This window comes from Avrilella dinanensis, from assembly GCF_002807015.1.
GTDB lineage: Bacteria > Bacteroidota > Bacteroidia > Flavobacteriales > Flavobacteriaceae > Flavobacterium > Flavobacterium dinanensis.
This window is the reverse complement of sequence record NZ_NIPO01000001.1, coordinates 1,494,884-1,725,569: the sequence shown is the minus strand read 5'-3', so window position 1 is coordinate 1,725,569 and position 230,686 is coordinate 1,494,884. Positions and strand designations below refer to the sequence as shown.

General features: G+C 37.3%; 218 protein-coding genes, 7 tRNA genes, 1 other RNA gene, 1 pseudogene and 1 riboswitch (2 of these 228 cut by a window edge). Of the genes and pseudogenes, 134 read left to right on the top strand and 93 right to left on the bottom strand.

Features of this window, described 5'->3' with window-relative positions:
• Together CDL10_RS08240 and CDL10_RS08235 are read right to left on the bottom strand one after the other, a co-directional pair.
• Positions 1 to 568, bottom strand: partial view of an AMP-binding protein gene (locus CDL10_RS08240; protein ID WP_100678092.1) — the 5' portion only. Its footprint begins 485 nt before the window's first position; the window shows 568 of its 1,053 coding nt (coding positions 1-568); the start codon lies at positions 566 to 568; its stop codon lies off the left edge, out of view.
• Positions 569 to 571: 3 nt separating this feature from the next.
• Positions 572 to 1,462 carry a CPBP family intramembrane glutamic endopeptidase gene (locus CDL10_RS08235; protein WP_100678091.1) on the bottom strand — a complete coding sequence of 297 codons (891 nt, stop codon included), beginning with the start codon at positions 1,460 to 1,462 and terminating at the stop codon, positions 572 to 574.
• A gap of 67 nt (positions 1,463 to 1,529) precedes the next feature.
• On the opposite strand from CDL10_RS08235, the gene arsC reads away from it, so the two are divergent.
• From arsC to metK, 7 genes are all read left to right on the top strand, one after another.
• Positions 1,530 to 1,871 carry an arsenate reductase (glutaredoxin) gene (gene arsC, locus CDL10_RS08230; protein WP_100678090.1) on the top strand — a complete coding sequence of 114 codons (342 nt, stop codon included), beginning with the start codon at positions 1,530 to 1,532 and terminating at the stop codon, positions 1,869 to 1,871.
• 85 nt (positions 1,872 to 1,956) lie between these two features.
• Positions 1,957 to 4,413, top strand: coding sequence for an outer membrane beta-barrel family protein (locus CDL10_RS08225; protein ID WP_100678089.1), 2,457 nt, complete (start codon positions 1,957 to 1,959; stop codon positions 4,411 to 4,413).
• 157 nt (positions 4,414 to 4,570) lie between these two features.
• The gene (locus CDL10_RS08220; RefSeq protein WP_100678088.1) at positions 4,571 to 6,745 is read left to right on the top strand and encodes an endonuclease MutS2; all 2,175 of its coding nucleotides are present in this window, start codon (positions 4,571 to 4,573) and stop codon (positions 6,743 to 6,745) included.
• A 4-nt stretch (positions 6,746 to 6,749) separates the two neighbouring features.
• Positions 6,750 to 7,160 (top strand): thiol-disulfide oxidoreductase DCC family protein, encoded by a 411-nt coding sequence (locus CDL10_RS08215; RefSeq protein WP_317045744.1) that lies wholly within the window; start codon positions 6,750 to 6,752, stop codon positions 7,158 to 7,160.
• A gap of 67 nt (positions 7,161 to 7,227) precedes the next feature.
• A complete protein-coding gene (gene pheT / locus CDL10_RS08210; protein ID WP_100678086.1) occupies positions 7,228 to 9,666 on the top strand; it encodes a phenylalanine--tRNA ligase subunit beta in 2,439 nt (812 codons plus the stop codon).
• A gap of 5 nt (positions 9,667 to 9,671) precedes the next feature.
• A complete protein-coding gene (gene pepT, locus CDL10_RS08205) occupies positions 9,672 to 10,937 on the top strand; it encodes a peptidase T (protein ID WP_100678085.1) in 1,266 nt (421 codons plus the stop codon).
• Between the two features lie 225 nt (positions 10,938 to 11,162).
• Positions 11,163 to 12,443: a methionine adenosyltransferase gene (metK, locus tag CDL10_RS08200; protein WP_100678084.1), complete on the top strand. Its 1,281-nt coding sequence runs from the start codon at positions 11,163 to 11,165 to the stop codon at positions 12,441 to 12,443.
• A 56-nt stretch (positions 12,444 to 12,499) separates the two neighbouring features.
• Here the strand turns inward: metK and tpx are convergent, their stop codons facing one another.
• Positions 12,500 to 13,000 carry a thiol peroxidase gene (tpx, locus tag CDL10_RS08195; protein WP_100678083.1) on the bottom strand — a complete coding sequence of 167 codons (501 nt, stop codon included), beginning with the start codon at positions 12,998 to 13,000 and terminating at the stop codon, positions 12,500 to 12,502.
• Between the two features lie 105 nt (positions 13,001 to 13,105).
• On the opposite strand from tpx, the gene rimK reads away from it, so the two are divergent.
• The 9 genes from rimK to CDL10_RS11360 all read left to right on the top strand — a co-directional run bounded on the left by rimK (position 13,106) and on the right by CDL10_RS11360 (position 20,628).
• Positions 13,106 to 14,488: a 30S ribosomal protein S6--L-glutamate ligase gene (gene rimK / locus CDL10_RS08190; RefSeq protein ID WP_100678082.1), complete on the top strand. Its 1,383-nt coding sequence runs from the start codon at positions 13,106 to 13,108 to the stop codon at positions 14,486 to 14,488.
• A 52-nt stretch (positions 14,489 to 14,540) separates the two neighbouring features.
• Positions 14,541 to 15,227, top strand: a complete 687-nt coding sequence (locus CDL10_RS08185) for an SIMPL domain-containing protein (protein ID WP_133119474.1) — start codon at positions 14,541 to 14,543, stop codon at positions 15,225 to 15,227.
• A 205-nt stretch (positions 15,228 to 15,432) separates the two neighbouring features.
• The gene (locus CDL10_RS08180; RefSeq protein ID WP_100678080.1) at positions 15,433 to 17,421 is read left to right on the top strand and encodes an alpha-ketoacid dehydrogenase subunit alpha/beta; all 1,989 of its coding nucleotides are present in this window, start codon (positions 15,433 to 15,435) and stop codon (positions 17,419 to 17,421) included.
• Positions 17,422 to 17,552: 131 nt separating this feature from the next.
• Complete coding sequence (locus tag CDL10_RS08175) at positions 17,553 to 18,506, top strand: phosphoribosylaminoimidazolesuccinocarboxamide synthase (protein WP_100678079.1); 954 nt, start codon at positions 17,553 to 17,555, stop codon at positions 18,504 to 18,506.
• 86 nt (positions 18,507 to 18,592) lie between these two features.
• The gene (locus tag CDL10_RS08170) at positions 18,593 to 18,844 is read left to right on the top strand and encodes a DUF6364 family protein (protein WP_100678078.1); all 252 of its coding nucleotides are present in this window, start codon (positions 18,593 to 18,595) and stop codon (positions 18,842 to 18,844) included.
• The gene (locus CDL10_RS08165) at positions 18,845 to 19,267 is read left to right on the top strand and encodes a type II toxin-antitoxin system VapC family toxin (protein WP_100678077.1); all 423 of its coding nucleotides are present in this window, start codon (positions 18,845 to 18,847) and stop codon (positions 19,265 to 19,267) included. It abuts the gene before it with no gap.
• A gap of 63 nt (positions 19,268 to 19,330) precedes the next feature.
• A complete protein-coding gene (locus tag CDL10_RS08160) occupies positions 19,331 to 19,963 on the top strand; it encodes an NAD(P)H-dependent oxidoreductase (RefSeq protein ID WP_100678076.1) in 633 nt (210 codons plus the stop codon).
• Between the two features lie 12 nt (positions 19,964 to 19,975).
• On the top strand, positions 19,976 to 20,371 hold the full coding sequence (locus CDL10_RS08155) for a VOC family protein (protein ID WP_100678075.1): 396 nt from the start codon (positions 19,976 to 19,978) through the stop codon (positions 20,369 to 20,371).
• 86 nt (positions 20,372 to 20,457) lie between these two features.
• Positions 20,458 to 20,628, top strand: a complete 171-nt coding sequence (locus CDL10_RS11360; RefSeq protein WP_117615787.1) for a lmo0937 family membrane protein — start codon at positions 20,458 to 20,460, stop codon at positions 20,626 to 20,628.
• Between the two features lie 175 nt (positions 20,629 to 20,803).
• On the opposite strand, the gene CDL10_RS08150 is transcribed toward CDL10_RS11360, so the two are convergent.
• The 3 genes from CDL10_RS08150 to CDL10_RS08140 form a co-directional block, all read right to left on the bottom strand.
• Complete coding sequence (locus tag CDL10_RS08150; RefSeq protein WP_100678074.1) at positions 20,804 to 21,985, bottom strand: multidrug effflux MFS transporter; 1,182 nt, start codon at positions 21,983 to 21,985, stop codon at positions 20,804 to 20,806.
• 36 nt (positions 21,986 to 22,021) lie between these two features.
• Positions 22,022 to 22,780 (bottom strand): subclass B1 metallo-beta-lactamase, encoded by a 759-nt coding sequence (gene bla / locus CDL10_RS08145; protein WP_100678073.1) that lies wholly within the window; start codon positions 22,778 to 22,780, stop codon positions 22,022 to 22,024.
• Between the two features lie 193 nt (positions 22,781 to 22,973).
• Entirely contained in the window at positions 22,974 to 24,593 is a 1,620-nt protein-coding gene (locus CDL10_RS08140) for an ABC-F family ATP-binding cassette domain-containing protein (RefSeq protein ID WP_100678072.1), read from the bottom strand.
• Between the two features lie 211 nt (positions 24,594 to 24,804).
• On the opposite strand from CDL10_RS08140, the gene CDL10_RS08135 reads away from it, so the two are divergent.
• The 3 genes from CDL10_RS08135 to CDL10_RS08125 are packed head-to-tail and all read left to right on the top strand — an operon-like array spanning position 24,805 to position 26,666.
• A complete protein-coding gene (locus CDL10_RS08135; RefSeq protein WP_100678071.1) occupies positions 24,805 to 25,221 on the top strand; it encodes an acyl-CoA thioesterase in 417 nt (138 codons plus the stop codon).
• Positions 25,205 to 25,846, top strand: coding sequence for an NUDIX hydrolase (locus tag CDL10_RS08130; protein ID WP_100678070.1), 642 nt, complete (start codon positions 25,205 to 25,207; stop codon positions 25,844 to 25,846). Before CDL10_RS08135 ends, CDL10_RS08130 begins: the two co-directional genes overlap by 17 nt.
• A 16-nt stretch (positions 25,847 to 25,862) precedes the next feature.
• Positions 25,863 to 26,666 carry a lysophospholipid acyltransferase family protein gene (locus CDL10_RS08125; RefSeq protein ID WP_100678069.1) on the top strand — a complete coding sequence of 268 codons (804 nt, stop codon included), beginning with the start codon at positions 25,863 to 25,865 and terminating at the stop codon, positions 26,664 to 26,666.
• Here CDL10_RS08125 and CDL10_RS08120 read toward each other — a convergent pair.
• Entirely contained in the window at positions 26,663 to 27,097 is a 435-nt protein-coding gene (locus tag CDL10_RS08120; RefSeq protein ID WP_100678068.1) for a hypothetical protein, read from the bottom strand. The two genes, CDL10_RS08125 and CDL10_RS08120, sit on opposite strands and share 4 nt — an antisense overlap.
• A 1-nt stretch (position 27,098) precedes the next feature.
• Complete coding sequence (locus tag CDL10_RS08115; RefSeq protein WP_243389314.1) at positions 27,099 to 28,109, bottom strand: M28 family metallopeptidase; 1,011 nt, start codon at positions 28,107 to 28,109, stop codon at positions 27,099 to 27,101.
• A gap of 98 nt (positions 28,110 to 28,207) precedes the next feature.
• Here CDL10_RS08115 and CDL10_RS08110 point away from each other — a divergent pair, with 98 nt between their 5' ends.
• From CDL10_RS08110 to CDL10_RS08100, 3 genes are all read left to right on the top strand, one after another.
• Positions 28,208 to 29,014, top strand: a complete 807-nt coding sequence (locus CDL10_RS08110; RefSeq protein WP_100678066.1) for an SDR family oxidoreductase — start codon at positions 28,208 to 28,210, stop codon at positions 29,012 to 29,014.
• Position 29,015: 1 nt separating this feature from the next.
• On the top strand, positions 29,016 to 29,669 hold the full coding sequence (gene fsa, locus CDL10_RS08105) for a fructose-6-phosphate aldolase (RefSeq protein ID WP_100678065.1): 654 nt from the start codon (positions 29,016 to 29,018) through the stop codon (positions 29,667 to 29,669).
• A gap of 107 nt (positions 29,670 to 29,776) precedes the next feature.
• Positions 29,777 to 30,196 carry a CBS domain-containing protein gene (locus CDL10_RS08100; protein WP_243389313.1) on the top strand — a complete coding sequence of 140 codons (420 nt, stop codon included), beginning with the start codon at positions 29,777 to 29,779 and terminating at the stop codon, positions 30,194 to 30,196.
• A 57-nt stretch (positions 30,197 to 30,253) separates the two neighbouring features.
• On the opposite strand, the gene CDL10_RS08095 is transcribed toward CDL10_RS08100, so the two are convergent.
• The 3 genes from CDL10_RS08095 to CDL10_RS08085 form a co-directional block, all read right to left on the bottom strand.
• The gene (locus tag CDL10_RS08095) at positions 30,254 to 30,511 is read right to left on the bottom strand and encodes a DUF6952 family protein (RefSeq protein ID WP_100678064.1); all 258 of its coding nucleotides are present in this window, start codon (positions 30,509 to 30,511) and stop codon (positions 30,254 to 30,256) included.
• Positions 30,511 to 30,819, bottom strand: a complete 309-nt coding sequence (locus tag CDL10_RS08090) for a thioredoxin family protein (protein ID WP_100678688.1) — start codon at positions 30,817 to 30,819, stop codon at positions 30,511 to 30,513. The genes CDL10_RS08095 and CDL10_RS08090 overlap by 1 nt, the downstream gene beginning before the upstream one ends.
• Positions 30,820 to 30,890: 71 nt before the next feature.
• Positions 30,891 to 31,529: a peroxiredoxin gene (locus CDL10_RS08085; protein ID WP_100678063.1), complete on the bottom strand. Its 639-nt coding sequence runs from the start codon at positions 31,527 to 31,529 to the stop codon at positions 30,891 to 30,893.
• A gap of 337 nt (positions 31,530 to 31,866) precedes the next feature.
• On the opposite strand from CDL10_RS08085, the gene CDL10_RS08080 reads away from it, so the two are divergent.
• Positions 31,867 to 33,783: an amino acid permease gene (locus tag CDL10_RS08080; protein WP_100678062.1), complete on the top strand. Its 1,917-nt coding sequence runs from the start codon at positions 31,867 to 31,869 to the stop codon at positions 33,781 to 33,783.
• A gap of 6 nt (positions 33,784 to 33,789) precedes the next feature.
• Positions 33,790 to 35,442, top strand: coding sequence for an amino acid permease (locus CDL10_RS08075; protein WP_100678061.1), 1,653 nt, complete (start codon positions 33,790 to 33,792; stop codon positions 35,440 to 35,442).
• Between the two features lie 74 nt (positions 35,443 to 35,516).
• Here CDL10_RS08075 and CDL10_RS08070 read toward each other — a convergent pair whose 3' ends face one another.
• Positions 35,517 to 36,116, bottom strand: coding sequence for an NUDIX hydrolase (locus CDL10_RS08070; protein ID WP_100678687.1), 600 nt, complete (start codon positions 36,114 to 36,116; stop codon positions 35,517 to 35,519).
• Between the two features lie 7 nt (positions 36,117 to 36,123).
• Here CDL10_RS08070 and pyrE point away from each other — a divergent pair, with 7 nt between their 5' ends.
• A complete protein-coding gene (pyrE, locus tag CDL10_RS08065; RefSeq protein ID WP_100678060.1) occupies positions 36,124 to 36,765 on the top strand; it encodes an orotate phosphoribosyltransferase in 642 nt (213 codons plus the stop codon).
• Between the two features lie 10 nt (positions 36,766 to 36,775).
• Complete coding sequence (locus CDL10_RS08060; protein WP_100678059.1) at positions 36,776 to 37,168, top strand: orotate phosphoribosyltransferase; 393 nt, start codon at positions 36,776 to 36,778, stop codon at positions 37,166 to 37,168.
• 90 nt (positions 37,169 to 37,258) lie between these two features.
• Here the strand turns inward: CDL10_RS08060 and CDL10_RS08055 are convergent, their stop codons facing one another.
• Both CDL10_RS08055 and uvrA read right to left on the bottom strand, forming a co-directional pair.
• Positions 37,259 to 37,972 carry an LOG family protein gene (locus CDL10_RS08055; protein ID WP_100678058.1) on the bottom strand — a complete coding sequence of 238 codons (714 nt, stop codon included), beginning with the start codon at positions 37,970 to 37,972 and terminating at the stop codon, positions 37,259 to 37,261.
• A 15-nt stretch (positions 37,973 to 37,987) separates the two neighbouring features.
• A complete protein-coding gene (uvrA, locus tag CDL10_RS08050) occupies positions 37,988 to 40,816 on the bottom strand; it encodes an excinuclease ABC subunit UvrA (protein WP_100678057.1) in 2,829 nt (942 codons plus the stop codon).
• Between the two features lie 206 nt (positions 40,817 to 41,022).
• On the opposite strand from uvrA, the gene CDL10_RS08045 reads away from it, so the two are divergent.
• The 5 genes from CDL10_RS08045 (at position 41,023) to CDL10_RS08025 (ending at position 48,081) form a co-directional block, all read left to right on the top strand.
• Positions 41,023 to 41,682 (top strand): TIGR02117 family protein, encoded by a 660-nt coding sequence (locus CDL10_RS08045; protein ID WP_100678056.1) that lies wholly within the window; start codon positions 41,023 to 41,025, stop codon positions 41,680 to 41,682.
• A 6-nt stretch (positions 41,683 to 41,688) separates the two neighbouring features.
• Positions 41,689 to 42,615, top strand: coding sequence for a YihY/virulence factor BrkB family protein (locus CDL10_RS08040; protein WP_100678055.1), 927 nt, complete (start codon positions 41,689 to 41,691; stop codon positions 42,613 to 42,615).
• A 76-nt stretch (positions 42,616 to 42,691) separates the two neighbouring features.
• Complete coding sequence (locus tag CDL10_RS08035) at positions 42,692 to 44,566, top strand: DNA topoisomerase IV subunit B (RefSeq protein ID WP_100678686.1); 1,875 nt, start codon at positions 42,692 to 42,694, stop codon at positions 44,564 to 44,566.
• A 47-nt stretch (positions 44,567 to 44,613) separates the two neighbouring features.
• Entirely contained in the window at positions 44,614 to 45,456 is an 843-nt protein-coding gene (locus CDL10_RS08030) for a hypothetical protein (protein ID WP_100678054.1), read from the top strand.
• Positions 45,457 to 45,486: 30 nt separating this feature from the next.
• Positions 45,487 to 48,081, top strand: a complete 2,595-nt coding sequence (locus tag CDL10_RS08025; protein ID WP_100678053.1) for a DNA gyrase/topoisomerase IV subunit A — start codon at positions 45,487 to 45,489, stop codon at positions 48,079 to 48,081.
• 42 nt (positions 48,082 to 48,123) lie between these two features.
• On the opposite strand, the gene CDL10_RS08020 is transcribed toward CDL10_RS08025, so the two are convergent.
• The 3 genes from CDL10_RS08020 to CDL10_RS08010 are packed head-to-tail and all read right to left on the bottom strand — an operon-like array spanning position 48,124 to position 50,165.
• The gene (locus CDL10_RS08020; RefSeq protein WP_100678052.1) at positions 48,124 to 49,014 is read right to left on the bottom strand and encodes a transporter; all 891 of its coding nucleotides are present in this window, start codon (positions 49,012 to 49,014) and stop codon (positions 48,124 to 48,126) included.
• 1 nt (position 49,015) lies between these two features.
• The gene (locus tag CDL10_RS08015; protein WP_100678051.1) at positions 49,016 to 49,753 is read right to left on the bottom strand and encodes a spermidine synthase; all 738 of its coding nucleotides are present in this window, start codon (positions 49,751 to 49,753) and stop codon (positions 49,016 to 49,018) included.
• Positions 49,719 to 50,165: a helix-turn-helix domain-containing protein gene (locus CDL10_RS08010; RefSeq protein ID WP_100678050.1), complete on the bottom strand. Its 447-nt coding sequence runs from the start codon at positions 50,163 to 50,165 to the stop codon at positions 49,719 to 49,721. The genes CDL10_RS08015 and CDL10_RS08010 overlap by 35 nt, the downstream gene beginning before the upstream one ends.
• Positions 50,166 to 50,438: 273 nt before the next feature.
• Between CDL10_RS08010 and CDL10_RS08005 the strand changes: the two genes are divergently transcribed.
• From CDL10_RS08005 to CDL10_RS07985, 5 genes are all read left to right on the top strand, one after another.
• Positions 50,439 to 51,029 (top strand): hypothetical protein, encoded by a 591-nt coding sequence (locus tag CDL10_RS08005; RefSeq protein ID WP_100678049.1) that lies wholly within the window; start codon positions 50,439 to 50,441, stop codon positions 51,027 to 51,029.
• Entirely contained in the window at positions 51,026 to 52,177 is a 1,152-nt protein-coding gene (locus CDL10_RS08000) for a M14 family zinc carboxypeptidase (RefSeq protein ID WP_100678048.1), read from the top strand. The genes CDL10_RS08005 and CDL10_RS08000 overlap by 4 nt, the downstream gene beginning before the upstream one ends.
• 90 nt (positions 52,178 to 52,267) lie before the next feature.
• On the top strand, positions 52,268 to 52,759 hold the full coding sequence (locus CDL10_RS07995; RefSeq protein ID WP_100678047.1) for an Lrp/AsnC family transcriptional regulator: 492 nt from the start codon (positions 52,268 to 52,270) through the stop codon (positions 52,757 to 52,759).
• Between the two features lie 162 nt (positions 52,760 to 52,921).
• Complete coding sequence (locus CDL10_RS07990; protein ID WP_100678046.1) at positions 52,922 to 54,241, top strand: hydroxymethylglutaryl-CoA reductase, degradative; 1,320 nt, start codon at positions 52,922 to 52,924, stop codon at positions 54,239 to 54,241.
• Positions 54,242 to 54,295: 54 nt separating this feature from the next.
• Positions 54,296 to 55,198: a GYDIA family GHMP kinase gene (locus CDL10_RS07985; protein ID WP_317045743.1), complete on the top strand. Its 903-nt coding sequence runs from the start codon at positions 54,296 to 54,298 to the stop codon at positions 55,196 to 55,198.
• A 76-nt stretch (positions 55,199 to 55,274) separates the two neighbouring features.
• Here the strand turns inward: CDL10_RS07985 and yidC are convergent, their stop codons facing one another.
• Both yidC and CDL10_RS07975 read right to left on the bottom strand, forming a co-directional pair.
• Entirely contained in the window at positions 55,275 to 57,110 is a 1,836-nt protein-coding gene (yidC, locus tag CDL10_RS07980; RefSeq protein ID WP_100678045.1) for a membrane protein insertase YidC, read from the bottom strand.
• Between the two features lie 27 nt (positions 57,111 to 57,137).
• Positions 57,138 to 58,754: a CTP synthase gene (locus CDL10_RS07975; RefSeq protein ID WP_100678044.1), complete on the bottom strand. Its 1,617-nt coding sequence runs from the start codon at positions 58,752 to 58,754 to the stop codon at positions 57,138 to 57,140.
• Between the two features lie 138 nt (positions 58,755 to 58,892).
• On the opposite strand from CDL10_RS07975, the gene CDL10_RS07970 reads away from it, so the two are divergent.
• The 4 genes from CDL10_RS07970 to CDL10_RS07955 all read left to right on the top strand — a co-directional run bounded on the left by CDL10_RS07970 (position 58,893) and on the right by CDL10_RS07955 (position 60,578).
• Positions 58,893 to 58,966, top strand: a tRNA-Ala gene (locus CDL10_RS07970).
• 94 nt (positions 58,967 to 59,060) lie between these two features.
• The gene (locus CDL10_RS07965) at positions 59,061 to 59,624 is read left to right on the top strand and encodes a Crp/Fnr family transcriptional regulator (RefSeq protein ID WP_100678043.1); all 564 of its coding nucleotides are present in this window, start codon (positions 59,061 to 59,063) and stop codon (positions 59,622 to 59,624) included.
• A 74-nt stretch (positions 59,625 to 59,698) separates the two neighbouring features.
• Complete coding sequence (locus CDL10_RS07960; RefSeq protein ID WP_100678042.1) at positions 59,699 to 60,028, top strand: DMT family transporter; 330 nt, start codon at positions 59,699 to 59,701, stop codon at positions 60,026 to 60,028.
• A gap of 13 nt (positions 60,029 to 60,041) precedes the next feature.
• Positions 60,042 to 60,578, top strand: a complete 537-nt coding sequence (locus CDL10_RS07955) for a GNAT family N-acetyltransferase (RefSeq protein ID WP_100678041.1) — start codon at positions 60,042 to 60,044, stop codon at positions 60,576 to 60,578.
• 60 nt (positions 60,579 to 60,638) lie between these two features.
• On the opposite strand, the gene CDL10_RS07950 is transcribed toward CDL10_RS07955, so the two are convergent.
• Positions 60,639 to 61,259 carry an outer membrane beta-barrel protein gene (locus CDL10_RS07950; RefSeq protein WP_100678040.1) on the bottom strand — a complete coding sequence of 207 codons (621 nt, stop codon included), beginning with the start codon at positions 61,257 to 61,259 and terminating at the stop codon, positions 60,639 to 60,641.
• Positions 61,260 to 61,423: 164 nt separating this feature from the next.
• Here CDL10_RS07950 and CDL10_RS07945 point away from each other — a divergent pair, with 164 nt between their 5' ends.
• Complete coding sequence (locus tag CDL10_RS07945) at positions 61,424 to 61,840, top strand: type II 3-dehydroquinate dehydratase (protein ID WP_100678039.1); 417 nt, start codon at positions 61,424 to 61,426, stop codon at positions 61,838 to 61,840.
• Here CDL10_RS07945 and CDL10_RS07940 read toward each other — a convergent pair.
• The 12 genes from CDL10_RS07940 to CDL10_RS07885 form a co-directional block, all read right to left on the bottom strand.
• Entirely contained in the window at positions 61,830 to 62,318 is a 489-nt protein-coding gene (locus tag CDL10_RS07940) for a hypothetical protein (RefSeq protein WP_133119472.1), read from the bottom strand. The genes CDL10_RS07945 and CDL10_RS07940 overlap by 11 nt on opposite strands.
• Positions 62,290 to 62,718, bottom strand: a complete 429-nt coding sequence (locus CDL10_RS07935; protein WP_100678037.1) for a hypothetical protein — start codon at positions 62,716 to 62,718, stop codon at positions 62,290 to 62,292. The genes CDL10_RS07940 and CDL10_RS07935 overlap by 29 nt, the downstream gene beginning before the upstream one ends.
• Positions 62,702 to 63,103 (bottom strand): group III truncated hemoglobin, encoded by a 402-nt coding sequence (locus CDL10_RS07930; RefSeq protein ID WP_100678036.1) that lies wholly within the window; start codon positions 63,101 to 63,103, stop codon positions 62,702 to 62,704. The genes CDL10_RS07935 and CDL10_RS07930 overlap by 17 nt, the downstream gene beginning before the upstream one ends.
• 41 nt (positions 63,104 to 63,144) lie before the next feature.
• Positions 63,145 to 63,579, bottom strand: a complete 435-nt coding sequence (locus CDL10_RS07925) for an RrF2 family transcriptional regulator (protein ID WP_100678035.1) — start codon at positions 63,577 to 63,579, stop codon at positions 63,145 to 63,147.
• 168 nt (positions 63,580 to 63,747) lie between these two features.
• Positions 63,748 to 64,146 (bottom strand): hypothetical protein, encoded by a 399-nt coding sequence (locus CDL10_RS07920; protein WP_100678034.1) that lies wholly within the window; start codon positions 64,144 to 64,146, stop codon positions 63,748 to 63,750.
• A 67-nt stretch (positions 64,147 to 64,213) separates the two neighbouring features.
• On the bottom strand, positions 64,214 to 64,855 hold the full coding sequence (locus CDL10_RS07915) for a protein-L-isoaspartate(D-aspartate) O-methyltransferase (RefSeq protein ID WP_100678033.1): 642 nt from the start codon (positions 64,853 to 64,855) through the stop codon (positions 64,214 to 64,216).
• Positions 64,856 to 64,946: 91 nt separating this feature from the next.
• On the bottom strand, positions 64,947 to 65,537 hold the full coding sequence (locus CDL10_RS07910) for a hypothetical protein (protein ID WP_100678032.1): 591 nt from the start codon (positions 65,535 to 65,537) through the stop codon (positions 64,947 to 64,949).
• Between the two features lie 43 nt (positions 65,538 to 65,580).
• Entirely contained in the window at positions 65,581 to 65,964 is a 384-nt protein-coding gene (locus CDL10_RS07905; protein WP_100678031.1) for a DUF3037 domain-containing protein, read from the bottom strand.
• Positions 65,954 to 66,727: a HipA family kinase gene (locus CDL10_RS07900; RefSeq protein ID WP_100678030.1), complete on the bottom strand. Its 774-nt coding sequence runs from the start codon at positions 66,725 to 66,727 to the stop codon at positions 65,954 to 65,956. The genes CDL10_RS07905 and CDL10_RS07900 overlap by 11 nt, the downstream gene beginning before the upstream one ends.
• A 132-nt stretch (positions 66,728 to 66,859) precedes the next feature.
• Complete coding sequence (locus tag CDL10_RS07895; RefSeq protein WP_165772998.1) at positions 66,860 to 67,735, bottom strand: tetratricopeptide repeat protein; 876 nt, start codon at positions 67,733 to 67,735, stop codon at positions 66,860 to 66,862.
• 110 nt (positions 67,736 to 67,845) lie between these two features.
• Entirely contained in the window at positions 67,846 to 68,718 is an 873-nt protein-coding gene (fabD, locus tag CDL10_RS07890; RefSeq protein ID WP_100678028.1) for an ACP S-malonyltransferase, read from the bottom strand.
• Positions 68,719 to 68,798: 80 nt separating this feature from the next.
• Positions 68,799 to 70,880 carry a peptidylprolyl isomerase gene (locus tag CDL10_RS07885; RefSeq protein ID WP_100678027.1) on the bottom strand — a complete coding sequence of 694 codons (2,082 nt, stop codon included), beginning with the start codon at positions 70,878 to 70,880 and terminating at the stop codon, positions 68,799 to 68,801.
• Positions 70,881 to 71,070: 190 nt separating this feature from the next.
• Between CDL10_RS07885 and CDL10_RS07880 the strand changes: the two genes are divergently transcribed.
• A complete protein-coding gene (locus tag CDL10_RS07880) occupies positions 71,071 to 71,430 on the top strand; it encodes a CoA-binding protein (protein ID WP_394363832.1) in 360 nt (119 codons plus the stop codon).
• A 216-nt stretch (positions 71,431 to 71,646) separates the two neighbouring features.
• On the opposite strand, the gene CDL10_RS07875 is transcribed toward CDL10_RS07880, so the two are convergent.
• From CDL10_RS07875 to CDL10_RS07865, 3 genes are read right to left on the bottom strand one after another with little or no spacing between them, the layout of a single operon-like run.
• A complete protein-coding gene (locus CDL10_RS07875; protein ID WP_100678025.1) occupies positions 71,647 to 72,525 on the bottom strand; it encodes a hypothetical protein in 879 nt (292 codons plus the stop codon).
• Positions 72,525 to 72,896, bottom strand: a complete 372-nt coding sequence (locus CDL10_RS07870) for a hypothetical protein (RefSeq protein WP_100678024.1) — start codon at positions 72,894 to 72,896, stop codon at positions 72,525 to 72,527. The genes CDL10_RS07875 and CDL10_RS07870 overlap by 1 nt, the downstream gene beginning before the upstream one ends.
• Positions 72,896 to 73,954, bottom strand: coding sequence for an XAC2610-related protein (locus tag CDL10_RS07865; RefSeq protein WP_100678023.1), 1,059 nt, complete (start codon positions 73,952 to 73,954; stop codon positions 72,896 to 72,898). Before CDL10_RS07865 ends, CDL10_RS07870 begins: the two co-directional genes overlap by 1 nt.
• A 114-nt stretch (positions 73,955 to 74,068) precedes the next feature.
• Between CDL10_RS07865 and CDL10_RS07860 the strand changes: the two genes are divergently transcribed.
• From CDL10_RS07860 to sucD, 13 genes are all read left to right on the top strand, one after another.
• Positions 74,069 to 74,953, top strand: coding sequence for an OmpA family protein (locus tag CDL10_RS07860; protein ID WP_100678022.1), 885 nt, complete (start codon positions 74,069 to 74,071; stop codon positions 74,951 to 74,953).
• Entirely contained in the window at positions 74,950 to 75,237 is a 288-nt protein-coding gene (locus CDL10_RS07855) for an OmpA family protein (RefSeq protein WP_100678021.1), read from the top strand. Before CDL10_RS07860 ends, CDL10_RS07855 begins: the two co-directional genes overlap by 4 nt.
• Before the next feature lie 63 nt (positions 75,238 to 75,300).
• Positions 75,301 to 76,305, top strand: coding sequence for a metal-dependent hydrolase (locus tag CDL10_RS07850; protein WP_100678020.1), 1,005 nt, complete (start codon positions 75,301 to 75,303; stop codon positions 76,303 to 76,305).
• A 122-nt stretch (positions 76,306 to 76,427) separates the two neighbouring features.
• Positions 76,428 to 77,192, top strand: a complete 765-nt coding sequence (gene yaaA, locus CDL10_RS07845) for a peroxide stress protein YaaA (protein ID WP_100678019.1) — start codon at positions 76,428 to 76,430, stop codon at positions 77,190 to 77,192.
• Between the two features lie 11 nt (positions 77,193 to 77,203).
• Positions 77,204 to 78,703, top strand: a complete 1,500-nt coding sequence (gene hutH, locus CDL10_RS07840; RefSeq protein ID WP_100678018.1) for a histidine ammonia-lyase — start codon at positions 77,204 to 77,206, stop codon at positions 78,701 to 78,703.
• Between the two features lie 245 nt (positions 78,704 to 78,948).
• Positions 78,949 to 80,190, top strand: coding sequence for an HD domain-containing protein (locus CDL10_RS07835; RefSeq protein WP_100678017.1), 1,242 nt, complete (start codon positions 78,949 to 78,951; stop codon positions 80,188 to 80,190).
• A 30-nt stretch (positions 80,191 to 80,220) separates the two neighbouring features.
• Positions 80,221 to 81,234, top strand: coding sequence for a UDP-3-O-(3-hydroxymyristoyl)glucosamine N-acyltransferase (gene lpxD / locus CDL10_RS07830; protein ID WP_100678016.1), 1,014 nt, complete (start codon positions 80,221 to 80,223; stop codon positions 81,232 to 81,234).
• Between the two features lie 23 nt (positions 81,235 to 81,257).
• A complete protein-coding gene (locus CDL10_RS07825) occupies positions 81,258 to 82,649 on the top strand; it encodes a bifunctional UDP-3-O-[3-hydroxymyristoyl] N-acetylglucosamine deacetylase/3-hydroxyacyl-ACP dehydratase (RefSeq protein WP_100678015.1) in 1,392 nt (463 codons plus the stop codon).
• A 12-nt stretch (positions 82,650 to 82,661) separates the two neighbouring features.
• On the top strand, positions 82,662 to 83,447 hold the full coding sequence (lpxA, locus tag CDL10_RS07820; RefSeq protein ID WP_100678014.1) for an acyl-ACP--UDP-N-acetylglucosamine O-acyltransferase: 786 nt from the start codon (positions 82,662 to 82,664) through the stop codon (positions 83,445 to 83,447).
• Positions 83,448 to 83,524: 77 nt separating this feature from the next.
• Positions 83,525 to 84,091 carry an elongation factor P gene (gene efp, locus CDL10_RS07815; RefSeq protein WP_100678013.1) on the top strand — a complete coding sequence of 189 codons (567 nt, stop codon included), beginning with the start codon at positions 83,525 to 83,527 and terminating at the stop codon, positions 84,089 to 84,091.
• Between the two features lies 1 nt (position 84,092).
• On the top strand, positions 84,093 to 85,004 hold the full coding sequence (locus CDL10_RS07810) for a UDP-3-O-(3-hydroxymyristoyl)glucosamine N-acyltransferase (protein ID WP_100678012.1): 912 nt from the start codon (positions 84,093 to 84,095) through the stop codon (positions 85,002 to 85,004).
• A gap of 2 nt (positions 85,005 to 85,006) precedes the next feature.
• Complete coding sequence (locus tag CDL10_RS07805) at positions 85,007 to 85,372, top strand: nuclear transport factor 2 family protein (protein ID WP_100678011.1); 366 nt, start codon at positions 85,007 to 85,009, stop codon at positions 85,370 to 85,372.
• Positions 85,373 to 85,454: 82 nt separating this feature from the next.
• Complete coding sequence (gene sucD / locus CDL10_RS07800; protein WP_100678010.1) at positions 85,455 to 86,327, top strand: succinate--CoA ligase subunit alpha; 873 nt, start codon at positions 85,455 to 85,457, stop codon at positions 86,325 to 86,327.
• A gap of 199 nt (positions 86,328 to 86,526) precedes the next feature.
• Here the strand turns inward: sucD and CDL10_RS07795 are convergent, their stop codons facing one another.
• Complete coding sequence (locus CDL10_RS07795; RefSeq protein WP_100678009.1) at positions 86,527 to 87,099, bottom strand: hypothetical protein; 573 nt, start codon at positions 87,097 to 87,099, stop codon at positions 86,527 to 86,529.
• A gap of 120 nt (positions 87,100 to 87,219) precedes the next feature.
• Here CDL10_RS07795 and CDL10_RS07790 point away from each other — a divergent pair, with 120 nt between their 5' ends.
• On the top strand, positions 87,220 to 88,011 hold the full coding sequence (locus CDL10_RS07790) for a penicillin-binding transpeptidase domain-containing protein (protein ID WP_100678008.1): 792 nt from the start codon (positions 87,220 to 87,222) through the stop codon (positions 88,009 to 88,011).
• A 52-nt stretch (positions 88,012 to 88,063) separates the two neighbouring features.
• Here CDL10_RS07790 and yajC read toward each other — a convergent pair whose 3' ends face one another.
• From yajC to CDL10_RS07770, 4 genes are all read right to left on the bottom strand, one after another.
• The gene (gene yajC / locus CDL10_RS07785) at positions 88,064 to 88,345 is read right to left on the bottom strand and encodes a preprotein translocase subunit YajC (protein ID WP_100678007.1); all 282 of its coding nucleotides are present in this window, start codon (positions 88,343 to 88,345) and stop codon (positions 88,064 to 88,066) included.
• Between the two features lie 9 nt (positions 88,346 to 88,354).
• Entirely contained in the window at positions 88,355 to 88,804 is a 450-nt protein-coding gene (locus CDL10_RS07780) for a DUF1573 domain-containing protein (RefSeq protein ID WP_100678006.1), read from the bottom strand.
• A gap of 30 nt (positions 88,805 to 88,834) precedes the next feature.
• A complete protein-coding gene (nusB, locus tag CDL10_RS07775; protein WP_243389312.1) occupies positions 88,835 to 89,782 on the bottom strand; it encodes a transcription antitermination factor NusB in 948 nt (315 codons plus the stop codon).
• Positions 89,783 to 89,874: 92 nt separating this feature from the next.
• Positions 89,875 to 90,969, bottom strand: coding sequence for a Glu/Leu/Phe/Val dehydrogenase dimerization domain-containing protein (locus CDL10_RS07770; RefSeq protein ID WP_100678005.1), 1,095 nt, complete (start codon positions 90,967 to 90,969; stop codon positions 89,875 to 89,877).
• A gap of 131 nt (positions 90,970 to 91,100) precedes the next feature.
• Here CDL10_RS07770 and CDL10_RS07765 point away from each other — a divergent pair, with 131 nt between their 5' ends.
• From CDL10_RS07765 to CDL10_RS07735, 7 genes are all read left to right on the top strand, one after another.
• The gene (locus tag CDL10_RS07765; RefSeq protein WP_100678004.1) at positions 91,101 to 92,858 is read left to right on the top strand and encodes an ABC transporter ATP-binding protein; all 1,758 of its coding nucleotides are present in this window, start codon (positions 91,101 to 91,103) and stop codon (positions 92,856 to 92,858) included.
• A 66-nt stretch (positions 92,859 to 92,924) separates the two neighbouring features.
• Entirely contained in the window at positions 92,925 to 93,287 is a 363-nt protein-coding gene (locus CDL10_RS07760; protein WP_100678683.1) for a PUR family DNA/RNA-binding protein, read from the top strand.
• A 72-nt stretch (positions 93,288 to 93,359) separates the two neighbouring features.
• A complete protein-coding gene (locus CDL10_RS07755; protein ID WP_100678003.1) occupies positions 93,360 to 93,992 on the top strand; it encodes a hypothetical protein in 633 nt (210 codons plus the stop codon).
• 58 nt (positions 93,993 to 94,050) lie between these two features.
• Entirely contained in the window at positions 94,051 to 95,130 is a 1,080-nt protein-coding gene (locus CDL10_RS07750; RefSeq protein WP_100678002.1) for an agmatinase family protein, read from the top strand.
• A gap of 10 nt (positions 95,131 to 95,140) precedes the next feature.
• On the top strand, positions 95,141 to 95,590 hold the full coding sequence (locus tag CDL10_RS07745; RefSeq protein ID WP_100678001.1) for a GNAT family N-acetyltransferase: 450 nt from the start codon (positions 95,141 to 95,143) through the stop codon (positions 95,588 to 95,590).
• Between the two features lie 69 nt (positions 95,591 to 95,659).
• The gene (locus tag CDL10_RS07740) at positions 95,660 to 97,810 is read left to right on the top strand and encodes a S46 family peptidase (protein ID WP_100678000.1); all 2,151 of its coding nucleotides are present in this window, start codon (positions 95,660 to 95,662) and stop codon (positions 97,808 to 97,810) included.
• Positions 97,811 to 98,143: 333 nt separating this feature from the next.
• Entirely contained in the window at positions 98,144 to 98,935 is a 792-nt protein-coding gene (locus CDL10_RS07735; protein WP_100677999.1) for a CPBP family intramembrane glutamic endopeptidase, read from the top strand.
• A 125-nt stretch (positions 98,936 to 99,060) separates the two neighbouring features.
• Here CDL10_RS07735 and CDL10_RS07730 read toward each other — a convergent pair whose 3' ends face one another.
• From CDL10_RS07730 to CDL10_RS07715, 4 genes are all read right to left on the bottom strand, one after another.
• Positions 99,061 to 101,472: an ABC transporter permease gene (locus CDL10_RS07730; RefSeq protein WP_100677998.1), complete on the bottom strand. Its 2,412-nt coding sequence runs from the start codon at positions 101,470 to 101,472 to the stop codon at positions 99,061 to 99,063.
• 132 nt (positions 101,473 to 101,604) lie between these two features.
• Positions 101,605 to 102,354 (bottom strand): head GIN domain-containing protein, encoded by a 750-nt coding sequence (locus CDL10_RS07725; protein ID WP_100677997.1) that lies wholly within the window; start codon positions 102,352 to 102,354, stop codon positions 101,605 to 101,607.
• A gap of 144 nt (positions 102,355 to 102,498) precedes the next feature.
• Complete coding sequence (locus CDL10_RS07720; RefSeq protein ID WP_100677996.1) at positions 102,499 to 103,200, bottom strand: ABC transporter ATP-binding protein; 702 nt, start codon at positions 103,198 to 103,200, stop codon at positions 102,499 to 102,501.
• Between the two features lie 183 nt (positions 103,201 to 103,383).
• Positions 103,384 to 104,625 (bottom strand): efflux RND transporter periplasmic adaptor subunit, encoded by a 1,242-nt coding sequence (locus tag CDL10_RS07715; protein WP_165772997.1) that lies wholly within the window; start codon positions 104,623 to 104,625, stop codon positions 103,384 to 103,386.
• Between the two features lie 254 nt (positions 104,626 to 104,879).
• Here CDL10_RS07715 and CDL10_RS07710 point away from each other — a divergent pair, with 254 nt between their 5' ends.
• The gene (locus CDL10_RS07710; RefSeq protein WP_100677994.1) at positions 104,880 to 106,226 is read left to right on the top strand and encodes a sigma-54-dependent transcriptional regulator; all 1,347 of its coding nucleotides are present in this window, start codon (positions 104,880 to 104,882) and stop codon (positions 106,224 to 106,226) included.
• Positions 106,227 to 106,367: 141 nt separating this feature from the next.
• Positions 106,368 to 107,678, top strand: a complete 1,311-nt coding sequence (locus tag CDL10_RS07705; RefSeq protein ID WP_243389311.1) for a sensor histidine kinase — start codon at positions 106,368 to 106,370, stop codon at positions 107,676 to 107,678.
• A gap of 525 nt (positions 107,679 to 108,203) precedes the next feature.
• Here CDL10_RS07705 and CDL10_RS07700 read toward each other — a convergent pair.
• The 3 genes and pseudogenes from CDL10_RS07700 to CDL10_RS07685 form a co-directional block, all read right to left on the bottom strand.
• Positions 108,204 to 108,998, bottom strand: a complete 795-nt coding sequence (locus CDL10_RS07700; RefSeq protein ID WP_045972337.1) for a cation transporter — start codon at positions 108,996 to 108,998, stop codon at positions 108,204 to 108,206.
• A 4-nt stretch (positions 108,999 to 109,002) separates the two neighbouring features.
• Complete coding sequence (locus tag CDL10_RS07695; protein WP_100677993.1) at positions 109,003 to 111,174, bottom strand: TonB-dependent receptor; 2,172 nt, start codon at positions 111,172 to 111,174, stop codon at positions 109,003 to 109,005.
• A 449-nt stretch (positions 111,175 to 111,623) separates the two neighbouring features.
• Positions 111,624 to 112,037, bottom strand: a pseudogene (locus CDL10_RS07685) (conjugal transfer protein MobB); the annotation flags it as partial.
• Between the two features lie 398 nt (positions 112,038 to 112,435).
• Between CDL10_RS07685 and CDL10_RS07680 the strand changes: the two are divergent.
• Together CDL10_RS07680 and CDL10_RS07675 are read left to right on the top strand one after the other, a co-directional pair.
• Complete coding sequence (locus CDL10_RS07680; RefSeq protein ID WP_100677991.1) at positions 112,436 to 116,434, top strand: NACHT domain-containing protein; 3,999 nt, start codon at positions 112,436 to 112,438, stop codon at positions 116,432 to 116,434.
• A gap of 20 nt (positions 116,435 to 116,454) precedes the next feature.
• Positions 116,455 to 117,507: a hypothetical protein gene (locus tag CDL10_RS07675; RefSeq protein WP_100677990.1), complete on the top strand. Its 1,053-nt coding sequence runs from the start codon at positions 116,455 to 116,457 to the stop codon at positions 117,505 to 117,507.
• Positions 117,508 to 117,559: 52 nt separating this feature from the next.
• Here the strand turns inward: CDL10_RS07675 and CDL10_RS07670 are convergent.
• Positions 117,560 to 117,633: transfer RNA gene (locus CDL10_RS07670), tRNA-Ile, on the bottom strand.
• A gap of 77 nt (positions 117,634 to 117,710) precedes the next feature.
• A complete protein-coding gene (mce, locus tag CDL10_RS07665) occupies positions 117,711 to 118,115 on the bottom strand; it encodes a methylmalonyl-CoA epimerase (RefSeq protein WP_100677989.1) in 405 nt (134 codons plus the stop codon).
• A 60-nt stretch (positions 118,116 to 118,175) separates the two neighbouring features.
• Between mce and rbfA the strand changes: the two genes are divergently transcribed.
• Complete coding sequence (rbfA, locus tag CDL10_RS07660) at positions 118,176 to 118,568, top strand: 30S ribosome-binding factor RbfA (RefSeq protein WP_100677988.1); 393 nt, start codon at positions 118,176 to 118,178, stop codon at positions 118,566 to 118,568.
• 6 nt (positions 118,569 to 118,574) lie between these two features.
• Positions 118,575 to 119,774, top strand: a complete 1,200-nt coding sequence (locus tag CDL10_RS07655; protein WP_100677987.1) for an ABC transporter permease — start codon at positions 118,575 to 118,577, stop codon at positions 119,772 to 119,774.
• 2 nt (positions 119,775 to 119,776) lie between these two features.
• Here CDL10_RS07655 and CDL10_RS07650 read toward each other — a convergent pair whose 3' ends face one another.
• A complete protein-coding gene (locus tag CDL10_RS07650) occupies positions 119,777 to 120,211 on the bottom strand; it encodes a nucleoside deaminase (protein WP_394363831.1) in 435 nt (144 codons plus the stop codon).
• Positions 120,212 to 120,276: 65 nt separating this feature from the next.
• On the opposite strand from CDL10_RS07650, the gene CDL10_RS07645 reads away from it, so the two are divergent.
• Positions 120,277 to 122,040: a 1-deoxy-D-xylulose-5-phosphate synthase gene (locus CDL10_RS07645; protein ID WP_243389309.1), complete on the top strand. Its 1,764-nt coding sequence runs from the start codon at positions 120,277 to 120,279 to the stop codon at positions 122,038 to 122,040.
• Positions 122,040 to 123,296, top strand: a complete 1,257-nt coding sequence (locus CDL10_RS07640) for a DUF3078 domain-containing protein (RefSeq protein ID WP_100677984.1) — start codon at positions 122,040 to 122,042, stop codon at positions 123,294 to 123,296. Before CDL10_RS07645 ends, CDL10_RS07640 begins: the two co-directional genes overlap by 1 nt.
• Positions 123,297 to 123,416: 120 nt before the next feature.
• Here the strand turns inward: CDL10_RS07640 and CDL10_RS07635 are convergent, their stop codons facing one another.
• On the bottom strand, positions 123,417 to 123,767 hold the full coding sequence (locus CDL10_RS07635; protein WP_100677983.1) for a hypothetical protein: 351 nt from the start codon (positions 123,765 to 123,767) through the stop codon (positions 123,417 to 123,419).
• 11 nt (positions 123,768 to 123,778) lie between these two features.
• The gene (locus CDL10_RS07630; RefSeq protein ID WP_100677982.1) at positions 123,779 to 124,741 is read right to left on the bottom strand and encodes an FKBP-type peptidyl-prolyl cis-trans isomerase; all 963 of its coding nucleotides are present in this window, start codon (positions 124,739 to 124,741) and stop codon (positions 123,779 to 123,781) included.
• A gap of 80 nt (positions 124,742 to 124,821) precedes the next feature.
• Between CDL10_RS07630 and CDL10_RS07625 the strand changes: the two genes are divergently transcribed.
• Entirely contained in the window at positions 124,822 to 125,211 is a 390-nt protein-coding gene (locus tag CDL10_RS07625; RefSeq protein ID WP_100677981.1) for an RNA-binding S4 domain-containing protein, read from the top strand.
• 56 nt (positions 125,212 to 125,267) lie between these two features.
• Positions 125,268 to 125,765: a phosphoribosyltransferase family protein gene (locus CDL10_RS07620; protein WP_100677980.1), complete on the top strand. Its 498-nt coding sequence runs from the start codon at positions 125,268 to 125,270 to the stop codon at positions 125,763 to 125,765.
• Positions 125,766 to 125,834: 69 nt separating this feature from the next.
• Here CDL10_RS07620 and CDL10_RS07615 read toward each other — a convergent pair whose 3' ends face one another.
• On the bottom strand, positions 125,835 to 126,689 hold the full coding sequence (locus CDL10_RS07615; RefSeq protein ID WP_165772996.1) for a universal stress protein: 855 nt from the start codon (positions 126,687 to 126,689) through the stop codon (positions 125,835 to 125,837).
• Positions 126,690 to 126,818: 129 nt separating this feature from the next.
• Here CDL10_RS07615 and CDL10_RS07610 point away from each other — a divergent pair, with 129 nt between their 5' ends.
• Positions 126,819 to 127,673: a DNA/RNA non-specific endonuclease gene (locus tag CDL10_RS07610; protein WP_243389308.1), complete on the top strand. Its 855-nt coding sequence runs from the start codon at positions 126,819 to 126,821 to the stop codon at positions 127,671 to 127,673.
• 8 nt (positions 127,674 to 127,681) lie between these two features.
• Here the strand turns inward: CDL10_RS07610 and CDL10_RS07605 are convergent, their stop codons facing one another.
• Both CDL10_RS07605 and CDL10_RS07600 read right to left on the bottom strand, forming a co-directional pair.
• The gene (locus CDL10_RS07605; RefSeq protein WP_100677978.1) at positions 127,682 to 129,043 is read right to left on the bottom strand and encodes a sensor histidine kinase; all 1,362 of its coding nucleotides are present in this window, start codon (positions 129,041 to 129,043) and stop codon (positions 127,682 to 127,684) included.
• Entirely contained in the window at positions 129,040 to 129,723 is a 684-nt protein-coding gene (locus tag CDL10_RS07600; RefSeq protein WP_100677977.1) for a response regulator transcription factor, read from the bottom strand. The genes CDL10_RS07605 and CDL10_RS07600 overlap by 4 nt, the downstream gene beginning before the upstream one ends.
• 129 nt (positions 129,724 to 129,852) lie before the next feature.
• On the opposite strand from CDL10_RS07600, the gene CDL10_RS07595 reads away from it, so the two are divergent.
• The 3 genes from CDL10_RS07595 (at position 129,853) to CDL10_RS07585 (ending at position 135,555) form a co-directional block, all read left to right on the top strand.
• Positions 129,853 to 131,124, top strand: a complete 1,272-nt coding sequence (locus CDL10_RS07595) for a TolC family protein (protein WP_100677976.1) — start codon at positions 129,853 to 129,855, stop codon at positions 131,122 to 131,124.
• Positions 131,125 to 131,176: 52 nt separating this feature from the next.
• Positions 131,177 to 132,262 carry an efflux RND transporter periplasmic adaptor subunit gene (locus tag CDL10_RS07590; protein WP_100677975.1) on the top strand — a complete coding sequence of 362 codons (1,086 nt, stop codon included), beginning with the start codon at positions 131,177 to 131,179 and terminating at the stop codon, positions 132,260 to 132,262.
• Positions 132,263 to 132,471: 209 nt separating this feature from the next.
• Positions 132,472 to 135,555: an efflux RND transporter permease subunit gene (locus tag CDL10_RS07585; RefSeq protein WP_100677974.1), complete on the top strand. Its 3,084-nt coding sequence runs from the start codon at positions 132,472 to 132,474 to the stop codon at positions 135,553 to 135,555.
• Between the two features lie 86 nt (positions 135,556 to 135,641).
• Here the strand turns inward: CDL10_RS07585 and CDL10_RS07580 are convergent, their stop codons facing one another.
• Positions 135,642 to 137,420, bottom strand: a complete 1,779-nt coding sequence (locus CDL10_RS07580) for an AMP-dependent synthetase/ligase (RefSeq protein ID WP_100677973.1) — start codon at positions 137,418 to 137,420, stop codon at positions 135,642 to 135,644.
• A 248-nt stretch (positions 137,421 to 137,668) separates the two neighbouring features.
• On the opposite strand from CDL10_RS07580, the gene CDL10_RS07575 reads away from it, so the two are divergent.
• A tRNA-Ser gene (locus CDL10_RS07575) sits at positions 137,669 to 137,753 on the top strand.
• Between the two features lie 8 nt (positions 137,754 to 137,761).
• A tRNA-Tyr gene (locus CDL10_RS07570) sits at positions 137,762 to 137,842 on the top strand.
• Positions 137,843 to 137,884: 42 nt separating this feature from the next.
• Here the strand turns inward: CDL10_RS07570 and CDL10_RS07565 are convergent.
• Positions 137,885 to 139,189 (bottom strand): voltage-gated chloride channel family protein, encoded by a 1,305-nt coding sequence (locus CDL10_RS07565; protein ID WP_100677972.1) that lies wholly within the window; start codon positions 139,187 to 139,189, stop codon positions 137,885 to 137,887.
• Between the two features lie 39 nt (positions 139,190 to 139,228).
• Positions 139,229 to 139,293: riboswitch (Fluoride riboswitch) on the bottom strand.
• Positions 139,294 to 139,431: 138 nt separating this feature from the next.
• Between CDL10_RS07565 and CDL10_RS07560 the strand changes: the two genes are divergently transcribed.
• The 3 genes from CDL10_RS07560 to CDL10_RS07550 are packed head-to-tail and all read left to right on the top strand — an operon-like array spanning position 139,432 to position 141,075.
• Positions 139,432 to 139,902: a hypothetical protein gene (locus tag CDL10_RS07560; protein WP_100677971.1), complete on the top strand. Its 471-nt coding sequence runs from the start codon at positions 139,432 to 139,434 to the stop codon at positions 139,900 to 139,902.
• Positions 139,903 to 139,904: 2 nt separating this feature from the next.
• The gene (locus CDL10_RS07555; RefSeq protein ID WP_100677970.1) at positions 139,905 to 140,393 is read left to right on the top strand and encodes a hypothetical protein; all 489 of its coding nucleotides are present in this window, start codon (positions 139,905 to 139,907) and stop codon (positions 140,391 to 140,393) included.
• Positions 140,394 to 140,445: 52 nt separating this feature from the next.
• On the top strand, positions 140,446 to 141,075 hold the full coding sequence (locus tag CDL10_RS07550) for a hypothetical protein (protein WP_100677969.1): 630 nt from the start codon (positions 140,446 to 140,448) through the stop codon (positions 141,073 to 141,075).
• Between the two features lie 44 nt (positions 141,076 to 141,119).
• Here CDL10_RS07550 and CDL10_RS07545 read toward each other — a convergent pair whose 3' ends face one another.
• From CDL10_RS07545 to CDL10_RS07525, 5 genes are all read right to left on the bottom strand, one after another.
• On the bottom strand, positions 141,120 to 141,770 hold the full coding sequence (locus tag CDL10_RS07545; protein ID WP_100678680.1) for an alpha/beta hydrolase: 651 nt from the start codon (positions 141,768 to 141,770) through the stop codon (positions 141,120 to 141,122).
• Positions 141,757 to 142,098 (bottom strand): hypothetical protein, encoded by a 342-nt coding sequence (locus tag CDL10_RS07540; protein ID WP_100677968.1) that lies wholly within the window; start codon positions 142,096 to 142,098, stop codon positions 141,757 to 141,759. Before CDL10_RS07540 ends, CDL10_RS07545 begins: the two co-directional genes overlap by 14 nt.
• A complete protein-coding gene (locus CDL10_RS07535; RefSeq protein WP_100677967.1) occupies positions 142,091 to 143,347 on the bottom strand; it encodes a dihydroorotase in 1,257 nt (418 codons plus the stop codon). The genes CDL10_RS07540 and CDL10_RS07535 overlap by 8 nt, the downstream gene beginning before the upstream one ends.
• Before the next feature lie 67 nt (positions 143,348 to 143,414).
• Complete coding sequence (locus CDL10_RS07530) at positions 143,415 to 144,113, bottom strand: peptidase associated/transthyretin-like domain-containing protein (protein WP_100677966.1); 699 nt, start codon at positions 144,111 to 144,113, stop codon at positions 143,415 to 143,417.
• 74 nt (positions 144,114 to 144,187) lie between these two features.
• Positions 144,188 to 145,957: a DEAD/DEAH box helicase gene (locus tag CDL10_RS07525; protein ID WP_100677965.1), complete on the bottom strand. Its 1,770-nt coding sequence runs from the start codon at positions 145,955 to 145,957 to the stop codon at positions 144,188 to 144,190.
• A 189-nt stretch (positions 145,958 to 146,146) separates the two neighbouring features.
• On the opposite strand from CDL10_RS07525, the gene smpB reads away from it, so the two are divergent.
• Positions 146,147 to 146,599, top strand: coding sequence for an SsrA-binding protein SmpB (smpB, locus tag CDL10_RS07520; protein ID WP_100677964.1), 453 nt, complete (start codon positions 146,147 to 146,149; stop codon positions 146,597 to 146,599).
• Positions 146,600 to 146,667: 68 nt separating this feature from the next.
• Here smpB and CDL10_RS07515 read toward each other — a convergent pair whose 3' ends face one another.
• Positions 146,668 to 148,767 carry a M1 family metallopeptidase gene (locus CDL10_RS07515; RefSeq protein WP_165772995.1) on the bottom strand — a complete coding sequence of 700 codons (2,100 nt, stop codon included), beginning with the start codon at positions 148,765 to 148,767 and terminating at the stop codon, positions 146,668 to 146,670.
• A gap of 146 nt (positions 148,768 to 148,913) precedes the next feature.
• On the opposite strand from CDL10_RS07515, the gene CDL10_RS07510 reads away from it, so the two are divergent.
• Together CDL10_RS07510 and rfbA are read left to right on the top strand one after the other, a co-directional pair.
• Positions 148,914 to 149,351: an adenylyltransferase/cytidyltransferase family protein gene (locus CDL10_RS07510; RefSeq protein ID WP_100677962.1), complete on the top strand. Its 438-nt coding sequence runs from the start codon at positions 148,914 to 148,916 to the stop codon at positions 149,349 to 149,351.
• A complete protein-coding gene (gene rfbA / locus CDL10_RS07505) occupies positions 149,352 to 150,209 on the top strand; it encodes a glucose-1-phosphate thymidylyltransferase RfbA (protein WP_100677961.1) in 858 nt (285 codons plus the stop codon).
• Positions 150,210 to 150,343: 134 nt separating this feature from the next.
• Here rfbA and aqpZ read toward each other — a convergent pair whose 3' ends face one another.
• Entirely contained in the window at positions 150,344 to 151,051 is a 708-nt protein-coding gene (gene aqpZ / locus CDL10_RS07500) for an aquaporin Z (protein WP_100677960.1), read from the bottom strand.
• Positions 151,052 to 151,516: 465 nt separating this feature from the next.
• Between aqpZ and CDL10_RS07495 the strand changes: the two genes are divergently transcribed.
• The gene (locus CDL10_RS07495) at positions 151,517 to 153,850 is read left to right on the top strand and encodes an ATP-dependent helicase (RefSeq protein ID WP_100678679.1); all 2,334 of its coding nucleotides are present in this window, start codon (positions 151,517 to 151,519) and stop codon (positions 153,848 to 153,850) included.
• A gap of 37 nt (positions 153,851 to 153,887) precedes the next feature.
• Positions 153,888 to 154,508, top strand: coding sequence for an L-threonylcarbamoyladenylate synthase (locus CDL10_RS07490; RefSeq protein ID WP_100677959.1), 621 nt, complete (start codon positions 153,888 to 153,890; stop codon positions 154,506 to 154,508).
• Between the two features lie 30 nt (positions 154,509 to 154,538).
• Here the strand turns inward: CDL10_RS07490 and CDL10_RS07485 are convergent, their stop codons facing one another.
• On the bottom strand, positions 154,539 to 154,967 hold the full coding sequence (locus CDL10_RS07485; protein ID WP_100677958.1) for an NUDIX domain-containing protein: 429 nt from the start codon (positions 154,965 to 154,967) through the stop codon (positions 154,539 to 154,541).
• A complete protein-coding gene (locus CDL10_RS07480; RefSeq protein ID WP_100677957.1) occupies positions 154,960 to 155,820 on the bottom strand; it encodes a DMT family transporter in 861 nt (286 codons plus the stop codon). The genes CDL10_RS07485 and CDL10_RS07480 overlap by 8 nt, the downstream gene beginning before the upstream one ends.
• 218 nt (positions 155,821 to 156,038) lie before the next feature.
• Between CDL10_RS07480 and CDL10_RS07475 the strand changes: the two genes are divergently transcribed.
• The 6 genes from CDL10_RS07475 to priA all read left to right on the top strand — a co-directional run bounded on the left by CDL10_RS07475 (position 156,039) and on the right by priA (position 163,999).
• Positions 156,039 to 156,401 carry a hypothetical protein gene (locus CDL10_RS07475; RefSeq protein WP_100677956.1) on the top strand — a complete coding sequence of 121 codons (363 nt, stop codon included), beginning with the start codon at positions 156,039 to 156,041 and terminating at the stop codon, positions 156,399 to 156,401.
• Positions 156,394 to 156,681: a DUF3817 domain-containing protein gene (locus CDL10_RS07470; protein ID WP_100677955.1), complete on the top strand. Its 288-nt coding sequence runs from the start codon at positions 156,394 to 156,396 to the stop codon at positions 156,679 to 156,681. The genes CDL10_RS07475 and CDL10_RS07470 overlap by 8 nt, the downstream gene beginning before the upstream one ends.
• Before the next feature lie 100 nt (positions 156,682 to 156,781).
• Positions 156,782 to 158,038, top strand: a complete 1,257-nt coding sequence (locus tag CDL10_RS11570; protein ID WP_100677954.1) for an OmpA family protein — start codon at positions 156,782 to 156,784, stop codon at positions 158,036 to 158,038.
• A gap of 77 nt (positions 158,039 to 158,115) precedes the next feature.
• Positions 158,116 to 160,119, top strand: a complete 2,004-nt coding sequence (gene uvrB, locus CDL10_RS07460) for an excinuclease ABC subunit UvrB (protein WP_100677953.1) — start codon at positions 158,116 to 158,118, stop codon at positions 160,117 to 160,119.
• A 10-nt stretch (positions 160,120 to 160,129) separates the two neighbouring features.
• Entirely contained in the window at positions 160,130 to 161,518 is a 1,389-nt protein-coding gene (locus CDL10_RS07455; protein ID WP_100677952.1) for an AAA family ATPase, read from the top strand.
• A 33-nt stretch (positions 161,519 to 161,551) separates the two neighbouring features.
• Positions 161,552 to 163,999: a replication restart helicase PriA gene (gene priA / locus CDL10_RS07450; protein WP_100677951.1), complete on the top strand. Its 2,448-nt coding sequence runs from the start codon at positions 161,552 to 161,554 to the stop codon at positions 163,997 to 163,999.
• A 62-nt stretch (positions 164,000 to 164,061) separates the two neighbouring features.
• Here the strand turns inward: priA and gcvT are convergent, their stop codons facing one another.
• Positions 164,062 to 165,144, bottom strand: coding sequence for a glycine cleavage system aminomethyltransferase GcvT (gene gcvT / locus CDL10_RS07445; protein WP_100677950.1), 1,083 nt, complete (start codon positions 165,142 to 165,144; stop codon positions 164,062 to 164,064).
• Positions 165,145 to 165,296: 152 nt separating this feature from the next.
• On the opposite strand from gcvT, the gene CDL10_RS07440 reads away from it, so the two are divergent.
• On the top strand, positions 165,297 to 165,944 hold the full coding sequence (locus CDL10_RS07440) for a uracil-DNA glycosylase (protein WP_100677949.1): 648 nt from the start codon (positions 165,297 to 165,299) through the stop codon (positions 165,942 to 165,944).
• Positions 165,945 to 166,003: 59 nt separating this feature from the next.
• On the opposite strand, the gene CDL10_RS07435 is transcribed toward CDL10_RS07440, so the two are convergent.
• A tRNA-Arg gene (locus CDL10_RS07435) sits at positions 166,004 to 166,077 on the bottom strand.
• A 132-nt stretch (positions 166,078 to 166,209) separates the two neighbouring features.
• Between CDL10_RS07435 and CDL10_RS07430 the strand changes: the two genes are divergently transcribed.
• The 7 genes from CDL10_RS07430 to CDL10_RS07400 all read left to right on the top strand — a co-directional run bounded on the left by CDL10_RS07430 (position 166,210) and on the right by CDL10_RS07400 (position 173,374).
• Entirely contained in the window at positions 166,210 to 166,656 is a 447-nt protein-coding gene (locus CDL10_RS07430; RefSeq protein WP_100677948.1) for a hypothetical protein, read from the top strand.
• 45 nt (positions 166,657 to 166,701) lie between these two features.
• On the top strand, positions 166,702 to 167,391 hold the full coding sequence (locus tag CDL10_RS07425; RefSeq protein WP_100677947.1) for an ABC transporter ATP-binding protein: 690 nt from the start codon (positions 166,702 to 166,704) through the stop codon (positions 167,389 to 167,391).
• Between the two features lie 19 nt (positions 167,392 to 167,410).
• Positions 167,411 to 167,983 carry a cob(I)yrinic acid a,c-diamide adenosyltransferase gene (locus CDL10_RS07420; RefSeq protein WP_100677946.1) on the top strand — a complete coding sequence of 191 codons (573 nt, stop codon included), beginning with the start codon at positions 167,411 to 167,413 and terminating at the stop codon, positions 167,981 to 167,983.
• Between the two features lie 93 nt (positions 167,984 to 168,076).
• Positions 168,077 to 168,298, top strand: coding sequence for a DUF2795 domain-containing protein (locus tag CDL10_RS07415; RefSeq protein ID WP_100677945.1), 222 nt, complete (start codon positions 168,077 to 168,079; stop codon positions 168,296 to 168,298).
• An 85-nt stretch (positions 168,299 to 168,383) separates the two neighbouring features.
• Entirely contained in the window at positions 168,384 to 171,470 is a 3,087-nt protein-coding gene (gene secA / locus CDL10_RS07410; RefSeq protein ID WP_100677944.1) for a preprotein translocase subunit SecA, read from the top strand.
• Between the two features lie 187 nt (positions 171,471 to 171,657).
• Positions 171,658 to 172,854: a tRNA 2-thiouridine(34) synthase MnmA gene (mnmA, locus tag CDL10_RS07405; RefSeq protein WP_100677943.1), complete on the top strand. Its 1,197-nt coding sequence runs from the start codon at positions 171,658 to 171,660 to the stop codon at positions 172,852 to 172,854.
• Positions 172,855 to 172,909: 55 nt separating this feature from the next.
• A complete protein-coding gene (locus CDL10_RS07400; protein WP_100677942.1) occupies positions 172,910 to 173,374 on the top strand; it encodes an energy transducer TonB in 465 nt (154 codons plus the stop codon).
• Here the strand turns inward: CDL10_RS07400 and CDL10_RS07395 are convergent.
• The 7 genes from CDL10_RS07395 to rnpB all read right to left on the bottom strand — a co-directional run bounded on the left by CDL10_RS07395 (position 173,371) and on the right by rnpB (position 180,309).
• The gene (locus CDL10_RS07395) at positions 173,371 to 174,231 is read right to left on the bottom strand and encodes a DUF6929 family protein (RefSeq protein ID WP_100677941.1); all 861 of its coding nucleotides are present in this window, start codon (positions 174,229 to 174,231) and stop codon (positions 173,371 to 173,373) included. The genes CDL10_RS07400 and CDL10_RS07395 overlap by 4 nt on opposite strands.
• Before the next feature lie 21 nt (positions 174,232 to 174,252).
• Entirely contained in the window at positions 174,253 to 175,785 is a 1,533-nt protein-coding gene (locus CDL10_RS07390; protein WP_100677940.1) for a right-handed parallel beta-helix repeat-containing protein, read from the bottom strand.
• Between the two features lie 109 nt (positions 175,786 to 175,894).
• Positions 175,895 to 176,626, bottom strand: a complete 732-nt coding sequence (locus CDL10_RS07385) for a response regulator transcription factor (RefSeq protein WP_100677939.1) — start codon at positions 176,624 to 176,626, stop codon at positions 175,895 to 175,897.
• Positions 176,627 to 176,638: 12 nt separating this feature from the next.
• Entirely contained in the window at positions 176,639 to 178,234 is a 1,596-nt protein-coding gene (locus CDL10_RS07380; protein WP_100677938.1) for a sensor histidine kinase, read from the bottom strand.
• Between the two features lie 66 nt (positions 178,235 to 178,300).
• Positions 178,301 to 178,885: a dephospho-CoA kinase gene (gene coaE, locus CDL10_RS07375; protein ID WP_100677937.1), complete on the bottom strand. Its 585-nt coding sequence runs from the start codon at positions 178,883 to 178,885 to the stop codon at positions 178,301 to 178,303.
• Positions 178,886 to 178,893: 8 nt separating this feature from the next.
• Positions 178,894 to 179,889, bottom strand: coding sequence for a glycosyltransferase (locus tag CDL10_RS07370; RefSeq protein ID WP_100677936.1), 996 nt, complete (start codon positions 179,887 to 179,889; stop codon positions 178,894 to 178,896).
• Positions 179,890 to 180,004: 115 nt separating this feature from the next.
• An RNA gene (rnpB, locus tag CDL10_RS07365) (RNase P RNA component class A) lies at positions 180,005 to 180,309 on the bottom strand.
• Between the two features lie 159 nt (positions 180,310 to 180,468).
• On the opposite strand from rnpB, the gene murQ reads away from it, so the two are divergent.
• The 5 genes from murQ (at position 180,469) to hemN (ending at position 183,832) form a co-directional block, all read left to right on the top strand.
• Complete coding sequence (gene murQ, locus CDL10_RS07360; protein WP_100677935.1) at positions 180,469 to 181,281, top strand: N-acetylmuramic acid 6-phosphate etherase; 813 nt, start codon at positions 180,469 to 180,471, stop codon at positions 181,279 to 181,281.
• Entirely contained in the window at positions 181,278 to 181,523 is a 246-nt protein-coding gene (locus CDL10_RS07355; protein ID WP_100677934.1) for a DUF6095 family protein, read from the top strand. The genes murQ and CDL10_RS07355 overlap by 4 nt, the downstream gene beginning before the upstream one ends.
• Positions 181,520 to 181,894: a DNA topoisomerase IV gene (locus CDL10_RS07350; RefSeq protein WP_100677933.1), complete on the top strand. Its 375-nt coding sequence runs from the start codon at positions 181,520 to 181,522 to the stop codon at positions 181,892 to 181,894. The genes CDL10_RS07355 and CDL10_RS07350 overlap by 4 nt, the downstream gene beginning before the upstream one ends.
• 94 nt (positions 181,895 to 181,988) lie before the next feature.
• Positions 181,989 to 182,387, top strand: coding sequence for a hypothetical protein (locus tag CDL10_RS07345; RefSeq protein ID WP_100677932.1), 399 nt, complete (start codon positions 181,989 to 181,991; stop codon positions 182,385 to 182,387).
• 86 nt (positions 182,388 to 182,473) lie between these two features.
• A complete protein-coding gene (hemN, locus tag CDL10_RS07340; protein WP_100677931.1) occupies positions 182,474 to 183,832 on the top strand; it encodes an oxygen-independent coproporphyrinogen III oxidase in 1,359 nt (452 codons plus the stop codon).
• 59 nt (positions 183,833 to 183,891) lie between these two features.
• Here hemN and CDL10_RS07335 read toward each other — a convergent pair.
• The 6 genes from CDL10_RS07335 to CDL10_RS07310 all read right to left on the bottom strand — a co-directional run bounded on the left by CDL10_RS07335 (position 183,892) and on the right by CDL10_RS07310 (position 187,584).
• Positions 183,892 to 183,967 (bottom strand) — tRNA-His (locus CDL10_RS07335).
• Positions 183,968 to 184,001: 34 nt separating this feature from the next.
• Positions 184,002 to 184,077: transfer RNA gene (locus CDL10_RS07330), tRNA-His, on the bottom strand.
• 64 nt (positions 184,078 to 184,141) lie between these two features.
• Positions 184,142 to 184,861 carry a bacillithiol biosynthesis deacetylase BshB1 gene (gene bshB1 / locus CDL10_RS07325; protein WP_100677930.1) on the bottom strand — a complete coding sequence of 240 codons (720 nt, stop codon included), beginning with the start codon at positions 184,859 to 184,861 and terminating at the stop codon, positions 184,142 to 184,144.
• Between the two features lie 48 nt (positions 184,862 to 184,909).
• The gene (locus CDL10_RS07320; RefSeq protein ID WP_100677929.1) at positions 184,910 to 185,965 is read right to left on the bottom strand and encodes an isochorismate synthase; all 1,056 of its coding nucleotides are present in this window, start codon (positions 185,963 to 185,965) and stop codon (positions 184,910 to 184,912) included.
• Positions 185,962 to 186,324, bottom strand: a complete 363-nt coding sequence (locus CDL10_RS07315; protein WP_243389307.1) for a PaaI family thioesterase — start codon at positions 186,322 to 186,324, stop codon at positions 185,962 to 185,964. Before CDL10_RS07315 ends, CDL10_RS07320 begins: the two co-directional genes overlap by 4 nt.
• Positions 186,325 to 186,429: 105 nt before the next feature.
• Positions 186,430 to 187,584 carry a hypothetical protein gene (locus tag CDL10_RS07310; RefSeq protein WP_243389306.1) on the bottom strand — a complete coding sequence of 385 codons (1,155 nt, stop codon included), beginning with the start codon at positions 187,582 to 187,584 and terminating at the stop codon, positions 186,430 to 186,432.
• Positions 187,585 to 187,938: 354 nt separating this feature from the next.
• Between CDL10_RS07310 and CDL10_RS07305 the strand changes: the two genes are divergently transcribed.
• Both CDL10_RS07305 and CDL10_RS07300 read left to right on the top strand, forming a co-directional pair.
• Complete coding sequence (locus CDL10_RS07305; RefSeq protein WP_100677926.1) at positions 187,939 to 188,529, top strand: hypothetical protein; 591 nt, start codon at positions 187,939 to 187,941, stop codon at positions 188,527 to 188,529.
• Between the two features lie 73 nt (positions 188,530 to 188,602).
• Positions 188,603 to 189,307, top strand: coding sequence for a hypothetical protein (locus CDL10_RS07300; RefSeq protein WP_100677925.1), 705 nt, complete (start codon positions 188,603 to 188,605; stop codon positions 189,305 to 189,307).
• Between the two features lie 26 nt (positions 189,308 to 189,333).
• On the opposite strand, the gene nadE is transcribed toward CDL10_RS07300, so the two are convergent.
• A complete protein-coding gene (gene nadE / locus CDL10_RS07295; protein ID WP_100677924.1) occupies positions 189,334 to 190,137 on the bottom strand; it encodes an NAD(+) synthase in 804 nt (267 codons plus the stop codon).
• Between the two features lie 50 nt (positions 190,138 to 190,187).
• Here nadE and gldB point away from each other — a divergent pair, with 50 nt between their 5' ends.
• Both gldB and gldC read left to right on the top strand, forming a co-directional pair.
• Positions 190,188 to 191,141, top strand: a complete 954-nt coding sequence (gldB, locus tag CDL10_RS07290) for a gliding motility lipoprotein GldB (RefSeq protein ID WP_100677923.1) — start codon at positions 190,188 to 190,190, stop codon at positions 191,139 to 191,141.
• On the top strand, positions 191,142 to 191,477 hold the full coding sequence (gldC, locus tag CDL10_RS07285) for a gliding motility protein GldC (RefSeq protein ID WP_100677922.1): 336 nt from the start codon (positions 191,142 to 191,144) through the stop codon (positions 191,475 to 191,477). It begins immediately after the preceding gene.
• Positions 191,478 to 191,609: 132 nt separating this feature from the next.
• Here gldC and yihA read toward each other — a convergent pair whose 3' ends face one another.
• Both yihA and CDL10_RS07275 read right to left on the bottom strand, forming a co-directional pair.
• Entirely contained in the window at positions 191,610 to 192,212 is a 603-nt protein-coding gene (gene yihA / locus CDL10_RS07280) for a ribosome biogenesis GTP-binding protein YihA/YsxC (RefSeq protein WP_100677921.1), read from the bottom strand.
• A gap of 3 nt (positions 192,213 to 192,215) precedes the next feature.
• Positions 192,216 to 192,980, bottom strand: a complete 765-nt coding sequence (locus tag CDL10_RS07275) for an alpha/beta fold hydrolase (protein WP_100677920.1) — start codon at positions 192,978 to 192,980, stop codon at positions 192,216 to 192,218.
• A gap of 178 nt (positions 192,981 to 193,158) precedes the next feature.
• Between CDL10_RS07275 and CDL10_RS07270 the strand changes: the two genes are divergently transcribed.
• The 4 genes from CDL10_RS07270 to CDL10_RS07255 all read left to right on the top strand — a co-directional run bounded on the left by CDL10_RS07270 (position 193,159) and on the right by CDL10_RS07255 (position 199,570).
• The gene (locus CDL10_RS07270; protein WP_100677919.1) at positions 193,159 to 194,142 is read left to right on the top strand and encodes a UDP-glucuronic acid decarboxylase family protein; all 984 of its coding nucleotides are present in this window, start codon (positions 193,159 to 193,161) and stop codon (positions 194,140 to 194,142) included.
• A complete protein-coding gene (locus CDL10_RS07265; RefSeq protein ID WP_100677918.1) occupies positions 194,143 to 195,489 on the top strand; it encodes an exopolysaccharide biosynthesis polyprenyl glycosylphosphotransferase in 1,347 nt (448 codons plus the stop codon).
• Between the two features lie 66 nt (positions 195,490 to 195,555).
• On the top strand, positions 195,556 to 196,557 hold the full coding sequence (recA, locus tag CDL10_RS07260; RefSeq protein ID WP_100677917.1) for a recombinase RecA: 1,002 nt from the start codon (positions 195,556 to 195,558) through the stop codon (positions 196,555 to 196,557).
• Between the two features lie 262 nt (positions 196,558 to 196,819).
• Positions 196,820 to 199,570 carry a fibronectin type III domain-containing protein gene (locus tag CDL10_RS07255; protein ID WP_100677916.1) on the top strand — a complete coding sequence of 917 codons (2,751 nt, stop codon included), beginning with the start codon at positions 196,820 to 196,822 and terminating at the stop codon, positions 199,568 to 199,570.
• Positions 199,571 to 199,703: 133 nt separating this feature from the next.
• On the opposite strand, the gene CDL10_RS07250 is transcribed toward CDL10_RS07255, so the two are convergent.
• The 6 genes from CDL10_RS07250 to CDL10_RS07225 all read right to left on the bottom strand — a co-directional run bounded on the left by CDL10_RS07250 (position 199,704) and on the right by CDL10_RS07225 (position 207,570).
• Positions 199,704 to 203,354, bottom strand: coding sequence for an ABC transporter permease/M1 family aminopeptidase (locus CDL10_RS07250; protein ID WP_100677915.1), 3,651 nt, complete (start codon positions 203,352 to 203,354; stop codon positions 199,704 to 199,706).
• Positions 203,354 to 204,229 (bottom strand): ABC transporter ATP-binding protein, encoded by an 876-nt coding sequence (locus tag CDL10_RS07245; RefSeq protein ID WP_100677914.1) that lies wholly within the window; start codon positions 204,227 to 204,229, stop codon positions 203,354 to 203,356. The genes CDL10_RS07250 and CDL10_RS07245 overlap by 1 nt, the downstream gene beginning before the upstream one ends.
• A gap of 122 nt (positions 204,230 to 204,351) precedes the next feature.
• Positions 204,352 to 205,296: a prolipoprotein diacylglyceryl transferase gene (gene lgt, locus CDL10_RS07240; RefSeq protein ID WP_100677913.1), complete on the bottom strand. Its 945-nt coding sequence runs from the start codon at positions 205,294 to 205,296 to the stop codon at positions 204,352 to 204,354.
• A gap of 122 nt (positions 205,297 to 205,418) precedes the next feature.
• On the bottom strand, positions 205,419 to 205,649 hold the full coding sequence (yidD, locus tag CDL10_RS07235) for a membrane protein insertion efficiency factor YidD (protein WP_100677912.1): 231 nt from the start codon (positions 205,647 to 205,649) through the stop codon (positions 205,419 to 205,421).
• A 97-nt stretch (positions 205,650 to 205,746) separates the two neighbouring features.
• A complete protein-coding gene (locus tag CDL10_RS07230) occupies positions 205,747 to 206,169 on the bottom strand; it encodes a Spy/CpxP family protein refolding chaperone (RefSeq protein ID WP_100677911.1) in 423 nt (140 codons plus the stop codon).
• A gap of 93 nt (positions 206,170 to 206,262) precedes the next feature.
• On the bottom strand, positions 206,263 to 207,570 hold the full coding sequence (locus tag CDL10_RS07225) for an NAD-dependent succinate-semialdehyde dehydrogenase (RefSeq protein ID WP_100677910.1): 1,308 nt from the start codon (positions 207,568 to 207,570) through the stop codon (positions 206,263 to 206,265).
• A 90-nt stretch (positions 207,571 to 207,660) separates the two neighbouring features.
• Between CDL10_RS07225 and CDL10_RS07220 the strand changes: the two genes are divergently transcribed.
• From CDL10_RS07220 to CDL10_RS07205, 4 genes are all read left to right on the top strand, one after another.
• On the top strand, positions 207,661 to 208,542 hold the full coding sequence (locus CDL10_RS07220) for a DUF808 domain-containing protein (protein ID WP_100677909.1): 882 nt from the start codon (positions 207,661 to 207,663) through the stop codon (positions 208,540 to 208,542).
• 71 nt (positions 208,543 to 208,613) lie between these two features.
• A complete protein-coding gene (locus CDL10_RS07215; protein WP_100677908.1) occupies positions 208,614 to 209,048 on the top strand; it encodes a DUF4625 domain-containing protein in 435 nt (144 codons plus the stop codon).
• Between the two features lie 89 nt (positions 209,049 to 209,137).
• On the top strand, positions 209,138 to 211,264 hold the full coding sequence (locus CDL10_RS07210; RefSeq protein WP_100678678.1) for a prolyl oligopeptidase family serine peptidase: 2,127 nt from the start codon (positions 209,138 to 209,140) through the stop codon (positions 211,262 to 211,264).
• An 87-nt stretch (positions 211,265 to 211,351) separates the two neighbouring features.
• Positions 211,352 to 212,344, top strand: a complete 993-nt coding sequence (locus CDL10_RS07205) for a head GIN domain-containing protein (protein ID WP_100677907.1) — start codon at positions 211,352 to 211,354, stop codon at positions 212,342 to 212,344.
• 77 nt (positions 212,345 to 212,421) lie between these two features.
• On the opposite strand, the gene CDL10_RS07200 is transcribed toward CDL10_RS07205, so the two are convergent.
• The 3 genes from CDL10_RS07200 to CDL10_RS07190 all read right to left on the bottom strand — a co-directional run bounded on the left by CDL10_RS07200 (position 212,422) and on the right by CDL10_RS07190 (position 215,236).
• Positions 212,422 to 213,066, bottom strand: a complete 645-nt coding sequence (locus CDL10_RS07200; RefSeq protein WP_100677906.1) for a carbonic anhydrase — start codon at positions 213,064 to 213,066, stop codon at positions 212,422 to 212,424.
• Positions 213,067 to 213,078: 12 nt separating this feature from the next.
• Positions 213,079 to 214,791, bottom strand: coding sequence for a SulP family inorganic anion transporter (locus CDL10_RS07195; RefSeq protein ID WP_100677905.1), 1,713 nt, complete (start codon positions 214,789 to 214,791; stop codon positions 213,079 to 213,081).
• Positions 214,792 to 214,915: 124 nt separating this feature from the next.
• Positions 214,916 to 215,236, bottom strand: a complete 321-nt coding sequence (locus CDL10_RS07190) for a hypothetical protein (protein WP_100677904.1) — start codon at positions 215,234 to 215,236, stop codon at positions 214,916 to 214,918.
• 208 nt (positions 215,237 to 215,444) lie between these two features.
• Between CDL10_RS07190 and CDL10_RS07185 the strand changes: the two genes are divergently transcribed.
• From CDL10_RS07185 to CDL10_RS07110, 16 genes are all read left to right on the top strand, one after another.
• Positions 215,445 to 215,810 carry an NADH-quinone oxidoreductase subunit A gene (locus CDL10_RS07185; RefSeq protein ID WP_100677903.1) on the top strand — a complete coding sequence of 122 codons (366 nt, stop codon included), beginning with the start codon at positions 215,445 to 215,447 and terminating at the stop codon, positions 215,808 to 215,810.
• A gap of 11 nt (positions 215,811 to 215,821) precedes the next feature.
• Positions 215,822 to 216,370 (top strand): NADH-quinone oxidoreductase subunit B, encoded by a 549-nt coding sequence (locus tag CDL10_RS07180; RefSeq protein WP_100678677.1) that lies wholly within the window; start codon positions 215,822 to 215,824, stop codon positions 216,368 to 216,370.
• Positions 216,370 to 216,891: an NADH-quinone oxidoreductase subunit C gene (locus CDL10_RS07175; protein WP_100677902.1), complete on the top strand. Its 522-nt coding sequence runs from the start codon at positions 216,370 to 216,372 to the stop codon at positions 216,889 to 216,891. The genes CDL10_RS07180 and CDL10_RS07175 overlap by 1 nt, the downstream gene beginning before the upstream one ends.
• 12 nt (positions 216,892 to 216,903) lie before the next feature.
• Complete coding sequence (locus tag CDL10_RS07170; RefSeq protein WP_100677901.1) at positions 216,904 to 218,139, top strand: NADH-quinone oxidoreductase subunit D; 1,236 nt, start codon at positions 216,904 to 216,906, stop codon at positions 218,137 to 218,139.
• 4 nt (positions 218,140 to 218,143) lie between these two features.
• Complete coding sequence (locus tag CDL10_RS07165; protein ID WP_100677900.1) at positions 218,144 to 218,668, top strand: NADH-quinone oxidoreductase subunit NuoE family protein; 525 nt, start codon at positions 218,144 to 218,146, stop codon at positions 218,666 to 218,668.
• Positions 218,669 to 218,678: 10 nt separating this feature from the next.
• Complete coding sequence (nuoF, locus tag CDL10_RS07160) at positions 218,679 to 220,043, top strand: NADH-quinone oxidoreductase subunit NuoF (protein WP_100677899.1); 1,365 nt, start codon at positions 218,679 to 218,681, stop codon at positions 220,041 to 220,043.
• 117 nt (positions 220,044 to 220,160) lie between these two features.
• Positions 220,161 to 221,186 carry a 2Fe-2S iron-sulfur cluster-binding protein gene (locus CDL10_RS07155; protein ID WP_100677898.1) on the top strand — a complete coding sequence of 342 codons (1,026 nt, stop codon included), beginning with the start codon at positions 220,161 to 220,163 and terminating at the stop codon, positions 221,184 to 221,186.
• 2 nt (positions 221,187 to 221,188) lie between these two features.
• Complete coding sequence (gene nuoH / locus CDL10_RS07150) at positions 221,189 to 222,220, top strand: NADH-quinone oxidoreductase subunit NuoH (RefSeq protein WP_100677897.1); 1,032 nt, start codon at positions 221,189 to 221,191, stop codon at positions 222,218 to 222,220.
• 27 nt (positions 222,221 to 222,247) lie between these two features.
• Positions 222,248 to 222,790, top strand: a complete 543-nt coding sequence (locus CDL10_RS07145) for a NuoI/complex I 23 kDa subunit family protein (RefSeq protein ID WP_100677896.1) — start codon at positions 222,248 to 222,250, stop codon at positions 222,788 to 222,790.
• A gap of 4 nt (positions 222,791 to 222,794) precedes the next feature.
• Positions 222,795 to 223,307 (top strand): NADH-quinone oxidoreductase subunit J family protein, encoded by a 513-nt coding sequence (locus tag CDL10_RS07140; RefSeq protein WP_100677895.1) that lies wholly within the window; start codon positions 222,795 to 222,797, stop codon positions 223,305 to 223,307.
• Between the two features lies 1 nt (position 223,308).
• A complete protein-coding gene (gene nuoK / locus CDL10_RS07135; RefSeq protein WP_100677894.1) occupies positions 223,309 to 223,629 on the top strand; it encodes an NADH-quinone oxidoreductase subunit NuoK in 321 nt (106 codons plus the stop codon).
• A 3-nt stretch (positions 223,630 to 223,632) separates the two neighbouring features.
• On the top strand, positions 223,633 to 225,516 hold the full coding sequence (gene nuoL / locus CDL10_RS07130) for an NADH-quinone oxidoreductase subunit L (RefSeq protein ID WP_100677893.1): 1,884 nt from the start codon (positions 223,633 to 223,635) through the stop codon (positions 225,514 to 225,516).
• 8 nt (positions 225,517 to 225,524) lie between these two features.
• Entirely contained in the window at positions 225,525 to 226,934 is a 1,410-nt protein-coding gene (locus CDL10_RS07125) for a complex I subunit 4 family protein (protein WP_100677892.1), read from the top strand.
• Between the two features lie 45 nt (positions 226,935 to 226,979).
• On the top strand, positions 226,980 to 228,362 hold the full coding sequence (locus CDL10_RS07120; protein WP_100677891.1) for an NADH-quinone oxidoreductase subunit N: 1,383 nt from the start codon (positions 226,980 to 226,982) through the stop codon (positions 228,360 to 228,362).
• 46 nt (positions 228,363 to 228,408) lie between these two features.
• Positions 228,409 to 229,803, top strand: a complete 1,395-nt coding sequence (locus tag CDL10_RS07115; protein WP_100677890.1) for a DHA2 family efflux MFS transporter permease subunit — start codon at positions 228,409 to 228,411, stop codon at positions 229,801 to 229,803.
• Between the two features lie 113 nt (positions 229,804 to 229,916).
• Positions 229,917 to 230,686, top strand: partial view of a T9SS type A sorting domain-containing protein gene (locus tag CDL10_RS07110; RefSeq protein ID WP_100677889.1) — the 5' portion only. Its footprint extends 736 nt past the window's final position; 770 of the gene's 1,506 nt are visible here — the first part of the coding sequence; its start codon is at positions 229,917 to 229,919; its stop codon lies beyond the right edge, outside the window.

Sequence of the window (230,686 nt, the reverse complement as noted above, 5' to 3'; positions counted from 1 at the left end):
TTTCTGTCATACCGTAAGTTTCGTAGCAAACTGTCGGCAGGCTCAACAGTTTTTGCCGTAATGTATCGTCGAGTTTTGCCCCGCCGATAATCAGTTTTTTGATTCGGTGTAATTCCGGCAAACTTTTTTCAACCTGAAGCGGAACCATGGCTGCAAAATCATAATTGTTTTGTGTAAAATGCAATGGGTTTGAAATTGGTTCAATCACATCAAGTTCCAATCCGGAAACCAATGCTCTTATCAGCATCATTTTTCCGGCGATATATTTGACAGGCATACACAGCAAGGCAGTGTCTTTGGATTTTAAATCAAAGAAACCGGTTGTTGCTTTGGCAGAATTTACCATTTGCCTTTTTTCTATTTGTATAGGTTTGGGCGTTCCGGTTGTGCCGGAAGTATGCACAGTCATAAAAGGCGATTCGTTGAACCAGTCCAGGATAAGCTGCCCGAAATCTCGTTCATTTTCTTTTTCCGATTGGGTGTATTGATGAGCTAAATCAATGAATTTGGAAGAAGAATAAGCCTTGCCGTTCAGTTTGAAATCCGAATGTATATGTGACCAATCCATCAGTTATATCTTTTTAGCCAGTTGCTTTTTCCAGTTTTTCCAGCCGTATTTTTTAGAAAAAATAAATAACATTAATGGGTAAATAACCAACAGAGATATAACCATTTCAGTGATTGAAGCCGGTGTTTCGCTATGGTATGTAAAAATGGCATCAGTTTGAAAAGCTACTCCGCTTGATGTAATAAGTAAGCTGATAATTAGGTTATTGGCGGCATGGAATCCGAGGGAGAGTTCGAGTCCGTCGTCCATTAATGTAGCAATTCCGAGAAAAAAACCGATACCGATATAATGTATCATTATCATTGGTCCGGCAGAAATTATTTCAGGATTTCCGGCGTGCATCAATCCGAAAAGAACAGAAGTAACAACCAGTGGCACCCATCTGTTTCCGGCGGCCAATCCGATTCCCTGCATGAGATAACCTCTGAAAAAATATTCTTCAAAGCTCGTTTGCAGAGGCACTAACAGCAAGCTGCATATTGCCAGAATCAAAAAAGGTATGGGGCGAAAAGTAAGCTCGTATTCTTCCGGATAAAGCCAATAACTCACTAATGTAGATATAATCAGGAAAAATGTCCATACGAAAAAAGAAAAAAAGATACGCCGCCAATCCACTTTTTTGCGGGCGGTCGTCAGGCTGCGAATGCTTTGTCCATGAACGAGTTTTACCCAGCCAAGTAAAACAAAAAATAATATGCTCAACGGCAAAACCAACATAATAAATGTAGGCGTTTTCCCGAACTGATTAATCAGCATTTGAATCATATCATCGGGGTCGGTGCCTGATGCGAAAGTATAAATGATATTTAGGGTCATAAAACCTAAAAATGCCAGTGAAAAAGGCAGGTATATTAACCAGCTTTTTCCATTGCCTTTGATTTGTTCGATATACATACGAATCTTGATTTTTTTCTGTCGCTAAGTTAATGTATTTTTGCCTAACACTAAACCAAACGTTTTTATGATTACAATTTACCACAACCCGAGATGTTCCAAATCAAGAGAAGGACTCCAATTTTTAGAAGACAATCAATTGGATTTCCAAACAGTTAAATATCTGGACGAACCGCTGACTAAAAAAGAGTTGAAAGAACTTGTTAAAAAATTAGGGATAAAACCGATCGAATTGGTGAGAACCAAAGAGGAAATCTGGAAAAATAATTACAAAGACAAAGATTTGTCTGACGAACAAATCATAGACGCTATGATTGAAAATCCTAAACTCATCGAACGCCCTATCGTGGTAAATGGCGATAAGGCGGTTATTGCAAGACCGTTTTCATTGATTAAAAATATTTTGTAAAAAAGAATTCTTAACAATAATTTCAGAGAAATCAATAATCTCGGTAGTATTTTTGCTACTTATATTGAGAAAAACTATTTTATAAATGAAAAACTTCAAATCCCTTTTTCTGCTATTTGCTCTTTTTTCGATGAGCGAGATGATGAGTCAAAATCAGTTGGTTATCTCTGGTAAAATTATAGACAAAGATACTAAACAACCTTTGGAATACGCCAGCGTTATTTTTCAAAGTAATACTGATGTCAATTATATAACCGGCGAAATTACTGATGAAAATGGCGATTTTACTTTTGAAGTGAATGCCGATGTTTATGAAATCAAAGTAGAATATATGGGATTTGACGCCATGACAATACCGGAAAGAACAGTCAATACCGACTGGAATATGGGAACTGTTGAGGTGTCTGCCGGCGATGAACAGCTGGAAGATTTGGTTATTGAGGTAGAACGTTCGCCGGTAGAAATCAAGCTGGATAAGCGAATCTATAATGTAGGCGATGACAATGTGGTTAAAGGCGGGACAGCAAGTGACGTACTGGATAATATTCCTTCTGTTTCAGTAGATTCTGACGGGACCGTGAGCCTGAGAGGAAACGAAAGTGTGCGGGTACTCATTGACGGGAAACCTTCCGGAATGGCCTCAAATATTGCAGATGCTTTGAAAATGTTATCGGCAGAATCCATAGAACAGGTGGAAGTAATCACGAATCCGTCTGCCCGATATGAAGCAGAAGGCGGTGCCGGATTGATTAATATAATCCTGAAAAAAGGTAAAAATCAAGGTGTTAACGGAAATGTTACCGCAACTGTTTCTAACCCTTTCGGGTATAGCGTAGCCTCTACATTGAATTACAGGGAAGAAAATTTTAATATTTTCGCCAATCTTTCATATCGAGATAATAAAACGTTAGGAAACTCTGTCAATAACTCTGAATACTTTGACGAAAACGGTAACACCTCCCAGTTTGTTGATGAATATAGCAACCGGGAAAGAATGCGTCGAGGCTTTAATGGTAATATTGGTTTTGAATGGTATTTGACCGATAAACTGACATGGAATAATAACTTTTCATGGAGAAGAAGTCATGGCGATAACCCGAATGAGGTAATTTATCATACTTTTGATGCTCAGCGAAATCCGGATAACAGCCGGGTAAGAAATACTGCTGAAGATGATATGAAAGAAAATGTGGATTATACTTCAGAATTTACCTTCAAATTCAACGATGAAGGACATCAATTACTGGCATCGGCAACAGTTTTCAAAAATTATGACATTGAAGATTCTAATATCCGGACTTATATGCTGGGAACAGATAATTCGCTGTCGGAAGATATTACAAAAGCCCAAGAAGCAGACCTTAATCATCAGTTGCGGTTAGATTATACGTTGCCAATTAATGATAACACCCATTTTGAGGCAGGCTATCTCGGTACTTTTAATAAACTGGATACTGATTATGAAGTAAATAGCTACAATAACGGAGTTCTTGAACCGAACGAATTATTTCTGAATAATCTGGAATACAAAGAAAACATACAAGCTTTATATACACAATTCGGAAGTAAAATCAACCGGTTCAGCTATATGCTCGGATTGCGTTGGGAAAGCTCAAAAATCAATGTGAATCAGTTTGTAACTAATGATTTCAACGAGAAAAAATATAATAACTTTTTTCCAAGCGTTTTCCTGAATTATGAATTCAACGAAAGCACAAACGCATCGATAAGTTACAGCAAACGCGTCCGTCGTCCGAGAGGAAGAATGTTGAATCCTATTTCTGATTATTCCAGTTCGATTAGTTTCTTTATGGGAAATCCTGATTTAAACCCGGCATTTACAGATGCTTTCGATGTCGGATTTATGAAACGATGGAATTATTTCACACTAAGCACTTCGGCTTACCTGAACCGGACTACAGATTCCTTTGAATATGTACGACGCATCAATGGAGTAAATGACGAAGGCATTCCGATTACGGTCATGTCGCCGATAAACTTATCAGATGAGTATCGTTACGGAATGGAATTTAACTTTAATTATACGCCATATCATTGGTTGAAGTTGAACGGAAATCTGAATCTTTTCCAGCAACAAACACGTGGAGATTATACTTTCACGGATTTTGACGGTAACGAAGTGTATCAGAATTTCGACCAGGACGCTTTCCGATGGACAGGGCGTTTAACTGCAAGGGTAAATTTACCGGTAGATATTGACTGGCAAACCAATTACATGTATTTTTCCGGGGGAAATAATTCACAAGGAAAGATGCTGGACAACCATAATATCAATATGTCGCTCAGTAAAGACTTTCTCAACGACCGGGCTACTTTGTCATTCAATGTGCAGGATTTGTTGAATTCCAGAAAGTGGAGAAACGAAACCTATCTCGAAACAGCAAATATTTACAGAGAAATGCAATGGAGAGAACGTACGTTTAACCTGTCGTTTACCTACCGTTTTAACCAAAGCAAAAAAGAAGCTCAGCAACGAAACAACCAAATGAGCAACGATGACGGAGAAGTCGAGATGATGTAAACCAACTTATACAAAAGCTTACCAAAATGGTAAGCTTTTGTATTTTAGATTTGATAAGTTCGGAATTAATCGAATTTCCAAATACAAAACGTATAATTTAGACTGAAATTCAATTTTAAGAAGATTCTTCGTAAATTTGTATGCTATTATTTCATGCATGAAAACCATACAGGACAAAACCATACAAGAATTAGAACTCAACACGGTACTCGAAACCATTGCCGGCTTGTGCGTGACGGAAAAAGGGAAGGAGACAACTACCGAAATTCGTCCGATTGTGCGGAAAGATTTGTTGATGAAAGAATTGAAACGAACATCAGAATACACGTCGTCGTTTAGTAACAATAATGCGATTCCGAGCCATTTTTTTGAAAATATCGACCGTGAACTGAAATTTCTGAAAATCGAAAACAGTTTTTTAGAGCCAGATGGTTTTAAACGAATCAACGATTTGGTCAAAACGACGAATCAGTTGTATGTGTTTTTTAAGAAATTCCAGGAATATTACCCTGAATTGTATGCGTTGGTACAAGATTTTGACGTCAACAAAACGATTACCCAGAAGATTGAGCAAGTCATTGATAAATATGGCGAAATAAAAAATGATGCGTCTGCTCAGTTGGCTGCAATCCGGAAAAATATTTCGGAGGTCAGGGCAAAAATCAATCAGAGTTTTAACAGTGCTTTGTCGCAATATCAAAGCAGCGGTTATCTGGACGATATCAAAGAATCGGTGGTCGAAAATCGACGTGTGCTGGCGGTTCAGGCGATGCACCGCCGAAAAGTAAAAGGAACAATTTTAGGCCAATCAAAAACAGGAAGTATTATTTTTATTGAACCTGAAATTACACAAAAATATAACCGGCAGCTGAATAATCTGGAGTTCGAAGAACGGGAAGAAGTTGTTCGGATATTAAAAAATCTGACTGATGAAATCAGACCTTTTCACGAAGATTTGATACGGTTTCAAACTTTGCTGATACATATTGACATTATCCACGCCAAAGCCAAATATGCGTTGAAAATCAACGGAATTTTGCCTGAAATCAATGCCGAAAGAAAGCTGTATTTTCGAGAGGCATACCACCCGATTTTATGGCTCACTAACAAGGAAAAACGTAAAAAAACATATCCGCAAACTATTGAATTAATCCCAGAACAGCGGATTATCGTGATTTCAGGCCCGAATGCGGGTGGAAAAAGTATTACGCTAAAAACTGTTGGATTATTGCAGTTAATGTTACAAAGCGGTATTCTTATTCCGGTTCACGAACGAAGCACCACGTTTTTGTTTGACAAAGTCCTGACAGATATTGGCGATAATCAATCTATTGAAAATCATTTGAGTACATACAGCTACCGACTCAAAAACATGAGTTATTTTCTGCGAAAATGTAATGAAAACACCTTGTTTCTGATTGATGAATTCGGTACAGGTTCCGACCCGGAGCTGGGTGGTGCATTGGCGGAAATTTTTTTAGAAGAATTTTATGAACGGCAGGCTTACGGCATCATCACGACGCATTACACCAACCTTAAAATGTTGGCGAACGAACTGGAAAATGCGACCAATGCCAATATGCTTTTTGACGAACGTTCGCTCGAACCGATGTTTAAACTCAGTGTGGGCGAGGCCGGAAGTTCATTTACCTTTGAAGTAGCACAGAAAAACGGAATTCCTTATAGCTTGATTAACAGGGCAAAAAAGAAAATTGAAAATCAAAAAGTGCGGTTTGATAAAACGATTGCCAAACTGCAAAAAGAACGGTCCAAATTAGAAAAAACTTCGGAAGTTTTGCGGCAGGAAGAAGGAAAAGCTCGTGAAGAAAGCAAAAAAATGGAAAGTATCAACCAGAAAATCCAAAGTAAATTAGAAAGCTATCAGGAATTGTTTGACAGTAACCAAAAGCTGATTTATATCGGACAAAAAGTAGATGAATTATCTGAAAAATATTTTTACGATAAAAACAAAAAAAATCTAATCGGGGAATTGCTGAAAGTCATTGAAATAGAGAATTCTAAACGTAAACAAACCCAAAAGAAAGAACGCAAAATACAGAAGGTAAAAGCCGAAAAAGTCAAGCAGGAAGTCGAGCAAAAAGTTGAGCAAATCCGGGAAGAGAAAAAAGTAAAAAAACAACAGGAAAAAACAGAAAAGAAAAGCAATCAGACGTATTTTGCACTGAAAATAGGTGATAGGGTACGAATGTTGGAAGGAAAAGCAGTCGGAACGATTGAAAAAATTGAAAAAAATGTAGCTTCAGTCAATTATGGGCTGTTTATGTCTAAAGTTTCGATTGAACAACTTGAAATGGTTGAACGGAAAAAATAAAATTATGAAAATCCCAGAAGGAAAACATATCATACTATTCGATGGTGTATGTAATTTTTGCAATACGACCATCAACAAAATTATCGAAAAAGATAAGCAGGATTTGTACGTTTTCGCCTCATTGCAATCGGAAATCGGGCAGGAAATTTTGCAGCATATCGGTGTGGATAAAACCACGGATTCTATTGTTCTATACCAACCTGGAGTTGCTTATTACCTCAAAAGTGACGTGGTTATACAAGTTGCCAGAGAGCTGGGAGGCAGGTATTACTTTCTGAGTTGGTTGCGTATTTTTCCTAAATTTTTGCGAGATATTGGGTATGATTATTTTGCCAAAAACCGCTATAAATGGTTTGGGAAAAAAGACGCTTGTATAATTCCGTCTCCCGAAGTTAAAGCAAAATTTTTATCCTGATATTCCTTTAAAAAAAATTCATCAAACGCAGAGCAATGCTTATATTTGCCTGACAAAAACATCTAATATGCAGATTTCATATAATTGGCTAAAAGAATTCATAAAAATAGAAACATCGCCGGAAGATACCGCCCAGATTCTCACCGACTTAGGTTTGGAAGTAGAAGGAATCGAGTGTTTTGAAACCGTGAAAGGCGGGCTTGAAGGCATTATTGTCGGTCACGTGCTGGAATGCGAAAAGCACCCCAATGCCGACAAATTGAGTGTGACCAAAGTAGATTTGGGCGACGGAAAACCGCCGGTACAAATCGTTTGCGGAGCACCGAATGTTGCCGCCGGTCAGAAAGTGTTGGTCGCTACGATCGGCACGACTTTATACACCGAAGACGGCGAATCTTTCAAAATCAAAAAAGGGAAAATCCGTGGCGAAGAAAGTTTCGGAATGATTTGTGCTGAAGATGAATTAGGTTTAGGGAAAAGCCACGACGGAATTATGGTTTTGAGTGATGATGCTGTGCCCGGAATGCCTGCCGCTCAGTTATTTGACATAGAATCTGACCAAATTTTAGAAATCGGATTAACGCCCAATCGTGCTGATGCGATGAGCCATTTTGGTGTTGCAAGAGATTTGCGAGCCGGCATTTTGCAAAGGTTTCCCGAGTTTCCGCATGCAGAATTGATTACGCCCTCAACCTTTAAATTCAAGGTAGAGCAACGGACATTGAAATATGATATCGTTGTGGAAGATGCGGCGCAAACACCAAGATATTGCGGAGTTACTATTTCCGGTGTGGAAGTAAAAGATTCGCCGGCATGGTTGCAAAACCGGTTGAAATCTATCGGAATCGCACCAAAAAATAATATCGTAGATGCCACGAATTATGTGTTACACGAATTGGGGCAACCGTTACACGCTTTTGATTCTGACCGGATTAAAGGAAATAAAATTTATGTAAAAAATGTAGAAAACGGAACGAAATTCGTGACATTGGACGGTGTGGAACGCGAATTGAGTAATGAAGATATTATGATTTGTGACGATTACGGTCCGATGTGCATTGCAGGAATTTTAGGCGGAGAGAACTCTGCGGTAACCGAAAAAACCACATCTATATTTTTAGAAAGTGCTTATTTTAACCCAGTTAGCATTCGGAAAACAGCTAAAAGATTAGGAATTAGTACTGATGCTTCTTTCCGTTTTGAGAGAGGGATAGATGCTCATTTAACAGATTATGCACTGAAAAGAGCCGCTTTGCTGATACAGGAACTGGCAGGTGGGGCGATTACTTCAGATGTTGTGGATATTTACCCGAAAAAAGTAGAGGATTTTTCTGTATTTCTGAGTTTCGACAATGTTTTTAAAATCATTGGTGCAGAGATTTCTAAAGAAACAATTAAGCGCATTTTGGCTTCTTTGGATATTAAAATTAACAGCGTTTCCGACTTAGGATTAGGGTTGACTATTCCGGCATACCGGGTAGATGTTCAAAGGGAAATTGATGTTGTGGAAGAAATTCTGAGAGTTTATGGCTTTAATAATATTAAAATTCCAGCCAAACTCAAGGCTACGATTGCCAACAGTTCGAGAACGGAAAGTTTCAAGGTTGAAAATATTGTAACCAATCAGCTGATTAGCCAAGGGTTTAACGAGATAATGAATAATTCGCTAACTACGCCCAAGTACAGTGAATTAGCCACTGATTTTGACCCGAACAAACAAGTTCATATCCTGAATGCTTTGAGTAGTGATTTGTCTGTGATGAGACAAAGTTTACTGTTCGGCGGACTGGAAACCATAAGTTTTAATATCAATCGGAAAAACAGTGACTTAAAGCTGTTCGAATGCGGAAAAATCTATGAACGAATAGATACAGCTGTATTTAACGAATGGAAACATCTGGGGCTTTTTGCTACCGGGAATGCTCATGAAACCGCATGGAATAGCTCCGAGCAACCGATTGATTTTTATTTGTTTAAAGGTTATGTGGACGCAATTTTTTCTCGCTTAGGCATCAATAAGTATGAAGTCAGACCAAATGATGAAGATATTTTCGCAGAAAGTGTTGCTTATTACATAGGTCAAAACAAGGTGGCTTCGTTTGGTTTGGTTAAGAAATCTATTGCGAAAGCTTTTGATATTAAACAAGATGTGTTTTATGGAGGTATTTTCTGGGATAATATTTTACCGGTTCTTTCAGATAAAATAAAATACAAGGAAATCGTAAAATATCCGGCAGTAAAAAGAGATTTGGCGTTGCTTATCAACAAAGAAATTACTTTTGAACAGCTATACAAAACCGTCAAAAAAACAGATACAAACAGAATCAAAGAAGTTTCTCTTTTCGATGTGTATGAAGGAGATAAACTTCCGGAAAATAAAAAATCTTATGCTATTAGCCTGAAAATTCAGGATAATGATAAAACATTGACTGATAGTGAAGTAGAAAATATTATAGAAAAATTGATTCAAAATCTTGAACAGGAAGTTCAGGCACAACTCAGATAATTATTATGGAACAACAACACATTATTGACAGATTTATCAGCTATATTAAAGTTGATACCCAATCAGACCCTGAGTCTGAAACCACACCAAGTACCGAAAAACAATGGGATTTGGTCAATCAGTTGGTGGAAGAGCTAAAGCAAATCGGGTTGGAAGACGTTACCGTAGATGATAATGCTTATATCATGGCAACATTACCGAGCAACGTGGAGCACGACGTGCCGACTATCGGTTTTGTATCTCACTTTGATACGAGTCCGGATTTTTCGGGAACAAATGTAAATCCGCAAATTATTGAAAATTATGACGGTGGCGACATCGTTCTGAACAAAGAAGAAAATATTATTTTGTCCCCGAATTATTTTGAAGATTTGTTGTTATACAAAGGACAAACACTGATTACAACCGACGGAAAAACCTTATTGGGAGCGGATGATAAAGCCGGAATTACCGAAATTGTTTCTGCGATGGAATACCTGATTAAGCACCCGGAAATTAAGCACGGAAAAATCAGAATCGGATTTACACCAGATGAAGAAATCGGTCGTGGAGCTCATAAGTTCGATGTGGAAAAATTTAGTGCAGATTGGGCTTACACCATGGACGGAAGTCAAATTGGCGAATTGGAGTACGAAAACTTCAATGCTGCCGGTGCCAAATTGATTTTCAAAGGAAAAAGCGTACACCCGGGATATGCGAAAGGAAAAATGATTAACTCATTACTTTTGGCAAATAAATTCATTGCTAAATTGCCGAAAAAAGAAGTACCTGAAAAAACAACCGGTTACGAAGGTTTTTTCCATGTTCACACCGTTAGTGGCTCAATTGAAGAAACTGAAGTACAGTTGATTATCAGAGATCACAGCATGAAGAAATTCAAAAAACGTAAAAAGTTAGTCGAAAAATTAGCAAAAAAAATCAATAAGAAATATGCGAAGAAATTCGGCGAAGATATTGTAGTTTGCGAAATCAACGACCAATATTTTAACATGCGTGAAAAAGTGGAGCCGGTAAAATATATCGTAGATGTTGCCGAAGAAGCTATGAAAGATTTGGGTATTACGCCAATCATCAAAGCAATCAGAGGCGGGACAGACGGTTCACAGTTGTCCTATATGGGATTGCCTTGCCCGAATATTTTTGCGGGAGGACATAATTTCCACGGAAAATATGAATATGTTCCGGCAGAAAGCATAGTTAAAGCTACTGAAGTGATTGTTAAAATCGCTGAGCTGACTGCACAGAAAGCAGCTGAAGGAAGTTTGAAATAAACTGTTTAGCAACGGATTTCACAGATTAGTAAAATAAATTTTTGTTAACTCGTGAAATTCGTTGCTAAAATATATAAATAAGTGCTACATTTGCATTTGAAAATAAACAAGAGGAAAAATTTGACTGATTGCAACCTCAATAAAAAATGCTAAAACAGAGCATAAATCTACCTATAAAAAGGCATTTTTAGTTGTTTTTTGCGACCAGTCTGAAAAAAATTAATTATGTCATACTATTTTACATCAGAATCAGTTAGTGAAGGTCACCCGGACAAAATTGCCGACCAGATTTCAGACGCATTAATCGACCATTTTTTAGCTTTTGACCCAAATGCCAAGGTTGCTTGTGAAACCCTCGTAACCACCGGGCAAGTCGTGTTGGCGGGCGAGGTAAAATCCAATGCTTATCTGGATGTACAACACATTGCCAGAGAAGTGATTAGGAATATTGGCTATACGAAAAGCGAATATATGTTTGAAGCAAATTCGTGCGGTGTACTCTCTGCCATTCATGAACAATCTGCGGAAATCAATCAAGGGGTTGATAAGATAAATCCGGAAGAGCAAGGGGCAGGTGACCAGGGAATCATGTTTGGGTACGCTACTTCAGAAACTGAAGATTATATGCCTTTGGCACTCGATTTGGCAAACAAATTGTTGCAGGAATTGGCACTTATCAGAAAAGAAAATACTGCAATTACCTATTTGCGACCAGATGCCAAAGCTCAGATAACCTTGGAATATGACGATAATAATAAGCCGTCGAAAATTGTGACGATTGTGTTATCAACACAACACGATGAGTTTGTCCAAAGAGATGCACACACGAATAAAGCTGAAGCTGAAAAAGCGATGCAAGACCAGATTCGGAAAGATGTTATTGAGATATTAATTCCGCGATTATTGCAGAAATATCCGCAATATGAACAATATTTCCACGATGCAATCACTTATCATATCAACCCGACAGGAGTGTTTATTATTGGCGGGCCTCATGGCGATACCGGTTTGACCGGACGAAAAATTATTGTAGATACTTACGGCGGAAAAGGAGCTCACGGCGGAGGTGCATTTTCCGGAAAAGACCCGAGCAAGGTTGACCGTTCGGCAGCTTATGCTACACGCCATATTGCCAAAAATCTGGTTGCTGCAGGGGTAGCCGATGAAATTCTGGTACAGGTTTCTTATGCTATCGGTATTGCCGAGCCAATGGGCGTTTTCGTGAATACCTACGGAACTTCCAAAGTGGACATGACTGACGGAACGATAGCTCAGAAAATTCAGGAAATCTTTGACCTGCGACCTTATTATATTGAGAAAAACCTTGAACTGAGAAAACCTATATATAGCGAAACGGCAGCTTATGGTCACATGGGACGAAAACCACAAGTGATTACCAAGCAGTTTACTAATACAGAAGGTATAACAAAAAGTATTGAAGTAGAGCTTTTTACGTGGGAAAAATTAGATAAAGTTGATGTGGTAAAAACAGCATTTGGACTTTAAATCAAAATAAAAAATAAACCTGCAAGAAAAAAAAACTTGCAGGTTTATTTTTGTGTTTATTTCAACACATTCAATGCGTTTTCATAATCCGGTTCCTGACCGATTTCCGGAACTTGTTCGTTGTAAACCACTTCGCCTTCAGGGTTTATGACAACAACAGCCCGACTTAATAAACCGTTGAGAGGACCATCAATCATTTTTACACCGTAAGATTGGCTAAAATCATCGGTCTTAAAATCAGACAGCGTTTCTACATTTTTCAAACCTTCGGCCGCACAGAAACGCGACAGGGCAAAAGGTAAATCCTTAGAAACACATAACACCACCGTATTGTTAGCCGATGATACTTTTTCGTTAAATGTGCGTACTGATTGTGCACAAACACCAGTATCTACACTTGGAAAAATATTTAAAACCACGTTTTTTCCTTTGTAATCACTTAATGATTTTTCTGATAAATCGCTGGTTGTTAACTTGAAATTGGGTGCTTTGGAACCTGTTTCCGGTAAATTACCCGAAGTGTTTACCGGGTTTCCTTTAAATGTGATTTGTGCCATAACTTATTATTTTTTGTTTGTATAAAGTTAGTAATTTTTATTCAGCTTATCTTACAATATTTCGTTTTTTTATCTAACTTAGGCGGATAAAAACAGGAGTGGATTATGGAAAATAAAACAATTATAGGCGGCGAAGAATGGGGGCAATTCCCACAGTTAGGCATTCCCGCTGTTAAAGCCCGTATTGATTCCGGAGCAAAAACCTCTGCATTACACGCCGAACAGATTACACCTTTTGAAAAAGAAGGCGAGCTGTGGGTTCGGTTTGTGGTCAATCCGTTGCAAAATAATCAGAAATCAGCCATAAAATGTGAGGCACCGGTAGTAGATAAAAGGATAATCAAAAGTTCGACAGGTACCAGAGAATCACGTTTTGTGATAAAAACGCCTTTTGGTTTGGGCGAAATGATGTGGGACATAGAGGTAACGCTCACAAATCGGGATTCTATGGGATACAGAATGCTGCTGGGGCGTGAAGCGATGAGCGGACGATTGATTGTTGACCCTGAAATGAGTTTCAGATATGGCGACAGAACGATTGAAGAATTAATCAAAATATATCCGACCGGGAAAGAAGGAAACAATTTTTTGAAAATAGGCTTGCTGGCGAGTAATCCGGATTTATATTCCAACCGAAGAATCATCGAAGCCGGAGAGTTGCGGGGACACGAAATGCACTTTCTCAATATCCGGCACTGCTATATGAAACTCGATGCCAACCAACCGGAAATGCACTATCGGGGCGGAAAAGTGATTAATGATTTGGACGCTATCATTCCGCGTATCAGACCAAGTATGACCTATTATGGTTGTGCCTTAACCCGGCATTTTGAGTCGATGAAAGTGTTTAGTTTGAACAGTGCTGCCGCTATTGCCCAATCCCGTGATAAATTATTTTCCTTGCAGTTATTGCTGAATAACGGTGTGGATATTCCGACCACAGGTTTTGCAAATTCGCCTTTAGATACCAATGATTTGATTAATATGGTTGGCGGTTCGCCATTGATAATAAAGCTGTTGGAAGGGACTCAAGGCAAAGGAGTCGTGCTGGCAGAAACCAAAAAAGCAGCCGAATCAGTAATCAATGCGTTTAAGAGTTTGAATGCAAATATTTTGGTACAGGAATTCATTAAAGAAGCCAACGGAAAAGATTTGCGTTTGTTTGTGGTGGACGGAAAAGTAGTTGCGGCTATGCAGCGGGAGGCTTTGCCAGGGGAGTTCAGGGCAAACATTCATTTGGGGGGTATTGCATCTATTGTAAAAGCAACCCCAGAAGAAAAACGAATTGCCATCAAAGCCGCCAAAGCGATGAACCTGAAAGTAGCCGGTGTGGATATTATCCGTTCGTCTAAAGGACCTTTACTTTTGGAAGTAAATTCATCGCCAGGACTAGAAGGTATCGAAGGAGCAACAGGCAAAGATATTGCCGGAGAGATGATTAAGGCGATTGAGAAAAATTTTAAATGGAAATTGGCAGCAAAAAAATAACTTTGGTACAGTTGTTGATTTTGGTACTTCCGTAAACCAAAATATAAAAAAAATGAAAAATTTAGTAATTGTATTATTTATGGCAATAGCAACAACGATGGGTGCTCAGAATCAACTGCAAAACACTATTAGTGTTGGCGGGGAAGGTAAAGTAATGGTAAAACCTGATGAGGCAGCACTATCTATCGGAGTAGAAACCAATAATCCGGACGCCAAAGTGGCTAAATCAGAGAATGATGCTATTATGGCAAAAATGATTGCTTTTCTGAAAAAATCAGGCATTGATGCCAAAGATTACAAAACGGAAAGAGTGAATCTGTATCAAAGACAGGATTACCAAACCAAAGAAAAATATTATCAGGCAGGGCAGAGCATTCAGATACAAATCAAAGACTTGTCTAAATATGAAATGATTATGGCAGGATTGATTGATGCCGGAGCCAACCAGATTAATGGTGTACAGTTTAAATCTTCTGAAATAGAAAAATATGAATCTGAAGCCCGTAAAAAAGCAGTACAGAATGCTCAGAAAAAAGCAGCAGACTATGCTCAGGCATTAGGTCAAAGTGTTGGAACAGCGATTGTTGTGTCTGAAAACAGCACTCAAGCGGTTTTCCCGCGAGTATATCAGATGAAAGCAGCCGCTTATGCAGAAAGTGCTTCCGCTGCCGATGAAACATTGGCCGAAGGAGAAATCGAAATTACAGCCAATATCAATATTACTTTTCAGTTGAAATAGTTGATTGTAAATGAAATTAAAACCTGATATTCACAATATCAGGTTTTTTTTGTATCGCTATTTCAGGACGGGACAATCCTCCTGAACCGGAAATAGATTCCATATTATTATATCAGGAAGATATTTTATTTTCCCAATAAAATTCCCCGGTAAAATTTCGTTACTCATTCCAAAAGCAGTAATTTTATCGGGCAATTTTACATTCATGGAAAAGCTCAAATTCGATAGAAAAAATCTGGACAATCAAACGTTGGTTCAGTTATACAAAAGCATAGTAAAACCTCGTATGATTGAGGAAAAAATGCTGATATTAATTCGTCAGGGAAAAGTATCCAAATGGTTTTCCGGCATCGGGCAGGAAGCCATCGCGGTAGGCGTTACTTCCGCCTTACAATCAGACGAATATATCTTGCCGATGCACCGCAATTTAGGTGTTTTTACCACTAGGCAGATTCCGTTAAACCGGCTATTTTCACAGTGGCAGGGCAAAGCCAGCGGTTTTACCAATGGTCGCGACCGGTCTTTTCATTTCGGTACGCAGGAATACAAAATCGTTGGAATGATTTCACATTTGGGACCTCAAATGGGAATTGCCGATGGTATTGCCTTGGCAGATACTTTGAAAAAAGATAAAAAAATCACGGCGGTTTTTACCGGCGAGGGAGCTACTTCCGAAGGTGATTTTCACGAAGCACTCAACGTGGCATCGGTTTGGGAATTACCAGTTTTGTTCATTATTGAAAACAACGGTTACGGGTTGTCTACGCCGACAAACGAGCAGTATCGTTGCGAAAATCTTGCCGACAGAGGTAAAGGTTATGGCATCGAAAGCCATATTATCGACGGAAATAATATTCTGGAAGTATATACACAGGTTTCAGCATTGGCAGAATCTATGCGGGAAAATCCACGTCCGGTTTTGATTGAATTCAAAACTTTCAGAATGCGTGGTCATGAAGAGGCGAGCGGAACCAAATATATTCCGCAGGAATTGTTTGAACAATGGGAAAGAAAAGACCCGGTTGAAAATTTCAAAACCTATTTATTGAAAGAAAAAGTCCTGACAGAATCTGTCGAAAAAGAAATCCGGGAAGAGATAAAAAAAGAAATTAATAAAAATTGGGATTTAGCTGTTAAAGAAGAAGTTATTAAGGCTGATTTAAACAAAGAATTGAATGATGTTTACAAGCCTTACCAATCAGAAATCATACAACCGGCAACCGCCGAAAGTGAAAATATCAGATTTATTGATGCCTTATCACAGGGATTAAAGCAGTCTATGGAAAAGCACGACAATCTGGTTATTATGGGACAGGATATTGCAGAATACGGTGGTGCGTTCAAAGTGACTGACGGTTTTTATAAAGATTTCGGAAAAGAGCGGGTAAGAAATACCCCGATTTGCGAAAGTATTATCGTGTCTGCCGGAATGGGATTGTCGATTAACAATTACAAATCAGTGGTCGAAATGCAGTTTGCTGATTTTGTGTCTTCCGGGTTTAATCCGATTGTGAATTTACTGGCAAAGTCGCATTATCGCTGGAATCAGCATGCAGATGTGGTTGTGCGAATGCCTTGCGGTGGCGGAACTCAGGCCGGACCGTTTCACTCTCAGACCAACGAAGCGTGGTTTACTAAAACTCCGGGACTGAAAGTGGTTTATCCTGCATTTCCGTATGATGCCAAAGGCTTGTTGAATACAGCGATTAATGACCCGAATCCGGTTATGTTTTTTGAGCATAAATTGTTATACAGAAGCATTTATCAGGACGTGCCGAAAGATTATTATACCTTGCCTTTCGGGCAGGCGTCTTTGATTACCGAAGGCAACGACATCACGATTATTTCTTTCGGAGCAGGTGTGCATTGGGCATTGGAAACTTTAAAAAATCATTCCGAAATATCTGCGGACCTGATAGATTTACGTACCTTGCAACCGTTGGATTATGCAACGATTTTCCAATCAGTGAAAAAGACAAGCAGGGCAATTATTTTGCAGGAAGATACCTTGTTTGGCGGAATCGCCGGCGATATTTCGTCTGCCATAATGGAAAATTGTTTTGAATATCTCGATGCACCGGTTAAGCGTGTAGGTAGTATCGAAACGCCGATTCCGTTTATGAAAAATCTGGAAGAGCAGTATTTACCTAAAGACAGATTTGAAGAAGAATTATTAACGCTTTTGGCATATTAAATTCAAAGTTTTTAGCATAATAAAGTTGGGCTGAGTATTGAAATAATTTGAAATTTTGGACATGAAATACTAACTTTAAGCAAAAAACTTTAAACTTTAAACAGTTCAGTACAAACATAAAAGAATTGAATATGAATACAATAACCAGCACAAACTTTCAGTTTCCGAATCAGAAATCCGTATATAAAGGAAAAGTTCGTGAAGTATATAATATTAACGACGATTTATTAGTCATGGTAGCCACCGACAGGTTGTCGGCTTTTGATGTGATTATGCCTAAAGGAATTCCCTACAAAGGACAAATTCTTAATCAGATAGCGACCCGTTTTATGCAGCTTACCCAAGATATCGTTCCGAACTGGCTGACGGCGACACCCGACCCGAATGTGGCAGTAGGAGAGCTTTGTGAACCGTTCAAAGTCGAAATGGTTATCAGAGGTTATTTGTCAGGTCACGCCGCTCGTGAGTATACGGCGGGTAAACGCTTGCTGTGCGGGGTGGAATTACCCGAAGGAATGAAAGAAAATGACCGTTTTCCTGAACCGATTATTACCCCATCAACCAAGGCAGACCAGGGCGACCACGATGAGGATATTTCCAGAGAGGATATTCTGAAAAAAGGCATTGTTTCTGAGGAAGATTACCTTATTTTGGAAAAATATACCCGGGCGTTGTTTCAGCGTGGAACAGAAATCGCTGCCGAACGCGGGCTGATTTTGGTAGATACCAAATATGAATTTGGAAAAACCAAAGAAGGAAAAATCGTTTTGATTGATGAAATTCATACACCGGATTCATCACGTTATTTTTATGCTGATGGTTATTCGGAAAGACAGCAAAACAATGAGCCGCAAAAACAACTTTCCAAAGAGTTTGTTCGTCAATGGTTAATCAGTAATGGTTTTCAAGGGAAAGAAGGGCAGCAGATTCCGGAGATGACCGATGAATATGTAAATTCTGTTTCTGAGCGGTATATTGAGCTTTATGAGAAAATTATGGGAGAGTCGTTTATCAAAGCTGATGTGTCTGATATCGAAAACAGAATCAATGAAAATGTGATTAATTATCTCAAAAATTATAGGTAATCACGTGTTAAATAATTTAAAAACACACGTGTATTGAAGATTGGTTTGTAACTTTGTGAAATAGACTAAACTAAACTTTATTGACAATGAATACAAAGTTGACACTAACGATAGAAGAAGATATTATCGAACGAGCTAAAAATTATGCAAAAAAGAAAAATCGAAGCTTGTCTGATATTATTGAAAATTATTTAAAAGCACTTACTGAAAAAGAACAGAAAACTAAAGAACAAAAACTTAATCCAATAATCGAGTCTTTAAAAGGTTCTTTCAAAATGCCAAAAGATATGGACTATGAAGAGGAGCTTAGAGAGCGTTTAGAAAAAAAGTATTTATAGATGGATAAAGTTTTAATCGACACAGATGTTTTAATGGATTTCTTTTTTGACAGAGAACCCTATGCCGAATACGCAACAGAATTATTGAATAGCTGTGCGAATAAAGAAATACAAGGATTTACTACACCTGTAATAGTTTCAAATGTTTATTATTTGCTTAGAAAAACAGCAAAACACAGTATGATTGTAGAAAAAATAAAACAACTATTAACCATAATTGAAGTTGTAAAAATGGATAAAAATGTTGTTTTAAGTGCATTAAATTCAGAATTTAAAGATTTTGAAGATGCCTTACAAAACTTTTCTGCTATCGAAAATGGACAAATTAAAATCATTTTAACCAGAAACCTTAAAGATTTTAAAAAGAGTGAATTAGCAATAATGACACCTGAAACTTATTTAAGAGGTAAAGTTGTTGATTAATAGTATTTTATCTGAAGTGGATTTTAATAAATACCTGTTTTATAAATAGAAAAATAAAAAATTATGTCAATAATAGAAGCTTTGCAATGGCGTTATGCCGCTAAGCGAATGAACGGTAAGCAAGTGCCGGAAGACAAAATAAAATCAATACTCGAAGCAGCCCGTTTGGCACCTACGTCAAGTGGATTGCAGCCGTTTAAAATATTTGTAATTACCAACCCAAAGCTCAAAGAACGTATCAAACCACTGACATTCAACCAACCGCAGATTACTGAATGCTCACATTTGGTAATATTTGCTGCTTGGGACGCTTATACCATTAATCGTTTTGAGGAATATTTTTCACATTACGAAAAAGAAAGAGAACTGCCCAAAGGTTTTTCGGATAGTTATAAAACCGCAGTTGCTAAGCAGCTTACTTCATGGAGCATAGAAAAACAACAGGAACACGCAGCCAAGCAAGCCTATATTGCGGCTTCATTTGGCATGGTTGAAGCTGCTGTGTTGCAGATTGATGCCACACCGATGGAAGGATTTGCCGCTTCTGATTTGGATAAATTGATGAAATTCGACCAGCAGGGTTTGAAAAGTGTTTTGTTGTTACCGATGGGCTACAGAGACGCCGGTAATGACTGGCAAACCGGATTGAAAAAAGTCAGAAAGCACGAAGAAACCATCATCGAGTATTTAGATTGATAATATTATAAAATGAAACATATCCGGCTTATAGAAACGATTTTGTACGTAAATAACCAGCAGGCAAGTACGGATTTCTATACCAGGTTATTCAGGCAAAAACCAGATTTAAACGTTCCGGGAATGACCGAATTTAAACTGGCTGAAAACTGCAAGCTGGGACTAATGCCCAATAACGGGATAGCCAAAATACTTTCCGATAAAACACCGCACCCTAATGAAGGAAACGGAATTCCGAGATGTGAACTTTATTTGTATGTAGATGATATTGAACTTGAATTTGATAATGCCTTGAAAGCCGGAGCAAAAATTATTTCTTCTGTCGAAGCCAGAGATTGGGGCGATAAAGTCTGTTATTTTGCTGATATAGACGGACATATTATTGCTTTTGCTCAAAAAATAAAGTGACAAATAATCTAAAAATAATATAGAAAAAGACCTATTTTAAAATATTTTTCTTATTTTTATACTTATAACATTAAATCTATAATATTATGAGAAGTATTTTGTGGTTTGTAGCTGTAATCTGTATTGTAGTATGGATTTTAGGATTACTCGGTATCGGTGGAGGAATGGGATTAGGAAATCTCATTCATATTCTTTTAGCCATCGCTATTATTATTATCCTTTATAATATCATAAGTGGTAAAAAACCGCTGAATTGAATTGATGAGGCTGTCCGAAAAATCTAAAAAATATTAGTTTTCTTATTCCGGCAAAGGAGGAGTCTCAAAGTGATCATATTTCAAAAACTTATGAGAAGCTGACCCGAGCTTGCGAATTGTACGAAGTAAATCAAGTTAAGCTTGATAAATATAGATTTTTCGGGCATTCTCCTTTTTATACTTTTTTCCAAAGGAAAATCATTGTTAGTAGTGATAAACAGGCTATGGTGGTAAACATTGTTTGCGGGGAAATTACAGGTAATATTCCCATTACCGCAGCAATGACCGAACCTATGCCCATTCGCACCGCACCACTCAAGGCAGAGGCTGTTCCGGTATTGGCTGTAAATGGCGATATTGAGGCGGCGGTTGCGTTAGGGTTGATGAATCCGACCAAAAACATAATCGAAACCAAACTGGCAACAGTAATCGTGTAGGATACATTATCCTGAAAAGAAAATAATGAAAAGATAAACCCGCTGACTATCAGTAATAAAACTGACGCATATTTTGCCATAGTGAGGTAATGGTAATATTTAGTCAGGCGTCCGTTGAGAAAATTTCCGATAATCAATCCGGAAGCATTGATGGCAAACAGTACAGAGAATTTTTCCTCAGATAACCCATAGTGATTAAGAAAAATATAAGATGCCGAAGATATATAAGCAAACAGTATCGCCATAGACAAACTTCCTGCCAAGGTGTAATTAAAGAACACCTTGTTTTGGATTACGGTTTTGTAATTTATTGCTATAGTTTTTATTTTCAATGGTTTATTGTGTATGTATCCACTGGTTTCAGGCAAAAAAACATATATGAGTACCCAAACCAACAGAGCAAAAGCAGTCAAGAAGTAAAAAATATATTCCCATGAAGCGATAACAAGAAACAGGCTTCCCAAGCTTGGTGCGATTAGTGGTGCGATTCCCATAACCAGCATAATAGACGAAAAAGCTCTCGCTCTTTGGTCAACTTCATACACGTCACTGATTATTGAAACAGAAGCTACCATGCCGACGCAACCGCCCAATGCCTGAAACAACCGCATAATTATCATCATTTCAATAGAATAGGAAACGGCACAACCGAGTGCTGAAACAACATACAGAAATAACCCGAAAAGTAAAGGTTTTTTTCGCCCGTATTTATCCACCACTGGCCCATAAATCAATTGTCCGATAGCGATACCGAAAAAATAGGAGGTAAGTGTAAAAGCAACATGACTCTCATCTGTACCAAAAGATTCGGCAATTTTACCAAATGCAGGCAAATACATATCTATAGTAAAAGGGCCTATGGCGGCTAAAATTCCCAATAAAATAATTAGGAAAGTTTTGTTGATTTTATGTTGTTTCATTGCCAATGCGATGTTAGCGGTTCGTTGTTTTTTTATTTATTGTGTTTTGAATAGTTCAATCGTATAATCAAGCAATCCTCCGTCTCCGTATTCTCCGTGTCCTGGAACAACAATTTTTACATTTGGATATTCCATTTTTACTTTCTCAACTGTATTTGACCATTTTGCAACGTTTGCATCACCTAAAAATCCTTTACCTGCATTTAATTCTTTTATTAAACACCCACCAAACATTATGTTTTCACTCGGAAAATAGCCGACCACATTATCTTTTGTGTGTCCTTCGCCAAAAAATTTAACAGAAACATTTTTATTTCCAACTTTTAAAATAATCGAATTATCAAAATTATTTTTCGGAATCTCATATTTATTTTCTTTTGCAAGTTCAATGGTTTTGAAATATGCATAAGAAGGAATATTATTATCATTGAATACTTTTAGTCCGCCTAAACAATCATCGTGAAAATGAGTTGGAATAATTGCGTTTATTTTGCAGTTTAGTGTTTCCATTACCCATTTGATAAGTTCTTCTGCACTTTTGTCATTCGTTGGTGAGTCAAAGATTATTACTTCATTATTATCTCGTACAATTAATCCATTGCAAGGCACATTTCCGAAATCATTAGTCTGTAAATATGATATATGCATAAAAGCGTTTTCAGAAATTTGCGTGACAACTAAATCATTGGTTCGATAGATTTCTTTCGGCTTAAAATCTATTTTTTTTGTGGAATTACAACTTGAAAGTATTGTGGAACACACAATTATTAAAAGAGTTTTGACTAAAGTATTCATTTTTATTAAAGTTATTTTTTCTGAAAATAATATTTTTCTTCTTGTCTTTGTAGCGTGTATCCGTATAATGACCACTAACAAATATTTCAGCCACAATGTTTGTCATTCCGCAGGAATCTAAAAAAGATGCTTACGGTATGACAAGTCCGTGGCTGAGTGAAGGTTAATAAATTCTCGTCGAAATTACTGTACTTTATTTAGCGTACATTTTTTCGCGTAATTCTTTGACTTTCGGGTCATTCAAATATTCGTCAAAAGTCATATACCGGTCGATGATACCGTTTGGTGTAATTTCCACAATTCTGTTTCCGACAGTTTGTGCAAATTCGTGATCGTGCGTGGTCAGCAATACCGTTCCTTTGAAATTCTTCAATGAATTGTTGAAAGCAGTAATTGATTCCAAATCCAGATGGTTGGTCGGTTCGTCGAGCATCAAAACATTTCCTCTTAGCATCATCATTCTGGATAACATACAACGAACTTTTTCCCCACCGGATAATACAGTTCCTTTTTTAAGAGCTTCTTCGCCAGAAAAAAGCATTTTCCCTAAGAATCCGCGAACGTAAACTTCTTCACGTTCTTCTTCGGTTTTTGCCCATTGGCGAAGCCAGTCTACCAAGCTCAGATCGTCTTTGAAATATTCCTGATTATTAGCCGGAAGATAGGTGTGTGTGGTTGTTACACCCCAATCGAATTTCCCGTCCTGTTGAGTAAGTTTGTCATTCAGTATTTCATAAAAAGCGGTAGTAGCTCTCGAATCTTTGGAAATCAGTACAATTTTATCGCCTTTGGCTACATTCAAATCTATGTTTTTGAAAAGCGTTTCGCCGTCTAAACTGTATGTCAGATTTTCAATATTCAGAATCTGGTCACCTGCTTCACGTTCCTGTTCAAAAATAATAGCAGGATATCTTCGTGAAGACGGTTTGATGTCATCTACTTTTAGTTTTTCCAACATTTTTTTACGCGAAGTAGCCTGTTTAGATTTTGCTACGTTGGCAGAAAATCTTCGGATAAATTCTTCCAATTCAGCTCGTTTTTCTTCAGCTTTTTTGTTTTGCTGAGCTTTTTGACGGGCAGCCAACTGAGAAGATTCATACCAGAAAGTATAGTTTCCGGTGTAGTGGTTGATTTTTCCAAAATCAATATCTGAAACATGTGTACAAACCGCGTCTAAAAAGTGACGGTCGTGCGATACTACCAATACGGTGTTTTCGTAATTCGCCAAAAAGTTTTCCAGCCATGAAATGGTTTCAAAATCCAGATCGTTGGTGGGTTCGTCCATAATCAACACGTCCGGATTTCCGAACAAAGCCTGGGCGAGTAATACACGCACTTTCAGCTTACCTTCCATTTCACCCATCAGCGTGTAATGCATATCTTCAGAGATACCCAAATTAGATAGGAGAGAAGCTGCGTCAGAATCAGCATTCCAGCCATTCATTTCGTCAAACTGCATTTGAAGTTCGCCTATTCTGTCTGCATTTTCATCGGTATAATCGGCATACAATTCGTCCATTTCTTTCTTCACGTCATACAGCACCTTGTTTCCCATCAAAACAGTTTCCAGTACCGTATATTCATTGAACATATTGTGGTTTTGATTAAGCACCGACATTCGTTTGCCTGGTTCTAAAATCACATGCCCAGACGTCGGGTCGATATCGCCTGATAATATTTTCAGAAAAGTTGATTTTCCGGCACCGTTGGCACCGATAATTCCATAACAATTCCCCTGTGTGAAAGTAGCATTCACTTCGTCAAATAAAATACGTTTTCCGAATTGAACGGATAAGTTTGAAACTGTAAGCATAACCTGATTTTTGAAAGTGCAAAGGTACGGTTTTTTCTATGAAGAAGTAAGTATCTGTGTGATTAAAATTTCCTTAATCGATTAGCAAATCTGCAAATTAGCGAATTGGCGAATCTGCAAATTAGCAAATCTATAAATCCGCGAATGTGCAAATCTGCGAATCAACAAATTATTCGTACTTTTGCATCATACCGCACATCAATATATTTTTATGGAAAACAAATTTGATATAAATGTCAGGGTCAGATATGCCGAAACCGACCAGATGGGAGTGGTTTATCATGGAAATTATGCCCAATATTTCGAAATGGGACGGGTGGAATGGTTGCGAAGTAAGGGATTGTCCTACAGAAAAATGGAAGAAATGGGCATTATGCTACCGGTGGTTTCTTTGCAAATGGATTATAAAAAACCTGCCAGATATGATGATTTATTGACGGTAACAACTATTTTGAAAAGCCAGACTTCGGTAAAGATAGAATTTAATTATGAAATCCGGAACGAATCGGGCGATTTGCTTACTACTGGATATTCGATGTTGGTGTTTGTGGATATGAAAACTGGCAGACCTATTGTTCCACCTGCTGAAATTAAAGCGATTATAGAAAAATATGCTTACGGACTTTAATTATCTATATCGTCATCTCACAAAAATAGAAAACCTGCAATTATTAGGGAGACATTCTCATCAGAAAATGTGGTCGCCGGAGCGAAAAGAGCTGATTGAAAGTATCAATCTGGAGGAAGTTAACCCGAAAGAGTCGGCAGTAATGGCGATTTTGTTTCCGATTCAAAATAAAACGCATCTGTTGTTTATCGAACGGGCGGTGTATGAGGGCGTGCATTCCGGACAGATTGCTTTTCCGGGTGGCAAACGTGAGCCCGATGATATTGATTTGCACCAAACTGCTTTGCGTGAAACCGAAGAAGAAGTAGGGATTTTACCTTCACAATTGCAAGATATCAAGGCTTTGTCGCCTGTTTATGTTCCGCCCAGCAACTTTTTGATTATGCCTTTTTTGGCGATTCATACACAACCAATGCAAGTGCGGTTGGACGAAGTGGAAGTAAAGTCCGATTTATGTATTTCTCTGGCAGATTTACTGAATCCGGAAAATCTTCGCCAGGTACGTATGAATACTTCTTACGGATTTCATATCAATGTGCCGGCTTATGTTGTTAATGAAAAAATTATTTGGGGTGCTACAGCTATGATTGTTGCGGAGATATTGGATTTGCTTCATCAGATTTAATAGGTAAAAAGATTTTATGAGTTGGTTTAAAAAAGATGCTTTCGGAAATTATTTATTTCTCAAAAAACGGTTGATTCGTTGGTTTGGGATTCTTACCCATCGGCGTTATCGAGGCTTTAACAAGTTAGTTATTGAAGGTTCGGATATTATCAGAAATTTACCTGACGAAAATGTGTTGTTTATTTCCAATCATCAGACTTATTTCGCCGATGTTGTAGCGATGTTGCATGTTTTTAATGCCAGTCTGAAAGGTCGGGAAGACAATCTGAACAACATTTTTTATATCTGGAATCCGAAGTTGAATATCTATTTCGTATCTGCCAAAGAAACTATGCGTGCCGGGCTTCTGCCGAAAATATTGAGCTATACCGGTGCCATTACTGTTGAACGAACCTGGCGTGAAAAAGGAAAGGATATCACTGAAAAAAAAGAAGTCAATCCGAATGATACCGAAAACATAAAAAAAGCGTTGGCAGATGGTTGGGTAATTACTTTTCCGCAGGGAACAACCAAATCGTTTAAGCCGGTTCGCAAAGGAACTGCTCATATCATCAAACAACACAAACCTATTGTTGTTCCTGTAGTAATTGATGGTTTTCGGCGATCTTTCGACAAAAAAGGATTGTGGCTGAAGAAAAAAGGGATTTTGCAAAGCATGGTTATCAAACAACCGCTGGCTGTTGATTATGAAAACGACAGCATCGAAACGATTGTAGAAAAAATAGAATATGCTATCGAGCAGCACCCGTCATTTCTGAAAGTTATTCCTCAGGAAATTCTGGACTACGAAGAAACCCTGAATAAAGAAAGAGAATATTAAAACTCACTAATCAATTCATTGAAATTTCCGACAACTTCTTCAAACGGATAAGCCTCATTAATGTCTTTTGAATTAAGTAAAGAATCGTTTTTGACAAAATAATAAATTTCGTCCGGTTTTGTAGAATCTTCCCGGATAATAGCTAATATTAATTTATTGTCTTTCAGGTAATAAGTTGTTTCGTGTTGAACTTTTGCATAAACCTTATTGATAATGCAAAAAACATTTTCGTTCTCGAAATAATAAGAGGTAATTACTTCTTCGCCATTGTCGTTTTGTGTACGTATATTTTTGACTTCAAAAATGTCATCACGCTGAGTTTCCTGCACATAGCTGATAATAGCATTCATCTCGTTTTCCTGCTCGGCAGTTTGTGAAAAAGCTGTCAGAGATAATAATATAAACGGAATATATAATAAACTTTTTTTCATTTTACGGATTAACTTTTATAGGTTCGTTTCGGTTGGCAACTTGCCAGATTGTAGCAAAAATAAGTTGAGTTCTTTTCATCATTTCATCAAATAAAATTTTATCTGCTGTATCAGTAGGTTGATGATAATCGGGGTGTGTGCCGCCAAAAAAGAAAATAACCGGAATATTGTTTTTAGCAAAATTATAATGGTCTGAACGGTAATACAACATTTCCGGGTGGCTTGGGTCGTCATAGGTATAATCCAGCGTAAGCTGTGTGTATTTTTGATTGGTTTCTTTGGTCAGTTCGTCCAAATCATCACTAAGTCGGCTTGGGCCAATGATGTACACATAATTTCCTTCTTCGAGATATTTATCGTCATTTCGCCCAATCATATCAATGTTGATGTTCGTAATGGTTTTATCCATCGGATACAAAGCGTTTTCAGTATAATACCGTGAGCCGTGTAAACCGAATTCTTCTCCCGTACAATGCAGTAAAACAACCGACCGTTTCGGACCTTTTCCGTGGGCTTTGGCATCGTTCAACACCCGGGCGATTTCCATAACCGCCGCAGTTCCCGAGCCGTTGTCGTCAGCACCATGCATGATTTGACCGTCTTCGATGCCCATGTGGTCATAATGTGCAGAAATAACCACATATTCGTCCGGAAATTCACTTCCTTCGATATAAGCAACCGCATTTTCGCTGTCTTGCAAAGTGTTTAAAACGGTACTCATGAATTCACCCGGAACGTATTGGTAATAATTATCGGTGTTTTGTGCTGCCTCAATATTTTGAGCGATATAAAAATCACGGATATATTGTGCGGCTATTTTTTGACCTTCTTCACCGGTTTTTCTGCCGCTCATTTCGTCAGACGCCAGATTATAAACATGGTTTTTCAGATTTTCTAACTCGATTTTAGCTAAATAGGTTGGCAAATTATCATCGGCAACCTGAGATTGAGAGTCCGAACAACTGCAAAGCGTACATAATGTGATGAATATCAGATGAATGTTTCGTAACATAAAAATAATTTTAAGCATAAAAATAAACATATAATTTGAATTTAGACTTATGCGGTCATGTTTTTAACTTTGCCTATCTTTGTACGAAACCGACAAAAATGAGTAAAGTTGTTTTAATCACAGGAGCTACTTCAGGCATAGGCAATGCCGTGGCTCTTTATTTACATCAAAAAGGATACACCGTTTACGGCACAGGCAGAAATCCGGAAAAAAGTGCTCAACAGCCTTTCCAACTGCTGGCATTGGACGTAAGAAAGGAAGATACCATTCAGCAGGCGGTGCAGACCCTTTTGAAAAAAGAACAACGGCTGGACGTTTTGATTAATAACGCCGGAGTAGGAATTACCGGACCGCTGGAGGAAATCCCGATTGATGAAGTGAGAAATAATTTTGAAACCAATCTTTTCGGACCGATACAGGTTATCAAAGCTGTATTGCCGCAAATGCGTAGGCAAAAAAGCGGGTTGATTATCAACGTTACCTCAATTGCCGGATATATGGGATTACCGTTTCGCAGTGCTTATTCTTCCTCAAAAGGAGCTTTGGAATTAATTACCGAATCTTTACGAATGGAAGTGAAACCATTTGGTATTCAGGTTACTAATGTGGCGCCGGGCGATTTTTCAACCAATATTGCAAGCCGGCGTTACCACGCACCGGTTATAACTGGTTCGCCGTATGAAAAAGTGTATCAAGAGCAGCTAAACACCATCGATGCCGATGTGGATAGCGGAATGAATCCGGAAACTATGGCGAAGGCAATTCATAGGATTATTGAAACTGAAAACCCAAAAGTGCATTATAAAGTGGGGGCTTTTTTGCAAAAATTTTCTATTGCTCTCAAACGTATTCTGCCTGACAAAATGTATGAAAAAATATTAATGAATCATTATAAAATCAAATAGTATGAAGTTTTTTATTGACACAGCAAATTTAGACCAAATCAGAGAGGCACAGGCTTTAGGTGTTTTAGACGGCGTAACGACCAATCCGTCACTAATGGCAAAAGAAGGGATTACTGGCAAAAACAATATTCTGAAACATTATGTGGACATCTGTAATATTGTCGATGGCGATGTGTCTGCAGAAGTTATCGCTACCGATTTTGAAGGTATGGTCAAAGAAGGGGAAGAATTAGCAGAACTGCATGAACAAATCGTTGTGAAAATCCCTCTGACCAAAGATGGTATCAAAGCCTGTAAATATTTTTCTGACAACGGAATTAAAACCAACGTGACTTTGGTTTTCTCGGCAGGTCAGGCGTTACTGGCGGCGAAAGCTGGGGCTACTTATGTTTCGCCGTTTATCGGGAGATTAGACGATATTTCTACCGACGGATTAAACCTGATAGACGAAATCCGTATGATTTATGACAATTATGCTTTTGATACACAGATTCTGGCGGCGTCGGTTCGCCACACTATGCATATTGTGAACTGTGCAAAAATCGGAGCTGACGTGATGACTGGACCTTTAAGCTCAATCTTAGGATTACTGAAACACCCATTAACCGACAGCGGTCTGGAACAGTTCTTGGCAGATTATAAAAAAGGAAATTAATTAACTGACCAATATACGCAAAAAAAACAACAATAACAATGCTTTTCATCAGTATATTTACCAAAAATATTCAGTAGCTTAGTAGTGTAATAATAAAACGAACGACTATGAAAGCGGTACCTGTATCTGACATTATGACCAAAGATTTGATTGTATTAAATCCGGCACAAAGCTTGTATGAGGCAGAAGCATTGTTTAAGAAACACAAGATTCGGCATATTCCTGTGGTGGAATCAAAAAAGCTGCTCGGGATATTGAGTCATTCCGATTTGCTACGAATTAGTTTTGCTGATTTGACTGATGAAGAAGACTATGTGGAAAGCGTTGTTTACGATATGTACACTATCGACCAAGTAATGGCAAAAGCACCGATAACCGTCAATGTCGATGCGACTGTGAAGGAAGTAGCTGAGGTGTTATCACAACAAAGTTTTCATTCGTTGCCCGTTGTTGAAAACGACGAGCTGGTCGGTATAGTAACCACGACTGATTTAATTAATTATATGCTGAAACAGTTTGAGGAATAACAAAAAAAATCCAATTCGTATAGAGAATTGGATTTTTTTATCGTAATATCAATGTAATTATTTATCAATCGAACCTAACACCCGTTGCATAAAGTTATTCATTGCTTCTTTTTTAGGTGTACCGTCTGCAATCATTTTGTTTACTTCCAATGCACCGTACATATTGGAAATTAATTCTCCGATAACGTCCAGTTCTTCATCTTTTAGTGACGGAATTTCGGTCATATATTCCAAAACTTCCAGCGTTTCGATGATGTAATCCTGGTCATTTTCTTCGATGAATTCAGTCAGCTTTTTAATAACAGGTACTTTCATTATCCTAATTCATTTACCAATTCGTTCAATACTTCGGCTTTGTTGGTTTGTACTTCACTAACCAATTTACCATCTTGGAAAATGGCAAATGTCGGCAGGTTGGTTACAGATGCCAATTTTCTCGATTCAGGAAATTTTTCTGCATCAGCAATAACGAAAGTAATGCCTTCTTTCTCGGTAGAAAGTTTTTTGAATTTCGGTTTCATGATTCGGCAATTACCACACCACGATGCTGCATATTGTACAGCAACTTTTTCGTTGCCGTTCACGATTTCCTGTAAGTTATCTTGTTCTAATTCTTTTAGCATAATCATTGTTTTTTTTAGTTATAAGTCATGAATTGTAAGTGTAAAACACTTACAATTCATAACAAAAAATGTTAGTGTTTCGCTAAGTAATCTGCGGTAGAATTACGGTCGGCAGACATCGCTTCTTTACCTTCTTCCCAGTTTGCAGGGCAAACTTCGCCGTTTTTCTGTACGTGAGTATAAGCGTCAATCAATCGTAAATATTCTTTCACATTTCTGCCCAATGGCATATCGTTTACTGATTCATGGAAAACTTTTCCTTCTTCATCAATCAGGTAAGTAGCTCTGAATGTTACGTTTGAACCTACGATTTGGATAGCATTCAATTCTTCGTTATAATCTTCTTCAGTTACGTCAAGAATTCCTAAAACGTTAGAAAGGTTACGGGTCGTATCAGCCAATAACGGGTAAGTTACCCCTTCAATTCCGCCTTCAGCTTTTGGTGTGTTCAACCAAGCAAAGTGAACCTCGTTGGTGTCGCATGATGCACCGATTACGATAGTATTTCTGCTTTTAAACTCTTCCAAAGCTTCCTGGAAAGCGTGTAATTCAGTCGGACAAACAAAAGTAAAATCTTTCGGATACCAGAACAGCAAAACTTTTTTGTTGTTGTTTACTGCTTCTTCCAACACGTTGATTCTCATGTTGTCGCCCATTTCAGAGATGGCATCTACTGTGATGTTTGGGAATTTTTTACCTACAAATGACATAGTTAAATAATTTTAAATGGTTATTATTAATTTTCGATAGTACAAATTTATGGATTAAAACCACCTTTTTCGAGTGATTTTGATTGTTATTTATTATAGTGTTATCAATTTAATTTATATAAACTACTATTTTATATAGTTATTTGTTATGGTTGTGATGTAAATAATTGAGTCATAAATAAATATCATATACCAACTATAAAAATAAGTCAAAAACAGCAATTATCCGGTTTGATAACTGTTAATAAATATTTAATATTTTTTCTCAGATATATCATTTGATGTTCCTTTTTTTCTATACTTTAGAGAATTCAAAGCCATTAATGAACAAAAATATATGAATTTATTCAGAAAAAAGACCGTTAACAATATCATTGCAGACTTAAATAAACAAAATTCCGGCGATGCTTCACTGGGCAGATATTTAACCCTCAAAGATTTGATATTTTTCGGTATTGCTGCCATTGTTGGAGCAGGCGTTTTCAGTACGATAGGGCAGGCGAGTGCAGATGGTGGTCCGGCGGTTATTTTTCTGTTTATGTTTACCGGGTTGGCGTGCGGTTTTACCGCTTTTGCCTATGCCGAATTTGCCTCAATGGTGCCGGTTTCCGGAAGTGCTTATACGTATTCTTATGTCGCATTTGGCGAAATTATCGCATGGATTATCGGCTGGGCGTTGATTATGGAATATGCCATCGGAAATATCACTTTGGCGATTTCGTGGAGTGATTATTTTACTGGGTTGCTCGAAACAGGAGGACTGCATCTGCCGCAATGGATTCAGATGGATTATCTGTCGGCATACAACGGTTTTCACAATGCTGAGGCTTTGATGCGTTCGGGAAAATCTTTTGATAATTTGCCACTCAATTTGCAATATGCTCATCAGGCATGGACAGAATCGCCTCAGCTTTTCGGCTTTCATTTCGTGGCAGATATTCCGGCTTTGGGAATCATTATATTGATTACGTGGCTGGTTTATAAAGGTATGAAAGAATCCAGAAACGCAAGTAATGCCATGGTTATCATCAAGATGGCGGTAGTGTTGCTGGTTATCGCTGTCGGGATTTTTTATGTAGATACAACCAACTGGAATCCGTTTGCACCCAACGGACTCGAAGGGGTTTTGAAAGGTGTATCGGCAGTGTTTTTTGCCTACATCGGTTTTGATGCGATTTCCACTACGGCGGAGGAATGTAAAAATCCACAACGAGATTTACCCAGAGGAATGATGTGGGCGATTGTCATTTGCACAGTGTTGTATATTGCAATTGCTTTGGTACTGACTGGTATGGTCAATTATTCGATGCTGGGCGTTGGCGACCCATTGGCGTATGTATTTAAAGAGCTTAACCTCAAATGGTTGTCTGGAATTATCGCTGTGAGTGCCGTTGTGGCGATGGCGAGTGTGTTATTGGTTTTCCAGATGGGACAACCCAGAATATGGATGAGCATGAGCCGCGACGGATTACTTCCGAAACGTTTTGCGAAAATCCACCCGAAATATAAAACACCTTCGTTTGCAACTATCGTAACCGGATTTGTCGTTGCTGTTCCGGCTTTGTTTCTCAATCTTACGACGGTTACAGACTTGTGCAGTATCGGGACTTTATTTGCTTTTTCGGTAGTTTGTGCAGGAGTTTTGATTTTGCAGGACAAAGATATTCCACGCGGAACTTTCAGAACGCCGTATATCAATGCCCGGTATATTTTTCCGGCTATGCTGATTGTTGGTTTGATACTGTCGTTTACGGTAAACCGGGAAAAAACGTTACAATTCGTCAACAACACGCCGCAAATCAGTGAACCTACAACTTTGGTTACTTCTTTTAGTTTGGACGAATCCCGAAAAGTGTCTGATTATCTGTATAATAAAAATTTACAAACGGATAAAACCGCTTTTGATACCGAAGAATTTTTATCGGAAATATATAGCAGTGACCAAGTTGAATATGAACAATTAGTGGTTGATTTACCAATTTCAGATGTAAAAAAATACACCACAGGATTTGCATTGTTTCAGCATAAAATTCCGATGTGGCTGTTTATTATTGGCTTAATCGGTTTAACCGTTTGGGCATATCGCAAGAATTTATCGTTAATTCCATTACTCGGACTAACCTGTTGTATCTACATGATGGCGGAACTGACGATTTGGAACTGGATATATTTCAGCATCTGGCTGATTGTCGGGTTAATCATATATTTTTCTTTTTCTTTGAAACATAGCAAACTAAATACTAACAAAAATTAAACGATTATGAGTATTTTTTCCAGAAAACCTCTGAATGAATTATTAACCGAAGCTAATGCTACCGGCGAGGGAAGTTTGAAAAAAACTTTCGGACCATGGGGCTTGGTTGCTTTGGGCGTCGGGGCAGTTATCGGAGCCGGATTATTTTCGATAACCGGTATGGCGGCAGGAAATTTTGCCGGGCCGTCCATTATGATATCCTTTGTGGTTGCCGCATTAGGTTGTGCTTTGGCGGGTTTGTGCTATGCTGAATTTGCCTCGATGATTCCGGTCGCGGGTAGTGCCTACACCTATTCTTATGCGACAATGGGAGAATTTATTGCCTGGGTTATCGGCTGGGATTTGGTATTGGAATATGCCGTTGGTGCGGCAACCGTAGCATCAAGCTGGTCGGGATATCTGGACGCATTATTACAAAATTATGGGTATTATTTGCCTCCTGAATTATTGACCACACCGTTTGAAGGCGGCTGGTTCAACCTTCCTGCAGTGTTCATCGTGGTTATGATGTCATTGGTATTGGTAAAAGGAACCAGCGAATCTGCTTTGGTAAATACCATTATTGTAATACTTAAGGTAGCGATTGTATTGGTTTTTATTTTTGTCGGACTGAAATATGTGGATACGCAAAATCATACCCCTTTTATTCCTGAAAATACCGGAAACTTTGGAGAATTTGGCTTTTCCGGAATAATACGCGGGGCAGCGATTGTGTTTTTCGCCTATATTGGTTTTGACGCTGTAAGTACGGCTGCACAGGAAACCAAAAACCCTAAAAAAGCCATGCCGATTGGTATTTTGGGTTCATTAATTATATGTACAGTATTATATGTAGCCTTTGCTTATGTAATGACTGGTGTGGTAGATTACAAAGAATTTGTGTCTGCAGAAGCCGGCAGCCATTTAGCACCGGTGGCTATCGCGATTCAGAATATGGGAGAAATGGGAGCAGACGGCTTGATTACGCCAGCTTATCCGTGGCTGAATAATATGATTATCATAGCGATATTATTAGGGTATGCGTCCGTAATTCTCGTGTTGCTTCTCGGACAAAGCCGTGTTTTTTATTCTATGAGTAAAGACGGACTTTTACCTAAGGTTTTTTCTAATATCCACCCGAAATTTCAGACGCCGTTTAAGGCAAATATGTTTTTTCTGGTGTTTGTAAGTTTGTTCGCAGCATTCGTTCCCGGTAATGTGGTGGGGGAAATGACCAGTATAGGAACACTTTTTGCTTTCATCTTAGTCTGTATGGGCGTATTGATTATGCGAAAAACTATGCCTGATGCACCAAGAGGGTTCCGGACACCTTTGGTTCCTTTTGTACCGGTGTTAGGTATTTTAGTTTGCTTTTTTATGATGGCATTTTTGCCGTTAGACACCTGGGTACGATTAATCGTTTGGATGTTAATCGGATTAGATGTTTATTTCTTCTACGGAATGCGACACAGCCGAAAGTCCAGTACCGGAACTTTTCTGAAAGACAAAAAAATCCTGAGTTTAATTACTATTATTTTAAGTATCGTTTTAATTGTTGTAGCGTTAATCCATCATCATGATACGAACGGGAAAGATATGGTTTTGTATATCTTTTCACTGGTATTTTCTACCTTACATATTATTTATTTTATCTATACATATATTAGAGACAAACGATAAGCAGATTGTTATAGAGAAAAAAGAGTTGAGGTTAACCTCAACTCTTTTTATTATGTATGAACATAGATGTTATTTCATAACAAATCCTCATCATCAAAAATACTTTTGATATTTTCATAGGAATTCCGAAGAGCGATTTCGGTTTGTTCTTTGTCTAACCAAACGGCTTTGTCGATGCCCTCTTCAGTTTGAGGCTGCAACACACCGTTGTAGTTGGTTTTCATCAGATACCAGTGTGTGATTTTCAAGCGGAATTCGCCATTTCGTTTAAAAACATGGTAGGTTTTTTTCAGTTTATGTTCGATTTCCAGACCGCTCACTCCGGTTTCTTCTTCCACTTCCCGGATAGCAGTTTCCTGTAATTCTTCATTTTTTTCTATGCCGCCTTTGGGTAAATCCCACTTGCCATTACGATGAATAAAAAGCATTTTTCCTTCATCATTAAAAACCAATCCGCCGGCAGCTTTATTAACCGTTATTTTTTCCTTAAATTTTTTGTATAACTGGCTTTCATCAGGGTGGTATAAAATAGCTTTGGTATATTTGTCCTGATAAAAACCTTTGATGATTTTTTGAATATCAGCGGTCTCTAACAAGAAAATTTTAAAATCAGTTTCTTTTTCGATACTGTCTGTTAAAATTAATGGTTTATTGTTGATAAAAACTTTATACATTTGCATTATGATATTTAATGATAACACAGCTCAGAAAACAGCCGAATTGCTTTTGGAAATCAATGCAATTAAGCTTAATCCAAACGAACCCTTTACTTGGGCATCAGGTTGGAAATCACCTATTTATTGTGATAACAGAATAACGCTTTCTTATCCTGAAATTCGTCGCTATATTCAAAATCAATTTGCTACAAATATAATAGAAAAATTTGGGAAACCCGATGTTATTGCCGGAGTTGCTACCGGAGCCATCGGAATTGGACTTTTGGTTGCCGAAGCACTCGGTTTGCCATTTGTATATGTTAGACCTGAACCGAAAAAACACGGTCGGAAAAATCAAATTGAAGGACACCTGGAACCTAACCAGAAAGTAATCGTTATTGAAGATCTTATCAGTACCGGGAAAAGTAGCTTGCAGGCGGTAGAAGCTTTGCGGGAAAATCAAGCCGAAATAATTGGTATGGCTGCGATTTTCAGCTACGGTTTTCAAATTGCTGATGATAATTTTATACAATCCGGAACTACACTTTATACCCTGAGCAATTACGAAACATTAATCCAGCAGGCGGTTAAGCAAAATTATGTTCAGCCGGAAGATGAAGAAACGCTGAAAATATGGCGTACCAATCCGGCAGAATGGAACCAATAAATCGAAAATTATGCAATTAGAAAGTTCAAAAAAAACAGTCAATCACTCTGCTCAATACATTTTTGAAAACCTCACGGAAATCAAAAATTTTGAAAAACTGATGCCAGAAAATACTTCCAAGTTTGAGGTTATTGATGAAAATTGCTTTGTGTTCGGACTCAAAGGAATGCCAGAAATAAAATTGGTGAAAAAATCGGCGACACCTAATAATGAGGTTGTTCTCGGAGCAGCAAGCAGTAAATTACCATTTACACTTACTGCTAAGATTGATGAAATCGACGCTGATAACAGCGATGTGCAGCTATTTTTTGAAGGCGAATTCAATGCCATGATGGGCATGATGATAAAAGGTCCCATCAGCAAATTCATAGAAACTTTAGTGGAAAATATGCACAAGCTATAAAAATAGATAATTTTTTACCACAGAGACACAAAGTACACAGAAAAATAATTTTGTGTACGCTGTGTCTTTGTGGTTAATAAAAAAAGTAGATTAGAAATTCGGACTAAGATTGTATTTCTTGTAGAATGAATTAATAATTTCAATCACTTCGTCTGAGGTATCAACCAGTTTTATCAAATCCATATCTTCCGGAGAAATAGTGGCATATTTATCACGCAAAACAGCTTTGAACCAATCAATCAAACCACCCCAGAACTCACTACCTACAAGAATAATCGGAAATTTACCGGTTTTGTTAGTCTGGATAAGTGTAATTGCTTCAAACAATTCGTCGAGTGTACCGAATCCGCCCGGCATAACCACAAAACCTTGTGAATATTTGACAAACATAACCTTTCTCACGAAAAAGTAATCAAACTGAAGGTTTTTGTCCCCGTCGATATAAGGATTAAAATGCTGCTCGAAAGGCAGTTGAATATTAAGCCCGATTGAAGCTCCTTTACCGAGATGTGCCCCTTTGTTACCGGCTTCCATGATTCCGGGGCCTCCGCCTGTAATCACACCAAACCCATGCTGGCTGATTTTGTATGCGATTTCTTCAGCTAACTGGTAATATTTATCGTCTGGTGTTGTCCGTGCCGAACCGAATATCGATATAGACGGACCGATACGTGCCATCGATTCATAGCCGTTAACAAATTCGGACATGATTTTGAAAATTGCCCAGGAATCATTTGACTTTATTTCGCTCCAGGTTTTCTGCTGAAAACTTTCTTTTATTTTTTCTTCACTGTTATTTTCCATATATAAAAAATTAATTTATAGTAATTTACGTAAAAATCTGGCAGTATAACTTTCTTTGTTTTTGGCAACTTCTTCCGGTGTACCTTCTGCTACAATTTTTCCACCTTTTTTTCCACCTTCAGGACCAATATCTATCAGATAATCTGCCATTTTGACGACATCGAGATTGTGTTCGATAATCAATACAGTATTTCCTTTATCTACCAGTTTCTGAATCACTTCCATCAGCACTTTAATATCTTCAAAATGTAAGCCTGTTGTAGGTTCATCTAAAATATAAAAAGTATTTCCGGTATCTTTTTTGGATAATTCGGCTGCCAGTTTGATGCGTTGGGCTTCACCGCCTGATAGTGTCGTACTTTGCTGTCCAAGTGTGATATAGCCTAATCCTACGTCCTGGATAGTTTTTACTTTTCGGTATATTTTTGGAATGCTTTCAAAAAATTCCACCGATTCGTTAATGGTCATGCTAAGTACATCGGCGATGGATTTTCCTTTGTACCGGATTTCGAGTGTTTCACGATTAAACCGTTTTCCCTGACAGGTTTCACATTCCACATAAATATCGGGTAAAAATCCCATTTCGATGGTTCGCAATCCTGAACCTTCACAGGTTTCACAACGACCGCCTTTTACATTAAAACTAAAACGCCCCGGTTTGTAACCTCTGATAGATGCCTCGGGAACTTTGGCAAACAAGCTTCGGATTTCTGTAAATACATCGGTGTAAGTGGCCGGGTTAGAACGTGGCGTACGTCCGATAGGACTTTGGTCGATACCGATTACTTTGTCGATATGTTCCAAACCTTCTATTTTTTTGTATTCGAGAGGTTCTTTGACCGCTTTGAAAAAATGCTGGTTGAGTATCGGATAAAGCGTTTCGTTAATCAATGTGGATTTGCCTGAACCCGAAACACCAGTCACACAAATCAGCGTACTGAGCGGGAAAGTGGCAGTCACATTTTTGAGGTTATTCCCTTTTGCTCCGGTTAGTTTTAACGTATGCCCGTTGCCGGAACGACGTTTTTCCGGAATTTCTATTTTTCTTTTTCCGTTCAGATAATCCGCTGTGAGCGTGTCTTTTTTCATCAGTTCTGCTGGCGTTCCGGCACTGATGATTTCCCCACCGTTTCTTCCTGCCCGCGGACCAATATCAATAACATAATCAGCACATTCAATCATATCCTGGTCGTGCTCGACAACCAAAACCGAGTTGCCGATGTCGCGTAATTGTTCCAATGAACGAATCAGTTTTTCGTTATCTCGTTGATGTAATCCGATGCTGGGTTCGTCCAAAATATACAGCACACCGACAAGCTGCGACCCGATTTGCGTTGCCAAACGAATTCGCTGTGCCTCGCCGCCCGAAAGGGAACGTGAACTGCGATTTAGCGAGAGATAATTCAGTCCGACATCGAGTAAAAATGACAATCGGGCAGTAATTTCTTTGAGGATTTCCCGAGCGATTTCTGTTTGCTTTTTGTTGAGTTTTTTAGGAATATTGATGAACCAATCTTGGAGTGATTCTAAATCCATATCCACGATATCGCCCATATTCTTATTGCCTATTTTGAAATAAAGCGATTCTTTCCGCAATCGGCTTCCGTGGCATTCCGGACAAGTTTTTTCGTCCATGAAATCTTTCGCCCATCTTTTGATAGACCTTGATTCTGAACTTTCATATTGACTCAATATAAAATTGGCAATTCCTTCAAAATCAATTTTATAATCTTTGGTTATGCCTAAAATTTCAGATTTAACAGAAAAACTTTCCTTTCCGCCATACAGGATAATCTGCATAGCTTCTTCAGGAATATCGGCTATCGGGTCACTGAGTTTAAAATCATATTTTTGCCCGATGATTTCCAGTTGTTTGAAAATCCAGCTACTTTTTTGTTCTCCCAACGGAACAAATCCTCCCTTTTTAATAGATACTTTATCGTCGGGAATAATTTTATTCAGGTTAATTTCGTTGACCACACCCAGTCCGTTACATTTTGGACAGGCCCCTTTGGGCGAGTTGAAAGAAAAACTGTTGGGCTCTGGAACAGGGTAGGAAATTCCGGAAGTCGGACACATCAAATCCCGGCTGAAATAACGTCCGGCAGTGCTTTCGTGCGGAACAACCATCAGGATATTATCACCAAAATCCATAGCGGTTTTGATGGTTTCGTTGAGCCTTTTGGTTGTTTCTTCATTGTTTTTAATCTGTAATCGGTCAATGACAATTTCGATGTCGTGAGTTTTGTATCTGTCCACCTTCATTCCTCGCGTAATGTCGGTAATTTCGCCATCAATTCGCACTTTTACAAAGCCTTGTTTGGCGATTTGTTCAAACAGTTCGCGGTAATGTCCTTTCCGGGCTCTTACGACAGGGGCTAATATGTTTATGCGTTGATTATCATATTCTTGTATAATCAGTTCAATGATTTGTTCATCAGAATAACTGACCATTTTTTCGCCTGTGATATAACTGTAAGCCTCTCCGGCACGAGCATATAGCAACCGGATAAAATCATAGATTTCAGTAACTGTGCCCACAGTCGAACGCGGACTTTTGTTGGTCGTTTTTTGTTCAATGGCAATAACCGGCGACAATCCGTCTATTTTGTCCACGTCCGGACGCTCCAAACCACCAAGAAACTGACGGGCATATGAAGTAAATGTTTCGATATACCTCCGCTGACCTTCGGCATAAATAGTATCAAACGCCAAAGAAGATTTTCCCGAGCCGGAAAGTCCTGTGATAACCACGAGTTTTTCCCGTGGAATGCTGATGTTTATATTTTTAAGATTGTGCTCTCTGGCACCATATACTTCAATATTATCTTCCAATTTTTGCATATAAAAGTCAAAACTACAAATATACGATTTTTCGACAGGATTATTTGTTTCAGGTTTCTTTTGTTTCAAGTTCGGTGTCGGAAGAAACCTGCAGGGTTTGTACACATTGTTTAAGTTTGCTTTTTTGTTTCAGATAGCTAATGGCTTTTGCCTAATCGCTCATTAGCCTTTTTTTCGTATTTTTGATAGCAAAAACAAGATAATTGATGAAAAAGCTGTTCAAATGGATAGGGATTTTGATAGGAATACCAATAGGATATGTGCTGATTACACTTTTACTTGCTTTGATTCCTGTGAATAGTCAAAAAGACGAGAATCCGGCAGTTACTGTTTATATCTTAACGAATGGCGTGCACACCGATTTGGTTTTTCCGTATATTTCCGAAACGTTTGATTGGAGCCATTATCTGGATACAAACGATACACCTTCGCAGATACAAAATCCAGATTGGGTAGCATTAGGCTGGGGCGACAAAGGATTTTATCTGGATACTCCCGAATGGAAAGATTTGAAATTCAAAACCGCTTTTCGGGCAGTAACCGGGCTGAGCAAATCAGCGATGCACGTAACCTATTACCGCCAAATGTCTGAAAATGAAAATTGTGTAGCAATCCGCATATCACAGGAAAATTATTTGAAAATGTGCCGTTATGTTGCTGAAACTTTTCAACAGAAAGAAAATCATTTCAGGCTTATTCAAACAGACCAGAATTACGGACCAAACGACGTGTTTTATGAAGCTAAAGGCAGTTATCACTTATTTAAAACCTGCAATACGTGGGCAAATAATGTTTTAAAAGCAGGTCATCAGAAATCAGCTTTGTTTACATTGTTTGACTTCGGTATATTTTACCATTATCAATAGAAATTTATGAGGACAGATATAAAGAAAACCATTCAGTTATTTACCAAAACCATCAATGATTTTTTGGACGAAGACGGAATGAAACTCAGTGCGTCATTGTCATATTACACCGTATTTTCGTTTCCACCTTTGGCAATTCTAGTAGTTTCTATTGCCGCACGTTTTTTCGGGGAACATACCGCCAGAGAAGAATTTTATGAACAGATGACTTATTTGTTTGGCGAAGAAACCGCTATGCAATTAGCCGATTCGGTTTTGAAAATGTCGATAAATAACAACAGCATTTTGGCTACGATTATCGGGGTGGGAATTTTGTTTTTTACCGCATCAGCGATGTTTGGCGAAATACAAAGTAGCCTGAACAGCATTTGGAAACTCAAAGCCAACACAAAAAAAGCCTGGCTCACAATTATCCGGAAAAGGTTGTTGTCTTTTGCTATGATTTTACTGCTCGGAACCATTATGGTGGCTACATTAATACTGACTACATTATTACAGTTTTTACAGGAAGAAATAATTGCTTTATTCGAGGAAGATGTTTTTCATCTGACCTCTCTGATAGACAAATTGGTGGTATTTGTAGTTATCGTAACCTTATTTTCTTTTTTGTTTAAAACCTTACCCGACGGGCGATTGCGTTGGAAAGAGACCTTGGTCGGAGCTTGCTTTACGGCACTTTTATTTATGGCTGGAAAATGGGGAATCAATTTCTATATTGCCAATTCGCCTAAAGACGGATTATACGGAACGGCAGGCTCGGTATTGGTGTTGTTGATTTGGGTATATTATTCTGCCATAATATTCTATTTCGGGGCAATATTTACCAAAAATTATTCGGAATTATTCGGAAAACCAATCGGTCCAAACAGCTATGCAGTCCGGGTAAAATATAACGAAGAAATTATCGAAATGGGCTCAAAGAAAAATGACTGAAACAAGTAGATTATACCCATTTTTTTATTTTCAAATTTCGTTAAAAAGCAGTAAATTAGCCCAAAAGAAAATTTATATGTCAGAGAACACCTCACAATACACAGAGGACAACATACGCTCATTAGATTGGAAAGAACATATTCGAATGCGACCGGGTATGTATATCGGGAAATTAGGAGACGGTTCATCACCCGATGACGGTATTTATATCCTGATAAAAGAAGTCATCGATAACAGTATCGACGAGTTTGTGATGGGGGCAGGAAAAACCATTGAAGTAACTCTTCGTGACAAACATGTGACAGTGAGAGATTACGGACGAGGAATTCCGTTAGGGAAAGTGGTTGATGTGGTTTCTAAGATGAATACCGGAGGAAAATATGACTCGAAAGCCTTTAAAAAATCTGTCGGGTTGAATGGCGTTGGTACAAAAGCTGTGAATGCACTTTCTTCCTATTTTCGGGTAGAGGCGGTGCGTGACGGACAGCTGAAAGGAGCTGAATTTGCTCAGGGAAATCTCGTCAAAGAAGAGGAAGTTGTCGAAACTTCACGCCGCCGTGGTACCAAAGTAACATTTGTTGCCGACGAAACTATTTTTAAAAACTACAAATACCGCAAAGAATATATTGAGCGAATGCTCAAAAATTACTGTTACCTCAACAGAGGATTAACGATTGTTTTTAACGGCGAGAAATATTTTTCCGAAAACGGATTGAAGGATTTATTAAGCGAAAACATAGATGCCGACGAAATGCTTTATCCGATTATTCATTTGAGCGGAAATGATATTGAAATCGCTTTGACACATAGCAAAACGCAGTATTCCGAGCAATATTATTCTTTCGTTAACGGGCAGAATACCACTCAGGGAGGAACGCACTTGGCGGCTTTCAGAGAAGGAATTGTGCGGACTGTGAAAGAGTTTTACAACAAAAATTTTGAAGCTTCAGACATTCGGAAATCTATTATCGGAGCGATATCCGTGAAGGTGGAAGAACCGGTTTTCGAGTCGCAGACCAAAACCAAATTAGGTTCAACCGATATGGGACCCGATTTGCCGACAGTACGGACTTATGTAACCGATTTTATCAAAACAAATCTCGATAATTATCTGCATCAGAATCAGGAGGCTGCCGATGCTTTATTGAGGAAAATATTGCAGGCAGAGCGGGAGCGTAAAGAATTATCAGGCATCAGGAAACTGGCGAAAGAAAGAGCCAAAAAAGCGAGTTTGCACAACAAAAAACTGCGTGATTGTCGTGTTCATTTTACCAAAATTAAAGACCCGAGATATCTGGAATCTACGCTGTTTATTACCGAGGGAGATTCGGCTTCGGGCTCTATCACAAAATCACGCGATGTCAATACACAAGCAGTATTCAGCTTGCGTGGAAAACCGTTGAATACCTACGGAATGACAAAAAAAATCGTATATGAAAACGAGGAATTCAACCTGTTACAATCGGCATTGGATATCGAAGAAGGTTTGGACGATTTGAGATACAACAATATTGTGATTGCTACCGATGCCGACGTGGACGGAATGCATATTCGTTTGTTGCTGATTACTTTCTTTTTGCAGTTTTTCCCCGAACTGATAAAAGAAGGACATTTGTATATTTTGCAAACGCCGCTGTTCAGAGTAAGAAATAAAAAGAAAACGATTTATTGTTATTCGGAAGAAGAACGCATAGCCGCGATTGAAGAACTGAAACCTAAACCCGAAATCACGCGATTTAAAGGATTGGGAGAAATTTCGCCCGATGAGTTTAAAAATTTTATAGGCGAAGATATTCGTTTAGACCCCGTAATGATTGATAAATCAATGTCGATTGAACAATTATTAGAGTTTTATATGGGAAAAAACACGCCCGACCGTCAGGAGTTTATCATTAATAATTTGAAAGTGGAGTTGGATACGGAGGAAGAATTGTTGGAAAAAATATTATAAGAATAAAAATACACTTGGAAGAATTTGAGTTTAATGGAATTAGAAGTATGAAAAAATTATATATAATTTTAGGTGTTTTAGTGATTTCTTTTACTTCATTTGGACAAAAAATATTATATCAAAATAAACCAATAGACAGTATTTTAATTCAATCAACTTTAGGAAAAACTAAATTTTCTAAGGCCGGGCAGAGTTACAGAAAAAAACAAGATGAGTATATAATTTCTTTTGATGATAAAAGCGAAAAATATGGTCTTGAAATTTATAGAAGAACTAAATTAAAAGGACGATATCGTAAAAATGAAGAATGGACAGAAGCTGAACGAGAGAAAATAATTTATCGCAATAAAAATATTGATAATGAATTAGTTTTAAACTTGATTGAAGAGCTATCTGTTAAATATAGGAAAGTTTCGTATTCAGACGTGAATTTATCTTTAGAAAAGTTTCGTAAACTAACCCGGAAAAGTAAAGTAAAAAAGGTTGCTAAGGAAAACGATTTGAAATGGAAATTAAATAGAGCTACTGATAAAATGAATGAATTTTTTTTTGAAAAAATAAAAGATACAGTTCAGTTTAATAAATTCCTAATTGAATTAAGCAAAAAAGAAGATACTTATGTTATTACGGATGCAATTGATAAAATTAAAATAGAAATAGTAACCACCAATAATTCTTATGTTTTCGAAGGATACAACTACTATCCATATCGGCAACCTTGGTTTTTGATTGAAGGAAATAAAGATAAACCTGTTTTTAACTTTAGAATTAACCAATTTCTTATTAAACTATTACCCAAAAGATTTTTACTTACTTCATCTATTAAAGAGTCTGCTCTTCTAAATGGATATATTAAATGGGCTCTTGATGAAAAAAAAATCAACCAATAAAATTCTCAACTGCTAAACAACACAAAAATAATGAACAACGAAGAACATTACGAAGATTCATTACACGAAAATACCGACAATCAGGAAACGCAAGAAAACGCTTCCGAAACCATTACCAAAGTTACAGGAATGTACAAAGAGTGGTTTCTGGATTACGCTTCCTATGTAATTCTTGAGCGTGCTGTTCCTGCCATTGAAGATGGTTTTAAACCAGTTCAGCGTCGTATTATGCACTCGATGAAAGAGTTAGATGACGGGCGTTACAACAAAGTTGCCAATGTGGTAGGGCACACCATGCAGTACCACCCACATGGCGATGCCAGTATTGGTGACGCTATGGTGCAAATGGGACAAAAAGAATTGTTGATTGACACACAAGGAAACTGGGGAAATATCTTGACCGGAGATGGAGCTGCTGCACCGAGATACATCGAAGCAAGGTTGAGCAAATTTGCGTTGGAAGTATTGTATTCGCCGAAAATCACGTCCTGGCAGCTATCGTATGACGGAAGGAAAAACGAACCGATTAATCTTCCGGTAAAGTTCCCTTTGTTATTGGCTCAAGGGGCTGAAGGAATTGCCGTGGGATTGTCCACCAAGTTGTTGCCACACAATTTCAACGAACTGATTGATGCATCTGTCAAGCATTTGAAAGGAAAACCTTTTACCATTTATCCTGACTTTCCGACTAAAGGAATCGCTGATGTATCTGCATACAACGACGGTATGCGTGGCGGTAGGGTAAGAGTACGTGCCAAAATAGCTCAATTAGACAAAACGACTTTATTGATTTCGGAAATTCCATTTTCGACCAACACGACTTCCCTCATTGAAAGCATCATCAAAGCCAATGAAAAAGGAAAAATAAAAATTAAAAAAATCGAGGATAATACTGCTGCTGAGGTAGAAATTCTGATTCTTCTTCCGCCTGGCGTGTCAGCAGATAAAACCATTGATGCGTTATATGCGTTTACCAACTGCGAAGTGTCGATTGCACCGCTGGGCTGCGTGATTGAGAATAACAAACCGGTTTTTATTGGCGTATCTGATATTTTGAGACGCTCGACAGAACGTACAGTGGAATTACTCAGGCAAGAGCTGGAAATAGAATTACACGAATTGCAGGAACAATGGCATTTTTTGTCGCTCGAACGGATTTTTATTGAAAAGAGAATTTATCACGATATCGAGGAAGAAGAAACCTGGGAAGGTGTAATCAAAGCGATTGACGAAGGGCTAAAACCTTATATTACACATTTGAAAAGACCTGTTACCGAGGAAGATATTGTGCGATTAACCGAAATCCGGATTAAGAAAATTTCCAAATACGATTTGGGCAAAGCCCAGCAAAAATTGGAAGCTTTGGAAGGCGATATTGCTCAGGTAAAACATCATTTGGCTCATATCATTGATTTTGCGATCGATTATTTTATTAAGTTGAAAGAGAAATATGGCAAAGGCAGGGAGCGCCAAACGGAACTGCGTAATTTTGACACCATCGAAGCCACGAAAGTAGTATTGAGAAACACGAAATTGTATGTAAATCGAGCGGAAGGATTCATTGGAACTTCACTGAGAAAAGACGAATACGTAGCCGACTGTTCCGACATTGACGATATTATTGTGTTTATGCGAAGCGGCGAAATGGTCGTAACCAAAGTAGATGATAAAAAATTTGTAGGAAAAGATATTATTCATGTAGCGGTTTTCAACAAAGGCGATAACCGGACGACTTACAACCTGATTTACCGCGACGGAAAATCCGGAACTTCCTATATCAAAAGATTTAATGTTTCTTCCATCACTCGTGACAGAATTTATGATTTGACACAAGGGAAAAAAGGATCTCAAATTTTATATTTTTCAGCCAATCCGAATGGCGAAGCTGAGGTGGTTTCCATATTCCTGCGAAACCTGACCAATATCAGAAAGCTGAAATTTGACATAGATTTTTCTGAAATAAACATCAAAAGCCGAAGTGCCAAAGGTAATCAGGTAACCAAATACCCGATTAAAAAAATCGAACTGAAAGAAAAAGGAATATCGACGCTCAAACCTCGAAAAATATGGTTTGATGATGCGGTAAACCGACTGAATGTGGACGGAAGAGGCGAGTTGTTGGGCGAATTCAAACCTGAAGATAAATTGCTGATAATCACGCAAAGTGGTAAAATAAAAACCATTATGCCGGAATTGACCACGCATTTTGATGAAGATATGATTGTACTTGAAAAATGGATTCCTGAAAAACCAATTTCAGCGATTTATTACGAAGGAGAAAAAGGGCGGTATTTTGTGAAACGATTTGTGATAGAAAATGAAAATAAAGAAGAAATATTTATTTCCGAGCACCCACACACGCGATTGGAAATTGTTTCTACAGATTATATTCCGAGAGCGGAAGTGATTTTTGCCAAAGTTAAAGGCGTTCAAAAAGAAGACTTGGAAATAAATATCGAAGAATTTATTTCAGTAAAAGGTATTAAAGCCTTAGGAAATCAGTTGACTGCTGATAAAGTAAAGCATATCAATTTGTTAGAACCGATTCCGTATGAGCCGCCTCAACCGGAAGCAGAAGAACAACCGGAAATAGAAAACGGACAACTGGGCTTTGAGTTAGAATAAAAATAGGAAAAACAAGGTTTATTTATCCAAACCTTGTTTTTTTTATTCCTCTCCCTCTGTATATTTTTTGCGATATACCTTGTGATTACGCCACGAAACGCCGGCTTGACCGATAAACCTGACCGGTTGATTGCCAAAAGTAGTCCCAACCGATAAATCAAACTGTAAGTTGTTGTGCAACAAGTAGGTAATTCCTGTTCGGGTAATAAAATCATCATGGTCAAAGTCTAAATCAATTTCTTTATATTTTCTGAAAAAACCTTGATTTTCCAGAAAAACAGACCATTTTTGATTAAATCCGTAGGAAAGTGTAGCGATGTAACCAAAACTTCTGAAATCGTTCGACTCTGCATTTTCGACCAGCAAATTCGTCACAAATGAGAAGTGATCACTAATTTGTTGCTGAGCAAAAATCCCGGTTTTTAACGTAACTCCGGGCATATCAGGGTGTCTGAACAATTTGCTTTTGAAATCTGCGGCAGCATACAATGCAACACTCGGAACCAATCTTCGCCATTTGTAGCGTTGATTGGCTTTCCAGCTCCACGGATTGATTTTTTCTTCATAATTTTTATAAGAATCAAAAATCAGATATTTCGCTCCGATAGTCATTTTTTTGAAATGGGAATCGGTGGTTTGCGTACCGTAATTTTCTGCGTTCAGCTGTTCATAAGTCATATCGGCAATAAGCTCAAAGTTTTCGTTAAGTAAACCGTAACGAATCTGTAAATCAACAAGGTAAATATTGGTAAACCGCTCACTGTTGTAATCATCTTTTTGATAACCCAAACCGCTTTCAATCTGGAAAATCCCTTCACTAACCGAATAGGCTCCCATAGATTTACTCGGTCTGTTGGTATTAATTTCGCTGGTATATTGAGCGAACCCCGTCCACGAACAAAGCGTTAATATGCTAATAAGAAAATATTTCATTTTAAATTGTTTTTTGAATGATTAACAGGCTGTTATGGTCGCCGATTACCTGGTTATATCGTTTTGTCAGCAATTTGTTTTGCGTAAATGCTTTTTCTAGCAAATCTACTTTTTTGCTTGATTCTTTGGTGGTAATAATCGTGTTGAATAACAGATAACCGCTGGTGTTCATTGTGTTTTTTAATCCGTTGATAAAATCTTCTGAAAAGACAAAATCGGGCATGTGAATATCCTGAAAAATATCTACAATAATCAAATCAAAAGTTTGTGTATTCTGTTGGATATATGACCGTGCATCAGCTTTTTGAATGTCAAGTTGGAGGAGTTTATCCAGCTCAAAAAACTTTTTGCCGATACCAATCATGACCGGGTCATATTCCACACCAATAATTTTTCCGTTAAAACCAACTTCATTGACAAGCGTTTTGGCGACACTTCCACCACCAAGTCCTAAAATCAGTATGTTTTTCATCGGTTTGATATTCTCAAATCCGATTTTCTGCAGACCTTTTCGAAGAATTTTCTGCAGATTACCATATGAATAATTTGCTCTTTTCGTATCAATAACCAGTTTTCCATTAATCCAGTTAAGCTCGATTTGCTCACTCACTTCAGATTTGAAAACCTTATGTTTAATCGGAAAGATGTAACTCAAAAGTTTTTTTAGCATCAAAATAGAGTCAATTTTGTCGTAAATATACGATTTATCGCTGACGATATGATTTAAAAGTCCCGTCATTATATAAAACCACAATATTTTCCGGTTCGTTCATCAGTTGGTCAGGTTGTGGTTCAGTAGGGAGGGATGTTTGTTCTTCCGGTTCATTAGGCAATATTATTTTTTGTTTTTCTTCAATTTCTTCCGGAGTATTTTTTTCTTGTAAAAAATTGATTTCCTCTTCAGAAATCCGAGTTGGAATAGCGGAAGAATTTTCTAGAAGAAAAGGTTCAAAACCATAAATCAGCCAATACAAATTAATCGTAGGGTAGGCATCTCTGATTTTGATAATGAAGTCTAAACTTGGATTATTCCGACCGGAAATAATATGTGATAAACTGGAACGGGGCACACCGATTTGGTCGGCAAATTGAGAAGAAGTGATGTGAAAATGTTCCAGAATTTGGTCTAATCGTGTGGTAAATTGCTCCATTTTTTACTGTTTTTATTCTTTATTTACATTTGTAAACAGGTGATTATTAATCAAAATAAACATTAAATTATTTATTTATATAAAATACATTAAATGTCTGATTATAAATAACTAAATATATATTTTTTAAATTATTTAAAATATATTTACAAATGTAAATTTATGTTTGTTTTACAAATGTAAACAATTTTTTGGATACTTCATTCTTATTTTTAAGTCCGGATTAACTTTTGATAAAATCAAACGCAGTATATTTGTTAAAAATGATTCCGAATGAAAAAAATATTTCTTTTGTTTTTGATTGTATTGTTGTCGGCTTGTGAAGTCGGAAAACAAAAAAAAGACTTCGAGATTGTCGCTGATTGTGAATTTAAGTTAGAGCAAATCGAAACGTTTAATCTGGCAAATGTTCCGTTGGAAAAAATGATGCAATCCGGGGAATTTGATTTTAGCCAGTTTCCGAATCTGGCGGTCGGTTTGTTTCAGAAAGATATTCCGCTCGATGCGAAGATAATTTTATCGGCTTATAATCCGAGTAAGGAAAAAGCCAGCCTATCAGCCTTTGATTACCTTATATTTATTGAAGATATCCAGATTGCAGAAGGAAAAGTAACTGAGAAAACCGAATTTTTGCCTGAATCTGAAACGAAAATTCCGATTTCGGTGCAAGGAAATGTATATGAAGCAATTTCGGCTAATCAACAAAAATGGATTAATCTGTTGAGCGGGCAGTCCGATGAAGGTTTGATGTTGAAAATCAAAGTCAAGCCGAGTATTGATATTGTTGGGACTGAAGTAAAAATGCTTGGTTATCTGACTTTTGAGCATAAAATTGATGCAGAAATATTAAAAAAACATTTATGAAACCAGCTGAATTGTTCGCTTGTGCAAAGCAATTTAAGGAAGACACGGTAATCGGGCGTTATGTGCATTATCCGGATATAGAAAACTATTTGCAGAAGTCAGATTTGGATTACTGCATTGCTGCATATTCCGTGGAAAAAAGACCGATTTACGAACTGAGATTCGGTACCGGAAAGATTAAAATATTGATGTGGTCCCAAATGCATGGCAATGAATCTACAACTACTAAAGGATTAGTGGATTTTCTGAATTTTGTGCAATCCGAAGATATTTTGGCTCAGGAGATTTTACAAAAATTTCAATTTGTGGTTGTGCCGATGCTTAATCCTGACGGAGCGTTTTATTACACCCGTTTCAATGCAAATCAAGTAGATTTGAACCGGGACGCTTATTGTCAAACCCAGCCCGAAATGCAGTATCTGCAGCAGCTAATTAGTGCGTTTCAGCCTGATTTTTGTTTTAATTTGCACGACCAGAGAACGATTTTTTCTGCCGGATATTCAGCAAATCCTGCAACTTTGTCGTTGTTGGCACCGGCGTATAATCCAGAGCGGGAGCTCAATGATACCAGAAAGAAAACTATGCAGGTGGCAGTTGATATTGCCGCGGCACTCAGCGATATTATTCCTAATCAAATAGGGCGGTATGACGATAGTTTCAATATGAATTGCATCGGCGATAATCTGACGACAAAAAATATCCCGGTTTTGCTTATCGAGGCAGGACATTTCCCAAACGATTATCAACGTGAACAAACCAGATTGTTGGTATTTGTGAGTATTGTGGCAGGATTGAGAAGTATTTCAGAGAAAAAATATGATGCTGATGTGGTGGTTAAATATGAGAAAATTCCTGAAAACCAAAAGTTGTTTAATGATGTTTTGGTTAAGCGACTGAAAATAAAGGGAGAGGAGATTCAGAAAATCGGCTATCAATACCAGGAAAAACCAGAGAAAGAAACTGTTGTTTTTGTTTTGCAAAAAGATGAAAACAGTGGCTCGAAAGGGGAGTACGGACATATTGAATTAGACTTTGATAATCATGATTTTGCGAGTGAAGACGAGCTGATAGAGGAAATTTATTCTCATGTTAAAAATATAAACGAAGCGAATACATTCGTTGAGAATGATAAAAAAATATTAAAATAATAAAAACATACTTTTTTTGAATAAAAAACAAATAAAAAGTATTACTTTTGCCCACTGAAAGAGAAATTCATTATTAAAATCATTAGAATTATGAGTAAGTACAAAAATCGTTACAGATTAGACGAAACAGACCATTTAATATTAGATATATTATTGGAAAACACTCGGGTGGCATTTACTGATATTGCCAAAAAATTAAATATTTCTGCCGGAACAGTTCATGTGAGAGTGAAAAAAATGGAAGAATCCGGTATTATTCAAGGTTCTACATTAACGGTAGATTACGAAAAATTGGGCTATTCTTTTGTAGCTTATGTTGGAATTTTCTTGGAAAATACATCTCAAACTAAATTCGTATTGCAACGCATTAACGAAATTCCGTTTGTGACCGTGGCAAATATTACTACCGGAAAATATAATATTTTCTGTAAAATCAGAGCCAAAGATACTAATCATGCTAAAGAAATCATCTTTAAAATTGATGATATTGACGGGGTATCCCGTACAGAAACAATGATTTCTTTGGAAGAAAGTATCAATGATAAAAAACGTTTGATGAAAATTATTTTCAGAGAAATGTAATCGTAATTTGACAATTTAAAAGGAAACTCACGAATCAAATCGTGAGTTTTTTTTGTCTTAGTTTGTGGATAAACTTTAAACAGGCTCTTAGATACGATAAAAAAAATCTGTGCATCTGTGCAATTCCAAAAAACCTTATCTTTGCAAAAACTTAACGAAACTATGGATATTGTTAATGGTTTTTCAAAACTGTCAAAAGAACAAAAAATAGATTGGCTTGCTGAGAATTATTTTATTGATAATCAAGCGATTATATATTTTTTGAAATCTTATTGGAATAATGATGAAGCTCTGCAAAAATTACATGATGAGTTTATCGAAAACACCATTACCAATTTTTACTTGCCCTTGGGGGTTGCTCCCAATTTTATTATCAATGGTAAAACCTACGCTGTTCCTATGGTAATTGAGGAAAGTTCGGTGGTTGCAGCGGCGGCAAATGCAGCAAAATTCTGGTCGCAGCGAGGCGGATTCAAGGCAACGGTGCTTTCTACGGAAAAAATCGGAAACGTACATTTTATGTTCGAAGGTTCAAAGCAAAAAATCGAACAGTTCATCAAACAAGTGCAACCGATGTTCAGGGAACGAACAGCCGAAATTACCCGAAATATGGAAAAACGCGGCGGTGGAATTTTGAAAATCGATTTGGTAGACAAGACCGCTGAACTGGCAAATTATTATCAACTGCATGCTACTTTTGATACCAAAGATAGTATGGGGGCTAATTTCATTAATTCGTGTCTGGAAGAATTTGCGAATGTGTTGAGAGAGGAATCGATGAAATTTGAAGATTTTACTGAAAATGAAAGAAAGTCACTACAAATCGTGATGTCTATTTTATCGAACTATGTTCCAAATTGTGTGGTTCGTGCAGAAGTTTCGTGTAAAATTGATGATTTAAAATCCAAAGAAATTGAAAATCCGAAAGAATTTGCCGAGCGGTTTGTTCAGGCAGTTCGAATTGCCGAAATAGAAACTTATCGAGCCGTTACACACAACAAAGGGATTATGAATGGAGTAGATGCGGTAGTTTTAGCAACCGGAAATGATTTCCGTGCCATTGAATCCGGAGTTCATTCTTTTGCCGCAAAAGACGGAAAATATACGTCACTTTCTCACGCCGAAATTGTAGATGATGAATTCCTTTTTTGGCTGGATTTACCCTTAGCGTTAGGAACGGTCGGCGGATTAACAAACCTGCACCCGATGGTAAAATTTGCTTTGGAATTGTTAGGAAAACCCAATGCGAATGAATTGATGCAGATTATCGCTGTTGCCGGATTGGCTCAAAACTTTGCGGCAATCAAATCTCTGACTACAACAGGAATTCAACAAGGACACATGAAAATGCACCTGATGAATATCCTGAATCAATTGGAAGCAACTTCAGAAGAACGTGCAAAAGTTGTAAAGCACTTTGAAAGCCAAACAGTTTCGCATAGTGCTGTGGTTAGTTTTGTAGAGCATTTGAGGAAAGAATAGTTTACTTTTGTCATACTGAATTTGTTTCAGTATCTCATTATTTTTATTATAGATATGCAATTTTACAGTAACGGAAAACTCTTTATTTTAGGTGAATATTACGTTTTGGAAGGAGCAAAAGTATTTGCTTTACCGACGAAATTTGGACAGTATCTGCGTGTATTCCCTATAAAGAATTCTGTAATAAGCTGGAAAAGCTATGATGCTGATGGGTCGGTGTGGTACAATGATGAAATCGAAATTAAAGATATCATTGCAAACAACAATCAATCCGCTGATAAAGTCCGCAACACTTTGATAACCATTCTGTACGAAGCACATCTGATGAATCCGAATATATTGTCTTCCGGTGGATTTATTGCTGAAACGGAACTTACTTTTCCGAGAAACTGGGGCTTGGGAACTTCTTCAACACTAATCAATAATATTGCACAATGGTTTGATATTGACGCCTTTGAATTGTTGCAAAAATCTTTTGGTGGAAGTGGTTATGACATAGCCTGTGCACAAAACAATGCTCCGGTAACCTATCAGGTACAGAATGGGAAACCGATTGTGGAGCAAGCGATTTTTAATCCTGTATTTAAAGAACATATTTATTTTGTGTATCTGAACCAAAAACGTGACAGCAAAGAGGCCATTGTAAATTTCCGAAAGAAACAAAAAGACTTAACCAACGAAATTACAGAAGTTTCCCGAATGACTGGTGAATTACTGCAAATTCAGGATTTGGAAACATTTATTACTTTTTTTAAACGCTATGAACAAAATCTGAGTGCTGTTTTGGAAACACCAACCATTCAGCAACAGCTTTTTCCTGATTTTGATGGATTAGTTAAAAGTCTTGGCGGTTGGGGAGGCGATTTTGTAATGGTAGCAAGTCAGGAAAATCCGGTGGAATATTTTAAAAATAAAGGTTTTGATACGGTTTTGTCGTATGAAGAAATGATATTGTAAATCAATTAGTACCGTTCATAAAAATAAAACAGCCCGAAAATTTAATATTTTCGGGCTGTTTTTTCAAATTAGTAAATTACTTTTTCTTTTGCTGTTGTGCTTGTTCCATCATTTCTTCCATTTTACGCTGGAATTTATTTTTCGGACGCTCTTTGGTTTTGTTTTCTTCAATCTGAGCTTTTACTTTATCTTCATTGATGATTCTGTATTTAATCACATACATGATTCCGATAGTAATCAGGTTGGAAGTGAAGTAGTACAGTGATAATCCTGATGCATAATTATTGAAGAAAAACATCATCATTACCGGTGAAATGTAAATCATGATTTTCATGAGTTTACTCATATCCGGCATTCCTTCCTGTTGCGGCATAGATGAAGTCTGGTCGCCGGTCGTCATTTTCATATATACAAAAGTTGCCAAACCAGCCAGAATAGGGAAGAGGCTCACGTGGTCGCCGTAAAAAGGTATTTTGAAAGGCAATGTGAATATACTGTCATATGAAGACAAATCATCTGCCCATAAAAATGATTTCTGACGCAATTCAAATGCAGATGGGAAAAACATAAATAAAGCGTAAAACACCGGCATTTGTATAAACATTGGCATACAACCCGAGAGCGGACTAACTCCTGCTTTCTGATACAGCTTCATCGTTTCCTGCTGCTTTTTCATCGGGTCTTTTTTGTATTTCTCAGCGATTTCCTGAACTTCAGGTCTGATAATTTTCATTTTTGCCTGAGAAACATAAGATTTGTATTGCACCGGCGACATCAATAATCTGACTACAACCGTCAACAATATAATTGCGAAACCATAAGGTATGAATTTAATCAGAAATGTATATACCGGAATGATTACCCATTCGTTCAGCCAGCCAAAAATTCCCCAGCCGAGCGGAATGATTTCATCAAGATTTCTTTCGTAAGTATTCAATATATTATAATCTGCCGGTCCAAAATACAAATTCATGTTGTAATTCAACTCTCCTCCTGTATATTTCAAAGGCATTTCGGCTACATATTTCTTCAGATATAATGTATCGACATCTTCGTTTTGCACCAGATTTTCAGACACTAACTTACCGGTTTCAAACGGTGTATCGGTCAAAAGAATGGAGGTAAACAAATGTTGTTTAAAAGCCACATAGCTCACATCTTTTTCATTGGCATCGGTGTAACTTTTAGAGGCATTCAGGTAATCATCTTTTCCGCCTTCATATTCATAAACCACTTCAGAATAACGGTTTTCGTAGCTGATGCTTTTCTCGTTTCGGATAGTTTTCAGCTCCCAATTTAATGTTGCCGGAGCATTCACGTTCAATACCTGATTTAGTCCCACAGATTTGATGGTCAAATCAAGCATATAATCATTGGGTTTAATCGTGTAAACATACTCCAGATAATTGTTTTCTGAAGTTTTTAATTTCATGCTTACAACTTGATTACCTCCGTTTTTGCTTACAGTAGGCTCGAACAACAACTCGCTTGTATTCAGCACTCTGCTGTCTTGTGTTGAAAGCTGAATGTTGAGTTTTGCATTATCCCCGTCAATCAGTTTAACCAGTTCGTCAGAATCTTTGGTAAACCGCTTTTGATTTTTGACTTCTACTTTTGACAAGTAACCACCTTTGCTGGAAAAAGTCATTTTGAGCAATTCACTTTCCACTTCGATGTCCTGAGTCTGGGCATTATCTAACCCATAAGCAAAAGCACCTGAATTTTGTTTAAGCTGTGCAACCTGCAAAGAATCATTTGTAACAGCCACAGGATTTGCTGTTTGCTCTGTTTCAGCTTTGTTGTCTGCTTCCGGGGTTTCGTTGGATTTGCTGGTCATTAAAAACCAAGCGAGCAATCCGGAAATCAAAACCAGTCCTATAATGCTGTTTCTGTCTAATTTTTTTTCTTCCATTAGTTTAGTTTATTCAAAAAATAGCTTTTAGTTGTTTAATTTTTTATTCATTGCTGCCTTAACAAAATGCACAAATAACGGATGCGGATTGGCAACGGTACTTTTATATTCCGGGTGGTATTGTGCCGCCACAAAAAACGGGTGGCTCGGAATTTCCACAATTTCAACCAGATTGGTTTCCGGATTATAACCTGAGGCAATCATACCGGCTTTTTCAAAATCTTCCAGGTAATTGCTGTTGAATTCATAACGGTGTCTGTGACGTTCGTTAATTAACTCAGATTGGTAAATTTCAAATGCTTTTGTGTTGGATTTGATGGCACAATCCCAGCCGCCTAAACGCATGGTTCCGCCTTTGTCGGTAATGGTTTTTTGTTCTTCCATAAAAGTAATTACCGGATAAGGTGTGCTGTCGTTCATTTCGGTTGAATTGGCATTTTGCATATTTAAAACGTTGCGGGCAAATTCGATAACTGCCATTTGCATTCCCAAACAGATTCCGAGGAAAGGTAGTTTGTTTTCGCGGACATATTTTACTGCCAAAACTTTACCTTCGATGCCTCTCGAACCAAATCCGGGTGCGACCAAAACGCCGTCTAATCCTTTAAACTTATCGTTGATGTTATTAGGTGTAATGTATTCAGAATGAATACTTACTACGTTCACTTTAACGTTGTTTTCAGCACCTGCATGAACGAAAGATTCCAGAATAGATTTATAAGAATCCTGCAATTCAACATATTTACCCACCAAACCGATATTGACGGTTTGTTTGGGGTTTTTAAATCTGTGCAGAAAATCATTCCAGCTTTTCAAATCCGGAAGAGATTTTTCAGGAAGGTTAAGTTTTTTCAACGCTACTCTGTCCAAACCTTCTTCTAGCATCAGATTAGGTACATCATAAATCGTGTCTGCATCAATAGATTGAATAACCGCTTCGCTTTTTACATTACAGAATGCAGCCAGTTTTTGTTTGATTTCGCCTGACAATTCATGTTCGGTACGACAAACCAAAATGTCGGCTTTAATACCGCTTTCCATCAATGTTTTAACGGAATGCTGAGTTGGCTTTGTTTTTAGTTCGCCCGCAGCAGACAGGTAAGGAACCAAAGTCAGGTGGATAACAATCGCATTTTCTTCGCCCAAATCCCAAAGCATCTGCCGTACAGATTCGATATAAGGCAATGATTCAATATCGCCGACTGTACCGCCGATTTCGGTAATTACAATATCATAATCGCCTGATTTTCCAAGCAATTGCATACGTTCCTTAATCTCGTTGGTAATATGCGGAATAACTTGAACGGTTTTGCCAAGAAATTCGCCACGTCTTTCTTTTTCGATAACCGAAAGATAAACACGTCCGGTGGTTACGTTGTTTGCCTGAGAAGTTGGCTTATTTAGAAAACGCTCGTAATGTCCTAAGTCTAAATCAGTTTCCGCTCCGTCATTGGTCACATAGCATTCGCCATGTTCATACGGATTCAGTGTACCCGGGTCAACATTGATATAGGGGTCAAACTTTTGAATGGTGGTATTATATCCTCTGGCTTGCAGTAATTTGGCTAATGATGCGGCTATAATTCCTTTACCTAACGAAGAGGTTACTCCTCCTGTTACAAATATGTATTTGGTCTGCTTCATGCTTGTTTTTTTAAGCGGTAATAAAAACTTGGCAAAAATACGATTATAAATCGGGTTTAAAAAATATAAATTCAGACTAAAATAAGTTTTTATTTTGTAGAGTTACAAAAAATAATATTATATTTGCACTCGTTAAACGGGGGATTAGCTCAGTTGGCTAGAGCGTTTGGCTGGCAGCCAAAAGGTCAAGGGTTCGACTCCCTTATTCTCCACAACAGAAACCGCCTTGGCATCAGGGTGGTTTTTTTATACTTTCATTTTTGCCTAAAATTATTGTAATTTTGCTACAAAATCAGCACTGGATTAATGAACATAGACCTTATAATCAACAACATATACCTGCTTCCGGATACTTCAAAAGAATTGCTTAAACAATCCATTACAGAGGTTCAATGTAAAAAAGGGCATATTCTTTTGAAAGCAGATACGATTGAGAAAAATATATACTTCATAAAGAAAGGGATTGCACGGGCATACTCGCATAAACCCGATACCGAAATCACTTTTTGGTTTGGAAAAGAGGGAGATACGATTATCTCGATGAAAAGTTATATTGCTAATCTGAAAGGCTATGAAAACATAGAACTTTTGGAAGATTGTGAACTGTACGAACTGAAAGCAGAAAACCTGCAAAGGCTTTTTGAAACAGACATATATATTGCAAATTTCGGAAGAAGATTTGCCGAAAAAGAACTGATAAAAACAGAAGAACGGCTCATTTCCCGACAAGTCCGAACAGCTACGGAACGATACAAAGAACTATTGAAAAACAGTCCTGATATAGTTCAACGAGTTCAATTAGGACACATCGCTTCTTATTTGGGTATCACACAAGTCAGTTTGAGCAGGATTAGGGCAGAAATAAGGTAAACACCTCATTTTTTATCATTTGTAAAATTTTACTTCAATTCCGTTTCCGACCTTTGTAAACAAAAATAAAAGAAATGAATTGGATTATTTTAATCATCGCAGGTTTATTTGAAGTCGTATTTGCATTCTGTTTAGGAAAGGCAAAAGAGGCAACAGGAAATGAAATGTATTTATGGTATGCCGGTTTCTTGGTTGCTCTTGTAATCAGTATGGGACTTCTGATAAAAGCAACGCAAACTTTGCCAATCGGAACAGCTTATGCCGTGTGGACAGGTATCGGTGCAGTCGGGACAGTTTTGGTCGGAATAATTGTATTTAAAGAGCCGGCAACCTTTTTACGCATACTCTTTATTACCACTTTAATCGGCTCAATTATTGGACTAAAAGCAGTTTCAACGCATTAACAAACGATTTCAAATGACTGTCACAACACGAAAAGTAACATCAGAAGATGTTGAGCAACTGCAAAAAATCAGCAGAAAAACTTTCTATGAAACTTTTGCAGGTTCAAATACTGAAGCCGATATGCAGAAATATTTGGACGAGAGTTTCAGCAAAATCAAATTGATAGCAGAGCTCATAAACCCAAATTCTGAATTTTATTTTGCAATACTTGATAACGAAATCATCGGTTATCTGAAAATTAATTTCGGAGCATCGCAAACCGAGTTAAAAGAAGAAAAAGCTCTTGAAATCGAACGGATTTATGTTTTACAAAAATTTCACGGGCAGAAAATCGGACAAATCTTATATGAAAAAGCGATTGAAATCGCCCAACAGAAAAAATCAGAATATGTCTGGTTAGGCGTTTGGGAAGAAAACCCAAGAGCTATCAGCTTTTATAAAAAGAATGGCTTTGTAGAGTTTGACAAGCATATTTTCAGACTGGGCGACGATGAGCAGATTGATATTATGATGAAAAAAGCCTTAGAGTCTGTTAATAGAAAAAACTAAAAACATAAAAAAACAGCTTGAGAAAACTCAAGCTGTTCAATAATAAATTGCAGTACAAAATTAGAATTTGAAAGTCAAACCAAATTGTGCAGTACTGAAAAAGTTGTTTAATTCGTTTACCTGTAACCCAAAAGAGTTAACAGATTCACCGCCTTTTTGTTTAGCTGAGCTGTAAGACAAGATGTCTGTCAAAGCAAAGTTAATCGCAATTTTCTCGGTTACGAAATAGTTCATACCTAAACCAAGACCTGCTCCGAAACCGCTCGCTTTGTTTTCAACGCTCACTCCTCCGGTGGTTACTTCGTCTTTGTAAGAAGCAAAACCTAAACCAACTTCACCATACGTTTTGAATCGTTGACCTAAATCTAAGAAATAGTAACGTCCGAAAACTCCGGCACCAAAAACGTTGTTTGTGGTTTCGCCAACATTAGTGTCAATTTTTCCGTTGGTAACGTTCAATTGTACACCCAATGCAAAATCATCGTTTAGGAAATACCCTGCTTTTGGAGCAAAAGTAAATTCACTTTCTTTCACGTCTGTGTTGTTATCTTTCGTTGAAGAAAATGAAAGGTTACCTTCCAATAAAACATCACCTTCGTTAAAACCGAAAGTCTTTTCCTGTGCTTGTGCAGTAGTAGCAATCATTGCTACAGCCGCCATACTTAAAATTAATTTTTTCATATTATTTAATTTTTCGGGTGCAAATGTACAACTTAATTTTAGCTTAACAATGCTAACAGTAAGTTAATTTATTCAAGCCCTTACCAGACTATTGGTTTACTATTTGTTACATTTTGAGAAAAACGGATTTAATATTTGTTTATCTTTGCTTAAAAGATGTAAGAATGAACATTGCCATTATCAACGGACCGAATTTAAATCTTTTAGGAATAAGAGAATCAGTAATTTATGGGGAAAAGAGTTTTGAAGATTATTTGGTTGATTTGAAGAACAAGTTTCCAAGAGTAAAATTCTCTTATTTTCAATCGAATGTAGAAGGGGAAATCATCAATCATTTGCATCAAACAGGGTTTGAATATGACGGAATCATATTGAATGCCGGTGCATATACGCACACTTCCGTTGCGATTGCTGATGCCGTTCGGGCGATAAAAACACCGGTTATCGAGGTACACATAAGCAATACTTCTGCCCGGGAAAGTTTTAGGCATTATTCTTATATTTCGCCGTATTGCAAAGGAATTATTACTGGTTTCGGGTTGGATTCCTACCGGTTGGCGACGGTAGCTTTTATGGACTAACTTTTCGTTTTTTCTGGAAATATTCTCGGTTGATTGATTCAAAATCGTGCCAATCAACATGATTTTTCATACGGATAGTTTTATCTTTCAGCCAGAATTTCAGCGTTCTTTCTTCAAACTTCAAATGAGCATCAAGTTCTTCCTCAATGCGGTTCAGTGCTTTAAACAAATTTTTCGGCGAAGTGAAAAGTCTTTTCAGCCTGCGGTGCTGAGCGAGTATTTTTTTGAAATCAGGCAAATCTTCCGATAAATGCAAGGCAAAAAACTGTTCTTCGACCAAGCATTGTTCCTCAAAATATTCTTTCCAGAACCATTGTGCATATTCATTGACTTTTGTGAGGTCGCTCTCTGTTTTTAAATACTCACGAAGCGATGAAGAAAAAACGTACACGCAATGATAATCTGTTTTAATTAAATCTTTTAAAGACTGAGAAGTAGGCACAATCATATCAGGCAGATTTGAATAATTTCTTTCCAAACACAAATAGTATCAATACTTTAATCATTTCCAGAGCTACGTAGTAATAATGCAGGCTGGAAGGTTCTATCTCAACCATTTGAATTACTTTTTCTGCCCGGACATCTAATAATGGCAACAGCCAGAATGTTTGGAGCAACAGAATTATCAGCAATGCCAACCATTCCATACGGATTTGTTTCCAGTTTCCGCTTTTGATTTGCATCAGTAGAATTAACACGGCAAAAAACCATTCTGTTTTATTGAGTGCAAAAAAGACCAGGCGTCCGATTCCTAATCCTAACGGAATGGTAATTCCGGGAGCCTGAAATTTTAACCAGGCTTCTAAAAAACTGATAGCCAATACAAATCCCAGCCACAAATATACGCTGCTTATAGCAATTTTATCGGTAATTTTCATGGAACAAACTGTCGGGGTTATTTCTTAAATAATCTATTTTATGGTAAAAAATCTGTGCCATTCGTTGCCCTTGTCCCTTGGCTTTTTCGGCATTTCTTCCATCAAAGTATTCGTCGAGCGTTTCATAGAAAAGAGTGAGCCATGTGTTAAAATGTTCGATATCAACAGGCAATAGGGCGTGTGGCGGAAAAGGAGCACCATTATAAGTGTGTTCTTCCAAAAGAATGGTTTGCCAGAAACGGTACATTTTGTCTAAATGTTCCGGCCAACGATCTTGTATCACACCGTCAAAAATAGGTTGTAGTAATTCATTCTTGCGTACTTTGCCGTAAAATTCATCAACAAGCAGCTTTACATCATCTAAATTTTCAATATCTCTTCTCATTACTTATTTCGGATAAAATTATCTTAAATAGGGTTAAAAAATTATCTGACCAATACAGTTTTTCCTTTTCTCAGCTCAACAGCCAAATCGTACATGGATTTTTGACCAAACCTGAATTTAAGGCTTTGTCTGATTTCAGCAAATTGTTCGTGCATAGGGCAGGGGTTTTTTTCATCGCAGGAAGATAAGCCCAATGCACAGCCTTCCAAAATCTGCGAGCCGTCCACTGCGTGTATTACATCAATAATACTCATTTTTTTGGCATGAGATGTACTGGTCTGATAGCCGCCGTATGGACCTTTGAGCGATTCAACCAACTGTTTTTGTGCCAGCTGACTCATGATTTTTCCCATAAACGCTTCGGGCACTCCGATTTCCTGGGCCAGTGAATTGACCTTTACACGGTTTCCTTCCAGCGATTCGGAAACGATATAAATCATTGCTTTTATGGCATATTCACAAGACTTGGAAAACATAATCGGTTCAATTTAGGCACAAATTTAAGGAGATAATTTATTTAAGACAACATTATCGGTAATAAATTCACATTTGAGGATAATTCATTATTCAATGAAAAAACAGCCCGAATTCAGGCTGTATATTAGACTTAAAAAATTATTTTTAAGGGATTACACGAATTAAAATTATTGCGTAACCTCAATCACTTTTTGAATAGTTTGCCCTTCGTAATTATTGAATATTAGCGTATAAGTGCCTATTTCTTCTGCCCGGAAAATGAAAGCGTCGGGGTAAGCTATCGTATAGGATTGTTCGTTGCAGTCGCAACCTTCAAATTTGGCAACAGCATCAATATTCCAGACAAAATTATCCTTCTCTATATTCAATCGTGAGAATTCGCCGCAATCGCTGGCTATCCGGATATTAAACTCCAAAGGCAAGTCTTGCCGCACTCTAACGGTCAGCTCTTCGTGCTCAATATCGGTAATTGTTGCATAATCATAATAGGTGCAGTTGTTGTCCTCATCACTGCTGCAAGCCACCAGTAAAACAGGAATCAAGAGTATGTAAAATGCTTTCTTCATGAAGATTTTTTGATAAAAGTAGAAAAAAAATAACTAAAACCTAAATTATTGGATTACTTTAACAATCCTACTTTTTGTTTTCCAGCATCGGCACAAACTTGAAGTCACCGTATTCATGTTGTTCAAATTCCATCGCTGATTTACGGATAAGCATTTGCATAATCTGGTTTTCTCTACCCACCGGAATCACTAATTTACCGCCTATTTTCAGTTGTGCCATTAATGCTTTCGGAATTTCGGGTGCACCTGCCGTAACCAGAATTTTATCAAACGGGGCATCGGCAGGCATTCCTTTGTAGCCATCGCCATAGGTCATTATTTTTGGTCGATAACCCAGTTGTGGGAGTAATTTTGACGTTTTTTTGTACAGTTCCAGTTGTCTTTCAATGGTATATACTTTGGCTTTCATCAGGTACAGCACGGCGGTTTGATAACCGGAACCCGTACCGATTTCCAGTATTTTATCATCGGGTTGCACGTCCAGTAACTGAGTCTGGAAAGCCACAGTGTATGGCTGAGAAATGGTTTGCCCTGCCAGAATGGGAAAAGCTTTGTCCTGATAGGCAAAATCTTCAAAACTTGAATCAATAAATAAATGCCGGGGAATACGTCGAATGGTTTCCAAAACCCGATCGTCAGAAATTCCTTTAGATTTCAGTAAATCAGCCAGTTGATTTCTTAAACCCTGATGTTTTGCTGTATCTTTCAATTCTGTCTAAATTTGTTTCCAAAATTAGCTATTAACTGCGATTATTCCTAAATTAAAACTGAAAGTTTGGGGCAAATTATAGTCTGATTTTTTAGAAAATCATCATATTGTGACCAGAAATAATTTTCCAGTCTTCGTCCATCTTTTTGATAAAGAATGATTGATAATAACCGCACAAACCACCTCCACAATTGTATAAATATGACAAATAAGCAACATCTTTTTCTTTATTGAAAACCGGAAGGCTCAGCGAAATATTTGGAATATAATTATTGACTGAATTTGTTAAACTGTCTAATTCCTCATCTGTATGGATAGAGGTAATATCATAATCTATCAATTGAATATTATTGATTTTATCTTTTTGATAAAAACTATATCTTGATTCTTTTATTTGATTTTCAATTGAAATGGTATCAACTACTCCAAAATATTTTTCTGCATGAAAGTAAAAATCTTCGCCGTCCATTCCTAAATCAAAGAGAAATATATTTGCTGTATTCAACATATATTTTGCAGAATCTTTTTTTATTTCAGGCATTTCCAAAACGGCGTTAATCACTTCGTAAACCAGAGGATCGTCAATAAATTCTTTTTCAATTTTTTGTATAGGATTGTTTTCTTGTTTTTTATTACAAGAAAGAAGAGTTATAAATAGCACTGAATAAAGAATATATTTCATTTTCAAAATCTCCAAATTATCTAATTTTCAAATTGATTAATTATCATTTTACCAATTCGTTATACAACCTTTCAAATGTTGCATTCAAACCATTTGAGAAACCTGGGTGCGGTCTTGATGATTGAATACTTGAACTTTTTACGGCGGTAATCCAACGGAATTTCTCATCGGCTTCCATCTGTGCAATCGGACCGCTATTTTTACTGCCGGAAACAATTTTCACAAACGATTCCAGGTTTTCTTTCAATTGCTCCAAGTCGAATTCTTGACAAAAGCTTCTGATTTTTTCTTCAGGAATGTGGTATTCAAACCGAATAAAACGTTTGCGTTTGCTGAACAAAATCAAACCAACATTGATGAATTCCTCACGTTCAACCTTTGGAACGACGCGAATTACAGCGTATTCATATACTACTTTATCTTGCATCTTGAGCCGTTTTTAGAAAAATATCGGCATTTGCCAATCGGTTGGACAAAAATTTAAAATACACCTCTCGGATTTCTTCGTTGCTTGGACCTTCTTCCCAGTTTAAAAACTCGTCAGGGATTTTATTAACGATTTCGCGTAAAATATCATCGTTTAGTTTGGCTGTAAATTCATCATGCACTTCTTGTAATTTAGTTGCCTTATTGATTAATGCGTGGTCTTTAATCAACGGAAAAGGCGTTACGGAAGTTTTCTCCCAATTTTTCCAATTGTGATGAAAGTAAAACGATGCACCGTGGTCAATCAACCATAATTCTTTGTGCCAAATTAATAAGTTGGTATTGCGAAAAGTACGATCTACATTGGTAATGAAACTATCTAACCACACAATTTTTGATGCCAATAGTGCATCGCAATCGTTGGTAGCTACATCGTAAGTAATTGCACCGGACAAGTAGTGTAAACCTAAGTTTAAACCTTTGCTGAATTTCAGTAAATCCTGAATTTCTTCGTCGCCTTCGGTTTGCCCAAACGTTTCGTCTAACTCTACAAATACCAGTTCGGGAACCTGCAGTCCTAAATACTTAGCGATTAATCCGCCCAAAAGTTCAGAAATTAACGCTTTGACACCGTGACCGGCGCCGCGGAATTTAATCACATATTTAAAATCGTCATCTGCCTCCGCCAGAGCAGGTAAGGAGCCTCCTTCACGCAATGGCGTGATGTAACGGGTAACGGTAACAGTTCGTAAATTTGGAATCATATTATGATATAAAAACTTGGTTAAAGATACTCATTTTGAAATTTGTTAAACCAAGTATTTAAAACTTTTCAGAAAAGAGAAAATATAAAAAATTGCATTTTTCTAAATAAGAAGGTTGGCGGTTCGAAGAGTTTAATCAATATGGTTTAATATTGCTCTAATATCAGTGTCATTTGGATTTAATTCTAATGCTTTATAGAAAACTTTGATCGCGTCTTGCTTATAATTTTGCTTTAATAATATAGCCCCGTAACTGATGTAGGAATAGCTTTCATTTGGATATAATTGAACACAAAGTTTTGCAATTTCAGAGGCTTCGTTTATCTTTTCGTTATCCAAAAGGTCGTTTACATACAAAATTAGATCGCTTAAATTTATGTCATAATTTGAATTTACTCCTTTTTTATATTCCGTTCTAATTAGTTCAATACGTTCTTTTAGAGTTTTCCCCTCTAGAAGATTCGTTAAGGAAGTGGCGTTTAGTAATTGTTCTTTTATTTTTTGTTCTTTCAATGTTTCGACATTGAACTCTATTCTTTGTACATCTGTTATTTTTGTTGAGTCTATTTTATACCTAACAAACTTGCCACCAGTCTCATCATTTTTTATAAATTGAGTACCATAAATTTGTGGCTGATTTCTTCTCATTAAATCTCTGTCTATTGCAGCAGCTAATAACCATTTGTTTATTGTTGGATCTAATTCAACAGCTTTTTTCATATGTTTAACTGCCATAGAAGAGGCAATCGTGTCATTCCCATGTTGAAAAATCATAGCAGAATTATAGTAATCTTTTGCTGTAACTATTTTGCCAGACTGTATCATTTCAAAAACTCGATTTTCCCTTTCTTTATCTTGTTTTGAAAGTGTTGTCCAATCAATATTATTTGACATTCTTGCACTTTGATCCTCATCGTACATTTTCTGTAACTCAGGATTATCTTGTTGAGCAAGTGCAATATTTGGGAGCATAATTATGCTAAATAGTATAAAATGTAAAATTTTCATAAGCTGTGTTTCAAAAAATTTCCAGTAAACACCCAAATATACAAAATGAAAATTATACATAACAAAAAAACGACTTCCTTTCGAAAGTCGTTTTTACAAACAGATGTTTTTTATCCTTTAATCGTTTCAACCGTTTTGTCAATCTTATTAATCAATCCCATCAACACTTTACCGGGACCAACTTCGGTAAACGATGTAGCGCCATCGGCAATCATTTGCTGTACCGATTGTGTCCAACGAACCGGAGCAGTTAATTGTGTGATTAAGTTCTTTTTAATTTCAACCGGATCAGAAACGGCACTTGCAGTTACGTTTTGATATACCGGGCAAATAGGCGTAGAGAAAGTTGTTGCCTCGATAGCTGCAGCCAATTCTTCACGAGCAGGTTCCATCATCGGCGAGTGGAACGCCCCGCCAACAGGTAAAATCAATGCACGTTTTGCACCGGCTTCTTTCATTTTTTCGCAAGCCAATTCAACCGCTTTTGTTTCTCCTGAAATAACTAATTGTCCCGGGCAGTTATAATTTGCCGCTACAACAACCCCATCAATAGAGGCACAGATGTCTTCTACTACTTTATCGTCTAAATTTAAAACGGCAGCCATTGTAGAAGGGGTAATTTCGCAGGCTTTTTGCATTGCCATAGCTCGTTTAGACACTAATTGCAACGCGTCTTCAAAAGATAAAGCTCCATTTGCAACCAACGCTGAAAATTCGCCTAATGAATGTCCGGCAACCATTTCGGGTTTAAAATCGGGTAATGTTTTCGCTAAAATTACCGAATGTAAAAACACAGCAGGCTGCGTTACTTTGGTTTGTTTTAATTCTTCATCGGTGCCGTTGAACATGATTTCAGTAATGTTGAAACCTAAAATTTCATTGGCTTTATCAAATAATTCTTTTGCTGTTTCGGAAGATTCATAAAGGTCTTTCCCCATTCCTGAAAACTGGGCACCTTGTCCCGGAAATACGTATGCTTTCATTCTTGTTGTTTATTGTTTAGAGTACAAAAATATAAAAGTCCGTTTAATTAACGGACTTTTATATTTTTAATTGTGAATTGTTATCTCAACACTTTCGCTCTTTTATCCTTGATTTCAGCATTGTTGTAGATAGCTGAAAAAACAGTGTTTTGAACAGTTGCTTTGTTACTGCCAGACACTCTTGCTTTGTATGAGTTGTAATTAGGCAATTCAGGAGCAGTAATTACTTCTTTTGTTCTGATTACATAAACACCGTTGTTACCTTCAATCAATTCAGAAACTTTGCCCGCTTCTGTACCAAAAGTGTATCCGGCAACTTTAGGCTCTTTCACAAAACCAATAGTTTGTGTGTTGCCGGTAGTTTCTCCTGATTGTATTTTAGATTTTGAGTTTTGAGCAATTTCTTCCAATGTCGAACCAGTCATTTGCTGCTTAATCAAAGCTGCTTTTTTCTGATTTTTGATAATTGGCTCTACTTGTGCTCTGGCATCATTAACGCCTAACAAACCACTTTCGTTGATTTCTGTAAGTTTTACGACAAGATGACCATCAGTATTGTCAAATCGTTTAATATCTCCCACAGATGCACCTTTGCTGTATGCCCAATTAATCGCATCGGTGTGGCTGCCTTCAATAGCAGGAAGTTGTTCGCCGAAAGCAGTAATTGCAGTAGATGGGTGTGCAATCAGGTTCATATCAGATGCGATTTTTGAGAAATCGCCGTTAGCTGCTTCCATTTCAAATTTAGATGCCTGCGTATATAACGCATCTTGCGTTGCATTAGACGGTTCGATAGCTTTGGCTATAGTCGCTAATTGTACCATTTCTGCCATGTTTTGTGCATCAACTTTAAGGATATGGAATCCGAATTGTGTTTCTACCATTCCGATTTGTCCAACCGGATTGCTGAAAATATATTCGTCAAATTGAGGAACCATTTGTCCTTTTCGTACGCCTTCGTATTTTCCGCCTTTACCTTTAGACCCCGGGTCATCGGTATTTTCGTCAGCTAATTCAGCAAAATTAGAAGCATTCGCTTTTTCTTTCAGTCCTTTAGCAATTTCCTCCGCTTCTTCACGAGTTCTTCCGTTGTCACCAAAAGCAACAAGAATATGCGAAACGTCGACTGTTTCCGGTTGTGATTTTCTGTCAGTCAATCGGGTTAAGCAATAATGGTCATTGAAAAGATATGCACCGAACACTTCTCCTTTTTGCAGGTTGAATAATTGCTCCTGATATTCTTTAGGTAATTGTTCTTTGGTGTAATAAGTATCTTCATAAGGAATGTCAGAATTACTGTTTACGAAATCAGCCACATTACTTACGTTAGCGAACCCAGCGATTGTGTCGTTGGTTTGGGTTTCAGCATTGAAAACCACGCTTGGTTGCAACAAAGTTTCTACCTCATTTTTCACTGCACTTTCGTCTTCTTTAGACGGTTTGGTGGGGATGAAAACATACTCAACCGCTCTGTAATCCGGCGATTTGAATTGTTTTTTGTGTTTTTTGATATATTCCGCGATTTCGGTGTCGCTCACTTGAACGTCTTCGTCCTTGATAGTAGTATAAGGAACAGAAACATAATCGAATGTTACGCGGTCGGTTTCTTTTTTGTATGCATATTTTGCTTCCAAACCGGTAGTATAAACCGTACCTTTAATCATGTTGTAGTAGATTTGTTCTTTAGCAAAATCTTCTAATGAAGCCTCGTATTCCAACCAACCCCTCCAGCTGTTGCTATCCTGCTTAAGCTGGTTTAAGAAATGGTTGAATTTGTTGGTATCAAATTGCCCGGCATCATTTAAAAACTCAGGATTATTTGCAAAATTCGGGTGACTTTTAATCACATTGATGATTTGGTCTTTACCTAATCTCAATCCGGCATTTTCAAATTGCTCCTCGAACAATATTTTACGAATTTCTTCACCCCAAACAGCCTCGTAAGCCTGACTTCCGGACGCCTGACGGGATTGCTCCAATCTTTGCACCTTTGCCATATACTCCTGGGTCGGGATAGATTCGCCATTTACCGAACCTACACTGTTGGTGGTCAAACTTGTACCACTCATTAAAAAGTCTCCAACGATAAACGCTAACAAACTGAATCCGATTACTACGAGTAGCAATACCGAGCGTTCTCTGATTTTCTGTAAAACTGCCATTTTTTTACTTAATAAATTTTAGTCAGCGAAAGTACAATTATCTTATTAAAAATGAAAGCACTTTAAAAAAATATTCCAATTTGGGCGAAAAAAAAGCTTGTGCGAAGGTTTGAAAAGCGATTATTACAGCAATTTATGATTGTTTTTAAAATGATTTTTGTAATTTTATGACAGTAAAAATCAATGAATCATGAAAAAAACACTAGTTATCGGGGCTTCCGTGAAGCCTGACAGATATGCATATAAAGCTATTCAACGATTATTGAATCATCATCACGAGGTAGAGGCAATCAGCAACAGAGCAGGACAGGTGGGCGATGTGGTGTTTCATATAGATTTACCACAATTTGAAGATATTGATACGGTAACTTTATACCTGAATCCGACAAGACAAAGAGATTATTATGACTATATCGTATCGCTGAAACCAAACCGGGTAATATTCAATCCAGGAACTGAAAATCCGGAATTACAGGAAATACTTCGTGAAAATAATATTCATTTTGAAGAAGCCTGTACGTTGGTTTTGCTTGGAACTGACCAATATTAATGACTACCCGTAGAGTATTATCTGTTAAAAAATAATCAATGATTTATTTATACCACAGATGCACAGATAGGTGTTTTTATCACAAATACCTGCAAAAAAATAATTTTTATAGATATGGAACAACTACCATTCAAGGATTAGTGACCATTTATAATCAGTAAACAATAAAAATCCGTGCATCTGTGGCTTTTTGATAATGCACTACGGATATAATAATTATTTTATGGATATTATTCCGTCGATGAGATTTATTTGCAAATCGGATCTGCGGGAACGCAAAAGTAAATCATCGCCTTGGTTTGTGTAAATAGGTTGTTTAACGGAATTTGTGTCTAACTGAATATCTTTTGCCAAATATTTAATCGTTCCCATTTTTTTGTAAAATCGATTAATATTCGGCGATACACTTGAAACATCAGTTTTTGCCAAGATTATATCAAACGATTCGTGCACTTTTGGATAGAAAAAAGCATAAAACTGACCGTCATTCTGGTCTTTGGTGCAGTGTTGTTTGAGTTCTACAGGTTTTGCGGTGTTTGAAATATCAAAACAAAAAACACCAAATCCTTGGACGTTTCCCAAAAGAAATTTCTCGTTGTCAAATAAGGTCAATCCGCTGTACAAACCGCTGATAGCATCTTCGCCTTCATATTGGTTCAATCCCGGAATCAGTTCGTTGGATAATGTTTGTTTATCAATATTGTAAATATAAAAAGCATATCGTCCGGCAATGATTTGCAGATTGTCGCTTGGCAAACCCGGGAAACTGAACATATCGACATCATAATAACTGTTCAGAAAATAATAATTATCTGTTTCATCATGCTGTATTCTCAGATAGATTGGGGCGGAAACGTGAACAAATTTTTCTTTATTTTGAGGATTTCTTTTTATTTTTTCCCATTGTCCCGAAAGATTGATTTCAAAGGTGTAATCTTGCGGTTCATGCCTTCCTAATTGATAATGAATTTTGTGTATCGAATCGGTGTGTTCTGCATAAACAACAAATTCGCCCGGATTTTGTTCAGCCGGAATCTGCCCGTAAGAACAAAGAGCAAAAAACAGAATCGATATGATAAATAACAACTTTTTCATTATTCTAATCGTATGACAAAAGGCATGATAAATGAAACTTTAATTTTCTTATCGTCACGATACAAAGGATTTACGGCAGGTGTACGTTTCAGTACTCTCATCAGTTCTTTTTCGCAAGCGGTGCATTCGGTTGTTTTGTATGTGATTTCCGGTTCAGTAATCCGCCCTTCATCGTTAATAAGAAACTGAACTCTGTAATCAATTCTCTTTATGGTGTCGTTAAAAACTTCATCGGGAACCTGGTAATTTGATTGCAAATGCCGCATTATTTTCTGAAAATCTTCATTGGGCAGGGTAGCTATCGGTTCGGTTTCCTGAGCTGAAAGTACCAAAGGAAAGAAGAATAACATTAATCTGAATAACTGTTTCATCAATTTTGAATTAAAATATTGGTTAATTTTATAAGTTTCATATTTTTCAACGAACCGATAGCGGTAGATTTCACACCTTGCATATCATAGGTTTTGCCATTGGTGGTTACTTTTATTCCGACACTATCATCGGTTTCGTAAATCTGGTATTGTGCCTCTTCGTTGGAAAAAGTTAATGTTTCTTCATCTTGATGATAGTTAAAATCCCATTCTGTTTCGTATCCATCAGGCTGAGGAAAATAAAATTCTACAAGGTCATCTTTTTGTAGGAAAGCATAATAAAGTATTCCGTCTATTTCATACAACACCACCGATTTTCCATTTTTTTCCAGTTCAAAATATACAATGACTTTCGACATCATTTCTTCAAACGAAAAATAAAGATTTGTCGTACTTTTTTCCTTACCATTATTATAAGTGATTTCGGTCACTTCAATAAAATTATTGTAAGAAAGATAAGAGCGTTCCGTTATTTTCACAGGCTTTGGTTCGTTGTCAATCACTTTAAACTCTGAAAACTGATGCCAGCAGCAACCGCTTTTGGTCATAGTGTGTATAGTTTGGGTTTCGTTATCTACGTCAAACATTCCGCAGTATTCGTTAGACAAAATCGAAAAGGCTTCACTATGTTCAAAACCGCTTTCCACGGCAAGATAAATATCAAACGATGGGCCGCCGTAGCAGCTTCCGTAACCATTCATCAGGGCAAAATCTTTGATGCCGTCAAAGTTGTAATCTTCATATAAAAGTACACTTTGCGAACCGTAAGGAAGTTCTTTGATATTGGGAACAGCCTCATTTTTTTCGTCCAAAAGATAAGTAGGGAAGTCGGCTGTATAAGCTTTCAGCAACATCTTTTGATTGCTTTTGTCAAAAATCTGTATTACATATTCAGGTACATAATCATCATAACGACCGCTGACGATAGTGTCTTCCTCGTTCAGGTCTATGACGGCTTCATATCGGTCAGAAAAATCACGGATTTTGACTGGAAAATTATCTTGTGCCCAAACCTGAAAACCGAAACCTATCAATAAAAATGCTGTTAAAAACTTCATCTGATAATTATTAAATCATATCAAAGGTACGGTTTTATCTGCTGATTTCTTAACAGAAAAATTAAATCTGACTTGATAGAAAAACGTATATTTGAAAAACCAAAAATAAAACAAATGAAAAATAAAGGTAAACAAATTCAGTTATTGGCGTTAGGAATTTTCTCCTTATTTATGATTACTTCCTGCGGAAACGAGAAAAAACAAAGCCCGGAAACTTCTGAAAATACAGAAGAAATCATTGATGAACGGCTAACCGATGAAAATAAGGAAGAAAATGCAGTATCTTCAAATACTTTCAATATAGAAAGTATTCCGGTTTCAGATGTTGATTTGGGTGATTTTCCTTATTTCAGTTTTCCGAAAGGAATGAAATCACAAAACAGACCGATTCAGCGTGATTACGACATCATTTTTTTTCCGATTGATGGAGTTATGACGCCAATTGAAGGTAAAGTTTTTAAAGTAAATGTATCTTTGGAAGACCGAAAAAACGACAACTGGTCGCTTCCTTTTTTCCTGAAAAGTTATGATGACGCCATTTTATCGGCAGGCGGACAAAAGATTTTTGACGGAAAAATAACCAGAGAAGAATATGAACGTTACAAAGACGATGCGGCTTATCTGGGCGAAGACGGCTCGATAGGTTATACAAGTAATAAAATTAGAGTTTACGTTATTCGTAGAGCTGATGGAAAAAATATTTATATTCAACTGACCGGAGATACAGCAGGCGGTAAGCTGAATATTTTGCAGGAAGAAGGTTTTGAGCAAACCATTACTTTTCTGAAATCAGATCAGATACAAAAAGATTTGCAAGACAAAGGTAAATCGGTTTTGTACATCAATTTTGACACAGACAAATCAACATTAAAATCTGATGGAAAAGATGCTGTAAATGAAATATTTAAAGTTTTGTCGGCAGATAAAACATTGCAGATTTCCATTAACGGATATACGGATAACGGCTCGGGGCTTCACGCAGGTTTCTCGCTTGCGTGAAACCCAAGTTCGAGGACAGTCCCGAAGGGCTGTGCTTGACGTGTGAAGCCCCGAGCCGTAGCGAGGGAAGCCCGAAGGGATTTCCTCGCTACACGGGGAATGCAACGCATAATCAAAAACTTTCAGAAGACCGTGCTAAAACTGTAATGAAAGCTTTAGTCGATGCAGGAATCCAATCGTCCCGATTAACTGCTCAGGGTTTTGGAGCTGAAAATCCGATAGCGGATAACAACACTGAAGACGGAAAAGCGAAAAACCGGCGGGTGGAACTGGTTAAGAAATAAATTAAAGATGGTATCTGAAAAGTCTAAGAAGAACATTATTGTGTAATATTCTATCTTTGCATCATGGATTCTCTCACACAAGCGGTTTTGGGCGTTGCTATAAGTCAGGCAACTTTGGGTAAAAAAATCAAAAACAGCCATGTTGTTTTGTATGGTGCTTTGATTGGTACCATTCCCGATTTGGACGTGCTGGTGGGCAAGTGGTTTTATGACCCAATTACTGCAGTGGGAATTCATCGCGGATTGTCACATTCCATCATTTTTTATTTGATATTATCCTTTGTTTTGGCACGTTGGATAAGTTGGCGTGAAAGAAGAAACCAAGTAGCATATTGGCAGGCATATCGGGCAGTTTTTTTCATATTACTCACACATTCATTACTGGATATTTTTACCACCTGGGGCACGCAGCTTTTCTGGCCTTTTGAGTGGAGGTTGGCAATAAAATCCATCTTTGTTATCGATCCGTTATATACAATTCCTTTGTTGATCGGAGTGATATTTTCATGTTTTTCCAAAAAAGAAAATAAACGGTTGATATATAATAAAACAGGTTTGATTATCAGTACGCTATACCTTTTTGTTACTGTCGGCTTACAGCAAACAGCCAGGCAAAAAGTGCTTCACGATGGAAGATTTGACAATGTAGAAATCCAGTATATAACGGTAAAACCAACAGCTTTCAACACCATTTTGTGGCAGATAATTGCCGAGGGCGAGAATGATTTTTACATTACTGATTATAGTTTTTTTGACTCCGCCGTCGCTCCGGTAGAGGTTTATCCGAAAAATCATCAGTCATTGCAAAATATTAAAAATGAAGAAGTAATTCGTCAGCTGATTAAAATTAGTGAAAATCAATATACGGTTACGGAAGAAAACGGAAAGTTGTTTTTCAACGATTTGCGGTTTGGTTTTCTGAATAAAAATCCGGATTCGTTACAGTTTGCTTTTTCTTATGAAATCATACAAAATCCGGACTCGGTCACTGCCAGAGAAGTGGAAAAAGACCGCAAAGACGGAAAAAAACTGTTACAACAATTAGCCAAAAGAATCCAGGGAAATTAGAGCTTGTTCTGATGGTATTGTAAAAGGGTTTATATTTGAAGTAGAACAAAGCAATTTTAAACGATTCTTTATACTTTCAATTATCAATAATTAGGCTTATTTTTGTCACAAATTATTTCGTCATGAAAATTTTGTTATCGCCGGCAAAATCATTGAATTATTCTGATACTTTGCCAAGCAAGAAATTTACAGTTCCGCAGCTGATTCAGCAATCGAAAAAGGTCAATAAGGCTTTGCGTGATTTGTCTGTAAAAGATTTACAGGAACTCATGCATATTTCCGAGAATCTGGCAAACCTGAATGTGGAACGGAATCACGTTCGAAGTTATCATTTGGATAAAATTTCCGAACAAGCCCGACAGGCGATATATGCTTTTAACGGCGATGTATATGAAGGCATCGATGCTTATTCCTTATCAACAAAATCTATAAACTATTTGCAAAAAAACCTTCGGATTTTGTCCGGATTATACGGCTATCTCAAGCCGTTGGATTTGATTGAGCCTTATCGTTTGGAAATGGGTACAAAACTTCCGGTAGAAAATGGTAAAAACCTCTATGAATTCTGGAAAAATACGGTTACACAATCATTGCTAGACGAATTAACCACCAAAGAAGTTATTGTTAATCTGGCGAGTAATGAATATTTCAAAGTGATTGACACTAAAGCAATTCCGAAGACAATAATCACACCTGATTTTAAAGATTTTAAAAACGGAAAATTAAAAACCATCAGTTTTTTTGCTAAAAAAGCACGCGGACAAATGACGCGTTTCATGGCAGAAAATAACATTAACAAAGCGGAAGATATGAAGCAATTTAACGAAGGTGGTTATCAATACGACGAACAACTATCAACTAAAAATAAATGGGTCTTTACCCGATAAAAAAGAACAAAATGAACACACATTATATCAGCTCAGATATTATTTCCATTGAGGAATTAAACAAAATCATCACAGAGCACCATCGTTTGGAATTGTCTGAAGAAGCAATCTCGAAAATCAACAAATGTCGGGCATATTTGGACGAGAAAATGAAATCACAATCGGCTCCGATTTATGGAATCAATACCGGTTTCGGCTCGTTGTACAATGTGAAAATAGACAATGAAAATCTCAGTCAATTACAGGAAAACCTGATGAAATCTCACGCTTGTGGTACAGGCGACGAAGTGCCTCAGGAAATTGTAAAAATCATGTTGCTGCTCAAAATTAAATCATTGAGTTTTGGAAATTCCGGTGTTCAGTTGGTTACTGTTCAACGGCTGATAGATTTCTACAATCAGGATATTTTACCGGTAGTTTACACCCAAGGTTCGCTGGGAGCATCGGGTGACCTCGCACCGCTGGCTCATTTGTCGTTGCCGTTGATAGGCGAGGGCGAAGTCTATGCTGATGGTTACAGACAACCGGCTTCCAAGGTGCTGGAAAAAAATGGCTGGGAACCAATTGCCCTGCAGTCCAAAGAAGGATTGGCATTGCTTAACGGTACGCAGTTCATGTCAGCCTATGGTTGCTATACAATTATCAAATCAATGAAATTGTCGTATTTTGCAGATGTAATCGGAACGATTTCTTTAGAGGCTTTTGACGGTCGGATTGAGCCTTTTACCGATTTGATTCACTTTGCCCGTCCGCATAAAGGACAAATTCTGACTGCCAATTTTATCAGTGAACTTTTGGAAGGCAGTGAGTTAATAAAACAACAGAAACAACACGTCCAAGACCCGTATTCTTTCCGATGTATTCCACAGGTTCACGGAGCAACCAAAGATGCTTTGGAATATGTAAAAAGAGTTTTCAAAACCGAAATTAATTCGGTAACAGACAATCCGAATATTTTTGCGGAAGATGATATTATTGTTTCCGGTGGGAATTTCCATGGACAGCCATTGGCGTTATCATTGGATTTTCTGGCAATGGCAATGGCAGAATTAGGAAATATTTCTGAAAGAAGAACTTATCAGCTTATATCCGGTCTTCGCGGCTTACCACCGTTTTTGGTACACAATCCGGGGTTGAATTCCGGTTTTATGATTCCGCAGTACACCGCCGCAAGTATTGTGAGTCAAAATAAACAATATACTGTGCCGGCAAGCACCGACAGCATTGTTTCGAGCAACGGGCAGGAAGACCATGTGAGTATGGGAGCCAATGCCGCCACCAAAGCATTGAAAGTTGTGGATAATCTGGAGCGTATTCTTGCCATCGAATTGTTTAACGCTGCTCAGGCTTTGGATATGAGAAAACCAACCAAATCAAGTGAATTTATAGAATCATTCGTTAGCATTTACCGGGAAGAAGTTCCGTTTGTGGAAACCGACCGTATTTTGCATTACGACATAGAAAAAAGCATTCATTTTTTGCGTGATTTTCAATTGGATTTAGACACATAATATCTTTGAAAAAGAATTTTCTTGTGCTGAAAATTCTTTTTCATTTTATGTACAGAAACTGCTTAAATTTCAAAAAAATAAGTTTTTTGTATTTTATTTGTGCTCAGAATGATAAAACAATTTTAAATAGTTTTACAGAATTTACAGAAAAAAATCATTTTTGATAATTAAATATAGAAATCGCTAAAAAAGTCTGTATAATTCGCAGCTAAAAATTATATTTGCCCTAACCAAACAATGATAATTTGTTTACAAAAAATAAATTAAAGATAATTAACGACCCGATTTACGGCTTTATCTCAGTGCCTGACGATTTGTTGTATGATTTGATGCAGCACAGTTATTTTCAGCGACTTCGGAGGATAAGCCAAATGGGATTGTCTTACCTGGTGTATCCTGGTGCACACCACACGCGGTTTCATCACGCCCTCGGGAGCATGCACATGATGCAACAGGCAGTTAAGGTATTGCGGTTCAAGCAGGTAATTATTTCTGAGGAAGAAGAACAAGCACTGTATATTGCCATATTATTGCATGATATTGGTCACGGGCCTTTTTCTCACGCCATGGAACAAAGTATTGTGGAAGATGTGCATCATGAAGAATTATCTTTGCGATTCATGGACGCATTGAACACTGAATTTGGCGGAAAATTGTCGTTGGCAATAGAAATATTTAAAGGATATTATCATCGTCCTTTTTTCAAACAACTGATATCTGGACAATTAGATATGGATAGAATGGATTATCTCAAACGAGATAGTTTTTATTCCGGAGTTGCTGAAGGAAATATTAATTCCGAACGGTTGATTCAGATGATTAACGTCAAAGACAATCAGTTGGTTGTGGAAGAAAAAGGCATATATTCAGTAGAGAAATTTCTGGTTGCCCGCCGGTTGATGTATTGGCAGTGTTATTTCCATAAAACCAGTGTAACCGCAGAGCATATCCTTACTCAGATTCTCAAAAGAGCCAAAGAGCTAACCCAACAAGGAGAAAAACTTTGGTGTAGCCCTGCGTTGGAATATTTTTTAGATAAATCCAAACAAAATCAGGTTGATACAGATTTTACTCATCAGGATTTGGTGCAATTTTCTCAGCTTGATGACAGTGATATTTTGGGAGCTATCAAACAGTGGCAGTTTCATTCAGATGAAATTTTATCCTCATTGTGTAGCAGCATTGTAAACAGAAAATTATTTGCGTTTAAATATGTAGATAAAGTAAGCCAGTCAGAGCGTATCAACGAACTGAAAAAAACAATTATCCAAAGAGGGCAAGCAACAGAAAAAACCGCCGATTACCTGATTTTAGGTGACAAATTAAGAAATCAGGCGTATGATGTCGAGCACGGACCGATTACTATTTTATTTAAGGACGGAAGTATCAAAGATGTCGCCGATGCGTCCGACCAGAATTTCATCAAAGCATTGACCGAACCGGTTGTGAAATATTTTATTTGTTATCCCAAGTGGGTTAATGCTTAGATATTGTTAAAAATTTATACATTTGTAAGAATGAAAGTAACTGTACAACAGATAGCAGACTTGTTAAATGGGGAGGTTGTGGGCAACGCCGCCACAGAAGTATCCGATTTGTCAAAGATAGAAGAAGGCAAACCGGGGTCGTTGTCCTTTTTGTCCAACCCGAAATATGTGCCATATATATATGAAACAAAAGCATCTGCAGTAATTATAAACAAAAGTTTTGTGCCGGAACACCCGGTGCAGACGACTTTAATAAAAGTAGAAGATGCCTATGCAGCATTTACTAAATTACTGGAGTTTTATAACCAGATAAAAAATAACAAAGTTGGGATAGAGCAACCTAATTTTGTTGGCGAAAACACGGTTTATGGTCAGGATATATATCTCGGAGCGTTTGCCTATATCGGGCAGAATTGCCAAATTGGCGATAACGTAAAAATTTATCCGAATTGTTATATTGGTGATAATGTAAAAATAGCAGATAATACCACTATTTTTGCCGGAAGTAAAATTTATGCCGACACACAAATAGGAAGCAGGTGTATTATCCATTCCGGAACGACTATCGGGTCAGACGGTTTTGGTTTTGCTCCTCAGGAAGACGGCAGTTACGCCAAAGTACCGCAAACCGGAAATGTCATTATCGAAGATGATGTTGAAATCGGGGCGAACACTACCATTGACCGGGCAACTTTGGGTTCAACGATTATCAGACAAGGCGTGAAGTTGGATAATCATATCCAGATTGCCCATAATGTTGAAATCGGGGCTCATACGGTTATCGCTTCTCAAACAGGAATTGCCGGCTCAACCAAAATCGGAAAATATTGCCAGATAGGCGGACAGGTCGGAATTGTGGGACATATTACTATCGGCAATTATGTAAAAATACAAGCTCAGTCCGGAGTGAACAAAAGTCTGAAAGACAATGATGTCGTTCAGGGTTCGCCTGCCATCAATTACGGAGATTTTTCCAAATCTTTTGTACATTTCCGAAATCTGCCTAAAATTGTAGAAGACATAGATAAATTAAAGGATAAATAAAAATTAGCTATAATTAATAAGTTATGGTCAAACAAAAAACTATTGCCAGAGAGGTAACCATCGAAGGAGTTGGGCTGCACACCGGACAGCAAGTAAAAATGGTATTTAAGCCGGCATTGATAAACAACGGGTTTACATTTACCCGTGTGGATTTAGAAGGCTCGCCCGAAATCGAGGCATTAGCAAGCTACGTTGTATCGACTGAAAGAGGTACAAACCTGGAACACAAAGGTGTACAATTACATACGACCGAACACGTTTTGGCAGCGTTGGTAGGGTGCGATTTAGACAATGTAAATATCGAGCTGAATGCGTCTGAACCGCCGATTATGGACGGCTCTTCCAAATATTTTGTCGAAGCGGTTGAATCTGTAGGAATCGTCGAGCAAGATGCTGAAAGAGAAGAATATATCGTAAAAGAAGTAATCTCTTATACAGATGAAAGAACGGGAAGTGAAATTTTGTTGATGCCGGCAGATGAATATCAGGTAACAACAATGGTTGATTTCGGAACAAAAGTGCTGGGTACACAAAATGCCAGTATCAAAAGTTTGTCGGAATTTAAAAGCGAAATTGCTCAGGCACGTACTTTCAGCTTTCTACACGAAATAGAAACCCTGCTTTCTCATGGTTTGATTAAAGGAGGTGATTTGAACAATGCTATTGTGTATGTGGATAAAGACATATCTCCGGAAACCATTGAAAAACTGAAAGTTGCTTTCAATAAAGATACTGTTTCCGTTAAGCCAAACGGAATATTAGATAATCTGACACTACATTATCCGAACGAGGCTGCCCGGCATAAATTGCTGGACGTAATTGGCGATTTGGCACTTATCGGTACACGTATCAGAGGTAAAGTAATTGCCAACAAACCAGGGCATTTTGTAAACACACAGTTTGCCAAAAAAATGCTCAAAATAATCAAAGAGGAAAAACGCAATCAGGTGCCTGATTACGACCTTAATCAGAAACCATTAATGGACATTAACCAGATTATGGCTATGCTTCCGCATCGTTATCCGATGTTGTTGGTTGATAAAATTTTGGAACTGACAGATACTTCGGTTGTCGGCGTGAAAAATGTGACGATGAACGAAGAATTTTTCCAGGGACATTTTCCCGGAGCACCGGTAATGCCAGGTGTCCTCATTATCGAAGCGATGGCACAAACCGGCGGAATTTTAGCACTAAGCACCGTTCCTGACCCGGAAAATTATCTGACCTACTTTATGAAGATTGACAATGTGAGGTTCAAACAACAGGTTTTGCCCGGCGATACTTTGATTTTCAAATTAGAATTATTGACACCAATCCGAAGAGGAATCTGTCATATGCAAGCTGTAGCTTATGCTAACGGTAAGATTGCCACGGAAGCCGAATTGATGGCTCAAATCGTAAAACAAACAAATTAAAATAAAAATAAGATGAATCAACCTTTAGCATACGTTCATCCCGGGGCAAAGATTGCAAAAAATGTAGTTATTGAGCCTTTTACTACTATCCACAATAATGTTGAGATAGGCGAAGGTACGTGGATTGGGTCAAATGTGACTATTATGGAGGGAGCCCGGATAGGGAAAAACTGCCGTATTTTTCCGGGAGCAGTCATATCTGCCGAACCGCAGGATTTAAAATTTGACGGAGAAGAAACTACTGCCGAAATAGGCGACAATACCACCATAAGAGAATGTGTTACGATTAATCGCGGAACCAGAGACAGATACCGGACGATTATTGGTAGTAACTGTCTGATACAGGCATATAGCCACGTGGCACACGATTGTATTGTGGGCGATAATTGTATTTTTTCTAATTCGAGTACATTGGCGGGGCATGTAACAATCGGGGATTATGTAGTTTTGGCAGGAATGGTAGCGGTGCATCAGTTTTGTACTATTGGTTCACATTCGTTTATAACAGGAGGTACGCTTGTCCGCAAAGACGTTCCGCCGTATATAAAAGCTGCACGAGAGCCGATTTCTTACGCAGGAATTAATTCCGTCGGATTGAGAAGACGAGGATTTGATTCAGAAAAAATAAGAGAAATTCAGAATATTTACCGTATTTTGTACCAGAAAAACTATAACAATTCACAAGCTATTGAATTGATAGAAACCGAAATGGAAGCCACGCCCGAAAGAGATGAAATCATACAATTTGTGCGTAATTCTTCCCGCGGTATTATGAAAGGATATACAGGACTTTATTAATGAGTCAATTAGTTATTAACGGATTAGCAAATTAGCGAATAAGTAAACAAACGAATAAGCAAATCAGCAAAAAAAATATGGCAACAACATCAGACATCAGAAACGGATTGTGCATCAAGTACAATAATGACATTTACAAAATTGTTGAGTTTCTACACGTAAAACCAGGTAAAGGACCAGCGTTTGTACGTACAAAAATGAGAAGTGTAACAACAGGAAGAATATTAGAAAATACTTTTTCTGCCGGACATAAAATCGAAGATGTTCGGGTAGAGACACACACTTTCCAGTATCTGTATCCGGAAGGAAATGATTTTCATTTTATGAATACCGAAACTTTTGAGCAAATCACTTTAGACAGAAATGCACTTGACGCGCCGGATTTATTGAAAGAAGGAACCAACGTAATGGTGCAAATTAATACTGAAACAGATACGCCTTTGTCGGTTGATATGCCGGCATCAGTAGTGTTGCAAGTGACTTATGCCGAGCCGGGTGTTAAAGGAAACACGGCTACGAATGCGACCAAACCTGCTACTGTGGAAACAGGAGCATCAGTCAACGTACCATTATTTATCGAGGAAGGCGACAAAATTAAAATTGATACAACCTCTGGTAACTATATTGAGCGAGTAAAAGAATAATATGCGTTTTTCAAAACCATATACACTAAAGCAAATAGCCGAAATTATTGGTTGTGCTTATCAGGGATCTGAAGATTTCGAAGTGCTGGGCATGAACGAAATTCATGTGGTTCAGCCTGGCGAAATTGTATTTGTGGATCACCCAAAATATTATGATAAGGCTTTAAACTCTAAGGCTTCTGTTATTTTAATTAATAAAGAAGTAGATTGTCCGGAAAACAAAGCCTTGCTGATATCAGACGACCCGTTCAGAGATTTTAACCGGCTTTCGGATTATTTCAGACCGTTTCAACCGGCTGACAAATCTGTTTCAATCAGTAGCGAAATCGGGGAGGGGACACATATACAGCCTAATGTTTTTATCGGAAATCATGTGAAAATCGGTAAAAACTGTTTGATTTATCCCAATGTGGTTATTTATGACCATACGGTTATTGCCGACAATGTTATCATTCACGCCGGAAGTGTAATTGGTGCCGACGCCTTTTATTTTAAGAAAAGGGAAAGCGGTTTTGATCAGTTGAAATCGTCGGGGAGAGTAGTAATTGAATCAGGAGTAAGTATCGGAGCTTTGTGTACTATCGACCGTGGTGTGACAGGAGATACAACCATCGGCGAAGGCTCTGTGATTGATAACCAGGTGCATATTGCTCATGATACAGTAGTGGGTAAAAAATGTCTGATTGCCGCACAAACAGGTGTTGCCGGCTGTGTGGTTATTGAAGATGAAGTTACCATCTGGGGGCAGGTCGGAACGACGAGCGGAATAACCATAGGAGAAAAAGCAGTAGTTTTGGCACAATCTGGTGTTACAAAAAGCATTGAAGGAGGCAAAACCTACTTTGGAACGCCTATCGAAATATCAAGAGAAAAGCTCAAACAATTGGCATATTTAAAGAAAATGTCTAAATAATTATGGAACTAAAAGAATTAGTAGCCAAGTTTTATCAATCTTCCGGAATATTAAGCAAGGCTTATTGTGAAGAAGTCTTTCATGAAGACGTTATTTTAGAATGGCATAGCACCAAAGGGCTGATTACGCTTGATTTTACCGATATTTTGGCACTTTCTAAGGATTTAAGACAATCATATTTTGCTTTAAGAACAGAAATTACGCAGCTATTTCAGGACGGCAACCACGTAACTATTTGTTACAGCCATTATGTCCGGACGTTGGAAAACCCGGACGAAGAACTTCCTCTGGCTGATTTTTTTGCGATTTGGGAAATCAAAGACGAAAAAATGATTAGAGGTTATCAAATGAGCCAATTATCAGAGTAATATTTCCGGGGAAAAATTTCACTTTAGCATATAAATAAACTATTTTTGTAAAAAATTTAATTCTAATAACAACAACTATATTATGAGTGTTTTAGTTAACAAAGATTCAAAGATAATCGTTCAAGGATTTACAGGTAGCGAAGGAACTTTCCACGCATCTCAAATGATTGAGTACGGAACCAACGTTGTGGGTGGTGTAACTCCGGGAAAAGGAGGAACAACTCACTTGGAGCGTCCTGTGTTCAACACAGTTAAAGAAGCAGTGGAAAAAGCCGGAGCAGACACCTCTATTATATTTGTACCACCTGCATTTGCTGCAGATGCAATCATGGAAGCAGCCGAAGCAGGTATCAAAGTAATCATCTGTATCACAGAAGGAATTCCGGTGGCAGATATGGTTAAAGCATATGATTATATTCAGCATAGAGATTGCCGTTTGATTGGACCAAACTGTCCGGGAGTAATCACACCGGGAGAAGCAAAAGTTGGTATCATGCCAGGCTTCGTGTTCAAAAAAGGAACAGTAGGAATCGTTTCCAAATCAGGTACATTGACTTACGAAGCTGCTGACCAGGTAGTGAAACAAGGATTGGGAATCACAACAGCTATCGGTATCGGTGGCGACCCGATTATCGGTACAACAACCAAAGAAGCCGTTCAGTTATTGATGGAAGATTCTGAAACAGAAGCTATTATTATGATTGGGGAAATCGGTGGTCAGTTGGAAGCAGATGCAGCTCGCTGGGTAAAAGAAAACGGAAACAAAAAGCCTGTAATTGGTTTCATCGCCGGAGAAACAGCACCAAAAGGACGTACTATGGGACATGCCGGAGCTATCGTCGGTGGAGCTGATGATACTGCTGAGGCTAAAAAACGAATCATGCGTGAAAACGGAATTTTCGTTGTAGATTCTCCTGCTGAAATCGGTAAAAAAGTAAAAGAAGTTTTAGGATAATTTCTTTTTCGATATAGAGTAGAAAACCACAGATTAAAAAAATCTGTGGTTTTTTTATGTTTATAAAGATGATCTTTTTAGGGTTATCAAAATGTGATGAAGTGAAATTTTTCTCAATAGAGACATTCGTTCTAAGCGAAAAAAACAAAAAACCCCTGTTAGTATTAACAGAGGTTTTTGGGTATTTTGAAAAGGTTGATTACAACTTAAAGTTTGTTGTAGCAGTTCCCTGTACTCTACATGTTTGGTTAGTAACCGGATTTTTAGCATAAAAAGAAAACTCTGATCTTGATCGGAAATACATATCCGCTACAGCAGAACCAGTCAATATATTATAGTTGAAAACTTCAAGTTGTCCTCCTTCGTCTATTGAGGTATATATATCGTTAATTCCATCTATACTTATCATAGCTGTATTACGTCCGTTTTCATTAATTTGATAAATACCAGTTTCTTCTTGATATTCAAAAAAAATGGTAAAAGCTGGTAAATCTGAATCTGGGCGAGGAGCAGTTACAATTGTTGATTCTGTATAAGAAACTCCGTCAACATCTTGTCTAGGACCCCTTACTCCTGAAACTTGCGAATTGGTTTTGTCATAAGAATATTCTTTGGTAGATGTAACATTCCCTTCACTATCTAAATAGGAAATCGTGATATGTGCCTCTGAAGGAACAGTCGAACCATCAGTTACATAATCCGGCTCACAGCTTGTTAATGAAAATGAAGCAACGGCTACAAAAGCGAACAATAATTTCGTAATTTTATTCATAGTTATATACTTATATAAAAGGTTATACAAAGCAATATTACAAAAATATATTAGAATACTTAAACTTTTTGAGCATAATTTTTTAAACAATATTACTATTTTTGCTGAAACTACAATTGTATGCGTTGTTTCATTATTTTTTTACTGTTAATTTCTCACAAGATTTCTTTCTCGCAGAACTATCTTGATTTTTATTTTACTTCTAAGGAAGTAGAGGGAAGCATTATTATTTATAACGAGTCAGATGACTGGTGGATTTTCAATGATGAGTTTGATGCAAAAACGCCGACACCGCCGGCAGCCACTTTTCATCTTTTTCACGCTTTGATTGCTTTGGAACTCAATAAGATTCAACATTATCAACCCGAAAAATGGAACGGTGTAAAATATTATTATTTCGGGGAAACACGTCCGCAATGGCAATGTGATACCGCTTTAGATGATGCAATTTATTACCAGAATGATTGGTATTTTGAACGACTTTCTAAAAATATAAAAATCAAAGATTATAACTATTTCATAGAAGAAAGTGGATATACTCAAAACAAGTTCTCCAAACCTTTTGCTTATAGCTGGAATTTTAGTGATTTTGCCGTAACTCCCGAAGAACAAGTTAAATTTTTGATTGGTTTGTTTAATCAGAATTTACCTTTTGATAAAGACAATCAAAAATGGGTGAAAGAACAAATGTTCCGGCACGATGTGAATGATTATGTTTTATATACTTATGAAGGTTATACCGTCTATCAGGCTGAGCATGTCGATTGGCTGATGGGGGTTTTGGAACGAAAAGGAAAAAGATATTTTTTCTGCACGCGTATCAAAAAATCTATTAACCGACCTCCGAATTTATCTAAACAAATTAAACATCAGATTACCTTTGAGGCTTTTAAAATATTAGGTTATCTGTAATAAAAAATCCCGGGATTTTTTCCCGGGATATTGAATTTTCTGAAATAAAAAATTATTTCTTGGCATTTACAGGAGCGTTGAGCTTAGCGGTCATTTCCATAGAAATAGCCACTTTTTCCATCAACAGTTTGCCTGCCATAGTTTCAATCACTACGGTAGCTTCGTTTAACTCAGCAATTCGCCCGTGTATGCCTGATTTAGTAATTATTTTATCACCAACTTTAAGTGATTTTTCAAACTCTTTTTCTTTTTTCACGCGGTTTCTTTGTGGTAAAATCATGAAAAACACGATAAATACTAACATCAAACCTATCATTAAAAAATTCGGATCCATAATATTTAATTATTCTGTTACGTTTGCTTTAATTCTCAACACTTTTGTTCCTTCTTCTGTGTTGGTTGTAAGCGTTACCTGCTTATTTTGCATACCTACTGAATTCGCAGAAAAAGCTACTTTTATCTTATCTGACTGCCCTGGCTTGATTGGTTGTTCAGGCTTTTGAGGTACAGTACACCCGCATGTAGCTCTAGCATCAATGATTACCAAATCAGCATCACCGGTGTTGGTAATCGTGAATTCTGTTTCGGCTTTTTCACCTTTTTTCAAATCGCCAAAATCATGTTCTTCTTTATCTACCGACAGTTTTGCGAAACCAGAAGGTGTTTCTGCCTGTTGTTCTGTTGTTGTTTCGTTAGTATTTTCTTCATTGATTTTTGAAGATGCTTTGTCGTTATTGCAAGAATACAATCCCAAAGTTAGGGTGGCGATAGCCAAAATACATATTTTTTTCATTTTTTTATAATTTTGAATTGGTTTACAAATTTACTCAATTAATCCCCTTCCGGCTTTATTGATTTTATTTTCTGCTTTCAACTCCTTAATAATAGAGTCCAGAATTCCGTTGATAAAAATACTACTTTTTGGGGTAGAATATTCCTTGACGATTTCTAAATATTCGTTAATAGTTACTTTTACCGGAATAGACGGAAACTTTGTCAGCTCACAAATCGCCATATTCAGTACGATAGAATCAAGTTCGGCAATACGTTCCTGGTCCCAGTTTTTTGCTTTATCGGCATACATTTCTCTGAAACTTTCCGTATTGATGGCTGTTTTTCTAAGTAATTCGAGTGCATATTTCCGGTCGTCCTGGTTTTTGAACGCGTCCGGTACTTTGATGATATAATCTTCCGAACGGATATCTTTGATAAGTTTATCGATAGCTGTGTTGACCACAGGCCAGTCATCTGCCCACGAAATTTGGGTATCTTCCACAAAATGATATAATTTATCATTGGGTGCAATGATTTTTCTGAAAACCTGAAGCAAAAATTCCTGGTCTTCTTTGAAAGAATCGGTTTGTTTATTCATATAATCATTGTACAAATCATGTTGTTTGATTTCAGACAAAAGTTGATGAACGTATTGGTCATTAAGTTGGAAATGCTTGATTTTTTCCTGGTCTAAAGCCTGATGAATACTGTCAGATTCAGCAATACATGTAAGTACACGGTTATTGACAAATTTTCTGTTTGGATTTTTTTCAATCTCTGTTGCCAGGTATTTTTTGGCAGATTTGTCCAGAATATCTTCTTCTAATTGTCTGAGTTCAATAAAAATCGACAGCGTAGAGAGATATAATTCTCGGATTTTTTCGATGCTGTTGAGTAAGAATTTTTCCTGAATATCCAAGCGGTCGCTGTTGGAAGTATTCAAAGCATACAAAGATTGCATGGTTTTAATACGAATATGTCTTCTGTTTGCTAACATATAGTGTTTTGAATAAGAACAAATGAATTAAAAAAGCGAAAACATTGACGTTTTCGCTTCGCAAAATTAAGTAATATTTTTAAGTATATTCCTTATTTACTGTTTTTTTTCGCGTCAATTCTGTCTTCGGCCTTTTTCATTGCAGCTTGGTTAGCTGTAACGTTGTGTTGCTGTGCGTAATTCAGAATATCCAATGTGGTGTTGTATATGTTTTCGGTACGTCTTAATGCTTCTTCACTACCGTAATTGGCAATTTCCCCGAACACATTGATGATACCTCCGGCATTGATTAAGAAATCCGGGGCATAAACAATACCTCTTTCCTGTAATCTTTTTCCGTGCTTTTGCTCGTCTGCCAGTTGGTTGTTCGCAGCTCCGGCAATTACCTGAGCTTTAATTTTTTCGATAGTATCATCGTTAATTGTAGCACCAAGGGCACATGGAGCATAAATATCCACATCGGCAGAATAAACATCGCCTGTGAAAGCTTTTGCCTGATATTTTTGAGCAACTTCAGCAACGCGTTCTTCGCTAAGGTCCGTGATATAAACTTCTGCACCTTCATTGGTCAGGTGTTTTACTAAGGTTTCCCCAACGTTTCCGATACCTTGTACCAATACTTTTTTACCGCCCAATTCATCACTGCCAAATTTGAATTTTGCAGCTGCTTTCAATCCCATGAAAACACCGTAAGCCGTTACAGGCGAAGGATTTCCTGAACCACCAAGGCTTTCTGAAATTCCGGTTACGTGCGGAGTAATGGAACGTATCAAATCCATATCCGGAGTAGTTGTTCCTACATCTTCTGCTGTAATATATCTTCCGCTTAATGAATGCACATATTTAGCGAATGCCTTAATCATTTCAGGCGTTTTGTCTTTTTTGGAATTACCGATAATCACAGCTTTTCCACCTCCTAAATCTAATCCTGAAATGGCAGATTTATAAGTCATTCCGCGAGAAAGCCTCAACACATCGTTCAAAGCTTCCCACTCTGAGTTGTAATGCCACATACGTGTACCGCCCAATGCAGGTCCTAATACTGTGTTGTGAATCCCGATAATCGCTTTCAGACCGCTGTCTTTGTCATGGCAAAAAACAATTTGCTCATGACCGTTAAAAGAAAACTGACCGAAAACCGGGTCAACTTTCTTTAGTTCTTCTGGAGTATAATGTTTGGTTGTCATAATTAATTTATGTATTTGTGCCCAAATATACTCATAATTATACAAACTTCGGGCAGAGTCCATATAAGATTTAATTATTTTTTAGTGGTTGTTTTTTGATTGAATATTACTTTTAAGACTAAATTTGCAACATGAAAGAACTGAAAGAACTGAATAAGTATTTTTGGAAGTACAGATATCGTTTGTTTATCGGTATTTTGATTACCATTGTAGCACAGATATTTATGGTGATGACGCCGGGTTTTATCGGTGATGCCATCAGTGTTTTGCAAAAATATTTAGAAGGTAGTATGAATGCCGACCAAGTAAAATCGGATTTAATAAGGTATATACTGCTTATTATTGGAGCTACGGTCATCGGTGGTTTTTTGACTTTTTTGATGCGTCAGACCATTATTGTGATGTCGAGGCATATTGAATATGATTTGAAAAATGAGATTTTTCGTCATTATCAAAACCTTTCCCAAAGCTTTTACAAACGCAACCGCACCGGCGATTTGATGAGCCGGATTTCGGAAGATGTCAGCAAAGTCCGGCAGTATGTCGGGCCGGCGGTGATGTACTCTACCAATACAATTATCCGCATGGCTATTGTGATTGTACAAATGCTTATTATCTCTCGCGAATTGACGATGTATGCCTTAATTCCCGTACCTTTTTTAGGCATAGTAATGTATTATCTAAGCCGAGAAATTAACAAAAAAAGCTATTTGTATCAAAAAAACCTCTCTACATTATCCTCGTTTTCGCAAGAGATTTTTTCTGGTATTCGCGTAGTAAAAGCTTATGCTATTGAAGATGAGAAAAATAAAGAATACGATGACCTGACCACTCACAGTAAAGAAACACACATGAACCTGGTAAAAGTATCGTCGCTTATCGGGCCGGCAATGATATTTCTGATTGGTTTAAGTAACCTTTTTGTGGTCTATGTCGGAGCGAAAATGTACATTGACGGCACGATTACCGATATTGGAATCATTGCACAATTTATTTTATATATTAATATCCTGACCTGGCCGATTGCCTCGCTGGGTTGGATTTCAAGTATGATACAGGAAGCCGAATCTTCTCAGAAAAGAATTAATGAATTCTTAAATGAAACGCCTGAAATCAAAAACCTGCAACCTGAACACACTAAAGTTCAAGGAGAAATAGAATTCAAAAACGTATCGTTTACTTACACAGATACCCAAATTCAGGCACTCAAAAACGTATCATTCACTTTGAGTAAAAACGAAACACTGGCAATTTTAGGGAAAACCGGAAGCGGAAAATCAACCATTTTAGAGCTGATTTGTCGTTTGTATGATGCTGATAATGGCGAAATTCTGATAGATAACCAATCAATTAAATCGTTGAATTTGTATGACTTGCGTGATGCTATTGCTATGGTTCCGCAAGATGCTTTTTTATTTTCGGACAGTATTAAGAGCAATATCAGGTTTGGCAAAGAAGACGCCACTGAAGAAGAAGTCAGATATTATGCTCAATTGGCAGATGTAGATAAAAATATCATGAAATTCGACAAACAATACGATACGGTTTTGGGCGAACGCGGAATTACCTTGTCGGGCGGACAAAAACAACGTGTGTCGATTGCCCGAGCATTGATTAAAGAAGCACCGATTTTGTTGTTGGACGATTCGCTGTCGGCAGTTGATACAGAAACCGAAGAACGTATCCTGAATAACCTGAAAAATATCACAGCAAACCGCACCACGATTATTGTTACACACCGTGTTTCTTCCGCTAAAAATGCTGACCGGATTATTATTCTTGAAGAAGGTAAAATCGTAGAAAAAGGCACTCACGATGAATTGATTAATGCCGGCGGATATTATCAGGATTTGTATAACAAACAACTTTTGGAAAAAGAAATAAAATAAGTGTTGTAAATATAATTTTTTTTTAAGACTTTTGAACCTATGTTTTAACAATTTGAATGAATGATTATGAGAGAAAACGAAACGATTGAAAAAGAAGAAATCTTTTCTAAAGTATTGAGAGCCGGTCGTCGAACTTATTTTTTTGACGTAAGAGAAACACGTGCAGGTGATTACTATGTGACTGTTACTGAAAGTAAAAAATTTACGGAAGAAGACGGTTCATTCCACTTCAAAAAACACAAAATCTATCTTTACAAAGAAGATTTTACAGAGTTCAGAGAAATCCTGGACGAAGTAACCGGTTATGTGTTGAATGAAAAAGGCGAAGAAGTAATCTCTGAAAGACATCAAAAAGACTTCAAAAAAGAAGAAACCGTTGGTGTTGAAGCAACTACAGATTTTACCAATGTTAGCTTTGAAGATATTTAATAGATGAAAACATCTTCATAAAAAACACCGGCTATTTCTGTTTAGCCGGTGTTTTTTTCTCAATCAAAGTTTATGAAAAAAACAATTACGTTACTTATTACTTTTTTCTGCGGATTGTATGCTTTTTCACAAGAATATTTCCCTGAAAAAATCACGATTGATAATCAAAGTTATGATTATCGTTATCATCATCTCGAAAGCCTTTTTAATCAGTTTCCGTCACAGCGGATTGTCGAAAGCGACGGCACTATTTTGCATCGCAATTATATCGCCGAATTCACCATTGCTCAGGACAGCCTGATTTATCTGACTAATTTAAAGGTCAAAGACAAAACAGAAAATTGGATAAACGGAAACAATCTTTTGCACGACCGTCCCGATTTGACTCGCCCGTTGTACTGGATTTCCGGATTATTTGAAGTCGGATTGGGCGAACCAGATTACACAAGAGACAGTTTGCATCCTGTTTATGAGAACTATCTCGTTATGGAATTCAGACGCGGAAAAGTAACCCGCAAACGTGAATTTAATGCTTTGCAAATGTCTATACTCAAAGAAAATCAATGGAAAAAATTTCATGGAACCAATGCGTATGTCAATGTATATCAGCAATTAAAGAAAAACGGAATGCCCGATGCTGATATTCGGGATTATATCCGGAAAAACATATTATTTTACAGCAAAAAGTTTTATTTAAGATTTTAGATTTTGGACGAAAAATTTCAACCTTAAACAAAAAAACTTTAAACGTTAAACGAACTCTATGAATACAAAAACTGAAAAAATAAAGAATTTTGACCCGTCGCAACCTGGTTTGGCGGATGCTTCAATTTATGGATTGCCTTTCGACGAACATGAAAGCGAAATTATCATTTTGCCCGTTCCGTGGGAAGTTACCGTAAGTTATGGCGGTGGAGCAGGCGAGGGGCCACAGGCAATATTCAATGCATCTTTTCAGGTGGATTTGCTGCATCAGGATTTTCCGGATTTATGGAAATCAGGAATTTTTATGGATAACCCGCCTTATGATTGGAAAGCCAGAAGCGAAGACTTGAAAGATTTGGCTGAACCTATTATTGACGCATTGGAATTAGGGGAAGATATTAATCAGTCTGCGGAATTAAGAGAGAATCTACAAACGATAAACAAAGCATCAGCACAGCTAAATGCGGAAGTGGCCGAACGAACAATGTATTGGATAAATCAGGGCAAAAGAGTCATTTTGCTTGGCGGCGACCACTCTACACCATACGGATATTATCAGGCTTTGGCACGTCAATATGACAATTTTGGCATTTTGCATCTGGACGCTCACATGGATTTGCGAAAAGCCTACGAAGGTTTTGAACATTCTCATGCTTCCATTATGTATAACGCTGCCCAGATACAGCAGATTTCTAAAATCGTTCAGGTCGGAATCCGTGATTTTAGTGAAACCGAAGTGAATTTTGTGAAAAGCAGTTCCAAAGTAGATGTTTTTACCGATGCCGATATAAAAAATCAATTGTTTGAAGGCAAAACATGGCAACATATCTGCGATGAAATAATTTCCCGATTACCTGAAAATGTAGCGATTAGCTTTGATATAGACGCTTTGCAGCAATGGTATTGTCCCAATACAGGCACACCGGTTCCGGGAGGACTGAGCTATGAACAAGCAATTTATTTACTTAACCGATTAGCCGGTAGCGATAAAAAAATTGTCGGAATTGATTTGGTGGAAGTTTCGCCCGGCGAAGACGAGTGGGACGGTAACGTGGGAGCAAGATTGTTGTTCCATTTATGCGGAATTTTCGCTAAAAATACAGGATTGAAAACCGGAGAGAGAATTTGTTTTGTTTAAAATTACATGTATGAACCCAATAAATTTTTTACCGGCACAAAAAGAAAACGAAAGTGATTTTATTGCGTTAATGAAAGATTTTTATAATATTGATAATTATCCGATTAATGAAAATAAAACGAGAGAAAATTACCAGTATATATTGAATCAACCGAATCAGGCAAAAATTTTTATGATTAAATCAGGTGATGATTTTGTGGGTTATATTATCATAAACTATTTGTTCAGTTTCGAGTTTGGCGGAACAATCTCTTTTTTGGACGAATTGTATATTGACGACAAAATGCGTGGAAAAGGAATTGGTAAGCAAGCAGTAGCATTTGTTCAGCATCTCGCTGAAAAAGAAGGTTTAAAACGAATGTTTCTCGAAGTTGAACCGCATAACAAACCAGCTCAGTCTTTGTATGAAAAACTGGGCTGGAAACACCATCACAGAAGTTTGATGTGTTATAAGCCGTAATGAAATTTTTTCATACAGCTGAAAAATTGTATCTTTCCCGAATTAAATAAACAACGAAAATTTATATCTATGAAGTTAACTAAATTACTCTTTATTGCCTTATTTTCGGTTTCTGTATATGCACAACAAGGCGGAATGTGGGTTCCTTCGCTGTTGGGTGGCATGAATGAATCCGAAATGAAAAGTCTGGGCATGAAAATGTCGGCAGACGATATTTACCACGTCAACAATTCGAGTCTGAAAGACGCTATTGCTCATTTCAACGGTGGTTGTACTTCCGAAGTAATTTCCCCGCAAGGATTATTGCTGACTAATCATCACTGCGGTTATGGCGAAATTCAATCTCATTCGAGTGTAGAAAACGACTATTTGCAGGACGGTTTCTGGGCAATGAGTTTAGCCGAAGAATTACCTAATCCGGATTTGGACGTGACATTTATTGTGAAGATTGAAGATGTGACGCAACAAGCATTTGAAGGAACAGAAAATCTGAGTTCAGAAGCAGAAAAACAAGCTCAGATAGAACGAAATATAGCTCAAATCCGTAATGAATATCCAAAAGAAAACTGGCAAGACACCAGTGTGAGAGCATTTTTTGACGGAAATCAATATATGCTTTTTTTAACTGAAACCTATAAAGATATCCGTTTGGTTGGAGCACCGCCGTCATCTATCGGGAAATTTGGCTCAGATACCGATAACTGGGTTTGGCCAAGACATACCGGCGATTTTGCTTTGTTCAGAATTTATGCGGATAAAGACAACAAGCCGGCTGAATATTCGGCAGATAACGTTCCGTACACACCGAAACATTATTTACCGGTTTCTTTGGACGGAGTGGAAGAAGGCGATTTTACCTTGGTTTTCGGTTTTCCGGGACAAACACAGGAGTATTTGCCGGCTGTTGCCGTAGAGCAAATCGTGGACGTGCTTAACCCGGCAAGAATAGAAATCAGAGATGAAGCCCTAAAAGTAGTTGACTCTTATATGCGGGAAGACCAGCAAATCAAAATTCAGTATGCTTCCAAATTTGCCCGTATCGCCAACTATTGGAAAAAATGGATAGGAGAGAGCCAGGGATTGAAAAAATCTAATGCGATTGCTCATAAAAAAGATTTAGAACAACAGTTTACCGACAAAGTTAAACAAACGAATAAACAAGCAGAATATGGCGATTTGTTGCCACAATTCGATGGTTTGTATGCAGAGATTGAGCCTTATGCTTTGGCGAGAGAATATTTCCTTGAAGTCGCTTTGCGTAATGCAGAATTACTGACAGTAGGTTTTCAGTTGTATCAGTTAGAAAATGTTTACCGTTCCAGAGGCGAGCAATCGTTCAATGACAGAAGAAACAACCTTATCGAAAATCTGGAAAGTTTTTATAAAGATTACAATGCTCAGGTGGACAGAGAAGTGTTCAAAAAAGTAGTGGCATTGTATGGAGAAAAATCACCGGCAGATTTAACACCGGATTCTATTCAGAATATTGACCACGAAAAGCTGGGAGATGAAATTTATGATACGTCGGCACTGACTTCTTACGCTACATTAAAAGAAATTTTGACCGGCGATGGTGAAACGGTTTTCAAAAAACTGAATAATGACAAAGGTTTTCGTATTGCTAAAGACATGGGCGAAAATTATTTCAGCCGGATTGCGAATGATTACGAACGTTTGAGTCAGGAAATATCCGGATTGCAACGTAATTACATGAAAGCCCAGTTGGAACTTTTTCCTGATGCCCGAATTTTCCCTGATGCCAACAGCACTTTGCGGGTTACTTATGGTAAAGTAAACGGATATGAACCTAAAGATGCCGTAACCTATTCGCCTGTTACATATCTTGACGGTGTGATGGAAAAATACGTACCGGGAGATTATGAGTTTGATGTTTCCGAGAAATTGATTCAGTTATACAACGATAAAGATTATGGTGTTTATGCCGACAAAAACGGTAAACTTCCGGTTAATTTTATTGGAACTAATCATACTACAGGCGGAAATTCTGGTTCGCCGGCGATTGATGCACACGGAAACTTAATCGGGTTAAACTTTGACCGTGTTTGGGAAGGTACAATGAGCGATATTTATTATGACCCGGAAATTTGTAGAAACATTATGGTTGACGCAAGATACATATTGTTTATCATCGACAAATATGCCGGTGCCAAGCACTTGATTGAAGAAATGAAATTGGTGCACCCTAAAAAAGGAAAATAATAACGATAGTTTAATTCTAAAAACGTCAACTGAAATTTCAGTTGGCGTTTTTTTATTGGTTTGGTCTAATAAAATATTCATTTTTCATATACTAAAAAGATAAATACTTTTTTGCCAAGAGTTGTATCTTTACAAAATAAAAATTGTTGTTCAACGGGTTTTATTGATTGAGAAAACCCAACATTGCTTTTTTTGCCATTTTTAAGACAAAGAAAAAGTTTTATGAAATACGTTTCATAAAACTTTTATCCAGCCCTTTATTCATAAGGCTTACAAACGATTTGACCAACTATTTTTCAGTATTATGTCCAAAATAAAAATTTTTAGAACGGAATGAAGACAACAAAATCTCTTAGAACATTTATTATAGTCGCCTTAAGTTTTTTGGCTTATTATATTTTATTTCTGAATTTTCAGACTATAAAGAGTAGGTTGGATACGATAACCCAGCAAGGACTGACCAGTTATATTCTGACTTATCTGCTCATTGGTATTCCAATCTTTATCGGGACATTTCTCATAGATAAAAAGACTTCCATTTTAAAAAGTCTTGGGTTATCCAAAAATATGCCGACAGGATTGTGGACGAGTATTTTATTTACTTTACCCATGTTTTTAGGCGGATTATTCTTCTTTCAATTCAACCCCGAAATTGATATGGAGAATTTAATTGCCGGAACGCTCGTAGCTGGGTTTATGGAAGAGCTCTATTTCAGAGGATTTTTATTTGGACAATTATTCCGCAAAACAAATTTAGGCTTTATCCCCGCCATATTTTTTGGGGCGTTAATTTTTGCTTCGGGACATTTATATCAAAGTCAAAACATCGGCGAATTAATCGGAATTTTTATGGTTACTTTCTCAGGAGCTGTATTTTTTGCCTGGCTGTATGCTGAGTGGAATTATAATTTGTGGGTTCCGATACTTACACATACTTTGATGAATCTTTCGTGGAGTTTATTTGAAGTTGACAATACAGCATTAGGAGGTATGAAAGCAAACATATTCAGAGGGTTGACAATCTTAATTGCAATCATATTTACAATTTATTTTAAAAGATATAAAAATCAATCAATGGCAATCAACAGACAAACATTGATACTGAAAAAGAAAGAAAGTGCATAACTACGGTTTGTACTTGTTTTAGGTTCCGCAGGAGTGTTTAGCATTCTAATACAGAACACCAGAATCACTCCCAAAGTACCTAACGCTAATTCAAATTAAAACATTATTTTAAACAGGCTCTAAACCTATTCATACTTCAAATACTTTAATACATCGATTTTTGTGGCCTGGTAGGCTTTTGAAAGCACAATTACCAAGGTTAAAATCATCAGAACAATAAACCCGATTATAAACGGAACAAACGAAATATCAACCCTGAAAGCAAAGTTCGAAAGCCATTTTTCCAGCAACAGATAAGTTGGAAAAAGAGCGATTAAAAATCCGATAATACAGAAAATAACATACTGCTTAGTTAGTGATTTTAAAAGCATTTTAGTTTCAGCTCCGAGTGTTTTTTTAATGGCAATTTCTTTCATTCTTCTCTGAATCGAATACGAAGCCAAAGCAAATAATCCGAAGAGAGCGATTAAAACAACCACTGCATTTAGCACAAAAAACAAATTCTTTTGCTTTACATATTCCTGGTAGGTATTAGCAAAATTTTTATCAACAAAATAATAATCAAACGGATAGATTTTATCTACTTCTTTTGTCCAAAATTTATCAATATCCGAAATGGTTTTTTCGATATTATCTTTAGAAATTTTGATAAAAACACTATTCATATTATAAGCCATCCAACTTACTTTAACATTAACGAATACCATTGCAGGAATTTCGGATTCTAAATCTAAAAGGTTAAAATCATCTACAACTCCGACTATTTCAAATTCAGAATTATTCCAGACATTGATTTTTTTACCTATCGGGTTTTTCATTCCCATTTTTTCAACAAATGTTCTATTTACCAACATATTTGAAATCGTATCAGAGGCAAATTTTTCAGATAAATCTCTCCCTTCAATCATTTTTATATTCATCAAATCAAGTAAACCAAAATCTATTGCCATATTCTGTGCCTGAACCATCTTTTTGTCGTATTTAAATGAGGAAGTAGAATTCGCTCCTCCGCCAAATCGGAAAGCTCCGGAAGAAACTTCTTCAACTCCTTTTATCTTTAAGAGCTGCTCTTTGAAGAGTGAATAATCTTGATAAATGGATTTCGGATTTGGATAATTGTATTGAACCCTAATAATCTGATCGCCTTTAAAACCTAAATCTTTGTTGCTCATATAATCTACCTGTTGATAAACCACATACGAACCTACGATAAACAAAGAAGCGATGGCGAATTGAAATACCAGCATTCCGTTTCTGAGCCATATTCCGCTTTTACTTCTCGAAAAGTTTCCTTTTAGCACTTTTAATGCTTCGAAATTAGCCACATATAATGCAGGGAAAATTCCGGCGAATATAACAACTGCGATAAAAATAAGTACTAATTGTATAAAGAACGATGTTCCGTTCATATCTAAATTTCTTCCGACAAAATCGTTGTAATACGGAAGGACGAGCTCTACGATAGCCAGTGAAATAAGAATTGCTAAAAATGTAGTGATGGCTGTTTCAAAAACGAATTGTTTTACAATTTGGCTTTTATCTGCTCCTACAATTTTTCGTACGCCTACTTCTTTAGCTCTCCGGATAGCATTGGCTGTAGCCAAATTGATATAGTTTACAATCGAAAGAATAAGAATAAGCGTGGAAAGCCCCATCATAATCAAAAGTAACTGATAATTTCCAGCACTTTCAGGGTAACCGTCTCCTACACCATTCAGATAAGCCGTTTCCAAAGGTTGGAGAAGAACTTTGGTTTGTCCGTATTGTTCAATGTATTCCTCTAAGGAAATCCCCTCTTCTTTAGCCCAATGTTTGGTTCGGTATTCTAAATAAATATCGTTTACTTTTTGTTCGACTGCTTTTTTGTCTGCTCCTTTTTTTAGTTTGAAACAAAGTCCATAATTATAATTTCCCCATTGGTCCTTGTTCTCTTCTATGTCAAATAAAATCCCGTTAAATATTAGCTTCGGTTGAATCGAAGTTTTATCATTCAGCTTATAAATTCCTTTGATTACTCCATCTTTTCCACTTAATTTAATAGTTTTTCCAACCAGATTTTCAGTTGTTCCAAAAATTTCTTTAGCAAGTTGTTCTGAAAGAGTAATGCTGTTTTTTTCTTTTAAAGCGGTTTTCGGATCTCCTTCGGTAAATTCAAAAGGAAACATTTCAAAAATATTTCCGTCTGCATCTAACGAAGGATGAACAATGTGATTTTTTCCGTTATATTCCAGATAAGGAGCATTATAATACGGAATAAAATAACTGTATAGTTCTATTTCGGGGATCGTTTCTAAAGCAATTGGTGCTAATGGTGCGGGCTGCGTATTCCAGACACCTGCATCTCCCATATCACCAAACACTTGATGTACTTCTTTTTTGTACGGATTCCAAGCGTCGAATTGCAATTCGTTGTTTCGATAGAGAATCGAGAAGATTATCCCTGCGATTCCGATGCTTAATCCTAATATGTTCAAGATCGAAAACAACTTGTTTTGCTTGAAATGATAGATAAATATTTTTAGCCAGTTTAGTAACATTGTTGATTTGTTTAAAGTTTAATGTTCAAGGTTTAAAGTTTCGTCACTTCGAGTTATTTTTCGTAATGAAATGGAGAAAAATTGTATCGAGAAGTTCTCGATACGCTTCGCTACTCGAACTGACGAAATACCTTATTTTTCGTTTACCTCCCCTAAAGAGCTTGAATTTTTGGTTGCATTTTTCGGATTTCCGTAGTAATTGATTTTAGCCAGTGAATCTGCACTTGCTTTGATTTTTTCGGTTACTGTAAGTGTAACATTTGAAGCCGTGTTTGCTTCGATGCTCGCTGTTTTTGCGGTAAAATCTTTTCCTGTAAAGTTCGATGCACTGCTTACTTCAAGTTCCAGATTATCAGCACTTCCCAAAATACTTACGTTAGAACCACTATTTATTTCGACATCAATGGAATTTGCTTTTATTTCTCCTTTGAAAGCCGAACCTGAACTTGCTTTGATTTCGATTTGTTTTGTAGTCAGATTTCCTGAAATATGCGAACCCGAACTTACTTCAATATCAATTTTTGAATCAGAAGTTACTCCGTTTTCCAAAATAATTTTTGAACCACTATCTGCCTCAAACACTTTTACGTCAGGTGCAGAAACATAGATTTTCAGATTTTTGAATGTATTGTCTTTTTCCCTTACGGATTTTATGTAGATTTTTAGTTTTCCTCCGTTTACTTCGGTTTTGATTCTGTTTAATTTTTCCTGATTATCCGTTTCAACCTTTATCGATTTTTCCGAAGATTGCATGTAATAAACATTTACTCCCGTTGAAGTATGTATTTGTGTAAAATCAGAAACCATTCTGTTCTCCGACACCTGTGCATTGCTGATTACTGAAAAAGCAAGCGTTGTTATAAATAAAATTAGTCGTATCATAATCCTCACCCCAACCCCTCTCCAAAGGAGAGGGGCTTAATCGGGAATTTTAAATTGTTAATAATTGTTTTAGTATTCTTCTTTTCTTTGATTCTTTTTTTACCTCTCACAGTTCCCCTCCTTCGGAGGGGTTAGGGGAGGATTTTATTCCGAAAAAACATCAACATTTCTGTGGTTTTGTTTTTCAGAGAAAATAACTCCATCTCTCATTTCGATGACTTTTTGAGAAAAAGAAGCATCATAAGACGAGTGAGTAACCATCAGAATTGTAGCTCCGTTTGCGTGAAGATTCATCAGAAGCTCCATTACTTCGTTTCCGTTTTTACTGTCCAGATTTCCTGTTGGCTCATCGGCTAAAATGATTTTTGGTTCATTAACCAAAGCTCTGGCTACCGCAACTCTTTGTTGTTGACCTCCTGATAATTGTTGAGGAAAATGTTTCAATCTGTGAGAAATATTTAGTTTTTCTGCAATCTTTTCTACTTTTTCTTTTCTTTCAGATGCTTTAAATCCGTTGTAAATAAGAGGAAGTTCGATGTTATCATAAACCGAAAGCTCATCAATCAAATTAAAATTCTGGAAAATAAACCCAATGTTTTGTTTTCTGACATTAGCTCTGTCTTTTTCCTTGAGATTTGCCATTTCTTTATCCAATAATTTGTAGTTTCCTGAAGTCGGACTGTCCAACAATCCAATAATGTTGAGAAGTGTTGATTTGCCACAACCCGAAGGTCCCATAATCGAAATGAAATCCCCTTGATTTATCGTTAAATTAATTTCGTTTAAAGCGGTTGTTTCCACTTCTTCTGCCTGGAAAACTCGGTTTAAATTTTGTATTTGTATCATAATTCCGTTGTTTAATTGTTGAACTGTTTATTTGTTTAATCGTTCCGTCACTTCGAGTAATTTTTCGTAATAAAATGAAGAAAAATTGTATCGAGAAGTTCTCGATATGCTCCGTTTCACTTCGCTACTCAAACTGACGAAACTTGTCTGTTTTCTGTGTTCTATTCTCTTTTCTCTAAAATTCTAATTCTCTAAATTCAATTCCTCCACATCTTTATAATCTTTGTAGGACGAAGTGATTACTTTTTCCCCTTCATATAATCCCTCCAAAACTTCGTAATAATACGGGTTTTCTTTTCCAAGTTTTATTTGTCTTCTTTCTGCTTTTTGCCCGTTTACAACAAATATCCAATTTCCTGTAGTTTCTTGATAAAAACTTCCTTTAGGTAAAACCAATTTCTGGTCTTTTTCGGATAAAATCAATTTCACTCCAAAACTGATTCCTTCCTGTAAAGCTAATTCTTCTTTTGTTAGGAAATTCAGCTCTACATCAAAACGCCCTGATTTTACTTCCGGAAGCACTTTTGTAACCTGAACTTCAACAATATTTCCTTTATATTCTATTTGACCTTTTTGCCCGACTGCTATTTTATCTAAATAAAATTCATCAACTTGAGCGGTAAGTTTGTAACCTTTCATCACATCAATTTTCCCGATGCTTTCTCCTGCATTATAGGTTTTTCCTAGAATCGGGTCAAACGAAGACAACCTACCGGCAAGTGGAGACAAAACAATAAAGTTTTGTTTATTTTTCTTCAGTATTTCCAAGCTTTTATGCATTGTAGCAATAGATTGATTCATTTGTGCAATTTGAACAGCATTGGTTTGCTTTTCTTTTTCGATGCTTTCCTGAATGATATTTTTTCTTTCCAATTGATAACGATAACTTTCTTCGGAAATCGTCCATTCGTTTCTGGAAATTACACCTTTTTCGATGAGTTTTTTGTTTCGGTCATACAGGTTTTTTGCATTATTAAAATCGTGTTCAATAGCAATCAAATCATTCATCAGGTTTAATTCCTGATTTCTTAAATTCAGTTTTCCGACATTCAGATTATTGATTTGCTCAATAATGGCTGTTTCCTGTGTCAAATATCCGAGTTCCGTATTCGGATTGTACAATCGTGCAAGTGCTTGTCCTTTTTCAACCATACTTCCGTTTTCAACATAAATTTCCTGAACCGAGCCTCCTTCAATTACGTTGATAAGCATTGAATGTAACGGTTCTGTTTTTGCCTGAAAAACAATAAAATCTTCAAAATAGTCAAGTTTAACCTCTTTGATTAAAACTTCTGATGTTTTTACGTTTAATGCTCGTTTTTTTGTCAGAGATAAATATCCCAAAAATCCGAATATTAAAACAGCACTTCCGATTAGTATCAGATTTCGTTTTTTATTACTTTTACGTTTTATAACTTTGTCCACGATATCGTTTATTTGACTGATAATCAATAAGAAATATCTGTGCCATAACTTTAAAAACCTGTAAAGCATTGATATTGAAAAAAGAAGAATTTTAGAACAAAAACAAACTGTCCGAAAACGGACAAGTGTACGTTCGGAAACGGACGATTTTATTTAGAAAATAGAAAAAAGAGAAAAGAAAAAGATGGAATAAAATGATTTGAGATGGAAAATCTGTAAAAAATTCTTTTAATCTGCGGTTGAAAAAACAAAAAATGAAAAAAAAACAAGCCAATATATTACTCGTCGATGACCAAGAGGAAATTCTTTTTTCTCTGAAAGTGCTTTTGAGAAAGCATTACGAAGGAATTTTTTCTGCTAATTCTCCCAGAAAAATCCTTGAGGTTTTGGGTGAAAATGACATTGATGTGGTTTTACTTGATATGAATTACCGAATCGGTTTTGAAGATGGGAGAGAGGGGATTCATTGGTTGAAAGAAATCTCGAAATTTTCGCCTCAAACCGTTGTGATTCTGATGACCGCTTTCGGAAAGGTAGAAACAGCAGTTGAAGGACTCAAAAACGGAGCTTTCGATTATATCCTCAAACCCTGGGATAATGAAAAATTATTGGCACTTGTTTATAATGCAACTCTTGAAAGTCGAAAGCGAAAAAAGAAAAAGCTTTCAGAACCAAAATCCGAAACGGCATTTATCGGAAAATCTGAAGCAATTTTGCAATCGTATAAATTAGCTGATAAAGTGGCATTAACCGATGCAAATGTTTTAATTTTGGGAGAAAACGGAACAGGGAAATCATTTTTGGCCAAATACATTCATGATAATTCGCACCGAAAAGACAAGCCTTTCGTTCAGGTTGATTTGGGTTCGTTAAGCGAAAACCTGTTTGAAAGTGAATTGTTCGGATATGCCAAAGGAGCTTTTACAGATGCGAAATCTGATACAATCGGACGTTTTGAAATGGCTCAAAACGGAACCATTTTTTTGGACGAAATCGGAAATCTACCGCTTCATTTACAAAGCAAATTGCTGTACGTAATTCAGACCAAAACAGTTGTTCGGCTGGGAGAATCGACCCCAAGACCTTTAAATGTTCGAATTATTACGGCAACGAATGTAAATATTCACAGAGAAGTTTCCGAAAAACATTTCAGAGAAGATTTGTTATACCGAATAAACACAATGGAAATCGAGCTTGTGCCACTTCGTAAGCGAAAAACCGATATTGTAGATTTGGCTAATTTTCTGTTAGAAAAAATCAAAACAAAATACGAAAAGTCCGATTTGAGTTTTGATGAAAAATTGCTCGGTTTTATGGAAAATTACCCTTGGAAAGGGAATATTCGTGAAATGGAAAATAAAATCGAAAGAGCAGTTATTTTAGCTGATAATTTGGTTATTTCGATAAACGAAATGGACATTATTGATGTTCCGTTTGTTGAAGATGAAACAGAAGAAGTTTCGGTTAGTGATTTCGAGAAAATTCAAATCGAAAAAACACTTCTTAAATACAACGGAAACATCAGTAAAGCAGCACAGGAACTGAATTTGTCTCGTCCTGCCTTATATCGGAGAATGGAAAAATATAACTTAAAATATTAAAATAACGTCAGTTCGAGTGTTTTTTGTGAAATGAAATGGAACAAAAAATGTATCGAGAACTTTGTAACTTCTCGATACAATTTTTCTTCGTTTCTCTACGAAAAATCACTCGAAGTGACGAAACACTAAAAACTAAAAAACTTGACACTTTTTTCTTTTACATATCGAGTTCTGATTATCATTCTACTGATTGTGGCAATGGTTTTTTGCATTACAGATTCATACCCATATACTGCAATGATTTTCGGAATATTGATACTGGTTGCTTTTGCAGAATGGTATCAGTTTGTACGGAAAAATCAAGATTTTTATGATAAAACGATAAAGGCGATTTTACATAAAGATTTTTCGAATCAATTCTCAAAAATTCCGAATAAAAAACAAGAACCAATGATTCGATTGTACAACGAATTGAAAGAAAGACAATTCGAGCAATCTTCTCAGGAAATGATTTTTAGAAATTTGCTCAACACCTTAGAAAGTGGTATTTTAATCTTGGTAAAAAAGGAAAATGATTGGCAAGTTTTTTTGATGAATGATTATTTTTCGGAGTTGTTTACCGTTCCTAAAGTCAGTGATTTTGGTTTTCTAAAAGGATTTATTCCTTCCGTTTTTGAAGAAATCGAAAAATCTGGCTTTTCAGACAATAAGACTTCAGTAAATATCCGATTCGAGAAAGAAAATTTCCAGACTTTTGTGATGCAGACCTCGAGAACTACAACTTATAACCAGGATTATTTTGTGTTGCTTTTAGATCCGATTCAGAAGATAATTGACCGAAAGGAAAAAGAATCCTGGATCAATCTGATGAATGTTATTTCGCATGAATTGATGAATTCACTAACTCCGATTCAATCTTTATCCAAGAGTTTGCAAGGAATTACGGCTCAAAAAAACCTTGATGAAGAAGATAAAGAAGATTTACAAAACGGACTGGAAACTATTTCCAACCGAAGCAATCATTTGCAGTTTTTTGTAGAAAACTACCGAAAATTAGCATCGCTTCCATCACCTCAAAAACAACTTACCGATTTGAGTATTTTGGTGTCGGAGTGTATAAATGTGATGCAACCACTTCTGAAAACTGAAAACATAAATGTGGTTTCGGAACTCGAAAAAATATTTTTGGAAGTTGACAGACAACAATTAGAACAGGTTTTGATAAATCTTATTACAAACGGAATTTATGCTCTTAAAAATTCAGATGAAAAAAATATATCTGTTAGCCTGTTTCGGAAAGAAAAACGCATCATTATCGAAATTACAGACAGCGGACAAGGAATTGAAAAAGAAATTGAAAGCAAAGTGTTTTTACCCTTTTTCACTACCCGAAAAGAGGGTGCAGGAATCGGACTTACGCTTTCTAAAAATATAATCGAAGCTCACGGAGGTTATTTGTTCTTTTCTTCCGAAAATGAAAAAACGACATTTTCGATGCATTTTTTTAAATAATTTGAGTTTGTCTTTCTAAAAAGATGAAAAATGTATTTATTTTAAAAACGTAAATATATTTAATCAGCCCAATCACAGCAAGACTTTCTGACAGAGTTTAAGCATATATAAGAGCACTAAAGAAAAAACCCTCAAAAATCCATTTGGTTTTCAAGGGTTTATATTTTAAAGTTTTCAGGAAAAAGCTGTATCGGTTGAATACTAAGCTTTTATAAAGATTATCAAAAAAGTCAGGTAACGATTTGGTAACGGTGCTTATTGCTTTGTATTTCAACGTGTTTCCGTTAGCTCAAAGCAAATATACGAATTTTTTGTTTCTCAAAAACAAATAAACATTTTATTCCCTATCGGGATTACAGGACAAGAGAAAAGGGCTTGCAAAGCCCTTTTCACATAATACTGATAGAATAAACTCTGTCTTTCGTCCTTGTTCTTCCGTTTTATTCAAATACGTTCACAACAGCTTAATACCTGTATTTTCATTATCCTGTCTGTTTCTATTAGTTAAAATAGGGAACTTAACGACTACTTTGCCAATTTCAATATTCTATATGCCCCTCTTGCCACTACTACAAATACAATAGCTCCGATAATCAAATCGGGATAGCTCGAGTTTAACCAATTGACCAAAATTCCTGCAACGATAACCCCCGAATTGATTATAACATCGTTTGACGTGAAAATCATCGAAGCCTGCATATGGGCTTCTTTACTCTTGTTCTTTTGCAATAGGTAAAGACAAAGTACGTTTGCTATCAATGCCAAAACAGAAACAATAATCATTGTTTTGAAATCGGGCATCGCTTCTATTCCGATAAAACGTCTGATAACTTCAACAAAACCGATAACGGCTAACAGGATTTGAAAGTAACCTGCAAATTTGGCGATATTGTTTTTTCTTGCAATCGTACCCCCAACAGCAAACAAAGCCAATGCGTAAACGATGCTATCGGCAAGCATATCCAAGCTATCCGCTACCAATCCCATTGAGTTGGAAAAAATACCGAACAACATTTCCAATCCAAAGAAAACGAAATTGATAATCAATACCGTCCATAGTAGTTTCCGTTGGCTATTGCTTGTATCTGTTTCAACAACTGCGTTAGTTTCTTCGGTTGAAATCAGCGTTGTATTTAGGTTCAAGGTTTCCAAAGCTGAAAAAATCGGCTCTGGGTTTCCACTATGGTAAACATTTAGTTTTCTATTGGGAATATCAAATTCCAATGACTTTACCGTATCAAAGTTTTGCAGTTTCATACGGATTAATTGCTCCTCACTTGGGCAATCCATTTTTGTTATATTAAATATGGTTTTATTCATCTTCTTAAAGTCTAAATTTTATTCCTCCGTTAATTACAAATCCGTCTAATGGTGCATAGATGTCTTTAAAAACAGGGTTGGTTATTGTACCTGTATAAATGTTGTCGAAACGTGTCTGTCTTGTATCAAAGAAATTTTCAAAGTTGATGTACAAAGAAAACCGTTCCCAAATTTTTTCAGCCATAAAGCCACATATAACATAGTCTTTTCCTGTTGTTCCGTCATTGAGCTTTTGCGGACTAAAATAATAGGCTTCCAAACCGATTTTCCATTTATCCTCTATTTCATACATAAGTACAGAGTTAATGCGGTGTTTTGGTGTTAGTGGATTTTCGGTATTTGTTCCGTTTTCAATCAATCGGGTATCGGTAAAAGTGTAGCCCAAAAACAATTTAAAATCATCGTAACCAATTTTAATATTGGTTTCTGTTCCTTTGGTATGGATGTAGCCCGGAGAATTAACGAACTGATACAGATTTGCCGAGGAATTTTCAAGTAACAAAGGATTATCCAAATAGGTGTAAAAGAATAATTGGTTTATGCTAAATGACCAATCTTCTCCAATATAGGTGCGGTAATTGATGTCTGCATTTGCTCCATAACTTTTTTCCAATTTATTGGTCTTGTCGTCAATAGGCATTACATTTTGATATTGTAGGCGTTCACTTTCTTCTGTAAAAATGGTTGGTGTTTTATACCCAAATCCACCTCCAATACGTGAAGTCAATCCGTTTGCAATCTGAAACAATGCCGATACTCTCGGTAAAAAAACAGCTCCGTAATCTATCACGTAATCCGTTCTTAAACCTGTTTCTAATTGTAGCCAATCCGTAGCCCTAAAAGAGTTTTGAACGAAAGCCCCGAATGTGGTTTGGTTGTAATCCCTCAACGGAAATGCAGTAATCTGCTTTTCTTTAAAATTGTCCGTCCAAATATTAACGCCTGTTACCCATTCTGATTTTTCTTTGATGTGGGTATAGCTTGCTTCCGTAAAAGTGGCTGTTTGCGTTCCCTCAAACTCGTAATCAGGAATAGCTGTATTGCGGTTAAAATAACTTACGCTGTTTTTGATTTGTACAAAACTGTTTTCGTTTACCGTATGGTCAAAAACAAATTGGGTGGAATAACGCTGTGTTTTGTTTTCTTCAAAATATTGATGGGTGTTATCGCCTTTGCCTTTGATGTAGAGCATATCGCCACCCAAACGGTTTTCAATGGTGGTATTGATACCAAAGTTCATTTTTGTTTTATCATTGAAGTAAACAAATAATTTAGGGTTCAGTACATACCTTTCAAATTGGGGAATGGCAGAAAGCCCGATTTGTGCAGGGTCGTAAGCTCCGTTGCGATTATGCGAAGCAAATATTGTCGTTCCGATTTTCTTAAACTTCTGTCCGTAAAAACCATTGATGTCTAAACCCCTGCCCGATGTTCCGTTTAAATGAAAACGCAAATCCCTTTCTTCCGTTGGTGTCTTGGAAATCAGATTTACCAAACCTGCTATTGCTCCACCACCGTACAGCGTAGATGTTGAACCTTTAATAACTTCAACCTGCTTTAAGTCAAGCGGTGGAATTTGCAACAAACCCAATCCGCTCGAAGCACCCGAATAAATAGGAAAACCGTCTTTTAAAATTTGCGTATATCGTCCGTCAAGCCCCTGAATACGAATACTTGCATTGGCACTTGTGGGCGATGTGGTTTGTACGTGGATGCCTGTGCTTTCTGCCAAAAGCATACGAATATCCCCTGCTTTCATATTGCCTTTTTCGTCTAACTCCTCACTTCCTATAAACTCAATACGTGTGGGGATATTTTGGATAGTTCTTGTACTTCTTGTTGATGAAATAACGATTTCTTCCAAATCTTCCGATTGTTCATAAAGTAGGATTTCAATCGGAGCTGTATCTTCTAACGGAAAATTAAAGCTGTCGGTACGTTGGGCAAAACCGATATAACTAAATTGAATTTCTTGCAAACCGTTTGCAATACCTGTTAATATAATCTGTCCGTTTTCATCGGAAATTGTGGCGATTGTAGTGCCTGTTACCTGTGCGGTTACGCCCATTAAAGGCTCTTTTTTTTCGCTGTCTTTAATTACAGCTTTGAACGTATTTTGTGCATATACACAAAGGTTGAGTGTCATAAAAAATGACACAAAGAGTATTTTTTTCATTGAAAAATAATGCTTAATATTTAATAAATAAGTAATAACGGTGGAAAGCACCGTAACAAATCAGTTTGGGCGGAAAGCACCATATATTAAGCCAATTGTGGAGGATGCCAAATAGAATAAGGAAAGTCTGAAACAGACGGTGCAGGTATTGCACCTGCTTTCTTTACAGGTAGTTGTATAGAGTTTATTGTCGAAAAATAAAAAGAGTCTATTACAAATCCTGTACAGGTATTACACTTGGAAAAAGGCGAGCAACACGCCATTACGCAATCATCGTTTTGCTCTTGGCTACTTGTTGTTTGCTGTTCGGTTTCAAGACATTTATCTTCCATAAAGCAAGGTGCGGTCGATAAGACCAACACTAATAATGCTAATATGTATGATAAATACTTCATATTGCAAATGTATTGAAAATATCTTTTAAACCTCTTCCGACAAAGATAATTGTATTACAATCTCCTCCCTTTTTTCTTTTTCTTCTTCATCCGGTTGGCAAACTGTTCTTCTTCGTAATTCACGCCCTGTGCAGCGGGTAGCAAGCTGAATAATCCTAAATCGAAATTAGTCGAATGCTCCTGTGGAATAAACTCAAAAAGGTCTTTCGTTGGCAAATCGTCCAATGTATTTGTTTTGGAAACAGGGCTGTTCTGTATTTTTAATTCGGGTTTGTTTCCGTTGTTCCACCAATCGTTGAATACATTAGCTGATAGGTTTCTGTCTAAAGCTGAACCGTTCCAAACACTACGGCTCTCGTGGTCGATAAAAGTTATACCGTAAATCCGTCCGTTGTCGTTTCTGCGAACAACGGTATTAATACCGTGTTCGGTCAATTGTTTTCTAAATTCTATTTCGTTGCTTGTCGTTTCCATACTCACAATTCTTAATGATAAAATTAAGCCTATGTGAGCCACGAAACAATATGAAATACAATGCAAAGCACTGAAGAATAACAGTTTACAAACTTCGCTTCAAATGTTTAAAAGTAACGTTTTAGTAACCTTACTTTTGCCAATCGTTGCTTTTTTCTGCTTTTTACCGCATTACCAAAAAATCATAAAACGGCTGTAAAGCCTTTATTTACAACCGTTTTGCCTGTTTTTAATCTTTGATGTATATTTGCTGAAAATTTATTTTAAAACTATCATTAATTTTAAAGTTATCAACTTAAAACGTTGATATTTTTCTTTAATATATTTTAATGTCTTTAAATTCTTTTGTATGTTTAAAATAATATTTACATAATAAAAACACAGATTATAAAATGGTTTACGGGCCAAGATATATTAGAAATAAAGAAAAAATATCTGCTATTGATTTTTTATCAGATATAAAAAGAACAACTCTATCAGAAGCTCTGATAGATCATAATAAAATTGTTTTGTTAGGTAATCCAGGTATTGGAAAATCTACTGAGTTGAACATTCTTTATAAGCAACTTTTTGATTTCCATAAAAGTGGTGCGTATTATCCTTTATTCATTGATTTAAAAAATTACAGAAGTAAACATCAAATTGAAGACTTAATTACCGACAAGAGCTGGATATCTCATAATAAGGTGTGTTTAATATTTGATGGAATTGATGAAACTCCTGATATACAAGACTTCATAAGTGATTTAGATTTATTATTTATTAAATATTCGGAGAAAAACATAAAGACTATTATTAGTTGCAGAACTAATATCTATGAAAAATATTTAATCAATATAGAAAAATTTGAATATTTCTTTCTTGATGGATTAACTGATTCACAAATAAATAATTTCTTAAAAAAGAAAATAAATAAACAGCTAAATATAAATGAAATAAACAAATTAAGAATATATCTTGAAAATCCATTCCATTTTAATTTATTTTGTGATTACTACAAAGAAAAAGGAAAATTCCCCAAAAAAGTTTCAGAATCTATTAATTTATTTATTGATACTGAATTAAAAAAACTCACACAAAAGAAGTTTATAAAGGCTGAAAAAATTGATGTATCACACGTTAAAAAACAACTAGAGAAAGTTGCTTTTATAAATGAGTTGATGCAAAGTACGTTCATTTCCGATGATAACTTATATGAACTAATAAATGAAGCTGATAAACACATCTTTGAAAAAATATCTTTAATTGATAGAATACCGAATTCAGAAAGATTGTCATTTAGACACAAAAATTATCAAGAAATATTTTCTGCAAAATATATATCAATGCTTGATACTGACGAAATTATCTCTATTCTAAAAATTGATCCAAATATTGATAAAACAAAACCTTCTTTATTTAACACAATTTCCTTTCTATTAAATATATTGGATGATTATAAATTTCCAATTATAAGAGATTGGCTGTTAGAAAACGAACCTGAAATTCTATTTTTAACTGAAAGTGATAGATTAGATATTTCAATAAAAAATAAAATTTTTCGTTCGTATTTTGAAAATGTAGCTGTAGAAAAAACATTTTGGTTTTCAAGAGACAATCGTTTTTCGACGGAAAAGATCAGTGATTTTGCTGATATAGACTACCTGATTTCAATAATAAAATCAAAACCACATTTCAGAAGTGTGATATCAGCTCTTGATATTCTCGGAAAGACAAAAACAAACAGTAAAGATGAGGAATTAAAGAATGAAATAATTAATATTATAAATTCTGATGTACATTATGTAGGAGATGCCTTAAATACTTTCAGAACAAAGAAATTTCATTTACGAGACACTATGTCATTTTTAAGTATTTCGAAAAGTTTAGAAAATAATTATGAACATGATGTCCATCATGAATTGATTGCAATGATTTCAGATTTTTCTGACATTGATAAATATTTCGGTGTTTTAAAAAATTCTTTATACAAACTTTATCAAATAACTCTAGATAGAATAAAAGATAATACAATCAGAGGGACTAAATCCTATCTTGAAAGAATTTTCCTTTCAATAAATAATTCAGATCATTTTTTAGAGATTCTGAATGTAATTTTTAATAATACATTTGCAATTAAGATAGAAGATTTTTACGATAAAAACTTCAAAGAAAAATTAATTCAACGCACACTTTTCTTTACTGAAAAAAACGAAGATTTTTTATGTAGAATTACAGATGCATTTTTGAAAACAAAAGAACTCACATTCTTTCATAGAAATGATCATTTCTTACCTCTACTAATAAATCAATCATCAAAGTCTTTTAGCTGTTTTAAATACATAATTAATAAATATGGTTTAGATAGTGAACTAATTCATTTTATTGCTTTATTTCAAGAAAAGGAATACATTGATTATTTAGCAGATAAATATCAGAAAGGAAGATTAAAGCTTGTAAAAGAAGATAATATTTTATCGCTAAGAGATGTATTCAATGCCAACAATAAAGAATTAGGTTTTTATTTTGAAAAGATTTTTAAACAAATTGGATACAAATTTCCTTGGTTATTATCTACAATTAATGAGATAGAAGAAAATAGTAAAAAATATAAAGATTTTATCCAACACAATTTTGATTTGCTTTTTGACATCTCATTATTAGAAAATACAATAAAAGATGTATTCTTAGATCATAATTTATCATTTCTAACTATAGATAAAGTTTTGGAGATAGAAAAAAAATGGTACAAAGAAACCAAATTTCATGGAAGTCAAAATATCATTTTTACAATCTTATTTAATATCACTAGACAACAACAAAAAATTTCTCTATCAGAAATTATTAGAAAGGTCAATCATAAATATTTTATACTTTTTCAAATTGCAAATAAAATTAAAAGAGAAAATCAGGGATTTATAATTCGACCTGATCATATTTATTTCATAAAGAAAGATTGTCTAAAGATTGTTGAAGAAGAAAAATTTGACAAAATAATTGAAATGAATACAGGGGATTCATTTAGAATTAACAAAAACAAATACAGTCTTTTAAAAATACTTTATTTCTTTGATCAGAGGTTTGAAATTAATTATAATCAATCTTTTTATTTAAAGACATTGAAATATTGTAATGTAACCGCTATGTCTAATGATATACTAGATTTTACAAGAGTTAAAGTAAATAATATTGTCAAATTTGAACAACAAATTATTACCAACATTAATAATGATGAATTAGGCATAAATTCATTAAAAGATCATATAGATTATGCTATTAGTAACAGGTTAGAAACGACTTACGATAAAATTGGAGAATATTTAATTTATAATAGGTATTTGTATTCTCAGGAAGAAACCTTTAATAAATTTATTTCATTATTACCTGATTGGAAGCAAATAGATTTTCTAAAAAAGTGTTGTGTTGATCCAAGTCAATATTTATGTTGGATGGCTGTTGAAAAATTCATCGAAAGTAATATTGAGCATAAATACATATTAGAATTATCTAATAAATATTTAGATGATGGTAATACAGAATATACATCAGAAGCTTTAAATGTATTATTTTATTGTAATGCTGATAATTCACTTGTAGAATATGCAAATCAACTAGAAAAATGTTCAAAAAAAGAGGATGATAGAGGAAGAAGTGATATTTCATTAAAAAATGTTAATCACTATAGTAACTTGAACAATCTAAATTACCTAAAAAACATTTTTGATATTATTTACGATGAGAGTATAACTGATCCTTTTAAATTTCATACAGACAAAAGTAATCTTACATCATTAGTCAATAATTTGTCAAAAGATAAAAATGGATATATTAAAATTCAACAAATTTTAAAAGATATTAAATCTTCTATTATAGGAAAAGAAGGGCAGTTCTTTTATATAAATCATTTAATTGAAAGCTCTCAATTATCTTATTACAATTCAATATCAAAAGCATATAATTTTGACCAAACAAAGTTATTAATTGACAAAATCGAACTAAAAAATAATCCAAAGACAATTATTATGGAAAATCAATTTAATATTTCTGGAGGAAATTTTCAAAACACCCAAATAGGAAGTGGTAACACTATGAATAACTATTCAAATAATGAGAATGTTCTAAAATTAGAAGAACTGTTAAAAGAGTTTGAAAGCTTAAAAATTGAAAATGAAGAGTGGAAAGATATCTTCATACAAGGAATGAAAGATTTATTAGAACTTAAAAATTCTGAAAATGAAACACAAATAAAAGAATCAAAAACGAAACTTAAAACTTTATATGATTTAATATTTAATATGGGTAAAAAGGCTAACGATTGGAAAAATATTTTAATGTTACCAATGGAATTAAGGGACAAAACTCCTAAGCTCATAGAAATGATTGAATCATTAAGAAATTTACTCTTAAACTAAATTTTTAATTTGAAAATCATATGAATTATAAGATAGTAAAAAATATAATTATTTGCACGGCTATTGGAATCATAATATTAATAATAGTATTTGTATGTGATGTAATTAATGAAGTTCCAGATTGGAAATGGTTCAACATTGACTTTAATTCCTCGAGAGTATCAAACTTTGGTACATTAATTAGTGGATTACTATCCTTTTTAGCAATCCTTTTTGTTATATATAATATAATTGAACAAAGAGAGATAATAAATAGAAACGAAATTAAACTTCAGGAAGATGAAGAGAATGATCATAAAAGCAGAATTCTGATAATGAATAATCTCCTCAATATACTGTTAAGAGAAATAAAGCAAATTGGTTCAGATATGGATGGTTTTTACAAAAAAGAAGTAGAAAAACCTACCATAACTAATTTGATGAACTTCTCACCCAACAATAGCTTTAAAAGACTTTCGAATATTGATTATCATAAGAATTATGATACATTTAAATATCATTTTCAGACTAAAGAAGATTGGGAAAAGAACTTTTCAAACCTGTATAGTTATATTGATTTTTATACAGCATCTATACAAGAGATTCAATCTAAAAACATTTATCATATTAAGGATAAATACAAACGACAACAAGAGATAAATGACTTATGTCAGAAACTTACAAAGCTTTGTAGTAAACAAATTAATATATATCTAAAAATAGATGGTAGGGAAAATTATTTAAGCAATAAATGGGCTCAATTGTGTAATAACTTTATACCAGTATATTATGATTACTTACAAGAATGTCAAAATAATAAGGAGTTAACAGATTTCAGAATTATTTCTGATGAGATAATTCTCCCCTTTCTTAAGGAGGGAGATGAAATAAGAAAACAATATGGGTTCGATGAATATTTTAGCGAAAAGCTGATTAATCTAGGGGCAGAAATAAGAAAGAAAATATTTAATCTGGAGTATTTTTCTCTTCAATATGCAGAAAATATTAAAACTTATTATGATAAGTATTATGATAATAAGTCAGATTCTTATATAAATTTCCAAAAACTAATCGATAATCTATCCCCTAATTAACCCCCTAAAAAAAATAAACCTCTCAAAATAAAGTATTTGAGAGGTTTCCCTGTGGTCCCACCTGGGCTCGAACCAGGGACCACCTGATTATGAGTCAGGTGCTCTAACCAACTGAGCTATAGGACCGCTGTCAGTTGTTTTTGACGAGTGCAATATTACTGCGTTTTTTTAGCTTATGCAAGAAGTTATGCAACTTTTTTGTTTCATTCTTTAATCTCCTGACAAAGTTCTATCAAAACGCCATTTGTTCCTTTTGGGTGGAGGAAAGCAACCAATTTATTATCAGCACCTTTCTTAGGAGTTTCATTTAAAACGTTAAAACCTTCACTTTTCAAACGGGATATTTCTGCAACAATATCTTCCACATCAAAAGCAATATGATGAATCCCTTCGCCTTTTTTCTCAATGAATTTAGCAATAGGCGAATCGGGTTTTGTAGCTTCCAACAATTCAATTTTATTAGGTCCGTTCATAAAAAAAGACGTTTTCACACCTTCGCTTGCCACTTCTTCTTCCTTATAAGCAGGTGTACCAAGTAGTCTTTCAAATAAATCATTTGAAGTTTGTAAATCTTTCACTGCAATACCGATATGTTCTATTTTTCTCATATATCATCTAATTAGCCCCCAAAGATAAAAATATACTGTTTAAATTCGTAATTTTGCCCCATGGAAACAAACAGACAAAAAAAAATAAGTAAGCTTATTCAGGAAGAAGTCATTGATATTTTGCAGGGACAGGTACGCCAAAACGCCATATCAAACCTGATTATATCGGTGTCAAAAGTATGGACAAGCTCTGACTTATCACTATCTAAAATATACCTTAGCGTTTTTCCGTCCGAAAAAAGCGGTGAAATCATCAATGCAATTAATTCTAATACGCCTTTAATCAAGCATGATTTGGCTCAGCGGGTAAAAAATCAGCTGCGAAAAGTACCTGATTTACGATTTTATATTGACGATAGTTTGGATTACATCGAAAAAATTGATGATGCTTTGAAAGGAAAAGAAAATCCTATTGAAAACCCTGAACTTTTACCTCGAAGAAAAAAGAAATAATCATCGTTGAAAACAACTTTTTACATAGCCCGAAGATACGCTTTCAGCCGCAATAAGGTCAAAGCTATCAACATCATCACACTGATTTCCAGTATCGGTATTGTGGTGGGAGCAATGGCTTTGTTTGTTGTTTTATCGGTATTCAGCGGACTCGAAAAACATACTTTATCTTTTATCAATGATATTGATGCCGACCTGACCGTCAGCCCAACAGAAGGAAAAAAAATTACTGTTGACAGCACACAGTTTAATGAGGTGGCGAATATCGAAGGCGTCAAAGCAGTTTCGAGAGTAGTGGAAGAAAAAGTGGTTTTTGTATATGGCGACAAACAACTTGTGGGTAATATCAAAGCGGTAGATGAAAATTATACCAATATTGTTCATATCAAAAATTACCTGATTAGTGGCGATTGGATAAGACCCGGAACCAACGAAGTTGTTTTAGGTAATTCGTTTGCACAGCAATTATCATTGTCTATGTACAGTAGTTCGTCGCAGGGCGTTTTGCAGGCAATGGCGATGAAGCCCGGCAAGGGAGCTATCACAATGCCGCATCAGGCATATAACAGAATCGCTCTCGCACCGGCAGATTTATATTTGATTGACAATGTTGATTTAGATGCTAAATTTGTCTATACCGATTTACAATTAGGGTTGCGTTTGCTGAGTATGTTGCCCGATGAAGTGTCTAAGCTGGAAATAAAAACAGACAGTAAGTACAACGAAAAACAAATCGTTGACCAGATAAATACCATTTTTGACAATCAGGTAAAAGTCAGTAATAAAATTCAAAATAATGAAAGTTTATACAAGATGTTACAAACTGAAAAATTAGCGGTTTACTTAATTTTCAGTTTGGTTATTGCTGTCACACTATTTTGTCTGGCAGGAGCATTAATCATGATTGTTTTGGAAAAAAAAGACAATTTCCGTACACTTTCTGCTTTAGGGCTAAACATTTCCCAACTCAGACGAATCATCTTATATCAGGGATTGATTCTTTCAATAGGCGGGGCAATTCTCGGATTAATTCTCGGATTTATAGTAGTTTGGTCACAACGTAAGTGGGAATGGCTGATGGTTAATGAACAATTTCCTTATCCGGTAGTCATCAAATGGGATAATTTCCTGACCGTTTTGCTCACGCTGATTGTATTAGGATTCATCGCTTCATTATTTGCCTCGTCCAGAGTAAAAAAGGATTAACTCTACCGCCTTTTCTTAAAAAAATCCTGTAAAATCATTCGGCACTCTTCCTGTAAAACACCGCTGACTATTTCAGTTTTAGGGTGCAACTGTAATCCTGCGGAAGTATATCCTCGCTTTTCGTCCGGTGCACCAATAACTACTTTCGAAATCTGGCTCCAGTACAAAGCTCCGGCACACATTACACAAGGTTCAAGAGTAATATACATCGTGCAGTTTTTCAGATATTTACCGCCGATATGATTGGCCGAAGACGAAATAGCCTGCACTTCGGCATGTGCCGTAACATCAATCAGTTGTTCAGTCAGATTATGCGTTTTGGCAATAATCCGGTCTTGTGCCACCACAACACAACCTACAGGAATTTCGCCCAGTTCGTATGCTTTTTCGGCTTCCGCCAATGCCAGCCGCATATAATATTCATCATCAAAAACCATGGTAATACATAATATTTACGTCAAAAATAAAACAATATTGTAAATTTGCCATTATTTAATCGCTGATGTCACAAATTCTGTCAAATATTCAATCTCCAAAGGACCTTAAAAAGCTACAAGCAAGTGACTTGGCTGTTTTAGCTACTGAGTTAAGAGATTTTATCATAGATATTGTTTCGACCAAAGAAGGTCATTTGGGAGCAAGTTTGGGTGTAGTTGAGCTGACTATTGCTTTGCATTATGTGTTTGATACGCCCGATGACAAGTTGATTTGGGACGTTGGACATCAGGCTTATGGACACAAAATACTAACCGGAAGAAAAAACACTTTTTCTTCCAATCGTCAGAAAGGCGGTATTTCAGGCTTCCCGAAACGCAATGAATCAGTATATGATACTTTTGGCGTAGGGCATTCTTCCACCTCAATTTCGGCTTTATTGGGTATGGCGATTGCTGCTCAACTTCAGCAAAATGACAGGCACCATATTGCCGTAATCGGCGATGCGTCAATTGTAAGCGGAATGGCGTTTGAGGCACTCAACCATGCCGGTGCTACCGATGTGAATATGACTATTATTCTGAATGATAATTCCATTGGTATCGACCCGAGCGTGGGTGCGTTGAAAGAATATTTTTCTCGATTAAATCCGGATTCACAACACAATATCTTCGCAGATGCGTTTAATTTCAATTATCACGGCCCCATTGATGGCCATGATATTGACTTGCTTGTGGAAAAACTCAGCCAAATCAGAAAGCAAAAAGGATTACATTTTCTTCATGTAAAAACGATTAAAGGAAAAGGGTTAAAATCTGCAGAAGAAAACCAGATTGTTTATCACGCACCGGGAAAATTTGACAAAAAAACCGGGGTGCTGACAGCGACAGAAAAAACCGGGTACACCAAATATCAGGATATTTTCGGTTTGACTTTGCTTGAATTGGCAGAAAAAAATGATAAAATTATCGGAATCACACCGGCGATGCCTACCGGAAGTTCTTTAAAATATATGATTGAAGCTATTCCCGAACGGGCTTTTGACGTGGGGATTGCCGAACAACACGCTGTAACACTTTCAGCCGGGCTGGCAACCGATGATTTACTGCCGTTTTGTGTGATTTATTCCACATTTTTGCAACGGGCTTATGACCAGATTATCCACGATGTCGCTCTGCAAAACCTTCCAGTAATATTTTGTATTGACAGGGCAGGGCTGGTCGGTGCCGATGGTGCTACGCATCAGGGTGTTTTCGATATTGCTTACCTGAATGCTATTCCGAATATGCAAATTCTGGCTCCGAAAGATGCCTGCGAACTCCGGAATACCTTATATACGTTACAACTCGGGATTCAAAATCCGGTTACGATACGTTATCCGAGGGGCGAAAGTAACATTAAAGATTGGAAAGTGCCTTTCCGGAAAATTGATTTTAATCATATTGAAAAATGTTGTTCAGGTACGGAAATTGCTGTATGTTGCACCGGTACGCTCATCGAGCAGGTTATGAAAGCTGTGGAAAATATGGAAAGTGACAAGATTTCAGTGTATCATTTTATACAAATTAAACCATTGGATAAAGATTATATTGTTAATCTGGCACAACATCACAAAGCAATTATTACGGTGGAAGAAGGTAGTATAATCGGAGGTTTTGGCAGTCGAATCAGTCAGTTGTCAGCATCGGAAGGAACAAATATCCCTGTGTACAATTTGGGAATTCCTGATAGCTTTATTGAACACGCTACCACCGATGAACAACTGAAAATGTGCGGACTTGATGCGGATAGCCTCAAAAATTATTTCCAAAAAATATTGAATAGATTGTAATGAATAGACTGATATTTACCTTATTTGTTTCGCTGATATTATTTTCGCAAAAATTAATTGCCCAAAATGATAGTATTTCTGCCAGTTATCAGGATAGAGTAACGAATGTTTATTACAATGATTTTAAGCTGTTTGACACCATTCGGTCTGTGAATGATACGCTTTATCTTGCTCCTGTGCTTGTTGAACAGAAAGTTATTTTACACGATTCAACCTCTGTGGCATTGAAAGCAAAAGGCTATCGAAAAGTAACTTTGTCGAGCTATGAAGTGACGAAAAGAAGTACAGGTAGCAATATCAGTTATTTCATGATTGACTCCGAAACTGATATGATTTACAACCGAAAACCACATACCAATTACCTGATTCCGTATCAGGCATATTCGCCGCTTACCGATAATTTTTCTTATTGGCATAAAGATAATCTTATTGGTCTGGACATCAATCAGGGAACATTCAGCAACTGGAATGCCGGAGGTTATAATTCTGTTTCGGGTGTTGCTAAAGGGGAATTCCTCCGAAAATATGAAAAAGGGCGGACGGTTTGGAATAATGAGCTAAAAGTGAGATACGGAATGTATAAGCAGGAAAATCAGGAATGGCGAAAAACCGATGATGTATTTCAGCTTAATTCTACGATTGGTTATCGTACTTCTGTGAAATCCAATTGGTTATATACTTCTAAATTTACGTTAAGTACCCAGATGGCAGATGGTTTTACCTATCCGGATATCGACAATCCTATTTCAAGAGCATTGGCTCCGGCTTATCTTTTTCTCGGGATTGGGGCGGAATTTGCCAAACCCAACACCGGTTTATTGATTTATTTCTCGCCAGCTACATGGAAAGCTACCTATGTGTTAGATGAAACTCTGGCAAACCGGGGCGAATTTGGTGTTGAAGGTGCCGTGTATGATGAAAATGGCGTGATGATAAGAAAGGGGAAAAATGCCCGGCACGAATTTGGTTTTTTAATTACCAATGAATATAATAAAGAGTTATTGAAGAATGTTTTTTTAGAACATAAACTGAAGCTCTATACCGATTATCTGAACAATTTCGGGAATATTGATGTGGATTGGGAACTAAAGTTGAAAATGCGGGTTAACAATTTTATGAATGCTACTTTAGGAACACACCTGATTTACGATGACGATATCAAAAACAAAAGAGATGTGGACGGCGTTCAGATTACTGAAGGACCAAAAATACAATTTAAGCAACAGCTCGGAATAGGTGTGGAAATTAATTTTTAAACCTTACAAAAACCTTTAATCATCATGTTTGTCATTCTGCACAAACTTGTCATTCCGTAGGAATCTAAAAAAGATGCTTACAGCATGACAGACACAGCGTTTCAGGAAGACAATAAACTATTATTTCTCGTTAGCCTCCTCAACAATTTTACTGAAAAAATCGTGCATATTCTGTTCAAAATTAACATCTTGTAACTCTTTCAAAGCTTTATCGGCTAATTGTTGGTAATTTTCTTTAGTTAACTGGTCGTTAAACAAGTTGTGATAATGATTACTGATTACACCAAATATACTGTTAATCTGTTTGTTATCTACGTTTTTTTGTTCCCGGTAAAGTATTCTCAAAAAGTTTGCACCGACAAATGCACCTATATTAATAACATCATCTGTCTGTAACGATGTTTTACTTTTTAATGACAGAAATGTATCCAAATCTGTCCGGATTTGCTCATCAAAATTTGTGGTAGCCATATCCGGAATTTTTACTGGCAGCTACTGTCCAGATGTTTTTTTACTGTACCTCCCGGACAAGTCGGAATTTCGTCGTATTCATATAATTTGGTAACTGTATTTCCGTTTTCATCAACGGTTTCGTACGTGATTTCTTCTCGTGTGGTTTTTCCGTCGGCATCATCGTCCACGTCCAAAAAGTCAGGTGCTCCGTCGCCGTCGGTATCGTCGTCCCAGAAATCGCCATTACCATTAATATCTTCATAGATAGACAATATGCCGTCGCCGTCATGGTCGGCATGTTCTTTATACACCAAAGAAATGTCAAAAATTGTTGAGGAATAAGCATAAATTTTGCCTCTGCCACCACTGAAGTAAGCCAATCCGGAAGGAAGAAAAGCAATAATTCTACCCGGATTTTCAAAACTAAACGTACCGTCAGGATTTTCGATTACTCCCGAAGCAGTTTTAATCAACGGTAGAATTTGTCTGTATCCGGAAATTACCTCTGTATTCGGAGCATGCTGCGTTGCTGGGAATGAACTCCAGAAACCATATAAATTTTCTTCAATCATTTCTTTGTTCATCGTGAAAGTGCGGTAAGCTGTATAAACATTGTCAATAGTAATCGGGTTTTCGCCAGCACCTTCATTCACAATCATATAATATACAGTGTATTCCACATCATCTTCCACTTTTTCCAGCTTGTTGTTTTCGACACGGCTGTCGTTAAGCAATGTAATGGACTGTAAAGGGTATTCTGACTGGTTCCAGATAGATTGGGCAGAACCTTCTTCCACACTTTCAAAAGACAGACCGTCATCGGTAATTACCGCCCGGTTGGTTTTCAAAAAAGATTCAATATCAGCGATATTTTCCTGATAAACTTCTGCACGGTCTCTTTCCTGGAAACTCAGATTATCGTCATTTTTCTTACAACCCGCCAAGAAAGTAATAGCTGAAAACAAAACAGCTGCTCTAAAACAAATTTTCATTGATTAATTTTAATTAATGGTGGTGCAAGATACAATTTTCCTTTATTTTTGTGATACAATTAACCCAATTTTATCATTTTATGCGGATTGACAAGTATTTGTGGGCTGTGAGGTATTTTAAAACAAGGAGTCTGGCGACGGCGGCTATCAATAAAGGGCATGTCGGCATCAACGGAAAACCGGTAAAAGCGTCGAGAGAAGTGTTTCCGGGCGATGAAATTAGCCTGCGGAAAGACCAGATAAATTATCAAATAGAAGTGCTGGATATTCCGCCGAATCGGGTAGGGGCCAAGCTGGTAGATATTTACCGTATTGACAAAACGCCGAAAGAAGCCTTTGAACATCAGGCAATGGTACGGCAAACGCAGGATTATTACCGGGCAAAAGGATTGGGCAGACCCACTAAAAAAGACCGTCGTGAGATTGATGATTATTTATGGACAGATGGGGAAAACAATGATGCTGAATAAGAGAATTTGCGTTATATTTGTACATGTTAATATCCTAAACCGACAAAGTTAAAGTTATGGAACAAAAAGTTATTCTTGATAAAGAGCAGATTAATCATATTATCAAACGGATTGCTTACCAAATCTGGGAAACGTTTGTAGATGAAAAAGAAATCGTTATTGCCGGAATCGCCAATAGCGGATACTTTTTTGCGGAAAAAATCGCCAAAAAAGTAGAGGAAATTTCAGGAATAACAACTTTGCTTTGTAAGACGGAAATCAACAAACAAAATCCCATCGACCCGATAATCACTTCGCTGCCACCGGAGGATTATTCCGGCAAATGCCTTGTACTGGTTGATGATGTGATGAATTCCGGAGCAACACTTATTTATGGTGTAAAACATTTTCTGAATGTTCCGCTCAAAAAATTCAAAACCACGGTGTTGGTGGACAGAAGTCATAAAAGCTTTCCGGTAAAAGCCGATTTTAAAGGTATTTCGCTTTCTACTTCCCGTTTAGAGCATATTCAGGTGGTTTTCAATGAAAACGAACAATATGCTTATATGAGTTAGATGATTAGTGAATGAAATAATTAGCGAATTATTATTGACAATTACCTAATTCGCTAATTACTCAATTTGCTAATTAATTTTTTCTTCTCTCAGTACAAAAACCGGAACATAAGAATGATAAGCCAGTTTTTTGCTCAGACTGGAACTGAATAGTTTTTCAAAGAAATTCATTTGTCTTTTTACGATACACATCACATCTATGCCGTATTCGTCAATAAAGAAAAAGACGCTTTGTTCTAAATCTCTGTTCAAAACAGTATGGAAAGTAACCCCAAGCGGGGCAAATTCGGCTACCCAGGCGTTCAGTATTTCGTCATAATCGCTTTTTTCGTCCCGCAATACGTGCAGACATTTAAAATCTGCCCCAAGTTTTTCTGCGATTTTAGCAATGGTGTAAATACCTTTTTTGTCAGATTCTCTGAGCATAGTTGCAAAACCGATAGTTTTGATTTTAGAGTCTGAAAATTTAGCCTCATTCGGTACAGACAGTATCGGAATATCAATTTTGTTCATGATATTTACGGTATTAGAACCTAATAGTTTTTTTTCCAGTGAATTAGCACCATTTGTTCCCATCACGATATAATCAATACCTTCTTCGTCAATAATTTTTCGGATTACACCTTGCAAAAGACCTTCTTCAAACAAAAAAGTCATTTTCACATCAGAAAGCCCATGTTCTTCAGCGGTTTTTCGCATCAGAGGAACTTGCTCTTTAAATCGTTCAAAATGATTCAGCTCAATGGATTGATACATTTCCTGTACCATTTCGGGATTGCCTGTGCTGGTGGTGGACAGCACAACCATTTCGTAACAATTTAATACAAATAATTCAGCATCAGTCGCTTTTGCCAAGTTCAACGCATAAATAAAAGCATTGTTGGCAGGTTCTGAAAAGTCGGTAGGGAAAAGTATTTTACTCATTTTTGACATGTGATTTAGTTACTATAAAATTACGAAAAATTATGTGATTGGCTAAAAAATATAGGAATAAATTATGTTCTTGCAAGACAAAAAATAAATTGTAGTTTTGTGAGATAAAATTCAACAGCTTTGAAAAGGAGTAAAACCAAAAGTAAAAAATATTATATTTTTGTAGCAGTAGTATTTCTTGTACTTTTTGTGCTGAACAAAGTAGATTTCGATTTTTTTAAATCATCGGCTCAGCATAAAGAAACGACTTCGTTTGATAAGGAAAACCCAGAAAAAGAGATTCATCAAAGTACGGACAGTGTATATTTTTTGCCAACTTCCACCACTAACCAGATTATTGAGCATTCTACTTATTATTTATCCTACTCTGAACCGCATGAGCAGGCAGAATGGGTGGCGTATGAATTGAAAAAAGAGCACATCACAGGTGGAAATAACAAACGTCCGTATTTTAATCAAGACCCGAAAGTTAGTACCGAATCGGCTCACTGGAATAACTATAAAAACTCAGGTTACACCCGAGGTCATCTTTTGCCGGCAGGCGACAGAACATTTTCAAAAGAGGCGTATGATGAAACTTTTTATACCTCGAATATTTCGCCTCAAAAATATGAGCTTAACACAGGAATCTGGAACAGTCTGGAAATGAGAGTTCGTAATTTTGTCCGTAAAAACGGAAAAGTTTATGTGGTTACAGGAGGGGTTCTCGAAGAGAACCTCAAAACTATTGGAAAAGAAAAGGTTAGCGTTCCTGATTATTTTTATAAAATTATTCTGTTTGAAAATAACCGGAATTATAAAATGGTAGCGTATTTGATTCCGCATGAAGAAAATGAAAGAAAACCACTTATTGATTATATTGTTCCTACGGATAGCATTGAAAAATTGACCGGAATCGACTTTTTTTATTTTTTAGATGATACGGTCGAAAATGAATTGGAAAAAAGCGTTGATTATGAGTGGTTTGGGAAATAATAAAATCATTATTTCATTTTTACTTCAAAAATATTTTCAGATTTTCCTTTTGAGTAGTATTTTATTACAGTGTTGTGAATAGCGAAAATTCTTTTGGCAAGCACCAATCCAAGTCCAAAACCCTGCTGATTTTGAGCATTTTTACCTCTAAAAAAATGAGAGAAAAGAAATTTCTTTTCCTCTTTTGATAATGTTTTTCCTGAATTTGAAATAACGATTGTAAGTTCATCAAATGAACAATCAAAAATTATTTTTCCTTTTTGATTGTCTGAATAATGAACAGCGTTCATCATTAAATTAAGAAAAGCCTGTTTGATTAGCGGTTCATTGGCTTCAATATTTAATACATGTTCATTTAAGTTATCGGGTAAGAAGTGTACTTCAAAATTAAATTCGGGATAAAGCGAATTAATCTCCACAATACAATTGAATATAATTTCATCAATTCTGATAGGAGTTTTTGTAATTTCCTGATTTGTTTCGATTTTCGAAATCTGAAGCAATACGTTGATAATATTTCCAAGTGATTTTGCTCTTTTAGTTTGTCCGCGAAGCTCTGATTTTATTTCTTCAATATCTTCTCGTTGTTCAATCTTTTCGAGTTCGGAAACCAATACCGCAATAGGCGTTTTTAGTTCGTGAGAAATATGTTGAATGCTGTGTTTCTGAAACCTAAAAGCATCATTGGTGCGTTTCAGCAACTCGTTGAATTTTTCTGATAAATTTTTCAGTTCAGAAGTGGTAGTTTTGAGTTGCAGAGGTTGATTTTCTTCATTGTGCAGGTCATAATTTTCAATTTTTTTTGTCAGTTCAGAAATAGGTTTAGCAATGATATTCGACAAATAAAACGAAACCAAAAGAACGATTAGCACAATAGCAAGGAAAATTCCGACAAGTACTTTTTGAAGAAAATCCTTTTTGGAATACCCAAAGTAGTCGTATGCTTTACTTATTCCGTAGTAGCCTTTATCGTTGTGTTCGATATAAACTCCAATCAAATCATAACCGCCTTCCTTGGTTTCAATCCAATTGTTTGAAACCGAAAGTTTGTTGAGAATAGCATTAGACTTTATAATATCAAGACTGTCAATACTCGAAAAAACAAGCTTTTTCTTGTTATCATAAATAAGCATTTTTTCATCATAAAAGTCGTGTATATCCTGTTTGTCTAATAACCTTGAAACTTCTGCACTTATTTTACCAAATTCTTCTGCAAGACCTACCGTATATTTAATCTTTGAAAACTGTTGTTGCTGAAATTCTTCTTCGCGATGTGCCGAAAACAAAATAAAAACAATCACAAGCGATAGAGCCGATAGCACTATTACTGTACTTGAAAAGTAGATGAGTATTTTGTTTCTGACTTTCATTCTATCTCCAAATAATACCCATAGCCAATTTTGGTCTTAATAGATTTTTTCCCAAAGGGTTTGTCGATTTTGTTGCGTAAAAAATTGACATAAACCTCAATGGTGTTAGTGTTTACATCAAGCGAAGTTCCCCAAATTTCTTTTATTAAATCATTCTTGGAAATGATTTCTCCCGGGTGCTTACAGAGTTTGACTAAAATTTGATATTCTCTTGGCGTAAGCTGTATTTCCTGATTTTGCCTTTTAACCTTTTTTTGAGCAATATTAATGAAAATATCTGAAGCGATAATTATTTCATTAGAGCTATTCTCAGACTTATTTTGACTTCTTTTTATAAGTGAATGTATCCGCATTATCAGCTCTTTCATAAAAAAAGGCTTAGTCAAATAATCATCCGCACCACTATCGAATCCTTTGATTTTATCTTCAAGTTCATCAAAAGCGGTAAGCATGAGAATGGGAGTTTGAGTGTTATATTCCCTGAACTCCTCGCACAAATCATAACCGTTTTTCTTGGGTAAATTTATATCCATTACCACACAATCGAAAGTTTCTTTTTTAAGAAATCTCTTCGCCAAAAAACCATCAAAGGCACTTTCGACCGTAAAATTTTCAGCCAACAGTGCCTCACAAATATTTTTGTTGAGCGTAATTTCGTCTTCAATCACTAAGATTCTCATAGAGCAAATTTAGAAAACTTTGTGTAGATTGAATGATAAAAAACACGCCTTAAGCCAAATTTTATATCCTTTAAGCCTTTTTTAAGTTCGATAAAATCACTTTTGCAACATTAGAAAATGTTGTAAAAAATGAGAAGAATTCTTTTATTCTGTGTATGTATAACTTTCGGATTACAGCTACAGGCACAGGAAACACTTAAAATCTCGCGAGAAGATGCAGAAACAATGTTTTTGCAGAACAATCTTCTTTTGATTTCCGAAAAGCTCAATATCGAAAGTCAGAAAGCAGAGGTTATTCAAGCTCGCTTATGGCCAAATCCTGAATTTTCGATAAGTGAGATAAACCTTTGGAAGAATAGCACAGTCGAGCCATCACCTCCATTTTTGGGCAATTTCGGAAGAAATCAACAAATCGCTTTTGAATTGCAACAGCTCATACAAACGGCAGGAAAACGCAAAAAACTCATTGCTTTGGAGGAAGTCGATGTTTCAAAAGCGGAGCAGTATTTTGAAGATTTGTTAAGAGGTCTGAAGCTCGAACTTCGCAACCAGCTAACTGAATTGCAATATGTTCAGCAGTCGGTAAAAGTTCATCAAAACCTGATTGAAAACATTTCGATATTGACCAATGCCTACCAAAATCAACTGAACAAAGGCAATATTTCAAAGGCGGAATATATCCGACTAAAAGCACAGGAACTCGAAATCAACAAAGAAATTTTGGAATTAACACGGGAATCCGACGAAATCCAGAAAGAGTTAAAACTTTTACTTCGTATAAATCCGAATGTTTCTATCGAAATCACTAATGACGGTTTTGTGAAAGACCCTAAACCTTATCAATCAATTTTCATTGAACAGGTTGTTGAAAATGCAAAAGAAAACCGTCCCGATTACAAATTGGCTTTATTGGAAGAAGAATATTCTAACAAATTGCTGTCTTACGAAAAAGCACAACGCATTCCCGACCTGACTTTCGGAGTGAATTACGACCGCAACGGAAATACAATGCTTGATTTTGTGGGTTTCGGAGTATCGTTCGATTTGCCATTTTTCAATCGAAACAAAGGAAACATCAAAAAAGCACAAATCAGTATCGAAAACGCCAAAGTTCAGAAAGAGCAAACGGTGCTGACTATCGAAAACGAAATCTTTCTATCCTATAAATCATTGCAACAGGCTATTGATTTTCTGAATAAAATCGATACGGATTATGAAGCAGATTTAGATTTGTTGTTGGGAAATTACACCAAAAACTTCACTTCCCGAAATGTGAGTATGTTGGAATATTTCGACTTTATGGACGCTTATCTGAATAACAAAAGAATCATACTCGAAGCCCGAAAAGAAGTTAATCAGAAAGCAGAAGAACTCAATTATTCATTAGGAAAAGACCTTTAATCCTCCCCAACCCCTCCAAAGGAGGGGCTTTTAAATCATAAATTCAGTAACTATGAAAAAATACTTTTTACCGATTTCCATTATCCTGTTGCTCACGGGCTGTCAGAATAGAGAAGAATTTAAGGCAGCTCAGAAAGAGAAATTCTGTCTGAACGAAAAAAACAAAAGCATTACCGAAATCACAACGACCGAAAAACAAGCTGTTACGGAGGGAATTCATCTCGTAGGAAGCATAGAATCCAATCCCGACAAGGTTGTGCATTTTGTAAGTCTTGTGGACGGAATTATTTCCAATACGTATTTTTCTTTGGGAGACGCTGTTACCAAAGGACAGGTTTTGGCAGAAATGCAGAGTACGGAATTGAGTTCGCTTCAGGCAGAATTGAGTTCGCTCAAAGCACAGATTGAAGTTGCAAAAGTCGATCTAAATGCAAAAGAACAGATGTTTAAAGACGGAATTTCGTCAAACAGGGATTTGATTGAGACTCAGAATAATCTTCGGGTTTTGGAATCCGAAAAGCAAAAGGTCGAGAACAATTTGAGCCTGTACAGTGCGAGCAGTACCAAAAACGTATTTCAGATTAAAGCACCCGCTTCGGGAATTATTACGGCTAAAAATATCAATTCGGGAACAACCGTAACCAACGAGGGAGAACCTCTTTTTTCAATTTCCGATTTGAATAATGTGTGGGCTATGGCAAATATCTATTCGACCGATATTGCCCACATAAGCAAAGGAATGGAAGTTGAAATCAAAACACTGTCGTATCCTGACGAAATTTTCAAAGGAAAAATTGACGTGATTTCGCAGGTTTTGTCCGAAAATGCAAAAGTGCTGAAAGCCCGCATTGTATTGGATAACGAGGGATTTAAGTTAAAACCCGGAATGATAGCCGACATAATCGCTCTTAAAAAAACCGACAAGCAGAAAGTAGCCGTTCCGACTTCGTGTTTGGTGTTTTTCAACGGAAAAAATTACGTTTTGGTTTACAAAGACGACTGCAATATTGAAGCTCGTGAAGTTACGCTACTGACCAAAGGAAACGGGATAACCTATATCGAAAGCGGATTGGAAGAAAACGAAAAAATCATTACCAAAAACCAGCTGTTGATTTTTGAGGAAATAGGTACTAACTAATAAAGTTTCATATATCTCCATACGTCAGTTCGAGTAGTTTTTGTGAAATGAAATGCAACAAAAACGTATCGAGAACCAAAATAATCAGAAAACTTCTCGATACAATTTTTCTTCGTTTCTCTACGAAAAATCACTCGAAGTGACGTTAAGATTATATCAAACTTAACAATTAAACGGTTTAACAAATCAACGATTAAACAATAATATAGATGCAAAAATTTATTCAAAATATAGTTGCTTTTTCGCTGAAAAATCCAATTATCATTTTTTTCCTTACGGGATTATTGGTCGTTGTAGGAATTATCAGTCTGAAGCATACACCTATTGAGGCTTTTCCCGATGTAACCAACACCAGGGCCAGAATTATCACGCAATGGTCGGGCAGAAGTGCCGAAGAAATCGAGAAATTCGTGACGCTTCCGATAATGAAGCAGATGAATACCATTCCGAAAAAGGCGGAAGTACGTTCTATTTCCTTATTCGGATTGTCGGTGGTTACCGTAATTTTTGACGATGATGTCGATGATTTTTATGCACAACAATACGCTTCAAACCGACTTCAGGGAATCAATTTACCTGACGGAGCAGATGCAGAAATCGAGCCACCTTACGGAGCTACAGGAGAGATTTTCCGTTATGTAATCCGAAGCAACAGACCCGTTAAGGAGATAACCGCCATTCAAGATTGGGTTATCGAACGAGAGCTTGTAGCTGTCCCGGGAATAGCAGATATTGTGAGTTTTGGAGGAGAAGAAAAGATTTACGAAATCAAAATCAATCCGACCGAATTGGCAAATTACGATTTGTCGCCTTTAGATGTATATGAAGCCGTTTCAAAAAGTAATATCAATGTAGGTGGCGATGTGATTGAAAGAGGTGCTCAGGCTTATGTGGTTCGTGGTGTTGGTCTTTTAGAAAAAACAGAAGACATTGAAAATATCCTGATTGAAGTTCGTGGCAATACACCGATTTTGGTAAAGCACGTAGCACAGGTTGAAATTTCCGCCAAGCCAAGATTGGGACAAGTCGGACTACAAGACGAAGATGATTTGGTTCAGGGTGTTGTGATTATGCTTCGTGGCGAAAATCCTGACGATGTGATACCAAGATTGAAAGAAAAAATCGAAGAACTGAATAATACCATTCTTCCTAAAGATGTAAAAATCGAACCTTTTATCGACCGTACAGAATTGGTAAATGCAACCGTAAGCACCGTTGCTAAAAATATTATCGAAGGAATTTTCCTCGTTTCGGTTATCGTTTTTATCTTTCTATATAATTGGCGAACGACTGTAATTGTGGCTTCCGTTATTCCACTTTCGTTCCTGTTTGCCATTATGATGTTGCGTATTCAGGGCTTGCCTGCCAATTTGATTTCGATGGGAGCTATCGATTTCGGATTGCTTTTGGAGGGAACGCTCGTGATAGTCGAAACCGTTTTTGTGGCAATGGAGAAAAAGGCTCATAAAGTCGGAATGCCTGCATTTAATAAAATGTCCAAATCGGGGCTCATCAAAAAAAGTGCAGGAAGCGTGGCAGGATACATCGTTTTTGCACAGATTATCCTGATTGTCGCACTTATTCCCATTTTCTCTTTCCAGAAAGTAGAGGGAAAAATGTTTTCGCCTTTGGCTTTCACTTTAGGTTATGCTCTTTTGGGTTCGTTGATTTTGAGCATTACTTATGTTCCTGTAATGTGTAGATTTTTACTTCGTAAGAACATTGTCGAAAAAGAAAATTTCATTTCGAGGTTTTTCAAAAACTCAATGTACACACTATTCCAATGGAGTGCAAAACATAAAAAAGCAACTATTTTCGGGTTTATTGCTTTATTGGCTGTTTGCGGAGTCCGTTTTATGAATTACGGAACAGAGTTTATTCCGAAACTGAATGAGGGAGCATTGTATGTAAGAGCCACGCTTCCGAATAGCGTAAACATTCAGGAATCTACTCGTTTGGCTAAAGAAATGAAAGACAAAATCAGGGGTTTTGAAGAAGTAAAATTCGTTCTGAACCAAGTCGGAAGACCTAATGACGGAACAGACCCGACAGGCTTTTTCAATATTGAATTTCATATCCAACTTTATCCCGAAAAAGAATGGAAAAGCAAGCTGTCAAAAGACGAGCTTATCGAAGAAATGCGAAAGGAATTACAGACTTATCCGGGAATTGTCTTCGGGTTTAGTCAACCGATTCAGGATAATGTAGAAGAATATGTGGCTGGTGTTAAGAGCTCATTGGTCGTAAAAATTTTCGGGAATGATTTGTTCAAACTTGAAGAATATGCAGACCAGGTAGCCGATGCGATTAAAGATGTGGAGGGAATCGAAGATTTGAACGTTTACCGAAACATTGGACTTCCTGAGCTTCGTATTCAGCTCCACGATCACAAAATGGCTAGGTACGGCGTGGATATGGCCAATGCACAGGCGGTTGTGGAAATGGCAATCGGAGGAAGTGCCGTTACCACATTCTATGAAGAAGACCGAATGTTTGACGTCCGTATTCGTTTTGCTAAAGAATACCGTGATGACGATGAAAAAATCGGAGATATTCTCATTCCGACCGAATCGGGTACAAAAATCCCATTGAGGGAGATAGCGACCATCAGCTATATCACAGGACCAACCTTTATTTATCGTGAAGGAAGTAGTCGCTACATAGCTGTCGGGTTTAGCATAGAAGGCCGGGATTTAGGAAGTACCATTGCAGAAGCAAAAGCCAAAGTAGCCGAAAAAGTTCATATTCCCGAAGAAAACAAAGTCGTTTGGGCAGGAGAATTTGAAAGCAAAGAAAGGGCAACAGACCAGTTAGCGATTATCGTTCCGGCTGTTTTGTTACTGATTTTATTCCTTTTGTATTTCAATTTCGGAACGATTAAAGACACGCTTATAGCCTCAAGTACGATTCCGTTTGCTTTTATCGGAGGGTTTATTTCGCTTTGGCTTACGGGAACGGTTTTCGGAATTTCGGCAGGAATCGGGTTTATCATTCTCTTCGGAGTCAATACGATAAATAGCATTATTCTGATTGCTGTAATGAAAGATAATTTCAGGAAAATGAACCTGGAAGACGCTGTTTCAAAAGGTGTATATGACCGAATCCGTCCGATTGTAATGATTGCCTTAATGGGTTCATTAGGCTTGCTACCTGCCGCACTTTCATCAGGAATGGGTTCCGAAATTCAGAAACCGCTTGCCATTATGATTGTAGGAGGATTGTTGATTTGTATGATTCTGTCACTTACCGTTTTACCACAAGTTTTCCATTGGGCTTATCGGAAGAAGAAATAGGAGGAGAGGAGATGCTGATAAATATGAAAATCCCTTGTTTTTACAATAAAACAAGGGATTCTTTTTTCAGTTCGATGAAACCAAATCTATGAGCGACCGTAAATTTGCTCATACAAATCTTTATATTTCTCTAAAATAATTTTACGTTTCATTTTTAAAGTTGGTGTGAGTTCACCAGTTTCGATAGACCAAATACTTGGCGTGAGTTTAAACCTTTTAATCTGTTCCCATTTACCAAACCGAGGATTGATTTGGTCTATTTCTTGTTGAATCCGGTCAATTACTTCCTTATTTTGACAAATATCTTTCAGCGTAGTTCCAATATTCGTATTTTTTCGGGTTGCCCATTCTTTGATAAAATCAAAATTAGGTTGGATTAAAGCGCCTGGCATTTTTTCACCTTCTCCGACAATCATTATCTGTTCAATAAAACGTGATTGTTTAAGTTCGCCTTCCAGCAACTGCGGAGCGACATATTTACCTCCCGACGTTTTGAACATTTCTTTTTTACGGTCAGTAATAGACAAAAAGCCCTGTTCATCAATATTGCCAATATCACCAGTGTGGAAATAACCGTCGGAAAATGCCTCAGCTGTTTTTTCTTCATCTTTATAATATCCTTGAGCGATACTCGGTCCTTTACACAATATTTCGCCGTCATCAGCGATTTTAACTTCTACATTATCAATAACTTTACCCACCGTTCCGATTTTCCAACCTTTATTTCTTTGGTCATTAACAGAAATTACCGGCGAGGTTTCAGTCAGTCCATAACCTTCCATTACCGGGATTTCGGCCGCACCGAAAATCCGTGCCAGTCTTGGTTGTAAAGCGGCAGAACCCGATACCAGTAATTCCAGATTACCACCTAAACCTTCATGCCATTTACTAAATACGAGTTTTCGGGTAATTTTGAGCTGTAAATTATAAAAGAAACCGGATTGATAAGGTTCAAATTTTTCGCCGACTTTAATTGCCCACATGAAAATATTCTTCTTCAGTCCGGATAGGGAAGCACCTTTGGCATAGATTTTATCATAAACTTTTTCTAACACCCGCGGAACAACCGTCATTACCTGTGGTTTTACTTCCTTCAGATTATCCCCGATTTTGTCAATAGATTCAGCAAATGATATCGAAACGCCCATGTATTGATATAGGTATAAAATCATTCTTTCAAAAATATGACAGCAGGGTAGAAAACTCAATGCTGTGAATTTTCCTTTGTCAAACGGAACTCTGGATTCGCACCCTAACACGTTGGAAACTATATTTTTGTGTGTGAGCATTACACCTTTCGGACGTCCGGTGGTTCCGGAAGTGTATATGAGTGAGGCCAAATCTTCGGGCTTTACTTCGTCCATCAGTTTAAAAACCTCCTGTTGTTGGTTCAGGTGTTCCGTGCCGGCTTTCAGCACCATTGACCAATTGGCACAACCTTCGATTTCATCAAAAGAATAAATGGCTCTGAGCTTAGGTATATTGAGTTTAACCGTATTGAGTTTTTCATATATTTCCTGATTTGACACAAATACCATTATAGATTCTGAATGGGATAATACATATTGGTAATCCTCAGCAGAAATAGTTGGATAAATCGGTACAGAAACAGCACCTATCTGCAAAATGCCGATATCCAATATGTGCCATTCGGTTCTGTTCCGGTCTGTTATCACAGCGATTTTATCCCCGGGCTTTATGCCCATAGCCAGTAAAGCCCTTGAAACAGTATTTGCCTGTTCCAGATACTCAGACGTTGAGACAGATTTCCATTCATTACCGTATTTGGTTGTAAAACATTTGCTCAGTTCATAATTACGCTGCTGGTAATAAGGGATATCGAATAAGCGGGTAATCTCGGTCATAGTTTCATATTTAGTATGGTTAAATATAAGAAAAAATCAGTAATCAGGGATATGATTGAAAAAAAATAAATAAAAATATTTTTGTTTGAAAAATAATATCATTCTCAACATCAAATACTTAAAAAAACTATTGTGCTTGAAAAAAATTATCCTGAATAAAAAAAATCATTTTTATACCCGAAAGTGTTTGCAGAAATAAAAAATCCTCCTATATTTGCACTCGCAAGTTCAGAAAAACATATTGCAAAGGAGAAATGGCAGAGTGGTCGAATGCGGCGGTCTTGAAAACCGTTGACTGTAACAGGTCCGGGGGTTCGAATCCCTCTTTCTCCGCAAGGGTCGGGAAGATACTCAAGCGGCCAACGAGGACGGACTGTAAATCCGTTGGGAAACCTTCGCAGGTTCGAATCCTGCTCTTCCCACAAAAAAGCTGTAATCAATGATTACAGCTTTTTTTATGCACATTATTCCCGTTTTCTTTTCTCTTTAACATTGGATAAAGGCAAACCCTTTTCACGGACAAATAAACGATTTTTCGGACTTCCGATGATTTGGGAAGAATATATCCCGGTGTGACCGGAAAAAAGATAAGCTGTTGAGCAAGCCAACGCAATAAACACTCCTGATTCTATTCCGAAAAGCTCAATTCCCATGACAGTACAGGCGATAGGAGTGTTGGTCGCTCCGGCAAAAACAGCTACAAATCCCATTCCTGCCAACAGCTCCATCGGTAACGGGATAAACCAGATTAAAACATTTCCCAAAGCAGCTCCAATGAAAAACAAAGGTGTGACTTCGCCGCCTTTGAAACCGGCTCCGAGTGTGAATGAGGTAAACAATAGCTTTAAAAGAAAATCGTAAGAATTTAATTCTGTCTCAAAGGCATTGACAATTGTTGGGATTCCCAGTCCGATGTATTTTGTTGTTCCCATTAAATAAACAGTAGTAGCCAGAATTACTCCTCCTATGACCGGACGAAGTGGTGGATATTTAATGTTTTTCTCAAAAAGTGTACTCCAGAAATGTGTAGATTTGGAAAATAACATAGCAATTAATCCAAAAATAATTCCGGCAAATACAGCCCACAATATAGTAACCGGAGTTATTTCTGTAACCGAATTAATGTGATAATGCGTGTGCGGTACATTCCAGAAACGGCAAAAATAATCTGCAAACACTGCAGCCAAAAAACTTGGCACAATGGCATCAAGACGAATTCTGCCTAAAATCAAAACTTCTAAAGCAAAAATTCCGCCTGCCAATGGCGTGCCAAAAACAGATGAAAAACCGGCACTTATTCCGGCAATCAATATGATTTGCCGGTCGCGTTTTGATAAATTAAACACTTTGGTAAATCTGTCTGCAACAGCACCTCCGACCTGAACGGCTGTACCTTCACGTCCAGCTGAACCACCGAAAAGATGCGTGAGAATTGTACCGAATAAAACTAGCGGAGCCATTCGGAAAGGAATTATTTTTTTCGGCGTGTGTAGCTCTTCCAACAACAAATTATTGCCTTTTACTACGCTGTTTCCGTACAAATGGTACGACAATCCGATGATGAAACCACCGACAGGCAGCAAAGCAATTATCCACAAATGAGATTCACGCCAGCTGGTTGCCCAATCTAAACTTAACAGAAAAAATGCCGAAATACTTCCTACGATAATGCCTAACGTAAGACAAATAAGTATCCATTTGAAAAGATAAAATAAAGAGAAAGCTTGCTCGAGCGAGCATAGATTTTTTTTGAATTTGATGTGGTTCATAATTGCCTTAAATACATAGTTCTACAATTGGCATAAGCCATTAAAGTAGAAGTCATCAGCTTTAATTAAAGCGGTTTAAGGCAGACCTCATTGCCAAATTTCAATGAACAAATTTAATGAAAAAATGAAATACAAGATGTTTTTTGCCGAATATTTTTTTCGCCAGTGAAAAATATATTATAAAATTGGTAAAGCATAAGATTATAATTTTTAACTTTCGGCTTAAATTAATAAACAACTCCATGAAAAAAAGTATTTTCCTTTATTTGTTCCTTTTTTCCTTTATTATTAATGTGTTTTTGGTGGTTAATGATGGAAGGATTCTCAAAGAAAAAGACCATCAGATTGAGCAATATAAAAACATTAAAGATTCGCTGACTGCATACAAAAACAGATATAAAGAGGCGAGTTATTTTTCTATAGATGAAAATGAAAAAGCCCAGAATTTTTACAAAGAATATGGCTACAAAACGGTCATGGACAAGGTACTCAGCGACTTTACTGTTTTAAATACCCAGCCCGACGGGAACCCGCTGTTACCACAAGCATCGGACGGAAGTAAATCGGTGGTTTATAAAGCAACTGTGCTTAATCATAAGTGGATAATATTAGCATACAAAAATGCAATTAAAGACGGCGAAATGTTGATTGAATATCATTTTAATCCAAATGAATTTACTACTTTTAATGTGATTTCTGAAATGGGATATTAGTTATGAAAAAAACGTTTTTGATAATACTGACAGGATTTTTGCTGATAAGTTGTGATAAAATTCTCAAGCAAAACAATGATTCTCAGATAGAATCGAAGGAAAATACTTTCCAGGAAAAAGTAGGCGGGGACGAAGACGAGCATGGTTGCATTTCGTCTGCTGGTTACACATGGAGTAATCTGCGGGGAGATTGTGTGCAACTGTTTGAGGTCGCTTATCGCCTGAACCCGGTTTCAGACCCGACGAATGACGACGCCACAGACGCCGCGATCATCAGTGCCTTTGTGTTGTTTAATGATAATGAATCAGAATTAGAACTTTTTCTGCCTGAAATCCAATCGGGTATAATCATAGCAAAAAACAAAGAGGGTAAATATCAAAAGGATAATTATCTATTTGATAAAGAGAATTTTGTATTATATATTCATGGTAAAAAATCCTATCAGGCAGCGGAATATGAGCCCAAAGATATTACGGATATAGGGGAATAGGTGTTTTTTTTAGGATAAAAGAATATTTAAATGTCAGCGGCAGACAACAACAATGAAACAAATAATTAACATATTGGTGTTTTTGTTATTGGCAAGTTGCGGACAGTCAAACTTTGCACAAACTCCTGTGATAAATAGTTTCCAATCGGGTACTGTCGAATTAAAAGAAACTATTAGCGAGGAAGATTTACCTATAAAAGACTATTTGACCGACAAATTAAAACCCATCAGAGAAAACTTCAAAAGAGTTAACTCAATAACAAACTGGAGTTCGATTAAAACATTAGAACTTTGGGAAACAACAGAAGGTGGCGAGGCAAAATTTTATTACCAAAACGGACAATTAGAAAAAATTGTCACACGAAATTTTGGCGAAATGGGACAATCTCTAACTGAGTATTATTTACTTGACGGAAAACTCTCTTTCGTTTTTGAAAAATGGTATAAATACAATCGTCCAATCACTTGGAACGAAACCACCAGGAAAGAAAATAACGACACAGAAGTGTTTGACTTTGATGAATCGGAAATTCAGGAAGACAGAAGTTACTTTGAAAATGAAGAATTAATTCATAAAATTGAAAGTGATGATTGCGGAGCTCCTTTTACAAAATATTATTTATTTGAAGAACAAAAACGTATCAAAGTTAACTTTGACAAACTTATTGAACAGACAAAATAAAAATCAAAAAACTTATACCAACTTGCGTTATCAGCGTTCCGTTTTTATTTGTTTAAAAAATCTTTAAAATCAAAGAAGTTTTTTGGGGCAACGCCATGACCAACAGGATATTCATGATACTCAAAAGCAATGTTTAATTCTTCTAAAACCTGCGGTGTTTTTCTTGCCCATTCGATGGGAATAACCTGGTCGGAAGTGCCGTGTGAAACAAAGAAAGACAATCGGGAAAAATCGTTTTTTTCGTAATCAGGTTTAATAATATCTGAATTAAAATAACCACTCAAAGCGACTATTTTTCTTACTTTTTCAGGATAAGACAATGCAATCGAATAGCTTAGAATAGCACCTTGACTAAATCCAATCAAATGAATATTTTCTTTGTCGATGGGGTATTCAGTAGTTAATTCATCAATGAACTGAACAATTTTATCTCTGGACTCAACAGCTTGTTCATCGTCAGAAAATTTATTCATATCACTGTCAAAACTAATGTCATACCAAGCGTAGCCAAAAGAGGAAAGAGCATACGGAGCCTGAGCTGAAATCACATAACAATCGTCTGGTAATTCGCCGGCAAAGGAAAATAAATCTTCTTCATTGCTGCCATAGCCGTGTAGCAAAAGCAACAACGGGTTTTTATCTTTAATTGTTTTGGGCTCTTTAATGAGATAATTTAAAGTCTTATTTTTTTGCATCATTTTTTCTGAATGTAAACCATTTTTGAAAATATTTACCTACAACCGGCAACAATTTGTATTCGTTACTCAAAGCTCCGACAAAACTATATACCCATAAAATAAAAACAAACAGGAAAAAGCCATACGCAGCCCATGGGTTGGGAATAGCACCAATCAATGCACCGATAACGAAGAATATGCACAATATACCGATACTTTGCCTGATATAAAAGTTACCAAACTCGTCTTTATCATCCATGTTGATAAAGTAAGCGATAATCGGACCGATAAAGGTAATGTGTGTGATTACAGCAGCCAGTTTTCCGTCTTTGGTTACTTTATTCATTGATAATCAATTTATTATTATTGATAATTCCTGAAACCTTTCCTTTCATTTGTTGCCGTAGAAAAGCACTGTTTTTTGATTTGGATAGAATATTATCAACAGTAAATGTATATGCTGTATCTGGACTGAACAAAGTAAGATTCGCTGTTCTATCTACAGTTATTTCAGGTATGATGTTCGTAAAAATGGTGTAAGCACCCAATAATTTTTTTATAATCACGTCCAGCGGAAGTACATTTTGCAACGCACCAAATGCCGATTCAAGTCCGATAGTACCGTCTTTTGCCAAATCAAATTCCAGCTTTTTGTGCTCGATGTCCCAAGGTTGGTGGTCTGTAGTGATACAATCAATCGTGTCGTCTAGTACTGCATTGATTAAGGCTTGGCGGGTTGTTTCGTCTTTTAGTGGAGGAGCGACTTTATATCGTGTATCAAAATTATCCAGTTGTTCGTCTGTCAATACCAAATGATGAACAGCTACGCTGCACGTCACGTCCAATCCTTTAGCCTTGGCGGCTTTGATTAGCTCAATAGATTTCTGTGTACTGATAGTCGGAATGTGCATTTTTCCGCTGGTATATTCCAATAAGTATAAGTTTCGGGCAACCACGATTTCCTCTGCCAAATCAGGAATTCCTTTTAATCCGAGCCGTGTCGAAACCACACCTTCATTTACCACGCCTTTTCCTTTAATATTTTTGTCGGACGCATAAGCAATAACCCGTGCATTAAAGTTTTGGGTATATTGCAGAGATATTTTGAGCAGATTGGCATTTTCCATTGACTTTTTGTAATCGCCGAAAGCAACCGCACCAGCATTTTTCATATCAAACATTTCTGCCATATCAATACCTTCGCTGTTTTTGGTCAAAGCACCAATAGGCAGTAGAGTAGAGGCCTGACCCGATGCTTTACTCAGTACCAGATTAATCCCGGCTTGATTGTCAATCACAGGGTCGGTATTCGGGTTCAAACAAATGTGTGTAAAACCACTTTTTGCAGCTACTTCCAGTCCATGTGCAATAGTTTCCCGTTCTTCATAACCTGGTTCGCCAAAACTTACCGAGCTGTCAATCCAACCATAAGAAATGTGTAAATTCGGAATATCAACGAGTAAATCATTGTCTGAGACTGCAATGTCGTCAGCGATTTTGTTAATGATTCCATTGCTGATTTTTATACTTTTAATCTGCTGATTATAAGCTCCGAATGGGTCTATGATACAGGCGTTTTTGATGATGATATTCATAAGGTGTTGAATCTTTGTCCGGAATACAAATTTAGGTTTATTGCGAATAACTTACAACAGAAACCTGTTATTTTCTTGCACATTCGTTAAGAGCAATGAATATCTGATAATCAGACGCTGAATAAATAAACCTTTCGCTTTTGTCACACATTTGCAAGGCAGCAACAATGTCTTCTTTTGAAATATTCAACAAAGCAGAAACGGTTTCCCGGTCATATTTTGTTTTCATGAGTTCAATCAACTCGGTTTCTTCCTGAATCCGGTTGATGGTTTGTGTAGTTTTGGAATTTTTCTTCAGAAAATCGTAAATTTTCTTGACCGGATTAAAAGTAACCTGATGATAAGACGGCAAACCGGCAGCTGCCAATGAACCGGTAATGTCATAGGTGGCATAAGCCAACCGTTTACTATCGATTTCCAAAAAGCCTGTTAACTCTACATTGTTGATTATCAATTCATCAAGTACGGTAGAAAGGTCTTTGATATACACTTTTACCTCATAGCCTTTCAGCCAGTCGTTGGTTACTTTTATTTTTAAGGCTTTGTATCCTTCTGCTGAAATATGTAGCGTATCATTAAGCTCAGCCTGAATCTCAAACACTCCGTTTTGGTTGGTTTTAGTAACTTTTAATGAGTTCAGGTTGATGATGCTCACATCGGGTTCGGGCGTATAAGTGATGTCGCTCAACACCGTTCCTTTAACGGTTTCCTGTGCAAATAGTGCTGTTGTGAGTAGTAAAAAAACAAAAACTGTATAAATTCTCATATTGTCAAAATATAGTTTTCAAAAATAAGAGTATTTATACAGTTTCCTGCCCTGTTATTAAATAATTAACAAAATTATTTTGAGCGTCTCGGGCGGTTTCCTCTGGTATTAGAACGTTCATTTTTTAACGGTCGTTCTTGTCTGTCCTGATTTCTTCTGCGTCCGAATTTTGGACTACTTGATGAATCATGATCTCCTCGTCTTGGTTTTCTTCCTCTGTCTCCTTTTCCACCGCTTCGGCGACCACCGCCACCTCCTCCTGAAGAGGAAATTTCTACATTCACACGGCGTCCTTCATGCTGAATACCATTGAGTAAGCTCATTACTTTGTCGGCGTGTTTCGCATCGGTATTAAAGAAAGAGAACCCTTCTTTTACATCCACTTTATAAACATCATCTCTGCCTAATTCAAGCGTTGCTTTCAGGAAGTCTTTCAGGCTCATCCAGTCAAAATCATCTCTGGCACCGAGGTTCAGAAAATATCTTACTGAATCTTCGTTACCTGAAACTTCGCCTTTGGTGGGAGCTTTCAGAATGTTTTGCTTTTTGTAATATTCGATAAATCGGTTAAATTCTACCGAAAACATACGGCGGATAAGTTCTTCTTTGGATAGATCAGCCAGTTCTTCTTCAATTTTCGGTAAATATTTCTCAATTTCGGTATCTACTTTTACGTCTTTTACCTTATTAACCAAATGGAAAAGTTGCACTTCACAGATTTCTTCTCCGGTAGGAATCGTTTTCTCTTTGAACTCCGTTTTCATGATGCGTTCAATCTGAGAAATCTTTCTTCTTTCACTTTTGGTAATAATCACGATTGAAGTTCCTGTTTTCCCGGCACGACCTGTTCTTCCCGAACGGTGCGTGTAGGTTTCCACATCGTCAGGTAACTGGTAGTTAATCACGTGGGTTACGTCGTCCACGTCAATTCCTCTTGCAGCAACATCGGTAGCAACAAGCATCTGGATTTGTCTTCCACGGAATGATTTCATCACGCCATCTCGCTGAGCCTGAGATAAATCGCCATGCAAAGCAGCGGCATTGTATCCGTCTTCAATTAATTTTTCAGCAATACTTTGCGTGTCTCTTTTGGTTCGGCAAAATACCACAGAAAAGATATCCGGGTGCATATCGGCAAGCCTTTTCAATACCGGATAACGGTCTCTTGCACCAACGGTATAATATTCATGGCTAACGTTTTTCGTACCCTGATTTTTATGTCCGACCGTGATTTCGTATGGGTTTGACATAAATTCTTTAGCAATCTGGGCAACTTCTCTCGGCATAGTTGCAGAGAACAACCAAGTTGTTTTTTCGTCTGGTGTATCGGAAAGAATGGAGGTAATGTCCTCATGAAATCCCATGTTAAGCATTTCATCGGCTTCGTCTAAAACACAATACTGAATGCCGGTAATGTCCACATACCGACGTCTAATCATATCGAGCATTCTTCCGGGCGTAGCAACGATAATCTGTGCCCCTTTTTTAACCTGTTTCGCCTGTTCCGTAATACTTGCTCCCCCATAAACGGCTACCGTATGTAAGCCTTCGACATATTTTGAGTAATTCTTGATTTCGTTGGTAATCTGCAAGCAAAGTTCGCGTGTTGGTGAAAGAATAAGCGCTTGTGTGCTTCGGTCTTTCGGATTGATTTTTTGGATTAGCGGAAAACCAAAAGCGGCTGTTTTTCCTGTTCCTGTCTGTGCCAGGGCTACCATATCGGTGTCTTTTTCCAATAATACAGGAATTGCTTTTTCTTGTACTTCTGACGGTGTTTCGAAGCCCAAGTCTGCAATAGCTCGTAATAATTCTTCGTTTAATCCTAATGTTTGAAATGTATTCATAAATATATTTAAAATAGGGGCAAATTTACGTTTAATTATTGGATAATCAGTATATTTTGGAGGATTTATTAAAAATGATTTTGATAAACTGATGATTTAGAATTGCTTTTACATCGCGAAAGCACAAAATTTTTCGTATTCTTTGCGGTTCCGTAGTTTGATTAATGATAATTTAATTAATTTTGTGCTATGCAAAATAAGGTTAACATACAAAACAAACGGGCAAAGTTTGAATACGAAATTCTGGACAAATATGTCGCCGGCATTGTATTGGCGGGCACAGAAATTAAATCCATACGTATGGGGAAGGCGAATATTACCGATAGTTTTTGTGAGTTCAGTAATGGTGAATTGTTCGCTATCAATACGCATATCGAAGAATACAGTTTTGGTACGCATTATAACCACAAAGCCAAAAGCGAACGCAAATTACTTTTGAACAAAAGGGAACTGAAATCTTTGGAGAAAAGTGTACAAACCAAAGGGTTGACCATTGTTCCTCTGCGACTTTTTATTAACGAAAAAGGTTTGGCAAAGATGGAAATTGCCCTTGGAAAGGGTAAAAAACTTTACGACAAACGGGAGACTATCAAAGACCGCGAAAGCAAAATCAATCTCGACAGGTTGAAAAAGAGTTATTGATATTTATCTAAAAAATAGTGTAATGAAATCATTAAATAACAATTAATTACACTATATATAATAAACTTTTACTTTAGAACATTTTCTAAAGCTGCTTTTTCGTTATTAGGCAAGTAAGGTAATAGATTTTCAAAAAATTCTCTATATTCTTTTCTTTCAATCAGTTTCTGTATCGTCGTTTTACCAAAACTTTTAAACCGGTTATCATGATGGATCAAAGCATTAGATAATTGAGGTAATACATTGCTGTCGTGCTCATTCAGAAACCACATGGCTTGTATAGCATTTTGGCGAGTGTTTCCATTGTATCGGCTTGTAGAGTAGGTCTTCAATTCTGTGTACCAGTTGGCTTTTTGTTCGGAGGAATAATCTTCGGTTGCCAAAGCCAGCATCAGCCAGGTAATTCGTAGGTTTCGGTCGTTGAATCCGATATAATTTTTTGTTTTATCCAACAATTCTTTTCTGTCATTTTCAAGACGAATCCACCAGTTTTTCATTACCATTTCGCGGGTAATATAAGATTCGTCAAGTAGAAATTTCTTGTAAGACGGTATAAACTGCTCCGGGATTTCCGCAATAATTTTAACCAACGCCTGACGCAGTTTAATGTCTTTACTTTGAGCTACATAATCATAAAAGTCTTTAGCATCGTCATACGGCACTTCGTGTAATTGGAAAATCACTTCCTGTTTGACTTCCGAAAACGAAGTAGATTGTAAAATATTCCAAAGCGTGTCTTTTTTTGTTGCAAAATCCTGATTGTGTAGTTCAAGCAAAGCCATATATTCACTAATCAAAGGACTGTTTTGCAACAGATAAACAGCGTCTTTCACAGGAAAACTATTGCTTTTCAGCCATGTCATTTCGTATCTTTCCCGATTAAAATTTGGGCTGACTGCTTCTATTTCGTCAAGAAACTGATTGGTACTTACATTTTTATAGGCGTATTTATTGAGGTAATTCTGCACAGCTTTTCTAAAATTATCTCTACCGATTTGCGTATTCAAAGCAAACAATGCCCATGCACCTTTTTTGTAGTAAGTGGGTGTAGTTGCTCCTTTGCTCAATATAACAGTATTGCCGTTATTTTGACTGTCTATTTGTAATTCTTCGGCAAGCTGATACAATTTCCAGAAATAATAATTGTCGCCCAAAACCTCTTTTTCAGCCAGCAGTGCATAATACGTTGCGAAACCTTCCTGTAACCAATGGTCTTCGTCTTTCTCAGCAGTTATCAGGTCACCAAACCATTGATGAGCCATTTCGTGGGCATTCACATTCAGGAAACTCTGGTCGTTCAAACCGGTTTTGTCCACCACATAATCCTGCGTGTAAATTGTAGAAGTAGTATTTTCCATTCCGCCATACATAAAATCATCGATAGGAATATTCCGGTATATTCCTCCCCACGGATAAGCCACTCCGATTTCAGATTCCAGAAAATCAAAAATACGTTTGTTGTGCAGATAGGTGGAAGCATATTTGTCTGCATCTTGAGCTCGAAGATAGTTTTCGAGTGTAATTCCTGATTTCGCTTTTTCTGTTTTAACCGTGAATTTCCCGATTGCCAGCATTGCCAGATATGAACTCATCGGTTTATTCATTTTATACGTCCATTGCGTTTGTTTGCCAATGGTTTTCTTCCCTGATTGTAATCCGTTGGCAATCACTTGATAATCACTGTCGAATGTAATCGTGGTGTTAAAAATTACTTTTTCGTTATAATCGTCAAAGCTCGGTAGCCAATGGCTCGTATATTTGCCCTGACCTTGTGTCCAAACCTGCATTTCGCCACCCACACCCACAAAATAAAGTGCCTGTTTCGGGACGGTTTCATAGCCGATTTGCAAAGTGTTTTCCCCTTCCTGATAGCCTTCGTAAATTTTTATTTGTTTATTATCGTAAACAAAATTTGTCTTCTTATTATTGACATTTACTCCTTTAATATCCATGTTTTTAGCATCAATATAAATGGTATCAGTCATTTTTTTTACTTCAAAAGTATAATCGACCTTTCCGATTACTTTTCGGTTGGCAATATCAAAACTGATATTGCTGTCGGCAGTAATAAAATCGGCATAATGATATTGCTGAGCCCGGGTCGTTTGGGTAATAAATAGTGAAAATAAGGTAATTTTCAGCGTAAAATAAACGTAATGTTTTTTCATATATCGTATCATGTCTCGAAAGCAAATTTATAAAAAAAGCCCGACAGTTGTGAAATTTCCTTTGAGTTAATCATAAAATAACCTTAGGGATACTTTTCACATAGAAAATATAGCTATATTTGTTAAATTGTTTAATTTGAATAAATATGGGTAACAATAAAAAAGTCGGCATAACATTTAGTGCATTTGATTTGTTGCACGCAGGGCATATTAAAATGCTGGAAGAAGCCAAATCACAATGTGATTACCTGATTGTGGGTTTACAAACCGATCCGACTATCGACCGTCCGGAAAAAAACAAACCAACCCAAAGTGTGGTGGAAAGATATATTCAACTCAAAGGCTGTAAATATGTGGACGAAATCGTTCCGTATGCGACCGAGCAGGATTTGGAAGACGTTTTACGGGCATTCAAAATAGATGTAAGAATTATCGGCGAAGAATATAAAAGCCAGAATTTTACCGGTCGCGGTTATTGTGAAAAATCTGGTATTCGCTTTTATTATAACCGGAGAGACCACCGTTTTTCCAGTTCGGCACTCCGCAAAGAAGTAGCTGATAAGGAATTGAAAAAAATCAGTTAGATGAAAGGAATTATACTGGCAGGCGGTTCCGGAACCCGTTTACACCCATTAACTTTGGCTGTGAGCAAACAGTTGATGCCTGTTTATGACAAACCGATGATTTATTATCCGTTGTCCACGCTGATGCTCGCCGGAATCCGGGAAATATTGATTATATCCACACCCAAGGATTTGCCGTTGTTTCAACAATTATTAGGCGACGGAACACAACTCGGTTGCCGGTTTATCTATGCCGAGCAGTCTGAACCAAACGGTTTGGCAGAGGCTTTTATCATCGGAAAAGATTTTATCGGGAAAGATAGCGTTGCTTTGATTTTGGGTGATAACATTTTTTATGGAAGCGGACTTTCCCAATTATTACAAAAATCTGCCCGGCAAACCGGCGGAACTATTTTTGCCTATCCCGTAAATGACCCGCAACGCTATGGTGTTGTTGAATTTGATGAAAATAACAAAGTTGTTTCTATCGAAGAAAAACCCGAAAAACCAAAATCTGACTATGCCGTTCCGGGATTATATTTTTATGATAACAGGGTAGTGGAGTACGCCGAAAATATTCGTCCTTCAGCTCGTGGTGAACTGGAAATTACCGATATTAACCGTATGTATCTAAAAAACAATCAGTTGAATGTTTCTGTATTTAATCGGGGAACAGCATGGTTGGATACCGGCACTTTTCATTCGTTGATGCAGGCAGGGCAGTTCGTACAGGTTATTGAAGAAAGACAAGGACTGAAAGTCGGTGCCATCGAAGAGGTTGCCTACCGAATGGGATATATCAGCAGAGAGCAGTTACACAACCTTGCCAAACCTTTGTGCAAAAGCGGTTATGGTACTTATTTGATGAAGATTGTTTAAAGAAGAAATGAAGTAACAATCTGGAATTTTAAACAAGAAAAAAGTTGTTGGAAAATTCTTAAGTCGTCGTAAAACAAGTTCAGCTTGACAATTACGGTAATTTTCCAACAACCTTTTTATAATAAAGGCATTTGTTATTCAGCCTCTTTTTTCTCTAACAAAAAACGATAAATCAATCCTCCGACAATAGCACCGGCAATCGGGGCAACCCAAAACAACCATAGTTGCGAAAGAGCTTCGCCCTGCACAAACAATGCCTGAGAAGTAGAACGTGCCGGATTTACTGATGTATTCGTAATCGGAATAGAAATTAAGTGAATCAATGTAAGAGCTAAACCGATAGCAATTCCGGCAAATTTACCGTTTGCCCATTTGTCTGTCGCTCCCAGAATAACAATCAGGAAGAAAGCCGTCAATAGGAATTCAGCCAAAAATGCAGCTCCCATGCTGTAACTTCTGCCTGCATAGCCTTCCATTTCGTAGAAATTAGTAGCGAACGCTCCGGCTCCTTCCGCACTGAATGCTCCTGCACCGTTCAAAATAGTGTACAAACACGCTGCTGCGGCAGTTGCACCAATAACCTGTGAAACGATGTAAGGAATTAATTCTTTGGCAGAAAAACGACCTCCCATCCACAAACCAAATGAAACCGCCGGATTAAAATGTCCGCCTGAAATGTGTCCGACTGCATAAGCCATCGTTAAAACGGTCAAACCAAAAGCCAATGCAACACCGGCAAGACCAATACCAATTTCCGGTACGCCAGCAGCAAAAACAGCTGCCCCACAACCACCGAAAACTAACCAAAAAGTCCCGAAGAACTCTGCAAAATACTTTCTCATAAATAACAATTTTTAATGTTTAACAAATCAAAATTAACATTTTTTTTGAAACTACAAACTTTTGGTCAAAAAAAAATATAAAGATAATTTGGTAATTGTGAAGTGTTTGATGTTGGGAGAACCTAAAGTTTTTTTGTTTCAAGTTCTGATAACTGTGACGAAGTGACGACTGAGACCGGCTAATGGCTTTTGGCTCTTTACTAATTGCTAAAGGCTAACAGCTAATTTTTGTTTCAAGTTCTGATAACTGTGACGAAGTGACGACTGAGACCGGCTAATGGCTTTTGGCTCTTTACTAATTGCTAAAGGCTAACAGCTAATTTTTGTTTCAAGTTCTGATAACTGTGACGAAGTAACGACTGAGACCGGCTAATGGATTTTGGCTCTTTACTCTTGGCTAATTAGCTAATCGCTAATAAAGCTAACCAAAAAATGCTTAAATTTGTAGCTGATTATTTTGATGTTATGCATAACTACTTAGAACAACTCAACGAAGCTCAGCGAGCACCTGTGTTGCACAAAGACGGTCCGTTAATCGTGATTGCCGGTGCAGGGTCGGGGAAAACCCGCGTTTTGACCATGCGGATTGCTTATCTGATGCAACAGGGAGTAGATTCATTCAATATTTTAGCCCTAACATTTACCAACAAGGCAGCTCGCGAGATGAAAGAGCGTATTTCACGCATTGTAGGCGTATCGGAAGCCAAAAACCTGTGGATGGGAACTTTTCACTCGGTATTTGCCCGGATTTTGAGAGCAGAATCGGATAAACTGGGTTATCCGTCCAATTTTACGATTTATGACACGCAGGACAGTCAGCGACTAATTGGTCAGATTATCAAAGAATTAAAGTTGGATAAAGATGTATATAAACCCAATCAGATTCAGCACCGGATTTCGTCTTACAAAAACAGTCTGATTACCGTTCGGGCATATTTCAATAATCCTGAACTGATGGAATCCGATGCTATGGCAAAACGCCCGAGATTGGGAGATATTTATCAAGAATATGTGGACAGATGTTTTAAGGCAGGAGCGATGGATTTTGATGATTTGTTACTAAAAACCAATGAGTTACTTAGTCGTTTTCCGGAAGTTTTGATGAAATATCAGGACAGATTCAAATACATTCTGGTTGATGAGTATCAGGATACAAATCATTCGCAATATCTGATAATCAAAGCCTTGTCTGATCGTTTTCAGAATATTTGCGTGGTGGGCGACGATGCACAGTCTATCTATGCCTTTCGCGGGGCGAATATCAATAATATTCTGAACTTTCAGAAAGATTATGAAGGGGTAAAAATGTACCGTTTGGAACAAAATTACCGTTCGACCAAAAATATTGTAGAAGCTGCTAACAGCGTGATTGACAAAAACAAAACCAAACTCGACAAAGTAGTTTGGACAGCCAATGACGAAGGTAACAAAATCAAGGTACATCGTTCGATTACCGATGCTGAAGAAGGTCGTTTTGTGGCATCAACCATCTTTGAGCAGAAAATGCAAAACCAGTTGAATAATTCGGATTTTGCCATTTTGTACCGCACCAATGCCCAATCAAGAGCGATGGAAGATGCATTGCGGAAAAAAGATATTCCGTACAAAATTTATGGCGGATTGTCTTTCTATCAACGTAAGGAAATCAAAGATGTTTTGGCTTATTTACGACTGATTATCAATCCAAAAGATGAAGAAGCATTGGTTCGCGTAATTAATTATCCAACACGGGGAATCGGTACAACAACGCTGGAAAAACTCAACATTGCGGCAAATCATTACAAACGATCTATTTTTGAAGTGATTGAATACATCGACCGTATTGACTTGAAAATCAATAGCGGGACCAAAAATAAATTATCTGATTTTGTCACGATGATAAAAAACTTTCAGGTAATCAATGAAAACCACGATGCTTATTATCTGACAGATTATGTTGTAAAAAAAACCGGATTGATTCAGGAACTAAAGAAAGATGCCACGCCCGAAGGTGTAACAAGACTGGAAAATATTGAGGAATTACTCAACGGTATCAAAGATTTTACAGAAGGGCAGAAGGAAGTGGACGGAGCAAGAGGAGCTTTGTCTGAATTTATGGAAGATGTGGCACTGGTAACCGACATGGACAATGATAAATCAGATGACGACCGCGTGTCGCTCATGACGATTCACTTGGCTAAAGGTTTGGAATTCCCGTATGTTTTCTGTGTCGGAATGGAAGAAGATTTATTCCCGAGTGCGATGAGCATGAACTCCCGAAACGAGTTGGAGGAGGAGCGGAGGCTGTTCTATGTCGCCCTGACCAGAGCCGAAAAGCAGGCATATCTGACCTACGCACAATCGCGTTACCGTTGGGGGAAATTGATTGATTGCGAGCCGTCGCGGTTTATTGAGGAAGTAGATGACAGGTATCTGGAATATTTGACTTCGCCAGATAGCAATTACCGTTATACTGGTGGTTTGAATCCGGATATTTTCGGGGAAGTGGATAAGTCCAAATTCAGGTTGAAAAAACCGGTTTCGAGCACACCACCAATACATCATGAAAGTGAAAATAAAAACAGGTATTCACATGACATCAGAAAGCTGAGAAAAGTAAGTAATGTAACTTCAAGTTCAGATTCAAATAATGACATGAATTTATCAGAAGGACAATTTATTATGCACGAAAGATTTGGACGTGGAAAGGTGTTAAAAATAGAAGGAGCAGGAGCAGATAAAAAGGCAGAAATCAATTTTGACACGACAGGAGTGAAGAAGCTTTTGTTACGGTTTGCCCGCTTAAAAGTGATTGGTTAATTCATTATTTTCGTCAGACAAATAATTATACAAGAAAATGGCAGATTTTATAAAAATATATCCGGAAAATCCTAACCAGAAGGAGATAGAAAAAGTGGTTAAGGTGCTGAAAGAAGGTGGTTTGATTATTTATCCGACCGATACCGTTTATGGTTTGGGGTGTGATATTACCAACACCAAAGCCCTTGAAAAAATTGCTAAAATAAAAGGCATTAAATTAGACAAAGCCAATTTTTCGTTTGTTTGTTCCGATTTGAGCAACCTGTCTGATTATGTCAAACAGATTGATACATCGACGTTCAAAATTCTGAAAAGAGCTTTGCCTGGTCCCTATACATTTATATTACCCGGAAATAACAATTTGCCGAAAGAATTTAAAAAGAAAAAAACAGTCGGTATTCGTGTGCCGGATAATAATATTGTGATTGAAATCGTGAAAAAACTGGGCAATCCGATTGTTTCCACTTCAATCAAAGATGATGACGAGATACTGGAATACACCACCGACCCGGAATTGATTTACGAAAAATGGAATAATATTGTTGATTTGGTCATTGACGGAGGATATGGCGACAATGAAGCTTCTACAGTTATTGACCTTTCGGGGCATGAGCCGGAAATCATCAGAGAAGGCAAAGGAAGTGTGGAAATTATATAGTGTAAATTAGCGAATATTGACACCAAGATTTTACTTGAAAACTTTGGCTAAAGTATCTTCAATAATCGTTTGGTGGTCGAACGCTAAATCGGGGAGGTTTTCCACAGTAAACCACTGTAATGCCTTGGCATCATCGGCGGCAACTGCGTTTGTATCACTATCAACCGTTGTGAAATATACTACGGAAACCATATAACCACGTGGGTCACGATATGGGTTTCCATAAGCTTTAACCTGTTGAAGATTTGATGCAACAACACAAGTTTCTTCCCGAAGCTCACGTTTGGCAGCAGTTTCCAAATCTTCATCGTTATCAACAAAACCACCGGGCAGTGCCCATTGATTTTTGAATGGTTCATTTTTTCGCTGAATCAGCAAAATTTCTTTTTGTGTATTTTTTTCTCTAAATACCACAATATCAACAGTTACAAATATTTTAGAGACATATTCTTTAGCCATAGTAAATATCGGAAATTACGATTAAACTTACTGCTAATATAGCCATTATCAATCCAAAAACATTTTTTTTACTTAATTTTTCATGGAAGAAAAAATACCCTATGAGCGTTCCTAAAACGATTACACCGAAATTCATTCCGGCAAATACGGTTGTAGGAGTTTCTCTAAATGACTGATGTGCTTTGAGATAGAAGAAAATATTACAGAAATTCAAGCTGCCCAGAAGAAATCCGTATAGCCAGGTTTTATGCTGATATTCTTTTTTAATAGAATTTATTTTGCTCATTATCAATAATATAGAAAACAACAGACAGCCGCCGAAAATATAAAAAAGCATTGTTGTATAAGGATAATCATTAAACAGAGCTATTTTTTTGTATAAGACATCAGCGATTCCGTAACCGAGAAAAACCAGTAATAAATATAATGAATTCTTATTTTGGTCAGGTTTGTTCAAAATCAGAAAAATGGAACCAAAACCGATTGCAAGGGCAATTATTTTCAATATGGGGACAATTTCGCCAAAAAGCCAGAAACTACACAATATGGGAATAATTAATGAAAGACGCTGGGCAATGTCTGTTTTAATAATCCCGGAGTTTTCGATGGATTTCGGAACGAGCAGGAAAACCGTTGGCATCAGAAGTATCAAAGGTAATGCCATGAATAAAAATCCGCTGTGTGTGAATATATTAAAATCAATTTCCGGATTAAATAGTAAGTAAGCCAAAACAAAGGCCACCAGGTAATTAATCGTTATCAGAAAGATATTAATGGTCGTTTTGGTTTTTATCAACTTAAACAATACGCCGACCGAAACGCTACAGATAATACTGAGAAGTAGGAATAACATGGTTTTTTTGGTTTATAATAGTGTTTGGTGCAAATATACAAAAAGAAGGGGTTAAACAATTTACTATTTTACATAATATATATTATAGGTCAATTTATAGACGATTTTTATCTGGCAAATCCTCACTGAATAATAAAATTTGTATAAAATCAATGTATGGTTAGGATTGCAAAAGTTTAAAGATTAAATTTGCACGAAATTTTTAATCTATATATAAAGTGGAAAATCCGAAAGCAAACCAATTGATTAAAGAAATCATCAAGAGCGTTGATTCTAAAGACACAGAATATGCAAATCTTGCATCAAAATTAAAGGAAATCAGAACATTTGCTCTTGAAGAACAAAATCCTACCGTAGTCAAAGCATTGAGATTGTGTGCAGAACATTTGGCAGAAAATAATAATTTTTTGATAAATATTCCTAACGACGAACCTATCGACGAAGATGCTGAAAATAATGAAATCACTCACGATGCGAACGAAAGTTTGAGCTATTTCCTTAATTTATTATTAGATTTAAACAACAAGCACAATATATCAGATTTGAAAGAATTCAACAAAAAAATGATGAATTATGCTTAGAATTTTTACTATAGTTGGCTTCCTTGAAGGAATATCTTATTTAGTTTTGTTTTTTAACATGCTGGTACTCAAGAATGTTAATATAGAATTATACAAAAATTTATTATTTCCTATAGGAATGGCACACGGTTTGCTGTTTATAGCATATATTGTTATGGCAATTATGTTGAAAGTTGAATTGAAGTGGAGTTTTAAAAAATTCATATTAATAAGTATAGCTTCATTAATTCCTTTCGGAACGTTCTATTCAGAAAAAAACTGGTTGCATAAAGACATGTGAAAATAAAAAAATAAAAAAAACATTATGTTAATATATTTTTTTTTGTACATTTGCATTGTAATTAACAATTAAAATTAATTATACACTTAAAAGAGTAATTATGAAAAAAATGACATTGCCAGTATTAGCTGCTTTGTTCGCAGTTAGTGGCATCAACGCACAGGAAAAGGATTACAACAAATGGTCCATTGATTTAAATGCAGGTATCACAAAACCTACAAGCCCTATGGCTGCAGGATATTTTGTTGATAGCTTCTCTCCTATTCACGCCGACGGAGGTGTACGTTACATGTTCAATAACAAATTCGGTATCAAAGCTGATTTTGGTTATGATTACATGAAAAACGGCGAAGATTCTAATGAATTTAGAACAACATATTACCGTACAAGCTTGCAAGGGGTTGCTAACTTAGGTCGTATCATGAACTTTGAAGATTGGACTAAAGTATTGAACTTACAAGCTCACATGGGTGCTGGGTATTCATGGATGACTCCTGGCAAAGACGGTGTTTTTGCTGATGGTGCTTATGACAAAGATCAAATGGCTCATGTTGTATTAGGTTTAACTGGACAAGTTAAATTAGGAAGAAGAGTAGCTTTAAATGCTGACTTCACAATGGTAAACAATGTTCGTCAAGACAGAAATTTTGATGGATCTCCAGCTACTTCTGACAGAGGGTTCGACGGAACACTTTATAACGCTACGCTAGGTCTTTCTTTCTATTTAGGTGGACACGAGCAACATGCTGACTGGTTTGTAACTGAAGATATGATTGAAGGACGTGTTGCTTCTCTTGAAAACAGAGTTACAGATATCGAAAACAAAATGTTGGATTCTGACGGTGACGGTGTAGCTGATTACTTGGATTTAGAGCCTAACACTCCTGCCGGAAACATGGTAGATGTTAAAGGTAGATCTATCGATAAGAATAAAAACGGTATTCCTGATACTTATGAGCAATACTTTGCTGATAACTATGGTAAAGGAGAGACCATGACTAAAAGTGATTCAAACACTGCTAAAGATTTGATCAACGATGGTTATGTGGCTGTTTACTTCGATTTCGATAAATCAACACCTAAAAACACTGAGGCTGTAAACTTCATCTTGACTTACTTGAGAAGTAACCCTAACGCTTCTGTAGCTGTTAATGGTTTTGCTGACTCTGTAGGTAACGCTGATTACAACCAACGTTTATCTGAAAGAAGAGCAAAAAGCGTAGCTAAATTGTTAGAGCAAGCAGGCGTTCCAAGCTCAAGAATCAATGTTAATGCTAAAGGTGAAGATACTTCATTAGACGGTACTAACAAAAACGTTTCTAAATTTGCAAGAAGAGTTACTTTCTCTGTAAAGTAATTTAAACCTTAAATATTTGAAAAAGCGGAAGATTAATCTTCCGCTTTTTTGTATTTTTATATTATTAAAACAAAGCGATGCCTTTTCAAATAAATTCCGATTTTCAACCTACCGGAGACCAGCCCCTGGCTATAAAATCTCTGTCTGAAGGATTAAGCAGAAATGAAAAATACCAGACTCTTATGGGGGTTACCGGGTCGGGAAAAACATTTACGATTGCCAATGTTATCGAAAATATTCAAAAACCAACGCTAATACTCGCCCACAACAAAACCCTGGCTGCTCAGCTCTATGCCGAATTCAAGCAATTTTTTCCTGACAACGCTGTGGAATATTTTGTTTCTTATTATGACTATTATCAACCCGAAGCTTATATTCCTGTTAGCGGAACATATATCGAAAAAGATTTATCCATTAACGAAGAATTAGAAAAGCTAAGACTAAGCACTACCTCTGCCCTTTTGTCCGGACGCAGAGATGTTGTGGTAATTTCTTCCGTGTCTTGTTTATACGGTATCGGGAATCCGACAGAGTTCAAAAAAAATGTAATTACTGTAGAAACAGAGCAGCAAATCACGCGAACAGACTTGCTACATCGCTTGGTGCAAAGCCTTTATGCCCGTACAGAAGCTGAGTTTCTTCCGGGAAATTTCAGAATAAAAGGTGATACTGTGGAAATTTTCCCCGCTTATGCCGATAATCCATATAGAATCATTTTTTTTGGAGATGAAATTGAGGAAATAGAAGCTTTTGACCCGCAAACTATGGCAGTTATTGAGCGATATCCGCAGCTCAACATCTACCCTGCTAACCTTTTTGTGACTTCGCCCGATGTCTTACAAAATGCTATTTGGGAAATCCAGCAGGATATGGTAAAACAGGCAGATTATTTCAAATCTATCGGTAAACATCTCGAAGCCAAACGCATTGAAGAGCGAACTACTTTTGATTTGGAAATGATGAGAGAACTGGGCTATTGCTCAGGTATTGAGAATTATTCCCGTTATTTAGACCAGCGTATGCCAGGCACCCGCCCGTTCTGCTTGCTGGACTATTTTCCTGATGATTTCCTGATGGTTATTGACGAAAGCCATGTTACCATTCCTCAGGTTCACGCTATGTATGGCGGCGACCGTTCCCGAAAGGAAAATCTGGTTGAATACGGCTTCCGGCTTCCGGCAGCGATGGACAACAGACCATTGAAATTTGAAGAATTTGAATCTTTACAAAATCAGGTTATCTATGTGTCGGCAACGCCAGCAGATTACGAATTGCAAAAATCAGAAGGAATTTATGTCGAACAGATTATTCGTCCGACGGGATTACTTGACCCCATTATCGAAATTCGACCGACAGGTAATCAGGTTGATGATTTGATTGAAGAAATCCGTATAAGGGAAGAACTCGACGAGCGGGTTTTGGTAACTACGCTGACCAAGCGAATGGCGGAAGAACTGACCAAATATTTTACCAAATCGGGTATTCGCTGTCGCTATGTTCACTCTGATGTGGATACACTGGAGCGAGTTGAAATTATGCAAGATTTACGTAAAGGTTTGTTTGATGTACTTATCGGCGTGAACCTTTTACGGGAAGGCTTGGATTTGCCCGAAGTATCGCTCGTTGCTATACTCGATGCTGATAAAGAAGGATTTCTGAGAAGTGCCCGCTCATTAACGCAAACGGTCGGTCGTGCAGCAAGAAATATCAAAGGGAAAGCTATTATGTATGCAGATAAAGTAACCGATAGTATGCAAAAAACTATCGACGAAACCAATTACAGGCGGCAAAAGCAAATGGAATATAATGAGAAAAACAACCTCACTCCCAAACCTTTGAATAAGAAAATTGAAGAGTCCGTTATTTCAAACACTTCATATATAGATAAATACAGTAAGGAAAGGAATATACTTTCTCAGGTAGCCGAAAGTGAAATGGCTTATCATGCTAAAGTGGATTACGACAAGCTAATCCGGGAGAAAAGAAAAGAAATGGAAAAAGCGGCAAAAGAGCTGGATTTCATCAAAGCTGCCGAACTCCGTGACGAAATAAAAGTATTACAGGATTTAAAAAACAAATAAAATATAGACTATGAGATTAATTGATTTAGCACACGAAAATAACCTTTCATTAGAAAGTTTACAGAGTTTTATTTTTGATTTCGGAATAGATATTAATCAGGTTATTGATACAAATTTTCAGTTGCAGGAAGGTTTTATCGACTTTGTGAACAACAACAAAGATTTTCTGATAAAGTATTGCAAGGACCATGGCAAGCCAAAAACAATCAGCGAGATATCAAAGGAAATCGATGTTAATCCGGAAACTATTATTACCTTTTTTAAAGAAAACGGATTGCAGGATATTGATGCAGAAAAATTTCAAACGACTGTATCCAGTTATTTGATACATATTTATTTGGGCGGAAACTATGATTTTATCTACAATGATTTGGATAAAATAGCTTATTCAACACCCAAAACTTTAGTCGGTTACAGTGACCTGTTTTTCTATATTACTGATTTATTAGAACCATTTATCACGCCAAACCAACTGAACCAATGGGGAATATCAAAGCCTTCCGGAATGATTTTATACGGACCTCCAGGAAGCGGAAAAGTGTTTTGGGCGAAAAAAATTGCTGATTTAATTGGTTATGAATTCGTGCATCTTTATCAGGATTATTTCAGTATGAAAAAAAGTGAAAACGGTAACAATGGAAAATCACAGTTTAATGAATTTTTAGCTCAAAAGCTGAAACAACCCAGAACTTTATTATTCATAGAAAATTTTGATGAAATCATGGGTAATGAAAAAGACCGTATGTCTTTGCAGGCGATTAATATGATTAACGCCGTTGCCCGCCATATACAAAAAGATGTGCATTCGGAAGTGGTCGTTGTTGGTTCTGCTGAAGTACTTTCGGCTGTAAATGAAGAAATTACCGCTCCCGGACGATTTGATTTGCATATCCCGATTTTTCCGCCAACAGAAGACGAAAGAGCAGAATTAATTCTGTACCACATGACCGATCAATTGGACGAGAACTCTCCTCTACTCCGTATTCTGAAAGAAAACAAAGCTGATGACAGAGAATTTTGGCGGGCTGTGGCAGCACAAACCAAACTTTTCTCAAATACGATGTTGATTGATTTTACACAATCATTGAAAAAAAGAATTTACAGCTTGTACCGGAAAAATGATAAACGGGAAATCGTTATCACAGAGCAATTACTATCCATTGCCTACACCGAAGCGAGAGCCAAACTGACTTCACATTATCTTACGCAATGTGCCAGATTTGTTTTAGATGCCAAACAAAACGTGGGTACTGATTTTCCACATCGATTTTTAGAAATGGAAATGGAATTTGATTTCTATAAAGTCAAAAAAGAACCAACCAGAAAAATAGGCTTTAAAAGTTCTGCCGAAGATTCATCGGAAGAAACAGAAGAAATAACCGAAAACACAGAAGATTAATTTATTTGATAAATGATTTCACAGCTTTGAATTATGCAATATTTCATTGAGGTTATTGTTCCGTTAAAAGTACCAAACACATTTACCTATCAGGTGTCTGAGTCCGAATTTCAGTTTTTAGATACCGGTTATCGGGTGGCTGTGCCGTTTGGAAAAACAGGCATTTATACTGCGGTGGTCATAAATAAGCATCATCAGCCTCCGTTGAAATATCAGGCAAAAGAAATTATTGAAATCATTGATGAAAAACCAATTGTAACCCACACACAAATCAAATTTTGGCAATGGATTGCCGATTATTACATGTGTACTTTGGGCGAAGTTTACCGGGCAGCGGTGCCGGGTGCTTTGTTGCTCGAAACGGAAACTTTAATCAAATATAATTCCAAAGAAAATATCCTGATTAGCGATTTGACTGACCAGGAATATCTGATTTACGAAGCTTTGCAACAACAGCCTGTTTTGACAGTCAAAGAAATCGCAAACATTTTAGATACCAAAAAAGTGTTACCGACTTTGCAGAAGCTCATTCAGAAAAACGTTATTCACTTACAGGAAGAAACGCGGGAAACGTATAAACCTAAACTGATTAAATATATCCGGATTCATGAAAAATATAGTAAAAATGCCGAACTGAAAAATTTGCTGGATTCAGTAAAAACAGACAAACAAAGAAATGTTGTACTGAGTTATTTTCAGCTTAATGCCGGTAACCCCAACCCTATTTCGGTTAAAGAATTGGTCGATAAAGCTCAGGTTACCAAAGCTGTTGTAGATAATCTGGCAAAAAATGATATTTTCGATATTTATACATTAGCAGAAGACCGGGTGGTTTTCAACGATTCGGAATTAATCAATATTACGCTAAGTGATGTGCAGCAAAATGCTTTAGAAAATATCCGGAATAACTTTGAACAAAAGGATATTCAGTTGCTTCACGGTGTGACAGGTTCAGGAAAAACAGAGATTTATTGTAAATTAATTGAGAAATTTATCGCTGAAAACCGGCAAGTACTTTTTCTGTTGCCCGAAATCGCCTTAACTACACAATTAGTACAGCGTTTGACGGCCTATTTTGGAAACAAAGTAGCTGTTTATCATTCCAAATACACTGATAACGAACGAGTTGAAGTATGGAAAAATGTATTAGAAAAGAAAGAAACCGCACAAATTGTTATCGGAGCAAGGTCATCAATCTTTCTTCCTTTTGTTGATTTAGGATTAATTATTGTAGATGAAGAACACGAAGCGTCGTACAAACAACAAGACCCCGCGCCTCGTTATCAGGGCAGAGATTTGGCGATTGTTCTGGCGAGATTGATGAAGGCAAAAACGCTTTTGGGTTCTGCCACACCAAGTTTGGAGAGTTATTATAATGCTTATCAGGAAAAGTATGCACTGACTCAGCTCACGAAACGTTACGGAAATAGTGTTATTCCTCAAAATCAGTTAATTGACCTGAAAGAAGCTCAGCAGAAAAAACAAATGACCGGACATTTTTCCAATCATTTGATTGAAGAAATGAAAAACGTTTTGGCAAAAGGCGAACAAATTATTTTGTTTCAAAACCGACGTGGATTTTCGCCCGTGATGGAATGCCTGAGCTGTGGGCATGTACCACAATGCACCCACTGTGATGTCAGTCTGACTTATTACAAACGAAATGATGTGCTGAAATGTCATTATTGCGGTTATACGATTGCCAAGCCTACACATTGTCACGTTTGTTCCAGTGTCGATGTCAGCACCAAAGGTTTTGGTACTGAGCAAATTGAGATGGAACTTCATCATATTTTTCCCGATGCGAAAATAGCCAGAATGGACCAGGATACGACCAGAGGAAAATTTGCTTTGGAAAAAATGATTGATGCTTTTAAAAACAAAGAAACTGACATTTTGGTCGGTACACAAATGCTTGCCAAAGGCTTGGATTTTGACAATGTAACTTTGGTGGGCATACTCAATGCCGATAACTTATTGTATTACCCTGATTTTCGGGCACATGAAAGAGCCTATCAACTCCTCACGCAGGTTTCTGGCAGAGCCGGACGAAAAGAAAAGGAAGGAAAGGTTTTGATTCAAACCTACAATCCGCTGCATTCAATTATTCAACAAGTGTTAGACCACCGTTATCGGGATATGTTTAAGGAACAAATGCAGGAACGTTTGCAATTTCGCTATCCGCCATTTTACAGGATTATCCGTATTCAGTTGAAACACGTTGATTATCAAAAAGTAAGAGAAGCATCAGAATGGCTGACGCAGACTTTATCCATGCAGATTCAGTCAGAAGTTTTAGGTCCGGAAGAACCACCTGTAAATCGAATCAGAAATCAATATTTGAGAAATATCCTGATTAAAACACCTGTCAATCAGTCGATAAAAAATGTAAAAACACAAATCAATAAGACACTAAAAACTTTTGAGGCTATTCCGCAATATAAGTCAGTGAAGATGATTGTGAACGTAGATTTTTATTAGGATATATAAGCCACGAATTACGCTAATTCACACAAATTATTCGCAATTCGTGGCTGAAAAATTTACTTCTTATAAAAAGGTGTTTTTACCACTTTGGCAGGAACGTCATTTTTACGAATTCTGATATAAATTTCTGAATCCACTTTGCTGTGTTCCATGGCAACATATCCCAAGCCTATCCCCTTTCCAAGTGACGGTGCCATTGTTCCTGAAGTTACTTTTCCAATAGTATTTCCGTTTTTGTCCACAATTTCATAATCATGTCTCGGAATACCTTTTTCCAAAAGCTCAAAACCTACCAGTTTGCGTTTTACGCCTTCTTCTTTTTGTTTTTTCAGATTGTCGGAATTGATAAAATCTTTAGTGAATTTCGTTACCCAACCCAACCCGGCTTCAAGCGGGGAAGTTGTGTCGTCAATATCATTTCCGTATAGGCAAAATCCCATTTCCAGACGTAAAGTATCACGGGCTGCTAATCCGATTGGTTTAATCCCGAAAGATTTTCCGGCTTCGAAAACTTTATTCCAGATTTGTTCTACTTCGTCGTTTTTGCAGTAAATTTCAAAACCTCCCGAACCGGTATAACCTGTCGCAGAAATGATTACATTGTCTATGCCGGCAAAATCAGCTACTTCAAAACCATAAAACGGAATTTCAGATAAATTGGCAGAAGTCAGGCTTTGCATAGCTTCTATCGATTTTGGTCCCTGAATGGCGAGAAGAGCGTAATCGTCAGAAAGGTTACGCATATCAACACCCATATCATTATGTTTGGAAATCCAATCCCAGTCTTTGTCGATATTTGATGCATTAACCACTAAAAGATACTGGTCTTCTTTGATTCGGTAGATAATCAAATCATCTACGATTCCGCCTTTATCATTCGGCAAACAAGCATATTGTGCCTTTCCGATTTTGATTACCGAGGCGTCATTGGAACTTACTTTTTGGATTAAATCCAGGGCTTTTTCTCCAGTTAATAGAAATTCCCCCATGTGCGAAACATCAAAAACACCCACTCCGTTTCTAACGGTTTCGTGTTCTATGTTAACTCCTTCATATTGAACAGGCATATTAAATCCGGCAAAAGGAACCATTTTTGCCCCCAATGCTTCGTGTACGTGTTGTAAAGGTACTTGTTTCATTGTTTTAGATATCATTTTAATTTCGATAGCGAATGTAGGTATTTTTTTATTGACTTACAAGTATTAGATTGTTTTCGTTTTTTATATTTTTTCAGCCTCAAATTCAGCCAACAAAATCCTAAATTACGTATTTTTGGACAAACAAATGAATTATGACCTGGAAAGATTTTATTGAATCAGAAAATCAGCAACCTTATTTTAAAAGCCTTAAAGAATTTGTCGAATATGAATACCAGACACAAACTGTTTTTCCTCCGAGAGAATTGATTTACAATGCTTTTCGCTGGTGCAAGTTTGAAGACACAAAAGTCATTATTTTAGGACAAGACCCTTACCACGGATACGGACAGGCACACGGATTGAGTTTTTCTGTGAATGACGGAATAGCTTTTCCACCTTCATTGCGAAATATTTTACAGGAAGTACATCAGGACGTTGGAAGCCCGATACCCAATTCCGGAAATCTTACCCGTTGGGCAAAACAAGGTGTATTGCTGCTCAACGACGTACTGACAGTCAGACAGGCGAGCCCCGGCAGTCACCAAAAAAGAGGTTGGGAAGATTTTACAGAAAATGCTATCCGGCAATTATCTTCCGAAAAAGAGAATCTGGTTTTCTTGCTTTGGGGCAGACATGCTCAGCAAAAAGGAAAAGTCATTGACAGCAACAAACATTTGGTATTGACTTCGGGACACCCGTCGCCGATGAGTGCCAACAGGGGTTTGTGGTTTGGCAACCGTCATTTCAGTCAGACAAATACTTATCTTATGGCTAATGGGAAAACATCTGTTATTTGGTAAATTCAATTTTAAAGCTATAAAAAAACAACCGATTGATAATCAATCGGTTGTTTTGTCTGTGACCTCGACAGGATTCAAACCTGTAACCTTCTGAGCCGTAATCAGATGCGCTATTCAGTTGCGCCACGAGGCCATTGCTTTAGAGCGGTGCAAATATAAGTAAAAAATTATTCGCACCAAATGTTTCAGTAAAAAAATATCAAATTTTCTTTTGTTCAGGATAAAGATTATAGCGAAATTTGCTGTCTGTCACTTCAATAGAAAAATGAATTATTTTCAGTTTTTATTCCGGTCAAGCAATCAACATGGTGTGCACTCTCCTTTTGTGTTCAATTATCTGACGAAAGGATTGTATCGCCCATATCGAAATACGTATAGCCGAAAAAAACATTTTATTGAGCAAACCATTCAATATTTTCAACCCGATAATATTGTTGATTTCCGCACAGAAAAAATAACTGATTTGCCGGAAACAATCGATTTGGTAATTATTCGATCCAATCAGCTCGAAACATCTGATTTTCCAAACTTTATTGACAGCTTTCACAATGACACAACCGGTATCATTGATTGCAGAAATCTGGCAGAAAAACGACTAGCAGAAAAGTTATTACAACACCCGAAAATTACTGTTGTATTGCATTTTTATTGGTACATCGTTTTTTTTGTCAGGAAAGAACAACAAAAAGAATTATTTTTTTTAAGGTTGTAAAGTGTAACATTTTATGCTTATCTTTCACTTATTAATAAAAAAACAATGAGTAATTCTATCATAAAAGTGTCTGGTCTCAAACGTGATTTTGCTTTAGGTTCAGGCTGGATTCAGGTATTGAAAGGCATTGACCTTCATATTGAAAAAGGCGAATATGTAGCTCTGATGGGACCTTCCGGCTCGGGAAAATCGACTTTAATGAATATTCTGGGTTGTCTGGATACACCAACTTCCGGCGAATATATCCTGAACGGAAAAGATGTCAGTAAAATGAATGACAACGAACTGGCAGAAATCCGAAATAAAGAAATCGGCTTCGTTTTCCAGACTTTCAACCTATTGCCACGCACCACTGCTTTGGATAATGTAGCTTTACCAATGGTTTATGCTGGAAAAAATAAAACAGAAAGAACTCAACGAGCCTCGGAAGTATTGACGCAAGTCGGACTGGAAGACCGTATGGACCACCAACCCAATCAGCTATCGGGAGGGCAAAGACAAAGAGTTGCCGTTGCCAGAGCATTGGTTAACAATCCGTCAATCATACTGGCAGATGAGCCTACCGGTAATCTTGACACCAAAACTTCAATCGAAATTATGGGATTGTTTGACGAAATTCATGCACAGGGCAATACTGTTATTTTGGTTACACACGAGGAAGATATCGCTGAACACGCTCATAGAATTATTCGACTCAGAGATGGTGTAATCGAAAAAGATATCAGGAAAAAATAATTTTTAAAAAGCATTACAAATGAAAGTTTATACTAAAACTGGAGATAAAGGAACCACTGCCCTGTTTGGCGGAACGAGAGTGCCAAAACATCATATTAGAATTGAAAGCTACGGCACAGTTGATGAGCTGAATTCTCATATCGGGTTAATCAGAGACCAGGATATAAGTAGCATTCACAAGAATTGCTTAATTATTATTCAGAATAAGCTCTTTACTCTAGGAGCAATCTTAGCGACAGCACCAGAAAAAGCAGTTTTAAAAAGTGGTAAAGAACGTTTAAATATCCAAAAGATAAGTGAAGAAGATTTGGCAACATTGGAACAACAAATCGACTTGATGGAAACTGAACTGCCACCGATGACACACTTCGTGTTACCAGGCGGACACCCGACTGTGTCATATTGTCATATTGCCAGATGTGTGTGCCGGAGAGCTGAACGCTTGGCAACACAACTGCATGAAAATGAGCCTACAGACGAGATGGTTTTGAAATATCTCAACCGGCTTTCTGACTATTTATTTGTATTGGCACGAAAATTGTCACATGAACTCAAAGCTGAAGAAGTCCAGTGGATACCCGAAAAGATTTAAATTTTCGTTAATCAATATCTATTTTTACTTCTAACGCTTGGATTTTAGCAGATTAAAGTTATTTTTGCAACAAATTTAAAGTAATCAGAAACTATGTATTGGACATTAGAATTAGCATCATATTTAAGCGACGCCCCATGGCCGGCGACCAAAGATGAGCTTATCGATTATGCTATCAGAACAGGTGCCCCGCTGGAAGTAGTGGAAAACCTACAGTCTATCGAAGACGAAGGGGATTCTTATGAGTCTATGGAAGAAATATGGCCAGACTACCCTTCTGAAGAGGATTACCTCTGGAATGAAGACGAATATTAAAGAAAAAATCAAAAAAAGTCTCAAAAAACAGAGAGACTTTTTTTTATTATAAATAACTGAGTATTAATTAACAACAAATCTATTTATGGATATCATAAATAACATATTAAAAGTGTTTGTTGGAGATAAATCGCAAAAGGACGTTAAATCCCTTCGTCCTATTGTAGATAAAATCAATCAGCTCCAACAATCATACGAATCATTAACCCACGACGAATTACGTGGAAAAACAATCGAATTCAAACAGAAAATCAAAGATGCTAGGGCTCCGCAAGATGAGAAAATAGCATCTTACAGAACTGAATTAGAAGCTATTGCCGACATTGACGCGAGAGAAGAAATCTACTCTGCCATTGATAATTTAGAGAAAGAAGCTTACAATGCTACTGAAAAAGTATTGAACGATATTTTACCGGAAGCCTTTGCAGTAGTTAAAGAAACAGCAAGACGCTTTACCAGCAACAGCGAAATAGCAGTTACAGCTACCGAAAAAGATAAAGAATTTGCCCAACAAAAACCTTATGTTTCTATAGAAGGGGAACGAGCCACCTGGCTGAACAGATGGGAAGTTGCAGGAAAAGAGCTTAGCTGGTCGATGATACATTACGACGTTCAGATGATTGGTGGTATCGTTTTACATCAGGGAAAAGTTGCCGAAATGCAAACCGGAGAAGGTAAAACGCTTGTTTCTACCCTGCCGTTATACCTGAATGCTTTGACAGGAAACGGCGTGCATTTGGTTACAGTAAATGACTATCTGGCAAAACGTGACTGTATGTGGAAAGCACCTATATTCGAGTTTCACGGACTTTCGGTAGATTGCATCGACAATCATCAACCGAATTCGCCACAGCGAAGAAAAGCTTATCAGGCAGACATTACTTATGGTACGAACAACGAATTCGGTTTTGACTATCTGCGTGACAACATGGTACATACACCGGAAGAATTGGTACAGAGAAAACACAACTATGCCATTGTCGATGAGGTGGATTCCGTATTGATTGACGATGCGAGAACACCTTTGATTATTTCCGGACCGGTTCCGAAAGGTGACGAACACGAATTCATGGAATTAAAACCTAAAGTAGAAAATCTGGTAAATCTGCAAAGAAAATTAGCTACCGGATTTTTGACCGAAGCCAAACGTTTATTGAAAGAAGGCGACAACAAACAAGCCGGATTTAATCTGTTGAGAGCCTACCGTGCTTTACCGAGAAACAAAGCATTAATCAAATTTTTGTCGGAAGAAGGTGTAAAACAAATATTGCAAAAAACAGAAAACCACTTCATGCAGGACAACAACCGTGAAATGCCGAAAGTGGACGAAGCATTGTATTTTGTGATTAATGAAAAAAATAACCAGGTTGAACTGACCGATAACGGAATTCAGTTTTTGTCCAAAGGCATGGACGATAACTTCTTTATCATGCCGGATATCGGAACAGAAATCGCTCATATTGAGAAAAGCGGGGGCACGTCGGAAGAAATCACTGAGAAAAAAACAGAATTATTCCGTGATTTCGGTGTAAAATCTGAAAGAATCCATACATTGACTCAATTACTGAAAGCCTATACCCTATTTGAAAAAGATACCGAGTATGTAGTGGTAGATAATAAAGTAATGATTGTTGATGAGCAAACCGGACGTATCATGGACGGAAGAAGATATTCAGACGGATTGCATCAGGCGATTGAAGCGAAAGAAAATGTAAAAATTGAAGCAGCAACGCAGACATTTGCAACCATTACACTTCAAAATTACTTCAGAATGTACAGTAAACTTTCCGGAATGACCGGTACTGCCGTTACTGAAGCCGGAGAGTTGTGGGAAATCTATAAGCTCGATGTAGTCGAAATTCCGACCAACAGACCAATTGCCAGAGATGACCGAGATGATAAAATTTATCGTTCAATCCGTGAGAAATTCAATGCCGTTATTGAAGAAGTGGTGGAATTATCTCAGGCAGGCAGACCTGTACTTATCGGTACTACTTCCGTTGAAAACTCTGAATTACTCAGCCGTATGCTGAAAATGAGAGGAATCAAACACAATATCCTCAATGCGAAAAAACATAAGCAGGAAGCTGAAATCGTAGAATCTGCCGGACAACCGGGAGCGGTAACCATTGCAACCAATATGGCAGGTCGTGGTACGGATATCAAATTGACGAGCGAAGTGAAAGATGCAGGAGGTTTAGCCATTATCGGTACAGAAAGACACGATTCGCGTCGTGTGGACAGACAGTTGAGAGGTCGTGCCGGTCGTCAGGGAGATGTAGGTAGTTCACAATTCTACGTGTCGATTGAAGATGATTTGATGCGTAAATTCGGTTCAGAACGAATGGCTAAAATCATGGATTCACTCGGGTTAAAAGAAGGCGAAGTAATCCAGCACAGATGGATGACCAAATCTATCGAAAGAGCCCAAAAACGTGTGGAAGAAAACAACTTTGGTATTCGTAAAAGATTGTTGGAATATGACGATATCATGAATGCACAAAGAGAGATTATCTATAAAAGAAGACGCCACGCTTTGCACGGCGACAGGCTGAAAGTAGATATCGCCAATATGATTTTTGATGTTTGTGAATCGCTAACCAGTGGTAACAAAGTAGGTAATGATTATGCCAATTTTGAATTTGATATTATCAAAATATTCGGGTTGGAACCACCGTTCAGCGAAGAAGAATTTGCCTCAACATCAGAAAAAGAGCTGACTTACAAATTGTATGAATACGTTTACAATAACTATCAGAAACGATTGGAAGAAAATGCTGCGAATGCTTTTGTGGTTATCAAAAATGTATATGAAAACAACAATAGTTATGAGCGTATGGTTGTGCCGTTTTCTGACGGAAGCAAAGCTGTAAATGTAGTAACCAATTTAGAAAAAGCTTATAATTCTGAAGGAAAAACACTTATTGATGATTTCGAGAAAAACATTTCTTTGAGCATCATTGACGAAACCTGGAAAAAGCATTTGAGAAAAATGGACGAGCTGAAACAATCGGTTCAGCTGGCAGTTCACGAACAAAAAGACCCGCTGCTTATCTACAAGTTTGAAGCTTTTGAATTGTTCAAGAGTACAATGGATAGCATTAATAAGGAGATTATTTCTTTTTTAATCAAAGCAGAATTGCCAAAACAGGAACAGCAAGTTAAGGCTTAAAATAATTCAACAGATTATACAAAAGCTGTCCTTTCCGGGCAGCTTTTGTTTTTTATTTCAGATTCTGAAAAGCAAAAAATGTCGTATTTTTGCAGTATGAAATGCCCTCTTAAGCAATTTATCAAATCAACTGATTTATTCTGAGGGTATTCCATCTGTCCATAAAAAACAAATAAAAAAAGAGCAGATGAAAAAAAGAGTAGTTGTCGGTTTGTCCGGCGGAGTAGATTCCAGCGTTGCAGCCTATTTGCTCAAAGAGCAAGGTTATGAAGTGATTGGATTGTTTATGAAAAACTGGCATGACGATTCGGTAACGATTTCTGATGAATGTCCGTGGCTGGAAGACAGCAATGACGCTTTGCTGGTAGCCGAAAAATTAGGGATTCCGTTTCAAACCGTAGATTTAAGCGAAGAATATAAAGAACGTATCGTTGATTATATGTTTAATGAATACGAAAAAGGTCGTACGCCCAATCCGGACGTGCTGTGTAATCGTGAAATCAAATTTGATGTTTTTCTGAAAATCGCTTTGGGAGATTTGCAGGCAGATTTTGTTGCCACCGGTCACTATTGCCAAAAAGATGTTATTCAGCAAAATGGAAAAGAAATTCACAGATTGCTTGCCGGGGAAGACCAAAACAAAGACCAGTCTTATTTTCTTTGTCAACTATCTCAGGAACAGTTAAGTAAATCTATTTTTCCGATTGGTGGATTAACCAAACCCGAAGTTAGGAAAATCGCTGCTGACAACGGACTGATTACGGCGGAAAAAAAAGATTCTCAGGGATTGTGCTTTATCGGCAAAGTAAAACTTCCGGACTTTCTGCAACAACAACTGCGTCCTAAACAGGGAAATATTATCGAAATATCCGAAAATAATTCCGTTTATCAGAAAGTTGAACCTGAATTCAAAACCAATGAAGAGCGTTTAGCATTTTTATCCCAGCCATTGAAATATGAAGAAAATATGGGGAAAAAAGTCGGAGAACACCGAGGCGCTCATTATTTTACCATTGGACAGCGAAAAGGTTTACAGGTAGGCGGAACACCTGAGCCTTTGTTCGTCATTGACACCGATGTAAAAAACAATATTATTTATACCGGGCAAAGTAATCAGCACCCGGGACTGTTCAGAAAAGCCCTGCGGATTAATCCTGATGAAATCCATTGGATTAGAGAAGATTTACGCTTATCAAATGGAGAAAAGCTTGAAGTAATGGCACGTATCCGATATCGTCAGCCGTTACAAAAAGCCATTTTATATCAGTATGAAAGTGGCTTATATGCTGAATTTGAAACTGCACAATCTGCTATCACACCGGGGCAATTTGCTGCATTTTATATCCATAATGAACTGATAAGTTCCGGAGCGATATCAGAGTAAATAATTTGTTTATGTTGGAAAACTATATATTTTTGTGTTATAAAACGAATTAATTATGAAAATTAAAACTACTTTTTTGTTTTTTACCTTATTACTTTGGTGGAATATGAATGCACAAACATCTGAAGAACAACCACAAAAAACAAAAGTTGTGGTCGAAGATGTTTATCATGAAGTTGATGTTCTGGCACGATACCATGGCGGGTATGATGTGGTGCTGAAAAAAGTAGAAGCAGCAACGAAAAACTGCAAAAAGAGGAAACTAAAAGGTAAAAGAAAAAATGCAGTGGTAGTTGCTGAATTGCTTATCAATCGAAAAGGCGAAGTGGTAGAAGTAAATATCGTAAAGTCAGAAGCTGATTTTTGCGATGAGGCAATTATTAAAGCGTTAAAAGAAACCAATCACTGGATTCCGGCACTTATTAATAACAAACCGGTAAACTCGTATCTACAGTTTACTGTTAATCTTCAAAATTCATATAGAAATGAGAAAATGAATGCAAGTTCTGCATTGAATTAAAACCCAACGTCTATCGACATTTTGTATATAGTTGCTTCCTGATTATCCGTATCATTATCTTCGGAAAGCAAAAATTCAATTTTTCGAGGGGATTTCTGATATACTGTAATTCCCTCGAATTTATGGGTGTCTGATATTTTTTGTGTGAAAGTAATTTCCATATCTTTAAGTGGAATTGCACCCAACAAAGTACCTAAAATCTCGCCGTCGTTGTAGGTAGATTTAGTTCCTTCGGCAGTGGCAATAAAATATAACACGCCATTAACCGCCGTAGCATCAGAAAAACCACTTATATGTCCGTTAATTTCCGGTAGTTCATATTCCTGATGAAAAACATTAAAATCATCAACCAGGTTTTCTCCTTGTACTGTAAAAATCATATTTTTACTTTCCGGTCCATTTCCTCTGTTAAAAAAATACCATTCGCCGCGGGCAAAAGTTACTCCTTCAATATTAAAATCCTTTTCGTCCATTCCGGCAAAATCCCGCATCGAATCATATAACCAAGACAAATCCAAAAACTCGTATTCCATGGTTGATTTGTTGATTTTATAACCAAAATTGCGGTTGGGTTTAGACCCTGAGCCAAATACATAAACCAGAGAATCGTTCTCATATAAAGCCTCAAAATCGGGTTTGATTTTTTTGGGTAGATTTACCACACCATTTTTGTAGTAAACTGAATCTGCTTCCGGAATTAAATCGGTCTGTGCCAGCTTGCCGTTTGTTTGCTCATAAGTATATAAAGCGGAATCTAAATCGGAAATTAAATAAATGGCAGAATCGGAAAAAGTAATCCCGGAAACCGCCGATACACCCATAATCTTCAGAAATATATCTACTACTATTTTTCTCATAATATACTGTTTTTAAAAGGTTTACTCCTCCCCTTCTGTGGGTTGAACTACATGCAGATAAGCACCTAAATCTTTTGTTGTCCGTGGTTTTCCAAGAATATCTTCCGGTACGGAAACTGTTGTGTTGGTCGTTCCGAAATTAATTAAATCGGTTGCCTGCTCGGTAATCATCATCTGGTTATTTCGGTAATCTGCAAAAAACGGTCTGTACATTTGATTGTTTCTTGCTATCAAACAGTTTTCAAAAATATCAGTATCTTCAAACGAATAAGGAAACTGACCATAGACCACATTATTGATATCGAAAAACTTAACCAAAGTGTTGGTAAATTTCACGTCAAAAGTCTGTGAGTTTGGTTCTGTATAATTCAGCGTCAAAGCTTCGTTGCTACTGCTATAAATAATACTGTTTTCAAATTTTGCCTGTAAAGTAAATTCAGATGTTCCATCGCCATTATCCAGATAAACCGCTGTGTGATTGGGTTTGAACCAATAATTGGCAAATGTCGAATGTACAAAAGTATAATTTCCGCCATAATTCGCTCCAAAACCTGCCATACCGCAATTATTAGTCACAATATTTGTACCTATAATATTTGCCGCAACACCCAGAATACCGAAGTCTGCACAATTATATATCTGCACATTGTGTAAATTGACCACACCATTGTTTTTATTAACCCACAAACCGTTACCTGCATTTTTAATTGTGGCATTTTCGATATTGGCATTACTGCCGACCGTCAGCCCAATCATTCCCCATTGCCCCGATACGTTTTCATACGCAGGTTCCAGCCGGTCGCCCTGAATAATTACCGGGTTTTCGACCGTACCGGAAATGTTTAATGTTGCCTGGTCTGCCACCAACAAGCCCGAACCGGCATGGAAATGCACCTCGGTTCCGGCATCTATTTGCAGGGTTTTACTTCCCGGAACAGCAGCGTAACCATAAATTACATAGGGCTTGTCAGCTGTCCAATGCAGCTCATTTCCGTTAACAGCATCATTTTCATCTAACCAAAATCCTTCGATTTCGTCTTCGCCAAACAAAAGCGTCTCCTTGTTTCCGTTTTCATCTTTTTGCGGATACAAAAATACCGCATCTCTAATCAGTGTAACCAATTCCACAGATTGTGATTGACTACCATTGGCAAAAATTAACTGGTCGGTATATAAAAATTCTTTATCAGCGGTCTGAGTTGTAATATCAACTGTGGTTTCAACGAATATAAACATACTGTCTTTGGACAAAAGTTCTATATTCTGAAACGATTTTCCCGGCTGGCCATCAACCATCAGGCGATAGCCGGACTGTTCTCCTCTGTTTAATTTAATCTCGGGAATTTTAATATCTTTAGATGATTTGTTATAGACTTTCAGCGTGTAGGTGCTCGAACCGATATTGGTAAAAATAGTATCCAGATAGACAGTATCTTTGGAAAATCTAAGTTCATTTCCGGCTGCTGTTTCAAATTCAAAATCATTTCTACAACCGCTTAATGCAGCAATAAGAACCATTAACAAAAAAAAGACTCTGAGATTTATTTTCGCCATAATATTTTTTGATGTATTAAACCCATTTTGTTCTTTTCAAATGTAAAACAAAATTTTAGATTTCCTTGTTTTTCCCATAAAAAAACTGCCTCAGACGAGGCAGCTTTCATTATTTAGATTCATTTTCGTAATCCTTGCTGTGGTCAACCAACCTGAATCCTTCTCCGTGAATGTTCAGTATTTCCACGTTAGGGTCTTTCTTCAGATATTTACGCAATTTGGCAATATATACGTCCATACTTCTTGATGTGAAATAATTGTCATCTCTCCAGATTTTGGTCAATGCAATTTCTCTTGCCATCAAATCGTTTTCATACAATGCCAGCATTTTCAACAAATCGTTTTCTTTTGGTGATAATTTCAATGGCTCGTCGCCTTCAAAAGTAAGAAATCTCAATTTTGAATTGAAATCAAACTTACCGATTTTGAATTCAAATTTTGTGTCGTCTGCTTTGATTTCAGAAGATTTTCTCTGAATAATCGCTTTGATTTTCATTAACAATACCTCAGAGTCGAATGGTTTATTCAAATAATCGTCTGCTCCTACTTTATATCCTTTCAACACATCTTCCTTCATGGTTTTGGCTGTCAGGAATATAATCGGAATAGATTTGTTTTTCTCCCTGATTTCCGTCGCCAGCGTAAATCCGTCTTTGTATGGCATCATTACGTCTAATATACATAAATCAAAACTGTCTTTTTTGAATTTTTCGAAGCCTTCCATACCGTTTTTTGCCAGTGTGACTTCAAAATCATTCATATTCAGGTAATCTTTCAGGATTGAACCAAAATTTGGATCATCCTCTACCAAGAGTATTTTTTTTGTGCTTGTTGTTCTCATTTTTAACTATTTTTAATTGATAAGTGGTAATTTTATGGTAAATGTACTTCCTTTTCCTTTTTCACTTTCTACGTAAATTTCTCCATTGTGGTCGTCCACAATTTGTTTTACGTAAGCCAGTCCGAGACCGTGTCCTTTAACGTTATGCAAGTCGCCGGTATGTTCCCGGTAAAATTTCTCAAAGATTCTTTTTTGGGCTGCTTTGCTCATTCCTGCCCCTTTATCTTTAATTTTTATTAATATATTGTCTTTCACATTCTCCGTATAAATATCAATTTGCGGAGCTTCAGGCGAATATTTTACTGCGTTGTCGAGCATATTAATCAATACATTGGTAAAATGCACCGGATTAACCAAAACAGTGTTACGGACAGCTCCCAAATGCAGGCGGATTTCCCCTTGACTGTCCTCGACGATCAGCCGAATGTGCTCGGCAGCTACTTCGACAATATCATTCAGCTCCACTTTTTCTTTCTGGATATCCAATTCTCTTTTTTCAAGTTTGGACATACGCAGGATATTTTCTATCTGAGCATGCATTCGCTTGTTTTCATCACGAATCATCTGCACGTAACGGGTAATTTTTTCTTCATCTTTAATCGTTGCCGGATTTTTAATTGCGTCCAGTGCCAGATTAATCGTGGCGATAGGCGTTTTGAACTCGTGCGTCATATTATTGATAAAATCATTTTTGATTTCGGATATCTGACGCATACGAATCAACTGTGAAATTGCACTTATATATGCGGCTAAAATGACGAATGTAAATAACAACGACATTAACACAAACGGCATCAAATCAGAAAAAATGAATTTGTCTTTTTCCGGAAAACTCACATATAGCTGATATTTGCTACTGCCATAAAAATCCTGAAATAGCGGCACCGAAAATGTGTTTTTCGGATTATACACGAATTTATCTGAATGAATAGAGGTTTCTACGCCATTATTGAAAACGCCATAAGAAAAATCAGTATCTATTCCGCTTTCTGCCAATTCCTTACGAAGCATTTTCTCAATTTCTTCATTACTGGTTCTGTCTTCAATCGGATAGGCAGAAACGATATCATTATATGCGATATTAGCTGTAATTCTAAGAATTTCGCTTTCCTGCTCCATCACTTCTGTCGGGGAAAAATCGTCTTTGAAACTGCTCATTACTTCTCCGTACTGATGTCCGTCTATCGGGTGCTGTTCGTTTTCGTAAATTTTTAATTTACGTTTCGTGCTGTAATTTTTCAGGGTAATATCCCCCGATTTATTGTCAAAGAACGAGCCGGGTAAAGTATAATCTTGTGAGAAAACCACATTGGAATAAACAATTTCATTTTTACTGTTTTTCTCAATATAGTAAATCTCCCGAATATCCTTTTTATCCGGATTTTTACCTTTTTGCTGAGCATATTCATTAAACCGCTTGGTAAATTCGTATTGCTCACGCTCCTTTATCATATCAGCCACATTCCTCGAAATCAAAGAAACATGGTTTCTGAACTGAAGCTCATTATTATCGTAAGAAGTCTTTATCCAGTACAACTGCACAAAAATTATACCAATTAACGATAAACTCATCAGAGCGACCAGTAACTTAAATCTTAACTTATTCATTGCTGAGTACAAATTTAACATTTAAATCGTTTCCGATAAAATTGATTAACCGAATTTTAACAAGTTTCACCATTTTATTTCTTTAAGTAGGTTTAAAAATGTTATCTGAGCCTCTTCCAATACTATATTTTGTACAACAAAATCGGCTAATTTTGCTTTTTCATTATCTTTCCATTGGTTTTCCATTCGCTTAACGACTTCTTCCCTGTTGATGCTGTCACGCTGCATAACCCGTTGAATACGAATTTCTTCCGGTGCGGTAATGAGAATATTGTAATCGCAGGATTGATAAGCACCGGTCTCAAACAACAATGCCGATTCTTTCAAAATCAGTTGCTCATTTTGATGTTTGGTTACAAAATTTTCAAAATCCTGTTTCACCGCCGGGTGAATAATATTATTCAATTGAATCAGTTTATCTTTATCAGAAAAAATAACCTGAGCCAGTTTTTTTCTGTCTAAATTATCATTCGTCCAAATATCTGCTCCTTCGAAAACAGTATGTAACCGGTCAATTATTTCTCGTTTTTCATAAAGTTTTTTAGCCTCTGTATCAGCATAATAAGTAACATAACCCTGTGCTTCCGCATATTTCATCAGGCTGGTTTTTCCGCTTCCGATTCCGCCTGTAACACCAACAATTTTTACCATAATTATACTTATTTAAAAAACATTTCAGGCATAGCTTCTTCCGGATTTTTGCCCAATAATCTTACATAATATTTCGCTTTGGCAAATCCTTTTGCATAGCCGTAAAATTGTGTAATACAGGCCCGAACGCTCAACATAGCTACCCGAAGTGATTTTGTTTTTATCCACGCATCTGCAAACAATATTAAAAAATAGCAGACATAAAGGCAAAACGGAATATAAAATCCAGCCAAAACCAACAGTAATGAAACTATCAACCCGCTGATAAACAGCAATGGAAACCAATAAGTAACCTTTTTGTATTCGGGGTGCCATGCGTCTAAAATCGGACGGGCTTTCCCGAATTTATTTACCTGAACAAAGAATTTCTTCCAATCGATTCGTCGTTTGTGGTAAACGAATGCTTGCGGAATCAATTTGGTTTCAAACCCTGATTTCCACAATCGGATACTCAAATCGGGGTCTTCTCCGGGGTGTATTTTGCCAAATCCACCTGAAACTTCAAATGCTTTCCGGGAAATTCCCATATTGAAACTCCGCGGTTGAAACTTGCCTATCTTCTCTGACGCGCCGCGTATGCCACCAGTCGTTAATACCGATGTCATGGTATAATCAATGGCTTTTTGTACATCGCTGAACGAAGGCAAAGCTGCGTCCGGACCGCCAAAACAATCTACATATTCTGCCTGCAAAGATTGTTCCACTTGTTCCAAATAATCAGCTGGAATGATACAATCGGAATCAAATATGATAAAATAATCGCCTTTTGCCTTACGCATTCCGTAGTTTCTAGAATCGCCGGGACCACTGTTGTCTTTGTAATAATAAGAAACATTTAATCGGTCGAGATATTTTTCAACTATATTCCGACAATCGGTCTGCGAACCGTCTTCTACAACAACTACCTCAAAATCTGACTGATAGGTTTGACTTAACAAGCTCTTTAGCAACTCATCAATTTCGTCCGGACGATTATATACAGGTATAATTACAGAGTAATTCATTTTATTGTTAATTATAACCCGTAAAAGTATGAAAATATTAGAGCCTGTTTAAATTTGTATGGTAAAAATGTTTACGCAGATCCTTAATTGATATAAATTATAAGGAAGTTATAAAAATAAAAGCAGGCAATAAGCCGGGTTCTGTAATCCGTCGTGACGAATCCCTTATCATTTATCTAGGCGGAGGATTACTCCAACGCTCAATCTGCCTACCCTCCAACATCAGGCGAACAGCCCTCAAACATTGGTTTACATGGCATTTCACCGCATAGAGTTTACCTGATTTCACTACAGCATTACCTGTACATTCTTTCTGTTGCACTTGTCCTGGTTTTACAACCGGCGGATGTTATCCGCTATGCTGTTCTGTGGTGCCCGGACTTTCCTCTGACCGTAGCCAGCGATAAGGCTGCCTGCTCGCCGCAAAGGTAGATATTTATGTCGTTAAATGTCTAAGAGCCTGTTTAAAATTTATCTAATAATTTGTTCCGCCTCAAAAATAATCTATAAACATTTTTACAATACAAATCTAAACAGGCTCTAAAATTCTCTGTATATTTGCGAAGAAACAGCACAAATATGGCTTTTGAAAAGATAACAGAATCCGAATCGAGATATCAGGATTTAGAAAAAAAATCGGTAAATGAGCTGCTGACCATCATTAACCGGGAAGATCAGACGGTGCCAGCAGCTGTTCAGAAAATCATTCCGAATATAGAAAAAGCGGTACAGTCGGTCGTTAAGCAAATGCAAAACGGAGGACGGTTGTTTTATATCGGTGCAGGAACGTCCGGACGATTAGGAATTGTTGATGCTTCTGAGTGTCCACCTACATTCGGCGTGTCTGACGATTGGGTTATCGGACTGATTGCGGGTGGCGACACGGCTATCCGAAAAGCAGTGGAAAATGCAGAAGATTACGCTGAAAATGCGGTCAAAGACTTGCAGGCCTATCATATCAGCGATAAAGATTTTGTTATCGGAATTGCTGCTTCCGGCACGACACCTTATGTGTTGGGCGGACTGCAATTTTGTCAGGAAAATAATATTCCGACGGCGTGTATTACCTGTAACCCGGGAAGTCCGGTGGCTCAACATGCTGATTTCCCGATGGAAGTAGTCGTCGGTCCGGAAGTTGTTACCGGAAGCTCAAGAATGAAAGCCGGAACTGCTCAAAAATTAATTTTAAATATGATTTCAACCACCGTAATGATTCAGCTTGGCAGAGTGAAAGGTAACAAAATGGTAGATATGAAATTGTCTAATAACAAGCTGGTTAATCGTGCCGAAAAGATGCTGATGGAGGAACTGTCGGTTGATGAAAATACGGCTAAAGAACTGATTGAAAAACACCGAAATGTTCGGGAAGCCATAAAAGCATATCAAAAATGAGTACACCGCAAATTGATAAAGAAACAATGATGAAAGGCTTTAGAAAAGTCGCCTTGGCAATGCCGTTAATGTTTGTGGGTCCCATTATTATAAATTCATCTTTCAAAAACCAAACCCACCCCTACTATTATTATGTGCTTGCTGCCGGAATAGCCATTTGCTTGTTTGCCATGCTATGGTTTTTTATGGGGCTCAGAGGCATCGTAAAGGGAATTTTTAACGATAAAAATAAATCTGAATGAAACTGTTTTACGCTTTACCTTTAGCTTTTTTGCTGACTGCCTGTTATCAGCAGGAAAAAAATTGTAACGATTTTAAAACCGGTACTTTCCTTTTTGAACAGGAAATTAATGGCGAAAATCATCAATCTACTTTTATCCGAAACGATTCTATCGAAATAGAAACTTATATGGGTAAAACCGACACGGCATCTATCCGGTGGATTAACGATTGCGAATATATTTTACAAAAAATAAATCCTAAAAATATGGCAGAACGAAAAGGGGTTCACATAAAAATACTAAAAACCAACGGAGATGAATACACTTTTGAATACGGACTTGTGGGCGAAACAGAAAAACAACGGGGCGTGATTAAGAAAGTAAATAATTAAGATACTGATTAGCAAAACCTGACAATGATTTTTATTGCATAATTTATCAGTTTATATTTTTTTTCATATATTTATGGAATAAAACCCAAAAGTTATGAGAAAAACAGTATTATCACTTACAACAGCTCTCTTGCTGACCGGAACGGCTTTTGCACAAGAAGTAAAAACCGACACAGAAATTGTCAATGAGATAAAAACAGTGGTTATGACCATTGATGCTGACCGTCCTATTGATTTGAAAAATTTTGATTGGGAGGAAAACCTCACAGATGCCTTTGCTAATATTCCGGACGAAGCGGTTATCGGAATCAGAGTGAATATCGGCGACCGGCAACTGACCTCTGACATTGCTACTTTGCCTAACAAAACTTCGTTTTATGTTCAGGATTATGCTAAAAACAAAAGACAAATGCTCACGCAGGTAGTGCGAAGTGTCAATGATTTTATCAATGATGACCAACAGGGCAACAACATAGACGATAAACAAAAATAATTATCAGCGGATTATTCTAAATTTCACAAAGCTGTTTCTTTACATGAAACAGCTTTTTTATGCTGAAATATGACTAAATTTGTGTTATGAATTCTTTAATCGACAAATACAACATTCCCGGACCAAGATACACCTCCTATCCTACTGTTCCGTATTGGGACGAAAGTAATTTCAATACCGAATTATGGAAAAAATCAGTTACCCAATCATTTCGAGAAAGTAATCGGGACGAAGGTATTTCTTTATATATACATCTGCCGTTTTGCGAAAGTTTATGTACATTTTGTGCATGCCACAAAAGAATTACCAAACGGCATGAAGTGGAAAAGCCATACATCGAAACTGTGCTGAAAGAATGGAATTTGTACCTGAATTTATTTGACGAAAAACCGCTGATTAAAGAATTGCACCTGGGCGGAGGAACACCCACATTTTTTTCTCCGGAAAACCTGACTTGGTTATTGACAGAGATTTTTTCTAAAGCAGAAATTGCCGAAAACCCTGATTTTTCTTTTGAGGGACACCCTAATAATACAAGCAGAGAGCATTTGCAGGCTCTGTACGATTTAGGTCTCAGACGATGTAGTTTTGGCGTGCAGGATTATGATTTACAGGTGCAACAAGCCATCAACCGTGTACAACCTTTTGAAACAGTAAAAAAAGTAACCGAATGGGCAAGAGAAATCGGTTATGCGAGCGTTTCGCACGATTTGGTGTTCGGGCTTCCCTTCCAGACTATGGAAAAAATGGAATTTACTATCCGAAAAACAATGGAACTGCAACCCGACCGGCTGGCTTTTTATTCTTATGCCCATGTGCCGTGGATAAAAGGCGTCGGACAGCGTGGATTTGACGAAAACGATTTACCCAATGGCGAAGAAAAAAGAAAATTGTATGAAAACGGCAAAAAACTCTTTGAAAAACTGGGATATATCGAAGTAGGAATGGATCATTTTTCCCTGCCAGAAGATGAATTGTATCAATCGCTAATCAACGGAAAAATTCATCGTAATTTTATGGGTTACACTTCCAGTAAAACCCAATTGATGATTGGTTTGGGCATGAGTGCTATATCAGATTCATGGTATGCTTTTGCCCAAAATGAGAAAACGGTGGAAGATTACCAGAAAAGAGTTGAAAACGGAGAAATTCCTGTTTTTCGCGGACATATTCTTAATGAAGAAGATTTAGTTATTCGTAAACATATTCTCAATTTGATGTGCCGCATGGAAATAAATTGGAACGACCATACTTTCGTACCCGAAATGAAAAACACTTTGCAACAACTCAAAGAAATGGAAAAAGATAACCTGATTGAAATCGGAGAAAACTCAATTAAAATCACAGAAAAAGGAAAGGCTTTTACCCGAAATGTAGCCATGGCTTTTGACCTGAGAATGCTTCGTAACCAGCCCGAAACACGTATTTTTTCTATGACGGTATAATAGTTTTCATTAGATTATAAATATAACAAAAAAAGCGACTCATTACTGAATCGCTTTTTGGGTGGAAGACCGGTCTCGAACCGGCGACCTTCGGAACCACAATCCGACGCTCTAACCAACTGAGCTACAACCACCGTGTAGAGTGTTAAAAGCCAACTCTGAGCTTTTTGGGTGAATGATGGGTCTCGAACCCACGACCTTCGGAACCACAATCCGACGCTCTAACCAACTGAGCTACAATCACCGTGTTTTATTAACGAGTGCAAATATACAGATTTATCAACTATGCACAAACATTTTTTTTGAATTTTATATCAAATTTCCTAAGCTATTGACCGCCACATATCTTTCTACGGTAAAGCCTTCTGCATAATCTGAAAAAATTAGTCGTCCAAGGTCTTTCGCACGATATTCAATGCTTTCCGTAAAGTTTTTTGTAGCAATTGGTGAAACCGGTTCGTTGGAATTCGGGTCGTAAAATTGTGAGCTGTAAGCCATTACTGCATCTATTTTTTTATCCATAAATCCGGTTACATCTACCACAAAATCAGGCTCGATATTTTTCCACTGAATATAATGATACACCAACTTTGGGCGCCAAGCCTCCTGCACTATTCCTCCGTCTATTTTTGTTTCAATTCTGCGTAAACCCGACAAAAAACATGCATCTGAAACCAATTTACTTCCTTTTCCGTGGTCGATATGGCGGTCGTCAATGGCATTGCACAATACGATTTCGGGACGATATTTTCGAATCATTTTAATGATTTCCAACTGATGTGTTTCATCGTTAACAAAGAACCCGTCACGAAAACGTAAATTTTCCCGAACAGCAACACCCAGAATTTCTGCTGCTTTAGCCGCTTCCATATCGCGAATTTCCGCCGAACCACGCGTTCCCAGTTCGCCGCGGGTTAAATCTACAATTCCAACTTTTTTTCCTAAAGAAATTTCTTTTGCAACCGTGGCTCCACAGCCCAATTCTACATCATCGGGGTGGGCACCAAATGCTAATATATCTAATTTCATCTATTGTTTATTTTGTTCTACACCTTACCTATCTGTTTGAAAGATAGTTTATAAAATGCTTTTTACTGTTTTACTTTTGTTTACCGTTTCATTGTATTCGCTTTCAGGGTCGCTGTCTTTGTTAATTCCACCACCTAAAAATAAATACACTTTGTTTCCTTCAATCTTCATGCACCGCAAATTTACGAACAAATCGCTGTTTTGGGATTTTGCTCCATGGTCAAATCTCCATTCGCCTAAAAATCCACCGTAATATTCACGGTCATAACCTTCGTTGGCAATAATAAAATCCTTGGAAACATCTTTAGGAAATCCACACAAAGCTGGCGTTGGATGCAAGTTTTTTATCACTTCGTAAGCCTTTTCTTCATTAGATAATTCGGCTTCAATATCCGTTTTGATATGCAATAACGATCCTGCACAATGTGTAAAAGGTTCGGTTTGATGAATTTTTTTAGCAAAAGGTTTTAATGAATCAACGATAAAATCAGTGACGATCTGTTGTTCTTTTTGTTCTTTTTCGCCCCAGATTACTCGATTTAAATCAAATCCTTTGTCCAACTGCGTTCCTGCCAAAGCGACGGTTTTTACTTTTGTACCTGTAATTTTAACCAACTGTTCGGGTGTTGCTCCTAACCACATTCCGACTTTCGGGTGGTAAAACCAATACACAAATGCGGTCGGGTATTTCTTTAAAAAACGTTGAAAATAAACCGAATAGTCTTTTTCGTCAACGGCGATTTCTTCCCGACGTGAAAGCACCACCTTTTCCATTGTAACAGATTGAATCGCCTTAATTCCTTTTGTAACTAATTCAATATGAAACAATTTATCGGTTTTTGGGTTTTCCAAAGGTATTTTTTCCTGAGAAAAAGCAACTTCAAAATCTGAATCGTCCGAAATTAACTGGCAATCGTCCGGAAAAAACACGACTTTTTCATCTGAAGCAAACAGTGCAAATACAAAACAACTTTGGGTTAATTCGCTGATAACATTCAATTTATCATCTTGCTGAAACCAACCGTAGCGAATGGTTTCATCAGGTTTTCGATAAACAACAAACGGCAGTTCTTTATCAAGCCATTCTTTTATTTTCGCTATCATCTTTTAGGCAGAATCATATTGGTTAGCTTACAAAGTGAAATCAGCTGATTGTTTTCATCAGTGATTTTTATTTCCCATAAATGTAATTTACTTCCTTTGTGAATAATACGTGCAGTCGCAAAAACTTCACCTTCACGTTTGCTTTTCAAGTGATTGGCTGAAATTTCAATACCACGTACTTCATATTCCTCAGGATTCACAAACAACATTGAAGCCGCACTTCCTACACTTTCCGCCAACGCCACAGATGCTCCACCGTGCAACAATCCCATTGGTTGATGAACCGTTGAGTTTACAGGCATTTTCGCTGTCAGAAAATCCTCACCAACATCGATATACTCAATATTTAACGTTTGCATTAAGGTGTTTTTGCAAAAGTTTTTACACAATTCTAATATTTGGGTTTTGTCCATTTTTTTAAGTTTGAAACGATAAATTTACCAAATAATAATGACGTTTGAAAATCACAGAATCCGGTGTCTTTCAAAAGGAATATTTTTGTCAATCATATAGCGGTAAGTAGTTAATTTTCGGTTGACCGTAGCTCCGAGTTCATGAGCAATTTTTATCATTTTAGGGTTAAAATCGCCAATCCACTGCATTTCGTATTGATTGTAATTCAAATCTTTTCTGATAGTTTCCCGCCCCTCCATAATCATAAAAGCCTCAATTCCTCTACCTTGAAAAGCTTGTGTAACACCAAAAACAATTCCAACAGCTTTTGGATTATTTACAAATTTGAGCATATACAGGAATTTTAGCTTCTGCCACAAACCAAATTTTCCGTTTAAGCGTTTGAAATAATAATTCAAATCGGGTAAATTTACCCAAAAAGCAATCGGTTGATTTTCGTGATAAACAAACCAAACCAGTTTTTCATCAATAACCGGTTTCATTTCTTTGAAAATGTTATAACCTTCTTGTTTAGTCAGTTGTTTTCCACCGCCATGCGTTGCCCATGCGTCGTTATATATACTCACAAAATCCATAACGTATTTGTCGATATTGGATTTTTTAAGGTATTCCGCCTTGTATTTTCCGGTTCGTTTTATTCTTTGATGTAAAAATTTTAATCTGTCAGACATTTCCGCATCAAAAGGCAAAGTAAAACATTCTTGATTGAAATAATTTTGGAAACCGTAATTCTCAAACAATTTCCGGTAATACGGCGGATTGTAATTCATGTGATACAACGGCGGGTAAAATCCTTCAACCAACAATCCCCACCACTGGTCACGTTCGCCCAGATTGATAGGTCCGTCCATGGCTTTCATGCTTTGTTGCTGCAACCAGTTTTTGGCGGTATCAAACAACAAATCAGCTACTTCCTGATTATCAACTGATTCAAAAAAACCAATTCCGCCCGTCGGTTGTTTTTCCTTGTATTTGGGGTTGACAAAAGCAGCGATTCTGCCCACAATTGTTTGATTTTGTTTGACAATCCAGCGTTTGAGTAAACCGCCTTCCTGTAATATTTTATTTTTATCCGGGTCAAAAACAGCTTTAATGTCCTGGTCCAAAGGTCTTATCCACTTTTTGTCATTCTGATAAATAGACAAAGGAACTTCCAGGAACTGTTTTTCTGTTTTTGGATTATTAACTTCTATGATTTGCATCATTATTTTTTTTATACAAAGATACTAAGAGCCTGTCTAAAATTTATCTAATAATTTGTTTATGCTTCTTTTTGGCTATAACTGCGTTAAATTTTAAAACGATAGCTCTGCTATCCTTTGAAAATTTGCCTTGTTCTATTTTAAAAATAACCTATAAACATTTTTACAATACAAATTTAAACAGACTCTTAATAAATCGTTCTTTTATATTAGACCTGTTTTTGCAAAAAAGTCACATAAAAAATTAGTTTATTCTAAATTAGAATAAAATTATTCGTTTGCAAAATAACACTCCGAGCATTTTACGTAATAGATTTGCACCATTAAATTAATTATTAACAAACAAATTTATTTCGTATGAAAAAAATCGCATTAAGTGTATTAGGAATGGCTTTTATTGCCACAGGATTTGTAGCTTGTAGCTCAGATGATTCAAACACAGAAAATGTAGATGAAAGTCAAAAAACTACAATGTCAGTAAACTCTAAGTATGAAAGGGAAACCATGAACTTCATTAATGATTTTTACAAAGGTAGTTATGTTATCACATCAACTGAAAAGATAATTGATGACAGCGGTGAAGAGTACGAAGTCACAAAGATTGCCAAAGACGGTATTGAAAGCGGACAGTTAGTTAAAATATTATCTGAAAATAAAGTAGTTTTTGTGGATAAAAACGAGAGAACGCAGAAACTAACAGCTTTTGATTTGGATTTTAGTAATGAAGGTGTTGTTATAGATTTGAAAAAAGAAGATTACAGAACTACAAATGGTTGGACATTTAAATGGTTTAAGAATTTTGGCAAAAAATTTATAGGGTCTTCAGACGATGAATGTAGCGATAATACTTATAGTTTAGAACCGGGGTCATGTTATCACAATTGTTATGAAACTTATTATATTGCTGGATTTCGATTAGAACGCTATAAAGGAGCTACTCCTTGTTAATTTAAACAATACCGTGTCAAAATTTTGACACGGTATTGTTTAATATTTTATAAAAAACAAATTTAATATAAGTATGAAACATTTAATTTTTTTCATTTTATTTTTAATTACACTTCCGCTTCTTGCTCAAGAAAACGGTGAAGAACCATTGAGTAATTCTGAAACTGAATTAAATGAACTAATTATCAATATTCTTCCGAAAAAGACAAAAGAAATTAGAATAGGTAAAGACGTAGAATCCACTTTCTGGCATTTTTTGCCTAAAGGAGTTGAGTTTATTACTGCTTATCAATTTAAAAAAAGGGATAGAAACAAAAGAATATTCAAAATTTCTTTTCCCGTTTCGCATAACCCAATAGTTAAAAATCCTACGAACAGCATTGTATCTTTTCGTTTAAACATTTACACATCTAACCGTGAATTAATTTACACAAATACTTTTTTAGATGTTGAATCAACTAATGATTTTGTAGATTTTGTTTTTGATAAAGAATTTTTAATACCTCAAGACCAATTATATTTTGGATTGGAATGTATTAACGATGATTCTGAGTTTTTCTATTCAAATGTATTTATTAAGATGAACAGGTTTCATAAAGGCGATGCTTTTTACAAACTAAATTACTTGAATGATGATAATTGGTATGATTCGGACAAAATATTAAATAACGAAAGGTTTAAACATCTTTACGAGGGTAGTAGTAGAAATACTGGCTGTTTGTTATGCCCTAAATACAAAAACGTCATTCCTATCCTATTTGTTTATTTAGAGAATTAGGTACAATTTCCTCACTGGTAAATTAATCACAACTTCAACTCCTCCGGAATCACACACACTGGTATCGGATTCATTTTGTGCTGGTTAATCCGGTTGAGTCTTTTGTAAATGGTAAAAACTTCTAAATCTCTGCCTGTAAAATCCGTTTCAGTTTTTCCGGCTTCATCGGCAAGCATGGCTTTTTCCAACTCATCATAACTGGCTCCAAGCTGGTCTTCGTCTGTTCGGTCATCGCCAAATAATCCGTCGGTAGGCTCAGCGTTTAGTATGCTTTCCGGCACTTTGAGATAAGCCGCCAAAGTTCTTACTTCCGATTTCATCAAATCAGCAATCGGGCTGACATCTACTCCGCCATCGCCATATTTTGTATAAAAACCTACGCCAAAATCTTCTACTTTATTTCCGGTTCCTGCCACCAGCAACTGATGTATTCCGGCAAAATAATACAAGGTAGTCATTCTCAGTCTCGCCCGGGTATTGGCTTGTGTGAGTTGCAATCTTGCCGCATCGGCAATCACAGGCAAGGCATAAATCATGGTTTCATAAGTATGTGTTAAGTCCACCTCAACACAACTGATATTTTCATAGCGGGATTGTAAGAAATCAATCTGTTCTTTCGCTCTACTAACCTGACTTTCTGCCTGATGAATCGGCATTTCCACACACAGGGTTGGCAAACCGGTTTCGGCACACAAAGTAGAAGTCAATGCCGAGTCGATACCGCCCGAAATTCCGACAACAAAACCTTTTAAACCTGCATTTTGAGCATATTCTCTCAGCCAGTTTACAATATAGTCAATAGTTTCGGGTACTTTGAGATTTGATTTCATATTATTTTGAGTATTTTTGAAAGCATAAATTTAAGCTGAATTATAGAGTTATGAAAAAAATATTTCTGATTTGCTCACTGAGTTTTTTGGTTTGTTCTTGTAACCAGTCATCTTCGATAGAAAAAGAAATCTCGAAAATCCCGCAAAACGTTGAATTGATTCGATTTGACCAGGCATTTATGGAATCGGAAAATTTGACTGAACTGCAAAATGAATTTCCTTATCTGTTTCCGGAAAATGTTCCGATGGATTATTGGCAGAACAAACAAACGGATTCTTTGTTTATTGAACTTAACGAAGAAGTAAACAAACATTTTTCTGATACGAAAAAGCTCGAAAGTGAGTTGAAATCACTCTTTCAGCACATTAAACACTATTATCCGGAGCAAAATCCGGAAAAAGTAATTACTTTAATCAACGAAGTGGACGTACCATACCGGGCAATTTATACCGATTCCGTCAGTTTTATCGCACTGGATAATTATTTAGGCAAAGACCATCGTTTTTACCAGGTTTTTGACCAGTATGTACGGATTGATTTTGAACCTGAGAAAATTACTGTTGATTTGGCAGATAATTTTTTGCGGCAACATATCAAACAGGCCAATGACCGTATTTTTTTATCTCAAATTATTGATGCCGGAAAAATACTTTACGGCATGGATTTACTCATTCCAGGCAAAGGCGACCACCTGAAAATCGGTTACACACCCGAACAATTAGATTGGTGCAAAGCCAATGAAAAACAAATCTGGGAATATTTTGTGTCTAAAAAAATCCTTTACGATACCGACCCGAAACTATATACACGGTTCATTCAGCAAGCCCCTTTTTCTAAGTTTTATTTAGATTTGGATCAGGAATCTCCTGGAAAAGTTGGTGTGTATATAGGTTGGCAAATCGTTAGGAATTATATGAAAAAAAATCCTGTAACTTTGCAGGAATTATCCGTAACTGACTATCAGGAAATTTTTGACAAATCTAATTACAAACCTACTAAATAAATGAACAAATCACATCAATCAGAAATCAGAATCAACGTCGAATTAGACGAAAACAAAGTACCGGAAATCCTCAGATGGACGGCGACAGACGGCGGTATAAACAACGAAACCGCCAAAGCAATGCTGCTATCTATATGGGATCATAAATCACAGGAAACCTTACGCATTGATTTGTGGACAAAAGATATGCCGATGGACGAAATGAAACAGTTCTTCCACCAGACATTAACGGCAATGGCAGACACTTTCGAGCGTGCCACAAACGAAACCAATATGGCGAATGATTTAAGAGATTACTGCAATCACTTTGCCGACAAAATGGAATTGTATAAATAAAGCTGTTAGGTGTGCCGATTAATGAGTTGATTGACAAATAATGAAGTTTCTTTTGTTTCAGGTTTAAAATTAGTTACAACTGAAAACTTGGTTTTTCACTCTTGGCTCTTGCCCAACTCCCCCATTCGCTCATTATCTCAAAGTTTGATTAATTTGCTCGATATATTCGAGCAAATTGTCTTTTCCCAAACCGCTTTCGGAAGACGTAACAAAGTAAGGCGGCATTTCTTCCCAAACATCAGCGAGTAGCTTTTTCTGGTAAAGAGCTACATTTTTATTGATGTTGGATTTACTCAACTTGTCCGCTTTGGTAAAAACAATCGCAAACGGAATGCTGTTTTCTCCCAGATAAGCAAAAAAATCAAGGTCTATTTTTTGCGGTTCGTGCCGCACATCGACCAAAACAAAAGCAGAAATAAGCTGCTCTCTTTGCTCAAAATAATCAGTAATAAATTGCTGGAATTTTTGCTTGGATTGCTTTGAAACTTTGGCATAACCATACCCGGGCAAATCCACCAAAAACCAGTTTTGATTAATTTTAAAATGATTGATTAACTGTGTTTTTCCTGGTTTTGATGATGTTTTTGCCAGTTTATTTTGTCCGGTCAGCATATTAATCAATGAACTTTTGCCTACATTTGACCGTCCGATAAAGGCGTATTCCGGCAATAATTCTTTCGGGCATTTTGCCACGTCTGAATTACTTACCACGAATTCTGCTTGCTTAATCTGCATATCTTATAGGTTTCGTTTAGTCAGCCATTCGTCCATAATCCTGTTGAATTCGTCTGGGTGTTCCATCATGGCGGCATGTCCGCATCGGTCTATCCAGTACAAATCCGAATCGGGTAATAATTCATGGAATTCTTCGGCAACGTCCGGCGGGGTTACATTGTCGTTTTTCCCCCAGATAAGACAAACCGGCATTTTCATTTTTGGTAAATCCTTTGCCATATTATGCCGAATCGCACTTTTGGCAATCGTCAGCGTTTTGATAAGTTTCATACGGTCGTTTACCGTCGCAAATACATCATCTACGATTTCGGGTGTCGCGACTTCCGGGTCATAAAACACGTCCTGAGCTTTCTTTTTGATGAATTCATAATCGCCTCGTCGCGGATACGAATCGCCCATGGCTTTTTCATAAAGCCCGGAACTTCCGGTGAGAATCAACGACTTGACGATTTCCGGATAGAGCTTTGCCGTCACAAGAGCAATATGCCCACCCAGGGAGTTTCCTAAAAGAATGACCTTATCGTACCCTTTGTATTGAACAAAATTATAAACGAACTTTGCAAATGCTTTCACATTTGTCTTTAGTAAGCTGTATGCGTATATCGGTAACTCGGGCATAACCACCTTGTAACCTTTCTTCGGAAAATAATCTGCTACACCGTCAAAATTACTCAATCCCCCCATCAATCCGTGCAAAATCACAATCGGAGTACCTTCCCCGATTTCCACATAGCGGTATTTTCCTTCTTCTTTTAGAATTCTTTCCATTCAAGAATTGTAATGTTTGTTAAATGCAAATATACAACATTATAAAAAAAAAGTGATATTTAAGAGCTTGTTTAAAATACAATGCGAAAATTCATTCAAGTAACCTAAACACATTATTTTTGATTATCGCCGGAAAATCTCTTAAAATTAGTTAACTTTGCTTTATTAATTTGCTTACATGAAAACAGTTCTCATCACAGGAGCAGCGGGTTTTTTGGGGTCACATTTATGCGATAGATTTATTGCCGAAGGATTTAAAGTCATCGGTATGGATAATCTGATTACCGGAAACATAAAAAATATTGAACATTTATTTCATCTGGAACATTTTGATTTTTATCATCACGATGTATCCAAATTTGTGTATGTACCTGACGATTTGGACTATATTCTGCATTTTGCTTCGCCAGCGAGTCCTGTTGATTACCTGAAAATCCCGATTCAAACCCTGAAAGTAGGGTCTTTGGGAACACACAATTTATTAGGGTTGGCAAAGGCAAAAAATGCCCGGATATTAATTGCCTCGACCTCTGAAGTGTATGGCGACCCTCTGGTACACCCGCAGTCGGAGGAATATTATGGCAATGTAAGCACAATTGGTCCAAGAGGAGTTTATGACGAAGCGAAACGCTTTCAGGAATCGCTGACCATGGCATATCATCGGGTGCATGGACTGGAAACAAGGATTGTACGGATTTTTAATACTTATGGTCCACGTATGCGGGTTAATGACGGGCGGGTAATCCCGGCTTTTTTCGGACAAGCTTTGCGTGGAGAACCGCTGACGGTTTTTGGCGACGGAAGTCAAACACGGTCTTTTTGTTATATTGATGACCAGATTGAAGGTATATACAGATTGTTATTGTCTGACTATACAATGCCAGTAAACATCGGCAATCCGGAAGAAATATCCATTAAATATTTTGCTAGCGAAGTGCTTAAGCTGACGCAGAAACATGTGCCTGTAATTCACAAAGAATTACCTGAAAATGACCCGTTACAACGTTGTCCGGATATTAGTCTGGCAAAAAAAGTATTAAATTGGCAACCGAAAGTTTCCAGAGAAGAAGGCATGAGAAAAACGTTTGACTATTTTCGCTCTTTGTCAGAAAACGAGCTCAAAGATGGTTTGCACAAAGATTTTTCAAAATACAATCAATAAATGGTTAAAAAATCTGTAGGACGGTATTCAAAATACTTGCGTCCGATTACTATCGGGCTGGATATTTTGTTGCTATTATTTTGGGTAAATTATTTTTTATCCGATCACACCAGCAATATCCTGCTTTTGATCCTTCCTACAGCATTGGCATGGATAATCATTTCTGTTTACAGCCGTTATTACGAGGTTTACCGTTATACCAAACTCATACAAATTGCCCGTAAAATCTTCGTTCAGTTCCTATTATTAGGTTTGTTTATTTTTGCTTATCTGGGCATATTTTCGGACGACATTCCTCAAAAACAAACCCTCTGGTTTCTGTTTTGTTCGATGGTCAGCATCGGATTGGTTAAATATGGTATCTTCCTGAGTTTAAAGGTATTCCGGAAACGTTTCAAAGGAAACAGACGAAATGTAATTATCATCGGTAAAGACCGCCTTTCCAATGAACTGGCGGCATTGTTCAATAACCAAAAAGAGTATGGTTACAACCTTATCGACCAGATAGAATATCCTGATGATTATGAAAATCTTCAACAATACATCAAAGAACTGAAACCTGATGAAATATATCTTTCTCTTAAAGATACCAGTTCCGGGCAAATTCATGAGGCGATTTTATTCTGCGACAACAATTTTATCAACCTCAAATATATTCCTTCCAAAAAAGAAATATTATCCAATCCGGCGAAAGTAGAATATTACGGATATATTCCGGTTATTCCCGAGCACCGGACACCTTTGGAATTATACCCGAATAAGTTCATCAAACGTTCGTTCGATATTTTATTTTCATTGATAATTATCATTTTCGTGATGTCGTGGCTGTTCCCTATCGTTGCCATTATCATCAAACTGGAATCGAAAGGTCCGGTATTCTTTAAGCAAAAAAGAAACGGCTTGTATTTTGAAGAATTTGAATGCTATAAATTCCGTTCGATGGTGGTAAACGAAGATGCAGATGTTCTCCAAGCACAAAAAAACGATACAAGAATTACCCGTTTCGGAAAATTTTTACGTAAGACCAGCATCGACGAAATGCCTCAGTTTTTCAATGTATTGCTGGGCGATATGTCGGTTTGTGGCCCGCGACCTCACATGCTAACGTTTACCAACCAATATGCCGGAGATATTGACCGTTACAAAGTGCGGCACTTCGTCAAGCCCGGCATCACAGGAATGGCACAAACACACGGATACAGAGGCGAAATCGAATGCAAAAGAGATATCATTAACCGCATAAAATACGATTTGTTTTACATTGAAAACTGGTCATTGCTGCTGGATTTGAAAATTATTTTCCTTACCATCAAAAATGCTTTATTGGGTGACAAAAAGGCATATTAATGCTTTCTCAAATTACCTTGTCAATTCCAAAAAAATAATTAATTTTACAAGACAAATTATATACAAATGAGTTCAGAAAAAGAAGCAAAACTAAAAGCTTTACAGCTTACGTTAGATAAATTAGACAAAACCTACGGCAAAGGAACCGTTATGAAATTAGGCGACAGTGCCGTAGAAGAAGTTGATGCCATTCCTTCGGGTTCGTTAGGGCTCGATTTGGCTTTGGGTGTTTTCGGTTATCCGAGAGGTCGGATTATAGAAATATACGGGCCGGAATCTTCGGGTAAAACCACGCTTACACTTCACGCTATCGCTGAGGCACAAAAGGCTGGCGGAATAGCTGCGTTCATTGATGCCGAACATGCTTTTGACCGTTTCTATGCCGAAAAATTGGGTGTAGATATCGACAATCTGATTATCTCTCAACCCGACAACGGAGAACAGGCATTGGAAATTACTGAAAACCTGATTCGTTCCGGAGCAATTGATATGGTGGTAATTGACTCAGTAGCAGCTTTGACACCAAAAAGTGAAATCGAAGGCGAAATGGGCGATTCCAAAATGGGATTACATGCCCGGTTGATGTCGCAGGCATTGAGAAAATTGACCTCAACTATCAGCAAAACAAATTGTACCGTTTTCTTTATTAACCAGTTGAGAGAAAAAATCGGTGTAATGTTCGGAAACCCTGAAACAACTACTGGTGGTAACGCACTTAAATTTTACGCCTCAGTGCGATTGGATATCCGTAAATCAACACAAATCAAAGACGGCGAAAACGTAATTGGTAACAAAACGAAAGTGAAAGTTATCAAAAACAAAGTCGCCCCTCCTTTCCGTACAGCAGAATTTGACATCATGTATGGCGAAGGGATTTCAAAATCGGGCGAAGTACTGGATTTAGCCGTTGATTTTGACATTGTGAAAAAATCAGGTTCATGGTTCAGTTATGGAGATACTAAGCTCGGACAAGGTAGAGATGCCGTCAAAGCATTGTTGAAAGACAATCCTGAATTACAAGAAGAATTAGAGGAAAAAATCAAAGAGGCTATTGCTAATCAGCAGTAATTAAGAGATTCGTCTGAGAACACTTGTACTATATTTGCGATAAACACAGTTCCTTGTAAATTAGCAGTATAAGTTAAAATTAAGCACAAACATAGCAATAATAAAAAAGACTTTCAGAGTTAAACTGAAAGTCTTTTTTATTGTGCAACACAACTAATTCTACAAATATCCTAACAATAACATAAATCAATCTTTATTTTCTGCTAAGAGAATCTTAACACACACCTACTAAGTTTGCTGAACTAATTAATTTTTATATTTTATGAATAAAATTTTATCTGTTCTCGTTTGTATTTTAGGATTACAAGTGTGGTCTCAAAACATTAATCCTTATCTGCAGGCTGCAACACCGCACTCTATTTATGTAAACTGGAAAACTTCGGACAATCCAGAAACTATTGTTGAATATGGCTCATCTCCTACAAATTTGACCCAAACAGTTAATGGCTCAAACGTTATCTTATCCGATGTGGGATATGATAATAACTATTATTACCATAGTGCCAAGCTTACTGGTTTACAGCCCAATACCAAATATTACTACAAGGCAAAAACAGGAAACGAAACATCTGAAGTACTGTCTTTCAAAACAATGCCATTACCAGGGCAGGCAGCAACTTCTGACGGGCACCTTCGGTTTTTGGTATTAGGTGATAACCAAATGCGAAATTTACCCCGCTTTGATACGATAGTTAACCAAGCCAAAAGAAACATTGAATACAAATGGGGAGATAATTTAGATCCTTCCGATAATATCACATTAACTGTAATGGTAGGTGATCAGGTCGATGTCGGTACTTTAGACCACTATGAACATGTACACATGAAAAAGAATCAGGCATTATCGGGTTTACTACCTATACAGACATTGGTTGGTAACCATGAAACCTACGGAACATTGGGTATGCAGGCATATTATGACCATTTTGTTTTGGATGAAATGGTTTACCAGGGAATCTCTTCCGGAGTAGAAAATTATTATGCCAACCAGGTAGGAAACGTATTATTCATTGCATTAGATACAGAGCATACTAGTGCTCAGCAACTCAATTGGGTAATTCAGGTACTCAATGCAGCAAATACAGACGAAACGGTAGATTGGATCGTTTCTTTAGGACATCGCCCTTATCAGGCAGAACAATACATCGGTGACATTTCTTCTTGGGTTCGCAATACGGTAATGCCTCATTTAACATCCTCTCCAAAACATATTTTACACATTGGTGCACACCACCATCTGTACCATCGTGGACAACTAAAAAACACCCCTACCTATCAAATTATTTCGGGGGGTGTCGCTTGGGATCAATATTGGGGTATGGCTGTGGAAGAAGATTATGAAGATGTTCAAAAAACCATTCCCAACTGGGCATATCAAATTATTGATGTAGATGTAAATAACGGTGTTTTTGATGTAGAAACGTATTCAATGGGCAGTATCTACGAATGGAAAGATAATGCTTTGATTGATCAATTTTATAAGAAAAATGGAATAGCTCCTCCTGATACCCCTTCAATTGTTAATGATTTAAACGGGCAAGATACAGAGCTTCCGTTGACGTTAGAAACGACACCTTACAGTACTTCTTCGGATGAACTACTAAACTCCACAGAATTTTTGATTGGGATAACAAGTGATTTTTCCATTATAGAGCGTTCTGTTTACAGAGATTATGAAAATTTATTCGGCCCTTTAGAAACCGATATGGGTCTTCGCATAGATGAGTCAGCCGATTTAAATGCTGGTGTAGATATCACAACATTGACATTAGGCGAAAACGAAATTCCGAACGGGATGTATTACGTAAAATACCGGCAACGTGACAGAAACCTAAGCTGGAGCGAATGGAGCGAGGTAAAATCGTTTAATATTACCAACAGTAATTTTATTGATGCCGAGATTTATTTAGAAGAAACAGAATTTGCTCAAAACACCCCTATCAGCGTACATTTCACAGGGGGACCCGGAAATCAATCCGACTGGATTGGTTTATACAAACACACTCAAACTCCAGGTTCGGCTTCTCCATCTCAAGATTGGGCGTATGTGAACGGCGAGACAAACGGAACCATAACTTTTGATGGACTTCCGGATAAAGGACTTTATTATGCCACGTTTTTTGAGAATGACGGCTACACCGAACTTACCGAAAGACAATACTTCTATGTAGGTCCGGAAGTTTCTTTAACCACGGATCAAGAAATCTACCCTTCCGGAAGTACAGTAACTGTTACTTTTTCAAACGGACCCCAGCTCGCAAACGACTGGATTGGTATTTATAAGGTAAGCCATACCCCAGGCGAAGAAACAGCCACATTATGGCAATATGTTTCAACAGCAGACGGAATCATTGATTTTAATGAACTGACAGACGGTTATTATTTTGTTGCCTATTTCCTCGAAGGAGGGTATCACATTATCGGAGAAAAAGTTTATTTTCAGGTAGGTGAACTGATTACAAATCTGGTAACAGACCAAACGATATACAACCTGAACGAAAACATCATTGCTACATGGAGTGATGCTCCTGGAATTCCAAAAGACTGGCTTGGAATCTATCACGAAGGTGATGACCCAAATGTAGATGAGTTAGTTAGCTATACTTATTTTGAAGGACAAACAGACGGTTCTGTCGAAATTTCGAATGAAAATATGCCAAACGAAACAGGAAATTATTTTATTGTAATGTTTACCAACGACTCTTACAATGAAGTCTCCAACCGTGTGGAATTTGAAGTAATTGACCCATCAACTGGAAACGAAGACTTCAGTTCCTTTGCAGGAGTAACAGTATATCCGAATCCGGTAAACAGTGGTGAACAAACATTTATTAAATCAAAATACCCAATTTCCCAAATTGATATGTTTGATATAACCGGAAACTTATTTTATAGTAGTAAAAATATAAACGACTATAATTTTAGCCTGATTAATCAGAATTTACCGGCAGGAACATATATTTTACGCATTCATTCTAATAAGTTGTATAACGTGAAAATTGTAGTTAAATAAACTTTTGTAACACTCAAAAAGTAACCTGAAATGATATTCAGGTTACTTTTTATTTTTTTGCATATTATATATTTATTTCAAAAAACAACCGGGCATTTCTGTCCGGTTTTTTGCTTACAGCCTATCGCGTAGCTTACGGCTTTTTACGATTGTCGTTGGAATCAATATCAATCAGTTTGTTATAAGGGTCAACGCCGACCTCAACAGGTTTTTCGTTGACGGTTATAGAAACTTTGTTATTAATCTGGTCGATATAATACTTTTTGAGGTAAATCTCATTGTCTTGTTCATATTTACCTTTTTTGGTTTTCTCGCCAAATATTCCGATTTCAACATAATCTTTCAACGGCAAAGATTCTGTTTTGTCTTTACCTTCGCCAAAACTCATGTAGTGACCGTTTTCATCTTTGTAAACGCTTTCGCCCTCTGGTGTAGAGCGGTATTTGGCAACGTTGAATTCAATATCAACCTGATATTTTCCGCCTGCCAGTTCAGTTACCTTCGTTTCGATTACTTTATTATCGTACAACGTAATGGTTTCAAACATATCGGTAATAAAATATTGCAGACTGTCTGGTGTTCCTTTTCTGAGGTACTCAACAAACTCAAGCGATGTAGTATAAGGTGCGTCCTGAAAAGCCACTCCCTCGATATAACCTTGTATGATTTCATTAAACTGAGCTTCGCCCAAAAGGTCACTGAACGCATACAACACCAACGAGCCTTTGTTGTAATGGATATATTGCTGGTTTTCGTTGTACATCAACGGATTTTCCGTTTTCCATTCATAAGTTCTTCCGCTGAGGTAGTTGTCCAAAGCATCTTTCAGAAACTTGTGCATTTGTGATTTTCCGTAGCGGTTTTCCAACACTTTCAATGAGCTGTATTCCGACATCGATTCCGACATCAGCGTAGCTCCTTTCACATTGGCACCAATAACCTGATGTGCCCACCATTGGTGTGCCATCTCGTGTGAAGTTACTGAGAACGGATAATCTACCGCATTCGGATTTTCGTCATCGACTTTGGCAATAAACCCAATTCCTTCCGAAAAAGGCATGGTGTTGGCAAATGCTTGAGCAAATGTACCATTGATTCTCGGAAACTCGATAATGCGTGCCTGTTCAAACTGATAAGGACTATAACTTTCTGAATAATAATCCAGAGATTGCTTCAAGGCTTCCATCATACGTTCGAGATTGTACTCATGTCCTTTGTGGTAATAGATTTCGAGATTCACACCGTTGTGTTTCTCTTGTTTTACCTCAAATCGAGCCGAATTATAAGCATAGAAATTCAGCATTTTCCGATCCATTTTGTAATGGAAATATCTTCTGCCGTTTTCTACCCAATCAGCTTGTAGATAACCTGGTGCAATCGCAATTTGGTCTTCCGAAGTACTGACCACCGTTTCAAAGGTAATCCAATCGGCATCTTTTGAAATATAGGTATTTTTCACAGCTTCCGGGTCGGTTGGGTCTGCCATACGTTCTTTTGGTGGCAAACCGTATTTCTCTCTCACATCATTATGACTGATTTCCGAACCTTCGTTGTACCCGAATGTAGGAAAAAGCGAGAAATTGTTGATAAATGTCCCGTTTTCGATAATCGGCGAACGGTCTCTGAGCCATGTATTTGGCAAATTCGCCACTTCAATCTCTGCTTTGATAGTATCGCCCGGCAAAAGTGGTTCTGTCAGTCGGTACAAACGAACATTGAATATCGTGTCGGACAAAACCTTTTCGTTCGCCCGATCAAATACAATAGATTTCAGGGTTCTGCTATGGTCGAGATAAATCGTATCTATCGCAGTATCTGATTTGTTGACCAAAGTGAATTTCGCCTTGGCATTGTAATTTCTTTCTTTCGGGAAAATATTCATATCCACATACACATCGACGATACGTGGCTGAGCATATTTTTCATATTTTTTGTATGTCTTCTCATAATCTGCCCGCATTTGTTCCCATTCTTTACTTTTGAAATAAGGCGTCAGTTGGGTTTGCTGATAATACAACCCATATCCCAAACCAACGAATGCAATTGCCAGCACAATCATCGGAACGGCAATCGGTGCGGTAAAACGTTTTCTGACTAATTTCAACCGTTCTTTCACTCCGCTCAAAATTCCACGTCGCCAGAACAGTAAAGTAAGTCCGTATAAAACTCCGCAGAACAGCAACCAATAGAGTTTGTAATAGAAGAAACTTCTGACAGAACCATATCCGTTCATATCAGAATACATCACGCCCGGACCTGAATTGAAATGGAAAATATTTAATTCAATACCTAAAGCATCTAATCCGTCAGGAATCATCAATGCCAGCAAAATTATAAAGAATCCGACAATGAAATTCTTAAAGAAATTCTGGATAAATAATGAGAAAATAATCATAATTATCGCTCCCGGAAGTCTGTAAATGAAGAATTCCTGTAAATATTGCCCGATTTCAAAATTATAGTAACCATAGCTCGCCTGCACGACAATACAGCCGATAATTCCGATAACATAAATCAGCAAAACCATTTTTACTAAAGCAATAAACTTAGATAAAAGCAAAGTCCAGTTCGGAATCGGGGAAGAATCTACCAAAAGGTTCATTCTGCTTGTTGCCGATTGCTGAATCAATATTCCAGCAAACAGATAGACCAATAACATGCTGAAAGCTGTAATGTTGCCACCGACAGAAGAAATTATTCGCCAGGTTACCGGATAGGTCGTGGTACCATACATATTCCCCAGGAAAGCACCGGTAATTCCGATAAACATAAGTAATATCAACAGAAAAACCAGGAAAATCCAGTTGCGGATAATGAACCCGAACTCCATGCGTGACATACGCAAGGCTGTTTTAAAACGTTCTGAAAAATCATATTTTAACGTTACCTGCGGAAGATTCAGCCTGAAGATACTGCCAAAATTATTCTTCGTCAGCCTTGCACTTTTTTTGCTTTTTCGTTTCAGGCTAAATGTTTGGTAATTGAATGAAAACAAGAAGTATAACAAGCCCAATAACAGGATTCCCGCTCCAATCCAAATCAACCGGTTGTACAAAATCACACCCGAAAACGGAATAGAAAGATTGTTCTGTTCGTCCACCGTCCAGTATTTTGTAATGTACGACAAGGCTTCTGCTCCGGTAGGTTCAAACAAAGCTACATAGTATCGGTCTTCGATATTTTGTGTCGCTACAGCAATGATAATATTTGCGATAAAAAGCAGTATAACCAGAATCAATCCGGTAGAAACATTCCGGGAAAGCGTAACCAACAGAAATATCAGACTTCCGATAAAAAAGATATTCGGAATAACGAAAATAACATAAGACTGAAAATAAGCCCACAAATTGACCGGCCCTAACAGTTCTGCATTGGCAAACGGCAATAAAGTCGCTATCAGAAAAGCCAGCCCGACACTGAAAGTAATCAGTATCGTAGCCACAAATCCGCTAAAGAATTTTCCAAGAATATAATCCGCCTTTCCAAACGGATAAGAATACAGATAGGAATGGGTGTTGTATTTGAAATCCCGGTAAATTGTCGCACCGATGACCGTCGGAATAATGAAATTGATGAATTGCGAAATCTGACTGATAAACGCATTAATCATCATTGGCGAATTCATTTTCAGATTCGAAGCGGTGGTTGCCGACAAAGCATCAAAATACCCAACAGATGTTGCCATCATCAGGAACGACAGTCCGAAAAATATGATAAAATACAAGTAAAACTTGTAATCCTTAAACCACCGTTTGGTTTCAAAGGCAAATATTGTTTTAAACATTATTGGTCAGATTTAAGGGTTACAAAATATACATCTTCGAGCTGAGGTGTTGCAGGAACAAATGATTCATGTGGATTTTCTTCACTAAACACGCGAATGTTCAGCGTATTATCTGGGTTAAAATTGGAAGAAATGATATTGAATTTTTGTGAAAATTCATCTAAATCACTTCTTTCGATAATCCGCATCCAGATTTTTCCTTCGAGGCTTTTCCGGGCTTCTTCGGGTGTGCCTTGATACAGAATTCTTCCACCATTCATGATAGCGATATTATTACACAACTCTCTCACATCATCAACAATGTGTGTAGAAAAAATAACGGTGTGCTCCGTCCCGATTTCACGCAGGATATTTAAGAAACGATGACGTTCAGCAGGGTCTAATCCGGCTGTAGGCTCATCTACGATAATCAATCTTGGTTTGTTAAGCAATAGCTGAGCAATTCCGAAACGCTGTTTCATTCCGCCCGAATACCCGCTTACACTTTTGGATTTTACGCTGGACAAATTAGTGATTTCCAAAACGTAATCAACCATTTTTTTGCGTTCGTTTTTACTGGTAATACCTTTTAACTGAGCGAAATAATCCAACAAAGTTTCTGCAGACATATTCGGATATACGCCAAATTCCTGTGGCAAATAACCCAACACTTTCCGTAAAGCCATTTTGTCTTTCAACACGCTGATATCTTCAAACTGAATGTTACCATTGTCGGGCTTTTGCAAAGTAGCGATTGTTCTCATCAAAGATGATTTTCCCGCACCGTTAGGACCAAGCAGTCCGAACATTCCGTTGCCGATATTCAAATCGATATTGTCTAAGGCTTTTACGCCGTTTTTGTAGGTTTTTGTTAATCCGGAAATTTGTAAGCTCATGATTTTCTGTTTTTATTTTAACCAATAAGTAGTAAATATACAGAAAATGTTACAGTTTTGATAAAAAACCGATTAGCTAAGAGCAAAGAGCTTTTAGTTTTCAGTCTCAGCTATAAAAAACTTTACCCCTGATAAGGCCTGCTTTTGGCGGTTGCCCACAGATAAATTCCGATAATGATAAACGGAATACTCAGCCATTGCCCGGTAGAGAAAATACCCAAAGCACTTTCAAATCCGCCCTGGCTCTCTTTGACAAACTCAACAGCAAAACGAATGCTCCATAACAACACCAGAAATATTCCGAAGATTTTGCCCAGATAATTGCGGGCATCTGTTTTCCAATATAAAAAGTACAATACCCAAAACAAAAGAAAATATCCGGCTGCTTCATACAGCTGCGTCGGGTGTCTGAAAGGAATTGCATCAAGAATGTGGCTGTATTGCGGGTCGGTAGCAATCGCTTTGAATGCCTCGTTTTGGTCGGTAATACCGGTTAATCTGGTTACGCTTTTGCCTGCCCAAAACTCACTCTCACGAATGAATTTTATTCCGAATGGATTATTCGGACTGGTAACATGTCCGTAGATTTCAGAATTGAAAAAGTTTCCGAACCGCACAAACATTCCGCCAATAGTAATAGCGAGAACAATGCGGTCAAAAATCCAGAGAAAAGGTCGGTGCGGAATCACTCTTCTGTTATAATAAATCATGGCGAGGATAATTCCTATCGCTGCTCCATGACTTGCCAACCCGGTAAAACCTACAATTTCAAATTCGGGCGAAAACCGAATCGGCAACAAAATTTCCAGCAAATGATCTTTGTAATAATCCCAGCTGTAAAAGAAAACATCGCCTAATCTTGCCCCAAGCAAAGTTGCAAAAATGGTATAAATAAACAGTTTGTCGAGATTGTCCTGCGATTCGCCTTCACGGTCGAAAATCTTTTTGGTAATATACCAGCCAAGACCAAATGCGACTACAAACATCAGACTGTAATATCTTAGGGTAAAAAAACCTAAATCGATTCCATAAGATGGATTCCAGGTAAAGGACAAAGCGGTTGTCATAAAATATATTTTTAGTTTTTACCACATAATTTAATTTTAAAAACAGCTTTGATATACAGATATAAAAACTATATGTCTATGTGGTTTAATTTTTTGGTAAATGTACAAATTAATTTGAATAATCAAGGTACGGGGTCGTATCCGCTTTTGCCCCAAGGGTGGCATTTCAGTATGCGACGAATGCCGAGATACAATCCTTTGAAAACACCATGTTTTTTCAAGGCCTCAAGCATATAATGCGAACAAGTTGGTGTGAAACGGCACGAAGAAGGTGTAAGTGGAGAAATAACAATTTGATAAAACCGAACCAGTATTACGAATGGAAAAATCAATATTCTCTGGATTCTTTTCATATTTTGTATAAATATTTTGACCACAAATTACACCGAATTAACGGATAAATTTGTGGTCAAAGATAAAAATTTTAACTAATTCAAATGGAATCTAATTTTACTTAGTTTCTTTCATTTTTGCTTTTTTGCCAAATCGCTCACTTCTTTTTTCCATCATTTTTTTCTTTTTGGCATCATATTTTTCGATTTGCTCAGGAGTCAATATACTTTTAATCTCTTTATCAAATTGTTCTCTGTCTTCTTTTCTTTTTGCAAAGACTTCTTTCATTTTGGCTTTGTCCATTTTTTGGTCAACTTCTTTTTTGTCCAACCGTCTATCCAACTTATGTGCTTTCATAGTTTCTTTTTTCTTTGCATAAATCTCTTTGATTTTGACTTGCTGTTCGGCGGTTAAATCCAATTCTTTTGCCATTTTTTCTACCTTCGCTTCCGGGGACATCATTTTTCTGTCCATTTTCTTTTCTTGTGCAACCGCCGTTGTTCCTAACGCGATAGCCAACATTAAAACTAATTTTTTCATTTTTATTCTATTTTTATAGGTTATATTTAGTGCAAAACAACAGTCGTGCCAAAAACAAATGTCGGGTCTTAAAAAAATCTTATATTAACACGATCACTTCACTACAACCGGCTTAATATTAGCAAATTCATACATGGCAAATTGTGACAATTCGCGTCCGTAACCCGAGTTTTTCACTCCGCCAAACGGCACGGCAGGGTCGCTGATAGTCATTTCGTTGATATACACCGAGCCTTCATCAAATCGTTTTGCCATATTTTCGGCTTTCTGTACATCTGCTGTAAACAGCGAAACGCCCAAACCAAACGACGACTGATTGCTCAATTTCACGGCCTCGTCATCGGTATCAAACGGCATCAGCACCGCCACCGGTCCAAAGGTTTCTTCTGTGAAAACTGGCATATCAGCAGTAACATCAGTCAGAACGGTGGGTTCAAAGAAGGCATCTTTCCGGTGACCGCCTATACAAACTTTTGCCCCCATCGCTACACTTTTCTGAATTTGATTGTCAAGCTCAATCGCCAAATCTTCTCTTGCCATGGCTCCTATCTCCGTGGTTTCGTCCCATTTATCGCCAGTTTTGAGCTGTTTTACCCTATCTATATATCGTTTTAGAAATTCATCGTATATGGACCGATGAACCAAAATACGCTTGGCGGCAATGCAACTTTGTCCGGCATTTTGCATACGTGCCTGAACGGCTTTGTCTATAGTTTTATCTAAATCAGCATCGTTCAAAACAATAAGTGCATTGCTGCCGCCAAGTTCCAGCACACATTTCTTGAGATATTTTCCGGCGGTTTCCGCCACCGAACGTCCGGCAGCCTCGCTTCCGGTCAGCGATACTGCTTTCACTACCGAATGAGCGATAACCTCGCTTACCTCTTTTCCGGGCAAGAATAAATTTAGGTAAACCGGGTAATCATCACAAGCGACATTTACTGCTTCCTGCAGCAGCTTTGCACTCAACGGCACGTTGGACGCATGTTTGAGCACAAATGTATTGCCGAGAATCAAATTGGGAATTACAAATCGAAACACTTGCCAAAATGGATAATTCCACGGCATTACACCCAACAAAACGCCCAAGGGCTCAAACGTAATATAACTTTTACTCCAACCAGTTTCAATAGTCCGAGGTTGTAAATAATGTTGTGCATTATCTATATAATAATCACAAAGATAAGCACACTTTTTCACTTCGGCTTTGCTTTGGGCGATAGGTTTGTGCATATCTTCTGTGATAGCTTTGGCATAATGCTCCAAATTATCGAGTAAATTCTGTCTGATTTTCTTTACACCGGTAATTCTTTCTGTCAATGGTAAAGATTTCCACCGGACAAAAGATTGTTGCATTTTTTCTGTTTTTTCAAATGCTTGCTGAAGGCTTATCGTATGCATGTTTTTTGTTTTTAAAATTACGAAATATAGCAGGAATGAAATAATTAATCCAAAAAAAAGTTTATTTTTGGCAGATAAACAACAGAAAAAATGGCTTCAGGTTTTTTTGCAATTTTAGATGATATTGCTATGCTCATGGACGATGTGGCGTTGGCAAGCAAGGTGGCAACAAAGAAAACTGCCGGAATATTGGGCGATGATTTGGCTGTAAATGCCGAAAAAGCAACCGGTTTTTCCGCTTCGAGAGAATTACCCGTGCTTTGGGCGATTACCAAAGGTTCTTTTGTGAATAAACTGATTATCCTGCCTGTTATTTTTCTTCTTAACTATTACCTGCCCGACCTGATTAAATATGTGCTGATTGCCGGAGGATTGTATTTGGCTTATGAAGGTGTGGAAAAAATTATCTGGTATTTTTTTCATCGGAAACACGAGCAAAAACACCATGAAGAAACAACTTCGACTGAACCGTTAACTGTGGTCAGCGAAAAGGAAAAAATAAAATCAGCAATTATTACCGATTTTATCCTATCGGTAGAAATTGTGATTATCGCTCTGAGCACAGTAGCAGATGCCGACTTGTCGGTACAAATCGTAACGGTGTCGGTCGTGGCAATTCTCGCTACAATCGGGGTATATGGTTTGGTCGCTTTGATTGTCAGAATGGACGATTTTGGGCTAAAGCTGGTTGAAAAATCCAACAACACAGGTTTGATCGCCAAAACCGGAAATGTGTTGATAAAACTTCTTCCGGTTGTTATCAAGGCTCTCGGGGTAATCGGAACGGTGGCTTTGTTGCTGGTTTCCGGCGAGATATTTTCTCATCAGGTAGATTATTTTCATCATCTGTTAAATAATCTTCCGGCAATCGCCAGACAGATTATTTTTGCTTTGGTCATGGGTACTATTGCTTTTCTGATTGTTTCCTTAATCAAAAAAACTATCGGACTGGTCAGTAAAAAAGAGGCTTGATGTTAAAAAACAATTATTGTGATTGTTTTCTAACCCAGAACAACTATCTTTGGTTTACTAATTATAGCATTATGAAAAAAGTATTATCAGCAATCGCATTTGTTTTAATTTCCAGTATGACTTTTACTTCCTGTATCACGGAAGAAAAAGACAACACAGGTCCCCAGATAGAAATTGTTACACCCGAAGATGGAGAAGTTTTTGCTCCCGGCGATGTGATGAATCTTCATTTAAAATTCAAAGATGCAGACGGTATTGCTGTGTATCAATACGAAATATACAACGAAATAGTTAGTGCTCCTAACAGTTTTGAAGACGAAAGAGAAGTGCCTATCGGTGGCTTTGTTACTGAATTTCCTATTATTCACAAAATCACTATTCCGGAAGAAGTTGACAATGCTCCAACGACCCCTGGCACATATATTATTGATGTGAAAGCAAGAGATTTTAACGACAACCTGTCTATTCTCAGACAAACAATAGAGATAGTTGCCGAGGAAGAATAAAATCATCGCAAACAATCTATACAAAAAAGACTACCATCATTGGTGGTCTTTTCTTATATTTGTTCAAAATGTTTAAAAAAATAGTAAATATGAAAAAATTAGTTAGTGGCATATTGTTGGCATCGCTGATTATATCGTGTAACAAAAAAAACAATTCGCAAGACTTAGTGGAAAGATTAGAATACCCTGAAACAAAGAAAGACAGCACAGTATTCACTTATTTCGGAGAGGAAGTCGCTGACCCTTATCATTGGCTGGAAAACGACCGGTCGGAAGAAACCGGAAAATGGGTTACGGCTCAAAATGAAACTACTTTTGGTTATTTAGCCCAGATTCCGTATCTGGACAAGCTGAAAAAACAACTCGAAAGTAAATGGAATTATGAAAAAATCGGAGCTCCGTTTGTTGAAGGAGAATATACTTACTTTTTCAAAAACGACGGTTTGCAAAACCAATCTGTCTTGTACCGGAAAGATAAAGACGGAAAAGAAGAAGTTTTCTTAGACCCGAATACTTTTTCGGAAAAAGGAACAACTTCTCTTGCCGACCTTTCTTTTTCTGATGACGGAAGCCTCGTTGCTTATGCGATTTCAGAGGGCGGAAGCGACTGGAGAAAAGTTATTGTGCTCAATGCAAAAGACAAATCGATTGTTGGCGACACCTTGGTAGATGTTAAATTCAGCGGACTTTCGTGGTACAAAAACGAAGGTTTTTACTACTCAAGCTATGACAAACCTGAAGGCAGTGAATTGTCTTCTAAAACAGATCAGCACAAACTATATTATCATGTACTGAACACTCCTCAAAAGGAAGATAAAGTGATATTCGGAGGTGATATAAAACGCCGCTACATCGGTGGATATGTGACTGACGACCAGAACTATTTGATAATTACTGCCGCCAATGCCACTTATGGCAATGAGCTTTATATCCAAAATCTTTCTGATGGTTCGGCAATCCGGAATATCGTAAACAATATGGATAATTCACATACTGTCTTGGACGCCAAAGACGGGAAATTATTCATCATTACCGACCTGAACGCTCCCAACCAACGGTTGGTTGTTACCGATGCTGCCAATCCGGCGATGAGCAACTGGAAAGATGTGATTGCGGAAACAGAAAATACGGTAAGTTTTTCTAAAGCAGGCAACTATTTGTTTGCCAATTACATGAAAGATGCCCTTTCTGTGGTTAAGCAATATGATTATGACGGAAAAGAAATCAGAGAAATTGAATTGCCTGGATTGGGAACAGCTTCCGGATTCGGCGACAAATCTGATGCTACGGAATTATATTACAGCTTTACCAACTACGTTACACCAACTACGATATTCAAGCTGGATTTAGCTTCCGGAAAATCTGAAGAATACCAGAAACCAAAAATTGATTTTAATCCGGACGATTACGAATCCAAGCAAGTTTTCTATACCTCAAAAGATGGTACAAAAGTTCCGATGATGATTACTTATAAAAAAGGAACAAAACTCAATGGTCAAAACCCTACGATACTATACGGTTACGGCGGTTTCAACATCAGTCTGACACCAAGTTTCAGTGTTCCCAATGCCGTTTGGATGGAAAACGGAGGTATCTATGCCGTTGCTAACCTCAGAGGTGGTGGCGAATATGGTAAAGACTGGCATATTGCCGGAACACAGATGAAAAAACAAAACGTTTTTGATGATTTCATCGCTGCAGCGGAATTTCTTATCAAAGAAAACTATACTTCGTCAGATTATCTGGCAATCAGAGGAGGTTCAAACGGCGGTTTACTTGTTGGTGCGTGCATGACTCAGCGTCCGGATTTGTTCCGTGTAGCGTTGCCTGCCGTGGGCGTTTTGGACATGCTTAGATACCACACATTCACTGCAGGAGCTGGCTGGGCATACGATTACGGAACTGCTGAAGATTCCAAAGAAATGTTTGATTACCTGAAGGCTTATTCTCCGGTGCATAATGTAAAGGAAAATACGGAATATCCGGCTACGTTGATTACTACTGCCGACCACGACGACCGCGTTGTTCCTGCACACAGCTTTAAATTTGCCGCTGAATTGCAAGACAAATACAAAGGAACCCGCCCGATGTTAATCCGTATTGATGTTGATGCAGGGCACGGTGCTGGTAAATCGGTTGAACAAACAATTAGCGAAAATGCCGACATACAAGCGTTTACCTTATATAATATGGGAATAAAGAATATCAAAAACTAATTACCTTTGCAAACCTTCCGGATTTTAAAACCCGGAAGGTTTTGATTAAAAGAAAGCAACCCATCAGATATCCTAAACATTTCAGTGATGACACGAACTATCCAAATCACAAAAATCAGTTTGATTTTTATTCTCAGCTTATTTTTCGGAAGCTGTATTAACACTACCACCATCTCCGATGGTTTGACACTAATCGAAGGAAGTGGAAATGTGATTACCGAGCAAAGGAAAACCCCTAAAAGCTTTGACAAAATTGATGTATCGAGCATTCTTAAAGTAGAATTGGAACAAGCACCGGACTACGAAATTATCGTGGAAGCTGATGACAACATTATTCCATATATTCTTACAGAAGTTCACGGTGGCACACTGAAAATTCATTTTGACAATGTTTCCGTAAAAAACATCAAAGAGGCGAAAGTTTACGTAAAAATGCCCGATATTTCAGAATTACGAGCGTCGGCATCTTCTGAAATTAAAACTAAAAAACCAATAAAATCCGAAGATTTGGTGTTAAGAACAAGCAGTGTAGCCGATATGGTTTTGGCAGAAGTGAGAGCCAAATCCGTGGTGATGGAAGCAGGCAGCTCGTCTGATATCAAAATCGAAGATATCTATACCACAGCCTGTGAAATCCAAAGCTCGTCAACCGCAGGAATTGAAATCAACCATATCGAATCGGGTAAAATTAATTTATCTGCATCAAGCAGTTCAGATATTGAAATGAATAAAGTTTTCACGAAATCTTTCTTTGCCGAAAGCTCGTCAACGGCTGATATTGAGGTCAAATATATTCAATCAGACAAAATCAACCTGATTGCCGGCAGCAGTTCCGACATCAAACTAAAAGGAAAAGCATTGAATTTATCTGCCAAAACCTCATCAACAGCGACTATCGACACCAAAGAGCTTGTTGCGGATAATGCCACCGTTTCGGCATCGAGCAGTTCAAAAATATTGGTGCACCCGGTTGTTTCACTAAAAGCTAAGGCGTCGTCAGCGGCAGATATTTACTATTACAACCAACCCGAGACGATTGACAAAGATACTTCGTCATCGGGCAGCGTAAAAAAGAAGTGATAACAATCTGAATGAATATATAAAAAAATAAAAAGCCCGAAAATAATTATTTTCGGGCTTTTTTAATTGTAAAATATTTACTCAAAATCCAGCTTATAAATACTACTGTTCCGGATATCGTCGTGTGAGCTGAATGTCACATCAAGGTCTTTGACGAGTCCAGTGTCGAGTCCGTAAACCCAGCCGTGAACAGACAGTTCCTGCCCTCTGCTCCACGCTTCCTGCACAATTGAAGTCACAGCCAAGTTCAGCACTTGTTGTTTAGTATTCCATTCTACGAAACGGTCAAACCTTTCTTGCTCGTCTTCGATGGCTTCAATATCGCTTTTACGGAATTTATAACTGTCTTTGATATGACGAATCCAGTTGTCGATAATCCCTACCGAACTACTTCCCATAGCGGCTTTTACACCACCACAACCGTAATGCCCACAAACGATTACGTGTTTCACTTTCAGCACATTAACTGAATAATCAAGTACACTCAGCATATTCATATCAGAGTGAACGACCATATTGGCGATGTTCCTGTGAACAAACACCTCGCCGGGCTGGGCACCAATAATCTGGTTTGCCGGAACGCGGCTGTCTGAACAACCAATCCACAAAAGCGGAGGAGTTTGCGTATCTTTCAATTTTTTGAAAAAATCCGGGTCTAAAGCCAGTTTTGACTCTACCCACTTTTTGTTATTTTCTATGATTTGCTTATAAAAATCTGACATTGTTTTATGTTTTTATTTATTCTTTTTTTTCTTTTTATTTTTTCCGTTTCCGTTAGTTTCCTCGTATTTTATTTCTGTAATTACCTCGCTTGACGTTTTATGTCTTTCTCTGTGTTTCATCAATAAATTATGCTCAACAGAAACATTTCTGATATCAGTTTCTGTGTTTGACAAATCGTATTCGTTCTTAAAGCCGATAAGCGTAACATCGATGTTTTTTAACTGAGCACGGATATCTCTGAATTCTTTAATACTATCCAGAATATCATGGGCGATATAAACCGTGTCTGAAGCGTTGATAATTACTTTTGAGTTATCAGGAATTTTATTTAAAGTAAACAAAATAGCCGCTTTGTTCAAAAAAGATACTTCCTGTGCCAAGTGAATATGGATAACATCTCCTTTTTCATATTCCTCTTTACGGAAATAATAAGCCCTTTTCATGTTTCCTCTCAATATGGCAAATATACTGATAAACATTCCTAATGCTACACCGGTTAGCAGGTCGGTAAACACCACCACCAATACGGTTACTATGAACGGCACAAACTGATATTTCCCGCGGCGGAAAAAGTGTTTGAAAACAGCTGGTTTTGCTAATTTGTAGCCAATAACCAACAACACAGCTGCCAAAACTGCAAGCGGAATTTTGTTCAACAAAAACGGAATCGACAATACACTAACCAAAAGCAAAATTCCGTGAATGATTGCCGACATTTTTGATTTTGCACCAGCATTGGCATTAGCAGATGAACGAACGACCACCGAAGTCATTGGCAACCCGCCCAGCAACGAGCTTATCATGTTTCCTGTTCCCTGAGCTTTCAGCTCCAAATTGGTATCAGTAAGGCGTTTTTGCGGGTCGATCCTGTCGGACGCCTCAATACACAAAAGTGTTTCAATCGAAGCCACAATCGCAATGGTTACCGCAACTGTCCAAACCTCTTTATTGGTAAAACTTGAAAAGTTTAATCCGTCTGAAAAATTCAGAAAATCAGGCAGAATGAAAATTCCTTTGAATCCTTCCCAGCTTGTTACCACTGGTAGTTCAACAAGATAATTACTTGATGTAATAGCCAACGGACTTCCGGTCGCTTTGAAGATTTCATTTAAAACTGTTCCGACAATAACCGCCACCAATGCACTCGGAAGCATTTTTATTTTTTTGAGCACATCAACTTTATCCCATATAATAATGATGGCTAATGAAACGAGAGCAATAATGATTACACCCGCCTGAATTTCGGTAAAAGCTTTGGCAAGATCTGTGAAAATAGCCAGCCCGTTTCCTACTTCGACATCTGAACCTAAAGCTTTCGGGATTTGCTTCAGAAAAATGATAATTCCGATACCGGCAAGCATTCCTTCAATAACGTTATTCGGAAAATAATTCGAGATTGCTCCCGCCTTGAGATACCCCAACGCCAACTGCATCAGTCCTGCCAGAAAAACAGCCGTCAGAAAAACCTCGAATGAACCCAATGAAAGAATCGCCGCAAGCACAATCGCGGTAAGTCCGGCTGCTGGTCCCGAAACACTGATGTGAGAATTGGAAAGATATCCAACCACGATTCCACCAACGATTCCGGTTATAATTCCCGAGAACAATGGTGCTCCCGAAGCCATTGCAATTCCCAAACACAACGGGAGTGCAACTAAAAACACAACCAATCCTGAGGAAAAATCATACTTCAGATTGGCAAAAAGATTTATTTTTTTTGACATAATTTATTTAAAATTTAGTGTGAAAACACATTGTAATGACTTTGTTGTCATGACAAAACAAGCATGATTCAACCTTGGTCAGGTCAAACCAGCATCAAACCCAATCCTGAAAAGATTGAGGTAATTACACTAAATTTTGTTCAGGAGGCGGAAGTAGGATTTCATCAAAGTAATCATCATTCAGAAAAAGTTTTTTAGAGGCAAACTGTCTGTTCTGAATGAGTATGAAATCTGAAAAATCGCAGAAACTGGTGTATGCCACAAGTTTTTCTTCTTCTTCAATAAGATTATTGGAATTCTTGGTTTCCTCTTCGGTAAGCGTGAGTGAATCGTAACTGAAATCGGTATCTTTCAAGGTACAAAGTGCAGGTGTAACAAAAGCATTGCACATAATGGCAATGAAGATTACACTGAGTATTTTATGAAACAATCGATTTCTTTCCATTTTTCTTTTTCTCGTGATGCAAATATAAAAAGATGTATTCGTCTTTGGTTATCTGTTTAACAAGATTTAACGCCTTATAACAATATATTAATCTGTTTTATTTATACTCATTTTAAATTAACCGTTTCTTCGGCTAATCTGTATTCAAACTTTTTTAAACTCCTAAATATCGAAGTATATTTGCTGTTGGTAGTAATTTTAAGAGAAAATGCAATCTACACAATTTGATTTAATACCTATTTTGATGCAGTTAGGACTGGCTGCCGGTTTCGTTATACTAACCGTATTTATCTCCGGAAAGTTAGGTCCAAAACGTTCATCAAAAAAGAAAGATGTGAATTTTGAGTGCGGTATAGAATCCGTCGGTAATGCCCGCGTGCCTTTTAACGTGAAATACTTTTTGGTAGCCATTCTGTTTGTGCTGTTCGACGTAGAAGTTATTTTTATGTATCCTTGGGCAGTCAATTTCAAAGCACTTGGCTGGGAAGGTTTTGCCAAAATGGGCATCTTTATCGCCATCTTGGTAGTTGGATTATTTTATGAGTTCAAGAAAAAAGGACTCGAATGGGATTAAACAACGGAATTATGAGTAACAAAGATATCAAAATGACCGCCCCTCCCGAAGGCTATACCGGAGAAGGTTTTTTCGCAACCAAGCTGAGTGACATTGTCGGGCTGGCTCGTGCCAATTCCATGTGGCCTTTGCCTTTCGCCACTTCTTGCTGCGGAATTGAATTTATGGCAACCATGGCAGCCACATACGACATTGCCCGATTTGGCTCGGAACGAATGAGTTTCTCGCCTCGTCAGGCAGATGTACTGCTGGTTATGGGAACCATTGCCAAGAAAATGGCACCGATTCTTCGTCAGGTTTATGAGCAAATGTCGGAACCGAGATGGGTAATCGCAGTCGGGGCGTGTGCCAGTACCGGAGGCGTGTTTGACACCTACTCTGTTCTGCAGGGTATCGATAAAGTTATTCCGGTAGATGTTTATGTACCGGGTTGTCCACCAAGACCGGAGCAGATTCTGGATGGTATCCTTCAACTACAGGAAATCGTGAAGAAAGAATCTGTTTACAGACGCGGTTCTGAAGAATACCAAAAGTTATTAAACTCATACAACATCAAATAATGAGCTTGACTAACGAAACCATACAACAAAAACTGATAGAGAAATTCGGTACCGATATTATCGAATTTCATCAGTCATACGATATATTAACCTTTGAAATCAATCCGGAAAAAACCCGGGAGGTCATTCAGTTTCTGAAAGAAGACCAGGAATTAAACTTCCATTTTCTGACAGACGTCTGCGGTGTGCATTATCCTGATTATCCGGAAGAAAGGCAATTTGCCGTTGTTTATCATCTGCATAACTGGCTGACCAAAGTTCGGATAAGAATCAAAACTTTCCTGAACGGCAGAAAGCCTGAAACAGAAAGTATCGCAGATATTTTCCCGGCAGCCAATTGGCAGGAAAGGGAAACTTACGATTTCTACGGAATCGTTTTCAAAGGACACCCGCAATTGAAGCGTATTTTAAACATGGACGAAATGGAATCTTTTCCATTAAGAAAAGAGTTTCCGTTGGAAGACCAAGGTAGAACCGATAAAGACGACCGTTTCTTCGGAAGAACCGGTCCTAATTGTTAATCCATTCGAGTTATGTCAGAATTATTGCTAACACCCGAAGACCGGTTTCAGAAAGAAATTGACCGCCGCAAAAATGAAGACGGAGTGGAGTTATCTGTCCTCAATCTCGGTCCGACACACCCTGCCACGCACGGTATTTTCCAGAATATCCTGTTAATGGACGGAGAGAAAGTCATTGACGGAGAAGGTACTGTCGGATATATTCACCGGGCATTTGAAAAAATCGCCGAAAACAGACCTTTTTATCAAATCAATGTGCTTACCGACAGGCTGAATTACTGCTCATCGCCTATCAACAATATGGGTTGGTGGATGACTGTCGAGAAGGCGATGAACATCGAAATCCCGAAGCGTGTACAGTACTTGCGTGTGATTATTATGGAATTGGCTCGTATTGCCGATCATATCATATGTAGTTCGGTGATGGGCGTAGATACCGGGGCTTTGACCGGTTTTTTATACGTTTTCCAATACAGAGAAAAAATATACGAAATATACGAAGAAATCTGTGGAGCAAGACTAACGACCAATATGGGACGTATCGGCGGGTTTGAACGTGAATGGAGTGAAACCGCCTGGAAAAAAATCAATGAGTTTTTGGACGAGTTCCCTGCTATATGGACAGAGTTCGAAAACCTGTTGGTGAGAAACCGTATTTTTATGGACAGAACGATTGATTCCGGAGCTATTTCTGCCGAGAGGGCATTGGCTTATGGTTTTACAGGTCCAAACCTACGTGCAGCCGGGGTAGATTATGACGTTCGCGTAGCACAACCTTACAGCTCGTACGAAGATTTTGAATTTGACGTTCCGGTTGGACAAAACGGTGATTGTTATGACCGGTTTTGTGTGCGTAATGCTGAAGTTTGGGAAAGTTTAAAAATCATTCGTCAAGCCATAGACAAAATGCCGGAAGGACCTTTCCATGCTGATGTTCCTGAATATTATCTTCCACCAAAAGAAGATGTATATAATAATATGGAAGCCTTGATTTATCACTTCAAAATTGTGATGGGAGAAATTCCGGTAACCAACAAAGAAATTTATCATGCCGTTGAAGGCGGTAACGGAGAATTAGGATTCTATCTTATCACTGACGGAAGTCGAAGACCATATCGATTGCATTTCAGAAGACCTTGTTTCATCTATTACCAGGCATTCAACGAAATCATCAAAGGTCGTAGCTTGTCTGACGCGATTATTACGCTGTCAAGTATGAACGTTATTGCTGGAGAATTAGACGCTTAATCTTATGGAAAGAACAACAATAAAACAAGAAATAAACATAAGTGAATCGTTAATGGAACGCATTAACGAATTGCTTTCACATTATCCGTCTGATAAAAAGAAATCGGCTTTACTGCCTGTTCTTCATGCAGTTCAAGACGCACACGACCATTGGTTGAGTGTGGAATTGATGGATAAAGTAGCTGAAATTTTAGAAATACAACCTATCGAAGTTTACGAAGTTGCTACATTTTACACAATGTATGCTTTAAAACCAAGAGGAAAATACCCTTTGGAATTTTGCCGAACTTCGTGCTGTATGCTTCGTGGAGCAGAAGATATGATGGATTACACCTGCAATAAATTGGGAGTAAAAGAAAACGAAGTAACTTCTGACGGAATGTTTTCCGTTCACGGAGTGGAGTGTTTGGGAGCTTGCGGATATGCACCGATGTTGCAGTTAGGAGATTTTAACCACGAGCATTTGACCAAAGAAAAAATCGACCAGTTGATTGAAGATTGCAGAGAGGGAAAAATTGATTTAGTATAATTTCGGAGTTATGGCAAGAAAGATATTACTTGAAAAAACAGGAATTGAGGGTATTCGTAATTATGATGTATATCGTAAAAACGGAGGGTATGCCTCTGTGGAAAAAGCTCTGAAAATGACCCCTGACGAAATTGTCGAGGAGGTTAAAAAATCAGGAATGAGAGGTCGTGGAGGAGCTGGTTTCCCGATGGGAATGAAGTGGAGTTTTATCGACAAAAAATCGGGAAAGCCAAGACACTTGGTCTGCAATGCTGACGAATCCGAACCCGGTACTTTCAAAGACCGTTATTTAATGGAGTATATTCCGCATTTGCTTATCGAGGGAATGATTGCTTCGAGTTATGCTTTGGAGGCAAACCTTTCTTATATCTACATTCGTGGGGAATATATGTGGATTTTCAAAATATTGGAAAAAGCCATAAAAGAGGCTTATGCAAATGGTTGGTTAGGAAAAAACATTAAAGGCTCGGGATTTGATTTGGACTTGTATGTGCATTGCGGAGCAGGAGCTTATATATGTGGAGAAGAAACAGCTCTTATCGAATCTTTGGAAGGAAAAAGAGGAAATCCGAGAATGAAACCGCCTTTCCCTGCCGTTAGCGGATTGTGGGCAGAGCCGACTGTTGTAAACAACGTGGAATCTATATCGAATGTGCCTTGGATTATTTTAAATTCGGGAGATGAATATGCCAAAATCGGAATCGGACGTTCAACAGGAACGAAACTGATTTCTGCCTCGGGGCATTGTAAAAATCCGGGTGTTTACGAAATCGAACTCGGACTTTCGGTTGATGAATTTATGAATTCGGACGAATATTTGGGAGGAATGATGAACGACAGACCTCTGAAGGCTCTTATTCCTGGAGGTTCATCTGTTCCGATTCTGCCTGAACATTTGATTTTCAAAACAGCAAACGGAGAAGACCGATTAATGACTTACGAATCGCTTTCTGACGGAGGTTTTGCAACAGGGTCAATGTTGGGCTCGGGAGGATTTATCGTATATAATGATACTTCTTGTATTGTAAGAAATACTTGGAATTTTTCGAGATTTTACCACCACGAAAGTTGCGGACAATGTTCGCCTTGTCGTGAGGGAACAGGTTGGATGGAAAAAGTCCTGTACCGAATCGAAACAGGACACGGAACAGAAGAAGATATTGAATTGCTTTGGAGCATTCAGTCGAAAATTGAGGGGAATACAATTTGTCCGTTAGGAGATGCTGCGGCTTGGCCTGTTGCTGCTGCTATCAGACATTTCAGAGAAGAATTTGAATATCACATTCGTTTCCCTGAAAAAATCAAAAACAGAGACCATTTTGTAAATGAGCCGATGTCGAAAGTAAGACATTTGTTAGAAAAGCAAATGGTATAATCCCCTCCCGACCTCCCCAAAGGGGAGGAGCAAGGAGTGAAAATTTATAATGGATATTTAAAATTTCCTTCGGAAAGCCCCTCCTTTGGAGGGGTTGGGGAGGATTAGAATAGAAATATGAAAGTAACAATAGACGGACAAACAATAGAAGTAGAGGCCGGGACAACCATTTTACAGGCTGCCCGAATGATGGGAGGAGAATCTGTCCCTCCTGCAATGTGCTACTATTCAAAACTCGAAAATACGGGAGGGAACTGTCGTGCTTGTTTGGTGGAAGTAGCCAAAGGAAGTGAGGCAGACCCAAGACCAATGCCGAAAATGATGCCTTCGTGCAAAACAACCGTTATGGACGGAATGGAAGTAAAAGTAAAATCTTCCGAAAGAGCCATGGATGCCCGAAAAGCCGTAACGGAATTTTTGCTTATCAACCACCCTTTGGATTGTCCGGTTTGCGACCAGGCAGGGGAATGTGATTTACAGAATCTGGCATTTGAACACGGATTAGAAAAAACCCGTTTTAAAGAAGAAAAGAGAACTTTTGAGCCTGAAAATATCGGAGATAAAATACAACTTCATATGAATCGTTGTATTTTGTGCTACCGTTGTGTAAAAGTCGCCGACCAACTTACAAACGAGAGAGTTCACGGAGTAATGAACCGAGGTGACCACGCACAAATTTCGACTTATATTTCCAAAGCAATTGACAATGAGTTTTCGGGAAATATGATTGATGTATGTCCGGTTGGAGCTTTGACAGACAAGACATTCCGTTTCAAATCGAGGGTTTGGTTTAACAAGCCTTTCAATGCACACAGAAATTGCGATAAATGTTGTGGAAAAACAACCCTTTGGATGTTCGGAAACGAAATTCAGAGAGTTACAGCCCGCAAAGACGAATACCACGAAGTGGAAGAATTCATCTGTAACGAATGTCGTTACGACCACAAAGATACAAACGATTGGGTTATCGAAGGACCTCGTAAGTTCGAGAAATGGAGTGTAATCAACCAAAACAATTACACCCGCGACATGAAAAAAGTGGAAATTCATACCGAAAAACAGATTTTATTGGGTCGAGATCAAGACCGTAAGAAAATCAGTATGAAAGACATTCCTTATTCATCTGAAAAAACGACGGAATAATTATGGAGAATGCAATTATCATAGAAAAAGGCGTTATTATTTTAGCCGTATTTGCCATCACGATGTTGTTTGCGATGTATTCGACATTGGCAGAACGAAAAATAGCCGCATGGATTCAGGACAGACGAGGCCCGAACAGAGCCGGTAAAGGTGGTATATTGCAACCTTTGGCAGACGGTTTGAAACTGTTTTCCAAAGAAGAATTTATGCCAAACACACCCAACACATTTTTGTTTGTGTTAGGCCCGACAATTTCCATGACTATGGCATTGATGACCAGTGCTGTTATCCCATGGGGAAGCACCTTGGAAATCGGCGGAAGAACAGTCGTTTTACAAGCTACCGACATCAATGTAGCCATGCTGTATGTGTTTGCTGTACTGTCTGTTAGCGTTTACGGAATTATTATCGGAGGCTGGGCGTCCAACAATAAATTCTCTTTGATGAGTGCCATGCGTGTGGCTTCACAGATGATTTCGTACGAAATTGCGATGGGATTATCCATCGTAGCGTTACTGATGATGTACAGTACCATGAGTTTATCTGAAATTGCAGCAGGTCAGCACGGTATGGCTTGGAACATTTTCTATCAGCCTTTAGGATTTTTTATCTTTCTGATATGTTCATTTGCTGAAACCAACCGCACGCCGTTTGATTTGGCAGAATGTGAACAGGAATTGATAGGTGGTTATCACACAGAATATTCCTCTATGCGAATGGGATTCTATTTGTTTGCGGAATATGCAGCAATGTTCATCTCCTCTACCCTTTTGGCGGTGCTTTACCTCGGAGCATACAATTATCCGGGCATGGACTGGGTAGCCGAAAATTGGGGACACAACGTATCAGGCATCATCGGAATATTGGCATTATTTGCTAAAATATGTTTTTTCATATTTGTCTATATGTGGGTAAGATGGACCATTCCAAGATTCCGCTACGACCAGTTAATGAATTTGGGTTGGAAAATACTGATTCCGTTGTCTATTATCAATATCATTATTACCGCCATTGTAATTCTTATTCAAAACTAAAGCAAACAGCTTTAAAATAAAACAGACATGTCTATAGATACTATTTCATTATCGGGCAGAAAAAAGCAGGTTACTAACAAAAAAATGAATTTTTGGGAGCGTATTTATGTGGTAGCTATTCTCAAGGGAATGCAAACTACATTCAAACACATTTTCAAAAAGAAAGTTACCATCAGTTATCCTGAACAACAACGACCATTCAGTCCTGTTTATCGCGGGCGACACACACTGATGCGGGACGAAGAAGGTAGAGAACGTTGCACCGCCTGCGGTCTTTGTGCTTTATCCTGCCCTGCCGAAGCTATCACGATGAAAGCTGCCGAGCGTAAACCAGAAGAAAAACATCTGTACCGCGAAGAAAAATATGCCGAAATCTACGAAATCAATATGTTGCGTTGTATTTACTGCGGATTGTGCGAAGAGGCTTGCCCGAAACAAGCTATTTACCTGACAAAATCCGGAAGAATCGTAAATGCCGGCACCAGCAGAGAAAGTTTCATTTTCGGTAAAGAACAATTGGTTATGCCACTTGAGGCGGCAGTCAACAACACAAAACAAAATCAAGCTTAAATATATGAATACTATCGAAATCATATTTTATATATTATCGGCAGTCACATTGGGCAGTGCCATGCTGACGATTCTGAGCAAGAACCCGATTCACAGTGCTATCTGGCTGGTTGTAAGTTTTTTCAGTATTGCCGGGCATTATGCTTTGATGAATTCTCAGTTTCTGGCAATGGTGCATATCATTGTATATTCCGGAGCCATCATGATATTGATGCTCTTTACCATTATGTTGATGAACCTCAACATCAGTGACCATATTTCCAAACCGATGGTCACAAAAGTAATTGCTGCCGTGGCATTTTGCCTTGTCGGACTTACTTTAATTAGTGTGTTGGCGAAAACCGCACCTGCCATCGACACTTATGTAAACGGAACACACGATTACCAATCTATCGAAATATTAGGACAAATATTATTAGATGAATATGTTCTGCCGTTTGAAATGGTCGCTATATTATTGCTTATGGCAATGATTGGTGCAGTACTCATCTCTAAAAAAGACAGAAAACCAGCATAATATGGAAAATGTTTTACAAATCATCGGTGTAGAAAACTACATTTATCTGGCTGTGATGCTATTTGCAGTCGGTGCTTTCGGATTGCTTTACCGACGCAACGCCATCGTGATGTTTATGTCTATTGAAATCATGCTGAATGCCGCCAACCTACTGCTGGTAGTCTTTTCAAACTATCATCAGGACGCAAGCGGACAGGTTTTCGTATTTTTCAGTATGGCAGTAGCCGCTGCCGAAGTAGCTATCGGACTGGCAATTTTAGTGTCTATATACAGAAATATGGGCAGCATAGATATTGATAAACTTAAAAACTTAAAAGGATAATAAATGGAGCTATCGATACTCATTACCATCATTTTACCCTTGGTTGGCTTCTTGCTGTTGTTTCTCGGCGGACGCAGCATCAGCAATAAATTGTCGGGAGCAATCGCTACACTCACTGTGGCAGCATCTTTTGTTCTGTCGATACTCATCTTTACTTCTATCAAAAGTACAGGCGAATCTATCCATATTCATCTTTTTGACTGGATACAATTTGCTGATTTCAAAATTGATTTTGCTTTTCACATCGACCAGCTGAATGCTTTGTGGTTGCTTTTCGTGACCGGTATCGGAGCGTTGATTCATTGGTATTCAACTTCGTACATGAAAGGCGACGACGATTACAATAAATATTTCTCTTACCTGAACCTGTTCGTATTTTTTATGTTGGTTTTGGTCAGCGGAAGCAACTTGCTGATTATGTTTATCGGTTGGGAAGGCGTAGGTTTATGCTCATACTTGCTCATCGGTTTCTGGCATAAAAATCAAGCGTTCAATGATGCTGCCAAAAAAGCCTTTATCATGAACCGTATCGGGGATTTAGGTTTCCTTATCGGGGCTTTTATCCTGATTTCATTGTACAATACCATCGACTTTGTTGAATTACGTCAGCTTACTGAACATGGAACGTCATTGGCTGCATTGCCATTGCTTGGCGGAGCGACCTTGGCATTGTTTGTTGCCGCAGCAGGAAAAAGTGCTCAGATTCCGCTTTACACCTGGTTACCCGATGCGATGGCGGGTCCTACACCGGTTTCTGCATTAATTCACGCAGCAACTATGGTTACTGCCGGGATTTTTATGATTACCCGACTGAACTTCATTTTTGACCTAACGCCTGATGTACAGAACATTATTGCTGTTGTTGGTGCGTTAACTTCATTGCTCGCAGCCTCAATCGGTCTGGCACAAAACGACATCAAAAAAGTATTAGCCTATTCAACCGTTTCTCAGTTGGGACTAATGTTCTTAGCTATCGGATTAGGTGCTTATGAAATCGCTGTTTTCCACGTGATTACACACGCTTTCTTCAAAGCCTGTTTGTTCCTGGGTTCAGGGTCAGTTATCCACGCCGTGGGTGGCGAACAAGATATGCGTCACATGGGCGGACTGAAAAAATATATGGGAATTACTTATGTAACTTTTCTTATTTCCTCATTGGCAATTTCCGGAATTCCGCCATTTTCAGGGTTTTTCTCTAAAGATGAAATTCTGATGACGGCTTTCCATAACAATATGGTACTTTACATCATCGGCTCGTTAGCATCAATCATGACGGCTTTTTATATGTTCCGATTGATATATCTTACTTTCTTCAACCAATTCAGAGGAACGGAAGAACAAAAATCACACTTACATGAAAGTCCGAAAAGTATGACTACTCCTTTGATTGTATTGGCCATATTGGCGACTGTCGGCGGAGCAATCAGTTTGCCGGGAAGCAGTTGGCTAAACGATTTTCTGGCTCCGGCAATCGTACACAATGCAGCTGCCCACCCGCACGAATTGGGCACAACAGAATATCTGCTGATGGCTGTGGCTGTGGTTGGTGCTTTGATCGGAATCGGTTTGGCATACAACAAATACGGTAAAGGCAAATTTGTTCCGGGCAACGACAATCAGTTATCAGGCATACAAAAAGTTTTATCCAACAAATTTTATATAGACGAAATATACAATGTGCTTATCGTTTCACCGATAAACTGGTTGGGAAGCGTTTTCAAAACTATTTTCGAACCACTTATTGCCGGCATTGTTTTATCGTTTGGCAGGTTTGCCCACGAACTATCCTATCAAGGTAAAAAAGCCCAAAATGGAAATATCGGATTATATCTGTTTGCTTTTGTCTTTGGTATTTGTGCTATTGTTTATTATTTATTCATCAGATAATATTAGATATGAACGTTAATTTTATATTAATCACACTGTTACTCGGAGCCATAATTACCTATTTATCCGGCAACAAACAAGCCCGAAATGTAGCGACTGTATTTGGATTTTTATCCTTTGCAATGACAATATATGCCTCTGTCTTATTTTTGAATGGAACAGACGTATCTTTTGCATCAAAATGGATGTCTAAACCAAATGTTTCTTATGCCTTACATGCAGACGGACTGAGTTTGCTCATGCTTTTGCTGAACACTTTTCTGACGCCGGTTATTATTCTCACTTCGATTGGGAGCAACCACAAAAACGCACGCTTACTTTATGCCTTGGTATTGTTTATGGCATTCGCGATGGGCGGAACGTTTTTAGCTTCTGACGGTTTGGCTTATTACATTTTTTGGGAGCTGGCTTTATTGCCAATCTTCGCTATCGGGTTACTTTGGGGTAATGACAGTTGGGAAAACAGAAAAAAGGCGATGTACAAATTTTTCATTTACACATTTGCCGGCTCGCTGTTTATGTTGGTGGGAATCATTTATTTATATACGAAAGCCAATAGCTTTTTACTGGCAGATTTCCTACAGATTAATTTAACTTCCAAAGAACAAACCTATATTTTCTTTGCATTTTTTGTTGCCTATGCGGTTAAAATTCCGATTTTTCCTTTTCACACCTGGCAGGCAAATGCTTATGAAAAATCACCAGCAATCGGGAGTATGTTATTGTCCGGAATTATGCTTAAAATGGGATTATATTCCGTACTTCGCTGGCAGATTCCACTGACCGAAAACATCAGTTCGACTTTGCAAAATACTGTGATTGTCTTATCATTAATCGGTGTGATTTATGCCTCATTCATTGCATTGAAATCAACGCATATCAAACGAATATTGGCCTATTCATCTATGGCTCACGTTGGGTTGATTGCCGCAGCGGCATATACCTACAACACCAATAGTTTCCAAGGAGTTGCTGTTCAGATGATTGCTCACGGCATCGTCATCGTTGCGTTGTTTTTCCTGGCGGAAATTCTTTATCAGAGATATGGCACGTATGACATCAAAGAAATGGGAGGCATCAGAAGTCAGGCGGTAAGATTTTCTTCTTATTTCCTCATCTTTGTTTTTGCATCGGTAGGATTGCCGGGAACATTTAGTTTTATCGGCGAATTCACTCTGTTGCTGAGCTTATCTGAATACAAAATTATTTATGCCATCGTTGGTGGAACGACCATCATTTTCGGGGCTTATTATATGCTCAAAATGTTCCAGACAGCGATGTTGGGTCCACAAAACAGCAAAACATTCAAAGATGTTTCCGGATACGAACATCTTATTTTACTCCTTTTGGCATTGATTGTCCTGTTTTTTGGATTATATCCAAAGCCAATTACGGATTTATTATTTGCAACATTATAAAAATTAAAAATATCGGATTAGCCGAAAATACAATAAGTTAAACCTATGAATACATTAATCGCATTAGCTATATTATCTGTGTTGGTATTGCTTATGGAGATGCTCAACCTCCGAAGAATCATTGTGCCGGTAACCATCATCGGATTATTGGCCGCTTTGGGCATATCGGTATCTGAATGGGACACCAACCAATCGTTTTACCACAGCATGATTGTCGTGAACAAAACCAATATGCTGTTCAGCGGATTATTTATCGTACTGACGATATTTTTGGTTGCCCTGAGCGAATCTTTTTACAAGCCTATTTACAATAAAATTGCCGACTTCATATCCATAAAATTGTTTTTGCTGATTGGTGCAGTTTGTATGATTTGTTTCGGAAACATGGTCATGTTTTTCTTAGGCTTAGAAATATTGTCTATCTCGCTGTACATATTGGCGGGGAGTGACTTTACCAACATTAAAAGCAATGAGGCCGGAATGAAATATTTGCTGTTAGGCTCTTTTGCTTCCGGATTTGTATTGTTCGGTATCGCTATGATTTACGGAGCTACGGCAAGTTTTAATATTATCGAAATCAGTGCACTTTGGTCTCAGCAACCGTTATGGTTTTCGTTGGGAGCCGTGCTTATTTTAATCGGATTGTTGTTTAAAGTAGCTGCATTTCCATTCCATTTCTGGGCACCCGATGTATATCAAGGAGCACCGGTATTGACCACAACACTGATGAGTACACTGGCAAAAGTTGCCGCTGTGGCTGCTTTGTTCAAATTATATCAGATTTTTATGCCGGGATTACCTTCTGAATTCAATCAACTATTGATTTTCATTATCATGGCTACAATGTTGGTTGGAAATATCATGGCATTACAGCAAAACAACGTGAAAAGAATGTTGGCTTATTCCGGAATTTCTCATGCCGGATTTATGCTTATGGCATTGCTCAGTGCAGCTATTTCTGGTCCGTATCTGTTCTATTACGCTACTGCGTATTCTATTGCAGGTATAGCCGCTTTCAGTGCTGTGCTATATGTTTGTCAAGGAATGGACGATGAAGATATTTCTTCATTCAAAGGTTTGGTTTACCAAAAGCCCCTCATGGCGGTCGTGCTGGCAGGCGGTTTGTTATCTATGGCAGGAATACCGGTAATGGCAGGGTTTTTCGGAAAACTTTTCTTGTTTGAAAACACCCTGAATGCAGGTCATACATTCCTCGTAATTTGGGCAGTTATCAATTCTATAATCAGTATTTATTACTATTTCAGACTGATGATTACCGCTTTTACCAAACCGGAAACTGACACAACAACCGACGAAATTATTCACAAGAAAAGATATTATACCACTTATATGCTGGTAGGAATGGTTAGTGTAATAATCAGTATCGCTATCGGTATTTATCCGGATTTAATCCTCGGTCTTTTCTAAGATTTCCCGATATTTGCCACGAATACACTCGTGGCATTTTTATATTATGATAAAAGAAAATCCTTCCGCTTACGAACGGTTTCTGCCTTTGGTTACCGCTATAGCCATGTTCATGCAGTCGCTCGACGGAACGATTTTAAACACGTCTTTGCCGAGCATCGCCAAAAGCATGGATTATTCGCCGTTGGAAATGCAGTCGGTTATTGTCAGCTACACGCTAACATTGGCGTTATTCATTCCGCTTTCCGGTTGGTTATCCGACAAATTCGGAACAAAAAAAATGTTCATGTTTGCCGTATTTCTTTTCACTTTGGGGTCGCTTTTCTGTGCCTTATCGGTTAATCTGTTCACACTTAATTTATCACGGATTCTTCAGGCAATCGGTGGCTCAATGATGGTTCCTATTGCCCGGCTGGCGATTTTGTATCAATATCCGCGGAGTGAGTTGCTCAAAATCATGAATTACATTACCATTCCCGGATTATTGGGGCTTGTTGTAGGACCAAGTTTGGGTGGGTTTTTATCTGATAATCTGTCCTGGCATTGGATATTTTTAGTCAATCTTCCGGTCGGAATTTTCGGTATCATTATGGCATGGAAAATTATGCCGAATTACAAAAACACCGTCGGTAAATTCGACATTCTCGGATTGCTCTATTTCAGTCTGGCATTGGTTTTTATTACTTTGGTTATGGAACTCGGAAGTGTGGGCATCAATCACTGGACACTACTTTTGGGATTAACCTTTTTAGCCGGATTACTGTTTGTTTTATATTACCGTCATTTCAAAAAAAGTACCAATCCGATTATTGACCTGAATCTTTTCAAAATCAGAACACTACGTATCGGATTAATTGGCAGTCTGATTACTCGTTTCGGTATCAGCGGATTACCCTTTCTGCTTCCACTGATGATGCAGGTCGGGTTTGGTTTTTCAGCTTCAAAAGCCGGTATGATGCTCCTCCCCTCTGCCCTGACTACAATCGCAGTAAAGCCGTGGATTGTTGGTATCGTCAAACGATTTGGCTACCGGAAAATTTTGATGAGTAACACACTTTTTCTGGCGACAATTATCTTTGTATTCAGTTTTATGGAAAAAGAAACACCGCTGGTTTATTACATTTTGCTGATGGTAGCTTACGGAGCATTTACCTCCATACAGATGACCTCGATGAACACCATTTCCCTTTCCGACCTCGGTGATAAACAAGCGAGCGGTGGCAACAGCCTTTTGACAATTATGCAACAGCTTTCGGTAAGTTTCGGGATTTCTATCGCCGCTTTGGTGTTGGCTTTCTACAAAGACCAAATGGATTTTTATCACGGTGATTTGGTAACCGCTTTCCAATACACTCTGATGACATTAGCCGGACTGACAGCCTTATCCAGCCTCACATTTACCCAACTTAAACGCAGCGACGGCGAGAAAATGGCAAAATAAATCAAAAAACCACTTTCTAAATTTTGTTAATTTTTAACAGATTATTATATTTGTATCTGAAAAAGAAAATTAGCCAAATTATCTATTATTTATACTTAAATCTTACTTTAACCATGAAAAAGCAATTACTATTGTTGCTTTTTGGCTTATCCGCTATGTCGGGTTACAGCCAGGAAGTGGCCTGGGAACGCAGTATCGGTGGCTCCCATTCCGAATACCTTTTTGATATGACCCCGACGGTCGATTACGGCTTTATTTTAGCCGGAAGCTCCCTGTCGGACAAAACCGGTGATAAAGCTGAATCTGGTAGCGGCAATCTCGATTATTTCATCTGGAAGATGGATAAGCACGGTGAGGAAGAATGGCAGATGAGCTTCGGTGCTGACGGAGCGGATTTGTTGCAAAAGATTACCCCCGCAGACGACATGGGCTACCTGCTTGCCGGGACTTCCAACTCCGGAATCGGCGGTGTAAAATCTGAAGAAAGCCGTGGCAAAAACGACCTCTGGCTGATTAAAATCAACGCCAAAGGAGCTATTGAATGGGAAAAGACCATTGGCGGTTCGGGTGACGACAAGCTGATGAGCGTAACCCGGCTCGATGACGGATACATTGTCGGAGCAGCAAGCAATTCGCCAGTATCGGGTGAGAAAACCGATAAGAGCAAAGGCGGTATGGACATCTGGCTGATCCGTTTAGACAAAACCGGAAAGATTCTTTGGCAAAGAACCTATGGCGGATTCTATAACGATGAAGTAAAGAAAATCCTGCCTACCGAAAGTGGTTTTGTCGTATTGTCAGAATCCAATTCTCCGGCAGGTGAAGATAAGAACCTCGATAATCTGGGCAGTACCGATATCTGGGTGTTGCAATTGGACAACAG

What these genes read in the sequence shown, in the direction of transcription:
- CDL10_RS07640 (WP_100677984.1), top strand. Translation starts at nt 122,040, where the DNA reads ATGAATAGACTGATATTTACCTTATTTGTTTCGCTGATATTATTTTCG.
- gldB (WP_100677923.1), top strand. Translation starts at nt 190,188, where the DNA reads ATGAAAAAAATATTTCTGATTTGCTCACTGAGTTTTTTGGTTTGTTCT.
- nuoF (WP_100677899.1), top strand. Translation starts at nt 218,679, where the DNA reads ATGGCAAGAAAGATATTACTTGAAAAAACAGGAATTGAGGGTATTCGT.
- CDL10_RS07310 (WP_243389306.1), bottom strand. Translation starts at nt 187,584, where the DNA reads ATGATGCAAATCATAGAAGTTAATAATCCAAAAACAGAAAAACAGTTC.
- CDL10_RS07600 (WP_100677977.1), bottom strand. Translation starts at nt 129,723, where the DNA reads ATGAGAATCTTAGTGATTGAAGACGAAATTACGCTCAACAAAAATATT.
- CDL10_RS08235 (WP_100678091.1), bottom strand. Translation starts at nt 1,462, where the DNA reads ATGTATATCGAACAAATCAAAGGCAATGGAAAAAGCTGGTTAATATAC.
- CDL10_RS07720 (WP_100677996.1), bottom strand. Translation starts at nt 103,200, where the DNA reads ATGATACAAATACAAAATTTAAACCGAGTTTTCCAGGCAGAAGAAGTG.
- CDL10_RS11570 (WP_100677954.1), top strand. Translation starts at nt 156,782, where the DNA reads ATGAAAAAAATGACATTGCCAGTATTAGCTGCTTTGTTCGCAGTTAGT.
- CDL10_RS07880 (WP_394363832.1), top strand. Translation starts at nt 71,071, where the DNA reads ATGAAAAAAACACTAGTTATCGGGGCTTCCGTGAAGCCTGACAGATAT.
- CDL10_RS07215 (WP_100677908.1), top strand. Translation starts at nt 208,614, where the DNA reads ATGAAAAAAGTATTATCAGCAATCGCATTTGTTTTAATTTCCAGTATG.
- CDL10_RS07530 (WP_100677966.1), bottom strand. Translation starts at nt 144,113, where the DNA reads ATGAGAATTTATACAGTTTTTGTTTTTTTACTACTCACAACAGCACTA.
- tpx (WP_100678083.1), bottom strand. Translation starts at nt 13,000, where the DNA reads ATGGCACAAATCACATTTAAAGGAAACCCGGTAAACACTTCGGGTAAT.
- CDL10_RS08100 (WP_243389313.1), top strand. Translation starts at nt 29,777, where the DNA reads ATGAAAGCGGTACCTGTATCTGACATTATGACCAAAGATTTGATTGTA.
- CDL10_RS08125 (WP_100678069.1), top strand. Translation starts at nt 25,863, where the DNA reads ATGAGTTGGTTTAAAAAAGATGCTTTCGGAAATTATTTATTTCTCAAA.
- CDL10_RS07725 (WP_100677997.1), bottom strand. Translation starts at nt 102,354, where the DNA reads ATGATACGACTAATTTTATTTATAACAACGCTTGCTTTTTCAGTAATC.
- CDL10_RS07950 (WP_100678040.1), bottom strand. Translation starts at nt 61,259, where the DNA reads ATGAAAAAATTAATTTTAAGTATGGCGGCTGTAGCAATGATTGCTACT.
- CDL10_RS07195 (WP_100677905.1), bottom strand. Translation starts at nt 214,791, where the DNA reads ATGTCAAAAAAAATAAATCTTTTTGCCAATCTGAAGTATGATTTTTCC.
- CDL10_RS07420 (WP_100677946.1), top strand. Translation starts at nt 167,411, where the DNA reads ATGAAAGTTTATACTAAAACTGGAGATAAAGGAACCACTGCCCTGTTT.
- CDL10_RS07865 (WP_100678023.1), bottom strand. Translation starts at nt 73,954, where the DNA reads ATGAAGTTTTTAACAGCATTTTTATTGATAGGTTTCGGTTTTCAGGTT.
- CDL10_RS08095 (WP_100678064.1), bottom strand. Translation starts at nt 30,511, where the DNA reads ATGAAAGTACCTGTTATTAAAAAGCTGACTGAATTCATCGAAGAAAAT.
- CDL10_RS08165 (WP_100678077.1), top strand. Translation starts at nt 18,845, where the DNA reads ATGGATAAAGTTTTAATCGACACAGATGTTTTAATGGATTTCTTTTTT.
- recA (WP_100677917.1), top strand. Translation starts at nt 195,556, where the DNA reads ATGAGTTCAGAAAAAGAAGCAAAACTAAAAGCTTTACAGCTTACGTTA.
- yihA (WP_100677921.1), bottom strand. Translation starts at nt 192,212, where the DNA reads ATGCAGATTAAGCAAGCAGAATTCGTGGTAAGTAATTCAGACGTGGCA.
- CDL10_RS07545 (WP_100678680.1), bottom strand. Translation starts at nt 141,770, where the DNA reads ATGCAAAAAAATAAGACTTTAAATTATCTCATTAAAGAGCCCAAAACA.
- lpxA (WP_100678014.1), top strand. Translation starts at nt 82,662, where the DNA reads ATGAATCAACCTTTAGCATACGTTCATCCCGGGGCAAAGATTGCAAAA.
- CDL10_RS08160 (WP_100678076.1), top strand. Translation starts at nt 19,331, where the DNA reads ATGTCAATAATAGAAGCTTTGCAATGGCGTTATGCCGCTAAGCGAATG.
- CDL10_RS07125 (WP_100677892.1), top strand. Translation starts at nt 225,525, where the DNA reads ATGAACGTTAATTTTATATTAATCACACTGTTACTCGGAGCCATAATT.
- CDL10_RS08180 (WP_100678080.1), top strand. Translation starts at nt 15,433, where the DNA reads ATGGAAAAGCTCAAATTCGATAGAAAAAATCTGGACAATCAAACGTTG.
- CDL10_RS07870 (WP_100678024.1), bottom strand. Translation starts at nt 72,896, where the DNA reads ATGAAACAGTTATTCAGATTAATGTTATTCTTCTTTCCTTTGGTACTT.
- mce (WP_100677989.1), bottom strand. Translation starts at nt 118,115, where the DNA reads ATGAGAAAAATAGAACATATCGGTATTGCAGTGAAAGATTTACAAACT.
- CDL10_RS08150 (WP_100678074.1), bottom strand. Translation starts at nt 21,985, where the DNA reads ATGAAACAACATAAAATCAACAAAACTTTCCTAATTATTTTATTGGGA.
- CDL10_RS07615 (WP_165772996.1), bottom strand. Translation starts at nt 126,689, where the DNA reads ATGAGTAAAATACTTTTCCCTACCGACTTTTCAGAACCTGCCAACAAT.
- metK (WP_100678084.1), top strand. Translation starts at nt 11,163, where the DNA reads ATGTCATACTATTTTACATCAGAATCAGTTAGTGAAGGTCACCCGGAC.
- CDL10_RS07115 (WP_100677890.1), top strand. Translation starts at nt 228,409, where the DNA reads ATGATAAAAGAAAATCCTTCCGCTTACGAACGGTTTCTGCCTTTGGTT.
- CDL10_RS08020 (WP_100678052.1), bottom strand. Translation starts at nt 49,014, where the DNA reads ATGAAATATTTTCTTATTAGCATATTAACGCTTTGTTCGTGGACGGGG.
- CDL10_RS07380 (WP_100677938.1), bottom strand. Translation starts at nt 178,234, where the DNA reads ATGAATAAGTTAAGATTTAAGTTACTGGTCGCTCTGATGAGTTTATCG.
- CDL10_RS07795 (WP_100678009.1), bottom strand. Translation starts at nt 87,099, where the DNA reads ATGAATAAAATTACGAAATTATTGTTCGCTTTTGTAGCCGTTGCTTCA.
- CDL10_RS08000 (WP_100678048.1), top strand. Translation starts at nt 51,026, where the DNA reads ATGAAACCAGCTGAATTGTTCGCTTGTGCAAAGCAATTTAAGGAAGAC.
- CDL10_RS07675 (WP_100677990.1), top strand. Translation starts at nt 116,455, where the DNA reads ATGAATTATAAGATAGTAAAAAATATAATTATTTGCACGGCTATTGGA.
- pheT (WP_100678086.1), top strand. Translation starts at nt 7,228, where the DNA reads ATGCAGATTTCATATAATTGGCTAAAAGAATTCATAAAAATAGAAACA.
- CDL10_RS07885 (WP_100678027.1), bottom strand. Translation starts at nt 70,880, where the DNA reads ATGGCAGTTTTACAGAAAATCAGAGAACGCTCGGTATTGCTACTCGTA.
- CDL10_RS07735 (WP_100677999.1), top strand. Translation starts at nt 98,144, where the DNA reads ATGAAGACAACAAAATCTCTTAGAACATTTATTATAGTCGCCTTAAGT.
- CDL10_RS08140 (WP_100678072.1), bottom strand. Translation starts at nt 24,593, where the DNA reads ATGCTTACAGTTTCAAACTTATCCGTTCAATTCGGAAAACGTATTTTA.
- CDL10_RS08060 (WP_100678059.1), top strand. Translation starts at nt 36,776, where the DNA reads ATGCAATTAGAAAGTTCAAAAAAAACAGTCAATCACTCTGCTCAATAC.
- CDL10_RS07595 (WP_100677976.1), top strand. Translation starts at nt 129,853, where the DNA reads ATGAGAAGAATTCTTTTATTCTGTGTATGTATAACTTTCGGATTACAG.
- lpxD (WP_100678016.1), top strand. Translation starts at nt 80,221, where the DNA reads ATGAAAGTAACTGTACAACAGATAGCAGACTTGTTAAATGGGGAGGTT.
- CDL10_RS07430 (WP_100677948.1), top strand. Translation starts at nt 166,210, where the DNA reads ATGAATTATTTTCAGTTTTTATTCCGGTCAAGCAATCAACATGGTGTG.
- CDL10_RS07345 (WP_100677932.1), top strand. Translation starts at nt 181,989, where the DNA reads ATGAGAAAAACAGTATTATCACTTACAACAGCTCTCTTGCTGACCGGA.
- smpB (WP_100677964.1), top strand. Translation starts at nt 146,147, where the DNA reads ATGCAAAATAAGGTTAACATACAAAACAAACGGGCAAAGTTTGAATAC.
- CDL10_RS07605 (WP_100677978.1), bottom strand. Translation starts at nt 129,043, where the DNA reads ATGAAAGTCAGAAACAAAATACTCATCTACTTTTCAAGTACAGTAATA.
- CDL10_RS07580 (WP_100677973.1), bottom strand. Translation starts at nt 137,420, where the DNA reads ATGACCGAGATTACCCGCTTATTCGATATCCCTTATTACCAGCAGCGT.
- CDL10_RS07650 (WP_394363831.1), bottom strand. Translation starts at nt 120,211, where the DNA reads ATGGTTTTTGATGATGAATATTATATGCGGCTGGCATTGGCGGAAGCC.
- CDL10_RS08225 (WP_100678089.1), top strand. Translation starts at nt 1,957, where the DNA reads ATGAAAAACTTCAAATCCCTTTTTCTGCTATTTGCTCTTTTTTCGATG.
- CDL10_RS07300 (WP_100677925.1), top strand. Translation starts at nt 188,603, where the DNA reads ATGAAACATTTAATTTTTTTCATTTTATTTTTAATTACACTTCCGCTT.
- CDL10_RS07965 (WP_100678043.1), top strand. Translation starts at nt 59,061, where the DNA reads ATGAACATAGACCTTATAATCAACAACATATACCTGCTTCCGGATACT.
- CDL10_RS07540 (WP_100677968.1), bottom strand. Translation starts at nt 142,098, where the DNA reads ATGAATAAAGTAACCAAAGACGGAAAACTGGCTGCTGTAATCACACAC.
- CDL10_RS07510 (WP_100677962.1), top strand. Translation starts at nt 148,914, where the DNA reads ATGGGTAACAATAAAAAAGTCGGCATAACATTTAGTGCATTTGATTTG.
- CDL10_RS08085 (WP_100678063.1), bottom strand. Translation starts at nt 31,529, where the DNA reads ATGTCATTTGTAGGTAAAAAATTCCCAAACATCACAGTAGATGCCATC.
- CDL10_RS07185 (WP_100677903.1), top strand. Translation starts at nt 215,445, where the DNA reads ATGCAATCTACACAATTTGATTTAATACCTATTTTGATGCAGTTAGGA.
- CDL10_RS07480 (WP_100677957.1), bottom strand. Translation starts at nt 155,820, where the DNA reads ATGTTATTCCTACTTCTCAGTATTATCTGTAGCGTTTCGGTCGGCGTA.
- mnmA (WP_100677943.1), top strand. Translation starts at nt 171,658, where the DNA reads ATGAAAAAAAGAGTAGTTGTCGGTTTGTCCGGCGGAGTAGATTCCAGC.
- CDL10_RS08115 (WP_243389314.1), bottom strand. Translation starts at nt 28,109, where the DNA reads ATGTTACGAAACATTCATCTGATATTCATCACATTATGTACGCTTTGC.
- CDL10_RS07220 (WP_100677909.1), top strand. Translation starts at nt 207,661, where the DNA reads ATGGCTTCAGGTTTTTTTGCAATTTTAGATGATATTGCTATGCTCATG.
- CDL10_RS07590 (WP_100677975.1), top strand. Translation starts at nt 131,177, where the DNA reads ATGAAAAAATACTTTTTACCGATTTCCATTATCCTGTTGCTCACGGGC.
- CDL10_RS07875 (WP_100678025.1), bottom strand. Translation starts at nt 72,525, where the DNA reads ATGAAAAAGTTGTTATTTATCATATCGATTCTGTTTTTTGCTCTTTGT.
- CDL10_RS07455 (WP_100677952.1), top strand. Translation starts at nt 160,130, where the DNA reads ATGAGATTAATTGATTTAGCACACGAAAATAACCTTTCATTAGAAAGT.
- CDL10_RS07555 (WP_100677970.1), top strand. Translation starts at nt 139,905, where the DNA reads ATGAAAAAAACGTTTTTGATAATACTGACAGGATTTTTGCTGATAAGT.
- CDL10_RS07810 (WP_100678012.1), top strand. Translation starts at nt 84,093, where the DNA reads ATGCGTTTTTCAAAACCATATACACTAAAGCAAATAGCCGAAATTATT.
- CDL10_RS07165 (WP_100677900.1), top strand. Translation starts at nt 218,144, where the DNA reads ATGGAAAGAACAACAATAAAACAAGAAATAAACATAAGTGAATCGTTA.
- CDL10_RS08005 (WP_100678049.1), top strand. Translation starts at nt 50,439, where the DNA reads ATGAAAAAAATATTTCTTTTGTTTTTGATTGTATTGTTGTCGGCTTGT.
- yidD (WP_100677912.1), bottom strand. Translation starts at nt 205,649, where the DNA reads ATGAAAAGAATCCAGAGAATATTGATTTTTCCATTCGTAATACTGGTT.
- CDL10_RS07895 (WP_165772998.1), bottom strand. Translation starts at nt 67,735, where the DNA reads ATGAAAATTTTACATTTTATACTATTTAGCATAATTATGCTCCCAAAT.
- CDL10_RS07525 (WP_100677965.1), bottom strand. Translation starts at nt 145,957, where the DNA reads ATGAATACATTTCAAACATTAGGATTAAACGAAGAATTATTACGAGCT.
- coaE (WP_100677937.1), bottom strand. Translation starts at nt 178,885, where the DNA reads ATGGTAAAAATTGTTGGTGTTACAGGCGGAATCGGAAGCGGAAAAACC.
- CDL10_RS07740 (WP_100678000.1), top strand. Translation starts at nt 95,660, where the DNA reads ATGAAGTTAACTAAATTACTCTTTATTGCCTTATTTTCGGTTTCTGTA.
- CDL10_RS07565 (WP_100677972.1), bottom strand. Translation starts at nt 139,189, where the DNA reads ATGAACCACATCAAATTCAAAAAAAATCTATGCTCGCTCGAGCAAGCT.
- CDL10_RS07190 (WP_100677904.1), bottom strand. Translation starts at nt 215,236, where the DNA reads ATGGAAAGAAATCGATTGTTTCATAAAATACTCAGTGTAATCTTCATT.
- CDL10_RS07440 (WP_100677949.1), top strand. Translation starts at nt 165,297, where the DNA reads ATGACCTGGAAAGATTTTATTGAATCAGAAAATCAGCAACCTTATTTT.
- CDL10_RS07385 (WP_100677939.1), bottom strand. Translation starts at nt 176,626, where the DNA reads ATGAGAACAACAAGCACAAAAAAAATACTCTTGGTAGAGGATGATCCA.
- nusB (WP_243389312.1), bottom strand. Translation starts at nt 89,782, where the DNA reads ATGTTAGCAAACAGAAGACATATTCGTATTAAAACCATGCAATCTTTG.
- CDL10_RS07620 (WP_100677980.1), top strand. Translation starts at nt 125,268, where the DNA reads ATGGAACAAAAAGTTATTCTTGATAAAGAGCAGATTAATCATATTATC.
- CDL10_RS08055 (WP_100678058.1), bottom strand. Translation starts at nt 37,972, where the DNA reads ATGGAAAATAACAGTGAAGAAAAAATAAAAGAAAGTTTTCAGCAGAAA.
- CDL10_RS07315 (WP_243389307.1), bottom strand. Translation starts at nt 186,324, where the DNA reads ATGCAAACGTTAAATATTGAGTATATCGATGTTGGTGAGGATTTTCTG.
- efp (WP_100678013.1), top strand. Translation starts at nt 83,525, where the DNA reads ATGGCAACAACATCAGACATCAGAAACGGATTGTGCATCAAGTACAAT.
- CDL10_RS07175 (WP_100677902.1), top strand. Translation starts at nt 216,370, where the DNA reads ATGAGCTTGACTAACGAAACCATACAACAAAAACTGATAGAGAAATTC.
- CDL10_RS07305 (WP_100677926.1), top strand. Translation starts at nt 187,939, where the DNA reads ATGAAAAAAATCGCATTAAGTGTATTAGGAATGGCTTTTATTGCCACA.
- nadE (WP_100677924.1), bottom strand. Translation starts at nt 190,137, where the DNA reads ATGAAATCAAATCTCAAAGTACCCGAAACTATTGACTATATTGTAAAC.
- CDL10_RS07925 (WP_100678035.1), bottom strand. Translation starts at nt 63,579, where the DNA reads ATGTTTTCCAAGTCTTGTGAATATGCCATAAAAGCAATGATTTATATC.
- uvrA (WP_100678057.1), bottom strand. Translation starts at nt 40,816, where the DNA reads ATGCAAAAATTGGAAGATAATATTGAAGTATATGGTGCCAGAGAGCAC.
- CDL10_RS08010 (WP_100678050.1), bottom strand. Translation starts at nt 50,165, where the DNA reads ATGGAGCAATTTACCACACGATTAGACCAAATTCTGGAACATTTTCAC.
- CDL10_RS07245 (WP_100677914.1), bottom strand. Translation starts at nt 204,229, where the DNA reads ATGAGCTTACAAATTTCCGGATTAACAAAAACCTACAAAAACGGCGTA.
- CDL10_RS07210 (WP_100678678.1), top strand. Translation starts at nt 209,138, where the DNA reads ATGAAAAAATTAGTTAGTGGCATATTGTTGGCATCGCTGATTATATCG.
- CDL10_RS07495 (WP_100678679.1), top strand. Translation starts at nt 151,517, where the DNA reads ATGCATAACTACTTAGAACAACTCAACGAAGCTCAGCGAGCACCTGTG.
- CDL10_RS08045 (WP_100678056.1), top strand. Translation starts at nt 41,023, where the DNA reads ATGAAAAAGCTGTTCAAATGGATAGGGATTTTGATAGGAATACCAATA.
- CDL10_RS11360 (WP_117615787.1), top strand. Translation starts at nt 20,458, where the DNA reads ATGAGAAGTATTTTGTGGTTTGTAGCTGTAATCTGTATTGTAGTATGG.
- gldC (WP_100677922.1), top strand. Translation starts at nt 191,142, where the DNA reads ATGAACAAATCACATCAATCAGAAATCAGAATCAACGTCGAATTAGAC.
- CDL10_RS07320 (WP_100677929.1), bottom strand. Translation starts at nt 185,965, where the DNA reads ATGATAGCGAAAATAAAAGAATGGCTTGATAAAGAACTGCCGTTTGTT.
- CDL10_RS07145 (WP_100677896.1), top strand. Translation starts at nt 222,248, where the DNA reads ATGTCTATAGATACTATTTCATTATCGGGCAGAAAAAAGCAGGTTACT.
- CDL10_RS07850 (WP_100678020.1), top strand. Translation starts at nt 75,301, where the DNA reads ATGGATTCTCTCACACAAGCGGTTTTGGGCGTTGCTATAAGTCAGGCA.
- CDL10_RS07490 (WP_100677959.1), top strand. Translation starts at nt 153,888, where the DNA reads ATGGCAGATTTTATAAAAATATATCCGGAAAATCCTAACCAGAAGGAG.
- CDL10_RS07400 (WP_100677942.1), top strand. Translation starts at nt 172,910, where the DNA reads ATGAAAATTAAAACTACTTTTTTGTTTTTTACCTTATTACTTTGGTGG.
- CDL10_RS07805 (WP_100678011.1), top strand. Translation starts at nt 85,007, where the DNA reads ATGGAACTAAAAGAATTAGTAGCCAAGTTTTATCAATCTTCCGGAATA.
- CDL10_RS07700 (WP_045972337.1), bottom strand. Translation starts at nt 108,998, where the DNA reads ATGAATAAAACCATATTTAATATAACAAAAATGGATTGCCCAAGTGAG.
- priA (WP_100677951.1), top strand. Translation starts at nt 161,552, where the DNA reads ATGCAATATTTCATTGAGGTTATTGTTCCGTTAAAAGTACCAAACACA.
- CDL10_RS08155 (WP_100678075.1), top strand. Translation starts at nt 19,976, where the DNA reads ATGAAACATATCCGGCTTATAGAAACGATTTTGTACGTAAATAACCAG.
- CDL10_RS07350 (WP_100677933.1), top strand. Translation starts at nt 181,520, where the DNA reads ATGAAACTGTTTTACGCTTTACCTTTAGCTTTTTTGCTGACTGCCTGT.
- bshB1 (WP_100677930.1), bottom strand. Translation starts at nt 184,861, where the DNA reads ATGAAATTAGATATATTAGCATTTGGTGCCCACCCCGATGATGTAGAA.
- CDL10_RS07645 (WP_243389309.1), top strand. Translation starts at nt 120,277, where the DNA reads ATGTCACAAATTCTGTCAAATATTCAATCTCCAAAGGACCTTAAAAAG.
- CDL10_RS08135 (WP_100678071.1), top strand. Translation starts at nt 24,805, where the DNA reads ATGGAAAACAAATTTGATATAAATGTCAGGGTCAGATATGCCGAAACC.
- CDL10_RS07935 (WP_100678037.1), bottom strand. Translation starts at nt 62,718, where the DNA reads ATGAAAATTACCGATAAAATTGCTATAAGCAGCGTATATTTGTGGCTG.
- CDL10_RS07680 (WP_100677991.1), top strand. Translation starts at nt 112,436, where the DNA reads ATGGTTTACGGGCCAAGATATATTAGAAATAAAGAAAAAATATCTGCT.
- CDL10_RS07730 (WP_100677998.1), bottom strand. Translation starts at nt 101,472, where the DNA reads ATGTTACTAAACTGGCTAAAAATATTTATCTATCATTTCAAGCAAAAC.
- CDL10_RS07255 (WP_100677916.1), top strand. Translation starts at nt 196,820, where the DNA reads ATGAATAAAATTTTATCTGTTCTCGTTTGTATTTTAGGATTACAAGTG.
- CDL10_RS07585 (WP_100677974.1), top strand. Translation starts at nt 132,472, where the DNA reads ATGCAAAAATTTATTCAAAATATAGTTGCTTTTTCGCTGAAAAATCCA.
- CDL10_RS07860 (WP_100678022.1), top strand. Translation starts at nt 74,069, where the DNA reads ATGAAAAATAAAGGTAAACAAATTCAGTTATTGGCGTTAGGAATTTTC.
- CDL10_RS07975 (WP_100678044.1), bottom strand. Translation starts at nt 58,754, where the DNA reads ATGAAGCAGACCAAATACATATTTGTAACAGGAGGAGTAACCTCTTCG.
- yidC (WP_100678045.1), bottom strand. Translation starts at nt 57,110, where the DNA reads ATGGAAGAAAAAAAATTAGACAGAAACAGCATTATAGGACTGGTTTTG.
- CDL10_RS08175 (WP_100678079.1), top strand. Translation starts at nt 17,553, where the DNA reads ATGAATACAATAACCAGCACAAACTTTCAGTTTCCGAATCAGAAATCC.
- CDL10_RS08025 (WP_100678053.1), top strand. Translation starts at nt 45,487, where the DNA reads ATGAACAACGAAGAACATTACGAAGATTCATTACACGAAAATACCGAC.
- CDL10_RS07765 (WP_100678004.1), top strand. Translation starts at nt 91,101, where the DNA reads ATGAAAGAACTGAAAGAACTGAATAAGTATTTTTGGAAGTACAGATAT.
- bla (WP_100678073.1), bottom strand. Translation starts at nt 22,780, where the DNA reads ATGAATACTTTAGTCAAAACTCTTTTAATAATTGTGTGTTCCACAATA.
- nuoL (WP_100677893.1), top strand. Translation starts at nt 223,633, where the DNA reads ATGGAGCTATCGATACTCATTACCATCATTTTACCCTTGGTTGGCTTC.
- CDL10_RS08040 (WP_100678055.1), top strand. Translation starts at nt 41,689, where the DNA reads ATGAGGACAGATATAAAGAAAACCATTCAGTTATTTACCAAAACCATC.
- CDL10_RS07695 (WP_100677993.1), bottom strand. Translation starts at nt 111,174, where the DNA reads ATGAAAAAAATACTCTTTGTGTCATTTTTTATGACACTCAACCTTTGT.
- CDL10_RS08030 (WP_100678054.1), top strand. Translation starts at nt 44,614, where the DNA reads ATGAAAAAATTATATATAATTTTAGGTGTTTTAGTGATTTCTTTTACT.
- CDL10_RS07900 (WP_100678030.1), bottom strand. Translation starts at nt 66,727, where the DNA reads ATGATTCCAAATTTACGAACTGTTACCGTTACCCGTTACATCACGCCA.
- CDL10_RS08170 (WP_100678078.1), top strand. Translation starts at nt 18,593, where the DNA reads ATGAATACAAAGTTGACACTAACGATAGAAGAAGATATTATCGAACGA.
- CDL10_RS08185 (WP_133119474.1), top strand. Translation starts at nt 14,541, where the DNA reads ATGAAAAATTTAGTAATTGTATTATTTATGGCAATAGCAACAACGATG.
- CDL10_RS08130 (WP_100678070.1), top strand. Translation starts at nt 25,205, where the DNA reads ATGCTTACGGACTTTAATTATCTATATCGTCATCTCACAAAAATAGAA.
- CDL10_RS07395 (WP_100677941.1), bottom strand. Translation starts at nt 174,231, where the DNA reads ATGAGAAAAATAGTAGTAGATATATTTCTGAAGATTATGGGTGTATCG.
- gcvT (WP_100677950.1), bottom strand. Translation starts at nt 165,144, where the DNA reads ATGAAACAAGTACCTTTACAACACGTACACGAAGCATTGGGGGCAAAA.
- uvrB (WP_100677953.1), top strand. Translation starts at nt 158,116, where the DNA reads ATGCCTTTTCAAATAAATTCCGATTTTCAACCTACCGGAGACCAGCCC.
- CDL10_RS08080 (WP_100678062.1), top strand. Translation starts at nt 31,867, where the DNA reads ATGAATTTATTCAGAAAAAAGACCGTTAACAATATCATTGCAGACTTA.
- yajC (WP_100678007.1), bottom strand. Translation starts at nt 88,345, where the DNA reads ATGGATCCGAATTTTTTAATGATAGGTTTGATGTTAGTATTTATCGTG.
- CDL10_RS07920 (WP_100678034.1), bottom strand. Translation starts at nt 64,146, where the DNA reads ATGAAGAAAGCATTTTACATACTCTTGATTCCTGTTTTACTGGTGGCT.
- murQ (WP_100677935.1), top strand. Translation starts at nt 180,469, where the DNA reads ATGGCTTTTGAAAAGATAACAGAATCCGAATCGAGATATCAGGATTTA.
- CDL10_RS07265 (WP_100677918.1), top strand. Translation starts at nt 194,143, where the DNA reads ATGGTTAAAAAATCTGTAGGACGGTATTCAAAATACTTGCGTCCGATT.
- CDL10_RS07415 (WP_100677945.1), top strand. Translation starts at nt 168,077, where the DNA reads ATGTATTGGACATTAGAATTAGCATCATATTTAAGCGACGCCCCATGG.
- CDL10_RS07955 (WP_100678041.1), top strand. Translation starts at nt 60,042, where the DNA reads ATGACTGTCACAACACGAAAAGTAACATCAGAAGATGTTGAGCAACTG.
- CDL10_RS07910 (WP_100678032.1), bottom strand. Translation starts at nt 65,537, where the DNA reads ATGAAATATATTCTTTATTCAGTGCTATTTATAACTCTTCTTTCTTGT.
- CDL10_RS08220 (WP_100678088.1), top strand. Translation starts at nt 4,571, where the DNA reads ATGAAAACCATACAGGACAAAACCATACAAGAATTAGAACTCAACACG.
- CDL10_RS07710 (WP_100677994.1), top strand. Translation starts at nt 104,880, where the DNA reads ATGAAAAAAAAACAAGCCAATATATTACTCGTCGATGACCAAGAGGAA.
- CDL10_RS07205 (WP_100677907.1), top strand. Translation starts at nt 211,352, where the DNA reads ATGACACGAACTATCCAAATCACAAAAATCAGTTTGATTTTTATTCTC.
- CDL10_RS07780 (WP_100678006.1), bottom strand. Translation starts at nt 88,804, where the DNA reads ATGAAAAAAATATGTATTTTGGCTATCGCCACCCTAACTTTGGGATTG.
- CDL10_RS07635 (WP_100677983.1), bottom strand. Translation starts at nt 123,767, where the DNA reads ATGGCTACCACAAATTTTGATGAGCAAATCCGGACAGATTTGGATACA.
- CDL10_RS07170 (WP_100677901.1), top strand. Translation starts at nt 216,904, where the DNA reads ATGTCAGAATTATTGCTAACACCCGAAGACCGGTTTCAGAAAGAAATT.
- CDL10_RS07390 (WP_100677940.1), bottom strand. Translation starts at nt 175,785, where the DNA reads ATGGCGAAAATAAATCTCAGAGTCTTTTTTTTGTTAATGGTTCTTATT.
- CDL10_RS07200 (WP_100677906.1), bottom strand. Translation starts at nt 213,066, where the DNA reads ATGTCAGATTTTTATAAGCAAATCATAGAAAATAACAAAAAGTGGGTA.
- yaaA (WP_100678019.1), top strand. Translation starts at nt 76,428, where the DNA reads ATGAAAATTTTGTTATCGCCGGCAAAATCATTGAATTATTCTGATACT.
- CDL10_RS07275 (WP_100677920.1), bottom strand. Translation starts at nt 192,980, where the DNA reads ATGGAAAGAATTCTAAAAGAAGAAGGAAAATACCGCTATGTGGAAATC.
- CDL10_RS07930 (WP_100678036.1), bottom strand. Translation starts at nt 63,103, where the DNA reads ATGAGAAGAGATATTGAAAATTTAGATGATGTAAAGCTGCTTGTTGAT.
- CDL10_RS07985 (WP_317045743.1), top strand. Translation starts at nt 54,296, where the DNA reads ATGCAATTTTACAGTAACGGAAAACTCTTTATTTTAGGTGAATATTAC.
- hutH (WP_100678018.1), top strand. Translation starts at nt 77,204, where the DNA reads ATGAACACACATTATATCAGCTCAGATATTATTTCCATTGAGGAATTA.
- fsa (WP_100678065.1), top strand. Translation starts at nt 29,016, where the DNA reads ATGAAGTTTTTTATTGACACAGCAAATTTAGACCAAATCAGAGAGGCA.
- CDL10_RS07515 (WP_165772995.1), bottom strand. Translation starts at nt 148,767, where the DNA reads ATGAAAAAACATTACGTTTATTTTACGCTGAAAATTACCTTATTTTCA.
- CDL10_RS07535 (WP_100677967.1), bottom strand. Translation starts at nt 143,347, where the DNA reads ATGAATATCATCATCAAAAACGCCTGTATCATAGACCCATTCGGAGCT.
- CDL10_RS07550 (WP_100677969.1), top strand. Translation starts at nt 140,446, where the DNA reads ATGAAACAAATAATTAACATATTGGTGTTTTTGTTATTGGCAAGTTGC.
- CDL10_RS07250 (WP_100677915.1), bottom strand. Translation starts at nt 203,354, where the DNA reads ATGTTTAAAACAATATTTGCCTTTGAAACCAAACGGTGGTTTAAGGAT.
- CDL10_RS07370 (WP_100677936.1), bottom strand. Translation starts at nt 179,889, where the DNA reads ATGAATTACTCTGTAATTATACCTGTATATAATCGTCCGGACGAAATT.
- CDL10_RS07425 (WP_100677947.1), top strand. Translation starts at nt 166,702, where the DNA reads ATGAGTAATTCTATCATAAAAGTGTCTGGTCTCAAACGTGATTTTGCT.
- CDL10_RS08215 (WP_317045744.1), top strand. Translation starts at nt 6,750, where the DNA reads ATGAAAATCCCAGAAGGAAAACATATCATACTATTCGATGGTGTATGT.
- CDL10_RS07990 (WP_100678046.1), top strand. Translation starts at nt 52,922, where the DNA reads ATGGATATTGTTAATGGTTTTTCAAAACTGTCAAAAGAACAAAAAATA.
- CDL10_RS07790 (WP_100678008.1), top strand. Translation starts at nt 87,220, where the DNA reads ATGCGTTGTTTCATTATTTTTTTACTGTTAATTTCTCACAAGATTTCT.
- CDL10_RS07485 (WP_100677958.1), bottom strand. Translation starts at nt 154,967, where the DNA reads ATGGCTAAAGAATATGTCTCTAAAATATTTGTAACTGTTGATATTGTG.
- CDL10_RS07630 (WP_100677982.1), bottom strand. Translation starts at nt 124,741, where the DNA reads ATGAAAATTTGTTTTAGAGCAGCTGTTTTGTTTTCAGCTATTACTTTC.
- nuoK (WP_100677894.1), top strand. Translation starts at nt 223,309, where the DNA reads ATGGAAAATGTTTTACAAATCATCGGTGTAGAAAACTACATTTATCTG.
- CDL10_RS07995 (WP_100678047.1), top strand. Translation starts at nt 52,268, where the DNA reads ATGAGTAAGTACAAAAATCGTTACAGATTAGACGAAACAGACCATTTA.
- CDL10_RS07945 (WP_100678039.1), top strand. Translation starts at nt 61,424, where the DNA reads ATGAACATTGCCATTATCAACGGACCGAATTTAAATCTTTTAGGAATA.
- nuoH (WP_100677897.1), top strand. Translation starts at nt 221,189, where the DNA reads ATGGAGAATGCAATTATCATAGAAAAAGGCGTTATTATTTTAGCCGTA.
- CDL10_RS07745 (WP_100678001.1), top strand. Translation starts at nt 95,141, where the DNA reads ATGAACCCAATAAATTTTTTACCGGCACAAAAAGAAAACGAAAGTGAT.
- CDL10_RS07140 (WP_100677895.1), top strand. Translation starts at nt 222,795, where the DNA reads ATGAATACTATCGAAATCATATTTTATATATTATCGGCAGTCACATTG.
- CDL10_RS07760 (WP_100678683.1), top strand. Translation starts at nt 92,925, where the DNA reads ATGAGAGAAAACGAAACGATTGAAAAAGAAGAAATCTTTTCTAAAGTA.
- CDL10_RS07825 (WP_100678015.1), top strand. Translation starts at nt 81,258, where the DNA reads ATGGTCAAACAAAAAACTATTGCCAGAGAGGTAACCATCGAAGGAGTT.
- CDL10_RS07560 (WP_100677971.1), top strand. Translation starts at nt 139,432, where the DNA reads ATGAAAAAAAGTATTTTCCTTTATTTGTTCCTTTTTTCCTTTATTATT.
- CDL10_RS08070 (WP_100678687.1), bottom strand. Translation starts at nt 36,116, where the DNA reads ATGTATAAAGTTTTTATCAACAATAAACCATTAATTTTAACAGACAGT.
- pepT (WP_100678085.1), top strand. Translation starts at nt 9,672, where the DNA reads ATGGAACAACAACACATTATTGACAGATTTATCAGCTATATTAAAGTT.
- CDL10_RS07905 (WP_100678031.1), bottom strand. Translation starts at nt 65,964, where the DNA reads ATGCAAGATAAAGTAGTATATGAATACGCTGTAATTCGCGTCGTTCCA.
- rimK (WP_100678082.1), top strand. Translation starts at nt 13,106, where the DNA reads ATGGAAAATAAAACAATTATAGGCGGCGAAGAATGGGGGCAATTCCCA.
- arsC (WP_100678090.1), top strand. Translation starts at nt 1,530, where the DNA reads ATGATTACAATTTACCACAACCCGAGATGTTCCAAATCAAGAGAAGGA.
- CDL10_RS07750 (WP_100678002.1), top strand. Translation starts at nt 94,051, where the DNA reads ATGAATACAAAAACTGAAAAAATAAAGAATTTTGACCCGTCGCAACCT.
- CDL10_RS07625 (WP_100677981.1), top strand. Translation starts at nt 124,822, where the DNA reads ATGCGGATTGACAAGTATTTGTGGGCTGTGAGGTATTTTAAAACAAGG.
- CDL10_RS08035 (WP_100678686.1), top strand. Translation starts at nt 42,692, where the DNA reads ATGTCAGAGAACACCTCACAATACACAGAGGACAACATACGCTCATTA.
- CDL10_RS08090 (WP_100678688.1), bottom strand. Translation starts at nt 30,819, where the DNA reads ATGCTAAAAGAATTAGAACAAGATAACTTACAGGAAATCGTGAACGGC.
- CDL10_RS08110 (WP_100678066.1), top strand. Translation starts at nt 28,208, where the DNA reads ATGAGTAAAGTTGTTTTAATCACAGGAGCTACTTCAGGCATAGGCAAT.
- hemN (WP_100677931.1), top strand. Translation starts at nt 182,474, where the DNA reads ATGAATTCTTTAATCGACAAATACAACATTCCCGGACCAAGATACACC.
- sucD (WP_100678010.1), top strand. Translation starts at nt 85,455, where the DNA reads ATGAGTGTTTTAGTTAACAAAGATTCAAAGATAATCGTTCAAGGATTT.
- CDL10_RS07270 (WP_100677919.1), top strand. Translation starts at nt 193,159, where the DNA reads ATGAAAACAGTTCTCATCACAGGAGCAGCGGGTTTTTTGGGGTCACAT.
- lgt (WP_100677913.1), bottom strand. Translation starts at nt 205,296, where the DNA reads ATGACAACCGCTTTGTCCTTTACCTGGAATCCATCTTATGGAATCGAT.
- CDL10_RS07470 (WP_100677955.1), top strand. Translation starts at nt 156,394, where the DNA reads ATGCTTAGAATTTTTACTATAGTTGGCTTCCTTGAAGGAATATCTTAT.
- CDL10_RS07960 (WP_100678042.1), top strand. Translation starts at nt 59,699, where the DNA reads ATGAATTGGATTATTTTAATCATCGCAGGTTTATTTGAAGTCGTATTT.
- rfbA (WP_100677961.1), top strand. Translation starts at nt 149,352, where the DNA reads ATGAAAGGAATTATACTGGCAGGCGGTTCCGGAACCCGTTTACACCCA.
- CDL10_RS07120 (WP_100677891.1), top strand. Translation starts at nt 226,980, where the DNA reads ATGAATACATTAATCGCATTAGCTATATTATCTGTGTTGGTATTGCTT.
- aqpZ (WP_100677960.1), bottom strand. Translation starts at nt 151,051, where the DNA reads ATGAGAAAGTATTTTGCAGAGTTCTTCGGGACTTTTTGGTTAGTTTTC.
- secA (WP_100677944.1), top strand. Translation starts at nt 168,384, where the DNA reads ATGGATATCATAAATAACATATTAAAAGTGTTTGTTGGAGATAAATCG.
- CDL10_RS08120 (WP_100678068.1), bottom strand. Translation starts at nt 27,097, where the DNA reads ATGAAAAAAAGTTTATTATATATTCCGTTTATATTATTATCTCTGACA.
- CDL10_RS08075 (WP_100678061.1), top strand. Translation starts at nt 33,790, where the DNA reads ATGAGTATTTTTTCCAGAAAACCTCTGAATGAATTATTAACCGAAGCT.
- CDL10_RS08015 (WP_100678051.1), bottom strand. Translation starts at nt 49,753, where the DNA reads ATGACGGGACTTTTAAATCATATCGTCAGCGATAAATCGTATATTTAC.
- CDL10_RS07230 (WP_100677911.1), bottom strand. Translation starts at nt 206,169, where the DNA reads ATGAAAAAATTAGTTTTAATGTTGGCTATCGCGTTAGGAACAACGGCG.
- rbfA (WP_100677988.1), top strand. Translation starts at nt 118,176, where the DNA reads ATGGAAACAAACAGACAAAAAAAAATAAGTAAGCTTATTCAGGAAGAA.
- CDL10_RS07155 (WP_100677898.1), top strand. Translation starts at nt 220,161, where the DNA reads ATGAAAGTAACAATAGACGGACAAACAATAGAAGTAGAGGCCGGGACA.
- CDL10_RS07225 (WP_100677910.1), bottom strand. Translation starts at nt 207,570, where the DNA reads ATGCATACGATAAGCCTTCAGCAAGCATTTGAAAAAACAGAAAAAATG.
- pyrE (WP_100678060.1), top strand. Translation starts at nt 36,124, where the DNA reads ATGATATTTAATGATAACACAGCTCAGAAAACAGCCGAATTGCTTTTG.
- CDL10_RS07180 (WP_100678677.1), top strand. Translation starts at nt 215,822, where the DNA reads ATGAGTAACAAAGATATCAAAATGACCGCCCCTCCCGAAGGCTATACC.
- CDL10_RS07355 (WP_100677934.1), top strand. Translation starts at nt 181,278, where the DNA reads ATGAGTACACCGCAAATTGATAAAGAAACAATGATGAAAGGCTTTAGA.
- CDL10_RS07755 (WP_100678003.1), top strand. Translation starts at nt 93,360, where the DNA reads ATGAAAAAAACAATTACGTTACTTATTACTTTTTTCTGCGGATTGTAT.
- fabD (WP_100678028.1), bottom strand. Translation starts at nt 68,718, where the DNA reads ATGAAAGCATACGTATTTCCGGGACAAGGTGCCCAGTTTTCAGGAATG.
- CDL10_RS07770 (WP_100678005.1), bottom strand. Translation starts at nt 90,969, where the DNA reads ATGACAACCAAACATTATACTCCAGAAGAACTAAAGAAAGTTGACCCG.